Below are 225959 nucleotides of genomic sequence, written 5' to 3'. Positions count from 1 at the left end.
GGACACCAAGACCCCGATGGTCAACCACGCCAACGGGTGCGAGAAGGCCAGCCTCAACGAGGCCCTGCGCGTCTCCTGCAACTCCGTCTTCGCCAACATGGGCGCCAAGGTGGGGCGGGACAACATGGTGAAGACCGCGGAGAAGTTCGGCTTCAACAACGACAAGATCGACACCCCGGTCCGCGCGTTCGCCAGCGTCTACGACAAGACGATGGACAAGCCCGGCAACGCGCTGAGCTCGATCGGCCAGTTCAACACCGCGGCCACCCCGCTCCAGATGGCGATGGTCACCGCCGCGATCGCCAACGACGGCAAGCTGATGAAGCCGTACATGGTCGACCAGCTGACCGCTCCCAACCTCGATGTGATCGAGAAGCACGAGCCGCAGGAAATGAGCCGTCCGCTCTCCGCGGCCAACGCGCAGAAGATCCAGAAGATGATGGTCAACGTCGTCGAGAACGGCACCGGCACCACCGCCAGGATCAAGGGCACCGTCGTCGGCGGCAAGACCGGTACCGCCCAGCACGGCGAGGGAAACAAGAAGCGCCCCTACGCCTGGTTCATCTCCTACGCCGAGAACCCCGACGGCAGCTCGCCGATCGCCGTGGCCGTCGTCATCGAGGACAGCAGCGCCGACCGCGAGGACATCAGCGGCAGCGGCCTCGCGGCCCCCGTCGCGAAGGCCGTCATGGAAGCCGTCCTGAAGAGCAACAAGGGGTGACGGAGGGGACGGAGCACCACGTGAGAGGCGCAAGGGGCATACAGGTGTGATCCGGATCACCGAACGCGCTCGGATCGGAGCGTACGGTACCGGTCCGGTATCAGCCTGTTGTCACGAACCGATCACCGACGATCGGCCGGTAGCCTTTGCGCGAACAGCACACCGCCGGACCACACACGGGTGCGGTCGGGACTGACGGAGAGGGCTGCAACGTTATGGAAGAGCCGCGTCGCCTCGGCGGCCGGTACGAGCTGAGCCACGTGCTCGGCCGTGGTGGCATGGCCGAGGTCTACCTCGCCCACGACACCCGGCTCGGCCGTACCGTCGCCGTCAAGACCCTGCGCGCCGACCTCGCCCGCGACCCGTCCTTTCAGGCCCGGTTCCGTCGCGAGGCCCAGTCGGCCGCATCGCTCAACCACCCGGCGATCGTCGCGGTGTACGACACCGGCGAGGACTACGTCGACAACATCTCCATCCCGTACATCGTGATGGAGTACGTCGACGGCTCGACCCTGCGCGAGCTCCTGCACTCCGGCCGCAAGCTGCTGCCCGAGCGGACGCTGGAGATGTGCATCGGCATCCTCCAGGCGCTGGAGTACTCGCACCGCGCCGGCATCGTGCACCGTGACATCAAGCCCGCCAACGTCATGCTCACCCGCACCGGCCAGGTCAAGGTCATGGACTTCGGCATCGCCCGTGCCATGGGCGACTCCGGCATGACCATGACGCAGACCGCCGCCGTCATCGGCACCGCCCAGTACCTCTCCCCGGAGCAGGCCAGGGGCGAGCAGGTCGACGCGCGCTCCGACCTCTACTCGGCCGGCTGCCTGCTGTACGAGCTGCTCGCCGTCCGGCCGCCGTTCATCGGAGACTCCCCGGTCGCGGTGGCCTACCAGCACGTACGGGAAGAGCCCCAGCCCCCGTCGAACTTCGACCCCGAGATCACGCCCGAGATGGACGCGATCGTGTTGAAGGCACTGGTCAAGGACGCCGACTACCGGTACCAGTCCGCCGACGAGATGCGCGCCGACATCGAGGCCTGCCTCGACGGCCAGCCCGTCGCCGCCACCGCCGCCATGGGCGCGGCCGGCTACGGCTACCCCGACCAGGGCCACGGGTACGGACACCAGGGCTACGACCAGCCCACCACGGCCCTGCGGACCGCCGACTCGGGCCAGACGTCCATGCTCCCCCCGATGCCCCCGGGCGACGGCGGGTACGGGTACGGGGACCAGGGCCACGGCGGCTACGACCAGGGCGGCCATGGCCGGCGTCCGCAGAAGAAGAGCAAGGCCTCCACGATCCTGCTGGTGACCGCCGGCATCCTCGTACTGGTCGGCGCGATCCTCATCGGCCGCTCCCTCTTCAGCGGCGGCGCCGACAACCGTCCCGCGGTGCCCAAGCTCATCGGTGAAACCTTCGAGCAGGCTCAGAAGAACGCCGACAACGTCGGCCTCGGCGTCCAGAAGGACGGCGAGATGCCCTGCGACACGCAGCCCAAGGGCAACGTGTGCGAGCAGAACCCCGCCGAGGGCACCAAGGTCGACAAGAAGTTCGTCGTCAAGGTGAAGATCTCCTCGGGGGCGCCCAAGGTCGCCGTTCCGAACGTCATGAACCTGGCGGTCGCCGACGCGGAGAAGGCGCTCACGGAAAAGGGCTTCACGGTCGAGAAGAAGCCCGTCGAGTCCGACCGGGCCCCCGGCACCGTCCTGGACCAGAACCCGAAGAGCGGCGAGGCCGAAAAGGGCTCGGTCGTCTCGCTCCAGGTGGCCAAGGAGATCTCCAAGGCGACCGTCCCGGACCTGGCGGGCAAGAACAAGGCCGACGCCGCCAAGGCCCTGACGGCGGTCAAGCTGAAGCTCGGCAGCGTCACGGAGGCCGACGCCCCCGCGGGCACCCCGGCGGGGACGGTGTTCCAGCAGGACCACCCCGCGGGCGACCAGGCCGACATCGGCACCACGGTCAACGTGACCATCGCCAAGGCCGTCCAGCAGATCCAGGTCCCGAACCTGTTCGGCAAGACGCTCCAGCAGGCCCAGCAGATCCTGGCCTCCAAGGGCCTGGTCCTCGGCTCGGTCACCGGTCCGGCGGACGACAAGGCGAAGGTCCTGAGCTCGGACCCGGCGGTCGGCTCCGCGGCCACGGCGGGCCAGGTGATCAACGTGACCACCGTGGCCGGCGGCGGCGGGAACGGCGGGAACAACGGCGGCAACGGCGGCGGCTTCTTCGGAGGCCTCGGCGGACGCTGAGCCACGGCGCGAACCGCGTGAAAAGGGTCCGGCCCCTCTCCTTCGAGAGGGGCCGGACCCTTTTTCCGTGCGCGCTGTGACGGTCGGACGGTCAGCGGAGCTCCGCCGGGAGGGTGCGCTTGCCGTCGACCTTCTCGGTGCGCACCAGCTCCCCCCAGACGATGTACCGGTACTTCGAGGTGTACACCGGGGTGCAGGTGGTCAGCGTGATGTACCGGCCCGGCGCGGTCCTGCCCGATTCCTTCGGGACCGGGCTGATCGCGTCCACGTTGTACTTCGTCGTCTGGGTCAGCTCGGCGAAGACCTTGTAGACATACCAGGTGTCGCGCGTCTCGAAGACGATCGCGTCGCCGTTCTTCAGCTTGTCGATGTTGTGGAACTTGGCCCCGTGCCCGTCGCGGTGCGCCGCCAGCGCGAAGTTCCCCGCCGGGTCCGAGGGCAGCGCCGATTTGACCGGCTCCGTGTAGTACCCGGCGACCCCGTCGTTCAGGACGTCCGAGTCGGTGCCCTGCTTGACCAGCACCTCGCCGTTCTTCATCGCCGGCACGTGCAGGAAGCCGAGGCCGCCCTGGGTGTCCAGGGCCCCCGGCGCGGCGGGCGTCGAGGGAGCCGTCGACGGCCTGTTCCACTGCTCGCGCACCGCGTCGCCGCGCGCGGAGGCGTCCCGGTCCGCGAGGACGTTCGTCCACCACAGCGAGTACGCCACGAACAGGCCGAGCACCAGGCCCATCGTGATCAGGAGCTCGCCCAGCAGACTCAGGAACCCCGCGAGGACACTGCGGCTGGGGGGCGGTGCGGCACGTGACACTGCGGATCCTCTACGGGCTGGTCAGTTCGGGCGGAGCACCCTGACTGCGGGGGCGTTCACCGGTCATCCTGCCCCATACGATCATCCGGTAGGTGCTGGTGAACTCCGGCGTGCAGGTCGTCAGCGTGATGTACCGGCCCGGGGAAGTGAACCCCGATCCCACCGGCACCGGCTGGATCACGGAGACGTTCGCCGGGGAGGTCTGCGCGAGCTGCGAGGTCATCTCGTACGTGTAGTACGCGTCCCTCGTCTCGACCACGACCTTGTCCCCCGGCACCAGCCGGTTGATGAAGCGGAACGGTTCGCCGTGCGTGTTGCGGTGGCCCGCCAGCGCGAAGTTCCCCTGGGGATCGGCCGGCATCCCCGTCTTCACGGTCTTCTCGCCGCCGTCGTAGTGGCCGACCAGCCCTTTGTCGAGCACCTTCGTCTTGTTCGTCCCCTCGGCGATCGGGACCTTCACGTCGAGCTTGGGGATGTACAGGATCGCGAAGCCCTGACCCGGCTCGAACGCCGTCACCGGCGGGGCGGCCTCGCCGCCCGGGCCCCGGTCCCAGTTCTGCGTCAGCGAACCGGCGGCGTCCTTGGCCGTCCGGTCCGCCAGGAAGTTCGTGTACCAGAGCTGGTAGCCGACGAAGAGCAGCATCACCACGCCGAGCGTGATGAACAGTTCCCCGGCGAGGCGGCTGAGGACCACCACCGGGCCTCCCGAGGCGGGCCGTCTGCGCCGCCGCCCCCGGCCCCGCGCGCGCGTGCGCTTCGCGGCCTCCGACGCGGCCCTGCGCCGCGCGGCCCGGCCCTCCGAGGGCGCGGACGGCGCGACCGTGGTCACGCGAGGGCCTTGCCCACCACCGGGGCCAGCCCCACCGAGCGCTCCACCGCGCCCGCGTCACCGCAGCGCACCAGCCAGTTCGCGAGCATCCGGTGGCCCCACTCGGTCAGCACCGACTCGGGGTGGAACTGCACGCCCTCGACATCGTGCTCCCGGTGGCGCAGGCCCATGATGATCCCGTCCTCGGTGCGCGCCGTGACCTCCAAGGTGTCCGGGAGGGTCTGCGGCTCGGCGGCCAGGGAGTGGTAGCGGGTCGCGGTGAACGGCGAGGGCAGCCCCTCGAAGACTCCGAGGCCCTCGTGGAGGACCTGGGAGGTCTTGCCGTGCAGCAGCTCCGGGGCGCGTCCCACGACGCCTCCGTAGGCCACGGCCATCGACTGCATGCCGAGGCAGACGCCGAAGACCGGTACGCCGGTGTCCGCGCAGTGGCGGACCATGTCCACGCAGACGCCCGCCTCTTCCGGGGTGCCCGGTCCGGGGGACAGCAGGACGCCGTCGAAGCCGTCCTGGGCGTGGGCGAGCTCGACCTCGTCGTTGCGCAGGACCTCGCACTCGGCACCGAGCTGGTAGAGGTACTGGACCAGGTTGAAGACAAAGCTGTCGTAATTGTCGACAACCAGAATGCGCGCGCTCACGGAGTGGCTCCCGATCCCTCGTCCACCGTCACATCGTTGAACGGGAGCAGCGGCTCCGCCCACGGGAAGACGTACTGGAACAGCACGAACACCACCGCGAGTACCAGCACGAGTGAGATCACCAGGCGTACCCACGCGTTACCCGGCAGATGCCGCCAGATCCAGCCGTACATGCCGTCTGTGTCCTTTTCGTCCACGCCCGTTCAACGCACCGCGGGGGCGGTACGTCCACAGCCTAAAGCCACCCGGCCGGAGCGGAGGGTCACCTCGGCAAACCCTCGGGCCTGCCCTGCGCGAGGGTCCGCGTCTGGGTCAGCTCCGCCCAGACCACCAGACGGTGGCTGTGGCCCCATTCCGGGTCGCAGGTGGTCAGGGTCAGGTACCGGCCGGGACCGCCGAAGGGCGAGCGGGCCGGCACCGGGTCGATCACGCCGACCTCCGTCGGAAGCGTCCGCAGCGGCTCGGCGCGGACCGTGTACGTGTACCAGCCGGTCGCGTCCTTGAGGACGACGAGGTCGCCGGGGCGCAGCTCGGGAACGTCCTTGAAGGGGTCCCCGTAGGTGCGGCGGTGACCGGCCACCGCGAAGTTCCCGATGCCTCCGAGCCGGGCCGTGCCCGCGTAGTGGCCCAGGCCCTTCTTCAGCAGGTCCGTGCCCGTGCCCTCCAGGACCGGCTTGTTCCAGTCCGGGCCGAAGCGCGGGACGTACATCTCGGCGAAGGGCTGGTCCGGCGCGTAGGGCGCGGGCTCCGCGGGCGCCGGGGCCGGGGCGGAGGCCGAGGACCGCGGGGCGGGCGCGGGGGCGGCCACGGGAGCCGCCGCCCAGCGGTCGTGCATGCGGGCCATCTCGCCGTCCATGGCCTGGTCGGCCTTGACCCCGGTCCACAGCAGTACGTAGGCCACGAAGAGCACGATGAGCGAGCCCGCGGTCAGGCACACCTCGCTGAACGTCCGTACCAGCAGGCGCGGCACGTCGACGTTGCGGTCACGGCGTGGCGGACTCCAGCGGCTTCGCATAGTGGAGGTCCACTGTGCCGGAGTAACCCGGCAGTGTCAGCGTCTTGTGCTCGTCCACTTTCCAGCCGAGCCCGTACGCGTTCACGTAGAGCTGGTAGTTCTGCAGCGCCGGGGAGGCCGCCAGGGCCTTCTTCAGCGCGGCCGGGTCGCCGACGGCCGTCATCTTGTACGGGGGCGAGTAGACCCGGCCCTGGAGGATCAGGGTGTTGCCCACGCAGCGCACGGCGCTGGTGGAGATGAGCCGCTGGTCCATGACCTGGATGCCCTGGGCGCCGCCCTGCCAGAGGGCGTTCACGACGGCCTGGAGGTCCTGCTGGTGGATCACCAGGTCGTTGGGCTGCGGCTCGGGGACGTTGGGGATGCGGGCCGTGGCGTTGGGCGGCGCGTCGTTCAGGGTGACGGTCACGGCCTTGCCGGTGAGGTCCTCGGTGCCCGAGGCGGCGCGCAGGGCGGACAGCTTGGCGTCCTCGGCCTTGGTGCTGCCGTCGTCGCGCTCGGCGAGGGCGTCGACCTGGCCGCGCACCGTCGCGGTGCTCTTTTCCAGCTCCAGATTGTTCTGGCTGCGCTCGTGGATCAGGTCCGACAGCTTCAGGAGCGAGGCATCCGTCCGGATGTTCGTACCCTTGGAGGTGTTGAAGCTGGTGACGAAGATCAAGCCGGCCAGGGCGAAAACGGCGGCCGTGAGCAGCCGGACCGGTCTGGCACGGCGACGGGGACCCGCGGAGGAGTCGTCGGAATTGCTCAACGTACCCTTCTCCTTCAACGCCACAGGTCCACTACGCTAACGGACGCCCGGGGCAGGCAAGGTCCCCAGCGCATCGACAGGAGAGCCCCTCGTGCCGAAGTCACGTATCCGCAAGAAGGACGACTACACCCCGCCGCCCACGCGGACGCCACAGGCGATCAAGCTGACGAACCGCAACTGGGTCGCCCCGGTCATGCTGGCCTTCTTCATCGTCGGCCTGGTGTGGATTGTCGTCTTCTATCTGTCCGACACCCAGCTGCCGATCGAAGCCCTGGGCAATTGGAACATTGTGGTCGGTTTCGGCTTCATTGCAGCAGGATTCGGCGTCTCCACGCAGTGGAAGTAGCCCTCCGATAGTCACGCGGTAGTACCGGCTCCGCAAGCTCTCCCCATGAGTTATCCACAGCGTCATCCACACCTGAGGAAAAGACAGAAGATCTGTGGATAACTCTGTGGAGAGTTGACGCCGGTGTGATCAGGTGAGTGCGGAAAGTTCAGCCGTCCGGACCGCAATCACGGCTGCGGCCAGCAGGAACACCGCCACACAGGTGCCCCACTGGACGAGTTTGCGATTCCGGGCGCCGTTACCCGCTCCGGGCCACAACAGGCCCAGCGCGAGCAGCGCACCGGTCACCAGGCCGCCGATGTGGGCCTGCCAGGACACGTTCAGCCCTGGTGCGAAGGTCAGCACCAGCATGAAGACCGCCATGGTGATCAGCGGGCGCATTTCGTAACGCATCCGACGGGCCAGCACCACGGTGGCGCCGAGCAGTCCGAAGATGGCGCCGGAGGCTCCGAGGGTCGCAACGTTTCCCGGGGTCAGGAGATAGACCAGGGCGCTGCCGCCCAGGGCCGACAGCAGGTACACGGCGAGGTAGCGGACCCGGCCCAGCGCCTGCTCCAGCGGGGCGCCGATGAACCACAGGCCGAGCATGTTGCCGAGAATGTGCCACGCCGCGACGTGCAGGAACGCCGAGGTCATGAGGCGGTAGTACTCGCCGGTGAAGACGCCCTCCAGGGGCCCGCCCTCCAGCTCCTGGTAGCGGCCCAGGAGCTCCAGCTTGATCGCCAGCTCGGGGAAGATCTGGGCCGCGATGAACACCGCGACGTTGATCCCGATCAGGATCTTCGTCACCAGATGCGGATCCGCGGCCACCACCCCGCCCGCGATGGTGCGCGGGGCGTTGGCGGCGGGCCCGTGGCCCGTTCCCGAGCCCTCACGGACGCACTGGGGGCACTGGAAGCCGACCGAGGCATTGATCATGCACTCGGGGCAGATCGGCCGCTCACAGCGCGTGCAGCGGATCCCGGTCTCGCGGTCCGGGTGTCGGTAGCAGCCCGGAAGACGGTCGGTGTCCATCGGTCCCCTCGGTCGGCGGCGGGGCGGCGGCGGAGCGGCTCGTCCGCCGCGCCCGTCCGGTACACATCGAGGACGGACGGGCGGTGGCGAAAGGTTCCCGTACGGCGGCCGGGCCCGCCGGCCCCGCGAGGAGGCGGGGCAAGCGGTCAGCAGTCCGGGGTCAGCGGTCCGCGGGCCGCGGTCCGCGCTTCTCGACGACCACCGACTGGATGATCACGTCGTCGACGGGCCGCTCGGTGCGCGGGTTGGTCGCCAGGGCGGCGATCGCGTCCACGATCTTCTGGCTGGCCTTGTCCGTGACCTCGCCGAAGATGGTGTGCTTGCGCGTCAGCCAGGCAGTGGGGGCGACGGTGATGAAGAACTGCGAGCCGTTGGTACCCGGGCCGGCGTTGGCCATGGCGAGCAGGTAGGGCTTGGTGAAGGCCAGGTCGGGGTGGAACTCGTCGGCGAACTGGTAGCCGGGGCCGCCGGTGCCGTTTCCGAGCGGGTCGCCGCCCTGGATCATGAAACCGCTGATGATCCGGTGGAAGACGGTGCCGTCGTAGAGCGGGTCCGTGGTCTTCTGCCCGTCCGTGGGACGCGTCCATTCGCGGGCGCCCGTGGCGAGCTCCACGAAGTTGCGCACGGTCTTCGGAGCGAAGTTCTCCAGCAGCTCGATCTCGATGTCGCCGTGGTTGGTCTTCAGGGTGGCGTAGAGCTTCTCGGCCACGGATCTGCCTTCCATAGTCATCACTGTCGGTTCCAGATCCTCGCACGGAGGGCCACGCCGGGCAGAAATCGTCCACCCATATGCCCTGTCGCGCATGCCGGTCGGCGATATGAGAGGCATGATCCGACAAAGGGTGGAAAGGTGAACTGTGTCCGCCACCGAGGAGGAGGATCCCGTGACCCGCAAGGAAAGCGTGCACCTGGCAGCGACAAGTGCCAGGGATACGGTGCGGCACGCAGCGGAAGTGGTGGCGCCGTACGCGGAATCCGCCAGGCACACCGCGGTGCAATACGCCCAAGAGGCGAATGAACGGCTCGCGCCGAAGGTTTCGTATGCGGCGGGCGAGGCCGCCAAACAGGCCCGTTCGACGTACGAGTCCCATGTCCATCCCCGGATCCTGTCCGCGCGGGCCCATGTGCCGCCGCATGTGGACCGGGCCGCGGTCAATGCCGTGAAGCAGACCCGCATTGCGGCCCGGCAAGCGGTGGACTACACCCAGCCGCGCCTGGAGAGCGCCCTCGCGGCGGCCCAGCCGGTGGCCGAGGAGGCCGCCTCGCGGTCCACGGCGGCGCTGGCGGCGCTGCGCGGCCAAGTATCGGCCAAGGAGGTGCAGGGGCTCGTACGGCGCCACGAGCGGCGGGCGCGCTGCGGCCGGCTGTTCAAGGGCCTCGCGGTGGTCGGCGTACTGGCGGGCGGCGCCTTCGCCGCGTGGAAGTGGTGGGACCAGCAGTCGAACCCGGACTGGCTCGTCGAGCCGCCTGCGGCCACCGAGCTGTCGGCGCGCGACGAGGAGTCCCCGGCCTCCTTCGACGACGTGCTGGCGGCGAAGGAGCGCGAGGCGGAGGGCGGGAGCGCGGCCCTCGACGACGACGGCGTCCAGGCCGAGGCCGAGGCCATCGAGGCCCGCATCGACGCGGAGGACGCGAAGCGCAAGCACCGCTGACGCCCGCGCGGCCGGTCGCGGCAAGCCGAGAACGCGACTCACGCACAGGGGCCCGGATCCTGAAGAGGATCCGGGCCCCTGCGTTGTGGGCCGTGCGCGGCCCCTCGCCCCGCTAGTGGGGAAGGGTGAGGACCATGCCCGGGTGGATCATGTCGGGGTTGGACCCGATGACCCCCCTGTTCATCGCGTAGAGCTCGCGCCAGCGCCCCTCGTTGCCGAGCTCGCGGCGGGCGATCGCCGAAAGCGAGTCACCGGCGCGGACCGTGTACTTGCGCTGCGGCTTGGGCGCCATGGGCGCCGCGGGCACCGCCTTGTGCGCGGCCGAGGCCATGGTCGGCGTGTGCGACGCGGGAGGCGCGACGGGCGGCGCCGCGGGAGGCGCGGGCGCGGGCTTCGGCGCCGCGGCCGCCATGCGCTCGGCGGCCTCCTTGGTGGCCGCCGCCGCGTCGGTGTACCTGGTTCCCGCGTCGGGCATCGCGGCCGGCGCCGCCGGAGCGTCCGCGGCCTGCTGTTGCACCTGCTCCGCGGCCTTCTCGGCCGCTTGTTCCTTCTTCTTGTCCGACCTCAGGAAGTCGAAGAGTCCCATGTGTGTACGCCTCCGGCATGGTGTTGCCCCCCTGGGCTGAGTGCCTTTCCCCACTCTCTGCCAGAAGGCGCCGGACGGCCCTGTGACTGGGCCATTCGGGGGACAAGGCGGCTACTGCCGGGCGCGCCGCGCCGGCCGCGGGCTTTCCGACGGGGTTTCCAGGTCGCCCTGGGCCAGCAGCCTCAGACCGCGCAGCAGGGCCGTGCGCTCGGTGTCCGCCAGGGAGGCGAGGGCATCGGCGTGCACCCGGTCGACGATGCGGCTGCTCTGCTCGGCGACGGCCGCGCCCTTCTCGGTGACGAAGATGACCCGGGCCCGGCGGTCCTTGACGGACGGCCGCCGCTCGGCCAGCCCGGCCTGCTCCAGGGCGTCCACGGTGACGACCATCGTCGTCTTGTCCATGTCGCCGATCTCGGCGAGCTGGATCTGGGTCCGCTCCTCCGTCAGCGCATGCACGAGGACGCAGTGCATGCGTGCGGTGAGCCCGATCTCGGCGAGGGCAGCCGCCATCCGGGTGCGCAGGACATGGCTGGTGTGGTCCAGAAGGAAGGAGAGATCCGGCTCGGTCTGGGTGGGTGCCATGGCAGTCATGTCACCACCCTAGCAATTCGATCCGAAGAAAATAGTCTGCAACGAAACTATCTGCTACGGTCACACCAGTCGCCCTCGCTGCTCACCGACTGGAGAGACAGATGCCTGCCGCTTCCGCTCCCGCCCCCACTTCCACTCCCTCTTCCGCTTCCGCTCCTGCGGCCCCCTCGGCTCTGCCCATCGGCTCCGCTGCCCCGGCCGCCCGCCGCGGACTGCGGTCGCGGTGGACCGCCCTCGCGGTGCTCTCCACCGGCGTGCTGATGACGGTCCTGGACGGCAGCATCGTCACCGTCGCGATGCCGGCCATCCAGAAGGACCTGGGCTTCACCCCCGCCGGCCTCAGCTGGGTCGTCAACGCCTACCTGATCGCCTTCGGCAGCCTGCTGCTCCTCGCGGGCCGACTCGGCGACCTGATCGGCCGCAAGCGGATGTTCCTCGCCGGAACCGGCGTCTTCACCGGAGCCTCGCTGCTCGCCGGATTCGCCGGCTCCCCCGAGGTGCTGATCGCCGCCCGCTTCCTCCAGGGACTCGGCAGCGCGATGGCCGCGGCCGTCAGCCTCGGCATCCTGATCACCCTGTTCACCGAGCCCCGCGAACGCGCCAAGGCCATCGCCGTCTTCTCCTTCACCGGCGCGGCCGGGGCCTCCCTGGGCCAGGTGCTCGGCGGAGTGCTGACCGACGCCCTCGACTGGCACTGGATCTTCTTCATCAACCTGCCCATCGGGCTCGCCGCCCTGGCACTGGCCCTGCCGGCCCTCCCCAAGGACGGCGCCCACTCCGGTCTGCGGGCCGGGGCCGACGTACTCGGCGCGGCCCTGGTCACCGCCGGTCTGATGCTGGGCATCTACACCGTGGTCGAGGTCGAGCAGTACGGCTGGCTCTCCGCCCACACCCTCGGCCTCGGCGCCCTCTCGCTGCTCCTGCTCGCCGGCTTCACGATCCGCCAGGCCAAGGCCCGCACCCCGCTGGTACCGCTGCGGATCTTCCGCAACCGGACCGTGGTCGGCGCCAACCTGGTCCAGATGCTGATGGTGGCCGCGCTGTTCTCCTTCCAGATCCTGGTCGCCCTCTACCTCCAGAACGTGCTCGGCTACGGAGCCGCCGAGACCGGCCTCGCGATGCTTCCGGCGGCCGTGGTCATCGGTGCGATCTCGCTCGGCGCCTCCGCCCCGCTGAACTCCCGCTTCGGTGAGCGCAATGTGCTCCTGACCGGCCTCGCCCTGCTGGTGGCCGCCCTCGGCCTGCTGACCCGGCTGCCGGTGCAGGCCGACTACGTCACCGACCTGCTGCCCGTGATGCTGCTGGCCGCGGGCTTCGGTCTGGCGCTGCCCGCCCTCACCGCGCTGGGCATGTCCGGCGCCGACGAGCAGGACGCGGGGCTCGCCTCGGGCCTGTTCAACACCACCCAGCAGATCGGCATGGCCCTGGGCGTGGCCGTCCTGTCCACCCTGGCCGCCTCCCGCACCGACTCCCTGCTCGGCACCGGCCACAGCCGCGCCGAGGCCCTCACCTCCGGCTACCACCTGGCCTTCGGGATCGGCGCCGGACTGCTGGTCACGGCGATCGCGGTGACCACGGCCCTGCTGCGGAGCACGCGGCGCCCCTGAGCACGGGCTCTCCGGACCGATGTTTCACGTGAAACATCGGTCCGGAGGACCCCGAGGGCGCAGACATGACGGTGGGCCGCCGCTCCGCACATGCGGAGCGGCGGCCCACCGCCGTACCGGTGGAACTACTTCACGAAGAGCCCGTTGAGCGTCCCGTAGTCCAGCGGCCCGCCGAGCGAGCCGTACGTGCCCTCGCCCAGCAGCTCCCGCGTGGCGTTGTGAGCCGCCGCGTACGCCGCCTGCGCGACAGCCGTGCCCACGCTGACCCGGCGCACCCCGGCCTTCGCCAGCTCGGCGACGGAGGGACCCCCCGGCCCCGCCATGGCGTTGACCGGCAGCGGCCCCCGGGCGATCTCGCCCAGGGTCTCCAGGTCCAGCAGACCGGGTACGAAGATCCCGTCGGCGCCGGCGGCCGCGTACGCCTCGACGCGGGCGAGCACCTCGCCCAGCCGGCCGGACTCCTCGCCGATCCCGAACAGGAACACGTCGGTACGGGCGTTGATGACCAGCTCCGGCAGTCCGGCCCCGGCCGCCGCCGCACGGGCGGCACGGATCCGCTCGCACTGCTCCTCGACCGTGCGCAGCGGGCCGCCCGCCGCCTTGGAGTCCTCCAGGTTGATACCGACCCCGCCCACCGCGACGACCCCGCGCACAGTGGCCGCGACGTCCTCGTAGCCGCCCTCGATGTCCACGGTGACCGGCAGGTCGACGGCCTCGACGATCCGGGCCGCCGCGGCCAGCATCTCCTCGCTCTTCGCGTGCTGACCGTCCCCGCGCCCGATCCCCCAGGCCACCCCGCCACTGGTCGTTGCGATCGCCGACGCACCGGCGGCCTCGATCACCGCCGCACTGCCCGCGTCCCAGGCGTTGGGCAGCACGAGCACCCCTTCGCCCCCCAAAGCCCGCAGATGCAGCGCCTTTTCGGTGGTCTTCGCGTCCACAGTCATCCCGAATCTCCTCAGCCTTGGCCTAGCCGAACGATCGCCAAATCACCCCAACCAACGAGGCTTTGCCGATCTTCCCCGCCCAAGTGTCCACAACAGTCCACCCGTTGGACGCCGGAACCGGCCTCGGGTCAGGACTTGGGCAGGGTGTTGACGTAGTTCGTGCCGCTGGCGTAGAAGCCGTCCACGGCCTTCTGCACATCCGCCGGGGAGACTGCCTTGTCGGCCTGGAAATAGGTCCAGTTGACCCGCATGTCCCAGGTGCGCGCACCCTTCAGGGGAAGGTCGATGAACCAGTTGCTGAAGCGGATGTCCATCGCCTCGCGCGGGAAGTACTTGCTGTCGTTGGAGAAGATCACGCGCCCGTCCAGGTTGTAGGTGACCTTCCCGTCCATGGCGGTGATCACCACGGTGTGCCAGCCCGCGATGCTCTTCTTGTGCGCCTGGGTGACTCGGTCGCCCTTCTTCGCGTCGCGCCAGCTCGTCGTGTCGAGCCGGGGGCCCGGCGCACCCCACCCACCGTTCGGCGTGTACTCGAAGTCGAGTTCGCTGTACTGGGACGAGGACTCCGAGGGCGAGATCGCGAAGAAGGTCTCCACGACGTGGTCGCCGTTGGGGCCGCTCGTGGGCTTGTCGCTGAGGTAGATGCGGGCGGCAAGGGTTCCCTTGAAGTACTGGGACTTGGCGCTCTGCAGCTCGGCCTGCTTGGTGCCTTCCTTGGTGCCGTCGGTGCTGGACTGGAGCAGCATCGACTGGCCGCCCTGGGCCGTCGCCTCGGCCGGGAAACTGACGTTCGCGCTCGACCAGGTGTCCGCGATGCCGGGGCCGCCCTCGCCGGAGCGGACCTTCCAGCCGTTGTTGGCGAGCGCCGGGTCGTCGGGCCCGCTGTAGCGGAACGAGTCGAACATGAGCCCGACCGGCGGCGCGGCCGCAGCCTGCGCCGGCGGCTCCTGCCCCGGGGCGGGGGCGGCGCCGGCAGGCTCCTCACCCCAGACGAGGGTGCCGCCGACGTAGGCGGTCACCTGCTTCGACCATCCGAATTTGGTCGACTTGGCCTTGAAGGACTGATCGTTCGCCTGGTTCAGGTCCTTGTGGTCGAGCCGGTAGAACTGAAGCGCGATCCCCTGGCTGCTCTTACCGGGCTCCAGGCTGCCGGCTCCGGCGGCGAAGCCGACCTGGAGGTAGTGGCTGGTGGTAGGACCGGGAGCGGCCACGCCGGTGATCTTCGTCTTGACGTTCAGGCAACCGACGTCCGACTGAACGCAATTGGAACCGTAAGCGGAATCGCCGTCCGAGCTGAAGTAGTACCGAAGAGTGACGTCGCTCAAAGCCACGGTCTCTTTGGAATTGTTCACAATCTCCAGCCACGGCTTGGCCACTGCGCCTGTCGAAGGGCCTTCGGTCTTGTACCGGACCGCGATTCCCGTAGGGGCGGGTTCGGCAGAGCGGAATTTGGGATAGAGCACCACCGCACCGACGCCTGCAATGAGCACGACAAGGAGAAGCAGTAGTTTGAGCACGGTCCCCCCGCGACGGCGAGAGTTGCGGCGGGCACGGCTCACGAAAGCTCCTTGGCGGGACGTGAGAACTGGATGGATCGCATCCGCTTCACATCAGATCTATGGGTGGCGTATTCCGCGCCATCGTAACCGTCCCGCATTCGAGACACAGAAGGGTGTTCTAGATCACTTACGGCCGTCGGCCAGGATATTCGAATGCCGCGCTTGTCACGTTTTGCCAGGTTGAATCCGCGCACTGTTAACCGAATTGCCCCCCGCGTTTCACTAAGTGGAACGCACAGCGCCAGGGTGCCCGAACGGGCCTGTTGTAAATTCTCTGTAGGGGCTCACAAGACTCGGCAAGACCTGCCGATTTTGCGAGTTGGACGTTACTGGGGGAGAAAGCCTTGTCTGGCACCATCGAGCGCCGGGGTGCCCGACGCGCGCGCAGTTCGCGCGACGAAACGGCGAGCACTCAGCGCAGCCGGCACCGCAGGGGCCGCGTAGCCCCCGACGCCGCGAGCGATGAGACCCTCTACGACACCGTCATTCTCGTGCCCGCGCGGAACGAGGAACTCGGGGTACTCACCTCGCTGCAGTCACTGGCCGCACAGACCCGGCGCCCCGACCTCATCATCGTGGTGGTCAACAATTCCAGCGACCGCACCTTCGACTTCGCCCAGCAGTTCGCGGACGACGAGCGCACGCCGCCGACGGTGGTCCTGGATCTCCCCGACAACCCGCACAAGAAGGCGGGCGCCCTCAACTACGGCCTCGCCTGGCTCGGGGAGGCCCTCGGAGGGCGGCTGACCAGCGCCGTACGGCACGTCCTGGTGATGGACGCCGACACCGAGCTGCACCCCAAGTTCATCGAGCGGGCCCGCAACGTCATCGCCTCCGACCCCGAGCTCGGCGGCGTCAGCGCGGCCTGCCTCGGCCGCACCGGCCTGTGGCGCAACCCGTGGCAGCGCTACCTCCTCGGCATGCAGATCATCGAGTACGGCCGGGCCGCCAACTCCCGGTACCGCAAGGACGTCCACACCATGTCCGGGGCCGGCTCCTTCTACCGGTCGGAGGCCCTGCAGAGCCTGCTCGACTGGCGGGGCGAGGTCTTCTGGGAGGACCACGCCAACCTGGTCGAGGACTACGAGACCACGCTGGCGCTCAAGGAGTCCGGCTGGAAGGTCACCGCCAACCAGCTCTGCATCGCCTACACCGACCTCATGCCCACGCTGCGTGAACTCATCCAGCAGCGCGAGCGATGGAGCCGGGGAACCGTGGACACTCTGCGTTCCCGCGGCTGGACGAAGTTCACCTGGCACTCCATCTCCACCATGATTCTGGCGCTCCTCGGATCTGCCTATGTTCTGGGATGGGGAACCTCGCAGCTGTGGATGGCCGCGAAACACGGATTCTCCACCCAGCCGGTCTTCCTGGTGCTCGTCGGCTTCTGGGTCTTCTATCCCGCGCTCCGGGTCCGAAATCTCGGGTGGAAGGCGATGCTCGTCGAAGCCTCGCTGCTTCCGGAGCTGGTGTACACCGTGGTGCGCACCTATTGGCTCGTGTCGTCCCTCATCAAGTCGTACCTGACTCGCGTTTCCGCCTGGAAATGAACCAAGGAGAGTAATGAATTCCCTCAAGGGACTGGGCGTCTGCGTGCTGCTCGCAGGCATCGCCTTCGCGCTGACCAAGGTGGAGGACATCTCCCTGCTGCTCTTCGCCCTGAGCATAGGAATCATCGCCGTGTCGCTGGTCACCTACGCGGCGTCCGTCCGGCGACGCCGGAACGACTACCGCGTCGCCGGCGAGTAAACGCCCCCGGTTCCCCTGGCGGCCCATCAGAACTGCCAAAGCCGTCGAGGCCGTCTCGGGACGCGCACACCGACGCCGGCCGGTCCCTCCACCCGCACCCCGTCACCGAGTGCCGAGCGGCCGATCGGCCGATCGCACCCTGCCCCGGCTCTGCTCCGGCCCGTCCACGGCCCGGCCGGAAGGCCGACCCGGAACGTCCGCCCGGAGCGCGGCCCGTACACGCCAACTCGTCAAAAAAACCCTGTCTGACCTACGTTTCCGCAGGTCAGACAGGGTTTCGTCATGTGGAGCCTAGGAGATTCGAACTCCTGACATCTGCCTTGCAAAGGCAGCGCTCTACCAACTGAGCTAAGGCCCCTGGATACGGACGCAGCACTCCCCTGGGAGGGGGTGACCGTTCCGCAGAACAGAGTACCGGGTGTACCCCCTCATCTCGCAAAATGATAGGGACTCCCGCCCTGCGACCACTCTCCGTAAGATGCTCGCGAGGTTCGCACCAGCGAAGGGGAGTAGTAAGAGTGGACGCAGTACAGCAAGAGGCTACGGCCAGAGCCCGGGAACTTCAGCGGAGTTGGTACGGGGAGCCGCTCGGAGCGCTCTTCCGCCGGCTCATAGATGACCTCGGCTTGAACCAGGCCCGCCTCGCTGCCGTCCTCGGGCTGTCGGCGCCGATGCTGTCCCAGCTGATGAGCGGGCAGCGGGCCAAGATCGGCAACCCGGCCGTGGTCCAGCGGGTCCAGGCTCTCCAGGATCTCGCGGGCCAGGTGGCGGACGGAAGCGTCAGCGCGGCAGAGGCAACCGACCGGATGGACGAGATCAAGAAGACCCAGGGAGGCTCCGTCCTCAGCAACAGCACCGGCCAGACCGCAGGCGGTTCAGGCGCGCCCACCGTCAAGCGCGTGGTCCGCGAGATCCAGTCGCTGCTGCGCTCGGTCTCCGCGGCCGGCGACATCATCGACGCGGCGAACACCCTCGCCCCCAGCCACCCGGAACTGGCAGAGTTCCTCCGGGTCTACGGAGCGGGTCGCACGTCCGACGCGGTCGCCCACTACGAGGCCCACCAGAACTGACGGGCGGCTGACGACGGGGGACGGGCGCAGCGATGGGTGAGATCTTCGCGGGCCGGTACGAGCTGATCGATCCGATCGGGCGTGGCGGCGCCGGTGCCGTATGGCGGGCCTGGGATCACAGGCGCCGCCGGTACGTCGCGGCGAAGGTCCTCCTGCAGAGCGATGCCCACACCCTGCTGAGGTTCGTCCGCGAGCAGGCGCTGCGCATCGATCACCCGCACGTGCTGGCCCCGGCCAGCTGGGCGGCTGACGACGACAAGGTCCTGTTCACCATGGACCTCGTCGCCGGCGGTTCCCTCGCCCACGTGATCGGCGACTACGGGGCCCTGCCGCCCCGGTTCGTGTGCACGCTGCTCGACCAGCTCCTGTCGGGGCTGGCGGCGGTGCACGCGGAGGGAGTGGTCCACCGCGACATCAAACCGGCCAACATCCTGATGGAGGCCACTGGAACCGGGCGGCCGCACCTGCGGCTGTCCGACTTCGGCATCGCCATGCGCAAGGGCGAGCCCCGGCTGACCGAGACCGCCTTCGTGGTGGGCACCCCGGGCTATCTCGCACCCGAACAACTCCTCGGGTCCGAACCCGATTTCACCGCCGACCTGTTCGCCGTCGGGCTGGTCGGCCTGTACCTGCTGCACGGGCGCAAGCCCGACTCCCAGGCCCTCGTGGGGCATTTCCTCACCCACGGGACCCCCGAAGCGCCGGAGGGCGTTCCCGAGCCCCTGTGGGGCGTGCTGGCCGCCCTGCTTCAGCCGGACCCCGGGAACAGGTTCAAGACGGCCACGGGGGCGCGCAAGGCCCTTGCCGAGGCCGTGGAGCTGCTGCCCGCGCCCGCCGCGGACGAGGAGCCCCTGGAGGTCTTCGACCAACTCGGCCCGGTCCCGCCCGGTTTCACTCCCCGGACCCCGCACGGGACGGCCCTCGCCACCGGCGTGGACCTCACCCCCGGCACCGACACGCCCCTCGCACCCACGACGCCCACTCCCGCCACCGTGCCCGTCCAGGCCCCGCAGCCGGTGCCCCAGCAAGTCCCCCAGCCGGTGCCGCAGCCCGTCCATGCCCCCACCCCGGCCTACGGGCCCTCGGAGACGGGCAGTTTCCACCTCCAGCCGCCGCTCCCCCGCCAGCCGCTGCCCCCGCAGCCCTTCCCCGCCGCGGCCGCCCCACCGCAGCCGCCCGCGCAGCCCCGTAGCGGCACGATCGCTCCGCCGTCCGCGAAGGTCGCCGCCGGGGTCGTGTTCGCCGCGCTGCTCTGCTTCGCCGTCGGGATCTGGGCCCTGACCCAGATCTAGACCCGCCTGGCTCAGGCCCGCCGTCGGGACAGCAGGACCCAGCCGCCGAGTACGAGCAGCAGCAGCGTCCCGGCTCCGAAGCCGGCGCCAGCGACCGTGCGCATCACCGACCGGTTCGCGGCGGCGTCCGCGGCCTCCACGGCCGTGGTGCCCTCCTTGGCGGCGGTCCGGTCCTCGGCTCCGACCCCGAATCCGCCGGCCGCGAGGCCCTGCGCGTAGGCCGGGGCCCTGCCCGCCCCGCCGATCAGGTCCAGGCGCAGGGTCAGCGGCACGGGCACCGCGTCCTCGGTGAACTCCCCGACCTTCGCGGCCATGGTCACCGCGAGGTAGTACCAGCCGGCCATCCGGACGGGCTCCACGTTCCGGTCGCTCGAGAAGCGGTTCTCGTAGGCCACCGGCGCCGTCCTCGGCAGGGCGGCGCTCGCCTGCTTGCCGTCGTAGGAGGCGTCCTTGGAGTCGACCAGGGCCCGGTAGGGGCTGTAGAGCGAGACGGTCAGCCCGTAGGAGGCCGAGCCGTACTCCTTGGTCCGCCGGGCGGCGGAGAGTTCGACCCCGAGGCCGAGCTGCTGTCCCCAGTCGAGCGGCACCCGGTAGTAGCGGGTCTGGCCGGGCCGCAGGCTGTCGCTCCACACCCCGGCGCCCAGGGCGCGCGCGTCGTTGAACCCGGTGCCGCCGGCCCGCGGCGCCGGATCGGTGCCCGGCAGGGTCGGGGAGGCCGAGGGCCAGACGCTGGGCGCGGTGGTGGGCGCGCTGCCCGAGGCGAGGCCCGGTTCGCGCTGGACCCGGAGCTCCAGGGGCCAGGCGGCCGGGCTCCCGTCCTTGGGCGCCGTACGGGTCACCTTGGCGTAATAGACCCCGGCACCCTGGCAGTCGGCGTCCTCCTGCAGTTTGCGGGCCCCCACCGCGCTGATGGGGACGGGGTCGTAGCCGAAGGCGGCCCGGCCGGTGCCGCCGCCCCCGCACGCGCGGTTGTCCGGGGACATGATCTCCACCTCGACCCCGTCGCTGTAGCCGACCTTGGCGTCGGCGGTGGGCCGCAGGACGGCGGAGACGTACACGGAGGAGCGGTCGTCGAGGTTGAGCCGGTAGAAGCGCTCCCCTGGCGCCAGCGAGTCCTCGTAGGTCGATCCGGCCTCCAGCAGCGGGGCGCCGGCGGTGGAGGGCTTCCCCTCGACGGCCTTCGCCCCGTCGGCGCTCCGGTAGACCGGCAGCGGACCCGCCCCGGCGCCCGTCCCCGCCCCCGGCGAGGGCCCGGCCACGGCGACGGGCGCCGCCACCAGCCCGAGCACCACCACGCCGGCGCAGAGCCCCGTCGCGAGCCCGAACGAAAGCCCAGCCGACACCCCCGCCGTCCCCGGCAGAAGTCTCCGTACCCGCCCCATCACGCCCATCCACCCCGACTTTGCCAGCGCAAGCCAAAATTTTGCATACCGCAACTTTTTGTCACAGAGCAGCACAAAGCCCCGACCGCAGCGGCAGTCGGGGCTTTGGGATCAACCTTGGGTCTCACACACCGGAACCAGAAGGCACGGAGTCAGTTGCCTCCGTCCACAGGTCCTGCTCGGCGCGGTCCGCCTGGATCTGGCGGTACACGAGGAGCCCGCCGATGGCGGCCAGTGCGACCAGGAGCAGCTTCTTCACCGTGCGACCTCGTCTTTCGTTGACGTAGGAGACTTCTGGCGCCCAACAATACACACCGACCGATACCGATCGGTGACCTGAGGGCCACCCAACTGGCCCTACGACAAAGACCCCCAGGCCATGGGCCTGAGGGTCTTCGACACTGTGGGGCTAACAGGATTTGAACCTGTGGCCTCATCCTTATCAGGGATGCGCTCTAACCAACTGAGCTATAGCCCCATCCGCGCTGCGCGCTGACTTCTGAAGGTTAGCGCACAGACCCGGTGACTCCAAAATCGATAGCGGCGACCCGTCTGCGCAGGTCATCCGCCTCGTCTTCGCAAGCTCTACTCGTCCTCGGCGAGCGTCAGCTCCACACCGCCGACGAACCCCGCCGACAGGTTGTAGATGAACGAGCCGAGCGTCGCCAGCGCCGTCATGAGCACCACGTCGATGACCGCGATCACCGAGGTGAAGATCAGAACGCGCGGCAGCGACAGGAAGGACTGGAGGTCGAAGCCGTTGCTCTCGTTCGAGCCGGTCGCCTCGCTGATCGTGCCGCCGACGCTGGAGAAGATGCCCATGGCGTCCATGACCATCCACAGCACCACCGACGCCACGATCGTGCAGACGCCCAGCGCGATCGACAGCAGGAAGCTGACCTTCATCACCGACCACGGGTCGGCCTTGGCCACCCTGAGCCGCGCCTTGCGCGTCCTGGGCGCCGTACGGGTCCCCGGGCGCGGCTTGCGCTGCGCTCCCGGGTCACCGGCGCCGCGCGGCGCCACGGGGCCCGCGGGCGCCGCGTAGGCCTGCGGCGGGTGATACGGCTGCTGAGGCTGCTGGCCGGCCTGCGTCTGCGGCGACTCAGGCGACTGCGGTCCTCGGGTGTCCGTCACGGTTCCCCCCTGGGAGTCCGCGGCAGGGCCACGGGCACCGTTCGCTCCAGTCTTGGACGGTCCGGCGCCCGTGGCTCCACTCACGCTTACTCCTCGTGCTCCCCAGCCGAGGGCTCCGTGCCCTCGGCGGCCTCGGCGGCCTGTCCTTCGACGGCCGCCTCGGTCCCGATCTCGGTCTCGTTCTCGGTCTCGCTGTCGTTCTCGCCGTCGACCTCGTCAGCATCCTGACCGGCCTCCGCGTTGCGGGCGATACCCACGACGGCATCCCGCTTGCCCAGGTTGATCAGCTGGACGCCCATGGTGTCACGGCCGGTCTCCCGTACTTCGTTGACGCGCGTACGAATCACACCACCGCCGAGGGTGATGGCGAGAATCTCGTCCGTTTCGTCGACCACGAGTGCACCGACGAGCGATCCGCGGTCCTCCACGATCTTGGCGGCCTTGATGCCCAGGCCACCACGGCCCTGGACGCGGTACTCGTTCACCGGTGTCCGCTTGGCGTAGCCGCCGTTGGTCGCGGTGAAGACGAACGTACCGGGCCGGACCACGCTCATGGAGAGCAGTTCGTCACCCTCCCGGAAACTCATGCCCTTCACGCCCGAGGTGGCGCGGCCCATCGGGCGCAGCGCGTCGTCGGTCGCCGTGAAGCGGATCGACTGCGCCTTCTTGCTGATGAGCAGCAGGTCGTCCTCGGCGGACACCAGCTCGGCGCCGATCAGCTCGTCGTCGCTGCCGTCCTCCGTCTCCCGGAGGTTGATCGCGATGACACCACCCGAACGGGGTGAGTCGTAGTCCTTGAGCGCCGTCTTCTTCACCAGGCCGCCCTTGGTGGCCAGGATCAGGTAGGGCGCGGCCTCGTAGTCGCGGATCGCGAGGATCTGGGCGATCTTCTCGTCCGGCTGGAAGGCCAGCAGGTTCGCCACGTGCTGCCCGCGGGCGTCGCGGCCGGCGTCCGGGAGCTCGTACGCCTTGGACCGGTAGACACGGCCCTTGTTCGTGAAGAACAGCAGCCAGTGGTGCGTGGTGGAGACGAAGAAGTGGTCGACGAGGTCGTCCTGCTTCAGCTTCGTGCCGCGCACGCCCTTGCCGCCGCGCTTCTGCGAGCGGTAGTCCTCGGTCTTGGTGCGCTTGACGTACCCGCCGTGGGTGATCGTGACGACGATGTCCTCTTCGGCGATCAGGTCCTCGATGGACATGTCACCGTCGAAGGGCACCAGCTTGGAGCGCCGGTCGTCGCCGAACTTCTCGACGATGGCCGCCAGTTCCTCGCTGACGATCTGCCGCTGGCGCTCTTCCGAGGCCAGGATGGCGTTGTACTCGTTGATCTTGGCCTGGAGCTCGTCGTGCTCGGCGACGATCTTCTGCCGCTCCAGGGCCGCGAGGCGGCGGAGCTGCATCTCCAGGATCGCGTTCGCCTGGATCTCGTCGATCGACAGCAGGCCCATCAGGCCCTCGCGGGCGATCTCGACCGTGTTGCTGCGCCGGATGAGGGCGATGACCTCGTCGATCGCGTCCAGCGCCTTGAGCAGACCGCGCAGGATGTGGGCGCGCTCCTCCGCCTTGCGCAGGCGGAACCTCGTGCGCCGGACGATGACCTCGATCTGGTGCGTCACCCAGTGGCGGATGAACGCGTCGATCGACAGCGTGCGCGGCACGCCGTCCACCAGCGCCAGCATGTTCGCGCCGAAGTTCGTCTGCAGGTCGGTGTGCTTGTAGAGGTTGTTCAGCACGACCTTGGCGACGGCGTCGCGCTTGAGGACGATCACCAGGCGCTGGCCGGTGCGCGAAGAGGTCTCGTCGCGGACGTCGGCGATGCCGCCGACCTTGCCGTCCTTGACCAGGTCGGCGATCTTCTGCGCGAGGTTGTCGGGGTTGGTCTGGTACGGAAGCTCCGTGACCACCAGGCACTGGCGGTTCTGGATCTCCTCGACCTCCACCACCGCGCGCATGGTGATCGAGCCGCGCCCGGTCCGGTACGCCTCCTCGATGCCCTTGCGGCCCACGACCAGGGCGCCCGACGGGAAGTCCGGGCCCTTGATCCGCTCGATGAGCGCGTCCTGGAGCTCCTCGTGCGAGGCCTCCGGGTGCTCCAGCGCCCACTGGGCGCCGGCCGCGACCTCGCGCAGGTTGTGCGGCGGGATGTTGGTGGCCATGCCGACCGCGATACCGGCGGAGCCGTTGATCAGCAGGTTCGGGAAGCGCGCAGGCAGGACCGTCGGCTCCTGGTTGCGGCCGTCGTAGTTGTCCGTGAAGTCGACGGTCTCCTCGTCGATGTCCCGGAGCATCTCCATGGCCAGCGGCATCAGCTTGCACTCGGTGTAGCGCATCGCGGCGGCCGGGTCGTTGCCCGGGGATCCGAAGTTGCCGTTGGAGTCCACCAGCGGCATGCGCAGCGACCACGGCTGGGCCAGGCGGACCAGGGCGTCGTAGATCGAGCTGTCACCGTGCGGGTGGTACGTACCCATGACGTCACCGACGACGCGGGCGCACTTGTAGAAGCCCTTCTCGGGCCGGTAGCCGCCGTCGTACATCGCGTACAGCACACGACGGTGGACCGGCTTGAGGCCGTCCCGTACGTCGGGCAGCGCGCGGGAGACGATGACGGACATCGCGTAGTCGAGATAGGAGCGCTGCATCTCGGTCTCGAGCCCGACGGGCTCGATGCGCATGACGGGCTGCTCCTCCGCGGGGTTCTCCGCAGTGGGGGTGGTTTCGTCGGCCATTGCTGGTCAAAGATCCTTTCAGGCGGTCAGCTGAGCCGACTCAGATGTCGAGGAAACGAACGTCCTTGGCGTTGCGCTGGATGAAGGAGCGCCGGGCTTCGACGTCCTCACCCATCAGCACCGAGAACAGGTCGTCGGCCTGCGCGGCGTCGTCCAGGGTGACCTGGCCGAGCACGCGGTGGTCCACGTCCATGGTGGTGACGCGCAGCTCCTCGGCGTTCATCTCGCCCAGACCCTTGAAGCGCTGGATCGAGTCTTCCTTGATCCGCTTGCCCTGCCCCTTGCCGAGCTCGACCAGGGCGTCGCGCTCGCGGTCCGAGTACGCGTACTCGAAGTCGTCGCGACCCCACTTGATCTTGTACAGCGGCGGCCGCGAGAGGTAGACGTGCCCGGCCTCGACCAGCGGCCGCATGAAGCGGAACAGGAAGGTCAGCAGCAGGGTGTTGATGTGCTGGCCGTCGACGTCGGCGTCGGCCATCAGGATGATCTTGTGATAGCGGAGCTTGGCGATGTCGAAGTCCTCGTGCACACCGGTGCCGAAGGCGCTGATCAGCGCCTGGACCTCGGTGTTCTGGAGGATCTTGTCGATCCGCGCCTTCTCGACGTTCAGGATCTTGCCGCGGATGGGCAGGATGGCCTGGTACATCGGGTTGCGGCCGGACTTGGCCGAGCCGCCGGCCGAGTCGCCCTCGACGATGAAGATCTCGCACTTGGTCGGGTCGTTCGACTGGCAGTCGGACAGCTTGCCCGGGAGCGAGGCGCTCTCCAGCAGACCCTTGCGACGGGTGAGGTCGCGGGCCTTGCGGGCCGCGACGCGCGCCGTGGCCGCGTTGATCGACTTGCGGATGATGTCCGCGGCCTCGTTCGGGTTGCGGTCGAACCAGTCGTTGAGGTGCTCGTGGACGACCTTCTGCACGAAGGTCTTGGCCTCCGTGTTGCCCAGCTTGGTCTTCGTCTGGCCCTCGAACTGCGGCTCGCCCAGCTTGATCGAGATGATCGCGGTCAGCCCCTCGCGGATGTCCTCACCGGCGAGGTTGTCGTCCTTCTCGCGGAGGAACTTCTTCTCGCGCGCGTAGCGGTTCACCAGACCCGTCATCGCGGCGCGGAAGCCCTCTTCGTGGGTGCCGCCCTCGTGCGTGTGGATCGTGTTCGCGAAGGAGTAGACGCCCTCGGTGTACTGCGAGTTCCACTGCATCGCGATCTCGACCGAGAGCAGGCGCTCCTTGTCCTCGGCCTCGACGTCGATGACGGTCGGGTGGATCAGCTCGCCCTTGCGCGCGTTCAGGTGCTTCACGAAGTCGACGATGCCGCCCTCGTAGTAGTACTTGACCGTGCGCGCCTGGTCGTCGTCGGTGGCCTCGGCGGTTTCCGAGCCCACCGTCGCCTTGGCCGACTCGCGCTCGTCCGTCAGCGTGAGGGTCAGGCCCTTGTTGAGGAAGGCCATCTCCTGGAAGCGGCGCGCGAGCGTCTCGAAGGAGTACTCGGTCGTCTCGAAGATGTCGGGGTCGGCCCAGAACGTCACCGTGGTGCCGGTCTCGGACGTCTCCTCGTTCTTGGCGAGGGGCGCGGTCGGGACACCGAGCTTGTAGTCCTGGGTCCAGCGGTAGCCGTCCGTCTTGACCTCGACCGCGACCTTGGTCGACAGGGCGTTCACGACGGAGACGCCGACGCCGTGCAGACCGCCGGAGACGGCGTAGCCGCCGCCGCCGAACTTGCCGCCCGCGTGCAGGACCGTGAGCACGACCTCGACGGCCGGCTTGCCCTCGGACTTCACGATGCCGACCGGGATACCTCGGCCGTTGTCGACGACGCGGACGCCGCCGTCCGGCAGGATCGTCACGTCGATGGTGTCCGCGTGCCCGGCCATGGCCTCGTCGACGGAGTTGTCGACGACCTCCTGCACCAGGTGGTGCAGGCCGCGCTCACCGGTCGAGCCGATGTACATGCCGGGCCGCTTGCGGACCGCGTCCAGGCCCTCCAGGACCTGGATGGCACCTGCGTCGTATGCCTTGTCCTCACCGTTCCCGGCTGCGGACTCGTTCTTCTCGTTGGGGTTGCCCGAATCGGCCACGAAGCGCCCTTTCTGGCACAGCACAGGCCGGACTCCGGGGCCAGCAGGCATGCAAGCAGGAGCGGCTGCGTCGATCTGCGTTGTCAGCGGTGGTCAGCTTTACTCGACTGGATCCCGCGCAAGCGCGGGATTCTTGTTCAGTCTACCGGTACCACCGACACGAATGGGGGTTTGCCGGTACCTGAGTCCTCATGTGCCGCCCCGAAACTCCTCTCTCCGACTCCCCATATCAGGGGAGGGGCTCTAAGAGGCTCACACGGGCATTGAGCGCTTCGGGCTGTCAACCTCCCACTACCGTGAGGGACACCACCCGCGCAGCCGTACGAAGCGGGCCCGCGCCCGCCGCCGTCCCCTGCCCTACGGGGCCTCGCGCGGGCGCCTCTACGAGGCCCCGGGCGCACCTTCGCAGGGGCGCCCCGCGGGCTCACTCGTAGGTGTCCCCCGGGCCCTTGCTGCCCGGCGCCCGCCACAGCCCGTACCGCTTCGGCGCACCGCCCGGACCGTGGACCTTGATCAGCCGGACCGTGCCCTGCCCCAGGTCCGTGTTGAGCCGGGCCACCAGCTGCGGAGCCAGCAGCTTCAGCTGCGCCGCCCACGCCGAGGAGTCGCAGCGGACCACCAGCTCGCGGTCCTCGTAGCGGTCCGGCACGCAGTGCGCCGCGATGTCCCGGCCGACGATCTCCGGCCAGCGCTCCATCACGCCCGCCACCGCCATCGGCATCTCCCAGCCGCGCTCGGTCCGCAGCCGGTCCAGCGCCGCCATCAGCGGCATCGGGTCCCGGCCGTCCGCGCGGGCGCCGGAGCGCAGGCCCTGCTGGTACGGGCGCTTCTTGCCCGTCGCCGCGTTGCCCCGGGCGCGCGCCTGCTCCCGGGCCGCCGCCAGCGCCTGGCGCGCCAGGTCCACGCCGGAGGGCTCGGGCACCTTGCGCGCGGGCTCCTGGCCGTCCTGCGGTCCGCCGCCGGGCCTGCCCTGGGCCGGCCTGCCCTGGCTCCGCTTGTCCTGGCTCCGCTTGTCCTCGTTCACAGCCGGGTCACCTCGCCGCCCGACACCGCGAACCGCGTTCCGACGAGCACCCCCGGGACGTCGTCGTCGACCGCCGCCGTCACCAGCACCTGCTCCCCCGGTGCCACCAGCTCCGCGAGCCTTTCCCGGCGCCGCGCGTCCAGCTCGGCGAACACGTCGTCGAGGATCAGCACCGGCTCGCTGCCCTCGGAGCGCAGCAGCTCGTAGGAGGCCAGCCGCAGCGCCAGCGCGTACGACCAGGACTCTCCGTGGCTCGCGTACCCCTTGGCCGGCAGCTCGCCCAGGCGCAGCAGCACGTCGTCGCGGTGCGGGCCGACCAGGGTCACGCCGCGCTCGATCTCCTGCTTGCGGACGTCCGCCATCGCGGCGAGCAGCACCTCGTAGAGGGCCTCGCGGGTGCGGGCCCCGCCGCCGTCCACGGCCTCGCCCGCCTCGCCGGCCGCCGAGGACTTGTACGTCAGGCCGATCGGGCCGCCGCCGGGCGCGAGCTGCTCGTAGGACTTGTCGGCCAGCGGCAGCAGGGTCGCGATCAGGTCGAGGCGCTGGGCCAGCAGTTCCGCGCCGGTGCGCGCCAGGTGCTGGTCCCAGACGTCGAGCGTGGACAGGTCCATCGAGCGGCCGCCGTGCCGGCGGGCCATCGCCGCGGACTTCAGCAGGGTGTTGCGCTGCTTGAGCACCCGCTCGTAGTCCGAGCGCACCGCCGCCATGCGCGGTGAGCGGGCCGTCACCAGCTCGTCGAGGAAGCGGCGGCGCTCCCCCGGATCGCCCTTGACCAGGGCCAGGTCCTCGGGTGCGAACAGCACCGTGCGGACGATGCCCAGCACGTCCCGGGGCCTGACCTGCGAGGACCTGTTGATCCGGGCCCGGTTCGCGCGGCCGGGGTTCAGCTCCAGTTCGACCAGCTGCTGCCGCTCGCCCTGGGTGACCGCGGCCCGGACGACGGCCCGCTCGGCGCCCATCCGCACCAGCGGGGCGTCCGAGGAGACGCGGTGGCTGCCGAGGGTCGCGAGGTAGCCGATGGCCTCGACCAGATTCGTCTTGCCCTGGCCGTTGGGGCCCACGAAAGCCGTGACGCCCGGGTCGAGGGGAACCTCGGCCCGGACGTACGAACGGAAGTCGGCCAACGAGAGATGCGAAACATGCATACGGCGCCGACCTCCCCCGGCTTCCTGCTGCTGTGCTCTGTGGAGCTGTGAGACCTGTGGATCTGTGGATCTGTGGATCTGTGAAACAGGATCCACAGCACCTGTGGGTGCTGTGGATCCCTTGTGGATTACTTCTTCTCGACCGCGTGGCCGCCGAACTGGTTGCGCAGCGCGGCGATCATCTTCATCTGCGGGGAGTCGTCCTGGCGGGACGCGAAGCGCGCGAAGAGCGAGGCGGTGATCGCCGGCAGCGGCACCGCGTTGTCGATCGCGGCCTCGACCGTCCAGCGGCCCTCGCCCGAGTCCTGCGCGAAGCCGCGCAGCTGCTGCAGGTGCTCGTCCTCGTCCAGCGCGTTCACGGCCAGGTCCAGCAGCCAGGAACGGATGACCGTGCCCTCCTGCCAGGACCGGAACACCTCGCGGACGTCGGTGACCGAGTCGACCTTCTCCAGGAGCTCCCAGCCCTCGGCGTAGGCCTGCATCATGGCGTACTCGATGCCGTTGTGGACCATCTTCGCGAAGTGGCCGGCGCCGACCTTGCCCGCGTGCACTGCCCCGAACTCACCCTCGGGCTTGAGGGCGTCGAAGACGGGCTGGACGGCCGCGACGTGCTCCTTGTCGCCGCCGTACATCAGCGCGTAGCCGTTCTCCAGGCCCCAGACGCCGCCCGAGACACCGCAATCGACGAAGCCGATGCCCTTGGTGGCCAGCTCGGTGGCGTGCTTCTCGTCGTCGGTCCAGCGCGAGTTGCCGCCGTCGACGACGATGTCGCCGGGCGAGAGCAGCTCGGCGAGCTCGTCGACGGTGGACTGGGTCGCCGCGCCCGCCGGGACCATCACCCACACCACGCGGGGGGCCTGGAGGCTGTCCACAAGCTCAGCGAGGCTGTGGACATCGGCGAGGTCCGGGTTGCGGTCGTATCCGATGACGGTGTGGCCGGCGCGGCGGATGCGCTCGCGCATGTTGCCGCCCATCTTGCCGAGACCGACGAGACCAAGCTCCATCAGGTGGTTCCTTAAGCGTTGTGGCCGTCTGTGCCGGGGTTCCCCGCTGCCCGGGGACATCCCCGGTGCCGAGCCTACGCCGGGCGGCGTCACCCGGCTCCACGGGCACTCCGGGTGGGGCGGGGCATCAGGCACCCCGAGGACCTGGGAACGCCGTCGGGCCCGGCCCCGCGGGAAGCGGGACCGGGCCCGACGGGCGTGCTCGATGGTCCGCCGGACTCAGCCGGAGAGGCGGACCGGCATGATCAGGTACTTGTAGGCCTCGTCGGCCTCGGCGTCGACCGCCGGGCGGCCGCTGAGCAGCGCCGGCTTGGTGGACGTGGTGAAGCTGAGCTGCGCGGCCGGGGAGTCGATCGCGCTCAGGCCGTCCAGCAGGAAGGTCGGGTTGAAGGCGATCGAGATGTCGTCGCCCTCCAGCTTCGCGTCGACGCGCTCCACAGCCTGTGCATCGTCGGAGGAGCCGGCCTCCAGGATCAGGACGCCCTGCTCGAAGCTGAGGCGGACCGGGGTGTTGCGCTCGGCGACCAGGGCGACGCGCTTGACGGCCTCGACGAACGGGGCGGTCTCGATCACGGCGACGGAGTTGAACTCGGTCGGGAAGAGCGTGCGGTACTTCGGCAGGTCGCCCTCGAGGAGGCGGGTGGTGGTGCGGCGGCCGGCGCCCTCGAAGCCGATGAGGCCCTCGCCCTTGCCGGAGCCGGACAGCGCGATGGTGACCGTGTCGCCGCTCGTGAGCGACTTGGCGGTGTCCAGGAGCGTCTTGGCGGGCACCAGGGCCACGGCCGAGGCCTCCGGGTCCTCGGGCTTCCACAGGAACTCGCGGACCGCGAAGCGGTAGCGGTCGGTGGAGGCCAGGGTGACGCGGTCGCCCTCGATCTCGATGCGGACACCGGTCAGCACGGGCAGCGTGTCGTCGCGGCCGGCCGCGATGGCGACCTGAGCGGCAGCGGAGGCGAAGACCTCACCGGGCACGGTGCCGGTCGCGGTGGGCATCACCGGCAGCGCCGGGTATTCCTCCACAGGCAGGGTGTGGAGTGTGAATCGCGAGGAGCCGCAGACCACGGTCGCTCGTACACCGTCTGTGGAAATCTCCACCGGGCGGTTGGGGAGGGCGCGGCAGATGTCGGCGAGCAGCCGACCGGAGACCAGGACCGTGCCGTCCTCCTCGACGTCCGCCTCGACGGAGACGCGGGCCGAGACCTCGTAGTCGAAGCCGGAGAGGGACAGCTTGCCTTCCTCGGCCTTCAGCAGCAGGCCCGCGAGAACGGGCACCGGCGGCCGGGCCGGGAGGCTACGAGCAGCCCAGGCCACCGCCTCCGCGAGTACGTCGCGCTCCACCCGGATCTTCACCGGAAACCGCCTCCTGCTGTTGCTCGCTCGTCTGCCGGCCTTCGTCGTCGGCTCGTCGATGCCTCGACCGTTGCCGGTGACCAGTCTGACGTACGGCGCCGACAGTCGTTGCTGTCGGCGGTCAAGTCGGGAGCGAGGTGTCGGGGAGGGCGATCCACCGAGTTGTGCACAGGACCTGCTTGAAAACCGAAACCGGGCTAACTCTCTATGGGGGTAGTAGTAGGGGCTGTGGAAACGGTGGATAAGCCTGTTTTTGCAGGTCAGGCCGCGTTTTTTATCCCCACACCCTGTGGGTGGCACCGGTGGACAACCGGGTGTCTCTGTGGAGAACCAAAACTTCTGCACAGGCCATCCCCAGATGACCCCCACTACTCCACAGGTGTGTCCCCAGGTTTCCCCCAGTACTCCACAACCCAAACGTCGACTTCGGTGTGACCGCTTTCACTCGGGGCGGTGAGAGTGGGTGGTGTGTTGCCGAACAGTGGACAACGGTGTGGGGAAGTCGTCCGATCCTGTGCACAGGACCCGGGAAGCTGTGGACCGCCGGTGGACAACGCGGTGGACGGAGCTGTGGATGAAATTTCTGTCCACAGCCTGTGGACAGTTGTTGCGCACAATTCCACAGGGGTCTGACCAGCTCTGATGGTGCCTCACGGGTGGGCCCTGTGGACAGTCTTGTGGGTGGAGAACCCCGTCCCCAGGGTGTGGACGGAAGAAAGTCGTCCAATCTGTGGATGAGTTGCTCCATTGGGGGCGTATTCGAACAGGTTGGGGGCGCGCGCACGAAGAAGGGCGCCCCCGAAGTGACCCGGGAGCGCCCTCTGAAGGCGTTTTAAGAGGCCTCGGAAGCCCTCGGCGACGCCCGTACGGCCCGTTCACGGGGCCCGCCTCAGCCGTTCTTGATGCGGTTGGTGAGCTCCGTGACCTGGTTGTAGATGGAGCGGCGTTCCGCCATCAGAGCGCGGATCTTGCGGTCCGCGTGCATGACGGTGGTGTGGTCGCGGCCGCCGAACTGCGCCCCGATCTTGGGCAGCGAGAGGTCCGTGAGCTCCCGGCACAGGTACATGGCGATCTGCCGGGCCGTGACGAGCACCCGGCTGCGCGAGGAGCCGCACAGGTCGTCCACGGTGAGCCCGAAGTAGTCGGCGGTGGCGGCCATGATGTCGCCGGCCGTGATCTCGGGCGCGCTGTCCTCGCCGCCGGGGATCAGGTTCTTCAGGACGTCCTCGGTCAGGCCCAGGTCCACCGGCTGCCGGTTCAGGCTCGCGAAGGCCGTGACCCGGATCAGCGCCCCCTCCAGCTCGCGGATGTTGCGGGAGATGCGGGAGGCGATGAACTCCAGGACCTCCGGCGGGGCGTTGAGGTGCTCCTGGACGGCCTTCTTGCGCAGGATCGCGATACGGGTCTCCAGCTCGGGCGGCTGGACGTCGGTGATCAGGCCCCACTCGAAGCGGTTGCGGAGCCGGTCCTCCAGGGTGACGAGCTGCTTGGGCGGCCGGTCGGAGGAGAGCACGATCTGCTTGTTGGCGTTGTGGAGCGTGTTGAAGGTGTGGAAGAACTCCTCCTGCGTCGACTCCTTGCTCGCGAGGAACTGGATGTCGTCGACGAGCAGGATGTCCATCTCGCGGTAGCGCTTGCGGAACGCGTCGCCCTTGCCGTCGCGGATCGAGTTGATGAACTCGTTGGTGAACTCCTCGGAGCTCACGTACCGCACCCGGGTGCCGGGGTAGAGGCTCCGGGCGTAGTGCCCGATGGCGTGCAGCAGGTGCGTCTTGCCGAGGCCCGACTCCCCATAGATGAAGAGGGGGTTGTACGCCTTCGCCGGCGCCTCGGCGACGGCCACCGCGGCGGCGTGTGCGAAGCGGTTGGAGGCGCCGATCACGAAGGTGTCGAACAGGTACTTGGGATTCAGCCGGGCGGTCGGTTCAAGCGGACCGGAGGTCGAGCCGCCCGACGGGGCCGAGGGCGCGGGCCGGCTGGGCGCCGGGCGCGGGGCCGGCTGCTCGTACTGCTGCTGCTCGTACTGATGGGACTGGCGCTGCTGCTGGCTCTCGTACTGCTGGCGCGACTGCTGCTCGTACTTCTGCTCCCCGTACTTCTGGGGTTCGTAGGAGCCCTGGTCGTAGGAGGAGGGGTCGGACTGCTGGAGGTAGCCCGGCTGCGGGGAGGCGTACGGGTCACGCTCGGGGAAGCCGCCGAGGCGGGGTTGCTGCCAGCCGTAGTCGTCCTGTTGGCCGCCGCGGGGCCAGGCGCCGGGCTCGGGGCGCGGCTGCTGGTAGTCCGGGTAGGCGGGGCGGGCCGTGGGGAGCCGCTCGTCGTCGGAGGAGCCGGGGCCGGGGCCGGTGTGGCCTCCGGGGCCGGTGTGACCGCCGGAGCGCTGGCCGCCGTAGGGCTCATAGCCGTCGTGCCCGGACGGCCCGCCGGGGGACTGGGGCGCGGGCTCGCCGGCTGAGTCGTCCACGGTGATGGCGATCCGGATCGGACGCCCGCACTCACGGCTGAGGGCATCGCTGATGAGCGGGGCGAGGCGGCCTTCCAGGACGCGCTTGCCGTATTCGTTGGGGACGGCCAGCAGAGCGGTGTCGGCCACGAGTGCCAGGGGCTGGCACCGTTCGACCCACTGCTTGTCCTTGGGCTCGATGCTGTTCTGACCCTCCCCGAGGAGCTTTTCGAGCACCCTTGGCCACACTGCGGCAAGATCGGCAGGTACGTCAGCCACAGAGCACGCTCTCTCACAGGGGTCCCACGAATGTGTGGTTCTTTGGGACGGTCGGGACAAAAAAACCGGGGTCAGGCAACGGTAGTCAGGCCGACGGGTACGGTTCAAGTCGTTGTCCACAGCCTGTGCACAGTGTGGGGCCCCGCTGGCTCGGTTTGACCGGATGGCGTAGCCGCGCGTACCGTAACGAGGTCGAGTTGTCGATGGCTGCTGCCGCCTGCCTACCGATGGGCGAAGATCACTGATAGTGATCGTTTTGCGGTGCCACTCGGGCGAACACGCGAGTTCTATCTCCTCGTGGGCGCACGGTGACAGCCAGGCGATGTCCCGCCACAACGATTTATTCTCTGGAGCCCCCGAGTGAGCAAGCGCACCTTCCAGCCGAACAACCGCCGTCGTGCCAAGACCCACGGCTTCCGTCTCCGGATGCGTACCCGTGCCGGCCGCGCCATCCTCGCGAACCGTCGTGGCAAGGGCCGCGCCGAACTCTCCGCGTAACTGACGGGCGGATCGTGACGTCGTGCTGTCTCCCGAAAATCGGCTGAGGCGGCGCGAGGACTTCGCGAGCGCGGTACGTCGAGGTCGCCGGGCCGGTCGCCCGCTCCTCGTCGTCCACCTACGTACAAGCGGTGCAACGGACCCGCACGAGTCGGGGGAGACAGATCCCTCGGCGCGTGCGGGTTTCGTCGTCAGCAAGGCTGTCGGCATCGCTGTCGTACGCAACCGGGTCAAGCGCCGTTTGCGCCATCTCGTCCGCGAGCGGCTGTCCCAGCTGCCCGCAGGTAGCCTGGTGGTGGTACGGGCTCTGCCCGGAGCGGGTGACGCCGGTCTCGACGAGCTGGCCCGAGACCTTGATGCCGCACTGCTGCGGCTCTTGGGAGGCGTGGCTCGATGAAGTACCCGCTGCTCGCATTGATCAAGCTGTACCAGTGGACGATCAGTCCGCTGCTCGGGCCGGTGTGCCGCTACTACCCCTCGTGCTCGCACTACGGGTACACGGCCATCGACCGGCATGGTGCGGTGAAGGGGACTGCCCTGACCGCCTGGCGGATCCTGCGGTGCAATCCGTGGTCCCCGGGTGGTGTGGATCACGTCCCAGCCCGTAAACGCCCGCGTTGGCACGAGCAGCTGCGCAGTGCGTTGCGTCGATCTCGCAATGCTCAAGGAGCCTGATTAGTGGACACGATTGCCAGTCTGTTCAGCTTTATTACCACTCCCGTCTCGTGGATCATTGTTCAGTTCCACAAGGTCTACGGGAGCATTTTCGGCGCGGACAGTGGTTGGGCCTGGGGCCTCTCCATCGTCTCCCTGGTGATCTTGATCCGCATCTGTCTGATCCCGCTCTTCGTGAAGCAGATCAAGGCGACGCGGGGCATGCAGGCGATCCAGCCGAAGATGAAGGCGATCCAGGAGCGCTACAAGAACGACAAGCAGCGCCAGTCCGAAGAGATGATGAAGCTGTACAAGGAGACGGGTACCAACCCGCTCTCCTCGTGCCTTCCCATCCTGGCGCAGTCCCCGTTCTTCTTCGCGCTCTACCACGTGCTCGCCGGCATCGCCAACGGCAAGCCGATCGGCGAGATCGACGGCCCGCTGCTGGCGAGCGCCCGTAACGCGCACATCTTCGGCGCTCCGCTGGCTTCCAAGTTCACGGACAGCGCGGACAAGGTCGCCGCTCTGGGCGCCTCGATCACCGATGTGCGTGTCGTCACCGCCATCATGATCGTGATGATGTCGCTGTCGCAGTTCTACACGCAGCGCCAGCTGATGCAGAAGAACGTCGACCTCTCGGTCAAGACGCCGTTCATGCAGCAGCAGAAGATGCTGATGTACGTCTTCCCCCTGATCTTCGCGTTCATGGGTATCAACTTCCCCGTCGGTGTTCTCGTCTACTGGCTGACCACGAACCTGTGGACCATGGGTCAGCAGATGTACGTGATCAACCAGAACCCGACCCCCGGAAGCAAGGCCCAGGACCAGTACCTGACCCGCCTGCTGAAGCAGGTCAGCGCCCATGGCGAGCTCAAGGGCCGGGGAAAGAAGAAGATCGTCGCGGCGATCGTTGCCAAGGGTCCGGACCGCAACGACAACGAGCGCAAGTTCATCACCGCTCTGACCAAGCAGGGCTTGGCCGCTCAGGACGACGGCTCCGTGATCAAGAGCGTCGAGGCCACTGCCGACGCCGACGCGGCCGGCAATCCGCTCCAGAAGCGGCAGCAGCCCAAGCGTCAGTCGAAGTCGCAGCGCCAGACGCCCCCCAGCAAGCCCTCTCCCAAGAAGTAAGAAGGAGTCCCTCCCGTGACGGAAGGCACCACCACCGCCGCCGCTGAGAGTGGCGACACCCTGACCCGCCTCGAGCAGGAGGGTGAGATCGCGGCCGACTACCTCGAGGGTCTGCTGGACATCGCCGACCTGGACGGCGACATCGACATGGACGTCGAGGCGGACCGCGCCTCGGTCTCCATCGTCAGCGAATCCGCACGCGACCTGCAGAAGCTCGTGGGCCGCGACGGTGAGGTGCTGGAGGCTCTGCAGGAGCTCACCCGTCTCGCGGTGCACCGCGAGACCGGGGACCGCAGCCGGCTGATGCTGGACATCGGCGGGTTCCGCGCGAAGAAGCGCGAGGAGCTGGCCGTGCTCGGCGCCAAGGCGGCCGAGGACGTGAAGGCTTCGGGCGAGCCCCTGAAGCTGGTTCCGATGACCCCCTTCGAGCGGAAAGTAGTCCACGACGCCGTGGCGGCCGCCGGTCTGCGCAGCGAGTCCGAGGGCGAGGAGCCGCAGCGCTTCGTCGTTGTGCTCCCGGCCTGATCGGAAGCCATGAGTGTTCGGCCCCGTCTGTCTCGCAGGCGGGGCCGAAGTTTGTCAGCCTGGCAGTGAAGCGGTTTTGACACCATGCAGTACGGAAGGACGGTCCCCGTGACGGAGGCAGCTGAGCTTCCCCCGATGCCTGAAGAAGCGCCCCCGGCACCCGAGGTGGCGCACAAGGTGTTCGGTGAGTTTTTGCCGCAGGCCGTGCGCTATGCGGAGCTGCTCGCGGACCAGGGGGTTACACGGGGCCTGATCGGGCCGCGCGAGGTGTCGCGACTGTGGGAGCGGCACCTGCTGAACTGTGCCGTGCTCTCCGAGGTGGTGCCCGAGGGTGTCACCGTGTGCGACGTGGGCTCGGGCGCAGGTCTCCCCGGCATCCCGCTGGCCCTGGTCCGCCGTGACCTGAAGATCACGTTGCTGGAGCCGCTGCTGCGCCGCACCAATTTCCTCCAGGAAGCCGTGGAGCTGCTGGGCCTGGACCATGTGACGGTGGTGCGCGGGCGGGCCGAGGAGGTCCTCGGCAAGCTGCAGCCCGTGCACGTGGTGACGGCTCGGGCCGTGGCACCGCTGGATCGGCTGGCCGGCTGGGGCGTTCCCCTGCTGCGTCCGTACGGCGAGATGCTGGCACTGAAGGGCGACACCGCCGAGGAGGAGCTGGTGGCGGCGAAGGCCGCGCTGACCAAGCTCGGTGTGGTGAAGACCTCGGTGCTGCACGTGGGTGACGGGATCGTGGATCCGATGTCGACCGTGGTGCGGGTCGAGGTCGGCGAGAGCCCCGGCGGGGTGAGGTTCGCGGCGAAGCGGGCCAAGGCCGCCCGGACCAGCCGGACGCGCCGCCGTCGCTGATCCTGCTCCGGTTCGGCTGATTTTCCGGGCAGTTCCAGGCCTGTTGCGCCCTATAGGTATGGATTTCGGAGTGTCGTAGCGGCCGGATGACTCCGTCCGGGCATCGTGTTTCACGTGAAACGTCGCTCTCTGCTGCACGGAATCATCAGCCGCGGTCGTGCGGCCACGTCCCCTCGTCAACGCAAGGATGAAGGGGGGACGGAGTTGTCCACAACGGTGGATTCATCCACAGGAGTACGGGCCCCGCTGGTTCGCGACCCCGGCGACATGGCAGGCTCTGTTCATCGCGAGCCTGATGCCGAGGAGAGTGACACCGTGCGGTCAGACGCCAACCTCGCGGGGCCGATGGCCGATCCGGTCCCCGGTCCCCGTTCTGAATCGCCGGGCGCGGATGTTTCACGTGAAACATCGGCCCCGCCGCTTGTAGACAACGAAGACACACCCATCGGCCGAGCCGCGCAGATCGCGGTCGAGGCCCTGGGCCGTGCGGGTGAAGGCCTGCCCCGGCCCGCGCAGACCCGGATCATGGTCGTGGCCAACCAGAAGGGCGGCGTGGGCAAGACCACGTCGACCGTGAACCTGGCCGCTTCCCTGGCCCTGCACGGGGCGCGGGTCCTGGTGGTGGACCTCGACCCGCAGGGCAACGCCTCCACGGCGCTGGGCATCGACCACCACGCGGACGTGCCGTCCATCTATGACGTGCTCGTGGACAGCCGCCCGCTGATGGAGGTCGTCCAGCCGGTGGTCGACGTGGAGGGGCTGTTCTGCGCTCCCGCCACCATCGACCTGGCGGGCGCGGAGATCGAGCTCGTCTCCCTCGTGGCGCGCGAAAGCCGCCTCCAGCGGGCCATCCAGGCGTACGAGCAGCCGCTCGACTACATCCTGATCGACTGCCCGCCCTCGCTGGGCCTGCTGACGGTGAACGCCCTGGTCGCGGGTGCGGAGGTGCTGATCCCGATCCAGTGCGAGTACTACGCGCTGGAGGGTCTGGGTCAGCTGCTGCGCAATGTCGACCTGGTGCGGGCCCACCTGAACCCCACGCTGCACGTTTCCACGATCCTGCTGACGATGTACGACGGCAGGACCCGGCTGGCCTCGCAGGTGGCGGAGGAGGTGCGCACCCACTTCGGCAAGGAGGTGCTGCGCACGAGCATCCCGCGATCGGTCCGCATCTCGGAGGCCCCGAGCTACGGGCAGACGGTGCTGACCTACGACCCGGGTTCCAGCGGTTCCCTCTCCTACCTGGAGGCGGCGCGGGAGATCGCCCTGCGTGGGGCCGGAATCCAGTACGACCCCCAGCACCCCCATCTGGGTGCGGGGATGAACAACACGCAGAGCATGGCGGAGGGGATCCAGTGAGTGAGCGACGTAGGGGTCTGGGGCGGGGGCTCGGCGCGCTGATTCCCGCGGCTCCGCAGGAGAAGACGCCGCCGGTGATCGGCGCGGCGGGGTCGACGTCTCCGTCGGCGGTGCCGGTGCTGACCGCAGAGCGGGGGGTCGCGGCAGCGAAGCTGGCTTCGCTGGCTCAGGCCGATGTTTCACGTGAAACATCGGCGGCGATCGCGGCCGCCGTGCCGGAGCCGGCCGCGGCTCCGGAGGTCGAAGAGGTGGCGGGAGCGACGTTCGCGGAGCTTCCGATGGACTCGATCACGCCCAACCCCCGCCAGCCGCGCGAGGTGTTCGACGAGGACGCGCTGGCCGAACTGGTGACCTCCATCCAGGAGGTGGGCCTGCTCCAGCCGGTGGTGGTGCGCCAGTCGGCCCCGGGTCGCTATGAACTGATCATGGGCGAACGCCGTTGGAGGGCATGCCGGGAGGCAGGGCTCCAGCGCATCCCGGCGATCATCCGCGCCACGGACGACGAGAAGCTGCTGCTGGACGCGCTGCTGGAGAACCTGCACCGGGCCCAGCTGAACCCGCTGGAGGAGGCGGCCGCGTACGACCAGCTCCTCCAGGACTTCAACTGCACGCACGACCAGCTGGCGGACCGGATCGGGCGCTCGCGTCCGCAGGTCTCCAACACGCTGCGGCTGCTGAAGCTGTCGCCTTCCGTGCAGCGGCGGGTGGCGGCGGGAGTGCTGTCGGCCGGCCACGCGCGGGCACTGCTCTCGGTGGACGACTCCGAGACCCAGGACAGGCTGGCGCATCGGATCGTGGCCGAGGGGCTGTCGGTGCGTGCGGTCGAGGAGATCGTGGCGCTGATGGGTTCGGAGTCCTCGAGCGCGGTGAAGCCGAAGGGTCCGCGTGCGGGCGCCCGGGTCTCTCCGGCGCTCAACGAACTGGCGACACGGCTGTCGGACCGGTTCGAGACGCGGGTGAAGGTGGATCTGGGCCAGAAAAAGGGCAAGATCACCGTCGAGTTCGCCTCGATGGAGGACCTGGAACGGATCCTGGGGACGCTGGCGCCGGGCGAGGGCCGGGTGCTGGACCAGGGAGCTGCCGCGGAGTAGCCCACCGCCGGGGGCGGTTCGTGCCGGTGCGTACCGGCGCGAACCGCCCCTTTGCCTTGTTGCGGTTTCGGGTGATTCGAGCTGTGGATACGATGCGGTCATGGGTCGTCGGCTGGTACCGCTCACGCTGGACAACCTTCAGGATCTGCCCCGGCGTTGCCGGTCCTGTGTCTTCTGGGAGCTGGATCCGGTCAGCGGCGAGGCCGCCGTGAAGGCGGGGACCCCTGCCCAGGAGAAGGAGGCGTGGATCTCCGCCGTCCTGCTGGAGTGGGGTTCCTGCGGCCGCGTGGTCTATGTGGACGAGGTCCCCGTGGGGTTCATGCTCTACGCGCCGCCGGCGTACGTGGCCCGTGCGACCGCCTTTCCGACCAGCCCGGTGTCGCCGGATGCCGTACAGCTGATCACGGCATGGATCATGCCGGGGTATCAGGGGCAGGGCCTGGGCCGGGTGATGGTGCAGACGATGGCGAAGGACCTGTTGCGCAGGGGGTTCCGGGCGATCGAGGCATTCGGGGACGCGCGGTGGGAGAGCCCGGCCTGTCTGCTGCCGGCGGACCATCTGTTGGCCGTGGGCTTCAAGACCGTACGGCCGCATCCGGTGCATCCCCGGCTGAGGCTGGAGCTGCGCTCCACGCTGTCGTGGAAGGAAGACGTGGAACTGGCCCTGGACCGCCTGCTGGGCGCGGCCCGGAAGGAACCGGCGCTGCGTCCGCTGTGAGGGCCTCAGGGAAACGCCAAACGGGGCCGCTCCCGGGAGGAGCGGCCCCGTTTCACGTGAAACTTCGGTCCGTCAGACGGTCTTGGCCGTGATGAAGGGGTCGAGGTCACGCAGGATGGCGGCCTTCGGCTTGGCACCGACGATGGTCTTGACGACCTCGCCGCCCTGGTAGACGTTCAGGGTCGGGATGGACATGACGCCGTACTTGGCGGCCGTGCCCGGGTTCTCGTCGATGTTCAGCTTGACGATCTCGATCTCGTCGCCGTACTCGGCGGCGATGGCCTCGAGGGAGGGCGCGATCTGGCGGCACGGACCGCACCAGGCGGCCCAGAAGTCCACCAGGACCGGCTTGTCGCTCTTGAGGACCTCGTTGTCGAAGTCTGCGTCGGTCACGTTCTTGAGGGTGCCGGCCACAGCGGCCTCCTTCTTTTCCTGCGGGGAGTGGGGTGTGGTGCTGCTTGCGGGGGTCAGACTGCCGCGGTTGCCTTCTCGACGTCCGCGAGGGCGGCGAGGAAGCGCTCGGCGTCGAGGGCAGCGGAGCAACCGGTGCCCGCGGCCGTGATGGCCTGACGGTAGGTGTGGTCGACGACGTCGCCGGCACCGAACACACCGGTGAGGCTGGTGCGGGTGGAGGGGGCGTCGACCTTGAGGTAGCCCTCGGCGTCGAGGTCCAGCTGGTCCTTGAACAGCTCGGTGCGCGGGTCGTGGCCGACGGCGATGAAGAGGCCGGTCACGGGCAGCTCGGAGGTCTCACCGGTCTTGGTGTTGCGCAGGGTCAGCCCGGAGAGCTTCTGCTCGCCGTGGATCTCGGCGACCTCGCTGTCCCAGGCGAAGCTGATCTTCGGGTCGGCGAAGGCGCGGTCCTGCATGGCCTTGGAGGCGCGCAGGGAGTCACGGCGGTGGACGATCGTGACGGACTTGGCGAACCGGGAGAGGAAGGTGGCTTCCTCGATCGCGGTGTCGCCGCCGCCGACCACGGCGATGTCGTGGTCCTTGAAGAAGAAGCCGTCGCAGGTGGCGCACCAGGAGACACCGCGGCCGGAGAGGGCGTCCTCGTTGGGCAGGCCCAGCTTGCGGTGCTGGGAACCGGTGGTCACGATCACGGCCTTGGCGCGGTGCACGGTGCCGGCGGTGTCGGTGACGGTCTTGATCTCACCGGTGAGGCCCACGGCCACGATGTCGTCCGGAACCAGCTCGGCACCGAAGCGCTCGGCCTGGCCGCGCATGTTGTCCATGAGGTCCGGGCCCATGATCCCGTCCTGGAAGCCGGGGAAGTTCTCGACCTCCGTGGTGTTCATCAGGGCGCCACCGGCGGTGACGGCACCTTCGAAGACCAGGGGCTTGAGCGAAGCGCGTGCGGTGTACAGGGCGGCGGTGTAACCGGCCGGCCCGGAACCGATGATGATCACGTTTCGTACGTCGCTCACGGGTTACTTCCTCGTCTCTGCGGACTGCCTGCTGCCTACCGGGGGGCCGGTGTGAACTCTCACCCCACCCAACGGATCCTACGGCGCCCGCATTCCCGAGCCGTCCACCCGGGCTTCGGAGCGGCTCAGCCCCGCAGATAGGTGCTCTTCAGCAGGGGCTCCTCGGCAGGGGCCGACGGGGCGGTGACGCAGGCGGCGCTCACGAGGTAGGCGTCCACGGTGGCGGGGTCGCCGGGGTGCGCAAGGACGAGGAGGAAGACGTCGGTGCCCTCGTAGCTGCCGCGCTCGGAGGCCAGGGGCTCCTCGGAGCGGCCGGTGGCCTTCTGGACGCAGGACGGGACGGGCGCTGCCACGCGGTCGGCGGGCGCCAGTCCCGGGGCGGCCGGAGAGTTGTTCTCCACCCCGTAGGTGTTGTTCTGGTCCCCCGGCACCTTCTTCACCCGGTCCGAGGAGGCGAGGAGTCCCTGCACGGTGCCCTGGAGGCCCTGGGCCGTGTACGCGTGCCCTCCGGACTGGGCCTGGGCGCTGGCAGCCGGGTCCTTGCGGGCGGACAGGTCACTCACCGGGTCGGGGCCGGAGAACAAGTTGGCCAGCAGTACCCCGACGGCACAGGCGGTGAGCAGACCGCCGATGACGGCGATCCGGCGGCGGGCGCGACGTCGGCCGGGGCCGGTTGGGCCGGTCGGGTGACCGGAGGGCCGCAGAGCGCCGGTTTCCGTGCGCGGGGCGGGCGCTGTTTCACGTGAAACAGCGGGGGCCGCTCCCCCGTCGGCCGGACCGGTCCGGCCGACGGGGCCGGCTTCGGTGCGCGGGGTGGTGGCGTCGAGGAGGGCTTCGGCGGCGAGGGCCGCGTCGATCCGGCCGGAGATGTCGGCGGGCATCCGGGAAGGGCCGGGGAGCGTGCCGAGCAGTGCCCGGATCTCGTCGAGGGAGGCACGGACATCGGCGCACAGGGCGCAGCCGCCCAGATGGCTGCGGACTTCGGCGGTGCGGGACGGGGAGAGGAGGCCTTCCGTCAGCTCGGAGATCTCCGAGACGTCGGGGTGCCGGATCGTGCCGGTCGTACCGGTTGTGGGGTTCACGCTCGTCCACCTCCGCCCTTCACTGCGTTGGGATCCGGGGCTGTGTCCCCGAGGTCTGCCGTCGGTGGGACGGTTGTCCCCGGTGTCCGGTTCCTTCCCCGCTCGGTGTCGGTGTTATCCACGGTATGTGTGCGCAGATGAGTGAGGAGCGGGACGAGTTTTGCCCGGCCACGGGCACAGCGGCTCTTCACCGTGCCGATGGGGACGTCGAGGACGAGGGCGGCTTCCGCGACGGGGTAGCCCTGCATGTCGACGAGGACGAGTGCCGCCCGCTGTTCGGCCGGGAGGGTGCTCAGGGCGGCCAGGAGCTGGCGGTGGAGGTCCTGGCGCTCCGCGGGGGCCTCGGCGGACTCGTGGGGCTCCAGAAGGCGCTCCAGCCGCTCCGTGTCATCGAGGGGCGCGGTCCGGCGGGACGCGGCCTTGCGGGCCCGGTCCAGGCAGGCGTTCACGGTGATGCGGTGCAGCCAGGTGGTGACGGCCGATTCACCGCGGAAGGTGTGCGCGGCCCGGTAGGCCGAGACGAGTGCGTCCTGCACGGCGTCGGCGGCTTCCTCGCGGTCGCCGAGAGTGCGCAGGGCCACCGCCCACAGCCGGTCCCGGTGGCGGCGCACGAGCTCACCGAAGGCGTCCGGATCTCCGGCGGCGTGCAGCGACAGGAGTTCCTGATCGCTGCGGCCTCCGGGTGTGGCTTCGTCCAACGGTGAGCCCCTCCCCTGCCGTCCGTCAGCCCGTGAACTTCACATCCGTGATGGCCTGCTTGAATCCGGCCTGGCTGTACCCGTCGGCACCCGATTCCGGCATCGCGGTGATCCAGAGGACGACGTAGCGCGTGTTGACGGGCTTCTCGGCCGTGGCCTTGAGGGTGCTGCCCGAGGTGGTGCCCCCGGCGATCTTCGACAACGAGCCGACCGGGGTCGACGGGGACATGGAGTCGGCCGCGTAGAGCGTGACGGTGGTGTGGTCACCGGCGTACTTCAGCGCTATCGAAGCGCCGCTGACCTCCTGGGCGGAGCCGAGATCGAAGACGAGGCCGACACCGGCCTTGTAGTCCGCCTTCATGTCCGGGCCGTCGAGGTAGTACTTGGTGCGCCAGTAGGTCGTGGCGTCCCCGTCGAAGGTGTTCTTGGCACCTTCCAGGTCCTGGGGATTGCCGTCGGGGTAGTACTCGCCAGCGCCCTTGATGGTGAGGACGGACGGTTCCTTCTTCTCCGGGACGTCGTCACCCTTCGGGTGCTGGTTCTGGTTGCTGCTGTTGCTGCCCTGGTTGCCGCGGACCAGCAGGGTGTCGGCGAGCTGCCAGCTGCCCAGCCCGAGGGCCGCGATCAGGAGGGCGGCAACGCCCCATTTCAGGGCCCGGCCGGTGCGGCTCTGCAGCGGCGCCGGCGGGGGGACGACGGTGAGCGTCTGCGGGGCGGGCATGCCGGAAGACGTGGGCCTGCCGTAGCTGCCCTGCTGGTAAGTGGTGTGCTGGTACTCCGGCGGCGCCGTGAAGGTGGGCTCCGGCGGCCGGATGCGGGGCATCGCGGCCACGGCCTTGGACAGCTCTTCCGGGGTGGTGCAGGCGGGCTCCTGCCGGGAGGCGGTGGCTCCGTCGTTGGCGAGGGCGCGCATGGCGAGTTCGCCCAGTCCCCGGTGCACGCCCGCGCGCACCTGGTCGGGAGCGATCAGCCCGACGCCCTTGGGCAGGCCGGTGAGGCCGTAGGCGTCGTTCTCGTACGGCCAGCGCTGCGTGAGGGCGGCGTACAGGAGGGCGCCGATGGCCTCGGTATCCGCGCGCTGCGGGGTCTCGCTGGTGATGCCGCGCAGCGCGGCGTTCACGGCGAGGCCCCGGATGCGGTACTGGCCCGTGGAGGTGCGCAGTATCGCGCTGGGGGTCAGCCGCAGGTGTGCCAGGCCCTCGCGGTGCGCGGCGGTCATGGCCTGGGAGATCTGGCTGACGAGCTGGTAGGCCTCGTGCGGTTCCAGGGGGCCGGCGGCGAGTACGGCGGTGAGCTCGGTGGCGTCGGGCAGCCACTCGTGGACGACGTAGACGAGGTCGTTCTCCTCCACGGCGTCGAGGACCTGGACGAACCGGGGGTCGCCGAGCAGGGCGGAGGAACGGGCGGCGGCCAGTACCGCCCGGGCCCGGGCATGGTCGGCGGGCAGCAGGTGGACGCCCACGGCGCGGCGGAGCTTCTCGTCCATCGCGCGCCAGCTGCTGAATCCGTCCAGACGGGTGACGCACTCCTCCAGGCGGTAGCGCCTGGCGAGCTTGTGGCCGCTGTGGAGTTCCGGCGAGGTCGCAGGTGCCGCGTTTCTGCGCTCGCCCTCCTTTTCGGGCAAGGGTCCGTCCGCGGCTTTTCCGTTCTGGGTGTCCACCCCGTCGGCCGTGGCCTGGGCCGCCTCAGCGGCCGACGGCTCGTCGCCGCCGTTGTCGGCCACGTCGACGGCAGCCGTGCTACGTTCCGCCACCGTCGTCCCTGCCTCCCCATCCGTTACGCGCTGTTGGCCAGTCTGCGAAGCCATGCCAATTGTGCCCACAGTCCGGCCCTCTGCACGACACGCTAGAGAAGGGGATGGATGTGCGCATCAGCGACCCAGGCGTCCGCGGACCATTCCGAACATGGCGTTGAGTTCTTCGATGCGCATCCGCTTGGCGGCGACGAGGAACACCGCCGCCAGGGCGATACCGCCGGCCACCAGCGCGGAGAGCGATCCGAGGGCCCCGCTGCCCAGGAAGTGCAGGACCGCGAAGGCGACGACACCGGCCACCGCCGCGGCGGGGAGGCAGGCCCCGATGAGCCGGGTGTAGGTGCGCATCACGTGCGCTCCGTCGAGGTCGCCGCCGAGGCGGGTGCGCAGCCGGCGCCAGGCGACACCCACGCCGACGGCGTAGCCCAGGCCGTAGGCGGCTGCCATGCCGACGACGGCCCAGCGGGCCGGGAGCACGAGGAAGGCGACGGCGGAGAAGCCGGCGTTGACGGCGGCCACGATGACCGTGTTGTAGAAGGGTGTCCGGGTGTCCTCGTAGGCGTAGAAGCCGCGCAGGACGACGTACTGGACCGAGTACGGGATCAGTCCGAGGCCGAATGCCATCAGGATGAAGCCGATGTTCTGCGCGCTCTGCGCGCCGGAGCCGGCGTAGAGCAGGCCGGCCATCGGGACGCCCAGGGCGAGGAACGCGAAGGCGCAGGGCACGATCGCGACGGCCGAGGTGCGCAGGCCGTAGGAGATGTCGTCGCGCACCGCGGCCGCGTCGCCGTCGTGGGCGGAGCGGGAGATGCGCGGCAGGACGGCGGTCATGACGGAGACGGTGATGATGGCCTGCGGCATCTGCCAGAGCAGCAGGGCGTAGTTGTAGCCGGTGATACCGGTACCGCCGTGGCCCTGCTTGTCGGCGACCTCGCCCGCCCAGGTGGCGAGCTGGGTGACGACGATGAGGCCGAGCTGGTTGGCGAGGACGAAGAAGAACGTCCACTTGGCCAGGCCGGCGGCCTTGCCGAGTCCGTGGCCCTTCCAGTCGAACCGCAGGCGCGGCTTGAAGCCGGCGTCGCGCAGGTAGGGAACCATCGCCAGGGACTGGACGACCAGGCCGAGCAGGGTGCCCAGGCCCAGCAGGCGGACGCCTTCGGGGGTGATGCCGGCCTCGGTGACCCCGGTGGTGGTGAAGCCGCCGAAGGCCCAGATGAAGGCCCCGAAGGTGGCGATGACGACGATGTTGTTGAGGACGGGGGTCCACATCATCGCGCCGAACCGGCCGCGGGCGTTGAGGATCTGACCGAGGACCACGTGCACGCCCATGAAGAACATGGTGGGCAGGCAGTAGTGGGCGAAGGCGACGGCCACGTCCAGGCGCGCCGGATCGTCGGCGATCTTCTGCGACATCATGCCGATGAACAGCGGTGCCGCGAGCACGCAGATGGTGGTGACGGCGCCGAGCAGGACCATGACGAGGGTGAGCAGCCGGTTGGCGTAGGCCTCCCCCCCGTCCTCGTCGTTCTTCATCGCGCGCACCAGCTGCGGGATGAAGACCGCGTTGAGGGCGCCACCGCCGACCAGGACGTAGATCATCGTCGGCAGGGTGTTGGCGACCTGGTAGCTGTCGTTGAGGGTGGCGACACCGATGGCACCGGCGATCACGAGGGTCCGCATGAAGCCGGTGATGCGGGAGACGATCGTGCCGGCGGCCATCAGGGCGCTGGACTTGAGCAGGCTGGAGGCGCGGCCGGAGGGCTTGCTCGGCGCCGGGGCCGCCACGGGGGCGTCCTCGGCGGGGGTGCGGGGAGCCGCCTCCTGGTCCCGGTAGAGGTGCGCGAAGGCGTCCGGCCGGGGCTCCTGGTCGGCGGCCTTGGTGACCAGCGAGTCCACGCCCACGAACTGCGTGGTGGTGGCGTGGTCGCCGTAGGGCAGGTGCCGCGAGGGGCCGTCCGGCTCGGGCGGCGGGGTCTGGGCCCAGACCCGCGGGTCCGGGGCGTACGCGGCGGCGGGCGGAGCGGCGTAGAGCGGGCCGGGTTCCTGGTAGGTGCCGGGCGGCGGCGGGGGGTGCGAGGCCCGGTCGTAGAGGACTTCCGCGACCGGGTCCTGGGCGGACAGGTCCTGCGACCTGTACGGGTCGTGGGCGTAGGCGTCCTGGACATAAGGGTCGTGGTCCGGTGCGGGCGCGGGCGCGGGAACCTGGCCCGGCACCGGGGTGCCGGGAGCAGTGCCCTGGGAGGGCGCGGGCCCGCCGGCGCCCTGCGCGCGGTCACCTTCGTACGGCGCGTTCATCGAAACCCCACCTCATCGTCCCCAGGCCGACCGGCCACGGCATCGCTCAACGGTCCACTGTCTCACCCGTGCCGGACGCGTCCGTGCTTTGCGGTCCGGTGTCCGGGGACTCGTCACTCTGCTGCGTGTTCTCCTCTTCGGCTTCCGCGGCGGCACGTGCCGCGACGCGCTTGCGGCTGGCGTACATCTTGATGCCGGCCAGGACGAGGAGGAGAACGCCGCCCGCGATGACGAGCATGACGGTGGGGGTGACTTCGGTGGCCTCGACGGTGAACTTGCGTTCCTTGCCGTAGGGGACGCCATCGGTCGTGTAGAGCTGCGCGGTCACCTCGACCGGGCCGCTTGCAGTGGCATTCGCGGGGAACTTTACGGTCTGGCTGTGCCCACCTTGGACAGCGACCTCCTGCTGGGCCTCACCGCTGTCGCCGAACATCAGCCGGGTGGGGTTGGCGGACTTCAGGCGCAGAACCAGATTGTGGGTGTCCTGGACGAGGCTGTTCTGGATGCTGACCGGGATGGTGGCGCTGTGTCCGGAGAGGGTGGCATCGGACTTGGAGATGACCTTGACCTTCTCGGTGAGGCCGATCAGGTACTGCTGCACCTGGTCCCGGTAGTCCCGTGCGTCGTCGGGGCGGCCGCGCCAGGAGGTGGACATCTCCCGGTTGGTGGCGTTGCCGAAGGGGATCTCCACGCGGTCGGGCGCGGTCAGGATGACCTTGAAGTGGTCGAGCGTGGTCTGGGTGGTACGGATCTGCTCGAAGGCGGAGACCGGCAGCTCCTGCTTGCTCAGTGCCTCGGGGTACTGGCCGGCCCCCGGGACCTGGGTGGCGGCCCGCGGGTCCGGTGTGGCGGCGGCCGCGGCCTCAAGGTCGGCGGGCTGGGTCCAGCGGCCGGACTGCAGCTCCCGGACCGCGGCGGCCATCGTCTGGGCCTGGCTGGAGCTCGGCGTCCGCTGGGGGGCCACGACGAAGCTGCGCTGGTTGTCGGGCGCCTGAAGGTTCAGGGCGAGGGTGTGGGCGAGGAACTGCTGGACCGCGAGGGTCGAGTCCCCGGCGCCGAGCATGCTGCCCTGGAAGGCGGTGGAGAGTTCGGCGTCGGCGACGATGGCGGTCGTGCCCGCCCCGATGGGGCGTGCGGCCGAGGGGGTGTAGCCGAGGGCGCCGGTCTCCTGGAGGCTGTCGCTGCGGGTCAGGACGTTGTGGGCGCCCGCCGAAGTCGCCACGTTGACGATCGACGGGTCGATCGCCCCGTCCACGGGCCAGGAGAAGTCTGTGGTCGCGGGGACGTGCAGGACCGTCTCGACGGCCTGCTTCGCCTTGTCGGTGGCGGGCCGCAGCTGCCCCAGCGTCCCGGACACGTCCTTGCCGTGGTGGGCGAGCGAGGCGATGTCGGGGTCCGCGAAAGGCAGCGCGACGACCTTCTTGCCCTGGACGGCGCTCTCCAGGGAGCTCAGCCACTGCTCGGCGATCGCCTTGTTCTTGCCTTGGACGGTCCGGCCGTCGGGGGTGCGGATCCGGTATCCCTTGGTCATCGCGTCGACCGTGTAGAGCAGGTCGGGGTCGATGACCCAGGTGATGGGCAGGTCCTTGCCGAGCGAGACCATCTGCTCCAGGCGGCCGCCGGGCCGCAGCTCGTCGGCGAGGCTCTCGTCGAGGAAGACCGGGGTCTGCAGCTCGTCCGAGCCGGTCTCCGCCGTCAGGTGCGTGGTGGAGATCAGCGGCCACACGTACGTGAGCTGCGAGCGCTTGGCTGCGGCCTCCGGCTGCCAGGGCAGGAAGGTCCTCTTGATGCCGAGGGTCTGCTCGTAGGCGCGGCTCTCGGTCTCCCCGGACAGGGAGACGCCGAGCTGGTAGACGCCGTCCTTGTCCAGCTCCAGCTTGCTCACGGGGACCTTGAGCGTGAAGGGCTGGGCGACCTTCGGGGGCAGCGCGTCGATCTTCACCGCGAACTCGGCGCTGATCTCGGCGGGGTCGGTGCCCGCCCGGAAGGCACCGCGGTCCGCGGTCTCGTCGATGGAGCTGCGGTCCCCCAGCACGGGCCCGACCCGCAGACCCACGTGCGCGGCGGTGATCTTCTCGCGGCCGTTGTTGATCACCGTGCCGGAGATGGTGAGGGTGTCGCCCTTGACCGGGGCGGTGGGCGTCAGCCCGTCGAGCTGGACGTCGACGGTGGAGGCCGCGGCCTCGGAGGCCTCGGCCTTTGGGGCGGGAGAGTAGATCAGGGCGGCGAGCACCGGAGTGCCGGCGAGCAGGACGACTGCGCGCCGCAGCCAGCGTCGCCGGGCAGGAGCGGGGGCCGCCCCTTGGATGTCTGCCGCCTCGGCCACGCGCTCGCCCGTCCCTCGAAGTGTCAGTGGTCGTCGTTTGTGCGTCCACGCATGGTAACGAGGCCCGCTGTGCGCGAGTGCCGCGCCTTGCTCCACATGATCGGGTCCGTCCCGGAGCGGTTGTGGGCCGGGGTGCCCACAAACAGGGGAGCTCCCGGCGGGCCGGGCACGTACCCTTTTCTGTTGTGCCGAACGCCAACGAAGAGAACTCCAGTGTCCTGAGTCAGGGACAGGTCCGCGCGGTGAGTGAACTGCTGCGGATCGCCCCTGTCGCCGACGAGCTCGGCCGCCGTTTCCAGGAGGCGGGATTCCGCCTCGCCCTGGTCGGCGGGTCCGTCCGCGACGCGCTGCTCGGGCGCCTCGGCAACGACCTCGACTTCACCACCGATGCCCGTCCCGAGGACGTCCTCAAGATCATCAGGCCGTGGGCCGACTCGGTGTGGGACGTCGGCATCGCCTTCGGCACGGTCGGTGCGCAGAAGCTGGCCCGTGTCGCGGACGCCGACCGGACCCCCGGCGGCCCCGCTGAGCGGAACTTCCAGATCGAGGTGACCACCTACCGCTCGGAGTCCTACGACAGGACCTCGCGCAAGCCGGAGGTCTCCTACGGAGACTCGATCGAGGAAGATCTCGTCCGTCGTGACTTCACGGTGAACGCGATGGCCGTCGCGCTTCCCGAGAAGGAGTTCGTGGACCCGCACGGCGGTCTGGAGGACCTCAGGGCGGGTGTCCTGCGGACCCCCGGTACCCCCGAGGACTCCTTCTCCGACGATCCGCTGCGGATGCTGCGGGCGGCGCGGTTCGCCGCGCAGCTCGACTTCGAGGTCGCTCCCGACGTGGTGGCGGCCATGACGGAGATGGCCGGCCGGATCGAGATCGTCTCGGCGGAGCGGGTGCAGGCCGAGCTGAACAAGCTGCTGCTGTCCGTGCACCCGCGCAAGGGCCTGGGCCTCCTCGTGGACACCGGGCTGGCCGACCACGTGATGCCCGAGCTCCCGGCGCTGCGCCTGGAGAGCGATGAGCACCACCGGCACAAGGACGTCTACGACCACTCGCTGATCGTCCTGGAGCAGGCGATCGCCCTGGAGGAGGACGGCCCGGACCTGGTGCTGCGGCTCGCGGCGCTGCTGCACGACATCGGCAAGCCCCGCACCCGCCGGTTCGAGAGCGACGGCCGGGTCTCCTTCCACCACCACGAGATGGTGGGCGCGAAGATGACCAAGAAGCGCATGACTGCGCTGAAGTACTCCAACGACATGATCAAGGACGTGTCGCGGCTGGTGGAGCTGCACCTGCGCTTCCACGGCTACGGCGACGGGGAGTGGACCGACTCGGCGGTGCGGCGCTACGTCCGCGACGCAGGCCCGCTGCTGGAGCGCCTGCACAAGCTGACCCGTTCCGACTGCACCACGCGCAACAAACGCAAGGCCAATGCCCTCTCCCGCACCTACGACGGGCTGGAGGAGCGCATCGCCCAGCTGCAGGAGCAGGAGGAGCTGGACGCGATCCGGCCCGACCTGGACGGCAACGAGATCATGCAGGTCCTGGGAGTCAGCCCCGGTCCGGTGATCGGCAAGGCCTACGCGTTCCTGCTGGAGCTGCGGCTGGAGAACGGTCCGATGGGGCGTGATGCGGCGATCGCAGCCCTCAAGGAGTGGTGGGCGGCTCAGGACTGAGCCGGATCCGCCCCGTCGCCGTGCGTCGATGTTTCACGTGAAACATCGATGGACCGCGACGGGGTCAGGGCGATGTTTCACGTGAAACATCGCCCTGCCGCATTAGGAAGACCGCGGTCAGGGCATAGAGCGTGGCCACGCCGAGGATCAGCGGGACGGACTGCCCGTCGAGCGGGAGCACGAGCGCGGCCACCGCCGCGGCGCCGACGAAGGCGGCGTTGAAGAGCACGTCGTAGACGGAGAAGACGCGGCCGCGGAAGGCGTCGTCCACCCGGGACTGCACGACGGTGTCGGTGGAGATCTTGGCGCCCTGGGTGGCGAGACCGAGCACGAAGGCGGCGGCCAGCATCGGGCCGGGGGCGAAGAACAGTCCGAGCGCGGGGACCAGGACGGCGGATCCGGCGGCGCAGGCGGTCATCCAGCCCCGGGTACCCAGCCGGCCCACGAGCCAGGGTGTGATCACGGCGGCTGCGAAGAATCCGGCCCCGGAGACGCCGACCGTGACACCGAGCAGGGCCAGTCCGTCGGATTCGTTGTCCGACCAGGCGTAGCGGCACAGCATGAGCAGCGTGACGAACAGGGCCCCGTAGCAGAACCGCATCAGGGTCATGGCGGTCAGCGCCCGGGCCGCCTCGCGCCGGGAGGCCAGGTGGCGCAGGCCGTCGGCCATGCCCCGTACGGCCAGGGCGACGCCCTCCCCCACCGTGGGGTTGATCCGGCCGGGAGGGTGATCGGGCCCGAGGAGACCCACGGCCAGGCTCAGGGAGACCAGGGCGGCGCACAGGTAGAGCCCGGCTCCAAGGAGCACCACGAGGGCGTCGGAGTCGGAGGCCAGTACGCGGACGAGGAAGGCCAGTCCCCCTCCGCCCACGGCCGCGAGGGTTCCGGCGGTGGGTGAGAGGGCGTTCGCGGTGACCAGTTCGCCGGGCCCGACGACGCGTGGCAGGGAGGCGGCGAGCCCGGCCAGGACGAAGCGGTTGACCGCGGTCACGGACAGGGCCGAGGCGTAGAAGAGCCAGTCGGGGACGTGCGCGACGATCAGCATGCCGGTGACGCAGGCGAGGAAGGCCCGCAGCAGGTTGCCGTAGAGGAACACCTGACGGCGCGGCCAGCGGTCGAGCAGCACGCCGGCGAATGGCCCGATCACCGAATAGGGCAGCAGGAGCACGGCCATGGCCGAGGCGATGGCCGCGGGCGAGGCCTGCTTCTCCGGGGAGAAGACGACGTAGGTGGCCAGTGCGACCTGGTACACGCCGTCGGCAGCCTGGCAGAGCAGCCGTACGGCGAGCAGGTTGCGGAAGTCCCGCAGACGCAGGAGTACGCGCAGATCACGTACGACAGCCATGTGGGAAAGGGTCACACACGCGGAGGGTCCCCGGGCACATTGCCCGGGGACCCTCCGCGGAAGAACTGCCGAAGTCCAGGTGTCGTTTCCGACCCCAGGGATCCGACTAGCGCTCGACCTCGCCCTTGATGAACTTCTCGACGTTGGCCTGGGCCTCGTCGTCGAAGTACTGCACCGGCGGGGACTTCATGAAGTAGCTCGACGCCGAAAGGATCGGGCCGCCGATGCCGCGGTCCTTGGCGATCTTCGCGGCGCGCAGGGCGTCGATGATGACACCGGCGGAGTTCGGGGAGTCCCACACCTCGAGCTTGTACTCGAGGTTCAGGGGGACGTCGCCGAACGCGCGGCCCTCGAGGCGGACGTAAGCCCACTTGCGGTCGTCGAGCCACTGGACGTAGTCCGACGGGCCGATGTGGACGTTCTTGTCACCGAGCTCGCGGTCGGGGATCTGCGAGGTGACGGCCTGCGTCTTGGAGATCTTCTTCGACTCGAGGCGGTCACGCTCGAGCATGTTCTTGAAGTCCATGTTGCCGCCGACGTTGAGCTGCATGGTGCGCTCAAGACGGACACCGCGGTCCTCGAACAGGCGCGCCATCACGCGGTGCGTGATGGTGGCGCCGACCTGGGACTTGATGTCGTCGCCGACGATCGGGACACCGGCCTCGGTGAACTTGTCCGCCCACTCCTTGGTGCCGGCGATGAAGACCGGGAGGGCGTTGACGAAGGCAACCTTGGCGTCGATGGCGCACTGGGCGTAGAACTTCGCCGCGTCCTCGGAACCGACGGGGAGGTAGCAGATCAGGACGTCGACCTGACGGTCCTTGAGGACCTGGACGACGTCGACCGGGGCCTCGGCCGACTCCTCGATGGTCATGCGGTAGTACTTGCCCAGACCGTCCAGGGTGTGGCCGCGCTGAACGGTCACGCCCGCGTTCGGGACGTCACAGATCTTGATGGTGTTGTTCTCGCTGGCGCCGATGGCGTCCGAAAGGTCGAGGCCGACCTTCTTCGCGTCGACGTCGAACGCGGCGACGAACTCGATGTCGCTGACGTGGTAGTCGCCGAACTGGACGTGCATCAGACCGGGGACCTTGGCCGCCGGGTCGGCGTCCTTGTAGTACTCGACGCCCTGCACCAGCGAGGCGGCGCAGTTGCCTACGCCGACGATGGCTACGCGAACCGAACCCATTCCGGTTGCTCCCTGTTTGTTCTCGGACGAGGTCTGCGAGATGCAGGCCTCATTTTGCAGTTTCGTCGGACGGACCGGGTCGTCTCTGATCCCGTCCCGCCCGCTCACTCTCGATGAGCTCATTCAGCCAGCGCACTTCGCGCTCCACGGATTCCATGCCGTGGCGCTGCAGCTCGAGCGTGTAGTCGTCGAGCCGCTCGCGAGTGCGGGCGAGCGAGGCACTCATCTTCTCCAGGCGCTCTTCAAGCCGGCTGCGACGGCCTTCCAGGACCCGCATGCGTACTTCTCGTTCGGTTTGGCCGAAGAAAGCGAAGCGTGCGGCGAAAGACTCGTCCTCCCAGGCATCGGGGCCCGTGTGGGAGAGGAGCTCCTCGAAGTGCTCCTTGCCTGCTGCCGTCAACCGGTAGACGATCTTGGCGCGGCGCCCTGCGAGTGAAGCGGCGAGAGCGTCTTCCGGGGCATTGCCCGGTTCTTCGATCAACCAGCCGTTGGTGACGAGCGTCTTGAGGCAGGGATAGAGCGTTCCGTAACTGAACGCCCTGAACACCCCCAGCGAGGTGTTGAGCCGCTTGCGCAGCTCGTAGCCGTGCATGGGGGATTCGCGAAGCAGGCCGAGTACGGCGAACTCGAGGATGCCTGAGCGCCTGCTCATCCGCCTGCCTCCCTCCGCCTCGGAGTGTTTATGTCGAGCTGATGTATCGGCTCGATACATCCAGACGATAGAACGGGCCGCTCCCGGCTACAAGTCGCAACACGGTGACCGGCGTCACATCACCAATTCACACGGGGCAAGTTGCCTGGTTTGGGATGAACTTCGGCACTGAGGGGCTTTTGAGCGTGCGTAGTCTGTGCGCCATGACACCGGGGGGACCGGAACTCACCTGCCGCTTCCAGGCCACTCGCCTGCCCGAGGAGTAGTCGTTCGATGAGCGAGCACCGCCGCAAACCGCAACAGCCCCAAGGAGGCGGCCGCGCCGCGGCCCGCAAGGCTGCCCAGCAGCGCCCCGGACGGGGCGCCGGGTCCGGACACGACGTCCCCACCTCGTCACCGAGCGGGCCGTATCCGGAGCAGCCTGGCCCTGGAGGCAGAGCCGGCAACCGCAGATCGGCCGGACAACCGGAGGGGCGGGGCCGGGGCGCCGCCAAGGCCGGACGCGGCACGGGCCGCCCGGACAAGCGGTTCATCAACTACCCGCGCTCGGACAAGGCAGGCTGGAAGCGTTTCGTTCCGTCCTGGAAGCTCGTCAGCGGCACGGCCTTCGGCTTCTTCGCGATCATCATCGCGGGCGCCGGCATCGGCATCGCCATGGTCAACACCCCCGACGAGAACAAGGCGGCGGCAGCGCAGAACAACGTCTTCTTCTGGGCCGATGGCACGCAGATGGTCGCGACCGGTGGATCCGTGAACCGCCAGATCGTACCCATCGGAGACATCCCCCGGTCGATGCAGAACGCCGTGATCGCGGCGGAGAACGAGTCCTTCGAATCGGACAAGGGCGTCGACCCGATGGGTATCGCCCGTGCCGTGTGGAACATGGCCAAGGGCGGGTCCACACAGGGCGGCTCGACGATCACCCAGCAGTACGTGAAGAACACGTACCTGGATTCCGACCAGACGCTCAAGCGCAAGGTCACCGAGCTCTTCATCTCGATAAAGCTCGGTGTGAGCGCGGAGAAGAACACGATCCTCGCGGGGTACCTGAACACCGCCTACTACGGTCGTGACGCGTACGGGATCCAGGCGGCCGCCCGCGCCTACTTCGGCAAGGACTGCAAGGAGCTGACGCCATCCGAGAGCGCCTTCCTCGCCGCCGTGCTCAAGGGCCCCAACCTCTACAACCCGGACGGCGGCATCGGCACCGCGGCCACGCCCCAGGCCAACACCGAACGCGCCAAGAAGCGCTGGGCCTGGGTGCTGGACCGTGAGGTCACGGTGGGGCGCATGCAGCAGTCCGAGCGGGACCAGTTCAAGGAGTTCCCCAAGTTCGTCGAATCCGCCCAGGCCAAGGGCATGTCCGGTCAGATCGGCTATCTGGTCGAGACGGCCAAGGCCTACATGGCGAAGAACAAGGGCATCTCGGTCGACGACCTGGCCAAGGGCGGCTACCAGATTCACACCACCTTCCAGAAGCCGAAGGTGGACGCACTGGTCAAGGCCGTCGAGGAGACCCGCGACGGACTGATCGACGAGAAGAAGCGGCCCGACACCGACACCTTCGTCCAGTTCGGCGCTTCTTCGGTGGACGTGAAGACCGGAGCCATCGTCGCCCTGTACGGCGGCCCGGGCATGGACAAGAAGTACTTCAACAACAACGCCAACACCTCCGGTGTCCAGGTCGGCTCGACCTGGAAGCCGTTCGTGCTGGCGGCGGCCATGGAGTACGGCACGCAGAACTCGAACGGCTCGGGGATCTCGGCCGACAGCAAGTACATGGCCAACGACCTCACGGTGATCAACAACCGTGACGGCAAGCCCCTGCGCGACGGTTCGGGCAAGCCGTTCAAGCAGAAGAACGAGAGCCCGACGGCCTACGGGTACGTGACCCTGAACGAGGCGATGGAGAAGTCCATCAACGTCCCGTTCGCCCAGCTCGTCTTCGACGTGGGCCACAGCAAGGTCAGGGACGTCGCCAAGGCCTCGGGCATCCTCCCGGAGACGATGGACCCGAACGACAACGCCTCCTTCGCGCTCGGCACCTCGACGCCCAGCGCCATCCGGATGGCCGACTCGTACGCCACCTTCGCCGGCTCCGGCACCCACCACGAGCCGTACTCCGTGACCAAGGTCGAGAAGAACGGCAGCCCGGTGCCCGGCTTCGAGGCGCCCAAGGCGCAGCAGGCCATGGACAACACGATCGCGGACAACATCACCAAGGTCCTGCGCAACGTCGTCGAGAACGGCACCGGTACCAAGGCGAAGAAGCTGGGCCGGCCCGCGGCGGGCAAGACCGGTACCACCGATGACAACATGTCGGCCTGGTTCGTCGGCTACACGCCCGAGCTGTCCACCTCCGTGACCCTCTTCCGCTCGGACCCCAACGCGGAGAAGAAGGAACTGATCTCGATGAAGGGCGTGGGCAACATCCCGTCCCTTCACGGTGGTGACATCCCCGCCGAGATCTGGGTCAAGTACATGAAGGAAGCGCTGAACGGCGTTCCGGAGACGGACTTCCCCGAGCCCGACAAGATCGGCGTCGTCGCGGACGCCTCCGGCGCTCCCTCGCCCTCCCCCTCGATGTCCGCGTCCACGGCCCCGTCTGCGTCGCCCTCCCCCTCGATGGAGCAGCCGTCTCCGTCCCCGACCCCCTCCAAGGGCGGCAAGCCCTCCTGCAAGCCGTGGGAGATCTGCGACCCGGGGGCCAGCCCCAGCGCAACCGTCTCGCCCTCGCCCACGCCCACCAAGACGGGCGGCAGACCGGGAGGCACGACGAACGGCGGCGGTACCGGAGGCTTCCCCATAGGGGGGTCCACGGGCGGCTGATCCCACCGTCCCGAAGCAAGGCCGCAGAGGGCCGTCGCACCAAGTGCGACGGCCCTCTCCCATGTCCGGCGCGGTACGGCAGGATGTGCGCATGACGAAGGTGCACGAGGACAGCCCCGTACTGCCCACCCAGCAGGACGAGGTGGCCGCCGCCGGGAGCGAGCTCATCGGCGGCCCGCTCGGCCGCTACGCCCGGCTGGGCGGCCACTGGCTGACCCCGGTGCGCGTCGTGGTGCTCGTGGCCCTGGGGATGTTCGCGCTCGGAATGGTGCAGAAGCTGCCCTGCTACGACTGGGCGTGGTTCCGCGGGGCCGGGTCCCAGTACACCCACGCCTGCTACTCGGACATCCCGCACCTCTACGTCGTACGCGGATTCGCCGACGGCCTCACGCCCTACTTCGACCGGATCCCCGGCGACATGCAGTTCCTGGAGTACCCGGTGCTCACCGGGCTCTTCATGGAGGTCGCTTCCTGGCTGACCCCGGGCAGCGGCTCGATGCAGCACCGGGAGCAGATGTACTGGATGGTCAACGCGGGCATGCTGATGGCCTGCGCCGCCGTGATCGCCGTGTGCGTGGCCCGTACCCACCGCCGGCGGCCGTGGGACGCCCTGCTCTTCGCCCTCGCACCCGCCTTCGCGCTCACCGCGACCATCAACTGGGACCTGCTGGCCATCGCCCTGACGGCCGCCGCGATGCTCATGTGGTCGCGGAGCCGGCCCCTGGCCTTCGGCATCCTGATCGGCCTGGCCACCGCGGCCAAGCTCTACCCCGTACTGCTGCTCGGGGGCGTGTTCGTGCTCTGCTGGCGGGCTGGGAAATGGCGCGCCTTCGGTGCGGCGGTCGGCGGCGCGGTCGCCTCGTGGCTCGTGGTGAACCTGCCCGTCATGCTCTTCGCCTGGGAAGGCTGGACGAAGTTCTACACCTTCAGCCAGGAGCGGCCCATCGACTTCGGATCCGTGTGGCTGCTGATCTCCCAGCGCTCCGGGAACCCGCTGACGGACGCCAACACCTACGCCACCGGCCTGACGCTGCTGCTGTGCGCGGGCATCGGCCTGCTCACGCTGACCGCCCCCCGCCGCCCCCGCTTCGCGCAGCTGGCCTTCCTGCTCGTGGCCGCCTTCATCCTGGTCAACAAGGTCTACTCGCCGCAGTACGTGCTGTGGCTGATCCCGCTCGCCGCGCTGGCCCGGCCGCGCTGGCGGGACTTCCTCATCTGGCAGGCCGGCGAGGTCGTCTACTTCCTGGGGATCTGGTTCTACCTGGCCTACACGACCAGTGGTGACAAGCACCAGGGCCTGCCCCTGGAGGGCTACCAGCTGGCGATCGCGGCCCATCTGCTGTGCACGCTCTACCTGTGCGCCGTGGTCGTGCGGGACATCATGCTGCCCGAGCGCGACGTGGTGCGGCGCGACGGTTCGGACGACCCCTCCGGTGGCGTCCTGGACGGCGCCGAGGACGTGTTCACCTTGTCGCAAACGGCGAAGGCGCCGCAGTACGCGGCGCCTTCGGACGGACGGCGGGTCGAGTGGGGCGCGGGCCCCGAGGACTGACTCAGGCGTCGACCACCCGGTCGAACTGCGTCATGGTGTGACCCAGGTGCGCCACCAGTTCGTCGCCGACCTTCGGCTCGGGAGAGTCCGAGGGCACGAACAGGATGGACACCTGCATGTGCGGCGGCTCGGCGAACCAGCGCTGCTTGCCGGCCCAAACGAACGGCGACAGGTTCCGGTTGACCGTGGCCAGTCCGGCCCGGGCCACGCCCTTGGCGCGCGGCACCACCCCGTGCAGGGCCTTGGGGGCCTCCAGGCCCACGCCGTGCGAGGTACCTCCGGCGACCACGACCAGCCAGCCGTCGGAGGCGGCCTTCTGCTGGCGGTAGCCGAACCGGTCGCCCTTGGCGACGCGGGTGACGTCGAGGACCGCACCCCGGTACTCGGTCGCCTCGTGGTCGCCCAGCCAGAGCCGGGTGCCGATCCGGGCCCGGAAGCGGGTCTGCGGGAACTGCTGCTGGAGGCGGCCCAGCTCCGAGGAGTTCAGGTGGCTGACGAACATGGTGTGCAGCGGCAGCCGGGCCGCACGCAGCCGGTCCATCCAGCCGATGACCTCCTCGACGGCGTCCGAGCCGTCCGGGCGGTCCAGCGGCAGGTGCAGGGCGAAGCCCTCCAGCCGGACGTCGTCGATCGCCGAGTGCAGCTGGCCGAGGTCCTGCTCCGAGATGCCGTGCCGACGCATGGAGCTCATGCACTCGATGACGACGCGGGCGCCGACGAGACCCCGGACCCCGTCCAGAGAGGAAACCGAGCGGATGACCCGGTCCGGCAGCGGCACCGGCTCCTCACCGCGCCGGAACGGGGTCAGGACGAGCAGGTCCCCGCCGAACCAGTCCTTGATGCTGGCGGCCTCGTACGTCGTCCCGACGGCCAGGACGTCGGCGCCCATCCGGGTCGCCTCCTCGCAGAGCCGCTCGTGGCCGAAGCCGTAGCCGTTGCCCTTGCAGACCGGGATCATCCCGGGGAACTGGTCCTGGATCTGCTTCTGGTGCGCACGCCAGCGCGCGGTGTCGACGTAGAGCGTGAGCGCCATGCCCGTCCGGGGCCTCTCTCGAAAAGCTGCGTGGTGCAGCGGTGCGGTGTGTGGAGGGGGGTGGATCAGCGGCGGGACATGTAGATGTCGAGCGCCTTGTGGAGCAGCTTGTTGAGCGGGAAGTCCCACTCGCCGACGTACTCGACGGCCTCGCCGCCCGTGCCGACCTTGAACTGGATCAAACCGAACAGGTGGTCGTTCTCGTCCAGGGTGTCACTGATGCCGCGCAGGTCGTAGACGCTTGCGCCGAGCGCGTACGAATCGCGCAGCATGCGCCACTGCATGGCGTTCGAGGGGCGGACCTCGCGCTTGTGGTTGGCGGAGGCGCCGTACGAGTACCAGACGTGCTGGCCGACGGTGAGCATCGTGGCGGCGGCCAGCGGCTCCCCCTCGTGCTTGGCGATGTACAGCCGCATGCGGTTGGGGTCCTCGGCGTTGAGGGCCTTCCACTGGCGCTGGAAGTAGACGAGCGGACGCGGGCGGAACTTGTCGCGCTCGGCCGTGATCTCGTACAGGTGCTGCCAGGTCGCCAGGTCCTCGTAGCCGCCCTGGACGACCTCGACGCCGGCCTTCTCGGCCTTCTTGATGTTGCGGCGCCACAGCTGGTTGAAGCCCTTGAGGACGTCGTCCAACGAGCGGTTGGCCAGCGGTACCTGGAAGACGTAGCGGGGCTGCACGTCGCCGAATCCGGCGCCGCCGTCCTCGCCCTGCTGCCAGCCCATGCGGCGCAGCTTGTCGGAGACCTCGAAAGCGCGGGGCTCGATGTGCGAAGCCTCCACGTCACGCAGGCGCTTGACCTCCGGGTCCTGGATACCGGCCTTGATGGCGGCGGAGTTCCAGCGGCGGATGACGACGGGCGGGCCCATCTTCACGGTGAAGGCGCCCTGCTGCTTGAGGTGGGCCAGCATCGGCTGGAGCCACTCCTCGAGATTGGGGGCGTACCAGTTGATGACCGGGCCCTCGGGAAGGTACGCGAGGTACCGCTTCACCTTGGGGAGCTGGCGGTACAACACGAGGGCGGCGCCGACGAGTTCGCCGGACGAGTCGAACCATCCGAGGTTCTCGGAACGCCACTCGTTCTTCACGTCGGCCCACGCCGGGACCTGGCAGTGGCTAGCCGAGGGCAGGCTCTGGAGATAGCCCAGATGCTGCTCTCGGCTGATGGTCCTCAGGGACAGGCTCATGCGGGGCGTCTCCTCCGGCGGCTTCGCTGGCTATGGCGCGAAGCCTACTGCGACAAGGGCACCACCCATCTGGGGGACAGGCCGGGCCTGGGCCGGTGGGAGGCCGGCGCCCCGTCGCGGAGGTACGCCGGTCAGCCCAGCCAGCCGCCGAAGAGCCCGCCGTGCGCCATGCCGAGGAAGAAGCCGATGCCCGATGCGCCAAGGCCGACGATCAGTGCGAAGCGCTCGCGTGTCGTCTCCGAGATGAACTGTCCGTAGGCACCGGTGAGGATCCCGATCAGCCCGGTCCACGAGCTGAGCAGGTGCAGATTGTGGAAGAACGCCGTGATGAACGCCACGGCGCCGAGGATCAGAGTGACCGCCACCAGGGTGTCCTGGAGCGGATGGGGCTTGCCGTCCGTCGCGAAGAGCGAGATCGACGGGGGCGTGGACTGGCGTCGCATTGCCTGTGCCATCGGAAGGCACCTCCTGGCTGCAGCAGAGCGGTGCTGCGGGCCGCCCCCGGCAGGAGCCAGAGGCCTAGCACCGAGCACACCCGATGCATACAGATTGTGGCCTCCTGGTGCCGGATTTCAACCGGAAGGAGTCGACGGGGTAGTCTGTACAGCTGCGCGGTATCTGCTCTGCGGATGCCGTGCGCACGCATCACGACCCTCCTGCCACGGAACGACCGTGGCCGCTGAGTCCAAAGGAGGTGGGTTCCACATGCGTCACTACGAAGTGATGGTCATCCTCGACCCCGATCTCGAGGAGCGCGCTGTCTCCCCGCTGATCGAGAACTTCCTTTCTGTCGTCCGTGAGGGCAACGGAAAGGTCGAGAAGGTCGACACCTGGGGCCGTCGTCGTCTCGCTTACGAGATCAAGAAGAAGCCCGAGGGCATCTACTCGGTCATCGACCTCCAGGCCGAGCCTGCGGTCGTCAAGGAGCTTGACCGACAGATGAACCTGAACGAGTCGGTTCTCCGGACCAAGGTCCTTCGCCCCGAGACCCACTGAACTTCGGTTCAGCGGTAATCGGGACCGAGTAGCAACAGCAGCCCAGCAGCAAATCCCCGCCGAGAGGTTCATCCATGGCAGGCGAGACCGTCATCACGGTCGTCGGCAATCTCGTCGACGACCCCGAGCTGCGCTTCACCCCCTCGGGTGCGGCGGTCGCGAAGTTCCGTGTCGCGTCCACTCCCCGCACCTTCGACAAGCAGACCAATGAGTGGAAGGACGGCGAGAGCCTGTTCCTGACCTGCTCGGTCTGGCGTCAGGCGGCTGAGAACGTCGCCGAGTCCCTTCAGCGAGGCATGCGCGTCATCGTGCAGGGCCGACTGAAGCAGCGGTCGTACGAAGACCGTGAGGGTGTCAAGCGCACGGTCTACGAGCTGGACGTCGAGGAAGTCGGCCCCAGTCTGAAGAACGCCACGGCCAAGGTCGCCAAGACCACCGGTCGCGGCGGTCAGGGTGGATACGGCGGCGGCGGTCAGCAGCAGGGTGGCGGCGGTGGCAACTGGGGCGGAGCCCCCAGTGGCGGCGGTCCCCAGGGCGGCGGAGCTCCCTCCGACGACCCGTGGGCTTCCAGCGCGCCTGCCGGCGGCTCGCAGCAGGGCGGCGGCGGTGGCGGCTGGGGCGGAAGCTCCGGCAACACCGGCGGCTCCGGCGGCGGCTACTCGGACGAGCCTCCCTTCTAGGGCAGCTCGAACCCCCACTTCTTGATTTCACAGGAGAGACACAATGGCGAAGCCGCCTGTGCGCAAGCCTAAGAAGAAGGTCTGCGCGTTCTGCAAGGACAAGACCGCGTACGTGGACTACAAGGACACGAACATGCTGCGGAAGTTCATTTCCGACCGTGGCAAGATCCGTGCCCGCCGCGTCACCGGCAACTGCACGCAGCACCAGCGTGACGTCGCCACGGCTGTGAAGAACAGCCGTGAGATGGCGCTGCTGCCCTACACGTCCACCGCGCGATAAGGAAAGGGTGACCGAATAATGAAGATCATCCTGACCCACGAGGTCTCTGGCCTCGGCACCGCCGGCGATGTCGTCGACGTCAAGGACGGTTACGCTCGCAACTACCTGGTCCCGCGTGGTTTCGCGATCCGCTGGACCAAGGGTGGCGAGAAGGACGTGGCGCAGATCCGCCGCGCCCGCAAGATCCACGAGATCGCGACCATCGAGCAGGCCAACGAGTTCAAGGCCAAGCTCGAGGCCGTGAAGGTCCGTCTGGCCACCCGTGCGGGTGACGCCGGCCGTCTCTTCGGTTCCGTCACGCCGGCCGACATCGCCACGGCGGTCGAGGCTTCCGGTGGCCCGAAGGTCGACAAGCGTCGCGTCGAGCTGGGCTCCCCGATCAAGACCCTCGGTTCCTACCAGGTCTCCGTGCGTCTGCACGCCGACGTGGTCGCGAACGTGGGCGTCGAGGTCGTCGCCGCCTAAGGGCTGCGCATGAAGGGCCGCACCCCCACAGGGGTGCGGCCCTTCGTCGTTCTCGCGATGTTTCACGTGAAACATCGCGCGTGTTTCACGTGAAACGCTCCGAGGTCTAGCGGGTCGCCCCCGCGATCAGCCAGCGGCCCGAGCGGGTGCGCAGCTGGAGGGTGACCATCCGGACCAGCATCATCAGCGTCATGGCGCCCCAGAGGGCCGTCAGCCCGCCTCCCAGGGTCGGGACGAGCAGGGCTGCCGGTGTGAACACGGCGAGGGTCAGCAGCATGGCCCCGGCCAGGTAGCGGCCGTCACCGGCACCCATCAGCACCCCGTCGAGGACGAAGACGATGCCGGAGACGGGCTGGGAGAAGGCCACCACGAGCAGGGCGGGCAGCAGGGCGTCCTCGACGACGGGGTCGCTGGTGAAGAGCGGGATGAGCAGGGGACGGGCCGCGATCACCAGGATGCCCAGGACGATGCCCGATGCGATCCCCCACTGCACCATGCGTCGGCAGGCGGCCTTGGCGCCCTCGATGTCCCCCGCACCGAGGTAGCGCCCGATGATGGCCTGCCCCGCGATCGCGATCGCGTCGAGGGCGAAGGCGAGCAGGCTCCACAGGGAGAGCAGGATCTGGTGGGCTGCGATGTCGGCGTCGCCAAGGCGCGTGGCGACGGCGGTGGCGATCAGCAGGACGGCGCGCAGGGACAGGGTCCGGACCAGGAGTGGGACACCTGCCTGGGCGCAGGCCCGGATCCCCGCCGCGTCGGGACGCAGGGAGGCGCCGTGCCGGCGGGCGCCGCGGACGACCACGGTCAGGTAGGCGGCGGCCATGGCGCACTGGGCGATCACCGTGCCCCAGGCGGAGCCGGCGATGCCGAGGCCCGCGCCGTAGACGAGGGCGACATTCAGGGCCGCGTTGAGGGTGAAGCCGCCGATGGCGACGTAGAGCGGGGTCCGGGTGTCCTGGAGGCCGCGGATGACTCCGGTGGCGGCGAGCACCACGAGCATCGCGGGGATGCCGAGGGCGGAGATCCGCAGATAGGTGATCGCGTACGGGGCGACGGTGTCGGAGGCACCGAAGAGGGAGATCAGGGAGGGTGCCGTCGGCAGCACGACGGCGATGACGGCGGCGCCGAGCAGGAGGGCGAGCCAGATGCCGTCCATGCCCTGCCGGATGGCGGCCTGGAGGTCTCCGGCGCCGACGCGGCGGGCCACGGCCGCAGTGGTGGCGTAGGCGAGGAAGACGAAGACGCTCACGGCGGTGGTGAGCAAGGCCGCCGCGATGCCGAGACCGGCCAGCTGGGGGGTCCCGAGGTGCCCCACGATGGCACTGTCGGCCAACACGAAGAGGGGTTCGGCGACGAGCGCGCCGAAGGCGGGGAGGGCGAGCGCGAGGATCTCGCGGTCGTGTCGTCTCGGGGCAGCCTTCGGCGCTGCGGGGGCCTGTCTCATGTGCTCAATCTAATCTTCCACAGGTAATAGACACAACCCTCTTTAGGTCCTTACTTGCATGCCGATTCGCGCGTTCGTCCCACCTCATTGGAGGCGATCTTGAGACAGTGGCGAATATTTTTCTCACCCACAGTCAGTGGAGGGAGAAATTGCAGGTCAGGTTGGGTGGAGGGGTGGGTCTGGTGATTTTGTCCACAGCGCCGTCCCCCGGTCCGTACACAGCTTCGGGGGAGTTACCCACAGCATTGGTGCCGTCATCCACATCTCATCCACACAGCCTGTGGATAACAAGATTGGCTGACGCCGCTCCCGGCCCTACCGTGGTTCGTTGTCCGACTCGCCGAGAGCCGATTCGGGTGCCCCAAATGTCAGAGCCGTGTCGTAGAAAGAGTGGCACGGCGATGTCCGCGTTGCGGACGGAGGAGGTGGCCCGGTGAGCATGTCCGAGCCCATGGACGACCCCTGGGCCGACAGCGGTCCAGGAGACCGTCTGCCCGCCCGTTCGCGCCGTAACGGCGAAGGCCGCGGCCGCGGGGACGAGGAGCAGGACCGAGGGCGCGAGTCGGGCTCCTGGGACGGCGGAGGCGGCGGCTTCGAGCGCGTCCCGCCTCAGGACCTCGACGCCGAGCAGTCCGTCCTCGGCGGCATGCTGCTGTCCAAGGACGCCATCGCCGATGTGGTCGAGGTGCTCAAGGGCCACGATTTCTACCGCCCGTCGCACGAGACGATCTACCAGGCCATCCTCGACCTGTACGCCAAGGGCGAGCCGGCCGACCCGATCACCGTCAGCGCCGAACTGACCCGGCGCGGCGAGATCAGCAAGGTCGGCGGGGCCCCGTACCTGCACACCCTGGTCCAGTCCGTTCCGACGGCGGCGAACGCCGAGTACTACGCCGAGATCGTCCACGAGCGGGCCGTCCTGCGAAGGCTGGTCGCGGCCGGTACGAAGATCACGCAGATGGGCTACGCCGCCGACGGGGACGTCGACGAGATCGTCAACAGTGCCCAGGCGGAGATCTACGCCGTCACCGAGCAGCGGACCTCCGAGGACTACCTGCCGCTGGGCGACATCATGGAGGGCGCCCTCGACGAGATCGAGGCGATCGGCTCGCGCAGCGGCCAGATGTCCGGAGTCCCGACCGGCTTCACGGACCTGGACTCGCTGACCAACGGTCTGCACCCCGGCCAGATGATCGTCATCGCGGCCCGCCCCGCCATGGGTAAGTCCACCCTCGCGCTGGACTTCGCCCGTGCCTGCTCCATCAAGGCCAACCTGCCCAGCGTCATCTTCTCCCTCGAAATGGGGCGCAACGAGATCGCGATGCGCCTGCTCTCGGCGGAGGCCCGGGTGGCCCTGCACCACATGCGCTCGGGCACCATGACGGACGACGACTGGACCCGGCTGGCCCGCCGGATGCCGGACGTCTCCGCGGCCCCCCTCTACATCGACGACTCCCCGAACCTGTCGATGATGGAGATCCGCGCCAAGTGCCGTCGGCTCAAGCAGCGCAACGACCTCTCGCTCGTGGTCATCGACTACCTCCAGCTGATGCAGTCGGGCGGCTCGCGCCGTCCCGAGAGCCGCCAGCAGGAGGTCTCGGACATGTCCCGAAACCTCAAGCTGCTGGCCAAGGAGCTGGAGGTGCCGGTGATCGCGCTGTCCCAGCTGAACCGTGGTCCCGAGCAGCGCACCGACAAGAAGCCGATGGTCTCCGACCTGCGTGAATCCGGCTCGATCGAGCAGGACGCCGACATGGTGATCCTGCTGCACCGCGAGGACGCGTACGAGAAGGAGTCCCCCCGCGCGGGTGAGGCGGACCTGATCGTGGCGAAGCACCGTAACGGTCCGACGGCGACCATCACCGTCGCCTTCCAGGGTCACTATTCGCGGTTCGTGGACATGGCCAACACGTAGCATCCGCCCCATGGATGCCGTATCTGAAGATCTTGTCCTCCTCCCCGCGACCCGGCGCGCGCTCCTGCGCCGGATCGCCGTCGCGCAGCGCGACGGCCGGGCGCCGTCCCTGGTGGCGGCCGTGGTGCGGGGCGGAGAGGTGGTCTGGGAGGGCTCCCGGACCATGGTCGACGGGCATGGACCCGACGGGAACGTCCAGTACCGGATCGGGTCGATCACCAAGACGTTCACCGCCGTTCTGGTGATGCGCCTGCGCGACGAGGGGCTGCTGGCGCTCGGTGATCCGGTGGAGAAGTTCCTGCCGGGCGCGGGTGCGGCCACGGGGGTCGGAGAGGTGACCATCGGCCAGTTGCTGTCCCACACGGGCGGGTTGGCTGCGGAGACCCCCGGCGAGTGGTGGGAGCGGACGCCGGGTGCAATGCGCCCGGAGCTCTCGGACGTGCTCGGCGAGCAGCCCTTCCGGTTCGAGCCGGGTCGGCGCCACCACTACTCCAACCCGGGCTACACGCTGTTGGGTTCGGTCGTGGAGGCCGTGCGCGGGAAGCCGTGGGAAGAGGTGCTGCGGGCCGAGGTGCTGGAGCCGCTGGGGCTGACGCGCACGACGGCGCAGCCGCAGGCACCGGCCGCGGGCGGCTGGGCGGTGCACCCGTGGGCGGACGTGATGATGCCTGAACCCGCGGAAGACTTGGGGCTGATGGCCCCGGCCGGCCAGCTGTGGTCCACCACCGGTGACCTGGCGCGGTTCGCGGCCTTCCTCGTACGGGGCGACGCGCGCGTGCTGAGCGCCGAGTCGGCACGGGAGATGCGGACGTCGGCCACTCCCCCGGAGCCGGGTCTCGCCGACCTCGGGTACGGACTCGGGATGCAGCTGACGCAGCACGGCGAGCACAGGCTCGCGGGGCACAGCGGGTCCCTTCCGGGCTTCGTGGCCGGCCTGTGGCTGAGCGAGGCGCAGGACGTCGCCGCGGTGGTGCTGGCCAACTGCACCTCGGGGCTGCCCGCTTCCACCCTGGCTGCCGATCTGGTGGCGATCGTCGCGGAGGCCGAGCCGCGCCTGCCCGAGCCCTGGCGTCCGCTCCGGGAGGCCGATCCGGTCGCTCTGGAGCTGTGCGGCCCTTGGTACTGGGGTACGTCGGCCCAGGTCGTACGGCTGACCTACGACGGGTTCCTCGAGCTGGGCCCGGCGGCCGCAAGCGGGCGGTCCGCCCGCTTCCGGGCCGAGCCGGACGGCAGTTGGACCGGGCTGAACGGCTACTACGCGGGTGAGTCGCTGCGGGCCGTGAGGCGGCCGGACGGGTCGGTGAGCCACCTCGACCTCGGCTCGTTCGTGTTCACCCGCGAGCCGTATGACGCCCAGGCTCCGGTACCCGGCGGGGTCGACCCGCAGGGCTGGCGGGGCATCGGCTAGATCCGAAAGGGACGGTCGGGCGGGCCGCCCTCATCCGGCTACGAGTTCACGCTCCAGCGGGGTGCGAAAGCGCGGGGTGATACGGGCCTCCCCGAGCCAGTAGCCGAGCCGCTCGGCCTCCGTCGCGATCGTCTTTCCGGCGGAGCGGCCCGGATCCGCGAGCAGCCGGTGGACGATCCGGCCGTCGGGGAGCTGCGCCCAGCCGCCGATGATCTCGCCGTTCCACCACACGGTGGGCCCGATGTTGCCGGCGTGGTCGAAGAGGGCCGTGCGGTGCGCGGGGTCCAGATGGAAGCTGCGGTCGGCCCAGCCCATCGCGCTCGGGTCCAGAGCGGGCAGCAGGGCGGCCCAGGGCTCCGGGGCGGGTACGGGTTCGATGTCGCCGGGACCGACGAACGCGGTGGAGCCGTTGTCCAGCCGGACCTCGTCGGGGGCGACGGCCGCGAGGGCCTTGCGCGTATCGGTGAGGGTCCAGCCGGTCCACCACTTGAGGTCGGCTTCGGTGGCCGGACCGTAGGAGTGAAGCCACCGGCGGGCGAGTTCGGCGCGGGCATCGGCCGCGGGCATGGCTGGCCAGGGCTCGGTGTGCACCCAGCGGTACTGGCTGGAGGTCCACGACCCCCGGGGCCGGTCGCGGCGGATCCGGCCGTCGGCGGCGAGCAGCCGGATGACGCGGGCGGCGACGCCCGTCTCGGTCTCGTACTTCTTGCCCGGGAAGACGGTGATCTTCTGTCGCAGGGCGGGTACGGCGGCGGAGAGCTGGCTGCCGGTGGACGGTCCCCGGGTGTCGAGCGCGTCCAGCGCGGCGGCCTCGGCCCGCGCCAGCCAGTCGGCGTCGAGACCCTGGCCGTCCTCGTGGAGGTGTTTGAGGAGAGTACGGCGCTCCTTCGCGGCGATGGCCCGCGCCGTGGAGGAGTCCACGTACGGCGCGAGTTCGGTGGAGACGGCGAAGAGCGTGTTGCGCATGCTGAGCAGCCGTACCAGGCTCACGTCCTCGTAGAGGGCCCGCTCGATCACGGAGGGCTCGCCCTCGCTCAGCCGGGCGCGGGCCGAGAGGAAGACCGTCGAAGCGTCGGTGGCGTGCAGGCCGATGACGGCGTCCGCGACCTGGGGCACATCGGTGGCGCGGGCGGACGGCGCGAGGCGGTGCCGGCGGCCGAGCCGGTTGCGGCGCTCGGCGTCGGTGACGCGGGGGAGGCTCATCCTCCCGATCGTAGGCCGGGCCGCCGACAGGGGCCCGGCCTACGCACGGACCGGTTCAGAGCTGGAGCTTGAACCCCACGTGGGAGCCGGTGAAGCCGAGCCGTTCGTAGAAGCGGTGGGCATCAATGCGGGCCATGTCCGAGGTGAGCTGGACGAGGCTGCAGTTCTCGGCACGGGACTGTTCGATCGCCCATTCGATGAACCGGGTGCCGAGACCGCTGCCGCGCTCGTCCACATGGACGCGCACACCTTCGATGATCGAACGCGCGGCTCCCTTGCGGGAGAGCCCGGGGACGATCGTCAGCTGGAGTGTGCCGACGACGCGGCCCGCTCGGACGGCGACGACCACATGCTGGTGCGGGTCGCCCGCCAGCCGCTCGAACGCCGCCACGTAGGGGGCCAGATCGTCCGGGGACTCCCGGGTCATGCCGAGCGGATCATCGGCGAGCATCGCGACGATCGCGGGCAGATCCTCCTCGACGGCCGCGCGAATGATCAGGTCGGAGTCTTCTCCGGTCATGGTGTGGTGCTCCTCGCTCACCCTGCCGCCACGGTGAGCGGGGCCCATCGGCGGGTCCAGTCACCGGGCAGGCCGGGGATGTTCCGGGTCATGACGGCATTGAAGGCAACGGAGTCCAGGCCCCGGTCCTTGAGCCAGCCGAGCAACTCTTCGTGGCGCACGTCGACATCGGTGCGCAGCGGCCGGTCGGTGGCGGCGGCCAGCGCGGTGACCAGAGCCTGGGCCGTGGCGGTGTCCCGGGCGACCAGCGGCCCGATGACATGGGTCTCCATGTTGGGCCAGATGGCTCCGTAGCCGATCAGCTCGCCGGAGGGGTCCTCGGCGACGAGCAACCGGTCGGTGAAGGCGGGCAGCCGGATGATCAGGTGCGTCCGGTCGGTGCCGAAGACCTCGCCGTCCAGCCGGAGGATCCGCTGGATGTCCTCGGCGGTGGCCGGCCGGACCGGGACGGTACCCGGGTCGGGCGCACCGGCATCCGGGCGGAAGGCGCCCCGGAGCATCTCGGCACGTCCCGTGGTGTCGAAGCCGAGCTCCTCGTAGAGAGGGCGGCCGTATGGGGTGGCGTGCAGGGTGAGGGGGATGCCCTTGAGGACGTCGTCGCAGATGTAGGTCATCAGGTGTCTGCCGAGCCCCTGGCGGGCGTAGCGTTCGGCGACCAGGACCATGCCGATGGCGGCCAGTTCGGGATCCGCCTGGTCGGGGCCGTACAGGGTGACCACGCAGACCGCCGCGAGCCCCCGTCCGTCCGGGGCTTCGATGCCGTAGCCGTGGCCGGAGGCGAGCAGCAGCCCCCACTTGTGATCCTCGCGGGGCCAGCCGCGGTCTTCGGAGAGATCGGCGCAGTGATGGAGGTCGTCCACAGTCAGTGCGCGGATCGGCGGGGCGGTGAGATGGGGTGGTGTCACAGCCCCAGCCTGGTTCATCGGCCGGGGCGCGGTCCAGAGGATTTGAGCCGGATGTTTCACGTGAAACATCCGGCCGATGTTTCACGTGAAACACGCTGTTTCACGTGAAACGGAGCCACTAGCCTCGACGGTTATGACCCTCCTGCACCTCTTCGACCTCGATGGAACGCTGATGTACGGATCGGCGGCACCCGTCGAGATCTCCCGTCAGCTCGGACTGACGGACGAGATCGCCCGGCTGGAACAGGCCTTCGCGGCACAGGAGATCGGGCCGCACGAGTTCTCGCTGGCCGCCCAGAAGCTCTGGGCGGACCTGACCCCGGCACATGTGCGGACGGCGTTCGACGGGGCTCCCTGGATGTCGGGCATCCGGGAGGTGTGGCAGGAGATCCGGGAACGCGGGGACTACTGCGCGGTGATCTCGCTGTCACCCTCGTTCTTCGTGGAGCTCCTGCTGGAGTGGGGTGCGCATGCCGCGCACGGTTCGGTCTTCCCGGAGGTTCCGTTCACACGGCCGGTGGACGTGGCCGGGATCCTGACGCCGGAGGGCAAAGTGACGGTCGCCGACCGGCTGTGCGCGCAGTTCGGGCTGGAGCGGAGCGACTGTGTCGCGTACGGGGACTCGAGTACCGACCTGGCGCTCTTCGAGGCCGTCCCGCGCTCGGTCGCGGTGAACGCCCGGCCGTACCTCGTGGAGAAGGCGACGCACGTCTACGAGGGCCGCGATCTGCGGGAGGCATACCAGCTGACAGGGGTGCCGTGCACGGGAGTTGAGGCATCTTAAGGGGAAAGTGGGTTCGAAACGCGGATTTCCCGCATTTCCCCGCAAGCTCTGGGGCGGACTGGCACGCTGTGGAACCCGGAACCACGGATTCGAAGGCCGTGGCGTGTGCAGACCTACCGAGATGCTCGAAGCGAGGCACCGCATGGACGCTCCGCCCACCAGATCGGCCAGACGGAGGACCGCCCGGATACCGTCCGGGGGCAGTGCGCCAGAGGCCTCTCCCGCACCCTCCCCCGATGCCGTCCTCATCCGCCGGACCCTCGCGGAAATCGCACCCGTCGCCGACAAGGTGACTTCCTACTTCTACGCCCTGGTGTTCACGGCCCACCCGGACCTGCGGGGGATGTTCCCCGCCGCCATGGATACCCAGCGGGACCGGTTGTTGAAGGCGCTGCTGACCGCCGCCGAGCACATCGACCATCCCGAGGTGCTCACCGCGTACCTGAGCCGGCTGGGCAGCGGGCACCGCAAGTACGGCACCCAGCCCGGCCACTATCCGCCGGTCGGCGAGGCCCTGATCGGGGCCCTGGCCCGGTACGCCCACGACACCTGGGGGCCGGAGACGGAAGCCGCCTGGGCGCGGGCGTACACCGCGATCTCCCAGATCATGATCGACGCGGCGGCCGAGGCCGACACGAAGGCGCCGCCGTGGTGGCACGCCGAAGTGGTCTCCCACGATCTGCGCACCTCGGACATCGCAGTGATCACCGTCCGCCCCAACCAGCCGTACCCGTTCCTCGCGGGCCAGTACACGAGCCTGGAGACACCGTGGTGGCCACGGGTCTGGCGGCACTACTCCTTCGCCTCGGCCCCCCGCGCGGACGGACTGCTGTCCTTCCACGTGAAGGCGGTCCCGGCGGGATGGGTCTCCAACGCGCTGGTACGCCACGCCCGGCCCGGTGACGTCCTGCGGCTCGGGCCGCCGACCGGTTCCATGGTGGTCGACCACAGCACCGACAACGGCATGCTCTGCCTGGGCGGTGGCACGGGCATCGCCCCGATCAAGGCGTTGATCGAGGACGTGGCCGAACACGGGGAACGACGCCCGGTGGAGGTGTTCTTCGGAGCGCGCAGCGACCACGACCTCTACGACAAGGACACCCTGCTGGGCCTCCAGCGCTCGCATCCGTGGCTGTCGGTGCGCCCGGTGGTGTGCGCCGAGGGACTGGCCGGACAGCTGCCGGAGGCCGTCGGCGAGCACGGGCCCTGGAGTTCGTACGACGCGTTCGTCTCGGGGCCGGTGGCGATGATCCGCAGCGGGGTGGATGCGCTCAAGAGGATCGGGATCCCCGGGGAGCGCATCCGCCACGACGAGGTGGAGGAACTGGCGGGCGTCGCCGGCTGATTCCGGCCGGCGCCCGCGATCGGTCCGGAAGGTCAGCCCAGGTCGGGGGCGTGCATAGCGCGCACGCCCTCGATGTTGCCGTCGAGGTAGTGACGCAGGGACAGCGGAACGAGGTGGACGGCGGCGATGCCCACGCGGCTGAAGGGCACGCGGACGATCTCGTACTCGCCCTCCGGCTCGTCGATCTCGGGTCCGTGGCGCTGGCTGGGATCCATGGATTCGAGATGGCAGACGAAGAAGTGCTGCACCTTGACGCCGGTCACTCCGCGGTCGGCGATGTGCTCGACGGTGTCGACGAAGCAGGGCACCACATCGGTGATCTTCGCGCCGAGTTCCTCGTGGATCTCCCGGTGGAGGGCGTCGACGACGGTCAGGTCCGAGGGCTCCACTCCCCCGCCGGGAGTGAGCCAGTAGGGGTCGACGCCGGGCTTGGTGCGCTTGATGAGGATCAGGTCGTCACCGTCGAGCAGGATCGCGCGGGCGGTGCGTTTGACCACGGGACGTTCGGTCATGGGAGAAGAGTGGCCCAGACTTCCGCTTCTGAAACGCATGCCGGTGAAATGCGCCGGGGCGAGAGCCGGGCGGTCCGGGTCACCGGGCGGGAGACCCGGACCGCCTTCCAGACCGTTGATCAGGCCGTGGATCCGGCGACGTCGAGGGCCCGAAGCACGTCCGCGACGAGGTCCTCGGTGTCCTCGGCCCCGGCGGAGAAGCGGATGAACCCCTCCGGCACGGCGTCGCCGCCCCACCGCCCGCGCCGCTCCGCGGTGGATCGCACCCCGCCGAAGCTGGTGGCGTCCTCGACGAGGCGCAGGGCCGCCATGAATCGTTCCGCATGCGCGCGGTCGGCCAGGGTGAAGGAGACCACCGAGCCGAAGCCCCGCATCTGGCCCGCGGCCGTCTTGTGGGACGGATCCGAGGCCAGGCCCGGGTAGCGCAGCCCCGAGACGTCCGCGCGGCCGGAGAGGGCCTCGGCGACGGCGAGCGCGTTGGTCCACTGGCGCTCGTTGCGCAACTGGATGGTGGCCAGGGAGCGGTGGGCGAGCCAGGCCTCCATGGGGCCCGGGATCGCGCCGACCACCTTGCGCCAGCGGCGGATCCCCGCGGCGAGCTCGGCGTTGCGGCAGACGACGTAGCCGAGCAGCAGGTCGCCGTGGCCCGTCAGGCCCTTGGTGCCGCTGGCCACCGAGAAGTCGGCGCCGAGCTCCAGAGGACGCTGGCCGAGGGGGGTCGCGAGGGTGTTGTCGACGGCGACCAGGGTGCCGCCCGCGTGCGCCGCGTCCACGAGGCGCCGGATGTCGCAGACCTCGAGCCCGGGGTTGGACGGGGTCTCCAGCCACAGCAGCCGGGCTCCGTCGAGGACCTCGAGCTGGGCGTCCCCGCCGGTGGGGGCGGTGCGCACGTGGACCCCGTACGCCTCAAGCTGCTCCCGTACGAGGGGCAGGGCCTGGTAGCCGTCGTCGGGCAGGACCACGGTGTCGCCGGCCCGCGCCTGGGAGAGCAGGACGGCGCAGACCGCGGCCATGCCGGAGGCGAAGACGACGGTGTCCACACCCTCTTGCCCGGGGGCTTCCAGTTCCCCGATGGCCCGCTCCAGCAGGGTCCACGTGGGGTTGGCCTCGCGCCCGTAGGTGTACGGGCCTTCGACGTCGCCGGGGAGGTGGAAATGGGCGGCGAAGACCGGACCGGGCAGCGTCGGCTCGTTCTTGGCTGGCTCGGGCAGGCCGGCGCGGACGGCGACGGTGCCGTCCCCGAGCCGCGCCGCGCGAGCGGGAGCGCTGTCGGGTGTGCTCATGGGGTGTGCTCCTTCACAGCTTCGCGTACGGCGTCCAGCAGGCCGGGTCCGGCCGCCTCGACCAGTTCCAGGCACTCTTCGAATCCGTCGAAGGGCCCGTAGTAGGGATCGGGTACGTCGCCCTGCGAGGTCGTGGCCGCCGGGTCGTAGGACCGCAGCAGCCGGACCTTGGCGGCATCCTCCGGCGTGGGAGCGAGAGCCCTCAGGTCGCGGAGGTGCCCGGCGTCGAGCGCGATGACGAGGTCCAGACCGGCGAACCAAGAGGTCCGGAACTGCCGGGCCCGGTGGGCCTGTTCGTACCCGGCGGCCTCCAGGACGGCGACGGTGCGCGGATCGGCGCCGTCCCCCTCGTGCCAGCCGCCGGTGCCCGCGCTGTCGACCTCGACCAGGTCCGCGAGCCCGGCGTCGGCGACGAGGGAGCGGAAGACGGACTCGGCCATGGGCGAGCGGCAGATGTTGCCGGTGCAGACGAAGCACACGCGGTACATGGGCGCCCGCTTCAGTTCTTGTCGGGCAGGACCATGTTCACGGCCCAGGAGACGATGGAGATGATGAGGGCGCCGACCACCGCGGTCCAGAAGTTGTCCACGTGGAAGCTGAGGTCGAACTGCTTCGCCAGCCACGAGGTCAGCATCAGCATCAGCGCGTTCACCACGAGGGTGAACAGGCCGAGGGTGAGGATGAAGAGCGGCAGCGAGAACAGCTTCACCACGGGCTTGACGATGGAGTTGACCACGCCGAAGATCAGCGCGACCAGGATCAGGGTGAGCGTGCGGCGGCCCAGGCTGCTGCCGTCGTCGAGGGTGATGCCCGCGAGGAGCCAGATGGCGACGGCGAGGGCCGCGGCGTTGGCCACTGTCTTGACTACGAAATTCGTCATGTGTCCGATCGTTGCAGAGATGATCCCCGTGGAACATCAGCTGATCTGCGGATGGTCACGGCACGAGAGAGCACAAGGGGTACAAAGACGATGAAGGCCTTCAGGCTGACCGAGCTCGAGGCCGAGCGGGCCGCCAACGAGGGTGCCTATCTGCAGTTCCTGCGCGAGCGGAACATGTCGGTGGGGCTCTACGCGCTGGACGCCGGTGAGAGCGACCCGCAGCAGCCGCACGGCCAGGACGAGGTGTACTTCGTCGTGAGCGGCCGGGCCTCCATCACCGTCGGGGAGGAGACGACGACGGTGGCGAACGGGAGCGTGGTTTACGTGCCGGCCGGAGTGCCGCACAAGTTCCACCACATCACCGAGAACCTCAAAGTGATGGTGGTCTTCTCTCCGCCGGAAGGGTGAACGGACACCGGGACTGAGGGTCGGGAGCCCGGTCCCCCTAGGGGTCGGATCAGGGGACTCCGAGGGCTCGAGGGCCCCCGCCGGGATCCGTGGCCTCCTAGCATCGAGAGCAGGAAGTCACGGACAAGGAAGAGGTTGGGGACATGGAAGGCATCCGAGGGATATTCGAGGGCATGCCCTGGTGGGTCAAGTGGGTCGCCGTTCCGCTGCTGGTGCTGTTCGTCTTCGGCGGTGTGATCACCACGGTGCTGGGCGCGCTGATCAGCTTCGTATTCAAGGCGCTCCTCCTCGCGGCCCTCGTCGGTGGCCTGATCTTCGTCGTCAAGAAGTTCACGGGCAGCGGGACGAAGTCCTCCTCCGAAGGCTGGTAGAACTCGGGCAACACCGGGATTAACCCAGGTGAGGGAACGTGAAGCGCTAAACCGCTCACAGCCCGGGAATCGGCGGATAGAGTGGCAATCTGTGCCGTTCCCTGGGCGCCGAAAGCCGGTACTGCCGCCCTGACCTGCGGTTCTTGTAAACAGCCGCCGAGCACGACCCCCAGGAGTCACGGCACACGCGGGGGCGGCCCCCGCAGGGTGGGCCCCCCCAAGGCCCGCCGCCACGCCTGGGGGTGAGCTTTGTCTTCGGTTCACAATGCCGGTGTGCCGACTCTGATCGGTTCGGTGCAGAGGGCATTGAGGCTGCTCGAAGCGGTCGGTTCCCATAGCGAGGGAGCCCCGGCGAAACAACTGGCGCGCGAGGCCGGGCTCCCGCTTCCCACCGCGTACCACCTCCTGCGCACCCTGACGCACGAGGGCTATCTGCGTCGGGAGAGCGGCGTCTTCGTCCTGGGTGACGCCGCGGGCCGACTGGCCGGTGTCGGGCTCCCGCAGAAACGTCGCAGCATGATCCTCGACTCCCTCGCGCACTTCCGCGACGCGGTCGGGGCCCCCGTCTACTTCGCGGTCTACCGCGAGGGTGAAATCGAGGTCGTGGGAGTATCGGACACCCCGGCCAATCCGGCCTGCGAGGAGTGGGCCGACTTCCGCGAGACCGGCCACGCGCACGCCATCGGGCAGTGCCTGCTCGCCCAGCTCGACGAGAAGACGCGCAGGGACTACTACGACCGCCACCCGGTCGAGGCCATCACCCCTTACACGGTGTCCGACATGCGGGCTCTGGAGCAGCGGATCGGCTCCATGGAGCGGATGCAACCGGTGACCGAGCGGCAGGAGTACGCCCTGGGAACGGTGTGCGCGGCCATCCCCATCACCGCCGGAGACACCGCGGCGACCATGGCGATTTCTCTCCCTCTGCACCACGAAAATCGATTGCTGTATGCGGTCGATCGGCTACGGAGTGAAGTAGGCGCGCTGTTGAGCACCCTCTCGTTCTCTATCAGTATCTGAAAACTCACTCCTTGTGATCTGCTAGCGCTTCCACCACTCTTGTCAAGAGGGCCTTGGGGGACCATTCCTGGCCACTTCAACTACAGCAGGGTAGGCAATGCGCGAGTCGGTACAGGCAGAGGTCATGATGAGTTTCCTCGTTTCCGAGGAGCTCTCGTTCCGGATCCCGGTGGAGCTCCGGTACGAGGCGCGTGATCCTTACGCAGTCCGCCTGACCTTCCACCTTCCCGGAGACGCGCCCGTGACCTGGGCGTTCGGCCGGGAGCTGCTTCTCGACGGGATCAACAAGCCTTGCGGCGACGGTGATGTCCACATCGCCCCCACCGACCCGGAGGAGCTGTCCGATGTCCACATCCGACTGCAGGTGGGTGCGGACCGGGCTCTTTTCCGTGCGAGCGCGGCTCCGCTCGTCGCGTTCCTCGACCGCACCGACCGGATCGTTCCGCTCGGACAGGAGCGCAACCTCGGGGATTTCGAGGAGAACCTCGACGAGGCGCTCGACAAGATCCTGGCGGAGTCCCGGCAGAACGAGCAGAACGCAGGCTGACCGGCGGCCGACGGCGCAGTGGGCTGACCAGAGCCTGCCGACCGACCGGAATGAGGTGCCGGCGCGCTGAGCGCACCGCTTTGCCGTGGCCCAGGACCGGCCGCGCGCGACTGGCCGGCCGCGCCCGCCGGTTGCTCGTCCCTGGCCCGTCCGTCGCCGGTCAGCGCTTGCGGCGCCGGCCCCGGCCGCCGCGCAGTGGCCCAGAGGTCGCCGGGGCAGCCGTGCCCGCCGGGGATCCCGCACGGTCGGCGGACACCACCAGCGCGGCCAGCGCCGTCGTCACGGGCACCGAGGCGACCAGTCCGATCGAGCCCACGAGCGTCCGTACGATCTCTTCCGCGACCAGCTCGCTGTTGGCCACCGAACCCATGCTGCTGTTCGCGATCGAGAACAGCAGGAGCAGTGGCAACGCGGCGCCCGCGTAGGCCAGTACCAGGGTGTTGACCACCGAGGCGATGTGGTCCCGACCGATCCGGATGCCCGCCCGGTACAGCTCACGCGGGCCCATCGAAGGGTCTGCCTGGTGGAGTTCCCAGACGGCTGACGTCTGGGTGACCGTCACGTCGTCGAGTACGCCGAGCGATCCGATGATGACACCCGCAAGCAGCAAACCGCTCATGTCGATGTGCGGGTAGAGCCCGTGGATCAGTCCGGTGTTGTCGTCGGTGTTGCCGCTCAGGAACGCCCAGCCGATGAACAGCGAGCCCAGCAGGCCGATCAGCACCAGCGACACGATGGTGCCGAGGACCGCCACTGAGGTACGGGCCGTCAGGCCGTGGCACATGTAGAGCGCGATCAGCATGATGGCGCTGGCTCCGACCACCGCCACCACCAGGGGGTTCGAGCCCTGGAGGATCGCGGGGAGGATGAACAGGGTCAGTACGCCGAAGCTGACGACGAGGGCGATGAGTGCGAACACACCGCGCATCCGCCCGACGACGACGACCGCGAGGGCGAAGATGCCCGCCAGCAGGGCCATCGGGAATTTGCGGTTCACGTCGATCACGGAGTACTGGAGGTCGCGGGGCGCGTCCGGCGCGTAGGCGACCACCACTTCCTGGCCGTTCGTCAACTGTCGTGGTGCGCCTGGCTGGACGATCTCGAAGAACTCGCGGCCCTTGTCGGGGCCGGTGGAGACCTGGACGGTCGCCTTCTTGCAGTTGCCGGTCTGTTCGGCGACCGCCTCGCGGCCCGATGGGGTGGAGGTGTCGCCGGTGGCCGGCACCTGCGCGGCATTCACCGCTTTGCAGTCGACCTGTGCGAGCGCGACGACCTTGCCCTGCTGGGTCTGGCGGTCGAAGCCGACCCCGGATCGTTCGTGCGCCGGGGCGCCGCCCGGCCAGAGCACGACCATGCCGACCACGACGGCGGCGGCGAAGGGGATCAGCACGGCGGCGATCACCTTGCGCAGGTGCTTCGAGACGGGGGCTGCCGGACCGTGGCTGTGCGAGTGGCCGTGGGAATGCCCGGACGAGTGCCCGGGTGCGTGTCCCGGCGAGGGCTCGGGCTCCGCGTGCGCGTGGCCGGCGTGGTCGGTGTGACCAGCGGGATCTGTGGGCTCGATGGGGGGCTGCGGCGAGGACGTCACCGGCAGATCATCGCAACAGATGAGGGGGCCCACTGTTCAGCACGCCACACATGACGCTAGCGTGGGGGCTACTTTGCACAACGCGGGAGCTCGGAGCACCGGGCTGAGAGGGCGCTGATCACCGTTCGCATTCGAAGATGCGTACGGGAGGAGGCTGCGTCGACCGCCGAACCTGTTACCGGGTAATGCCGGCGTAGGGAGATTAGGTCTCATGACCATTCAGGACGCACGCACGCCTGCCGTCAGCCAGGACGCCGACGGCCAGACCGAGCGCCAGCCTGGCTGGCACAAGGGGTACGTGGCGGGCTCCCGCCCCGACATCCGGGTGCCGGTTCGCCAGGTCCACCTCACCAACGGCAAGGACGTGACGCTCTACGACACGTCCGGTCCGTACACCGACCCGCAGATCGAGACCGACGTCCGCCGGGGTCTTGCGCCCCTGCGCGAAAACTGGATCATCGGCCGTGGTGACACCGAGGAGTACGCGGGCCGCCCCGTGCGCCCCGAGGACGACGGCATCAAGCACACCTCGCCGCGCGGTGGTCTCAAGAACCTCGACGCGGTCTTCCCGGGCCGTCCGCGCCAGCCCCGCCGGGGCCGTGGCGGCGCTGCCGTCACGCAGCTCGCGTACGCCCGCCGGGGCGAGATCACCCCGGAGATGGAGTACGTCGCGATCCGCGAGAACGTCTCCCCCGAGGTCGTCCGGGAGGAGATCGCCGCAGGTCGCGCGGTCATGCCGGTGAACGTGAACCATCCCGAGATCGAGCCGATGATCATCGGCAAGCGGTTCCTGGTGAAGGTCAACGCCAACATCGGAAACTCCGCGGTCACCTCCTCGATCGAGGAGGAGGTCGACAAGATGACCTGGGCGACCAAGTGGGGCGCCGACACGGTCATGGACCTCTCGACCGGTCGCAACATCCACACCACCCGCGAGTGGGTGCTGCGCAACTCCCCCGTGCCGATCGGCACCGTGCCGCTGTACCAGGCCCTGGAGAAGGTCGACGGCCGCGCCGAGGACCTGACCTGGGAGATCTACAAGGACACGGTCATCGAGCAGGCCGAGCAGGGCGTCGACTACATGACGGTGCACGCCGGCGTGCTGCTGTCGTACGTCCCGCTGACCGCGCGCCGCAAGACCGGCATCGTCTCGCGCGGTGGCTCGATCATGGCCGCGTGGTGCCTGGCGCACCACAAGGAGAACTTCCTCTACACGAACTTCGAGGAGCTCTGCGAGATCCTCGCGACGTACGACGTCACGTACTCGCTGGGTGACGGCCTGCGCCCCGGTTCCATCGCGGACGCCAACGACGCGGCGCAGTTCGCGGAGCTGAAGACGCTGGGCGAGCTGAACACCATCGCCAAGCGGTACAACGTCCAGACGATGATCGAGGGCCCCGGGCACGTCCCGATGCACAAGATCAAGGAGAACATCGACCTCCAGCAGGAGATCTGCGAAGAGGCGCCGTTCTACACGCTGGGCCCGCTGACCACGGACGTCGCACCCGCGTACGACCACATCACCTCGGGCATCGGCGCCGCGATGATCGCCTGGTGGGGCACCGCCATGCTCTGCTACGTCACGCCCAAGGAGCACCTGGGCCTGCCGAACCGCGACGACGTGAAGACCGGCGTCATCACGTACAAGATCGCTGCTCACGCGGCGGACCTGGCCAAGGGCCACCCGGGCGCCCAGGAATGGGACGACGCCCTGTCGGACGCGCGGTTCGAGTTCCGGTGGGAGGACCAGTTCAACCTGGCCCTCGACCCGGACACGGCCCGTTCGTTCCACGACGAGACCCTCCCGGCCGAGCCGGCCAAGACCGCGCACTTCTGCTCCATGTGCGGTCCGAAGTTCTGCTCGATGAAGATCTCCCAGGACATCCGCCGCGAGCACGGCGGAGACCTGAAGGCCGAGGAGATCCAGGCCGGCATGGCGGAGAAGTCCGCCGAGTTCGCGGCCTCGGGCAACCGCGTATACCTGCCGCTGGCCGACTGACGCACGGTGCACTGACGTACGGCCGGGCGGTCCCGCGACCCATGGGGGGAGTCGCGGGACCGTCCCGGCCGTTCACGGTCAGGCGACGACTCGGTACGCCGCGCCCAGCTTGCGCTGGGCGAAGTCGAGGTTTTGGGAGACCCGCTCACGCTGCTCTTCGGGCAGCTCGCCCTCGCTCAGGAGCCGTTCGCAGCACTCCAGCGACTCCTGGTACTGCCCGGTCCAGTAGGCGGCGATCGCGAGCTCGTCGAGCGCGCGCCACTCGTGCCACGAGAACTCGACGAAGAGGATGTCCTGGGGGCGGGGGATGCGCACCGCCTCCCGGGCGAACATGTAGGCGAGCGGCCAGCGGTTCTGGACGCGGCAGAGACGGGCGAGCTCGCCGATTGCCTCGGCGCGTGTGGGACGGCTCTCGTGCGCGCGCAGGTAGCGGTCCATTACCTCCGCCGGCGGCCGGTCGAGACTCGCGGCGAGCCGTGCGGCGTAGACCTGGGCGCAGTACGTCTCCTCGGCGAAGCCGGTCATGCCGGCCCGCCGGTCGTAGGCGGCGAGGGACTTCTCGGGTTCGCCCGCGTCCCGCCAGCTCTGGCCGAGGTAGAACACGTAGCGGGTGTTGTCGGGTTCCTTGATCAGCCCTTGTTCGAGGATCTCCGCGTCGCGCAGGTACTTCTGCCGCTGGCCGCCCTCCCGGAGGCGGGCGCCGCCGCCGACGCTGAGGATGTTGGCGCCTTCGAGCACGCCGAGGCTGTGCTCCGTGCCGCATTCGATGTACTCGTGGAGTACGCCGACGTAGCGCCAGGGCAGCCGCGTGGAGACCAGCGCAGGCCGCCAGTGGATGATCGGCCCGTCGTGCAGGGCGACTTGATAGGCGTCGAGGGTCAGGTCCGGCATCCGGAATCCTGGCTGTACCTGCATCTCGTCGTCGGCGTCGATGAACAGCAGGTAGTCGGCGCTGGAGCGGGCGAGTTCGATGGCCTCGGTGCGGCTGCCGTCGAACCCCTTCCACGGGCGTTCGTGGAGTACCCCGGGCAGATCGCTGAAGCAGTCCCGGATGACGTCCTGTGTGCCGTCCGTCGAGCCGGTGTCCACGATCACCCACGTGTCGATCAGGGGACGCATCGAGTCGAGGCACTTCCGGATGGTCGGAGCCTCGTTCTTGACGATCATGTTGAGGCAGACTGTTGGTTTCACGGGTCCCGTCCGCTGTAGTGGCGTTCCTGCCGGCGGTGGGGCCGCTGTGCCTCTACGACCACTTCTAGGGCTCTGCTCACGGCGCGCCGGTCCGGATGGATCGTCGGCGACTCTAGGGATCGGGCCCGGGGCATCGGTGGGCGGCGCGCCGACCGGTCCGCAGGTTAGTGGGTCGAGCGCTCCGATGTTTCACGTGAAACAGAGGTGGCGTTTCACGTGAAACATCGCCCCGCCGAGTGCTGCTCGGGTCCTCCGAAGCCGTCAGCACGCAGTAGCCATCACTCCGGCTCGGTCTCCGGGCCGCCGAAGTCCGGGCTGGTGAAGTCCGGGGACGTGTAACCGGGCCTGGGTCCCTGCGACGGGGCCCCGGGGCTGGTGAAGTCGGGCCGGGAGTACCCCAGGTTGGGGATGCGCCCGGCTCCCGGCTTGCGGGGGGCAGGGAACCCGGCAACGGCGCTGGGATCGGCCAGCGCGTCCCGTAGGAACGGCATGATGCCGCGCTCCAGCAGGGCGTTGCGCCAGGCCTCCCGGGCCCGTGACACCTCGTCGGGTATGGACTCGGTCTCGTCCGCCGCCACCTCGGTGGAACTGTTGCGGACGGCCGTCACCAGTAGCCCGATCACGGCGAAGAGCAGGGCCGCGACCGTGAGCCCGCCGAAGAGCCAACCCGCCGTCAGCATGGTGTCCGCGAAGGCCGGTTCGGGCTCGACGGACTTCAGGATGTAGCCCACCATCAGGAAGATCAGCATGGCGGTGCCGGCCAGGACCGGAGCGAGGACCGCGACCACGGCGCCCAGTCCTGCGCCGCCGCCGCTCTGTTCGCCGCTCTCCCTGGCCGTCGTTCCGGGAGTGGACAGGATCTCGCCCTGCCGTTCTTTGCGGACCTTCACGTAATGGTCGTACTCGGCTGCCGCCGCGGCCGTCAGCAGCGCGCTGGCCCCCATGGCCATGGTGCGCAGCTGTTCGGCGTTCAGCCGTTCGCCCAGGGTGGCGAGCTCGGGCCGGTCGTTCGCGGTGCGCAGCGCCTCGTCGAGGAGCCGATCGAACTCCGGTCGGTCTTCGGTGAGCAGGTGCGGAGCGCTGGTCATGTGCATCCCCCGATGCTCCGTAGGGGCCGGTATGCCCGCGTAGACCCGGGCACCGGCACAAACGGAGGAGAGCCTGCTACGGATAGAGCGATGGTAGAGCGCCCATGCCGTGCGTTGACAGGGGCTTTCCGGAAATACCCCGCTCCGGGAAGCCTCAGTCGTTCAACGGGAGTTGCACGACGAGCAGTTTGCCCGCCATCGTCACGCCGCCGTCCATTGCGATGGCCAGCCCGTCGGCGTACACGTGGGGACCGACCACGGCCTCGGGGCCGCGCGGTTCGTCGCCGTCCTCGGTGCCCACCTCGCCCAGCAGGTACGGGATGGGGCTGTGGCCGTGCACGACGCGACTGCCGCCGTAAGTGCCCAGGAGCTCGCGGACGGCCTGCGGCCCCGTGCCCTCGTCGCGGAAGGCGAAGCGCTTGGTGAACTTGCGGAAGAGGTCCCAGGTGATGTCCGCGTCGTTGCGGTTGAGCAGCTCGTGGATGGTGTCGTTGACGTCTTCGACGGAGTCGCCGTAGTCGCGGTAGGCGGTGGTGTCGGAGTGCAGGAGCAGGTGGTCCTCGACCAGGACGGCCGCGTCCAGCCGGGACATCCACTGCAGGTGGACGTCCTGCAGGCGCTCCATGTCGGTGCGCTGACCGCCATTGAGGAGCCAGGCGGCCTGGAAGGTGGCGGTGCCGGCGCCGGAGACGATGGGGGTGTCGCCGAACCGCTTGGCGCCGATGAGCAGGAGCTCGTGGTTGCCCATCAGGGCCTTGCAGTAGCCGCCTGCGGCGGCGGCCTCGGCGGAGAGGCGCATGACGAGGTCGATGACCCCGATGCCGTCGGGTCCGCGGTCGGTGAAGTCGCCCAGGAACCAGAGCCGGGCGTTTCCGGCGGACCAGTTGTGGTCGGCGTCGATGAGGCCCTGGACCTGGAGCTCGGAGACGAGTTCGGCGAGGTAGCCGTGGACGTCGCCGACCACGTAGAGCGGGCCGGGACCGTCGGCCGCGAAGTCCTGGGGGACGTACTGGACCTGGACGGTGTCACCGGGGCCGCCGAGGGCGCCGCGGCCGATGACCGGGAGGTCGCGCTGCGTCGGGGTGTAGTCCTCGAAGTCGCCGTCCCCGGCGTCGCTCTCCTCCGGGACGTGGCTCGTCCCGTACGAGGGCGGGGCCAGGGGCGCGGTCCCGGGTGCGCCGGTGCCGGCGGCGTACGGGGCTTCGTACCCGTAGGCGTGCTGCGCGGGGACGGGAACGGGAGCGGGAGCGAGTGGCGCGGCCGCCGGGCTCTCGTCGTAGTACGCGGGGTACTCCCCGTACACGGGTGCGTCGCCGGCCAGCCCGACGGGCACGGCGACCCCGGAGGGCACGGCAGGCGGGGCGGGTTCGACGAGGGGCACTCGGAAGTCCCGCTGCGTGTCCGTCCGCACCGCGGGTCCCTGACCGGCCCCCTGCGTCATCGACCCCTCCACCACCGTCGCACTGCCGTACACCTGCGGACCTCTCGCCTTCGGGGCGGCGGGTCCGTGATGTCGTGCGCCCATCATAGGAATGCAGCTCGCGCTCTGTGACGCACCAGGGGTGGTGAATCCTGGTCGGAGCTACTTGTTCCTACCGGTTTCTCCCAATATCGGTACTGCTGAAATCCTGGGCGGGGCCACTGGCTCCGCCCAGGGACCGGCGTGGTCGGTCAGTCCTGTGCCGGGGAGCGGGGCGGGCTGACGGTCGTACGGGGCTGCCTGCGCTGGGAGGAAGTACGGATGATCAGTTCGGTCGGGATGACCTGTTCGACGGGTCGTCCGGTGTCGACGCCCTCGATGGCGTCGATGAGCAGTTGTACGACGGCGGTGCCGATGCGGCGCGGTTTGAGGGACAGGGTCGTGATGGGCGGTTCGGTGTTGGCGTACACGGTGGATTCGCTGCAGCACACGAGCAGGAGGTCCTCGGGAACGCGCAGGCCGTAGCGCCGGGCGGCGGCGAGGAGATCGGTGCCGTTGGGGTCGAAGAGCCCGTACACGGCATCGGGCCGGTCGGGTCGGGCGAGCAGCCGGTCGGCGGCGACGGCGCCGGCGCACGGGTCGTGGGCGGGGTAGGACTCGTAGACCGGGTCCTGGCCCACGCGCTCGCACCAGCGGAGGTACGCGGTGGTGGAGAGGCGGGTGTAGGTGTCGGTGGTGGTGCCGGTCAGCAGCCCGATGCGGCGGGCGCCGGCGGCTGCGAGGTGGTCCAGGAGGCCCAGTACGGCGGCCTCGTGGTCGTTGTCCACCCAGGCGGTGACGGGGAGTGAGCCTGCGGGGCGGCCGTCGGAGACCACGGGCAGGCCCTGACGGACCAGTTCGGTCACGACGGGATCGTGGTCGGAGGGGTCGATGACGACGGTGCCGTCGAGGGCCACGTTGGACCAGACATCGTGTCGGGAGGTGGCGGGGAGGATGACGAGGGCGTAGCCGCGGGCGAGCGCGGCGGAGGTGGCTGCCCTGGCCATCTCTGCGAAGTACGCGAATTCGGTGAAGGTGAAAGGTTCATCCCCGTACGTCGTCACGGTCAGGCCGATGAGGCCCGACTTGCCGGTACGGAGGGTGCGGGCCGCCGCGGACGGGCGATAGCCCAGTCGGTCGGCGACCTCGCGGACGTGGCGGCGGGTGGCGTCCGGCAGCCGCCCCTTGCCATTGAGCGCGTCGGAGACGGTCGTGATCGAGACGCCCGCCGCCGCGGCCACGTCCCTGATGCCGGCCCGGCTTTGTCGGCCGGCGGCCCGCCGGGTGGTCTCGGTCCGGCTCACCTGGTGCTTCCCTGCTGCTGTCATGGCGAGCCGATAGTAGGGCTCGGGGGGCCGGGTGGTCCGGATGCATATGCAGGCGTTGACAGGCACGATTCTGCAGGGTTCGCCACCCCCAATGACCTTGGAAACCAAGGTGTTTTCCCGGGAAGGGGGCGAGGGGCGCCTGTCGTCGGGTCCGGGCATGCCAAAACGGTGCGGTCTCGGGCAGCTTTCAACTCACCTGTACGAGGGACGCGCGCCACGGCGCAGGCCACCGGCGCGCGCATATATGCGTGCGCTCTCCCGCATTCCTGGCGCCTGCCGTTCTCGGATGGGCGGAATCCTCATAAGGTGAGGAGTATTGAGTCGACGGCGACGTCGTACGGGATGGTCGAGGAGGACCTGCGGTGAGCGAGAAGAGCCCGAAGCTGCGCGCCGAGCTGGACGGCATCCCCACCTACAAGCCCGGGAAGCCCGCCGCAGCGGGCGGTCCCGTGGCGTTCAAACTGTCCTCGAACGAGAACCCGTACCCCCCGCTGCCTGGGGTGCTGGAGACTGCGGTGGCCGCGGCCGGCCACTTCAACCGCTACCCGGACATGGCGTGCACGGGTCTGGTGAACGAGCTCGCCGACCGGTTCGGGGTCCCCGTGGAGCACATCGCCACGGGCACCGGCTCGGTCGGGGTCGCCCAGTCGCTGATCCAGTCCACGGCGGGGCCGGGTGACGAGGTCATCTATGCCTGGCGGTCTTTTGAGGCTTACCCGATCATCACCCAAATCTCGGGTGCGACCTCGGTCAAGGTCCCGCTGACCGACGGGGACGTGCACGACCTGGACGCGATGTTCGAGGCGATCACCGAACGGACCCGGTTGATCTTCGTCTGCAACCCCAACAACCCCACGGGCACCGCCGTACGCCGGGCCGAACTGGAGCGGTTCCTCGACCGGGTGCCCTCCGACATCCTCATCGTCCTCGACGAGGCGTACAAGGAGTTCGTCCGCGACGTGGAGGTGCCGGACGGCATCGAGCTCTACCGCAGCCGCCCGAACGTCGCCGTGCTGCGCACGTTCTCCAAGGCGTACGGGCTCGCGGGCCTGCGCGTGGGATTCGCGGTGGCACACGAGCCGGTGGCCGCGGCGCTGCGCAAGACGGCGGTGCCCTTCGGCGTCAGCCAGCTCGCCCAGGACGCGGCGGTCGCCTCGCTGCGGGCCGAGGACGAGCTGATGGGCCGGGTCGGGTCGCTGGTCGGCGAGCGCAACCGGGTCCACGGGACGCTGCTGGCCCAGGGCTGGACCGTGGTCCCCGAGACGCAGGCCAACTTCGTGTGGATGCGCCTCGGTGAGCGGACCGCCGATTTCGCGGCGGCCTGCGAGAAGGCCGGCGTGGTGGTCCGGCCCTTCGCGGGCGAGGGCCTGCGGGTCACGATCGGCGAGCCCGAGGCGAACGACATCTTCCTGCACACGGCGGAGGCGTTCTTCAAGGAGATGTAGCCACCCGCTTCGAGCAGGTGTGGCTACGCGAGTTCCACGCGGATGGAGTCGCCGTCGCGGACGGTGGCCAGCAGGCGGGGGTCGCCGTCGAACGAGCCGAGCACGTTGCACGGGCTCGCCAGGCGGCTCTCGCCCCCGCGGGAGATCGGCGTCGGACCGTAGGGCAGCGCGAGAGCGTCGCCCTCGGTCCAGAACGCGACCGTGCCGGGATCGACGACCTGCTGGGCGTCGTGCTCCAGGGCCACGGAAACGCCGGTGTCGAAGTAGACCTCCTCGCCCCAGGTGTTGGCGGTGGCGGAAATCGGGAGTGCTTCGGCAAGCGCCTTGGCGGTCGGGGTTTCGTCGAGGGTCGCGGTGAGGTGGCCGGCGGGCCAGAGGATCCGAATCTTCATGGATCGCATTCAACAATCTGTTGAATGTATTCGCTAGGGGACCCCCCCCTGAAAGGTGCCGTCACCCGTACGACATAATGCTTGTGAATGTGAACGCGTTCACAAGCGTGTCCTGCTTCCTCCCGGATTGAGTGGGATGCGAGAGGCAAACTGCGGCTGTGACCACGGCGAACCGAAGGAGACGAGGACGTGGACCTAGCTTTGGCGCCAGAGACACTGGCGCGATGGCAGTTCGGTATTACGACCGTCTATCACTTCCTCTTCGTTCCCTTGACGATCTCGCTGGCCGCGCTCGTCGCGATCCTGCAGACCGCCTGGGTACGTTCGGAAAAGGAGAAGTACCTCAAGGCCACGAAGTTCTGGGGCAAGCTCTTCCTGATCAACATCGCGATGGGTGTCGTCACCGGCATCGTCCAGGAGTTCCAGTTCGGCATGAACTGGTCCGACTACTCGCGGTTCGTCGGTGACATCTTCGGAGCCCCGCTGGCCTTCGAGGCCCTCATCGCCTTCTTCTTCGAGTCCACCTTCATCGGCCTGTGGATCTTCGGCTGGGACAAGCTCCCCAAGAAGATCCACCTGGCCTGCATCTGGATGGTCTCGATCGGCACCATCCTCTCCGCGTACTTCATCCTCGCGGCGAACTCCTGGATGCAGCACCCGGTCGGCTACCGGATGAACGCGGAGCGGGGCCGGGCCGAGCTCACCGACTTCTGGCTGGTGCTCACCCAGAACACGGCGCTGACGCAGTTCTTCCACACCATGACGGCCGCCTTCCTGGTCGGCGGCGCGTTCATGGTCGGCATCGCCGCCTTCCACCTCTCCCGCAAGCGGCACATCCCCGTCATGCGGACCTCGCTGCGGCTCGGCCTGGTCGTCATGATCATCGCCGGACTGGGTACGGCCATCAGCGGTGACCTGCTCGGCAAGGTGATGTTCAAGCAGCAGCCCATGAAGATGGCCGCCGCCGAGGCGCTCTGGGACGGCGAGGCGCCGGCTCCCTTCTCGGTCTTCGCGTACGGCGACGTCGAGAAGGGCCACAACAAGGTCGCCATAGAGATCCCGGGCCTGCTGTCCTTCCTGGCCAACGACGACTTCACCTCCTTCGTCCCGGGCATCAACGACGTGAACAAGGCCGAGCAGGAGAAGTTCGGGCCCGGCGACTACCGCCCCAACATCCCCGTCGCCTACTGGGGCTTCCGCTGGATGATCGGCTTCGGCATGGCCTCCCTGGGGGTCGGGGTCCTGGGGCTCTGGCTGACCCGCAAGAAGTTCATGCTGCCGCCGGGGCTGCGCACCGGTGAGAACGACGTCCCGCACCTGGTCCTCTTCAAGAAGGCGCTGAGCCCCAAGTTCACCAACCTGTACTGGGTGATCGCGCTCTGGACCATGGGATTCCCGCTGATCGCCAACTCCTGGGGCTGGATCTTCACCGAGATGGGCCGTCAGCCCTGGGTGGTCTACGGAGTCCTGCGCACCCGCGACGCCGTCTCGCCCAACGTCTCCCAGGGCGAGGTGCTCACCTCGATGATCGGCTTCACGCTGCTCTACGCCGTGCTCGCGGTCATCGAAGTCAAGCTGCTCGTGAAGTACGTCAAGGCCGGCCCGCCCGAGCTCACCGAGGCCGACCTCAACCCGCCCACCAAGATCGGCGGGGACGACAAGACCCCCGACCGGCCGATGGCCTTCTCGTACTGAGGCTGGGGAGACCACACCATGCAACTACACGACGTCTGGTTCGTGCTCATCGCCGTCCTGTGGATCGGCTACTTCTTCCTCGAGGGCTTCGACTTCGGGGTCGGCGTACTGACGAAGCTGCTGGCCCGCGACCGCAAGGAGAAGCGGGTCCTGATCAACACGATCGGGCCCGTCTGGGACGGCAACGAGGTCTGGCTGCTCACGGCGGGCGGTGCGACCTTCGCCGCCTTCCCCGAGTGGTACGCCACCCTCTTCTCCGGCTTCTACCTGCCGCTGCTGATCATCCTGATCTGCCTCATCATCCGGGGCGTCTCCTTCGAGTACCGCCACAAGCGTCCCGAGGACAAGTGGCAGACCAACTGGGAACACGCGATCTTCTGGACCTCGCTGATCCCCGCGTTCCTGTGGGGTGTGGCGTTCGCCAACATCGTGCGCGGCGTGAAGATCGACCAGAACAAGGAGTACGTCGGCACCTTCTTCGACCTGCTCAACGTCTACTCGATCCTCGGCGGCCTGGTCACCCTGACCCTCTTCACCTTCCACGGCGCGGTGTTCACCTCGCTCAAGACGGTCGGTGACATCCGGGACCGCTCGCGCAAGCTGGCCATGCAGCTCGGGGTGGTGACCGCCGTACTGGCGCTCGCCTTCCTGATCTGGACCCAGGTCTCGCGCGGCGACGGCTGGAGCCTGATCGCGATGATCGTGGCGGTGCTGTCCCTGGTCGGAGCCCTCGGCTTCAACTTCGCCGGCCGGGAGGGCTGGGCGTTCGCCCTGTCGGGAGTCACCATCGCGGCCGCCGTGGCGATGTTGTTCCTCACGCTCTTCCCGAACGTCATGCCGTCCTCGCTGAACGACGCCTGGAACCTCACGGTCACCAACGCCTCGTCCAGCCCGTACACCCTGAAGATCATGACCTGGTGCGCGGCGGTGGCGACCCCGGTCGTCCTGCTCTACCAGGCGTGGACGTACTGGGTGTTCCGCAAGCGCATCGGTACCCAGCACATCGCCGACGCGCACTGAATCCCGGTCGGCCGACCGGTCCCGCCCGGACCGGCCCGGCCCCGTCCGGCGCCGTCTGATCCTGTCTAGGGGATGTTTCACGTGAAACCGATCGACCCGCGCCTGCTCCGGTACGCCCGCTCCACCCGCCTCTTCCTCGGGGCGGTGGTGGTTCTCGGGCTCGCCGGGGCGGGGCTGGTCGTCGGCCAGGCGATGCTGATCGCCGAGATCGTGGTCGGTGCCTTCGAGGACGGACTGGACGGAGCGGCGCTGCGGACGCCGTTGCTGTTGCTCGCGGCGGTGGCGCTCGGCCGGGGCCTGGTCGCGTGGCTGACGGAGCTGGCCGCGCACCGGGCCAGCGCGGCGGTCAAGTCGGAGCTGCGGGGCCGACTGCTGGACCGGGCCGCCGACCTGGGTCCCGGCTGGCTCAGCGGGCAGAGGACGGGGTCCCTGGTGGCGCTGGCCACCCGGGGTGTGGACGCGCTCGACGACTACTTCTCGCGGTACCTGCCCCAGTTGGGGCTCGCGATCGTCGTCCCCGTGGCGGTGCTCGCCCGGATCGTCACCGAGGACTGGGTGTCGGCGGCCATCATCGTGGTCACACTGCCGCTGATCCCGGTCTTCATGATCCTGATCGGCATGGCCACCCAGTCCAGGATGGACCGCCAGTGGCGGCTGCTGTCCCGTCTGTCGGGGCACTTCCTGGACGTGGTGGCCGGACTTCCGACCCTGAAGGTCTTCGGCCGGGCGAAGGCCCAGGCCGAGTCCATCCGCAAGATCACCGATGACTACCGGCAGGCCACGATGCGCACCCTGCGCATCGCGTTCCTGTCCTCCTTCGCGCTCGAACTGCTGGCGACCCTCTCGGTGGCGCTGGTGGCAGTGACCATCGGCATGCGGCTCGTGCACGGAGAACTGGACCTGTACACCGGGCTCGTCATCCTGGTCCTGGCACCCGAGGCGTACCTGCCCCTGCGGCAGGTCGGAGCGCAGTACCACGCGGCGGCGGAGGGGCTGGCGGCCGCCGAAGAGATCTTCGACGTACTGGAGACCCCGACCCCGGCGGCGGGCGGCACGGCCGCCGTACCCGGTGCGGGGCTGCGGATCGAACTGGACGGGGTCGCGGTCCGCTACGAGGGCCGGGGCGAGGACTCCCCCGGGCCGGTGTCGCTGAGTGTGGGGCCAGGCGAATGCGTGGCCCTCACCGGGCCGAGCGGTGCGGGCAAGTCCACGCTGCTCCAGGTGCTGCTGGGGTTCGTGACCCCGAGCGCAGGCCGGGTGCGGGTCGGCGGCACGGACCTGGCGGAGCTCTCGCGGGAGCAGTGGCGGGAGCGGATCGCATGGGTGCCGCAGCGGCCGCACCTGTTCGCCGGGACGATCGCGGAGAACGTACGGCTGGCGAGGCCCGAAGCCGGGGACGAGGCCGTCGTCGGTGCTCTGGAGGACGCCGGGGCCTGGGAGTTCGTGGCCGGGCTGCCGCTGGGCGTGGACACGATGCTCGGTGAGGGCGGCGTCGGTCTGTCCGCGGGGCAGCGTCAGCGGCTGGCGCTGGCACGGGCGTTCCTGGCGGACCGGCCGGTGCTGTTGCTGGACGAGCCGACGGCCGCTCTGGACGGCGAGACCGAGGCCGGCGTCGTGGAGGCGGTACGCAGGCTCGCGGTCGGGCGGACCGTGCTGCTGGTGGTGCACCGGCCGGCGCTGCTCGCTGTCGCGGACCGGGTGGTGCGCGTCGGGGTGGGGCCCGCGGGCTTCCTCCCCCACTCCATCCCCACGCCCGACCCGACCGGGGCCGTGCCCCGGACCGACCAGGGCTCCGCCCCGGAACCGGGGGCCCTGGGAGCGGCGGCGGGCCCCGCCGGAGTGAGCGATCCCGGGGAATGGATCCTCGGGAGCGCACCCGAGCGGATGGCGAAGACGGCCGGAGCCGATACGGGCGGGCGCGATCCGCTGCGGCGGGTCAGGGCCGTGGCCAAGGCGTGGCAGGGCCGGTTCAGGCTGGGGCTGCTGCTCGGGGCACTGGCCGTCGGGTGCAGCGTGGGGCTGATGGCGGTCTCCGGATGGTTGATCTCGCGGGCCTCCGAACAGCCGCCGGTGCTCTACCTGATGGTGGCCGTCACCGCCACGAGGGCCTTTGGCATGGGCCGGGCCGTCTTCCGGTACGCGGAACGGCTCGTGTCCCACGACGCCGTGCTGCGGATGCTCGCAGACCTGCGGGTCTCCGTGTACCGGGGGCTGGAGCGGATCGCCCCCGCCGGGCTGCGCGCGCAGCGGCGCGGGGACCTGCTGACCCGGCTGGTGGCCGACGCCGACGCCCTGCAGGACTACTGGCTGCGCTGGCTGCTGCCCGTCGGCACCGCGGTGCTCGTCGGGACCGGGTCGGTGGCGTTCACCGCCTGGCTGCTTCCCGGGGCCGGGGCCGTGCTCGCGGCCGGGCTGATCGCCGCCGGTGTCGGGGTGCCGCTCGTGAGTGCGGTCTGCGCACGCCGAACCGAGCGTCGGCTCGCGCCCGCCCGGGGCGAGCTCGCCACCCGGGTGGCCGATCTGCTCACCGGGACCGCGGAGCTGACCGTGGCCGGAGCGCTCGGCGGGCGAAAGGCCGCCGCGAAGGAGAGCGACCGCACGCTGACCGGGATCGCCGCCCGCACGGCCGCCGTCACCGGGCTCGGGAGCGGGCTGACCGCCCTCCTGTGCGGGCTGACCGTGGTGTGCGCCGCCGCCGTCGGCGCGAGCGCCGTCGCCGGGGGGCGGCTGTCCGGGGTCGCCATGGCCGTGGTCGTGCTGACTCCGCTCGCCGCCTTCGAGGCCGTCACCGGGCTTCCGCAGGCGGTCCAGTACCGCCAGCGGGTCCGCCGAAGCGCCGAGCGGGTCTACGAGGTCATCGACTCGCCCGTCCCGGTCACCGAGCCGGAGCGGCCCGAGGCGCTGCCCTCCTCGCCCTTCCCGCTGAGGCTGACGGGTCTCGCCGCCCGCCATCCCGGGCAGGAGCAGGACGCCCTGCGGGGGCTCGACCTGACCCTGGAGGCCGGCCGCCGGATCGCGGTCGTCGGCCCCTCGGGCGCCGGCAAGACCACGCTGGCGCAGGTTCTGCTGCGCTTCCTGGACCAGCACGAAGGCTCGTACACCCTGGGCGGGACCGACGCGCGTGCGGTCGACGGGGACGACGTGCGCCGGGTGGTGGGCCTGTGTGCCCAGGACGCACACATCTTCGACAGCTCGGTGCGGGAGAACCTGCGCCTGGCCCGTACCGGGGCGAGCGAGGAAGAGCTGCGCGAGGCACTCGCCGAGGCCCGGCTGCTGGAGTGGGCCGACGGGCTTCCGGAGGGGCTGGACACGCTGGTCGGTGAGCACGGCGAACGGATCTCCGGTGGCCAGCGCCAGCGCCTGGCGCTGGCTCGGGCCCTGCTCGCGGACTTCCCGGTCCTCGTCCTGGACGAGCCGGCCGAGCACCTGGACCTGGCGACTGCGGACGCGCTGACCGCGGACCTGCTGGCCGCGACCGAGGGACGCACCACCGTGCTGATCACGCACCGGCTGGCCGGTCTGGAAGCAGTCGACGAGGTGCTCGTACTGGACCGCGGTGCGGTCGTCCAGCGCGGGGCGTACGCGGAGCTCGCCGCGGTCGAGGGGCCGCTGCGGAGGCTTCTGGAGCGGGAAAGGGCAGCGGACCGCACAACGGCCGATAATGGCCAGGCTCGACTTTCCTCACTAAAGGGGACTAACTAGTCTCAAGAGCATGTCAGCGCAGGAGTCCCAGCAATCGCCCGAGTCATCGCCGGAGCCGTCACCGGGAAAGCCCGACCCGCTGGAGGCCGCGACTGCTGCCACCCGGAGTCTTCAGGGGCTGTCCACCGAGCTCACGGCCCGGGTGCCACAGCTCCTGGAAGCCATGCGGTCGGTGGGTACAGGCCTTGAACTGCACTCCACGCTGGACCGGATCTGCGAGACAGCTGCCGAGCTCGCGGACGCCCGCTACGCGGCCATCGGCGTCGTCGACACCGAGGGCCGAGGGCTTTCGGACTTCGTCACCTTCGGCATCAGCGACAAGCTGGCCAGGAAGATCGGACACCGCCCGGACGGGAAGCACGGGCTGCTCGGCGCGCTGATCTCGCACCCCGACACGGTGCACCTCGCCGATCTGACCAAGGATCCGCGCTCGGCGGGATTCCCCGAACACCACCCGCCCATGAAGACCTTCCTCGGCGTCCCGATCCGGGTGCAGGGCGAGATCTTCGGCAATCTCTACCTCGCCGAGAAGAACGGCGGCGGCGAGTTCAACGACTACGACGTCCACATGGTCCGGGTACTGGCCACCGAGGCCGGCATCGCCATCGGCAACGCCCGGCTCTACGAGGCCGCCACCCAGCGCGAGCGCTGGATCGACGGCTCGGTCGCCGTCACCACCGCCCTGCTGTCGGGCGGGGACGCGGACGACGCGCTCGCGGTCGTCGCCGAACAGGCCCGCCGGCTCGCCGATTCGGCCGCCGGGATCGTGATGCTGCCCGCCGAGGACGGCGGGATGGAGATCGTCGCGGTCTCCGCCGAGAACCCGGCCACCTCGCTCGGCGTGGTGATCCCGGCCGAGAGCCCCGTGGTCGCCAGGCTCCTGGAGGGCGAGCCGGTCTTCGTGGAGGACGCGGCCTCGGATCCGCGCATGATCAGCCGGCTGACCAGCCAGTACGGGGCCTGCATGATGCTCCCGCTGCACAGCGGCGGCCGGGTGCTGGGAGCGCTCGTCACCCCCCGGGCCCGCGGCAAGCGGCCGTTCAGCGAGGCCGAACGGACCCTGGCCACGCAGTTCGCCTCCCAGGCGGCGCTCGCGCTGATGATGGCCGAGGCGCAGCGCGACCGGGAACGGCTGGCGGTCTTCGAGGACCGCGACCGGATCGCCCGCGATCTGCACGACCTCGTCATCCAGCGGCTCTTCGCCACCGGGATGATGCTGGAGGGTGCCCAGCGCCGTTCCGTCGTGCCCGAGGTGCGCGACGGGGTCGGCAAGGCCGTGGACGAGCTCGACGTGACGATCCAGGAGATCCGTACCGCGATCTTCGCCCTCCAGCAGGGGCCGGCGGAAGTCCCCTCGGGTCTGCGCACCCGGGTACTGCGGGAGATCAACATGGCTGCCGTGCCGCTGGGCTTCAAGCCCGCACACCGCTTCCTCGGGCCGATCGACGCGGTCGTCGGCGAACTCGTCGGCAAGAACCTGATCGCCGCCCTGCGCGAGGCCCTGTCGAACGCGTTCCGGCACGCCGAGGCCTCACGCATCGAGGTGGTGCTCGACGCCACCGTCACCCTGGCCGACGGACGGCCCGGGGTCCGGCTGGAGGTGGCCGACGACGGCGTGGGCATCCCGGAGGGCGGGCGGCGCAGCGGGCTGCGGAACCTGCGCCGCCGGGCCGAGTCGCTCGGCGGCTCCAGCTCGTACGGGCCCGGCCTCGACGAGGACGGCGGCGGGACCACCCTGGTGTGGGAGGCGCCGCTCTAGGGTCTGTCGGGCCGCCGCGCTAGGACCGGGCGCGCGCGGCCCGTTCGGCCAGGATGCGCTCGATGACGAGGGCGACGCCGTCCTCGTTGTTGGCGACCGTACGGCCGGACGCGGCCGCGATCACATCCGGATGGGCGTTGCCCATCGCGTACGAGGTGCCCGCCCAGCCGAGCATCTCCACGTCGTTCGGCATGTCCCCGAAGGCGACCACCTCGGCCGCCGAGATACCGCGCTCCTCGCAGCACAGGGCCAGGGTGCTGGCCTTGGAGACACCCGGTCCGCTGATCTCCAGCAGGGAGGTCGGGCTGGAGCGGGTGATCGAGGCGTACGCGCCGGCGGTGGTGCGGGCCAGCTCCAGGAACTCGTCGGGAGCCAGCTCGGCATGGTGCGCGAGCACCTTGAGGACGGGCGCCGAATCGTCGTCCGTCGCCTCCTGGAGCAGCTTCTCGGCGGTGGCGACATTGGCGCCCGGGTCCTGGAAGAAGGGCGGGTACGCAGGCTCGTAGTTGATGCCGGTGGTCAGTTCGACGGCGAACGACGTGCCGGGGGCGGCGGCCCGCAGAGCCTCCACCACCTTGAGTGCGGTGAGTCGGGGCAGCGCCCTGACCTGCACGAACTCCTGGCCGGTGGGTGAGCCGCCGGTGAGCTGATCGAAGGCGTGGAGATCGACGACGGCAGCGCCGTTGGCGCAGATCGCCAGGCCGTGGCCCTGGACGTGGTCGCTGACCACGCCCATCCAGCGGGCCGGGCGTCCGGTCACGAAGAAGACCTCGATGCCGGCCTCCTCGGCGGCGGCGAGTGCGTCGACGGTGCGCTGCGAGACGGATTTGTCGTCGCGCAGCAGGGTGCCGTCGAGATCGGTGGCGATGAGCCGGGGCGTGGGAGTTGGCCCGTCCGGGCGCTGGGGAGCCGAGGTCACGGATCCATCTTCGCCCATGCGACCGGGTCGCCGAGCCGGACCCCTGTCGGGGCCGGGGCGATGGCGATGTTTCACGTGAAACATCGCCACATGGTTGTCAGTGGTGGGTGGAAGGATCTCTTCGCCGGTTTCGATGACGTCACACGGGGGGCGACGTGCTCATCCCTTCAACCCGGAAGTCGGACTGCGACGCCTGCGGCGGCCCGTACGCCAGAAGGGTCATGAGCCTGGGAATGTCGCTCTGCTCACGCTGCGAGTGGGAGGGGGCCGCTCGTCCGGACCGCGAACCGGTCCTGGTGGGCGAGATCCTGGCCGGCCCCTCGGGTCCCCTGGCCCGCGCTTCCGACGACGGCCGCGCAGCGATGCCGGTCCGGGCCGTCCAGGCCCCGGGCGGGACGATCTGCCGGATCTGCGGCGGCGCTGCCGAGTGGTACCGCACGGTCCGGGGCCGCTGGCTGATGATCGAGCCCGGTTCATGGCCGTCCGGCTCCGTCCCGGCGGGCAAACGCTGGCACATCACGGACAGCGGCACCGCTGTCTCCCTGAGCGCCACCTCGGTCTCGGGCAGCTGTCGGATCTGTCACTTCGACGTCTGTTCCCGGGTTCCGGCGCCCATTGGCTCGCCCCTGTTGCTCGACCTTTGGCGCAAGAACGCCCAGCGCGGGGCGTGAGGGGCACCCGGCGACGGTCGTAGGCTCATGGGTATGACGTTGCGCCTGAGCACTGTGATCCTTCCCGTCCACCGGTGGCACGAAGGGGGGCGCGAGCGCTGGCAGCGGGCAGAGGCGCTGGGGTTCCACGCCGCCTACATCTACGACCACCTGTCCTGGCGGACCTTCCGCAACGGAACGTGGTTCGGCGCGCTGCCGACGCTCACGGCCGCCGCCACGGCGACGGAGCGGATGCGGCTGGGCACGCTCGTCACCTCGCCCAACTTCCGCCACCCGGTGACGCTCGCCAAGGACCTGATCGCCCTCGACGACATCTCCGGCGGCCGGATCACGCTCGGCATCGGCGCCGGGGGCAACGGCTTCGACGCCACCGTGCTCGGCCAGGAGGCGTGGACCCCCAAGGAGCGGGCCGACCGTTTCGGGGAGTTCCTGCCGCTCCTCGACCGGCTGCTCACGGAGGACTCCGTCTCGCAGCGGGGCACCTTCTACTCGGCTGACGAGGCCTTCAACATCCCCGGCTGCGTCCAGCGGCCCCGGCTGCCCTTCGCCGTCGCCGCGACCGGACCCCGCGGCCTGAAGCTCGCCGCGCGGCACGGGCAGGCGTGGGTGACGACCGGCGATCCGAAGATCTTCGACGAGGGCACCCCGGAGCAGTCGGTGGAGGCCATCCGGGGCCAGCTCGACAAGCTGGGCAAGGCCTGTGTGGAGACCGGCCGGGACGTCGCGGAGCTGGACAAGGTCCTGCTCACGGGCTTCACCCCGGACCGCGGGCGCCCGCTGGAGTCCGTGGACGCCTTCGTGGACTTCGCGGGCCGCCACCAGGAGATCGGGATCACCGAGCTGGTGATCCACTGGCCGATCCCCGATTCCGAGTTCGCCGCCGACCAGGACGTCTTCGAGCGGATCGCGACCGAGGGGCTCGCCCAACTCGGCTGAGCCGGACGGGTCCGCTGCCGTCGCCGCACCGGGTGAGGCGGCGGCAGCGGACGGCACCGGCCCGTCGGCCCGTCAGTCCGAGGCGCGCAGCAGGTGTTCCACCGTGCGCTCGGCGCTCTCCAGCAGCCATCCGGGCGCCGTGCCCTCGGGCAGTGCGCGGACCTCGTCGGCGAAGGCCGTCACCCGGGCGGCGCCGACTTCCGGCCGGCCCAGCTCGTTCTCGGTCCAGGCGGCGTTGGTCACGCACTGGAACCGGGACTCCAGCCGGTCCGGTCCGAGCTCGGCGTGCAGACCGGCGGCCCGTTCCCAGAGCTCGATCTCCTCCAGCCGCAGCGCTTCCAGCTCCGCTTCGCTCAGCGACTCGGAGGCAGCGGCGTCCTCGCCGTCCTCGTCATCGTCCTTCCCGTCTGCGGAGACACGTCGGTCGAGGACCTGGGCCAGCTGGTTCCAGGTCTCGGCGAGCTCGGCCCGCAGCTCCAGGGATTCCGGGGCCTCGGCCGAAGCGGCGACCAGGACCTCGGCCGCCTCCTCCATCCGGGTCCGCACCCGTGCCACCGTCGCGTTGGTGACCTCGTCGCGCAGCCCCAGCCAGGCCAGCGACCGCAGGATCCGTACCTCGGCGATCGGTGCGTCCTTCGAGCGCCGGTGCAGCTCCAGGGCCCGCTCGTACGCGGCCGCCGCCTCCGGCACCAGCCGTGCCTCGGAGAGCTGGTCGGCCGCCGCCTGGGCGAAGTTTGCCTGCGGACGCGGGTCCTCCCAGTCCTTGGCCACCTCCGCCGCGCACAGGTACTGCTCCGCCGCGCCCCGCGGATCGTTCAGCTCGCGCAGCAGATCGCCCAGGAATTCCCGTACGGACGCGGCCTGGCCCTCGCCGTGCTCCAGCAGGTCCGGCAGCGTCGACTGGAGCACCTCGGCCGCCTCGGCGGCACGCCCGTCACGGGCGTGGCACCGAGCCAGCATCAGCCGGGCCTGGGCCCCGCCGTGCGCGGTGAGTCCGGCCTGGTCGAACCAGTGCGCCGCCTCCAGGGCGTGCCCGGTGGCCTCCGCGTCCGCTTCGCTCCGCCGCAGCAGGATGTCGGCCAGGGTGAGCCGTACGACGCCCTGCGTCTCGGGGTGGGTCACCTCGGAGGAATGCGTCAGAGCAGCCCGCGCCGCCTCCTCGGCTTCCGCGGGACGGTCCAGGGACATCAGCACGCCGGCCCGCAGCACCAGCGGGTCCACGGCGAGCCACGGCAGGCCCGCTGTGACCGACCGGTCGGCGGAGGCGGCGAGCAGGGCCACCGCACGCTCCGGGTCCCCCTCCGAGAGGGCGATCCGGCCCAGCATCTCCTCGGCGTCCGCGACCACGTCGGGCAGGGCGGAGGCCTCGTAGGCATCGACGAAGGCCCCCAGCTCGGAGACCAGTTCGCCGTGCCCGTGCCCGTGGTCGTGACCGTGGTCTTGACCGGAGGGGTCCGCGTCGTCGTGGCCATGGGCCTCTTCGAGCGAGCGGAGGTAGGACTCCACCCGGATCGAGGCCAGCTCCGCGAGTGCGATCCGCCGGGGCCGCAACGGCTCGCCCGCGTCCAGTGCTTCGGCGGCGCGCAACGCCACCGCCAGCAGCCTGCGCAGCTCCTCCGCGCCGGTCCCGGACTGCGCGGCCACGGTCGCCAGCCGCAGCTCGGCCAGGGCGGCGCGCTCCGGCCGGCCGAGTGCCCGGTAGCCCTCGCGCACCCCGGTCAGCAGCTCCGCGGCCCCCGGGGCCCCGGCCCGTGCGGCCGCCAGGGCCCGGTGGTCCGCCACGTCGGCCGCCACCAGCGGGTCCGCCCCGGCGTCGGGGTGTACCGCCACCTCGTTCCAGAGCGTGTCCGACCCCGGGTGTCCGAGGTCCCGCGCCGTTCGGGCCCGCTCCACCAGTTCGGCGAAGCCCCCGTCCGAGGAGGAGGCCGAGGACGACGCCGCGTCATGACCGGACGGCGGAGTCGGCACCCGGACGGGGACCGGCCGCGGGAGCGCGGCCAGCGCGGAGCTGCGTACGCCCAGCGGCAGGGCCGCGGCCAGCGGGGCCCTGCCTATCCGTTCGAGGAACCGCTCCGAGACGCGGGTGGAGCCGTTGCGCGCGTCGAACCGCCGGGCCGTGTCGAGCGAGCCCGCGCGCAGCACCTCGTACAGCTCGGACACCGTGTGCGGGACACCTTCGTAGGGGACGGCCGGGCTCTGCCCGTGCCCCAGTTCCTTCAGACGGCGCAGCAGGACGAGCACGCCGCCGTGGAACGCCAGCCGGTCGGAGAGGTTGGCGAGCGGGCCCACGTGCGCGGCGTGTTCGGAGAGGATCTCCAGGCCGCGCGACTCGTTGCCGGTGAGCGCGCAGAACTCGATGTGGCGGCCGAGCGAGGGCAACAGGCTCTCGTTGCCCCGGGCCAGCCGGTATCCGCGCAGGTGGGAGGAGCGGGCCTCGTCGAGCCGGCCGAGCCGCACCAGCGGCAGCAGCGAGGTGGCCAGCACCCGGTGGGGTTCCTCGGCGCAGGTCCGCTCGCCGGACAGCACCGGCTGCCAGACCTTCAGGGCCTCGGAGTCGTCGCCGCGCATCATCGCGTACTGGCCCTGGCCGTTGAGCTCGCAGGCGTGGCAGTCGCTCATGTCGTCGCGGTCGGCGGCCTGCCAGTGGGCGTACGCCTGCCCGGCGCGTTCGTCGTCGCCGGTCGAGTCGGCGAGCCACAGCTCGGCCTCGCGTACGGGACGCTCGCTGTAGCCGGCGATCCGGTAACGGCGCTCCATCTCGTCCAGCCACCCGGTCGCGGAGGCCAGTGGGACCTCGGGGGAGTGGCTGATGGCGGTGGCGATCCACTTGAACTGCCAGAACAGCGAGTGGGCGTCCCATTCGGAGAAGGCGCCGGGGTCCTTGTCGTACTCCTGGAGCAGCCGCGCGAAGGGCACGAGCATCTTCGGCGACTCGGAGCTGTACAGGTAGGCGTTGATCTGGGTGTCCAGGGCCTCGCGGAACAGCGCGCGGTCCCCGCTCGCCTCGGCGGCGGCCGACAGCGCCTCGGCGTGCGCGTTGCGGGCGGTGCCGCCCGGGGACCGGCGGTTCTCGGCCAGCCCGCGCTCGATCTCCTCGCGCGTCATCGTGCTCACTTCTCGTCCTCCCGGGTGTCGGCGGGATGCGTGGCCCATTCCAGGAGCCCGAGGAAGGCCCGGTTGAGCAGGGTGCTGTCGCCCGGCCGCAACGGTCGCTGGGACATCAGCAGGGCCTGCCCGTACAGCGATTCAACGGCGGTCGCGGTCAGCGCCTCGTCGGGGAGGGCCGCTATCCGGCGGATCAGCGGGTTGTTGTGGTTGAGGACCAGGCGGGCGCGCGGGGCGGAGCCGCGCAGTGCGCCGAGGATGCCGCTCCAGAGCGAGTCGGCGCTGTCCAGGGCGGCGGTGCGGTCGCGCTCCTGGCGGGCCTGGCGGTCGTCGAGGTAGAGCGCGGGGACGGCCACGGGCTGGAAGGCGCGCAGGACGACATCGCAGCTCTGTGGCTCCAGCCGGGTGCGGGCGGTGGCTAGGAAGGGCGCCAGGGCCAGCTCGGCGGAGGTCTGGACCGGGTCGAGGCGCTCGGTGACGGCTCCGGCATCGAGCTCGGTGACCTTGAGCTGCGGCCGCACGGTGGGCAGCAGGGCCAGCAGGTCGGCGTCGTAGGTGTAGCCGGCGTTGATGACTCCGAGGCCGTGGGCCGCCGCGATCGGGGCGATCTGGCGGAACTCCTCCACCGTGCGCGTGAAGTGGATGTCGGTGTGCGCGGCCGCGAACTCCTCCAGGCTCATCGAGCCGTCGCTGGTCTCGAAGGGCAGCCAGGGCAGCATCAGGCCGAGCAGCTCGGGGTCGTGCCGGGCCAGCGACTTCACCCCGAGGTGGTGGACGCTCAGGAAGGCGGCCAGGCGCTCCGGTTCGCTCGCGGCGAGCTCGGCGAGCCAGGTGCGGATGCGGGCCCCGAGGGCCTCGCGCACGGCGGCCAGGGTCTCGTCGTCGTACAGGTTCTCGCGCGAGGCGGTGGGCCGCAGGGTGTCGGTGTCGAGGACCGCGCGGACGAAGAACGCCCAGTCGGGCAGCAGGTTGTCGGCCTTGTCCGTCAGCAGCATGCCCTTGAGGTGGACGCGGTGTCCGGACCGGTGGGCGGGGCTGGTCGGCTCGGGCAGGACGTACGCGACCCCGCGCACTCCGGCGACCGGCAGGTCGAGGTCGATGCTGTCGAGCGGGGTGAAACCGAAGAGCTGCGCGCAGTGCCCGGCGAGTGCGACGCGGCGGGCCGCCGGGGTGGGGAAGGCGCGGTCCCACACGGCGGGCCGGTCGGTGACCGGGCGGGGTGCGGAGCCTTCCACGGAGCCCTCGCCGGGGCCCTCGCCGGAGCCTTCGTGGAAGGTGATGTCGTAGGGGAGGAGCGATCCGTAGTCACGGGCCAGCTGTTCGACCTTGGCCGGGACGAGCCACTCCTCGGCGCCGGGCCGGACCTCCAGCACGACGGTCGTACCGGGCTCCGTGCGGGCGTCGTCCGGCAGTTCGCGCACGGTGTACGAGCCGTCGTCGGTGGCGAGCCATTCGACGGGCGCGGCCAGGCGGTCGCGGGCGGAGCGGGTGACGACGCGGATCTGGCGGGCGACGACGAAGCAGGCGAGCAGACCGATGCCGAACTGCCCGAGGAACTCCTGGCGGGTGGTTTCCAGCCCGTGCGCGCCTCCGCGCTTGGAGCTGCGGCCGATGGTGGCGAGGAGGGAGTGGGCCTCGGCGGCGGTCAGGCCGATGCCGCTGTCCTCGATGGTCACCCGGTTTCCGGTGGCCGAGAGGCGGATGGCGATCTCGGCCTCGGGGTCCAGGGCCTGCCGGGCGGTGACCGCGTCGACGGCGTTCTGGAGCAGCTCGCGGACGTACACGCGCGGGCTGGAGTAGAGGTGGTGGGAGAGCAGGTCGACCAGGCCGCGCAGATCGACCTGGAAGGTGTTCGCCGAGGGTTCGGAATCGGCCGGTTCGGCGATCGGGGCCGGTTGTGCGGACGTCATGGGTGCGTCACCTCGCGTGCGGTGTGGGTGGTTCGGCGACCGCGAGGTACTCCCCCCCTCACAGATCCCGGAGTGAGGAACAGAGTAGGGGGCCGGTCTGACAATCTCCCGGTGAATTCCGTTGCTCCGCAAGCCCCGTCGTTCGGAGGCGAAGCCGGGGTAACAGTCAGTGGAGCGGCCAGGGCAACGGCCAGGGGAGCGGCCGGGGGAACTAGGAGAAGCGGATGAATTCCGGGGGCACGGAATCCGCCAGCCACACCCCGTTGGCGCTGATCCGGAAGACGTGCCCGGCGGCGTGCATCGCCCCCGAGTCCACGCTGAGCACGATCGGGCGGCCGCGCCGTGCGCCCACCCGGGTCGCGGTCTCCCGGTCGGGAGACAGATGCACGTGGTGGCGGGCCATCGGGGACAGCCCCTCGGCGCGGATCGCGTCCAGGGCGGTGGCGACGGTGCCGTGGTAGAGGTACGCCGGCGGTTCGGCCTCCGGCAGGCCCAGGTCCACGCTGACGGTGTGGCCCTGGCTGGCCCGGATCCGGGTGCCTTCGACGGCGAAGCGCTGCTTGTCATTGGCGGCGACCACGTGGTCGAGTTCGGCCCGGCTGATGCGGAAACCGTGGGCGGCCGCGGCGCCGAGAAGATCGTCGATCTCCACCCAGCCCTGCGGGTCGAGCACCAGTCCGATGCGTTCCGGCTGATGGCGCAGGTGTTTCGAGACGTATTTGGACACCTTGACGGTGCGTCTGTCATCCATTCGTCCAGCGTGCCGGGTCGGTGGGGTCCGTCGCAGGGATTTTCGGCCGGTTCGTCGAACCTGGACTCCCTCTGTCGCGTTTCCAAGATACGGAATACATTTTCCGCGGAACTGCCACCAAAGGGGAAACTGAATTATGACAAATGGTGCGTCTCTGTCGCGTCGCGCGGCCGCCGAGCTCATCGGCACCGCGGCTCTGCTGGTAGTCGTCATCGGATCCGGGATCCAGGCCGCCGCACTCTCCGCCGACACGGGCGTCGCCCTCGTCGCCAACTCGCTCGCCAGTGCCATAGGCCTCGGGCTGATCATCACTCTTTTCGGCCCGCTCTCCGGGGCCCACCTCAACCCCGTGGTCACCCTCAGCTCCTGGTGGGGTCGGCGCATCGGCGGCGAAGGGCTCGACGGGCGTGAGGCCCTCGTCTACACCGCGGCCCAGACCGCCGGGGCCATCGGCGGAGCCGTCCTCGCCGAGGTGATGTTCGGTCGGACCCCGGGCACCTTCGCCACCCAGGTCCGGGGCGGCGGACACCTGCTCCTCGGAGAGGTCGTCGCCACGGCCGGACTGGTCCTGCTGATCCAGGGCCTCGGCCGGATCGGCCGCTCGAAGTTCATCCCCGTCGCGGTCGCCGGGTACATCGCCGCCGCGATCTGGTTCACCTCCTCCGGGTCCTTCGCGAACCCGGCCGGCACCATCGGGCGCAGCTTCAGCGACTCCTTCACCGGCATCGCCCCGCAGTCGCTGCCGGGCTTCATCGGTGCGCAGCTGCTCGGCGGGATCCTCGGCCTGGCCCTCGCGGCGCTGCTCTACGGGAACGACCGACGGGTCCCGGAGGAGCCGACGGCCGCGACGGGCGTAACGACGGGGACGGTTGCGACGGGCGCAGCGGTCGAGACGGCCACGACGGCCGAGGAGGCCACGACGGCACAGGAAGCAGGGGTGGCTGAAATCAGCACCGTCGGCATGGCCTACCAGACCGTGAACTGACCTCCGGGCACAGTTCCCCACAGGGACGCTGGAGTTGTCCACAGCCCTTTGCGCCGGTTTCGGCGGCAAAAGCGTGATCCGCCCTGTGGACTACTGATCGAGCACTACCGGCCGCCCCGGCTCGCCAGATCGTTCATCGTCCGGGCCTGCAGCTCCCGTTCCGTGGCAGCCCGGACGAACTCCGCCACATGGTCGGCGCCCACCAGGTCCTGGACCGCCCGGACGGTCTCGGCGGGCAGAGCCACCGGGGTCGGACCCGAAGGCTGCGGGGACCCGGCCGCACCGAGATGGCGCTGCAGGTGCCGGGTCGCGAAGAGCCGCATCGCCCGCGCCAGTTCCGCGTCCACCGTCTGCTGCGCCAGCGGCCGCAGCCTGCGCACCATAGTCGCCGCCTCGGCGGCGTCCGAGTCCGTAGGAGGCACGGCCCCCAGGTAGCGCGCGAAGACGTGCTCCGTGGTGAACTCCAGGAAGCGCGAGGCGATGTGCTCCACCTGGCCGCGCAGTTCCCGCAGGTGACCGGTGATCGCGGGCAGCGGGACGCCGGCCGCGTACAGCTCGGCGGCCACCGCCAACTCCTGCGGGGACGGCACCCGGAACTGGTCCGGGCGCCCGGGGATCCGCTCCAGTACGCCCAGCTCGCACGCCTCGCCCACCGCGTCGTCGTCGGGCTTGCCGCCGAACCGGTCATTGAGCTCGTCCCGGCTGATCCGGGCCGCTTCCTCGTCCGTCCACGGTCCGTGCACCTCGGCGACCAGCCCGAGGACACCGCCGAGCCCCCGGCCGGCATCCCAGGCCTCCAGCAATTCCTTGATGGAGGCCAGGGTGTAGCCGCGGTCCAGCAGGTCGGCGATCTGGCGCAGTCGCGCCAGATGCGTGTCCCGGTAGACGTTGGAGCGGCCTCGCCGCTCCGGCTTCGGCAGCAGGCCGCGGTCCTGGTAGGCCCGGATCGTGCGTACGGTCGCACCGCTGTGGTGCGCCAGATCCTCGATCCGGTACTCGGCTACTGCCTGATCGGACAATCCCGGCTCCCTACGACATGGCGGCTCGGCCGACCGCGCCTGCCGCGGTCCGTGCGGCAGGCGAAGCCGCGAGGTGCTCGACCGCCCTGCGCAGCGAGCCCTCCTGCGAGGGATGGTACGACCGCCGGAAGTAGCGGGGTATGGCCATGCCGAGCTCTCTCCAGGTGGGCAGGAGTCCCTTGGCCACGGCACGGTTGTGTTCGCGCAGCGAATAGCGCGCCCGGCCCGGCAGTTGCGGGTCGTTGCGCAGGAGGTACGAGGTCCCCCACACCCACAGCCAGGCCAGCACCGGGGCCACCACGACCATGCCCTCGACGCGGCGCGCGTAGCGGGGCAGCCCCGCGCCGCCGCAGTGCTGGTACATGTCGAAGGCGACGGAGCGGTGCTCCACCTCCTCCGCGCCGTGCCAGCGCAGCAGGTCGAGCATGATCTCGTCCGCGCCGGCCCGGTCCAGCCCTTCGGCACTGAGCACCCAGTCCCCGAGGACCGCCGTGAACTGCTCGATCGCGGCGACCAGGGAGAGGCGGAAGCGCAGCCACTCCTGCGCGGTGACGGGCGCACCGAACGGCGGGGTCTCCCCCAGCAGCTTCTCGAAGAGGATGTCCACGTACTTCGTGTACGCCGCGGTGGGCAGCTGCTGTTCGGCGAGGTGGTCCAGGACGTAGGAGTGCTGCACGCTGTGCGTGGCCTCCTGGCCCATGAACCCCTTCACCGCCTTGCGCAGCTCGGGGTCGGTGACCAGCGGAAGGCCTTCCTTGAAGACCTTCACGAACCACCGTTCCCCGGCGGGCAGCAGCAGGTGCAGCACGTTGATGACGTGGGTGGCGGTGGGCTCGTCCGGTATCCAGTGCAGCGGGGTGGTCCTCCAGTCGAAGGCCACGCGTCGCGGGGCGATCGTGTACGGGGCCCCGCTCACAGCTTGGGCTCCAGCTTCGCCAACCGCCTCAGGGTGCCCGGCGCGAAGCGGGACATCCACAGGGCGCCCTTGGACTCGGGAGTCACCGGAACCACGGCTTGGTTCTTCACCACCGCGAGCAGGATCGCGTCGGCGACCTTCTCCGGCGGGAAGTTGCGCAGCCCGTAGAGGCGGGAGGACTTCTGCTGGCGGCGCTTCTCCTCGGCCTCGTCCACCCCGGCGAACCGGGAAGTGGCGGTGATGTTGGTGTTGACGATGCCGGGGCAGATCGCCGAGACCCCGATCGACTTCGATGCCAGTTCCGCGCGCAGGCACTCGCTGAGCATCAGCACCGCGGCCTTGGAAGTGCTGTAGGCGGGCAGGGTCTTCGAGGGCAGATAGGCGGCGGCGGAAGCGGTGTTGACGATGTGCCCGCCCTGACCGCGCTCGGCCATCTGCTTGCCGAAGATCCGGCAGCCGTGGATGACACCCCACAGATTGACGTCGAGGACCTTCTTCCAGTCCTCGGAGCTCGTCTCCAGGAACGGCCCCGACAGGCCGATCCCGGCGTTGTTGACCAGGACGTCCACGATCCCGTACTCGGCGGCCACCTTTGCCGCGAGCTTCTCCATCGCCTGCTCGTCGCTGACGTCCACGCATTCGCCCCACGCCTGCGGCGAGCCGACCAGGCGGGCCATGTCCGCGGTGCGCGCCGCGCCCTCGGCGTCCCGGTCCACGCACACCACGCGGGCGCCGGCCTCGGCGAAAGCGAAGGCGGTGGCCCGGCCGATGCCGCTGGCGGCTCCGGTGACCAGGACCAGCTGGCCGCCGAAGCGGTCCGCGTACCTGCCCGGCGCCTTCTGCTCGGGCACCCGCGTGGCGGGCTCCTCCCGGGCGGTGACGAACTCGGTGATCCAGGCGGCCAGCTGGTCGGGCCGGGTCCTGGGCACCCAGTGCTTGGCCGGCAGGGTGCGCCTGACCAGGTCGGGGGCCCACAGCTCCAGCTCGTCGTAGAGCCGCTCGGAGAGGAAGGCGTCCCCGGTGGGGGTGATCAGCTGGACCGGGGTGTGCGCGTACGCGTCGGAGCGCGGCCGGCGCATCCGCGGCCGGACGTTGTCCCGGTAGAGCCAGGCGCCGTGCGCGGCGTCGCTGGGCAGCGAGGCCGTGGGGTACCCGTCGGCCGGGATCTTCTCCATCCGCTGGATCAGCTTCGGCCACTGCTTGCCGAGCGGCCCGCGCCAGGCGAGCTCCGGCAGCACCGGCGTGTGCAGCATGTAGACGTACCAGGACTTGGCGCCCTGGTTCAGCAGCTGGGCCACCCGGCGCGGGGTGGGGCGCGCCATCCGCTTCTTGATCCAGTGCCCGAAGTGGTCGAGGGAGGGCCCGGACATCGAGGTGAAGGAAGCGATGCGGCCCTCGGTGCGGGCGACCGTCGCGAACTCCCAGCCCTGTACTGAGCCCCAGTCGTGGCCGACCAGGTGCACCGGGCGGTCCGGGCTGACCGCGTCGGCCACTGCCAGGAAGTCGTCGGTCAGCTTCTCCAGGGTGAAGCCGCCGCGCAGCGGCTGCGGGGCCGTGGAGCGCCCGTGGCCCCGTACGTCGTAGAGCACGATGTGGAAGCGGGAGGCCAGCCGCTCGGCGACATCGGACCAGACCTCCTTGCTGTCCGGGTACCCGTGCACCAGGATCACGGTCGCCAGCTCGGGGTCACCGAGCTCGACCACGCACAGCTCGACCCCGCCCGTGCTCACCCAGCGCTCGCGCGCCCCCGCGAGAGCCGTTCCGGACGCCGTGCCGAATTCCGTGCCGCTCATGCCGTCTTCTCCTCAGCCCAGCGCCGCACGTGCGGCAGATCGTCGTCCAGCCAGAACGCGCTTTCTTCGGGGTCCTGGGAGTCGGTGACCACCAGGATCTCCTCGAACTTGGCGCCGGTGCCCCGGAAGCCCAGGTGCGGTTCCACCGCCCACAGGCCGGGCTGCGGCGGGTGGTCGGAGAAGTGGTACGGACTCCACAACGGGGACCAGCCCGCGCGGTGACCGTGCAGGGCGTCCGAGACCAGCCCCTTCAGGGCCTGGGTGCCGAACCCGAACGCGGTCGGCGACCAGCTCCGCTCCTTGACCCGGTCTATTTTGTGCGCGATCACGCCGAAGGGGTAGGCCCGGTGCCGGTTCGCGTACCCCTGTCTGATCATCAGCCGCTCGACGTCCTCGTAGATGTCGCGCAGGGAACGGCGCTCGCGCACCTGGTCCAGGATCAGCGCGCGGTGCGCCCTGAGGTCGGACATGAGCCGGTCCTGCACCGGATTGAGGCCGAGGCTGCCCGAGTACCCGATGTCCGCGGTGTAGCCCTTGTAGACCGGGGCCATGTCGAGGATGAACGGCATCCCCGGCTCCAGGGCCCGGTTCGTCGGGAAGAACTGCAGCGGGATCTTGAAGTCGGTGAAGGCGGTACGGTCGCCGAACCACGCGAACGGCATGTGGAACCAGTCCCGCACCCCGCGCTCACGCAGCCAGTCGCGCTGCATCCGCGCGGCCTCGCGCTCGGTCACCCCGGGGCGCAGCTGCGCCGCGACGGCCTCCGCGCACTCGTAGGAGAGGCGCTGCACTTCCTTGAACCCGCGCAGTTCGGCGGAGAGTTCTGTGGTGCGTTGCTTGGTGTCCCCAGCCATGCCAGCCGTCCGTCCGTATAGCCGTACGCGCCCGTAACTTGACACTGATGAATGTGACAATGACCGGAGGTCACGTCAAGGCCCGTGCACGGACCTGTGGACAAACTTGTCCGGTGCGCGTCAGCCCTGAGTCAGCCTTCTGTCAGGGTCCGTAGTCCTGAAGGCGGAGAAAGGATCGAGCTCCAGGTCTGACGATCCGCGCGGGTAGCGCCACTAACGTCGTTCACGTGACTGTCATCGCGACCGAAAGCCTGAGCAAGCGGTACCCCCGAGTGACCGCCCTCGACCGGCTCTCCCTGGACATCGGGCCCGGAGTAACCGGCCTCGTGGGCGCCAACGGAGCCGGCAAGTCCACGCTGATCAAGATTCTGCTGGGACTCTCCCCCGCCACCGAGGGCACCGCCGCGGTGCTCGGACTCGACGTAGCCACCCACGGCAGCGCCATCCGGGAACGCGTCGGCTACATGCCCGAGCACGACTGCCTGCCCCCCGACGTCTCGGCCACCGAGTTCGTCGTGCACATGGCGCGCATGTCCGGGCTCCCGCCGACCGCCGCCCGCGAGCGCACCGCGGACACCCTGCGCCACGTGGGCCTGTACGAGGAGCGCTACCGCCCCATCGGCGGCTACTCCACGGGCATGAAGCAGCGCGTCAAGCTCGCCCAGGCACTGGTCCACGACCCACAACTGGTCCTCCTCGACGAGCCCACCAACGGACTCGACCCGGTCGGCCGCGACGAGATGCTCGGCCTGATCCGCCGCATCTACACCGACTTCGGCATCTCGGTCCTGGTCACCTCCCACCTCCTCGGCGAGCTGGAGCGGACCTGCGACCACGTCGTGGTCGTCGACGGCGGCAAGCTGCTGCGCTCCAGCTCCACCAGCGACTTCACCCAGACCACCACGACCCTCGCGGTCGAGGTCACCGACTCCGACACCCATCCGGACGGCACCGCCGCCCTGCGCAAGGCGCTCACCGAGGCCGGTGTCACGCTGCATGCGGGAGAGGAGGCGGGCCTGCCCGGCGCCGGCCACATCCTCCTCGTCGAGGCCACCGGCGAGGCGACGTACGACACCGTCCGCGACACCGTCGCCGACCTCGGCATCGGCCTGGTCCGCATGGAACAGCGCCGCCACCACATCGCGGAGGTCTTCCGCGAAAGCGACGCCTCGGCCGCTCAGGCCGCAGCCCAGTCCGCCCAGGCCGCCGCCTGGGCAGCCACCCAGCAGAAGGGAGCCGGTTCCGATGGCGCCTGACACCTCGACCCAGATCCACAACATCGGCTACCGGTCCTACGACGGCCCCCGGCTCGGCCGCGCCTACGCCCGCAAGTCGCTGTTCGCGCAGTCCCTGCGCGGCGCGTACGGGCTGGGCCGCTCGGCCAAGTCCAAGGTGCTGCCGATGCTGCTCTTCGCGGTGATGTGCGTCCCCGCGCTGATCCTCGTCGCGGTCGCGATCGCCGTGCCCGGCTCCACCGACCTGCCGATCAAGTACACGACGTACGCCCTGACCACCCAGGTGATCATCGGCCTCTACCTCGCCTCGCAGGCACCGCAGTCGGTCTCCCGCGACCTCCGCTTCAAGACCGTGCCGCTCTACTTCTCGCGGCCGATCGAGCGCGTCGACTACGTGCTCGCCAAGTACGCGGCCATGGCCTCGGCACTGTTCATCCTCACCGCCACCCCGCTGGTGATCATGTACGTCGGCTCGCTGCTCGCCAAGTTCGACTTCGGCGACCAGACCAAGGGATTCGGACAGGGACTGGTGTCGGTACTCCTGCTGTCGCTGCTCTTCTCCGGCCTCGGCCTGGTCATGGCCGCGCTCACCCCGCGCCGCGGATTCGGCGTCGCCGCCATCATCGCCGTGCTCCTGATCCCCTTCGGCGCCGTGGCAGCCGTCCAGGGCATCGCCTTCAACACCGGTTCGGCCGGCGTCGTCGAGTGGCTGGGGCTGTTCTCCCCGATCACGCTCATCGACGGGTTCCAGGCATCGTTCCTCGGCGCCACCTCCGCCTTCCCCGGCGGCGACGGTCCCTCGACCGCCGTCGGCGCCGTCTACCTGATCGTCATCCTCGCCCTCATCGCCGGCTCCTACGCCGCCCTGATGGCCCGCTACCGGAAGGCCGGGCTGTGACCATCATCGACATCGACCACACCTCCCGCTGGTTCGGGAACGTCGTCGCCGTCAACGACGTGACCATGCGCATCGGTCCCGGAGTCACCGGCCTGCTGGGTCCCAACGGCGCCGGAAAGTCCACCCTCATCAACATGATGGGCGGCTTCCTGGCACCCTCCACCGGCACCGTCACCCTCGACGGCACGCCGATCTGGCGCAACGAGCAGGTCTACAAGCAGATCGGCGTCGTGCCCGAGCGCGAGGCCATGTACGACTTCCTCACTGGCCGGGAGTTCGTCGTCGCCAACGCCGAGCTGCACGGCCTCGACGACCTGGCGGCCCAGCGGGCACTGGCCACCGTCGAGATGGAGTACGCGCAGGACCGCAAGATCTCCACGTACTCCAAGGGCATGCGCCAGCGCGTGAAGATGGCCTCCGCCCTGGTCCACGACCCCTCGGTGCTGCTACTCGACGAGCCGTTCAACGGCATGGACCCGCGCCAGCGCATGCAGCTGATGGACCTGCTGCGGCGGATGGGCGACTCCGGCCGCACCGTGCTGTTCTCCTCGCACATCCTGGAGGAGGTCGAGCAGCTCGCCTCCCACATCGAGGTGGTCGTCGCCGGCCGGCACGCGGCCTCCGGCGACTTCCGCAAGATCCGCCGCCTGATGACGGACCGCCCGCACCGCTACCTCGTCCGTTCCTCCGACGACCGGGCCCTCGCCGCGGCCCTGATCGCCGACCCGTCCACCGCGGGGATCGAGGTAGACCTCAAGGAAGGCGCCCTGCGCATCCAGGCCGTCGACTTCGGGCGCTTCACCGAGCTGCTGCCGCGGGTCGCCCGCGCGCACGGCATCCGGCTGATGACGGTCTCGCCCTCCGACGAGTCCCTCGAATCGGTCTTCTCCTACCTCGTCGCGGCCTGAAGGAGCTGGCATCCATGTACAACCCCACTGTTGCCCGGCTCACCTACCGGGCCCTGCTCGGCCGCCGCCGCGCGCTGATCCTCCTCGCGCTGCCCGCCCTGCTGATCGTCATCTCCATCGCCGTCCGCGCCTTCACGGGCCTGGACGACAAGGTCGCAGCCGACCTCCTCGGCGGATTCGCACTGGCCACGATGGTCCCGCTGATCGGTGTCATCGCCGGAACGGGAGCCATCGGCCCGGAGATCGACGACGGCTCGATCGTCTACCTGCTCTCCAAGCCGGTGAAGCGACCGACGATCATCATGACCAAGCTGATCGTCGCGATCGCCGTCACCATGGTCTTCTCCGCGATCCCCACCCTGATCGCCGGCTTCATCCTCAACGGCAACGGCCAGCAGATCGCCGTGGCCTACACCGTCGCCGCCCTCATCGCCTCGGTGGCCTACAGCGCGCTGTTCCTGCTGCTGGGCACCGTGAGCCGGCACGCGGTCGTCTTCGGCCTCGTCTACGCGCTGATCTGGGAGTCCCTCTTCGGCAGCCTGGTGGCCGGTGCCAAGACCCTCAGTGTCCAGCAGTGGGCGCTCGCCCTCGCGCAGAAGGTCGCGGGCGAGGGGTACGTGGACGCCACCGTCGGCCTGCCCACCGCGGTGATCCTGCTCGTGGCGGTCACCGTCGGCGCCACCGTCTACGCCGGCCAGCGGCTGCGCCGCCTCACCCTGGCGGGCGAGGAGTAGGATCCGCGCCGCCACAGCGGGGCCATCGCGTCAGAGCGCGGCCCGTGTGGCCAAATCCCCGCAAAACCTGTGCCCCGCCCGGCCTACCGGCCAGGCGGGGCACAGGTTTGCGCGGCATCATCGGGGCATGATCAAGCGCACCGAGCCCGAGCCGTCCAGGCCCGTGAGGTCCTGGATACGGTCAGCGCCCGGTACCCACATCTGGTTGCTGATCATCGCCGTCACGAGCATCGTCGTCGTGGTCGTGCCCAACCACCTCGAACACATCCTGCTCCACCGCAACAGCAGCAACATCCACGAGCTGGCCCGGCACCCCATCAGAGCCCTGCTCAGCAGCGCCTTCTGGATCGAGAACCCGGCCTCGCTCCCCCTCTACGTCCTGCTCTTCGAAATCTTCCACGCCAACGTGGAACGCTGGCTCGGCACCATGCGCTGGCTCCTGATCGTCGCGACCGGCCACATCACGGCCACCCTGCTCAGCCAGCGGGTCGTCCTGATGGCCATCCGGGACAACCGGGCCCCGCGCAGCATGGTCCACGTCGTCGACATCGGCGTCAGCTACGGGCTCGCGACCGCCGTAGGGGTGCTGACCTACCGCCTCCCCAACCCCTGGCGATGGTTCTACCTGGCGGGCTCCTTGGCCTTCTTCGGGCTCCCCCTCGCCACCGGCGGCACCTTCACCGACCTGGGCCACGCCATCGCCCTCGCGGTGGGCCTGCTCGCCTGGCCGCTGACCCGCCACCCGCACCCGCGCAAGCACGACGAGCATGTTTCACGTGAAACATGACCCGGACGAAATTCGCTGGTACGCCACCTTCGCCGAGGGCAGAGTGAGCGGTGCGGGGAGTAACAAGAAGGTCCGGAACAGCCACTTCGAGCGCGCCTCAGGCGCGGGCTGTTCCGGACCTTTCCGCAATTCCGTGCTGGGCTAGGCGGCGCCCAGCAGACGCTCCAGGACGACCGCGATGCCGTCCTGCTGGTTGGAAGTGGTCACCTCGTCGGCCACCGCCTTCAGCTCCACGTGGGCATTGGCCATCGCCACCCCGTGCGCGGCCCAGCCGAACATCGGGATGTCGTTGGGCATGTCGCCGAAGGCGATCGTCTCGGCCGCCTTCACCCCCAGCCGGCGCGCGGCCAGCGAGAGGCCGGTGGCCTTGCTCAGCCCCAGAGGCAGGATCTCCACGACACCCGGACCGGCCATGACGATGCCGACCAGATTGCCCACGGTCTGCCGGGCCACCTCGACGAGGCTGTCCTCGTCCAGCTCGGGGTGCTGGATGTACAGCTTGTTCAGCGGAGCCGTCCAGACCTCGGCGGTGTCCTCCAGGTAGATCGCCGGAAGACCCTCCTGCACCTGGTAGCCGGGGCCGAACAGGACTTCGCCCTCGACCCCGTCCCGGCTGGCGGCCAGGGCCAGCGGACCCACCTCGGCCTCGATCTTCTCCAGCGCGAGGGCGGCCAGTTTCCGGTCGAGCGTCACCGAGGTCAGCAGCCGGTGCGCGCCCGCGTCGTAGACCTGCGCGCCCTGACCGCAGACCGCGATGCCCTTGTAGCCGAGGTCGTCGAGGACGTGCCGGGTCCAGGGCACGGCGCGGCCGGTGACGATGATGTGCGCCGCGCCGGCTGCACCGGCGGCGACGAGCGCCTCACGGGTGCGCTCCGAGACGGTGTCGTCGTCACGCAGCAGCGTGCCGTCGAGGTCGGTCGCGACGAGCTTGTACGGGAACGGGGCCGTGCTCACTTGGCGATCGGCTCCAGGAATTCGCGGCCGCCCAGGTAGGGACGGAGCACCGGGGGCACCCGGACCGTACCGTCGGCCTGCTGGTGGTTCTCCAGGATCGCGACGATCGTGCGCGGGACCGCGCACAGGGTGCCGTTCAGCGTGGACAGCGGCGCGGTCTTCTTGCCGTCGCGGTAGCGGACCGACAGGCGGCGGGCCTGGAAGCCGTCGCAGTTCGAGGCGGAGGTCAGCTCGCGGTACTTGCCCTGGGTGGGGATCCACGCCTCGCAGTCGAACTTGCGGGAGGCGGAGGAGCCCAGGTCGCCGGTGGCCACGTCGATCACCTGGAAGGGCAGCTCGAGGCTGGTCAGCCACTGCTTCTCCCACTCCAGGAGCCGCTGGTGCTCGGCCTCGGCCTCCTCCGGCGCGACGTACGAGAACATCTCGACCTTGTCGAACTGGTGGACGCGGAAGATGCCGCGGGTGTCCTTGCCGTACGTGCCGGCCTCGCGGCGGAAGCACGGGGAGAAGCCGGCGTAGCGCAGCGGCAGCTTGTCCACGTCGATGATCTCGTCCATGTGGTACGCGGCAAGCGGGACCTCGGAGGTGCCGACCAGGTAGAGGTCGTCGCCCTCCAGGTGGTACACGTTCTCCGCGGCCTGGCCGAGGAAGCCGGTGCCCTCCATGGCGCGCGGGCGGACCAGCGCGGGGGTGAGCATCGGGACGAAGCCGGCCTCGGTGGCCTGTGCGATGGCCGCGTTGACGAGCGCGAGCTCGAGCAGGGCGCCCACACCGGTGAGGTAGTAGAAGCGCGAGCCGGAGACCTTGGCACCGCGCTCGACGTCGATGGCGCCCAGGGACTCGCCGAGCTCCAGGTGGTCCTTGGGCTCGAAGCCCTCGGCGCCGAAGTCCCGGATGGTGCCGTGCGTCTCCAGGACGGTGAAGTCCTCTTCGCCGCCGACGGGCACGTCCTCGTGGACGATGTTGCCGAGCTGGAGGAGCAGCGTCTTGGCGGCTTCGTCCGCCTCGTTCTGCTCGGCTTCGGCGGCCTTCACATCCTGCTTGAGCTGATCGGCCTTCTTCAGCAGCTCGGCCCGCTCCTCCGGAGAGGCCTTGGGAATGAGCTTGCCGAGCGACTTCTGCTCGTTGCGGAGTTCGTCGAATCGCATGCCGGAGGACCTGCGGCGCTCGTCGGCGGAGAGCAGTGCGTCGACGAGTGCGACGTCCTCTCCACGGGCGCGCTGCGAGGCGCGGACACGGTCAGGGTCTTCACGGAGCAGCCGGAGGTCAATCACCCCTCCAGGCTACCGGGCCGGGCTTCGCAGCACCGCACCGATATCACGCTGCGTGTCACTTTGTCCCAATTGCCGCGAATGGAAAACTTCCGACGGGCGGCCGGAAGTGTCCCTTCCTCCGAGGTCGATAAAAGTGGCCCCATTCCCCGAAAAGGGGTACGGGGGCCGCGATCGGGCAGCTCCTGAGCAGGGCTGGAGGCCGTTCCTTGTCCACAGGAATTCCCCGCCGCACCGGCTTATCCACAGGCTGTGTGCCGCATCTGTGGATACAGGAATAGATCAATCCTGTCCGCGGAGCGAGCAGGGTCAATCGGGGTTCAAACCACCCTCACACACTCATTCGGGTGGGAATGGCTCGCCCCAAAGAGTTGATCGGTGGTGCAGGGGTGACGCCGTTCACCCTCCGCTCCCCAGCGCGAAACCTGGGCCACCCGACCGATTTGTCGACCTTGTCATGCTGCTCTGTCGACTTGTCCCCAGGTCTGCATCTCTACCTGTGGATAACTCTGTGGACAGTGGACAGAGCGCTACGGGCGCCCGTCGAGGCAACGGGTCAGCCAGTCCGAGGCGGCCGTGAAATCACTGTCCGAGGTCCCCGACCGGGCCGCACGCACGTCACCCTGAGCGACGCCGGCGCGCGGGTACGAGCCGAGGAAGCGGATCTGCGGGCAGGTGCGCTTGAGGCCCATGAGTGCCTCCCCGACCCGGCGGTCGGAAATGTGGCCTTCGGCGTCCACGGCGAAGCAGTAGTTGCCGATGCCCTCGCCGGTCGGCCGCGACTGGATCAGCATCAGGTTCACCCCGCGGACGGCGAACTCCTGGAGCAGCTCCAGCAGTGCACCGGGGCGGTCGTCACCCATCCACAGCACGACGGAGGTCTTGTCGGCGCCGGTCGGCGCCGCCGGCCGGGCGGGGCGGCCCACCAGCACGAAGCGGGTCTCCGCGTTCTGCGCGTCGTGGATCTCGGTGACCAGCGGGACCAGCCCGTAGGTGACGGCCGCGAACTCGCCCGCGAAGGCGGCGTCGAAGCGGCCTTCCTGGACCAGCCGGGCCCCGTCGGCATTGGAAGCGGCCGACTCCCACACCGCGTCGGGCAGGTTCGCCCGCAGCCAGTTGCGTACCTGTGGCTGGGCCACCGGGTGCCCGGTGACGGTCTTGATGTCCGACAGCTTGGTCCCCGGCCGGACCAGCAGCGCGAAGGCGATCGGGAGCAGCACCTCGCGGTAGATCATCAGCGGTTCGCCCGAGGCCAGCTCGTCGAGGGTCGAGGTGACCCCGCCCTCCACCGAGTTCTCGATCGGGACCAGCGCCGCCGCGGCCTCGCCGTTGCGTACGGCGTCCAGGGCGGCTGGGACCGAGACCATCGGGACGAGCTCCCGGGTCGCGGCTTCGGGCAGGGTGCGAAGGGCGGCTTCGGTGAAGGTGCCCTCGGGACCGAGATAGGTGAAGCGGGTGGCCGACATGTGATCAGCCTAATGCCGGGCCCGCGACGCCACAGAGCTGTTCATCCCTCGAGCAGCCGCTGTCCCACGTACTCCCCGGCGGCTGCGCCGGGCGGGACCGCGTACAGGCCGCTGGACTCGTGCCGGATGAACTCCGACAGGGCGTCGCCCCGGTCGAGCTTGCGCTGCACGGGGACGAAACCGCGCGCCGGGTCGGCCTGCCAGCAGATGAAGAGGAGCCCCGCGTCGGGGGTCCCGTCGGGAGCCGTCCCGTCGTGGAAGGAGAAGGGGCGCCGGAGCATGGCGGCCCCGCCGTTCTGCGCCGGGGCGGAGATCCGGGCGTGGGCGTTGGATGGGATGACCGGCTTGCCGTCGGCCCCGAACTTGCCGAGGTCCATGGGGGTGGTCTCCTGACCCCCGGTCAGCGGGGCGCCGGTGGCCTTCGTACGGCCGATGACCTGCTCCTGCTGGGCGACCGACTGCTGGTCCCAGTGGTCGAGGAGCATGCGGATGCGGCGTACGACCGCGTACGAGCCCCCGACCATCCAGGAGTGCTCGGCGGGCACCGTTCCCTGGACGAAGATCCGCTTGTCGAAATCGGCCTCCGTGGGCTTCGGGTTGTTCGTGCCGTCGACCTGGCCCATTAGGTTGCGCGCGGTCATGGGGGTGGCGGTGGCGCCGGGAGAGCGGTTGAAGCCGTTCATCTGCCAGCGCAGGCGGGCGGCGTCCCCGACGTCCTTCTGCAGGGCCCGCAGCGCGTGGAAGGCGACCAGCCCGTCGTCGGCGCCGATCTGGACCCACAGGTCGCCGTTGCTGCGCTGGGCGTCGAGCCGGTCCGAGGAGAAGTCCGGCAGCGGGTCGAGGGCGGCGGGGCGGCGGGCGGTGAGGCCGGTGCGATCGAAGAAGGAGTGGCCGAAGCCGAAGGTGATGGTGAGGGAGGACGGCCCGGCGTCGAGGGCGATCCCGGTGTCGGCGGTCGGCGCGGCCTCTCCGGCGGTCAGCCGCCGGGCGGTGTCGGACCAGCGGCGCATCAGGGCGGCGGCCTCGGTGCGGGCGGCACCCGGCGCCAGATCGAAGGCGAGGACGTGGCCCTTGGCCTGGAGGGGTGTGGTGATGCCGGCCTGGTGGTCCCCGTCGAAGGCGACCCGGGTGGAGCCGAGGGAGGCGAGGCTGCCCGGGGCGCCCCCGGAGCCGGCCGTCCCGGTGCCGGCCACCGCAGAATGCACGAGCGCTCCGCCGGTGGCGCCGAGCGCGAGCCCGGCGGCGCCCGCCGCGCCGACGGTGCCCAGCAGGCGGCGCCGGGAGATCTCGATGTCGGGACTGCCCGTGGTGTTCTCGGTGGTCTCGCTGTTCTGGGTCACGCTGGTCAGCCGATCTTGACGTTCTTCTGGACGGTCGTCTGGTCGATGTCGGAGGTGCGGACGGTCACGTCGATCCGCCAGTCGCCGGCCAGTGGCAGCTGGACGCCCGATGCGCTCCAGTGTCCGGGGGCGGCGTGTTCGGGGACGACGGGCAGCGGGCCGATGTCCTTGGCCGCGAGGGTGAAGGAGACCTTGACCTCGGGAAGGTCCACCGGCTGGCCGTCGGGGGTCTCCGCCCACACGTGGAGGGTGTTCGCGCCGACGCGGCCCGGGTCCAGCTGGATCCGGACCGAGCCCTTGCCGTTCTGGCCGCCCGTGTCGTACGGGAGGGTGATCTTGATCGCGCGGTCGGGGACGGCAGCGGCGTTGGAGCCGCGGCTCGTCTCCAGCTCGGCGGCACGGCCGGGCTCGGTGCTGGTGAGGACGGTGGTGACGGCCAGCAGGACCACGGCGACGCCCGCCTCGGCGAGCACGGACCGGCGCAGGCCCGCGCGGTCCGGATCGGCGTCCCGGGCCTGCTTCTCCTGGGCGGTGCGCCGGGCGGCGCCCTGGCGGGCGAGCTGGGCGGCGCGCTTGGGGTCGGTGGACGCGGACGCCGGCGCGGGCGATGTTTCACGTGAAACATCGCCTTGTGCGGCGGCCTTGGCCTTGGCCTTCGCCTTGACCGGCTTCTCGGCCCGGGCGGACTCGGCGAGCCGCGAGGTCCACTTCCGGGAGACCGAGGCGATCCCGACGAGGACGCCGACGAGGCCCAGCTTGACGAGCAGGAGCTGCCCGTAGGAGGTCCCGGTGAGGGCGGACCAGCTGCCGACCTGGCGCCAGGACTGGTAGGTGCCGGTGGCGGCGAGCACGAGGACGCTGACGAAGGCGACGGTGGAGAAGCGCCGGATGGCCTCGCGCTCGATCCCCGGCACCTTGTGGAGGGCGACGAGCAGCGCGGTGAGTCCGCCGAGCCAGGTGGCGACGGCCAGCAGGTGCAGGATGTCGACGGGCATGGCGAGCGCGGGCTGGATGCCGGTGGAAGCGTGCTCGGCCAGTGCCCAGGTGGCGGCGATGCCGGCGGCGACGACGGTCCCGCCAACGGCGAGGCCGAAGACGAGATCGCTCTCCCCGCCGGCGTCCTCCTCCACGGCCTTGGCGGAGCCCTTGCCGGAACTGCCGGTACCGCCGGTGCTCCCGCCGCTCTGGTGGCGCCGCGCGTAGGCGCCGAACAGGACGGCGATGAAGAGCGCGGCGGCGCCGAGGAGGAGCAGCCGCGAGACGAGGGAGGCGCCGGACTTGGTCTCCAGAACGGCCTTCAGCCCGGCGAGGTCGAAGACGTCGGAGAAGTTCCCGGACCCCGTGTAGGGGTTGCGGAGCAGCAGCATCGCGAGGGTGGCCACGGTGAGCGTGACCCAGGCCCGTACGACCAGCTTCTGCATCGGTCGCTCGGCGGCGCCCCGGCGCCAGCACAGCAGGATGAAGCAGGCGGCGCCGACGAGCAAGGCGAACCCGGCGTAGGCGGCGTAGCGCGCGACGTCGTAGGCGATGGCGACGGGCCCGTCGCCCGCGGTCTGCGCGGGGAGCGTGACGGCGGTCTGGGAGGGGGCTCCGATGGAGAAGGTGAAGGCGCCGGAGACCGGATGGCTGTCGGCCGATACAGCCTGCCAGGCGACCGTGTAGGTGCCGTCGGGCAGCCCGGGACGCAGGGCGGTGCCGTAGCGGATGACGTTGCCGCTGCAGAGGTCGCGCAGTTCACCGGTGTCGACGCGCTTGCCCTGCGGGTCCAGTACGCGGATGGAATCGCCGTTCATGGCGACCCCCTCCGAGAACGAGAGGGTGACCTGGGCGGGCGCCGTGGCGACCACCGCCCCGTCCTTGGGGTCGCTCGCGGTCAGCGCGGCATGCGCCGAGGCCGGGCCGGCCGCGGTGAACAAGGCCGCGAGCAGGGCCGCGAGGACCAGCGTGAGCCGCGGCAGGAGCGCCGTGGCACGGACGCGGGCCGCGGATGGGGCGGGGGCGGTGGCCGTCATGGCGTGTCAGTCCCTCGGTCCGTCAGTGGTCGCTGGAGGTCGGTGCCTTGTACGTGCGCTCCTTGACGTCCAGCTCGACCTTGACCGGGTCGGCCTTCTCGAAGCGCAGCTCTACGGTGACCTTGTCGCCGACCTTGGGGGTGTTCTTCAGGCCCATGAACATGACGTGGCTGCCGCCGCGTTCCAGCTTGAGCTCACCGTTCGCGGGCACCTCCATGGACTGCACTTGCTGCATCTTCTGATCCTTGGTCTCGTGGATCTGAAGATCGTCGGAGAGCGTGCTCGTGACGCCGGTCAGCTTGTCGGCGGTCTTGGAGTCGTTCTTGATGACCATGAACGCGCCGGCCATCTTGTCGTTGACGGGCTCGGGCATGTAGCCGCCGCTGACCGTCAGCTTCGGCTTGGCGCCGGAGTCGGCGGAGGCGGCCGAGTCCTTGGAGTCCGAGGAACAGCCGGATATGGCGAGCGCTGCCGTCAGGGAGAGGGCGGCGGCGAGGGTGCGGGTGGTGCGGGTGTTCACGGGTTCTCTCCCTTGATGATCTTCGGCAGGTCCTTGGTGTAGTCATCGACGGTGGCGGACTCCCCGTAGAGGAGGTACCCCTCGTCGTTCTTCGGGGAGAACGCGATGACCTGGGCGCCGTGCATGGAGACGACGCTGCCGTCGGCCTCCTTCTTGGCTGCCTCGACACCGATGCCGAGCGTGCGCGCGGCGGCTTGGATCTTGGCGAAGTCCCCGGTCAGCCCGATGAATGCCGGGTCCTGGGCCTTGAGCCACGAGCCGAGGGATTCGGGAGTGTCCCGGTCGGGGTCGGTGGTGACGAAGACGACCTGGAGCTTTTCCTGGTCGGCCTTGGGGAGTGCCTTCTTGGCGACGGCGATGTTGCTCATCGTCAGGGGGCACACGTCGGGGCAGTTGGTGTAGCCGAAGTAGATGAGCGTCGGCTTGCCCTTGGTCTGCTCGCGCAGGTTCCACGGCTTGCCGTTGGTGTCTGTCAGGACGACGTCCGGCTTGTCGAAGGGGCGGTCGAGCACGGTCGCGGCGCCGGCTTTCGCCTGGCCTCCGCTGATCTGGGTGACCTTGCCGGTCTTGGCCGGCTCACCACCGCAGGCGGTCAGGGTGAGGGCGGCCGCCGCCAGGAGGGCGGCGACCGTCACACGTGTGGTGCGCATGGAAATGTCCCTGGGATCGGGGTTGGTACGGGTGGATCGGCGGCCGTGGCCGGGCCGTGGAGGCCCGGCCCGACACGCGGGATCGGTGTCTTGGTACGGCAGGTCAGGAGGTGCGGCGGCGCGAGGCGACGCCGAAGGCCACGCCACCGAGGCCGATCACGATGCCGGCGATGCCCAGGGCCCGCGCGGTCGTGTCGGAGCCGCTCTTGGCGGCCTCGGTGTGGTCGGTCTTGTCAGCGGCGCTGTTCTTGTCACCGTCGTCGTGGTGGTCGGAGGCCCCGGCCGCGGGGGCGGCTGTCAGCTTCAGGACGGGGGCCGGGTTGGCCGGCTCGGCCGCGCCTTCCTTGGCCTCTTCGATCCAGCGGACGGTCTCGTTGTTGTCGTACGTCTGGATCGCCTTGAAGACCATCTTGTCGGCGTTGGTGGGCAGCTGACCGATGGAGAGCGGGAACTGCTGGAACTTGCCGGGCTCGATCTTGCCGCCCGACCAGGTCACCTTGGTGACGGCCTCGTTGATCTGCTTGCCGTGCACGGTGAGCGGCTTGTCGAGCTTGCTCTTCTCCACGGTCACGGTCCAGCCGGGAACGTCCTGCGGCATGACGGACGACAGCGGCTGGTCGGCCGGGAAGTTGACCTCGAGCTGAGTGGTCGAGGCGTTGTCGCGCTCGTTGGGGACCTTGAAGTTGATCGTCGCGTAGCCGCCCTTGGTGGCCTCGCCGGGCTGCACGCCGACGTGGGCGAAGGCGGTCCCGGAGAGGAGGAGGACGGTACCGGCGGCGAGGGCGGCGGCGAAGGAGACGCGAGAGGTCTTCATGGCAGAAACACTCCACGGAAGCTGTGGTGACGGTGGCTCCGTGCGCGGCGCGCACGGAGTTCGCGGCACCGGTGCTCCCGTCGAACGTCCCGGGGAGGAGAGGTGCCGCGTCAGGCTGCGAGGGCGAACGCCGTGGGCGGCCCGCGCCTGATCACCGTGTGCTGGAGTGCGTCCCGGCCGGTGGAGACGGCGGGGTCCGCGGCCGTCCCGGCGGCCCGGTGGGTACGGGGCGGCGTGCCGGGGAGCCCGGCGCCGAGGGCCCGTACGTAGGCCAGCGCGGCACGCAGCGGGCGCACCGGGTCGGCTTCGGCGGAGAGCGCGGCGAGCCGGGACAGTTCGAGGAGCCGGAACAGCGCGGCGTCACCGCGGCCGAGCAGCCAGCCGGCGGCCAGGGCGGCCAGCAGGTGGCCGACCAGCATGCCGGGAGTGAGCAGCCCCGTGGCCGGCTCCGCGAGGCCCTGCCCCATGTGCGCGTGCGTCATGTGGCCCTGGGCCCCGGCCTGAGCGGCCATGGCCGACGGGTCGAGTCCGGCGCTCTCCAGGATCCGCCGGGCGTCGGCCGGGTCGAGCGGGACGGTGTTGCCCCCGCACACCAGTTGCGCGGCGAGCGCCGCGAGCGAGGTGTCGGAAGGGGCCGCGCCGGCCGCCGGGGCCGCGGCGCCGTGCTGGCCGAGGCCGAACAGCGTGTGCAGTGCGAGCTGTCCGGCGGCCAGTGCGGTGGCGATGCCGGGGAGCGAGCGGCGGCGTCCCGAGAGGGGGGCGGCGACCGCGAAGACGGCGAGGAAACCCGCGCAGAGCGACCACCAGGGCACCGTGGCGCAGGAGGCCAGTGCGTGCCCGACCGCGGACAGCACGACACAGACCGCGGTGAACACCGCGGTCCGGATCAGCCTCAGGCCGGGTCCGGCCTGCGTCGCGTGGGGGGCAGTCATGGCCGGGCCATCATCGCACTGGGCTTACCGGCTTCATACGGCAGGTGCGCAGGTTGCTTCGCCTTCCGGCGCGGTCACGTCGACTCATACCGCCGCATACACCGCCGCCCGGGAGCGTCGCATCGGCCGAATGAGGGCTCTCTTGGCCTTCGGGGGCTTACGCCCCGCCGCCGGCGGCAATAGGTAACCGTATGAGCATCTGGTGGTCTCTCCACTTGAGGCGCGAAGCAGCGAGCGTGCCCCTTGCCAGGCGGCTGCTGCTGGGGACGATGGAGACCGCGGGGGTGGACCCGGACATCTCCTTCGACCTGTCGGTGGCGCTGAGCGAGGCATGTGCGAACGCGGTGGAGCACGGCGGCTGCGGAGCCGCGCCGCACGGCTCCGTTCCGGAAGGGGCCGGGGCGTACCACGTCACGGCCTACCTGGACGGGGACCGCTGCCGCATCGAGGTGAGCGATTCGGGCCCGGGGTTCCCGCCCTCGACGGTGGCCCGCCGCAGACCCTCCCTGGCCGAGCACGGCCGGGGCCTGCACCTGATCGCGGAACTCGCCGACCACGTCCGGTTCCGCAACCGGCCGGGCCGGGGCGCCGTGGTGAGCTTCGACAAGATGCTGAAGTGGCGGGACGACTCGCTGTTGAAGGTCTCCTAGGCCGACAAGATCCGAAAGAGACGGCCTGGACGCGCCGGTGGGCGGGACCCCGGAGGGGATCCCGCCCACCTGGCCGAACGGCGGCGTCAGCCCTTGAGCTGCGCCATCCACGCCTCGACGTCGTCGGAGGTGCGGGGCAGACCGGCCGACAGGTTCCGGTTGCCGTCCTCGGTGACGAGGATGTCGTCCTCGATCCGGACGCCGATGCCGCGGTACTCCTGCGGCACCGTCAGGTCGTCGGCCTGGAAGTAGAGACCGGGCTCGACGGTGAGGCACATGCCGGGCTCCAGCGTGCCGGCCACGTACGCCTCGACGCGCGCGGCGGCGCAGTCGTGGACGTCCATGCCGAGCATGTGACCGGTGCCGTGCAGGGTCCAGCGGCGCTGCAGGCCGAGCTCCAGAACACGCTCGACCGGGCCCTCCAGCAGGCCCCACTCGACGAGCTTCTCGGCGAGCACGTGCTGCGAGGCGTCGTGGAAGTCGCGGAACTTCGCACCCGGCTTGACGGCGGCGATGCCGGCTTCCTGGGACTCGTAGACCGCGTCGTAGATCTTGCGCTGGATGTCGGTGTACGTGCCGCTGATCGGCAGGGTGCGCGTGACGTCGGCGGTGTAGAGGGTGTGGGTCTCCACGCCGGCGTCGAGCAGCAGCAGGTCGCCGGAGCGGACGTCGCCGTCGTTGCGGACCCAGTGCAGGGTGCAGGCGTGCGGGCCGGCGGCGCAGATGGAGCCGTAGCCGACGTCGTTGCCCTCGACGCGGGCGCGCAGGAAGAAGGTGCCCTCGATGTAGCGCTCGGAGGTGGCCTCGGCCTTGTCGAGCACCTTCACGACGTCCTCGAAGCCGCGCACAGTGGAGTCGACGGCCTTCTGCAGTTCGCCGATCTCGAAGGCGTCCTTCACGGCGCGGGCCTCGGAGAGGTGGACGCGCAGTTCCTCGTCGCGCTCCTTGGTGACCTTGTCGGTCAGGGCCGCCTCGATGACGGAGTCGTGGCCGCGCACGTTGCGGACCGGGCCCTCGGCCTCGGTCAGCTCCTCGGCGAGCTTGCGCACGTCCTTGGCGGGGATGCCCAGCAGCTGCTCGGCCTCGGTGAGGGAGTGGCGGCGGCCGACCCACAGCTCACCGCTGCCGGAGAGCCAGAACTCTCCGTTCTCGCGGTCGGAGCGGGGCAGCAGGTAGACGGTGGCGTGGTGGCCCGTCTCCCCCGCGGGCTCCAGGACCAGGACGCCGTTCTCGGTCTGGTCACCGGTGAGGTACGCGTACTCGGTCGAGGCACGGAAGGGGTACTCCGTGTCGTTCGAGCGGGTCTTCAGCCGGCCGGCGGGCACGACGAGGCGCTCGCCGGGGAAACGCGCGGACAGCGAGGCGCGGCGGGCGGCGGTGTGCGCGGCCTGGGCGATCGGCTCCAGACCGCGCAGCTCGGTGTCCGCCCAGCCGGTGCGCATGCTCTCCGCGAGTTCCTCGCTGACGCCCGGGTACAGCCCGTTCTTGCGCTGCTTGTGCTTCTTCTGGGGCTGCTCTTCTTCCGGGGTCTCCGGGGTGAGCTCGTCAGCCACGTCTTCTCCTCAGTACGACGGACACGGACCGGGTATGGGCCTCAGCCATCGTATGTGTGAGCGGAAGGTGACCGGCGATCCCTGTGACAAATCAGTCGAACCGGGCCGCGAGCAGCACGATGTCCTCGTCCGCGCCGGCGGGCGGAGCACCGTCGGACGGGCCTCCCTCCGGCAGTACCGTCCGCAGGATGTGGTCGCAGATGGCGGCCGGGTCCTCACGGGCGCTACGGGGGATTCCCGCGGCAGCGGCGTGCAGCCGCGCGTACGCGCGGTCCATCGGGTCGCCGGTCCGCCGCAGCAGACCGTCGGTGTAAAGAAGCACCGTTTCTCCGGGCGCGGGCTCGATCTCCACGCTCGGCGCCTCCCAGCAGGACAGCATCCCCAGCGGAGCGGAGAGCGTGGTCTCCACGTACTCCGTGCGCCGTTCGCCGATCAGCAGCGGCGGGGTGTGCCCCGCCCCGGCCAGGATGATCTTCCGCCCCTGGCCGCCCGAGGGGGAGGTCCCGGCGGGCTCGCAGTAGGCGAAGAGCGCGGTGGCCGAGCGTGCGGGCTCGGTCAGGCGCAGCAGCAGCTCCAGGTCGGAGAGGACCGCGACGGGATCCTCGCCCTCCATGACGGCGTACGCTCGGAGCGAGGCCCGCAGCCGTCCCATCGCGGCGATGGCGCTCGGGCCGGAGCCGGTGACCGAGCCGACGGCCAGCCCGAGGGCGCCTTCGGGCAGCGGCAGGGCGTCGTACCAGTCGCCTCCGCCGCGCGGGCCGGTGTGGTGCCGGGCGGCGAGCTGGACCCCGGAGACGCGGGGCAGCCTGCTGGGCAGGAGCTCCTCGGAGACGGTGGCCAGGTCGGAGCGGGAGCGCTCCACCTCCAGCATCCGGGCCAGGTGCTCGCAGGCGTGTCGTACGTACAGCCCGACCAGGTCGCGCTGGCGGTCGCTGGGCTCGGCCTGTTCGTCGTAGAGCCAGACGGCCGCACCGAGCCGGCCGGTGGCCTCGGCGGTCAGCGGCAGCGTGTAGCTGGCCGCGTAGCCGAGGCGGGCGGCGACCTCGCGGTGGCGGGGGTCGACGGGGGTGGCGTACGCGCCGGAGCCGGGGACGGAGGTCACGCCCGGTTCGGGGAGCACCTCGGAGCCCCCGTGGGCGTCGGGCAGCCCGTCGAGGATGCGGCCGTACGAGGTGGCACTGCGCGGCACCGTCTCGATGTGCCCGAGGTCGGCGCGGCCGAGGCCGAGGCCGATCGTGGTGGTGGGGCCGAGGCCGTCGGACGGCTCCAGGGCGATCAGGCCGCGGCGGGCGCCGACCAGGGCGGCTCCGGCGCGCAGGAACTCCTGGAGGGAGGAGCCGAGGTCACGGGCGCGGGCGAGCCGCTCGGTGAGTTCGTGGAGGGTCGTGAGGTCCGAGACCATGCCCGCCAGGCGGTCCTGGATCACCGAGCTCGCGGCGGGACCCTGCGCCGTAGCGTGGGCCGTGCGAGCGGGCGTGGACGTGGTGGTGGACATCGGTGTGGGCGCCACAGTGTGCGGGGACGCTGTAACTGCTGGATCGATTCCAGCCACTTTCGGCAAATGCGGGGCGCTCATGGCGTCCGCCTTTCCAGCTGGTGCGATTCGCCATTTAGCATCGCAAACCCCCAGATCATGCTGCGCCGCCTTCTATGAATCCACATCTACACGCAGACGAGGAGCGATGTCCAGCATTGCCCCTGTGGGAATCCTGGTGTCCGTGGGACGGCAACTCACTGTCCGGTCGGGGCTAGAACTTGGCCGGAAAATGGGGGAAGCGGATGGTTTTTGCGGTCGACTGGGCGGGTCCGCAGGCCGGTCCGGGTACGTAATCGATGGCGCGCGGGGACAGTTGGCGCAGCCCGGCACCCGTCGGGAACCGCCTGGCACGGACCGTCGTCCCCATCGACGACAGCCGTTCCGGTGCCGGCGCGGGTCGTGTTCCGCCCCGGTCGGACGTTTCATGGACCCGTAAGAAAACTGCACGAACCGTGTGAACCTGCTTCTGGCGGACAGTGACGCGAAACGTGTACGTGTGGTGAAACACCGCTTACATGGTGTGATGTGGCCCCTCGGCGTTCAACGGAAAGGAACGAGCGCTCATGCGCGAGATCCTCGGAAGGCGTCTCCAGCGGCTCCGCAATCGGCTGCAATCCCTGCGCCCCGCCCCGCCGCAGGGCGATGCGGCGGCCCACCTCGACGCGGCGCTCGACTGCGCCGTCACCTGGCAGTGGCCCGTACTGCCCGGAGTCGGGCGCTCCGGCGCCGACCTCACGCGGTGCGCCTGCCCCGACCCCGACTGCGTCGTACCCGGCGCGCATCCCTTCGATCCCGGGCTGCTCGCGGCCACCACCGACCCCCGGATGGTCGCCTGGTGGTGGGCCAACCGGCCCGGCGCCTCGGTCCTGCTGGCCACCGGCGGGTCCGCGCCCTGTGCGGTGAGCCTGCCGGCCGCCGCAGCGGCGCGTGCCGTCGTACGGCTCGACGCGCAGGGCATGCGGCTCGGGCCGATCGTGGCCACGCCCACGAGGTGGTCGCTGCTCGTGGCGCCGTACTCGCTGGAGCGGCTCGGCGAGCTGCTCTACGCGAAGGACCACGTGCCCTCCTCGCTGCGATTCCACGGTGAGGGCGGCTACTTGCTGCTGCCGCCCTCCGCCGCGACCGGCGGCGGCCACGTGCGGTGGGAGCGCGAGCCGGGCGGCGCCGTCGGCTCCGGCGCGGTGGCCCGGGAACTGTGGCTTCCGGAGGTGGAGGCGGTCGTGGACGCGCTGGTCGAGGCGAGCAGCGGGGCCTCCGGCGGCGGCAGCCGGCTCGCGTACTGACGCGGGCACGCCCGGCCCGGCGGCCCTAACGGGTGTGCGTGGCGCCCGTGGATCACTCGTACGGGTGCCAGCGTGACGAGTTTCCAAGGGAATTGGGCGCGGGGATCTCCGCGCCCCATTCCCGCATCGCTATCTTCGGCGAATGAATCTCCGCCTGATCGGTATCGGCGCCGGTGTGTTGATCATCTTGTCGCTTCCACTCGCGGGAGCGATCGCCGGGCCGGATTTCGCCGGTCAGAGTGACGGAAAAGGCGGAGGGCTGCTCTCCACCTTCGGCCTCGGCGGCTCTCCCGATTCCGGCGGTGGTTCCGATTCCGGCCGGCCCCGTACGCACGTACCCGCGGCCACGTCCGGAGCCGCGTCGGCAGCCGCATCCGCAGCGGCTTCGGCGGCGGCGCCCGCCCGGCCGGGACCGGCCGAACAGCCTCGTACGGACGCGCACTGCGGACCCGAACTCTCCGCTCCCCAGGGCGTGGAGGCCCAGACCTGCGTGCTCACCGGTGAGGGGCGGACCTGGGGGCGCAGCTACTACCGGAACACCAGCGGTCGCCCGCTGGACGCGGTGCTCACGGTGATGGGGCCCGCCGGGCGGACGGTGCAGATTCGCTGCGCGGTCGGTGCGGGTGACGAGCCGGGATTGTGCGAGACGCCGAAAGATCCCTCGGCCGGAACGGCGGATGCCTACTCGGCCGTGGCGGAATTTGCAGTTCCGGATGCGGAAGGGACGCTGCTTCTGCGGTCCGGGAGCAACTCGCCGGTCCTGGGTGATCGTTGAACATCACCGGAAAATCAAGGGCCCGGTCGCTGGCGACGGGGGATGCACCAGCGACCGGGCTACAAGAACGGTAACAAGAGATCGCCTGTTCGCAAATTCGATCTCTGATATTCAGACACCGATTTGCAGGCGATTAGCGGGAGTTGTGACTCGGGTCACCGGTTGCCGAGGACCCGTCACACTCCGGCGCCGGGGCCCGCAGACGGGCCCCGGCAGCCGATCAGCTGAGCGTCACCTGGCGGTTGGTGAGACCCCCGCGGGCGCGGCGCTCCTCCGTGGTCAGCGGCGCGTCCGTGGCCAGCGCCGCGGCCAGCCGCTCCGCGAGCTCGGCGGCCGGCTTCTCCACGTCGTCGGCCGAGACGCCGGTGGGCAGATCCCAGACGGGGACCATCAGCCCGTGCGCGCGGAAGGAGCCGACGAGCTTGGTGCCTTCGCCGAGCGAGGACGTGCCCGCCGCGTGCAGTCGCGCGAGCGCGTCGAGCAGCTTCTCCTCCGGCTGTGGCATGACCCAGCGCAGGTGGTTCTTGTCCGGGGTCTCGCACCAGTAGGCGGAGTCCACGCCGGCCAGCTTGACGGTCGGGATGGCGGCCGCGTTGGCGCGCTCCAGGGAGGCGGCGATCTCGGGCGAGGCGTTCTGGGCGCTCTCCGCCTCCGGAATCCAGAATTCGAAGCCGCTGTGGACAACCGGCTCGAAAACGCCGTCGGCGGCCAGGAGACCCTGAAGTCGCGGACCCTCGGCGGGAACCCGGCGGGCCGCGACGACGGTGCCCGGCTCGGCGGCGATCGCGCGCTCCAGGGTGTCGGCCATGTCCCGGGAGAGGTCGCCGGAGGTCGAGTCGTTCTGCAGGCCGAGCAGGATGGAGCCGTCCTCGCGCCGCAGTGCCGGAGAGGCCAGCGGGAGTACGGTCACCAGCGTGACGGAGGGGACGCCCTCGGGCAGGCCGCCCTTGAGGGTGAGCGGGATGGTGGCGGCGGGGACGAGCTCGCGCAGTGCCACCCAGTCGCATTCGCCGGGCAGGCCCTCGAAGGGGCGGGCCACGTGCTCGGTGACGGCGTGCGCGGCGGCCGCGCCGTGACAGGCCTTGTAACGGCGCCCGGATCCGCAGGGGCAGGGCTCGCGGGCGCCCACCACCGGGATCTCCCCGTTGTTGAGCTGCGGCTTTGCGGTCTTCGCGGCGGGGCGCTTCTTGGCCATCGTGGGTGTCTCCCGGTTGCGGCGGTACGGCGTCGGTCTGGGCGCGAGCCTAGCCGTTCGTACCGCCGGAACCGGTGGGGTGCGGCCGGGAGCACGGTCGGCGTGCGCTCCCGGACGGCCGCCATCTGCCTTCTCGGAGACCGGAAATGAGAGATCAGGGAGAGATCAGGAATCCAGATCGTCGAAGGCCGTACAGAAGTCGATCGCCGGGGGCGCGACGCGCGTAGCGAAATCCTCGTGCCGGGCCCCACAGGCAACAGTCACCCATACGGTGACTTCGCCTGCCGCTCCATCCCGGACACCCCAGTCCTGGGCCAGGGCGCTGATGATGTTCAGCCCCCGCCCGCCTCGCGCGGTGACCGAAGGCGTGGCCGGGATCGGGCGGGTGGGCCCGCCTCCGTCCGTGACCTCGACCGTCAGCCGCCCCGCCTTGTCGACGCACCACGACGCGCGTATCTCGCCCTCTCCGATCTCCCGCGCGCCCAGCGGTCTGCCGTGTCGGCAGGCATTGCTGAGCAGTTCGGAAAGGATCAGAACTGCGTCGTCCACGACCGATTCGGACACCCCATTGACGCGCAATTGTTCGCGCATCCGGTGTCTCGCTTCGCCCACGCCCGCAGGACCATGGCGTATGTCCATGCACGACGACGTGGGCACTTCCTGTGCCACCACCAACGCCACCCCCGGAACCTCCTTAGCCCCACGCATGGTCTGGATGCCCCAATGGCCTGGACCGGAAACCGCCGAAGCGGAGGCCTCTGGCGCATTCGTCATGACCGAATGCGGAGCGGATGCGCCGGTGCACACCCCGTTACGAACGGGTCGCGTGAGGCGGGTGTGCAAAAGGGGACGTCAGCGCCCTAGTTGTGACAGAACCTGTCGGGGTCTGTTCGTGATGATCGCTTCCACACCCAAATCAGCGCAGAGCTGAACGTCTTCTGGATCATTTACCGTCCACACGTGTACGGGGTGACCCGTGGCCTGAAGCTTGCGGATGAAGCCCGGGTGGTTGCGCACGATCCGCATCCCAGGACCCGCGATCCGCACCCCGGCCGGCAGCCGCCCGTCCCGCATCCGGGGCGAGATGAACTGCATCAGGTACACGGTCGGGATGGTCGGTGCGGACGCCCTCATCCGGTGCAGGGAGCGCGCGGAGAAGCTCATCACCCGGACCGGGTGCGGGCCCTCGGCGGGCGGGGCGTCCAGGCCGAAGCGCTTGAGGAGGAAGAGCAGGCGCTCCTCCACCTGTCCGGCCCAGCGCGTCGGGTGCTTCGTCTCGATCGCCAGCTGCACCGGCCGTCCGGCGTCCGCGACCAGCTCCAGCAGTCGCTCCAGGGTGAGCACGGAGGTGCGCTCGGGGTCGGCGTCCCAGTCGGGGGACTCCTCGCGGTCCTTCCACGAGCCGAAATCGAGGGCGGCGAGATCGGCGAGCTCCAGGGCGGAGACGGCGCCCCGCCCGTTGGAAGTGCGGTTGACCCGGCGGTCGTGGACGAGGACCAGATGGCCGTCGGCGGTGAGCCGGACATCGCATTCGAGGGCGTCGGCCCCGTCCTCGATGGCCTTTCGGTAGGCGGCCAGGGTGTGCTCGGGGGCATCCTCCGAGGCGCCGCGGTGGGCGACGACCTGGATGGGGCGCGGCGTTGCGTGGGTCACGGGGCCATGGTGCCACCGGAGGGGGTCCCGATGTCGGGGGAGCTTGATGGGTGCATCTGCGGATGCGCCCGAAATGTCGGAGATAAAGGATGGGGGAGACTCACAGGTCCGGCTTACAGTGCTCTGACGGGTCATGGGAAAGGCTTTGCCCAGGAACTTGTACGGCACGTCGAACGTTCAGCCGGACCGATATCGCCAGATTTTTGAAGCCGTGTGTGACGAGGAGAGAGCGCTGTGAACACCGAGAACGAGGGCACCGCGGCCCCGACACCCCCCGCGGCCCCGCCCGTACCCCCGGTGGCCGCTCCCGCCCCCGAGGCGCCTGCCACCCCGGCCGCTCCCGCGCCCGTAGACGCACGGCTGGCGGTGCCCGCGGCCGCGGAGCCGGTGACCCAGCAGCTGCCGCCGGCGCCGGCTCCCGGCGCCGAGCCGACCCAGCAGCTCCCCCAGACTTCGTCCCCGGCCCCGGCCGCGCCCCCCGAGGCTCCCGCGTACGCGCAGGCTCCGGTCTACGCCGAGGCGCCCGCTTCGGCTCCCGCACCGCAGGCACAGCAGGCCCACGGCGCCGAGGGCTGGCCTCCCCCGCCGCCCGCGGCCCCCGCGTACACGACCGACGGCGGCCAGGGCGGTGGCGCCTGGGGCGTTCCGCCGATCGCGGACGGAGCTCCGCAGCCCAAGCCGAAGGGCAAGGGCGGCATGATCGCCGGCGTTCTCGTGGCGGCGCTCCTCGCGGGCGGCGTCGGCGGTGGCGTCGGCTACTGGGCGGCCGACCGGAGCTCCAAGGGTTCCGGCTCGACCACGGTCAGCGCCGGAAACACCCCCAAGGACCTCAAGCGCGAGGCCGGCTCCGTCGCGGGCCTGGCCGCCGGCGCGCTGCCCAGCGTGGTCACCATCGAGGCCTCGGCCGGAGACGGCGAGGGCGGCACCGGTACCGGGTTCGTCTACGACCAGCAGGGCCACATCCTGACCAACAACCACGTGGTGGCCTCCGCGGCCAACGGTGGCAAGCTCACCGCGACGTTCTCGGACGGCAAGAAGTACGAGGCCGAGGTCGTCGGCCGGGCGCAGGGCTACGACGTGGCGGTCATCAAGCTCAAGACCCCGCCCTCCGGCCTCAAGCCGCTCCCCCTCGGCGACTCGGACAAGGTCGCCGTCGGCGACTCGACCATCGCGATCGGCGCCCCCTTCGGCCTGTCCAACACGGTCACGACCGGCATCGTCAGTGCCAAGAACCGCCCGGTCGCCTCCGGTGACGGCTCCGGCGGCAAGAATTCGTACATGAGCGCCCTCCAGACGGACGCCTCGATCAACCCGGGCAACTCCGGCGGCCCGCTGCTCGACGGCCGCGGCGCGGTCATCGGCATCAACTCCGCGATCCAGTCGGCGGGCAACGGCGGCTTCGGCGGAGGCCAGGCCGGCTCCATCGGCCTCGGGTTCGCCATCCCGATCAACCAGGCGAAGAATGTGGCCGAGTCGCTGATCAAGACGGGCAAGCCGGTCTACCCGGTGATCTCGGTCTCCGTGGACCTCGCGGCCAAGACCGAGGGCGCCAAGATCTCGGAGAGCGGCGCGTCCGCCAACGAGCTCGTCGACCCGAACGGCCCGGCCGGCAAGGCCGGCCTCAAGCCCGGCGACATCATCACTCAGCTGGGGGATAAGACGATCGACAGCGGCCCGACCCTGATCAGCGAGATCTGGACGTACAAGCCGGGCGACACGGTGAAGCTCACCTACCTGCGCGGCGGCAAGCCGACCACCGTGGACATCACCTTCGGCTCGCGGGTGGGCGACAAGTAGCAGGCACCGGGCCACGGGCCCAACTGGCTTGATGGGGAGGGGCCGCAGACGGGATTCCGCCTGCGGCCCCTCCCAACATCCGCTTATGCTTCAAGGGTGTTCGATTCGCGGCACATACGGACGTTTCACGAAGTAGTGGCCTCCGGGTCCTACTCGGCCGCCGCGCGCGTCCTGGGGTACACCCAGCCCGCGATCACCCAGCAGATGAAGGCGCTCGAACGCGCCGCCGGCACCCCGCTGTTCACCCGCGTCGGGCGCCGGATGCAGCTCACCGAGGCCGGGGAATCCATGGCACGGCACGCCGAGTCCATCCTCGGCAGTCTCTCCGCCGCCGAGGCCCAGCTGAAGGCCTACGCCCGGCTGCGGACCGGCCGCGTCCGGCTCTGCGGATTCCCCAGTGCCAACGTCACCATCGTCCCGGAAGCCCTGAGCGGTCTGGCCAAGGACCACCCGGGCATCCAGGTCGAGCTGCTGGAGGGCGAGCCCCCGGACTCCCTGCGCAGGCTGGAGCGCGGCGAGTGCGACATCACTTTGGCCTTCACCTATCCCGGGCTGCACGAGGAGATCCCGGAGGCGGTCGCCGAGGTCAGGCTGCTGGAGGACCAGCTGACGGTGCTGCTGCCGACCGGGCATCCGCTGGCCCGGCGGCGGGCCGTGCACCTGGCGGACCTCGCCGAGGAACGGTGGATCGCGGGCTGCCCGCGCTGCCGGGCGAACCTGCTGCACGAATGCGCGGAGCTGGGCTTCGTCCCCGACATCCGCTTCGCCACCGACGACAACCTGGTGGTGCAGAGCCTGGTCACCCAGGGGCTGGGCGTCGCCATGATGCCCGCGCTGGTGCTCCCCTCGCTCTCCCTGGCCAAGGTGTGCGGACGCCCCCTGGAACCGGCCGCCCGCCGCCACATCTCCGCCCACGTGTACCGCGACCATCTGCGGATTCCCGCGACGGCAGCGGTACTGGACGCCTTGAGGCAGGCTGCGTCGAACCGGATCGGCTGCTGACCGAACCGGGGGAGGCCGCCGACAACCCATAAGCGGGGCTTGGGAATTCGGCTCAGAACTGTCGTTGGACGTGATGGGTGGGCTCGTCGACGCTGCGCACATGACCGCCACCACGCCGGCCCGCACGACCGTGAGGATGGCCGCCCTCGTCGATGAGATCCGTACGGTCGTCGAACGGGGTCTGGCCCCCGATCTGACCGCCTACCTGGTCGGTGAGCGGCTCGCTCCCCACCTGGGGACGCCCGGCCTGCTCGCCGCCGACCAGTGCGAGGGTCATCCCGACCGCTACCGGCAGCACGTCCTGCACGCGGAGCCGGACGGCAGCTTCTCGGTTGTTGCCCTGGTGTGGCTGCCGGGTCAGGAGACCGCCATCCACGACCACGTCTCGTGGTGCGTGGCCGGCGTGCACCAAGGCGAGGAGAGCGAGCTCCGCTATCGCCTGGCCCCGGCCACCACCACCTCCGGAGCCCACCTGGTGCCGACGGAACACGTGGTCAACGGCCCCGGGGACGTCTGCGGGTTCGCTCCGCCCGGTGACATCCACAAGGTTCGCAACTCCTGTCGCACAAAGGCGATTTCCCTCCACGTCTACGGGGCCGACGTCGTTCGCCTGGGCAGCAGTGTCCGCCGCGTCTACACCCTCCCGGCCGACTGATGGCCCTGCTGAACCGCCCGCAGAGCAAGCCTGGTTCGTCGACCCCTGGCAATGTTTCACGTGAAACATCCTCGCCGTGGCCCGGATTGGGGCTGGCGGCGGCCGGAGTCCTGGTGGCCTGGTCCCTGCACAGACTTGCTCCGTGGGTCCCGATGCTGACGGCGGCGGTGGTGCTCGGCATCACCGCCGCACACCTTCCGGGCCTACGGGGCTTCGTACGGGGCTCCGCGCGCCCGGGCCTCTCCCTGGCCGTGAAGCGGCTGATGCGGATCGGCATCGTCCTGCTGGGCCTGGCGCTGGGCCTGGACCAGGTGCTCCGGCTGGGCTGGGCCACGGTGGCGATGGTGGGCGCCGTGGTGGCGGCGACCTTCTTCGGTACCCTCTGGCTCGGCCGCAGGCTCGGCCTCCCGGGCGACCAGCCCCTGCTGATCGCCACCGGATACTCGATCTGCGGTGCCTCGGCCATCGGCGCCGTCAGCGAGGTTTCCGGCAGCGACGAGGAGGACGTGGCCTCCTCGGTCGCCCTGGTCACCCTCTGCGGGACCCTGGCCATTGCGGTACTTCCCCTGCTCCACTCCCCGTTGGGGCTCTCCGATCCGGAGTTCGGCCGCTGGGTGGGTGCCAGCGTCCATGACGTCGGCCAGGTGGTGGCGACGGCCCAGACCGCGGGCCCGGAGGCGCTCGGCGAAGCCGTGCTGGTCAAGCTGATGCGGGTGGCGATGCTGGCCCCGCTGGTGGCGGCGGTGGCCTTCTCGGCGCGTGCCCGCAAGCGTGGGGTGCGCACCTCCTCGGGCCGTCGGCCGGCGCCGGTACCGCTGTTCGTGGCCGGGTTCCTCGCGGCGGCCGCGCTCCGTGCCACGGGGGCCCTGCCGGAGGTGGCGCTGGAATGGGCGCACACCGCGCAGGAACTGCTGCTGGCATCGGCCCTGTTCGGGCTCGGCTCCGCGGTCAACCTCCCGGCCCTCTCCCGTACCGGAGGCCGCGCGGCCCTTCTGGGCCTGGCTTCCTGGCTGGTGGTGGCGGGGGTCTCCTACGGAGGTGTCCTCCTCACCTCGTAGCCCTGGAGTGCCCGGGACCCGGGCCGCCCGACTGCGGAAATCCGCAGCGCCGCCAACCCCCACCGCCCGGTACTCTGTACCCGCCAGGTGGGTTGCCCGAGCGGCCTAAGGGAACGGTCTTGAAAACCGTCGTGGCGCGAGTCACCGTGGGTTCAAATCCCACACCCACCGCTTGCAGGTCAGAGAAGTAGCAGGTCAGAGGGCGGGTACCCGATTCGGGTGCCCGCCCTCTCTGCTCACCCTGTCTCACCTTGGACCGCCCGTATCCCGCTGTTGACCAGCGCGTATGGGCCATGTGTGGGCCAAACCCGGGGGCTTACCCGCCGCTGAGACCCTTCTCGATGAGCTCGTTCGCTCGGGACTGCTGGCCCTTCAGGATCTTGGCGTAGAAGCGGAAGAGCACCGTGAGGCTGTGCCCGGCTCGTTGCGCGACCTCCATCGGGTCCACGCCGGAGTTGATCCACAGGGACACCCCCGCGTGCCGGAGCGAGTACGGCACGTCTGCGAGTGGCGTCTTGGCCTCTTCCGCCGGCAGGGCTTTGTGTCGCGCCGCGTCCCAGAGGTTGCAGTACTCCGTAGAGCGGACCCGTCCCCCCTGCGCGGCCCGGAAGAGGCGACCGTCGTCGGCGACCCCGTACTTCTCCTTGTGGTCCCGGAGCATCGAGGTCAGGACGGGCGGGATGGGTACGGACCTGGTTGCTGTCCGGGCCCGCCGCTTCAGTCCGCGCTGCTCGAACGACTGCCCGTCGTCGGTCCACCCCGAACCGACCTCGGGTCGGCTTCCCGCGAGGACCAGCTCTCCCCACCCGGTTGCGGGCAAGGTGCAGTCAGCAGCGCGCAGGGCAGCGATCTCTGAAGGGCGCATGGCCGCGTAGTACAGGCAGCCGAAGAAGGCGGCCATGTGGTCCCCCCGGCCGCCGGACTGCCTTACGGCGTCGATCAGAGCCGCAGCCTGGTCGGGGTTGGGTACGTACCGGAAGTCGACTTCGTCGTCCTTGTCGGGCGCGGTCCAGTCGAGACGGCCGAGGGGGTTCGCGGGGAGGGTGCCGCGCTCCACGGCGTAGCGCAGAGCGTTGCTCATGACCATGCGCTTCCGGTTCACCGTGTTGTCGGCCGCGGGCTTCCCATTGAGCTTCTTGGACAGGGCATCAAGGGCCCCACGTAGGCGTTCGGACCGCGCAACCTCGGTCATCTTGACTGTGCTCGATGCGACCCAGGCGAGGGCGGCTGCGATGTCCTCCGGCGGCGTCTCGACCTCGTGACGCAGACGAAGAGGTCCGTCGTCTGCCTGTACCGCGCGGAACGCCCACCCGTACAGGGCTTTCCGCAAGACGGCGGAGTCGGGAGCGCCGCGTGAGCTGGAAACGAACGCCGGTGTCACGGTGGCGAACGTCTCGGCGATGCTCGCACGGTGCTTGGCCGCGGCCTTCGGCCACTTCATCAGCACGTAGGCCGTGGCGTGCTCGTACCACGTAGGCGTACTCAGGGCTTCGAACTCCGAGGCTGGCAGGCCGGTCTGCTCGTCGAACTGTTCCCGGTTCCGCAGCGCGGCGAGCAGCTCGGAACGGCGACCGTCAGCCTGCACCTTGAGCTTGAAGCTTCGGGAGTGCGGTCGCTCACCTGCTCGCCACCGAAGCTCGAACGGCTTGGGGCGCCCCTTCCGCTCCCGGATGGACCAGATATCAACGTCGTAGGTCAGCAATTTCTCTCCAATTGGAGAGAGGGCCCACCGAAGGGTGGGCCCTCTCTCTGGACGGGGCAGGTCAGACATCCCATGACGTTTCGTGTCAAGCGGGATGGGGGTGGGCGTGGTGTGACCAGGCGGTCGCTTCGTCGTAGAGGGTGCGGGTCTTGAGGCAGCCGTGGAGGATGCCTACGAGGCGGTTGCCGACCTGACGCAGGGCCGGGTTGTAGCCGGCTTCGCGGGCTCGTTGTTTGTCGTAGTAGCGGCGGGCGCCGGGGGATCCGCGCAGGGCGGAGAACGCCTGGAGCTGGAGTGCGGCGCCGAGGCGGTTGTTGCGGACGTAGCGGGCCTGGACGGTGTGGGTCTTGCCGGAGGCCCGGGTGATCGGGCTGGTCCCGGCGTAGTTCTTGCGGGCTTTCGCGGAGGTGTAGCGGGTGGGGTCGTCTCCGAACTCGGCGAGCACCCGGGCGCCGGTGATCTCCGCGATGCCGGGCATCGAGAGGTAGATCTCAGCGTCCGGGTGGGCGAGAAAATGTGCCTTCACCTGCCCCTCCAGCTCGGCTATCTGTTCGTTCAGGCTGATCAGTAGGCGTGCGTGGGCGCTCGCGGCGGACGCGTAAGCGGCGGTGACTGCTTCGGGCAGGCCCAGGTGTTCCTCGCGCAGCGCGGTCTGGATCGTGGCCGCTTTCTGCGGCCGGTGGTGCCGGCGGGCCCGGGCGAGCGGGGCGGTGATCTGGGTGCGGGTCAGCTTCGCCGCCGCCGCGGGGGTGGGTGCCTTGATGAGGAGTTCGAGCGCGTCCGTGCTGGTCAACTCCAGGTCGGCGTATGCGTTCAGGGCCGCGGGGAAGTATTCACGCAGGGTGTTGCGCAGTCGTTGGAAGGTCCGCGTGCGTTCCCAGATCAGGGTCTGGTGGGCGCGGGCGACGACCTTGACGGCCTGGGCCCGCTCGCTGTCGCCGGCCACCGGCCGCAGCTGGTCCCGGTCGATGCGGACCATGTCCGCCAGCGCGTGCGCGTCACCCTTGTCGCTCTTGGCTCCGGAGGAGGCATACCGCTCCTTGAACCGGTTGACCTGCCGGGGGTTGATCGCGAAGACCTGGTAGCCGGAAGCGATCAGGGCCTGGACCCACGGCCCGCGGTCGGTCTCGATCCCGACCACCACCCCGGCGGGGTCCACATCCGCGCCACCGTGCTTGGCGATGAGCGCGTGCAGTTTCGCGATGCCCTCCACCCCTTCGGGCAGGTTCACGGCGGCCAGTTTGCGGCCCGTCTCGTCCTGGACCTCGACATCGTGGTGGTCTTCGGCCCAGTCGTCGCCTATCAGCAGCAACAGTTCTCTCCCGCTCGTTTCCGTTCGTCTCGTCGTACAGGCAGCCTGCGGAAGGCACGGCACGCGGCCTAATGGATCCAGTGCTCACGCCCCACTGCTCGGCGGGCACGCCATCCCATCAGCGGTCTTGGCCTCCCGGCCGACCAGCAGGGGCACGGTCTGACCACAGAGCTCAAGGGCTCCGGCAGCGAAAGTGCTCACCTGCTGGCGGCTACGACATCAAGTCTCTACGACCCGATACGTCCCATTAGGCGGCGACTTCCTCGCACTCGGACAGCCAGGCGTCCAGATCCGCGCGGCGAACACGTAGCTGGCCGTTAGGCAGCTTGATGAGCCGCGGGCCTTGTCCACGGGCACGCATCCGGTAGAAGGCGGCTCGGCTCATGCCGATCTCGGTGAGGACTTCGGCGAGCTTGAGCATCTGCGGGCGGGGCATCGGGCTCCTTCAGCTCGGTCCGGGGCGCGAAAACCCCGGAAAGTACTGACAGAACTGACAGAACCTCGCCGTGTGGCCCCTGAGCTGCGGTTTTGGCCGGTTTGGGCCGCGTGACAAAACCTCAAAAAACTCTGACAGAACCTCGAAAACCTCGGTTCTGTCAGACCGGACGGCTCGCACGCGGCGAGGTTTTTGGAGTTCTGTCAGAGTTTCCGGAGGTTTTGTCACAGCTCCGAAAGTGTTCGTTTCCGCAGGTCAGGGGGCTGGTCGGGAGGTTCTGTCAGTTCTGTCAGAGGTTTCGGGGGTTTTCAGGCGGCGGGGGTGAGGCGGGGATGGGTCTCATACCGGGGCGAAGGCGGCCGACCTCCGCGTGTCGTGCGGGGTGGTGGGGGCTGCTGCCGGACCCAGCCGTGTTCCTCCAGGAGGTCCAGGGCGGGATCGAGATCGCCCATGGCGGGGAACTCGCTGCGTGGCATCGCACGGAAGAGATCGCGCTTGGTGAACGCGGCCGTGCGGCTCTCGGTCAGATGGGTCAGGACGGTGTGGGCGGCCTCCTGCGCAGGGTCGGCCTTCATGGCGTTGAAGACGTCGAGGGCGTGGGCGGTGAAGTAATCCCCGAGGCGGGTGGCGGCGGCCATGGTCTCGACGGCGATGGGCCGCGTCCAGGCGTCTTGGGGGTGGGTGGCGAGGTGGAGGAGGCCCGCGATACGGGCGACGGCGCCGTCGCGCTTGCTGGCCCAGTTCACGATCGGAGCCAGGGTCCCGTCCTTGCGGAGGCGGGCTTCGGTGACGCGCTGGTAGGCCAGGAGGACGGCGTCGGCCTCCGGGGTGAGGGTGAGCGTGGCCGTTTCGGTCCAGGCCGCGAGGGTCAGTGCCAGCCCTCCGAGGGTTGTGGCGTAGGTGCTGGCGGTGTCGGGGCTCAGGAGTGCGGGGGTGAGGTTGCGGTAGCCGACGAGGGATTCGGGCTTGGAGTAGAGGAAGCGTGCGAGCAGGCCGCGGCCGTCGGCGCCCTTGATCTGTCCAATGGAGTCCAGGACATCGGGCTGGACGGCGAGGCCCATGGTGATGGCGGGGTTCTCGATGTACTGGGGGTCCCGGGCCTGGCGGTTGACGCGGGCCATGTCGCCGGCGTGGCCCTTGAGGAAGATCCCCATGTTGGGGACTCCGGAGTACCGTCCGGCGATGATCTCGAAGATCTCGCCTTCGGGGGACAGGATCGAGATCCGTCCGTCCTGCTGGGCGAGGAGGCTGGTCAGGCTTTCGGCGGTGATGTCGTCGGCGACGAGCTGGGGCTCGGCCGGGACGACGGCCCGCTCGGCGGCCTCGGCCAGCGAGATGGCCTGGGCGGTGAGGCCTGCCAGCTTCTCGGGATCGGCGTTGGCGGCCATCTTCTCGGCCCTCTCCGCCGCGGCCTTCGCGATTCGGGCGGATGCTGCAGCTTCAGCCCGTTGGGGTGCGGTGAGGTCGATGAGGGCCTGCTCGGCGGCGAGGAGGGGTTTGGTCATGAGCCCGAACACGGCGCTCTTGCGGTTGCCGGGCGGCAGGGCGACGGCGGTGTAGAGGTTGACGGGTTCGCTCCACTGGCCGCGCACGGTCACGGTGACTCGTCCGCCGGCGGCGGTGCCGATGACGGCCAGTGCGAGGCACCCGGCGAGGTCGGCCGGTGTCTGCGTCTCCTCGGCGACGCCGGCGGTCATGGCGGCGAGCCAGTCGGGCAGAGCGTCCACGGGGAAGGCGGGGAGTGGGCCGCGGGGGTTGAGGGGTACGGGTTCGTCCCATCCGGGTCCGGCGATGTCCTCCGGGGTCATCTCGTCGAACTCGGGCCACAGCTCGGGGTCGTGCGTGGTCATGCGGCGGCGTCCCTTCGCTGGGTGAGACGGGGGCAGATGGTGCGGTGCTGTTCGTGATCGGCGATGAGCGCGAGGGCGCGTGCGCGGCCTGCGGTGAAGATGTCCCGGCCGCACGAGCACCATGAGCGGACACTCGGGCTGGCGCCGTAGGAGGGCGGGGCGACGATGTGGAGCCAGGCCACCGGCCGGCGCCCGTTGTCGGCGTGCGGGTCACGGCGAACAGATGAAGGGACGCCTTCGGCGACGACCCTCGGCGCGCTACGGCCGTCCCGGGCTGGGGCCGGTTTGGCGGGGCTGGTCCCGGTCGGGGCCGGGGGCAGGCCTTCCAAGGGGAGCGGAAGTTGGGCGCTCATGCCGTCTGCCGGGTGCGGACCGTGCGGGCGGAGCTGTCGAGGGCGGAGCGGATCGTGGAGCGGCACTCGGCCACGGTCAGTCCGCGCTCCTCCCCCGCCGTTTGGAAGGCCTCCTCGGCCTCGTCGCGGGTCAGGTCGCCCCATGCGACGAAGCGCCCCACCTTGAAGGCGCTGCGGTTGAGCGTGTTGTTCGCCTGATGCGCGGGTGCCTGGCGGACGGCCTCGCACTCGGCGTGCAGCGCCGCGCGAGCCGCACTGCCGCCGCGGACCGCTCCCGGCATCCGCAGAGGCACCGGGCGGGGTACCGGAGGCTGTAGCAGCGACAGGAGCCAAGCAGGCAGTTCAACGACCGGGGACGGGTCGGTGACTTCGTAGGTTCCGGCCGCGGTGGTGCTGCCGGGGGCGACGACGTATCCGCCGTGGGCGCGGGTGTCGATGAGCGGGGCCAGCTTGCCCGCCGTGTTCCCCAGGCGGGCGTGGTCGGGGACGGTGAAGTACAGGTGGGTGCCGCCGGAGGGCGTCCGCACGGTGCGGGTGGCCGGGACGGGCTGGCCGGCGCGCTCGCAGAGCGCCAACCAGTTGTCCGCGCCGCCAGGCGCGTCCTGACTGCTGTCGGGCTTGGGCATGTCGAGATCAACCACGACCAGCCCGGCCGGGCCGGTGGCCAGGCCGATGTTGTACGGCTTGTGGCTCCAGCACCGCTCGATGATGGTCGGGTTGGTGGTGGAACGCTGCTCCCACTTCAGGTGGCCGCCCGCGCAGGCATCGGTGCCGGGGCACCGGTCCTGGCGGTGCAGAGCAGGGATCTTCGAGCCGGGGCGGAGCGGGAACACCGGCCAGCCCCGCCCGGCCGCAGCCCGTGCCGCGCGCAGGAGCTGACTCATGAGGCCACCGCCAAGGTGAGGCGCTTGGCGAGGAAGGCGCGACCGAGCCACTCGGAGTAGGCGGGCGGGATGGCCTCGGTCAGCTCTTCGTGGACGTCGGTCCAGTCGATCCCCATGGCCTGCTGCATCTCGGGGACGGTGGCCTTGCCGCCGCCCTTGCCGTAGGCGGCGACGTACGGGCCGGCGTGGTACTTGCCGTGGCGCCAGCCACGCACTCGGCCGCGGTGCTTCAGGTGCTGGGGCTGGATGGCGGTCCAGCCGCCGAGTTCGAAGTTCCGGTGGCGCAGGACTCCGAGGCCGAACATCTCCCCGCACAGCGTGATGTCCTTGCGGACGTCCGCCTGGCCGTCGGGCTGCTCGATCACATAGGGCAGGCCGGATGCGTCCAGGAGCTTCCGGGTGGGGGCGACGAGATCCACGTGGGTGCCGCCCCAGCCGCGGGACTTGTTGGTGCCCACGGTCAGCGCGCACCGCTTCTGGCAGGGCGGGGAGGCGTGGACGGCGGTGTAGCGGCGGATCGCGCCCGAGGCGATGAGTTGGGCGAGGACGGTGAGGGCGTCGCCCTGGATGAAGGTGAAGGGGTAGTTCGGGCGGGGGCGGATGTCGACGCCGGTGACGGCGAATCCGGCCCGGTCGTAGCCCCTGCCCGCGCCGCCGGCGCAGGAGTACAGGTCCAGCAGTAAGGGCCGGGGGCCGGTGTGGTCTCGCCGGATGTGGGTGGGTTGGGTCATGCTGGGTTCCTCCACAGGTCTGTTGATGGGTTGTGGATGAGGGCGGCCCCGCTTCATTGGCGTGAGAGGGGGCCGCCTTCGTTGTGTCTGTCGGGGCTCAGGTGCGGATCTGCCTGCGGACCTCGGCGACGAGGCGGAGGATTTCGTGCGCCATGTCGGCGATGGCCTGGAGCTGCTCCTCGATCTCCTCCGGGCCGGTGAAGGAGAAGGAGGGTTCGCGGTCGGGTCTGGGGTTGGTGAAGGAGAACGACACGGAAGGTTCCTGTCAGAGGGCGGCGGAGAAGACGGCGAGGACCAGAGCGGCGGCGCCGCCGATGACGAGGGTCGCGACGGCGGAGGCCCACAGGGGGCGGCCCATGTCCGCGGTGTTGCGGAGGTCGGCGAGGGTGTCGCTGAGGCGGGCGTGCAGGGTGGCGAGCGGGCCCAGGGAGGCGTACCAGCGGCCGAGGCGGTCTATCTCGCCGGCGTGCTCCCCGTCGGGGAAGTGACCGCCGTGCAGGGCCTGGCGGTGGCCTTCGGCCTCGGCGGTGAGGTCGTCGAGGTGAAAGGCCGTCGGGGACGTGGTCAGGCAGACGGAGCAGCGGTACCGGTAGCGGCGCACGGGGGTTGGTCTCCTGGTGGTCGGAGTTGAGGCGGGGCAGGACAGTGCGGCGCCCCGCCCGGAAAGGTCTCCGAGCGGGGCGCGGGGGCTGGGCTGAGATGGGTGCCGGCAGGCCTGCTGGATGCCGCCGGTCAGATGTTCATGTGGTGGGCGCGCTGGATGGCGGCCTCCCACACGCTGCGTACCTGTGCTCCGGTGTGGGAGTCGTTCCAGGTGGGGATCGCCTCCCACTGCTTGCCGTGCTGTTTGCGGGCTTCGTCCAGGAGGAGGTTGCCCGCGTCGCGGTAGGCGTTGTTGCGGGTGCCGGCCGCGGCGCGCAGGGCTCCGATGGAGCAGCGGGCGCCTTCGGGGTGGATGAGCCTGCCCTTGGCCCAGCCGTGGGTGTCGAGGAAGGTGAGGGCGTCGGTGAGGGTCTTCTCGACGGCGCCGGTCAGGCGTACCGGCGGGGCGGCCAGGATGAAGGAGACCGGGGCCGGAGCGGTGGGGGCCGCCGGGGCGACGGGTTCCGGCGCGGGGTCGAGGAGTCCGAACGCCTTCGCGTACAGGTCGGGGTCGATGTGGGTGAAGTCGGTGTCGGTGCGGGTGTTCATGCTGCTGACCTCCACAGTCCGTTTTCGTTGGTGACTTCGTCCCGCTTCTTCAGTTCGGTCAGGCGGGGCTTGATGTGGTTCACGGGCGTGCCCAGCTTTCGGGCGATGGTCTCCACGGTCATGGGCATGTTCCCGTTCCGAAGGAGTGCGAGGATGCGCGGCTTGATCGGCTCCTGCCCTTCTGTGCCCGCAGGGCTTGCGGGGCCGGTGGAGCCCTGTTGGGGCCGCTGCTGGGGCTGTGCGGTCGGTCCCTGCTGTGCCCTAAGCAGGAGGTCGGTGAGACTGCCGACGAGGTTCTTGCCGCGCTGGTCGACGAGCGGGGTCTGGGCGATCGCCTCGCGGTGACGCCAGGCTTCGCAGTCCTCGACGGCGACGGGCTGCAGGCCGGCGGCGAGGGCGACGGGCGCCACGTCCAGGTGCAGGGAGCGGAACTGGACGGCCTGGCTTCCGGGGGTGAGGAGGTACCCGAGGCCGAAGGTGCCGTCCTCCGGCTTGGCGGCCGCTGTGGTGTCCAGGCCGCTCATGTCCCGGACGGCGACCTTCTGGGCCTGGCCGGGCCAGGAGTCGGGGATCATCGACAGGTCGATGCCCTCCGCGCCCTGGACCGCGTTCGCTCCGACCAGAGAACCCTGGCCCTTGGCACAGCGCAGGAACACCGCGCCGCCGCCGATCAGGAGCTGGGAGCGAATGATCGAGGAGTTCCCGAGGTCTTCGGCCAGCGGGGTCTGGGTGGCCAGGACCACGCCGATGCCCCGCTTCAGCGCGCGGCGGGTGAGCTGCTCGACGATCGCCTTGGCCTCCGCGTGGTACGGCGAGGAGACCGACAGCAGCATGTGCGCTTCGTCGATGATGAACGTGATCAGCGGGTCGGTGAAGGGGAAGGCCGGGGAGCGGTAGCGGGCTTCGCGGTCGAGCATCATCGCGTAGGCCAGGCGCAGGGCGCCCATCGCTTCGTCCAGGCCGTCGCCGCAGTACGCGGTCAGACTGGCTCCGGCGATGGTGCCGGCCTGCGGGGAGGCCAGGATCACCGCGATGCGGGACTTGAGGGCGGAGAGCAGGATCTGCTCCAGGACTCCGGACTTTCCGGAGCGGGAGCCGCCGACGAGGTAGAGGTGACGGGCGCCGGAGCCGGGCTGCGCGAGGGGGACGAGGGCGGCTTTGGCGTCGATGTAGGTGCCCAGGCGGACGTATCCGCGCGAGTCCATGGCCAGTTCGTCCACCACGTCGGAGAGCATCGTGCCGTGCATCAGCGCGTGCTCCTGCATCACGCGCACCCCCATCTGCGAGGGCCTGTCGGTCGGGGCCAGAGCGACCTGGATCGTCTCCAGGTTCAGGTTCCCCGCGAGGTCCTGGATGTTGACGGTCCCGATTGCCTTGCGGTCGCGGGTGGCGATGCCCTCCCAGCCGAGCGGCCCGTCGTAGCGGGTGAGGGTCAGGGTGGTGCCGGGCATCGCGCCGTCCGGGATCGCGACGTATGCGGCCCACACCTGCTCGGGCGTCGTGGGGGCGCCGGTGGCGATCTCCGGCTGCGCCGCCGCCTTCGTGAGGTGGATGAGGACGGGCAGTGCGTTGGGGGCGTAGTGCTTGGGGTCGCCCATCTCCACCTGGGAGGTGGGAATCCCGTAGACGGAGGCGATGTCGGCCGCCTTCACGCGGACCTGCTGGCCCTGGGGCAGTGTGATGACCCCGGTGAAGGCGACGTGGTCGTCCTCGACGTCGAGGCTGAGCTGTGCGAGCTCGGCGCCGGCCTGGATGAGCTTGCGGCCCTCGGTCTGGGTGGGGCCGGAGATGAACTCCTTCCAGTAGGCGGTGATGATCTGCGCCTGCGAGCTCTGTCCCGCCGCCGTGGTGGTCGTGGCGGGGAGTGCGGGGAGCTGGTCGGCGGTGTTGCGGTGGTGGGCCAGTGCGGCTGCCCCGGCCGGGACGGCGAGCCCGAGGGCGAACAGCGGGTTCATGCCCGCGGCGAGGACTTGGTGGGCGGCGATGCCGCAGCCGGTGCCGGTGATCCCGCAGGCGATCAGGGAGCGCAGGGCGGGAGCGGAGGTGTTGATGGCCCAGGCTCCCGCTCCGGCCGCTGCGGCGGCGAGGGCGGACCAGGGGCCGGCGGCGGCTGCTGCCACCGCGAGGGCGGCGGGCGCGTACTGGATGAACTGTGCTCGGGTCGGCCCCATGGTCCGGCTCTCCTTACGGCTGGGTGTAGAAGACGGCTTCGGCCATGTCGACGGGGGAGGTGTCCACGGCGTCTGCGATGCCGCCGTGGTCGGACTCGACGGTGGTCTTCGCGTCGTCGGCGGCCGTGGCCGCGCTGTCCGCCGCGGAGTTGTACTCGCCGGCCGCTTCCTTGGCGCCGGTCATGGTCAGGGCGGCGTCCGCGAACTCGGCGGTGGTCGCGTCGTCGACGGCGAGGGCCTTCATCGTTTCGGAGGCGTCCTGCATCTGTTCCGCGGTCTCGTCGACGTCGGCGGCGAGCTTGGTGACGGTCTCGCCGTGTTCGTGGACCTTGTGGGTGAGCCAGGCGAGCTTGGTACGCAGCACCGCGTAGTTCGCGGCGTCCTTGAGGGATTCGGTGACAGACATGCGTTCCTCTCCTAAATGCGGGCGTTGTAGAAGTCGCACTCGGCGGGCTTGGTCAGCGGGGAGTCGGCCACCGCGCGGAAGATGCCGCCGTGGCGGACCTCGGCGTTCTGCGACGCGGTCCGGCAGGCCTCCTCGCCGCCCTGGATCTGGTCGTGGAACTTCTTGGCGGCGGCGGCCTGCAGCTCCAGCTGCTCCTTGAGGTACTCGCACTTGCCGATGAGGTTCTCGCCGACGCCCTTCTCCGTGATCTCGGCGATCAGCACGTCGCAGTCCGCCGCGAGCTCTGTGGACTCGTCCACGAGCTGCAGGGCGGACTCCGCGCTGGACTGGCACAGGGTGGCCGCGCCTTCGGCGAGGTCGATGACCTGGGTGAGGTTGATGACCTCGCCGCTGCTGTAGGTGCGGGACTTCCCCGCGGCCGTGGTGACGTGGACGCCGTTGGTGTCGACGGTCGCGGTGTGCGGAACGGGCGGGTTGGGCTGCATCGCGGGGTCCTTCCGGATGTGGTCGGGGAGCGTGACGGCCGGAGGTGGCGGGACCGTGCCGGGCGGCGGGATCGTCGGACCCGGCGCAGCAGTAGGGGCCGCGGCCGGCGGCGGGGGCGGGGGCGCCGTGGGCTTTGCCGGTGCCGGGGGCACGGTCGCCTCCGGCGGCGGCGTGGTGGCCGAGGTGGGCTTCGGCGGCGGCGCTGAAGCCGTCGGGGGCGTGGTGGGCTTCGGCGGAATCGTGGCCCCCGACAGGGGCCCGGAGGATCCCGAAGGAGCCGTACCGGAGGACGAACCGGAAGGAGCATGTTTCGGTTTCTTCAGGTAGGCGGAGCGCCACCCGTCACGCAGTCCACCGGCCCAGTGGGCGCCCGCGAGGAGCCCGTAATGCGTTTTTGCAGCCGCATTGTAGGAAGCGTTTCGGAAGGTGTCCGGCGCTTTCGTCGGCTCCCATTTGGATTTCGACTTCGGTGGGGGTTTCTTGATTCCCGCCTTCTCGTATTTGTCGTGCGTGTTGTCGACGCCCACGAGGTACGTGATGGCGAGGAGTATGAGGAGTTCCACGAGCCTCCCTCAGTGACGCTGTGTAGCTGTGAGCGGTTACCGGTTACCGGTTACAGCCCCTGCGGACGCCGGTTCGGGGCCCCTGGGTCGGGGTCGAAGCGGTGTCTGGGGCCTGTAACCGGTAACCGGTAACCGTGCGGCTGGTCGCCTAGCGTGAGGTGCCGACGTTGCTGACCGTGGTGTTCGCGGTGTTGAAGACCGATTCGAGCGTGCCTCGGATCTCGTCGCTGAACGGCGTGTACGGCAGGAAGATCCCGGAGACGATCAGCATCACGCAGATCGCCATCTGCTTTCCCTTGGTCTTCTTGAAGGTGAAGAACAGGGCCCAGCAGAACAGCGCGAGAGCGAAGAACTGGAGCGTCATTTCATGCACCCTTCTCGAAGGTGAATCCCTTGTTGTTCGCGGAGACAGCAGCGCTGGAACCGGAGGAGCTGGCGGGCGTGGAAAGCTTCTTGTAGGCGAAGAGGCCACCGCCGCCGACGAGGGCGACCCACAGCCAGGGGCTGGAGGTGATGTCGCCGCCGGACCCGGAGGTGGTCTCCTGCTTCTTCGGGGGCGGACCACCGAGGGTCGGGGCGGCGCACGAGGCGATCCTGGAGACGTCGTAGGAGGAGGCCTTGGCCACCGCCGCCGCCCGGATCTTCATGCACTCCAGGTAGACGGTCATCTCGCGCTCGTAGAGCGTCTTGGCCGCGGCTTCCTCGGTCTGCGCCCGCTGCTTGTCGGCCTCGACCTCGACCAGGGCGTTCGCGGCCTTCTCCTGAGCGCGCGCACGGTCCTGGGCGGCCTGGTCGCTCTGCATGCTGGTGACGGCCACGACCGTTCCGCACACCGCGAGGACGGCGATCGTGCCGCACACGGCGAGCGCGGCGGTGTTGCGGCGGACCCCGCCGAGCTTGACGGAGAACTTGGACGACGTGCTGGGCTTCTCAGCGGTTTCGGGGTTCATGCGGGTGAACTCCTCGTCCCAGTCGATTGCGGACACGGTGGTTCCTCCTTCCAGTCCTGTGTGGGTGCGGTCGGCGAAGCCCGCCCCCGGTAGGCCGGGGACGGTTCAGGCGGCGTGCTGTTCATCGGGGTAGGCGCACGGGACGCACATGCCGAGCGAGGCCGGGATCACGTACCCGGCATCGTGGCGGCAGGTGGGGCAGGTCCGGCGGGCTGCGTTGGCCTTGGCCAGAGCGGCGGCCTTGGCCGGGGTCATCGGGCGGACCGGGCGGGCCAGCTCTATGCGGTAGAGGAAGGCGACCAGCGGGCCGCGCCGGTAGCGGGGCCGCTCCACCTGGGCCACGACGTCCTGCCCGCCGGGGCGGAGGCCGGCGGCCCGCAACTGCCTGCGGGTGGCCAGACCATCAGGAGCCAGGCGCCAGGAGTAGACGGGCAGGGTCCCGGCCGCACTGAGCGGGGCCGACGTCACGACGTGGCCCCTTCAAGGGTCTGAACGGTGGCGCCGTTCGCGTCGCGCAGTTCCTGGTAGCGGCCGGAGGCCCAACCGACGGACCATCCAGTCAGCTCAGCAGCCACCCGCACGGGCAGTCCCGCGTCGAACGCGGCCCGGACCGTGGCAAGAGCCTGGCCTTCCTTCAGCTTCTCGTCCGGGGCTCCGGCGGCGAGGAGGGCGGCACGTTCACGCTCGACCCGCTCCTGTTCACGGAGCTGTTCACCGCGTTCACGCTCGGCCCGGTCCCGGGCCTCCGCCTCGCGCTTCTGCGCGGCCTTGCGTTCAAGCTGTTCACGCTCGATCCGCTGCTGTTCACGCTCGTGTTCACGACGTTCACGGGCCTCGCGCTCCACCCGCTCGGCGGCTTCGGCCTGCGCCAGGCTCTCGCGGCGGATCTGGTCCTGCCGGTCGGCTTCCTCGCGGACCAACCGGGCTTCGTGTTCACGCTGTTCACGAGCGATCGCGGCTTCGTGCTCGCGCTGTTCGCGCGCGGCCCTCAGCCGGTTCTCCTCCCGCTCTGCCGCCGCCCGGTCCCGGGCTTCCTGCTCGGCGCGCTTGCGGGCTTCCACCGCGAGGACGGCGGCGGTGAGAGCCCGCCGGTAGGCGAGCCCTGCCTCCGCGGTGACGATGAGGAGGAGGGGGGCGACGGAGTGGACGGCGACCCCGACCATGTCCCCGGCCAGCGCGGATACGCCGATGTTCAGGGCGAGGGTCATGGTGCCGGTCATCCACCGCAGCGCGACGGGCCAGGCGCCGCCGTGACCGCCGAGACGGGCCAGGACGGAGTCGAGGCGGACCACGATGACCACCGCCGCATCCACGACGAGCGGCAGGATCGGTGCCGTCCACCGCCACTCGGCCGGGGTGTGAGCGGCCATCAACGGGGTGACGGTGAGGACGGAGTAGAGCATCGCTCCGCCAACGATCAGCCACGTCCCGAACGAGAGAGCGCGCTCGGATGAACGGATCTGAACGCTGTTCACGATGCGGCCCCCACCCATGAACGCGCCTCGTCGACCGTGGGGATCCTGGTGTAGCCGACCAGCTTCAGGCGTGCGCCGGCGTGGTCGACCTCCGTCTCCAGCCGGTGCGTGCGGCCACCGTTCTGAACATCGTGGCTCACGCTCTCGGGGGCGATCCCGAGAGCTTCGCGCCATGACTCGAAGGCGGCGAGGTCGTCGTGGAAGGCGAGCTCCAGCCGGTCCGGCCAGATCGTGGTCAGCCGTACGCAGGGGGCCGGCAGGTGAGGGAACTCGGCGGCGAACATGCGCAGGACCCTCAGGGGTGCGTCCAGCGAGGCGAGGGTGGCGTTCATGCGGCACCGCCCGGCATGCTCGCCGCGGCGGCCTGGTTGGTCAGCGTCCGCCGTACGGACAGCGCCTTGCGGCGGGCCCGGCGGATCCGTCGCTCGTCCAGCTCGGAGGGCGCACGGTCCAGCACGGCGATCTCCGCGTCGAGCAGGTCGACCTCCGCCAGGATCAGCGGCAACTCGAACTCGATCGCGTCCAGCTCCGCGTCCGACGGCTCCAAGCCATCCGACCACGGGGTAACGATGCTCTGAAGTGCAGCGATGGACTTCATGGGTCTTGCTCCTTCTACAGAGGAATGGGGCCCGAACAGCGGCCCCCGGCGTTCCAGCGCCGGGGGCCGTACATCGTTGGGTGGGCTACTCGAATCCACGAACAGCCACGGCCACCGGCGCCCCTCGTGTGAGAGCAGGCGTCGGCGACTGTGGTCATTGGTGATGGTCGGACTGGCTTCGCACGGCGCCGTTCGCTGCGGGGGCAGTCCGATTCCCCGAAGGTCGTGACAGCCAAATGGCCGTGCGGTTCTTTAGAGCCGATGGCGTGTCCCCCATGAATGGGGTGTGGGGCCCGGGTGTGACGCGGGCCCGTTCTCGGTCGGCTGGTCTCCACTCGCCTCGGCCGGTGAGGTCACGGCCGTCCTACTGCGGTGGATCACTCTGTTGAGTTCTCAAACAACGGCGGCTCTCCGACGGGCGCGGTAACCCCGAAGGGCTCCCGTAGGAACGGGACACGCCGGACGCCAACAGGTACTGCGTGCACATCGGAGTTGAGCCCTTGCGGGCCATCTGGTGCGCACCAGAAGCATGGCATCTGGTGCGCACCAGATGCAAGCCCTTGGTTCGTTCGGGGCTTGCCGGTGTTCTTCCGGTGTGACTTCAGGAAACGGCCCAGACAGGGGGTCTCGGTAGCCAACAGGGGTTAACCTCAAGGGTGTTAACCCGCTCCCACCTGCGGCGATTCGGTTAAGCCCTTGCAGGTGGCACGGCCATCGGAGGCGATGCACGTGGGCAAGGGATTACGAGCTGTTCGTACTGCGCGGGGATGGTCGCAAGAGCGGCTGATCTTCGAGATGGAGCGCTACGCGCGGCAGCACATGCTGAACGTCGCATCGAGCGCGAGCCTGAAGACCTACGTGTCGGAGTGGGAGAACGGCCGGCGGGCCATCACTGAGCGGTACGCCGTGATCCTCCGGCCGCTGCTCGGGGTGACGGACGTCGAGCTGATGGGCGGAGAGCCTGCGCGTTCAGTCCCCCAGCAAGCAGACGGCTACGAAGACCTGTTGAGCCGGATCGACTCGGCGCGAAGCGTGAGCGATTCCATGGTGAGCACCTTCATGGACCAGACCGAGTTACTTCGAACCATGGACCGGCAGATGGGTGCGTCGGGCCTGGTGGACCAGATGAACGGCCATCTGACGACGATGGAAGACGCGCTCACCTTTGCGGTTCTGCCAGGAACTCGTCGTCCCATCGCAACGGCGCTGGCCGGAGCAGCGACTCTGGCGGCGTGGCAAGCACTGGACGCGGGGTCTGTGGAGCGCGCCTGGAGGCACTACGAGCTGGCGAAACGAGCTGCGCAGGACGCTGACGCACCGCAGTACTTGGCTCACGCCATGGGGGAGCAGGCATACGTTCTGGGCGATGCCGGGCGCCCGGAGATGGCGGTTGAGCTCATCCGGGACGCGCAGCGCACCCACGCGGAGCGGCAGTCACCACGCCTTCGGGCTTGGCTGAGCGCGGCGGAAGCTGAGCTGTGCGCCGCCGCCGGCATGCACGACGATTCCAGGCACGCGCTCGACCGGGCGGCGGCGACACTGCCAGAAGGCGCCCATGCCCGCGACTCGGACATGTTGAGCATCTTCCTGAACGGGGACCACCTGGCGCGCTGGCGGGGCAATGTGCTGGCACTCCTGGGCGACAGCTCGGCCATGGACGACCTCTACGCGTCGCTCCAGACGACAGACCCCACGTTCGTCCGCGCCAAGGCAGGCCTCCACAGCGACTTGACTCAGGCACACCTAGCCCGCGGCGAGTTCGACGAGGCCCGCTCGAACCTTCAGCAGGCGCGCCTGCTGGCGAACCGCACGGGGTCCGTGCGGCATCGCCGGCGTGTGGAGCTGCTTACGGGGCGGCTGTAGCCCGCGACGCGAGGACGTGAAGGAGAGCGACCAGGGTTCCTGACCCCATGAGCTTCCCTTCGGCCATGAGGCCGGGGATATCCGCCAGGGGTACCCAGGCGATCTGTCCGGCCTCCTCGATGTCCGTGGGTTCGCCCACCTTCACCGCACCGCGCGCCACGAAGATCTCGTGGGGCGAGTCGACCATGCCGATCATGGGCTGGTACGTCACGACGTGCTCGACGTTCGTTGGACGCCAGCCGGTTTCTTCCTCGGTCTCGCGCGCCGCCGTGGTCGCCGCGTCCTCGCCTTCGTCCACGATCCCGCCGGGGAGCTCCCATCCCCACTGCTGCGGGACGAAGCGATAACGCCACAGCATCAGGACACGCTGCTGCTCGTCGATCACAGCCGTGATCGCCACATGGTGGAGGCGCACCACGTGGTGCTCGAACCGTTCGACCCCGGGCGGCTCGACGTCGACGAGGTCGAGGTTCACCCACCGGTTCTCGTAGACCGTCCTGCTGCCGTGGATCGTCCAGGGCTCCTGCTCCGCCGGCGTGACGACGGTCTCGACCCCTACGACCCGGTAGGAGCTGCGGTCGTACGCCTTGATGAGCTGCTCGTTCGCCAGGCGCGCGAGTACCTGCCGGAGGGCGGTACGGCCGATCTCCAGCTCGGCACTCATGGTCCGCTCAGAGGGAAGCTTCTCGCCGGGCCCGTACTTGCCCGACTCGATCCACGACCGGATCGCCTGGTAGACCCTCGTCGACTTCGGTCCCATCCTCAGAGCACTCTCCCCGTTCGTTGGCTGGCACCAGCCAGCGTAGTCGGGGGCCGGTTCGGGGGCCTCGGCCATACCTGTCTCTCTTCCCGTCGAATGTTGGGGCGACGAGCCCAGGGCGTCCGGAGGCTGCCCGGTACGGCCCTGGTTGACGCTCGGCATCGGGTTGCGCTTGGGGGCCGGGGGGCGTACTCAGTGCGGCGCGCAGCGCACCCTATGGGCCATGTGTGGGCCAGGGGGAGCGACGAGGACGCCTGATCAGGTCTCGTGTGCAGGTCAGAGCCCTAACGAGTCCTGTAAGCGGAGCGTTCTTGAAAACCGTCGTGGCGCGAGTCACCGTGGGTTCAAATCCCACACCCACCGCAGGTGAACGGCCCCTGACCAGCGATTCCGGTCAGGGGCCGTTCGCGTCTTCCGAGCGATCCGCTCCCTGGTTCCCCGTGAGATCCCCCGTGATCGGGCACGTGAAGGGCACGCCCAGGTCAGCTCCGGGACACCAGCTCGATCGTCACCGGTGCCGCTGAGTCGAGGTCGATCGTGTCTCCGGCGTCCTCGGAAAGAGCCTCGTCGGGGTAGTCGGCAGGCACTACGACCAGCATCGTGTGAGGGCGGGGAAGCCAGCCCACATCCTGTGGAGGGTCGTAGCGGCCGACATCGATGAGCCGCACCAGGGTCTCCGGGATGCCGACGAGACAGGTGTCACCAGCGTGCAGTTCCCATGGCGCAGGGTCGGTTCTGAACAGGCTCATGGTCCATTCCGGCGAGTCGGCCGACATCGCGAATGCCCTCTGGCCGTTCCACCTGAACTGGGACTGCGGATCGATCTCGGCCCACGGCCACTCGACCGAGGCGTGGAAGGGGGATACGTCGGTCACTCGCCCCTGGGCCGGCGGACAGCTCACTCGCAGAACGTCGCCGACCCGGAAATCCTGATCCGGTGCGTTCTCGCTCATGCTGCCCCTTGTCGTCGTTCGTTCCGAGAGCCGCACGGTACCGACTGCCTCGGACACGGCCCCACCCCCCTTCTGCATGCGATCGCCTTGGCCGTGTCGGCGGGGCGTCGGGGCGCCGGATCCGGCTGTAGCCCAGTGATTTCCGGGGTGGAAATCGTGCCATTGGTCTCTTTGGGTGGTGTTTGTCGGAAGATCGGCGCGCGTCGTGGAGGCGGTGCGGTTGCGCTCGCATCATGACGAATGTATTCAGATCCGCCCGTCGGAACATCGCGAAATGAGGGAACCGTCATGGCTCACCGCAGCACCATCACGTCGATCTGGACCACCGTCCTCGCAGCTCTCGTGGCACTCTTCGCCTCCCTCGGTTTCGGTGGCAAGGCCGCCCCGGCCGCCGCCTCCTCGATCTCCTCCCCCGTCGCCCCCGCGACCGCCACTGCGAGCCGGCCGGCCTTCATGGCCCGGCGGACCTGGCGGGCCATGATGCGGGGCGGATCGCTCCCGCCCACCATCAAGCAGCGCATCCGCGCCGAGGCCCACGGCAAGACCCCGTCCGTCCGCCGCTCCAGCACCGCCGCAGCCCTCGCCAACGGCTACGACTCCGCTTCCCGCTCCGGCTTCGAGTCCGACGACAGTCAGCGCACGGCCGCGGTCACCGCAACGAGCCGGGTCGCCGCCGCCCGACGTGAGATGGCGCTCGCCGCGTAAACGCGGGCGCAGCAGTAGCGCGCGGGCAGCGAGGCACAGCGCGCAGGACCAATACGCAGGACGCAACACGTAGGACCGAACGCGCAGGACCCAACACGTAGGACCGCTGCGCGGGAACAGCGCGCGGGACCAACGAGCAGGGCCAACGAGCAGGACCAACGCGCAGGGACGCGGCTCGCCGCACCCAGGACGCGACGCACAGCAACGCACAGCGACGCACAGCAACGCACAGCGACGCGCAGGACGCCGGACTCAAGACACGGCACACAGCACACGGCACAGAGCACGCACACGCACGACAGCAGGCGCTGGAACCCGGTCGGTCGGTGGAAGCAGGCCGCGACCGCGGATCGCGCCGCGCGGGTGCCCCGGAGCGGGGCACGGTGGATCACCCCGGCAGGCGCCGGGGGCGTGCAGGGGGCGCGAAGCTTGGCATTGCAGGGCCGCAGGCCCGGGAGACGGTGGGGTTCCCGGACGACGCGGCCCTTTTCGGCATGTCCGGGGCCAGTGGGTTGGCGGAACGCTTCGCCTCTTGCGCGGCGGGGGTTTTGCCGGTTCTCAGGGCGCTGACCTGCGAGGCCGGGGGCGCGAATGGGGTTTATCCGATGTTGGTCATGCTTGCGGGGGAATCGCAGGCTCCGGGGTGGTTCGCCGGGGATTCGGTGGGCAACTCTGGTGTCGCGACGCCGCACAGCACGGAACGAACCGAGACAGTCGGCCAACTGCCTTGGAGCAACCCCCACTTCGGTTTTATGGAGGATTCAGACATGGCAAGCATCCGTACCGCCCGCGTCATCGCCGCCGTCGCCGCTCTCCCCCTCGCCGTCGCCCTGTTCGGCGGGGTGGCGTCGGCCGACAACGGCTCCTTCGCGAACGACGGATCGAATGCGAGCGTCGCCAGCATCATCGGCAGCGGCGTCGGTGGCAGCAATCACGGCAACTCCTCCACATCGCAGCAGGTGGCCACCGGCTCCGGCGCTTCCAATCAGAACAACACCGCGCAGGTCAACGGCTCGGCCTTCACCGCGATCGAGCAGCACAACTCCAATGTTGCGGTGAACTTCTACCCCTGGTGGTAGATGCGGCCTGAGCCGCGCTGACTGTTGAGGGCGCCTGTGCGACCGGACCGGCTGGGGTCCGGTAGCGCAGGCGCCCTCGGGCGTTTCCCGCCCCGCGTCACCGGTCCCCGGCCTTGACATCCACCCAGAATCTGACGGACAGTCAGGTCCACTTGATGATGTGATGCCGGGAGGCCAGCGCCGTGCACCTCGCCCCGACCGAAGGCCAGTTGCGGCTCCGTGCCGAGCTGCGGGAGTACTTCGGAAACCTGATGCCGGACGGCGTGCCCGAAGGCCCCGCCGAGCAACGCGCACTACTGCGCCGCATAGGCGCCGACGGGCTCCTCGGCCTCGGATGGCCCGTCGAGTACGGAGGCCAGGGCCGTGGGCCCGACGAGCAGTTCGTGTTCTTCGACGAGGCCTACCGGGCCGGTGCCCCCGTCTCGATGGTCACCCTCAACACCGTCGGCCCGACCTTGATGAAGTACGGGACGCAGGAGCAGAAGGACTACTTCCTGCCCCGGATCCTCAAGGGCGAACTCGTCTTCGCCATCGGCTACTCGGAGCCCGAGGCGGGCACCGACCTGGCCTCCCTGCGCACCAAGGCCGTGCGGGACGGCGAGGACTGGGTGGTCGACGGGCAGAAGATCTTCACCTCGAACGCCCAGAACGCCGACTGGATCTGGCTCGCCTGCCGCACCGACCCGGAGGCTCCCAAGCACAAGGGGATCTCCATCATCCTGGTGCCGACCGAGGCCCCCGGTTTCGCCTGGACCCCGATCGAGACGGTCGGCGGCCTGACCACGACCGCCACGTACTACGACTTCATCCGCGTGCCCGCCGGCAACCTCGTCGGCCCCGAGCACGGTGGCTGGGGCCTGATCACCAACCAGCTGAACCACGAGCGCGTGGCACTCGCGGCCATCGGCATGCAGGCCGAGGACTTCTACGAGGGCGCGCTCGACCATGCCCGTACCCCGGACCCGGTCACCGGCGAGCGTCCCGCCGACCGGCCCTGGGTGCAGACCCGGCTCGCCGAGGCCCATGCGCGCCTCGCCGCCGTACGCCTCCTCAACTGGCGCCTCGTCCAGGACGTCGGCGCCGGCTCACTGGCCCCCGGCGACGCGAGCGGCGTGAAGTTCCTCGGCACCGAATCCACCATCGAGGTGTACCGGATCTGCCAGGAAGTGGTGGGGGAGGAGGCCCTGATCAGGGGGGCCGATGCCTTCGCGGGCGGCGAGCTGGAGCGGATGAACCGGGCCGCCCAGATCAACACCTTCGGCGGCGGCGTCAGCGAGGTCCAGCGGGAGATCGTCGCGATGATGCGGCTCGGCATGAAGGGGAGGAAGAGATGACCGCCGGCACCACCGGTACCACCGGCACGGCAAGCACTGCCGCCACCGCCGCGCCCGACGAGGAGGAGGCAGCCCGGTTCCAGGCGCTGCTGAAGGCCTTCGAGGGGCAGCCCGCCGCCACCGCGGGACAGGGCAGGGACGCGGTCAACGAGTCGATGATCCGCCACTGGTGCGAGGCGATGGGCGACACCAGCCCCGCCTACACCGGACCCGACGCCATCGCTCCGCCCACGATGCTCCAGGCCTGGACGATGGGCGGACTCTCCGGCCACGCCGGCCGTTCCTCCGCCTACGACGGACTCCTCGCGCTGCTCGACGGCGCGGGCTGCACCTCCGTGGTCGCCACCGACTGCGAGCAGGAGTACCTGCGGCCGCTGCGTCCCGGCGACACGATCACCTTCGACGCCGTCATCGAGTCGGTGTCGCCGCGCAAGACCACCAAGCTGGGCACCGGGCACTTCGTGACCACCCGCATGGACGTCCGCGCGAACGGCGAGGTGGCCGGTACGCACCGGTTCCGGATCCTCAAGTACGTACCTGCCGCGAAGAAGCCGGTCCGGCCGGGCGCACAGGAGGGCGCCCAGCCGGCCCGGCAGCCGAAGAAGACAGCCCAGCGCCCCCGCCCCGTGATCAACCGCGACAACCAGGGCTTCTGGGAAGGGGTCCGCGAGCACAAACTGCTGATCCAGCGCTGCACCGCCTGCGCCACGCTCCGCTTCCCCTGGCTCCCCGGCTGCAACGACTGCGCGAGCCTGGACTGGGACACGGTCGAGGCCTCCGGGGCCGGCACGGTGTTCAGCTACGTGGTCATGCACCACCCGCCGTTCCCGGCCTTCGACCCGCCCTACGCGGTGGCCCTCGTCGAGCTGGCCGAGGGCGTCCGCATGGTCAGCAACATCACCGGGGTCCCGTCCGACAAGGTCCGCATCGGACTGCCCGTACAACTGGAGTTCCTGCGCGTGGACGAGGAACTGGAACTGCCCGTCTTCCGGGGGAGCGAGGACTGATGGACTTCCACCCCACCGAGGAACAGGCAGCGGCCGCCGGGCTCGCCACCCAGATCTTCCGCGACCTCGCCACCCACGACCGCCTCGCCGACACCGGCACCGGCAGTGACTCCGAGCTGTGGAAGGCCCTCACCAGCGCCGGGCTGACCGGCGCCGTCGAGGAAGTCGGCCTGCTCGGCCTGGTGCTCCTGCTGGAGGAACAGGGCCGCACCACCGCGCAGACCCCGTACGCCGCCACGTGCGTCTACGGGATCCTCGCCCTGACCCGGCACGGCAGCTCCGAGCAGCGCGCCCGGCTGCTGCCGGCCCTGGGCTCCGGCGAGGCAGTGGCCACCGGGGCCTTCCCGAACCGCGGCCGCATCACCGCCACGCGGGACGGCCGGCTCACCGGCACCGCCTCCGCCGTGCCCTGGCTGCGCGATGCCACCCACGTGCTGGTCCCGGACGCGTCCGGGACCCTGTGGCTCGTAAGGACCGACGCGCCGGGCGTGCACACCTCGGCAGTGGAGACCACCGCGCCCTGGTCGGCCGGAAGCCTGACCCTGGACGACGCCGAAGCGGAACGCATCGGGGCGCCGGGCACGGCGGATGCGGCGGAGGCCTGTGCCGACGTGCTGGCCGTCGCACGCATCGCCTTCGCCGGTCTCCAAGCGGGCGTCTGCGCGGGCTCGCTCGCCCGCGCGGTGGAATACACCTCCACCCGCGAACAGTTCGGCCGGCCGCTCTCCACGAACCAGGGGGTCATGCTGCGCGCGGCCGACGCCTACATGGACACCGAGGCGATACGGGTCACCGCGTACGAGGCGGCCTGGCGCGTCGACGAGGGGCTCGAGGCGGACCACCACGCGCTCACCGCGGCCTGGTGGGCCTCGGAGGCGGGCAAACGGGTCGTCCACGCGGGCCAGCACTTGCACGGCGGGATGGGCGCGGACCTCGACCACCCGGTCCACCGGCACTTCCTGTGGGGGCGCCAGCTCGACGCCTACCTGGGCTGCGGCAGCGAATTGCTGGCCGAGCTGGGCGCGCTCCTGTCGGGCGAGCCCGCCCGCGCGGGCGGCTCCGGCAACTCCGACCACGCACCCGAGGGGGACGGCGCATGAACATCGGCGACACACTGCCGCCGCTGGAGATACCGGTCACCCGCACGCTGATCGTCGCGGGCGCGATCGCCTCCCGCGACTACCAGGACGTGCACCACGACTCGGAGCTCGCGCGGGAGAAGGGCTCCCCGGACATCTTCATGAACATCCTGACCACAAACGGCCTGGTCGGCCGGTACATCACCGACCATCTGGGCCCGGCGGCCGTCCTGCGCAAGGTGGCCATCCGCCTCGGCGCCCCGAACTACCCCGGCGACACGATGACCCTGACCGGCACCGTCACCGCCCTCGACGGGGACACCGCCGAGATCAGGGTCATCGGGGCCAACGGCATCGGTCACCACGTCACGGGCACCGTCACCGTCACGCTGGACGCCGCGGTGGATGCCGCACCCGAGGCCGCGCCGGAGACCCAGGGGGGCACCGCATGAGCGTCCGCACCCGCGACGAGCTCGGCGGCCGCGCCGCCATCGCCGGCATCGGCGCGACCGAGTTCTCCAAGGACTCCGGCCGCAGCGAGCTCAAGCTGGCCGTCGAAGCCGTTCAGGCAGCCCTCGACGACGCCGGGCTGACCCCCGCCGACGTCGACGGCATGGTCACCTTCACCATGGACACCAGCCCCGAGATCACCGTCGCCCAGGCGGCAGGCATCGGAGACCTCTCCTTCTTCTCCCGCATCCACTACGGCGGCGGAGCCGCCTGCGCCACCGTGCAGCAGGCCGCCCTCGCCGTCGCCACCGGGGTCGCGGAGGTCGTGGTCTGCTACCGCGCCTTCAACGAACGCTCCGGACGCCGCTTCGGCTCGGGCGTCCAGCAGCGCGAGCCCTCGGCGGAGGGAGCGGCGCTCGGCTGGTCACTGCCCTGGGGGCTGCTCACCCCGGCCTCCTGGGTGGCCATGACCGCCCAGCGCTACCTGCACACGTACAACCTGACCCCGGAGGCCTTCGGCCATGTCGCGGTCACCGACCGCCGACACGCCGCGAACAACCCGGCCGCCTACTTCCACGGCAAGCCCATCACCCTCGCCGACCACGCCGCCTCCCGCTGGATCGTCGAACCACTGCGGCTGCTGGACTGCTGCCAGGAGACGGACGGCGGCCAGGCCATCGTCGTCACCACCGCCGAGCGGGCCCGGGACCTGAGGCAGAAACCGGCCGTGGTCACCGCCGCGGCACAGGGCGCCGGCCGCCGCCAGGAGGGCATGACCTCCTTCTACCGCGACGACCTCACCGGACTGCCCGAGATGGACGTGGTCGCCCGTCAGCTGTGGCGGACCAGCGGACTGCGGCCCTCGGACATCGACGTGGGCATCCTCTACGACCACTTCACCCCCTTCGTCCTGATGCAGCTGGAGGAGTTCGGCTTCTGCAAGCCGGGGGAGGCGGCCGATTTCGTGGCAGCGGACGCGCTGCCGATCAACACCCACGGCGGCCAGCTGGGTGAGGCCTACCTGCACGGCATGAACGGCATCGCCGAGGCGGTACGCCAGCTGCGCGGCACCTCCGTCAACCAGGTCGCGGAGGCGCAATACGCCCTGGTCACGGCCGGTACCGGGGTCCCGACATCCGGTCTGATCCTCGGCGCGGACGGCTGATCGACCCGTCCGGAAGCGGAAGCCGGAGGGCTGACCGACCCTCCGGAGGACGAAAGGGGAAGCCACACCTCCTCCACCTTCAGGAGGTGTGGCGACCCCCGCCCCTACAACCTGAGGCGGACCCGTCTTCGGCACTTGCGGCCGATTCCGCGAAGAGCTCCCGCTCCTAGCGTGGAGGCATGACCACGCCTGTGTGCACGCTCGCCTCGAATCCGACGCCGTACCCGTCGTTCTCGGCGTACGTCCGGACCCGCGGCACGGTCCTGATGCGGACCGCGCGCTCGCTCACCGCGAATCCCTGCGACGCCGAGGACCTGCTCCAGACCGCGCTCGCCAAGACGTACGTGGCCTGGGACCGCATCGAGGACCACCGGGCCCTGGACGGCTACGTCCGCCGGGCCCTGGTCAACACCCGCACCAGTCAGTGGCGCAAGCGCAAGGTGGACGAGTTCGTCTGCGACGAGCTTCCCGAACCCCAGGAGCCGCCGGCCGCCGACCCCGCCGAGGCACAGGCGCTGCGCGACGCGATGTGGCGCGCGGTGACCCGGCTGCCCGACCGGCAGCGGGCGATGGTCGTCCTGCGGTACTACGAGGACATGAGCGAGGCCCAGACCGCCGAGCTGCTCGGGGTCTCCGTCGGCACGGTCAAGAGCGCCGTCTCCCGGGCGCTGGGCAAGCTCCGCGAGGACCCGGAACTGACCCCGGTCCGCTGACCGTCCGATGTTTCACGTGAAACAGTCACCCGTCCGCGCGCTGTTTCACGTGAAACATCGGGCGTGTTCTACCGCTGGGTAGTGACATGCCGACCGGTACGTGCGCAGAATCGGCAGCATCCGTAGCCGCCGCAGCGCCGCAGCGCTCACCGGGAGGACGCTTTGCTGAGCACGATGCAGGACGTACCACTCCTCGTCACCCGCATACTCCAGCACGGGATGACGATCCACGGGAAGTCCCAGGTCACGACCTGGACCGGGGAGGCCGAGCCGCATCGCCGCAGCTTCGCCGAGATCGGAATCCGCGCGACCCGCCTGGCCAATGCCCTGCGCGATGAGCTCGGAGTCCAGCAGGACGACCGCGTCGCGACCCTCATGTGGAACAACGCCGAGCACGTGGAGGCGTACTTCGCGATCCCCTCGATGGGGGCCGTGCTGCACACGCTGAACCTGCGGCTCCCTCCCGAGCAGCTGGTCTTCATCGTCAACCACGCCGTCGACCGGGTCGTCCTGGTCAACGGCACCCTGCTGCCGCTGCTCGCGCCGCTCCTGCCGCACCTGCCGACCGTCGAGCACGTCGTCGTCACGGGTATCGGCGACCGCTCCGTGCTGGAGGGCCTCGACGTGCGCGTGCACGAGTACGAGGAGCTCCTGGTGGGCCGCCCGGACACCTACGCCTGGCCCGAGCTGGACGAGCGCCAGGCCGCGGCCATGTGCTACACCTCCGGCACCACCGGAGACCCCAAGGGCGTCATCTACTCGCACCGGTCGATCTACCTGCACTCGATGCAGGTCAACATGACCGAGTCGATGGGCCTGACCGACCGCGACACCACGCTCATCGTGGTTCCGCAGTTCCACGTCAACGCCTGGGGTCTGCCGCACGCCACCTTCATGACCGGCATCAACATGCTGATGCCGGACCGCTTCCTGCAGCCGGCCCCGCTCGCCGACATGATCGAGCGCGAGAAGCCCACGCACGCCGCGGCCGTCCCCACCCTCTGGCAGGGGCTGCTCGCCGAGGTCACCGCCAACCCGCGCGACCTGACCTCGATGAAGCAGGTCACCATCGGCGGCGCGGCCTGTCCGCCCTCCCTGATGGAGGCCTACGACAAGCTGGGCGTCCGGGTCTGCCACGCCTGGGGCATGACCGAGACCTCCCCGCTGGGCACCATGGCCCACCCGCCTGCCGGTCTGACCGCCGAGCAGGAGTGGCCGTACCGCATCACGCAGGGCCGCTTCCCGACGGGTGTCGAGGCCCGCCTGGTGGGCCCCGGCGGCGATCTCCTGCCCTGGGACGGCGAGTCGGCGGGCGAGCTGGAGGTCCGCGGCGCCTGGATCGCGGGCGCCTACTACGGCGGCGCGTCCGGCGAACCGCTCCGGCCGGAGGACAAGTTCAGCGCGGACGGTTGGCTCAAGACCGGTGACGTCGGAGTGATCAGCTCCGACGGCTACCTCACCCTCACCGACCGGGCCAAGGACGTCATCAAGTCCGGCGGCGAGTGGATTTCCAGCGTGGAGCTGGAGAACGCGCTGATGGCCCACCCCGAGGTCGCCGAGGCGGCGGTCGTCGCCGTCCCCGACGACAAGTGGGACGAGCGCCCGCTGGCCACCGTGGTCCTGAAGGAGGGGGCCACCGTGGACTACGCGGGGCTGCGTGCCTTCCTCGGCCAGTCGATCGCCAAGTGGCAACTGCCCGAGCGCTGGGCGTTCATCGATGCGGTGCCGAAGACGAGCGTCGGCAAGTTCGACAAGAAGGTGATCCGGAAGCAGTACGCGGACGGCGAGCTCGACGTCACCAAGCTCGACTGAACCGAGCTCGCCCGAGCGAGGGGGCTACTGACCCCGCGTGAGCCATGGCCGCAGCAGCTTGCTGACGGCGGGCATGGCCACGTAGGTCATCAGGGTGCTGAAGACGACGGCGAAGGCGGCCGTCCGCAGCACGAAGTTCAGATTCACCAGGTAGGGCCCGAGCAGCGCGTTGCCCGCGAGCGAGATCGGGAAGATGGCCAGCCCCGAGCTGACCACCATCTTCCAGCGCGGCGGCGCGGGCCGGGCCGTACCCGGCTTCGCGAACCAGGTCTCCATGCCGTGCAGTTCGCGCCGGGCTATCTCGCTGTGGTGGTGTCCCAGGCAGTTCGAGAACCACGCGGCCCGTTCTGCGGAGTCCTGCCACCGCTGGAAGGCCGCCTGGTTGCGGAACCGGTGCACCAGGAACCAGGGCCCGCCCTCCATGGCCGGGCGGAACAGCCCGTACCCGAGGTGGTCGGGGAAGGACGCGGCCGTCTCCAGGATCCCGTGGGCCCAGGCCTCGAAGTTCTCCTCGTGGCCCGGGTCGACCTGCCGGGCTATGAGCAGGCTGACCTCCCCGTTGTCGGCGGGGACGGTCTGCTCGCTCGTGTCGATGATGGCCATGCGGCCAGGATGACTAGTTGGTGCCGATCTTGGCCAGCAGGTCCACGATGCGGCCCTGGACATCGGCCGTGGTGGACCGCTCGGCGAGGAAGAGCACGCTCTCCCCGGAGGCCAGCCGAGGCAGTTCGGACGGATCGATCCCGGTTGCCGTGTAGACGACCAGCGGGGTGCGGTTCAGCAGCCCGTTGGCGCGCAGCCAGTCCACGATCCCGGCCCGGCGGCGGCGCACCTGCATCAGGTCCATCACCACCAGGTTGGGCCGCATCCGCGTGGCCAGCTCCACGGCGTCCGTATCGGCGTCGGCCCGCGCGACCTGCATGCCGCGCCGTTCCAGGGCGGCGGTCAGCGCGGTGGCGATCTCGTCGTGCTCCTCGATCAGCAGCACCCGGGAGGGGTGTTGCTCGCTGTCGCGGGGCGCGAGCGCCTTGAGCAGCACGGCCGGATCGGCGCCGTACGCGGCTTCGCGCGTGGCGTGCCCCAGCCCGGCCGTGACCAGTACGGGAACCTCGGCGGCCACCGCGGCCTGGCGCAGGGACTGGAGGGCGGTCCGGGTGATCGGCCCGGTCAGCGGGTCCACGAACAGCGCAGCGGGGAACGCGGCGATCTGTGCGTCCACCTCCTCGCGGGAGTGCACGATCACCGGACGGTAGCCGCGGTCGCTGAGCGCCTGCTGCGTCTGTACGTCGGGGGCGGGCCAGACGAGGAGCCGGCGCGGGTTGTCCAGAGGCTCGGGAGGCAGTTCGTCGTCCACGGGACGCGGCACGGGCCGGTTGACCACCTCGACGGCGCCACCGGGGCCGTCCAGCGGCTCGGGGCCCTCGTCGGAACCGGCCTCGGGGGCTCCTATGGCGAAGGCACGGCCCTGGGGCACGGGCTCCGCGAGCCGACGCCGACGGCCGGAGCCGTTGGTGTCGGTCGACAGGCCCTGGCCGAGTGTGCCCAGCGCACGGACGTTGACCGGCATTCCGGCGGCCTCCGCCGGGGTGTCCTGCGGCTGGCGGGCTCCGGGCACGGCGATCTGCCCGGCCTCGGCCTCGTCCTCGGGGGCGGTACGGGCCGCCGGCACCGGCCAGGCCGGGGTGGCAGGCAGCGCGCGGCGCCGCCCGGTCGGATGCGTCTCGGGGTCTACGGGGCCCTGCGCGCCCGCGTCCGGCTGCCCGGCGGGTGCTACGGGCTCGGCGAGGGGCGCACCCAGTACCCGGCGTCCACGACGCCCGCCCACAGCTTCGGCCTCGGCCTCGGCGGGAGCGGGGCGGGAGCCGGCCATGGCGGGGGCCTGCGGAGGCTGCGGGGGCGCGGACGGGCCGGCGGGCAGCGCGAAACCGCCCTCGGGTGCGATGGGCCGAGCGGCAGCCGCAGGGCCCGGGGAGCCCGGCGCGGCCGAGGCTGCGGGCGTCGGGCGGAGCCCGGTCGCCGGCACCGGACCGCCGGGCTGCTGTGCTCCCGCCGGGCCCAGGGCGCGCCGCCGCCCGGCGGGGTGCTCGGTCAGTGGGACGGGGGCCAGCGGACCCGGGGGCACCGGCATGGGACCGACCGGCATCGGCGGGAGCGCGGGCACGGAGGTGCCCTGCGGGAGTACGGGCCGCCCGGGGCCGCTCTCGCCGTTGCTTCCGTCGCCGTTCTGACCGCGGCGCCGACCGGTTCCGGTGTCGTTTCCGGTGCCGCTCGTGCCACCGCCCAGACCCGCCGGGTTCACCGGGGACTGCGCGAGCTCGGCGGGACCGCCGTCGCCCGGTCGGGCCTCGCCGCCCCGGCGTCGCCCGGACGGCAGCGCGAGTGCGCCCCCGCCGCCGGCTCCGGCCGCCTGGTCATCGGCCTTCGGCCGGTCTCCGGCGGCGTCCGGACGCGTACCCGGGCCCGTGGCCGTACCTGGGGCGGCGTCGGAGTCGGAATCGTCGAGGAAGGAATCCACGCCGCGCCGAGCCCGGCGGCCACCGGAGACCTTGGCGGGGCCGCCCTCGGCCCCCGGCTCCTCGGTGGCGGGCTCCTCGGGCTCGGGCAGGGTGACCATCCCGGCTCCCGCACCCAGCGGCAGCTCCAGCACGTACGCCCCGCCGGGCGCGCCCGGCACCTCCACCGTCTGCAGCACACCGCCGTGCGCGGCCACGATGCCCCGTACGACCGGCTCGTGCACCGGGTTGCCGCCCTCGTACGGGCCGCGCACCTCGATCCGTACGACCTCGCCGCGCTGCGCGGCGGCCACGACGATCGTGGAGTCCATGTATCCACTGCCCTGGCGGGTCTTGCCGGTGGCGTCCACCCCGGCGACGTCCGCGATCAGGTGCGCGAGGGCGGTCGCGATCCGCTCCCCGTCCACCTCGGCCTCGATGGTCGGGGCGTGCACGGCGAACTGGGCCCGCCCGGGGCCGATCAGCTCGGTGGCGCCTTCGACGCCGGCCGCGACGACCCCGTCGATCAGCACCTTCTTCTTGGCGAGCTTGTCGCTGCCCGCGTCGAGGCGCTGGAAGCCGAGCACGTTGTCGACCAGCGTGGTCATCCGGGAGTAGCCGGCGGCCAGGTGGTGCAGCAGCTGGTTGGCCTCGGGCCACAGCTGTCCCGCGTCGTCGGCGGCCAGCGTGGCCAGCTCCCCGCGCAGTTCCTCCAGGGGGCCGCGCAGGGAGTCGCCGAGGACGGCCAGCAACTGGGCGTGGCGCGCGGCCAGCGCGTCGTAGGAGCGCCGGTCGGTGAAGGTCATGACGGCGCCGACGAGCTGCTCACCGTCCCGTACGGGCGAGGTGGTCAGGTCCACGGCGACCGGCTGGCCGGTCTTGTTCCACAGCACCTGGCCGCGTACCCGGTGCTTGCGCCCGCTGCGCAGCGTGTCGGCGAGCGGGGATTCCTCGAAGGGGAACGGCGAGCCGTCGGCGCGCGAGTGCTGGACCAGGCCGTGCAGCTCGCGGTTGCCGAGGTCGGTGGCGCGGTAGCCGAGGATCTGGGCGGCGGCCGGATTGACCAGGACGACCCGTCCGTCGGTGTCCGTGCCGACGACGCCCTCGGCGGCCGCCCGCAGGATCATCTCGGTCTGGCGCTGGGACCGGGCCAGCTCCGCCTCGGTGTCCACGGTCTGCGAGAGGTCCCGTACGACGAGCATCAGCAGCTCGTCGCCGGTGTACGAGGGCTGCGGCTCGCGGTAGGCGTCGCGGCCGTCCAGATGGGCGGCGGTGACCTCCACGGGGAACTCGCTGCCGTCGGTGCGGCGCGCGACCATCCGCTTCGGGCGGGCCCGGCCGCCCTCGTCCTCGCCGGGTCGGCGCATGGAGCCGGGGATCAGCTTGGAGTCGAACTCGGGCAGGAGGTCGAGCACGCCGCGGCCGACGAGCCCGGTGCCGGGGCTCTCCATGACCTCGAGTGCGATCGAATTCGCGTTGACGACCGTGCCGTTGGCGTTGACGAGCAACAGCGCGTCGGGAAGAGCGTCGAGTATTGCTGCGAGGCGAGCAGCGCCTCGGGATGGCCTGCTGCTCACGACGAGCTTCCTCCCTGACCACAACTACCGGCATGTCACGGGAGGAGTCTAAGGGCACGGGCCCCCGGTGAGAGGGCCGATGTGCCGTGGATCCCGCGTGACCGCCACATCCTCCCAGGTCAGGAACGCCCACGCGGAAGCACAGGTTCCAACTCGTTCCAACGGCTGATCTCACATCCGTTCGTCCGGCGGAACTCGGAGTCCACTTTGCGGCCGTGCCAGGTTCCGGTGATCCGGGCGGTGGCGGGGCCGCCGTTCTGCATGGTGCAGAGCTGCCGTTTGGTCTCGGGCGCGAAGGGGTCCTTCCCCTCGCGGGCGAGGTCTTCGAGGCGGGCGCAGGCGTCTTCGGCCCGGGGGTGGTTCCCGGAGACCGGGTTGCACTCCAGCCGGTACTGGCCGTCCGCCCGGGGGTTGCCGGTGTCGGCGACGGCGATGGTGAGCCGGTCGGGGGTCGCCAGCAGCCGCCCGAGGGGTGGCAGCGGGGGCAGTAGACCCACCGCCGCGGCGGCCAGCGCGGAGGTGACGGCGAAAGCGGCGAGACGCAGCATGGGGCACTCCAGGTCGTCCGTACGTCGTACGGCTGACCAACGACGGTCGGGCCCCGACGTTCTGCCCAGAGAAGGTGTGCGAACAAGGGCTTAAGGCTTTGCCCTCCGGGCCACCCTCCTTGTACCGTGGGAGCGGATTGGTGACGGGCCCCTGGCCTGTGTCATCATCTGCACGCACCTTCGTACGCGAGGGTGTGCTGGAGGCGTCGCCTAGTCCGGTCTATGGCGCCGCACTGCTAATGCGGTTTGGGGTTTACGCTCCATCGAGGGTTCAAATCCCTCCGCCTCCGCACTTCACGAAGCCCCGGTCCTTGCGGACCGGGGCTTCGGTGCTTTCGGGGGCCGGGCGCGGCCTTCGGGGCCGGTGGCTGGATCAGGGGCCGACGCGGGGCGTGCCGACCTGGCCGGGGCGCGTCGCGCATCCAAGCGGATGATCTTCTTCCAGGCCGTTTCCGCAGGTCAGAGCGGATGGGGCTAATGGATTTCGCGTCCCGGCGAGGTCCATGTATTGTTGTTCTCGCAAGGCCAACGGGGCGCAAAACCCCGGACAGTCAAGCACTCGTAGCTTAACGGATAGAGCATCTGACTACGGATCAGAAGGTTGCAGGTTCGAATCCTGCCGAGTGCACAGCCCAAGAGGCCCCCCGGTTCACCGGGGGGCCTCTTGCGTTTCCCTCCTCCTTGCGGATGAGGGCTGGCCCGGGAGAGCTACGGGGTGAGATGGCTCTGCCGGGGGACGCGGGGTCGTGACGGGCCCGGATACGGTTCTTGGAGATCGATTCACCGGGCAAGCGGGGGGACTCCCATGGGACTGTTTGGAAACGCGCACTCTGTGGACCCGGCGTCGGCGCACCGCGAGTACGCGCGGCTGCTGGGGCAGGGGGAGCAGGTGCACGCGGCGTATCTGCTGATCCGCGACACGATCCTGTTCACCGACCGGCGGCTCGTGCTCATCGACAAGCAGGGGCTCACGGGGAAGAAGGTGGAGTACCACTCCATCCCGTACCGGAGCATCACGCACTTCTCGGTGGAGACCGCCGGTCATTTCGACCTGGACGCCGAGCTGAAGATATGGCTCTCCGGCAGCTCGGCGCCCGTATCCAAGACCTTCACCAAGGGCGTCGACATCTACGAGGTCCAGGCGATCCTGACGCAGTTCGTCGCTCGGTAGGCCTGGCCGGCGGGCCATGTGAGGTGGGGGAGCGCCGTCGTGGGGTTGGTCGGCAGGCTCAGCGGGACTCGAGGGCGGGCCAGGGCCTGTGGCCCGGTCCTGTCGGGTGGGTGCCGGTGACGCCCATGACCAGCGAGTAGAGGCTGGTCTCCGCCGTGATGAAGAGGTGGTTGCGCTTGGCGCCGCCCCAGGTGATGTTGGCGACTGTCTCGGGGATGTCGAGCCGTCCGATCAGGGTGCCGTCGGGGTCGTAGCAGTGCACTCCGTCGTCCATCGCGGCCGCCCAGAGCCGGCCGCCGTCGTCGAAGCGGAGGTTGTCGAAGCGCGCGGCCTTGCGGTCCCCCGTTCGGGCGAAGATCTCGCCGTCCGAGAGCGTGCCGTCATCGCGTACGTCGAAGACACGGATGACACCCTCGCGGGTGTCGGAGACGAAGAGCTGTGTCTCGTCGTTCGAGAAGACGAGGCCGTTCGGGGCGCCGAAGCAGTCGGCGACCAGGCGTACTTCGCCGGTGGCGGGATCGAGGCGATAGACGTTGTTGGAGCCGATCTCGCTCTGTGCGCGATGGCCCTCGTAGTCGCTGGTGATGCCGAAGTCCGGGTCGGAGAACCAGATGGAGCCGTCGGATCTGACGGTCGCGTCGTTCGGGCTGTTGAGCCGCTTGCCCTGCCAGCGGTCGGCCAGCACGGTGACCGTGCCGTCGTGCTCGGTCCGTGTGACCCGGCGGTTGCCCTGCTCGCAGGTGATCAGCCGGGCCTCGCGGTCGAGGGTGTTGCCGTTGGTGTGTCCTGCGGAGTGGCGGAAGACGCTGACGGCACCGGTCTCCTCGTCCCAGCGCAGCATCCGGTCATTGGGGATGTCGCTCCAGATCAACTGTCGCCAGGCGGGGAGGTAGACCGGCCCCTCGGCCCAGCGGCAGCCGGTGTACAGAACCTCCAGGCTGGCATCACCGTTCATGCACCGACCGGTACGGAAGCGGTCGTCGAGCATCTCGTACAGCGCGGGGCGCTTGCTGGCCATACCGACTCTCCCCCTTGATGCCGAATCTGCTTCGGCTTGGAGTGAAGATTGGAAGATCAGATACTGTTGAGGCAAGGGTAATTCGAATGGAGAGTCGTGGATCACATTGATCGGGCCCTGCTGGCGCAGCTCCAGCAGGAGGCCACCCAGTCCTACGCCGCACTGGGTGAGGCTGTGGGCCTCTCCGCCGGGGCGGCTCATGAACGGGTCCGCAAACTCCGCGAGCGCGGGGTCATCCGGCGGACGACGGTGGATGTGGACCCTGCGGCGGTCGGCAGTGGGGTGCTGGCCTACGTGATGGTCGACTCCACCGCCTGGATGGGTGACTCGCGGGCCGCCTTCGAGGCCATCGCCGAGATCCAGGAGGCGCACGTGATCGCCGGCAGCGCCTCCGTCATGGTCAAGGTCCGAACGGCCACCACCGATCAGCTTCAGGACGTGCTGCGTCGGCTCTACGCCATCGACGGGGTGAGCGGGACACAGGCCACCGTCGTCCTGGAGACCTTCTTCGAGCGGCCGCTCCCGCTGTGACCTGGTGGTGCACCGGAATCCGGTGGATCGACGGCCGGCCCGCCATCGGCTGGAACGGTCAGGGGCCGGGGCGGGGGGAGCGGAGCAGTCCCCTCGCGTACGGGCAGCCGCTCGCCTTCGCGGCGCGTGGTGAGCGCCGGTGCCTGGGCGTCCGGCGGGCCGGGCGGTGGACGCCCTGCCCGACGGCGCGGACCGTTCCCGGCACGGCCGGGAACGCGCAGTGCCCCGAGTGTGCCCGGCTGGACCGGTCGTTCTCGGTGGCCGCCGACACCAACGCCGCCGATCCGCGCACCTATCGGGTCTACCTCGCCTGGTTCGGGCCGGGCCTGGTCAAGGTCGGCATCACCGCCGAGGAGCGCGGGTCCGCCCGGCTGCTGGAGCAGGGGGCGGTGACCTGGACCTGGCTGGGACGCGGCCCGCTGATGGCCACCCGGCGCACGGAGGAGCTGCTGCGGGCCGCCCTCGGGGTGCCCGACCGGATCGCCTACGCCCGCAAGCGGGCCGTCCGGGGCCACCTGCCGCCGGGTCCCGAGCGGGCGGCGGAGGTCGCCGCGCTGCACGCGCGCGCTGCCGCGCTGGAGGGGTGGCCCGAGTCGCTGGAGCGAGTGGGGTGCGAAGTGGTCGACCATGTGGAGGCGTTCGGGATCGCCGAGCTGCCCGCACCCGCCCGGGTGGTCACCGGGATGGTGGCCGGGGGGACCGTCGCAGGGCGGCTCGTCGGTGCGGCCGGACCCGATCTGCACTTCGCCGACGGGCTGGTCGTGGACACCCGGCTGCTCGCGGGGTGGGAGTTGACGGCCCCCGCGGAGGGAAGCGCCACCAATGTGCCCGTGGCGGGGATCCCGCCGGTCGTGCCGGCTGTTCCCGTCGAGCAGGACGGGTTGTTCTGAGGGGCTGGGACGGCCTCCGCGGGGGTCGGTTCCAAGGTCAAAACTTGGATCCCTTTGGGCTCCGGCGCCGGTTTGCGGTGGACATGCCGGGGCCGGTCCGCAGAGGGTGGTGGGCATGACCATCCAGCCTGTGCAGGCGTTCGAACCGCCTTATGTCATGAGCGTTTTCACCAGCGTCCGGACCGCCGACGACAGCGGATACCCCGAGACCCTCGACCGGATGACCGAGTTGGTCGGCGCCAACCCGGGCTTCCTGGGCTACGAGTCGGCGCGCACCCCCGGCGGACTCGGCATCACGGTCGGCTACTTCCGCGACCACGAGTCCCTCGACGCCTGGCGCCGGGACCTGGAGCACCAGGCGGCCATGCGGCAAGGGCGCTCCGACTGGTACGAGAGCTACACCCTGCACGTCGCGACCGTAGAGCGGAGCCACGGCTTTGTCCGCAACGACGGCTGAGGCCGTCCGCGCCTTCCGGGAGCGGCTCGGGGTGCCCGGACTGGTCGACGTACACACCCACTTCATGCCCGAACGGGTCCTGGACAAGGTCTGGGACTACTTCGACGCGGTCGGCCCGCTGACCGGCGTCGAGTGGCCCATCACCTACCGGCACGAGGAGGAGCAGCGGGTGGCGCTGCTGCGGGAGTTCGGTGTCCGGGCCTTCACCGCCATGCTCTACCCGCACAAGCCGGCCATGGCCGCCTGGCTCAACTCCTGGTCCGCGGACTTCGCCGCCCGCACCCCCGACTGCCTGCACACCGCGACCTTCTTCCCGGAGGACGGGGTCGTGGAGTACGTCCGCCAGGCCGTCGAGGCGGGCGCCCGGATCTTCAAGGCACACCTCCAGGTGGGCGGCTACGACCCCACCGACGAGCGGCTCGACCCGGTCTGGGGACTGCTGGCCGAGGCGCGGATCCCGATCGTGATCCACTGCGGTTCCGGGCCCGTACCGGGCAAGTGCACCGGCCCCGAGCCGATCGCCCGGCTGCTGGCCAGGCACCCCCGGCTGCCGCTGGTCATCGCGCACATGGGGATGCCCGAGTACGCAGACTTCCTCGACCTCGCCGACCGGTACACCGAGGTCCGCCTCGACACGACCATGGCTTTCACCGACTTCTCCGAGCAGTTCAGCGGGTTCCCGCCGCAGGACCGGGGCCGGCTCGCGGACCTCGGAGAGCGGATCCTGCTGGGCACCGACTTCCCGAACATCCCCTACCCCTACGAGCACCAGCTCTTCGCACTGGAACGGCTCGGGCTCGGTGACGGCTGGCTGCGTGCCGTCTGTCACGACAACGGCGCGAGGATCTTCGGCCTGGCCTGAGGCGGGAGGGGTTTCTCAGGTAATTCACAGGTTCAGGCAAGAACGTTTTCAGAGGCGCCGGACAACGTGTACGCATGACTGCGACGACCACCTCCCACGCGTCCACGTCCACCAGCAACCCCACGGCTCTCGTCCGGCCCGACGGCCGCCCGTGCCGGGTCCTCGTCGTGGACGACGAGGCAGCCCTGTCGGAACTGCTCTCCATGGCACTGCGCTACGAGGGCTGTGAGGTCCGCAGCGCGGGCGACGGGGCGAGCGCGGTCCGTGCGGCAAGGGAGTTCAGGCCGGACGTGGTCCTCCTCGACATCATGCTTCCCGACATGGACGGGCTGGCCGTCCTCGGCCGGCTGCGCCGGGAGCTGCCCCAGGTGCCGGTGCTGTTCCTGACCGCGAAGGACTCGGTCGAGGACCGCATCGCGGGCCTCACGGCGGGCGGCGACGACTACGTCACCAAGCCGTTCAGCCTGGAAGAGGTCGTGGCCCGGCTGCGCGGCCTGGTCCGCCGCTCCGGCGCCGCGCAGGCCGCGCGCGGCGGCTCGGTCCTCGAGGTGGGCGACCTGCGCCTGGACGAGGACAGCCACGAGGTGACCCGGGACGGTCAGGAAGTCCACCTGACCGCGACCGAGTTCGAGCTGCTGCGCTACCTGATGCGCAACCCGCGCCGGGTGCTGAGCAAGGCGCAGATCCTGGACCGTGTGTGGTCGTACGACTTCGGCGGCCAGGCCAACGTCGTCGAGCTGTACATCTCCTACCTGCGGCGCAAGCTGGAGAGCGGCACCGGCCGGCCGCCGATGATCCACACCCGGCGCGGCGCCGGCTACCTGATCAAGCCGGCCGAGTAGTGGCCCTCCGGCTGCCCGGACGGCCCCGATGGCCCGGACCGCGCAGGAACGGCCGTCGGCCCTGGTCCCTGCGGACCCGGCTGGTCGTTTCGGCGGTGGCCCTGATCGCCGTCGTCGGCGCGGCCATCAGCACCATCACCACCCTCGCCCTGCGCTCGTACCTGGTCGACAAGGTGGACGAACAGCTCAGCGTCTCCGTGGAGATGGCGAGCCGCCCCAACGCGGGCAAGCTCAACCGCGAGGGCGGCCTCGGCCTGGTCCTGGCACCGGGCTCTCCGCTGAACACGGTCGGAATCCGCCTCGATCCCTCGGGGAAGGTCATCGGCAGTGCCCGCAGCGACCGTAGCGCCGCCGTGGGCGGGTCCGGGATCGACAGCCATCCGGTCCTCAGTGATTCCCAGATATCGGTTCTCGCGGAGGTCGCCCGCAAGGCGACCCGCGGCCGTTCCGGCCCGGTGGAACTGCACCTGCCCGAGCTCGGCGGCTACCGCGTGCTGGCCGCGCCCGACGGGAACCTCGTGCTCGGCTTCCCGCTCACCGAGGTCGACTCCACCGTGAGCACCCTGATCGCGGTGGAGGTCTGCGTGACCCTCGCCGGGCTGATCGCGGCCTCCCTCGCCGGGCAGGCCCTGGTCGGCGTCGCCCTGCGCCCGTTGCGCCGGGTCGCCGCCACTGCCACCCGCGTCTCCGAGCTCCCCCTGCACAGCGGCGAGCCCGCCCTCCACGAACGAGTCCCTGACGCGGAGGCCGATCCCCGTACCGAGGTCGGGCAGGTCGGCGCGGCCATCAACCGGATGCTGGGCCACGTCTCCTCCGCCCTCACCGCCCGCCAGCAGAGCGAGACCCGGGTCCGGCAGTTCGTCGCCGACGCCAGCCACGAGCTGCGCACCCCGCTCGCCTCCATCCGCGGCTACGCCGAACTGACCCGCCGGGGCCGGGAGGAGCCCGGTCCCGACACCCGTCACGCCCTCGGCCGGATCGAGTCCGAAGCCACTCGGATGACCGGACTGGTCGAAGATCTGCTGTTGCTGGCCCGGCTCGACGCGGGCCGCCCGCTGTCCACCGCCGATACGGACCTGGCTCCGCTCGTCGTGGACGCCGTCAGCGATGCCCGTGCGGCCGGCCCCGAGCACCACTGGCGCCTGGAGCTGCCCGACGAGCCCGCACCCGTGCACGCCGACCCCGCGCGGATCCAGCAGGTCCTGGTGAACCTGCTGGCCAACGCCCGTACCCACACCCCGCCCGGGACGACCGTCACGGCGCGTGTTTCACGTGAAACATCCCCCGGCGCGCCGTCCACCGTTTCACGTGAAACATCCACCATCCGGCTCCGGATCGAGGACGACGGCCCCGGCATCCCGCCCGCCCTGCTGCCCCACGTCTTCGAACGGTTCGCCCGCGGCGACGCCTCCCGCTCGCGGGCTGCGGGCTCCACCGGCCTGGGCCTGGCCATCGTCCAGGCCGTGGTCTCGGCGCACGGCGGCCGGGTCGAGGTCCGCAGCACCCCGGGCCACACCTGCTTCGAGGTCAGCCTCCCGCTCGCACCCGGCCCCACCGGCACAGACGCCGTGGACTCACAGACGGAACACAGGGTCAGCACACAGCGGTGACAGGCCCGGCCGGGAAGGTCGGGGCATGGCAATCGACACCTCTCCCGGAGCCCTCCCGGTGCGGGCGCCCCTCGCACCCGTGCCGGGTGAGCCCGTCCTCGACGTGGTGATCCCGGTCTTCAACGAGGAGAAGGACCTCGGGCCCTGCGTGCGCAGGCTGCACGAGCACCTCACCCGGACCTTCCCGTACCCCTTCCGCATCACCATCGCCGACAACGCCAGCACCGACCGCACCCCCGAGGTCGCGGCCCGGCTCGCCGCCTCGGTCGCCGGGGTGCGCAGCACCCGGCTGGAGGAGAAGGGCCGCGGGCGGGCCCTGCGCACCGTGTGGGGGGACTCCGACGCACCCGTGCTCGCGTACATGGACGTGGACCTCTCCACCGATCTCAACGCCCTGCTGCCGCTGGTCGCCCCGTTGATCTCCGGCCACTCCGACCTCGCCATCGGCACCCGGCTGGCCCCTTCCTCCCGGGTGGTTCGGGGAGCGAAGCGGGAGTTCATCTCCCGCGCCTACAACCTGCTCCTGCGCTCCTCGCTGTCCGCCCGCTTCAGCGACGCCCAGTGCGGGTTCAAGGCCATCCGCCGGGAGGTCGCCGAGCGGCTGCTGCCGCTGGTCGAGGACTCCGGCTGGTTCTTCGACACGGAGCTGCTGGTCCTCGCCGAGCGGGCCGGACTGCGGATCCACGAGGTACCGGTCGACTGGGTGGACGACCCCGACTCCACCGTCCACATCGCCCGCACCGCCGCCGAGGACCTCAAGGGGGTCTGGCGCGTGGGCCGGGCACTGGCCGTCGGCGCGCTGCCGCTGGACCGGCTCGCCCGCCCCTTCGGCGACGACCCGCGCGATCGCACGGCCCTGCCCGGGGTGCCGCGCGGGCTGGCCCGCCAGCTGCTGGGGTTCTGCGTGGTCGGGGCGCTCTCCACCCTGCTCTACCTGCTGCTCTACTCCGTCGCCCGGAGCGTCGCCGGGCCCCAGCTCGCCAACGCGGCCGCGCTTCTCCTGTCGGCCGTCGTCAACACCGCCGCCAACCGCCGCCTCACCTTCGGGGTCCGGGGCCGGGACCGGGCCGTGCGTCACCAGGCGCAGGGGCTCGTGGTGTTCGCCATCGGGCTCGCCCTGACCAGCGGCTCGCTCGCCGCGCTCGCCGCCGCGGGCGGCCGGCCGGCGCACAGCACCGAGCTGGCCGTCCTGATCACCGCCAACCTCGCCGCCACCGTGCTGCGCTTCCTGCTCTTCCGCGCCTGGGTGTTCCCCGAACGGCGCGCCACTCCCGCCCACACGAAGGACACCCTCCGATGACCACGGCAGCACTGCCGCTCCACCCGCCCGCACCGCCCCTGGAGGCGGCCCGGACGGACATCGTCCGGCCCCGCTGGGAACGCCCGGCCTTCGCCGCCCTGCTGCTCGCCACGGCCGTCCTGCTGCTGTGGGACCTCGGAGCCTCCGGCTACGCCAACTCCTTCTACTCCGCCGCCGCCCAGGCGGGCAGCGAGAGCTGGAAGGCCTTCTTCTTCGGCTCCTCCGACGCGGGCAACTCCATCACGGTGGACAAGCCCCCGGCCGCCCTGTGGCCGATGATGCTGTCCGTCCGGCTCTTCGGGCTCGGTGCCTGGCAGATCCTCGTGCCCCAGGCGCTGATGGGCGTCGGCACCACCGCAGTGCTCTACGCGTCCGTACGCCGCCAGTTCGGTCCGGCGGCCGCGCTGATCAGCGGCACCGTCTTCGCGCTCACACCCGTGGCTGCGCTGATGTTCCGCTTCAACAACCCCGACGCGCTGCTGACCCTGCTGATGACGGTCACCGTGTACTGCGTGCTGCGCGCCCTCGACGGGGCGCACACCAAGTGGCTCGTCTGGGCCGGGGTCGCGGTCGGCTTCGCCTTCCTGACCAAGACCCTGCAGGCCTTCGTCGTCCTGCCGCCGCTCGCCCTGCTCTACGCGGTCTGCGCGCCGACCCGGCTGCGCAGGCGGTTCGGGCAGCTGGCGCTGTCCGGGCTCGCGATGGTGGTGGCCGGCGGCTGGTGGGTGGCCATCGTCGAACTGTGGCCCGCGGCCTCCCGCCCATACATCGGCGGCTCGCAGAACAACTCCTTCCTGGAACTGACCCTCGGCTACAACGGCCTCGGCCGGATCAACGGCGAGGAGACCGGCAGCGTCGGCGGTGGTGGCGCGCGGGCCGGTGGCGGCGGTGGCGGGGGCATGAGCTGGGGAGAGACCGGCATCGACCGGATGTTCTCCTCCAACATCGGCGGCCAGATCTCCTGGCTGCTGCCCGCCGCCCTGATCCTGCTCGTCGCGGGCCTCGTGGTGACCTGGCGGGCCCGCCGGGCCACCGACTCGTTGGAGAGCATGGCCCGCGCGTCGTTCCTCGCCTGGGGCGGCGCCCTGCTGATCACCGGGCTGGTCTTCAGCTACATGCAGGGCATCTTCCACGAGTACTACACCGTCGCCCTGGCCCCCTACGTGGCTGCGCTCATCGGCATGGGCATGGCCGTCCTGTGGGAGGAGCGGGGCAGCCGGGCCGCCTCCCTGACCCTGGCCGCAACCCTGGCCGTCACGGCGTACTGGGCGTTCGTGCTGCTCGGGCGCTCCGCCGGGTACGTGTCCTGGCTGCGCTGGGTAGTGCTCGTCGTCGGACTCGGCACGGCGCTCGTCCTGCCCTTCGCGGCGCGGCTGGGCAAGCGTGCCGCACTCGGCGTGGCAGCGGTCGCCCTGGGGGCGGCGCTGGCCGGACCCCTCGCGTACTGCCTGACCACGGTGACCACCGCGCACACGGGGTCGATCGTGACGGCGGGTCCCGCGGTCGCGGGCGGCCGCGGCGGTCCGGGCGGGATGCGCGGCTTCGCCGTGCCGGGCGGCGAGGCCCAGCAGGGCACCCCGCCGCAGGGCATGCCCCAGGGCGGCGGAGCCCCGGGCGGTCAGGCCCCGAACGGCCAGGCGCCCGGCGGTAGCGTCGGCAACCGGCCCACCGGCAGCGCCCGGTCCGAGCGGTTCGGCGGCGGCCCCGGCGGGATGGGCGGCGGGATGGGCGGTCTGCTCGGCGGGACCAAGGCCAGTGCCGAGGCGAAGGCCGCGCTGCGCGCCGACGCCGACAAGTACACCTGGGCGGCGGCGGCCGTCGGTTCGCAGAACGCGGCGAGCTACCAGCTGGCCTCGGGCCAGCCGGTGATGGCGCTCGGTGGCTTCAACGGCAGCGACCCTTCGCCGACCCTGGCCCAGTTCAAGGAGTACGTGAAGGCGGGGAAGATCCACTGGTTCATCGGCGGCAGCGGCACCCAAGGCGGCACTCAAGGCGGCGGCCAGGGCGGCGCCACGGGAGCCGGTGCCGGGGAGACCGGTACCGCGGCCCGTGGCGGAGGCGGGCCCGGCGGAGGCACCAGCAGCGCCATCCAGACCTGGATCGAGGCCAACTTCAAGGCCTCCACGGTCGGCGGAGCCACCTTCTACGACCTCACGTCGCCCACTTCCGGAACCTCGTGATCACGGCGGCACCGAACCTGACGGAACCCGGCCGCCAGGCCCTAGCATCAAGGGGGCGGACCGGGCATTCCGGGCTGAACCAGCTGTCGTGAGGAGGGTGCCTCCATGGTGACCGCGGCCGATCCGGGCAGTGACCGGGCCAGTGTGTGGCTGGCCGCGCGGCCCGCCGTTCGCGCCAGACGGCGCAGTGAGGCACCCTCCGGGCTCGACCGGGACCGGATCACCGCCGCCACCGTGCGGCTGCTCGACGCCGAGGGGCTGGCCCGGTTCTCGATGCGGCGGCTGGCCGCCGAACTCGGGGTCACCGCGATGTCCCTGTACTGGTACGTGGACACCAAGCACGATCTGCTGGAACTCGCCCTGGACAGTGCCCTGGGCGAGCTGGACCGGTCGGCCGGGCCGCCCGGGGAGGGCTGGCCCGGCCGGCTCCGGTCGTTGGCGCGGGGCTACCGGGGGCTGCTCGTGGACCACCCGTGGGTGGCCCCGCTCACCGCCGCGTATCCGAACATCGGCCCGCACGCACGGGCCTTCGAGGCCGCCCTGCAGCGGCTGCTGGACGGCACCGGCCTGACGGACGCCGTCCGGCCCGGCGCCCATCTGGCCGTCTCGCAGTTCCTGCACGGCTGTGGAGCCACGGTCCGGCGGCCGCCCGACGGGGAGTTCTGCCGCGCGCTCGACGTGCTGATCGCCGGGATCGAGGCGCACACCGTGCCCGCGGGGCCCGCAGCCCCGTAGGCGCGTCGGCTATTGCGCCGGGGTAGAGGCCGAGGCCGGGGTCGGCTCCGGGGCGGAGGAGGCGGCCGCCGGGGCGTGGCCCACCGGCTTCGACTTCAGGGCGACCTCCTTGATGAACACCACGAGCACCAACGCGAGGAGCGCGGTGGGGGCGGCGTAGAGGAAGACGTCGCCGACTCCGTGCCCGTACGCGGACTCGATGACCGTGCGGAACGCCGGGGGCAGCTTGTCCAGGTCGGGGATCGAGCCCCCGCCGGTGCCGCCGTGGCCCAGGGCCGCGGCCTTCGGGCCGAGGGCGGTCAGGCCGTCCTGGACGTAGTGGGTGACCCGGTTGGCCATGACCGCGCCGAGCGCGGAGACGCCCATCGCGCCGCCGAGGGAGCGGAAGAAGGTGACGACGGAGCTGGCGGCACCCAGGTCCTCGGGGGCCACCTGGTTCTGGGCGGCGAGGACCAGGTTCTGCATCATCATGCCGAGACCGAGGCCGGTCAGGACCATGAAGACCGCGATGTGCCAGTACTCGGTGTCGTAGCGCAGGGTGCCCAGCAGGCCGAGTCCGGCCGTCAGCAGCACGCCGCCGGAGACGAGCCAGGCCTTCCACTTACCGGTCTTGGTGATCACCTGACCGGAAACCGTGGAGGAGACGAAGAGCCCGCCGATCATCGGAATCGTGAGGATTCCGGACATCGTCGGGGACTCGCCCCGGGCCAACTGGAAGAACTGGCTGAAAAACACGGTGCCCGAGAACATCGCGATGCCGACGAAGAGCGAGGCACCCGAGGCGAGGCTGATGGTCTTGTTGCGGAAGAGGCGCAGCGGAATGATCGGGTCGCTCGCCCTGGACTCGACCAGGAGGAAGAGCAGACCGAGCACGAGGGCGCCGCCGGTCATCGCCGCGGTCTGCCAGGAGATCCAGTCGTACGAGGTGCCGGCCTGCGTCACCCAGATCAGCAGGGACGAGACGGCGCCGCTGATCAGGAAAGCACCCAACCAGTCGACCTTGACGTCACGGCGGACGACGGGCAGGTGCAGGGTCCGCTGGAGGACGATCAGCGCGATGATCGCGAAGGGGACGCCGACGTAGAAGCACCAGCGCCAGCCGAGCCAGCTGGTGTCGGTGATGACCCCGCCGAGCAGCGGGCCGCCGACGGTGGCGACGGCGAAGACCGCGCCGAGGTAGCCGCTGTACCGGCCGCGCTCGCGCGGGGAGATCATCGCGGCCATCACGATCTGGGCGAGGGCGGAGAGACCGCCGACGCCGATGCCCTGGACCACGCGGCAGGCGATGAGCATCCCGGTGTTCTGGGACATGCCCGCGACCATCGAGCCGAGGACGTAGATCACCAGGGATATCTGGACCAGCAGCTTCTTGCTGAAGAGGTCGGAGAGCTTGCCCCACAGCGGGGTCGCCGCCGTCATTGAGAGCAGGGCCGCGGTGACCACCCAGGTGTAGGAGGACTGGGTGCCGCCGAGGTCGCTGATGATCTGGGGCAGGGCGTTGGAGACGATCGTGGAGGACAGGATCGCCACGAACATGCCGAGCATCAGCCCGGAGAGTGCCTTCATGATCTGCGCGTGGGTCATGGGCGCGCTGTCGGACGTGCTCTCCGACCGGCCGCCTCCCCGCACACCGGTGGGTGTGGTCGTGGCCATGTTTTTCCTTCTGTCTAGCTGTCTAGAAGCGCGAAGCTCGACCGGAGCCGGGCCAGCAGGGCGTTGAGGTGATCGATGTCCGCTTCGGTCCAGGCGGACAGGGCCCGCTCCAGCGCGCCGGAGTGGCGGGCGCCGAGCTCGGTGAGGAGCGTCCGGCCGGCCGGGGTGAGGCGCAGGATCCGGCAGCGGGCGTCGCCGGGGTCGGTGTCGCGGGTGATCCAGTCGTGCGCCGCCGCGTGGGCGACGTGGCGGCTGGTCACGGAGATGTCGAGGGCCATGAGCTCGGTGAGGCGGCTGAGCCGCATTTCGCCGTGGCGGTCGAGCACGGTGAGGACGGCCGCGGAGCCGGGCGGGCAGGCGGGGGGCAGGAGCCGGGCGAGGTCGCGGGTGACGGCGCCGGTTCCGGTGAGCTGGCGGGCCAGCTCGGCGTAGCGGGTGGTGGGTGTGGCTGATACGGCGGTTGTGGTCGGTGCGCTCACCGGTCTACCCCCCTCGATGTCGTTGCTTCGGGCAACCATAGAAGCAGATGGTTGTTACAGGCAAATGAATCGGGGGGTGGGGCGGTAAAGGAATGGGAAAACCCGCTAGGGTCCTGCGCATGGCTGCGAATCACAACTCGAACCACAACTCACCGGCCCCCGAAGGTGACTACGACCCCGCGGGCAGCACCCAGATGTTCCGGGCGTTCGTCGACGAGCCGGTACCGGCTCCCGCCGTGCCGGGGTCGCGGATGCAGAACCGCGCGGCGCGCAAGACGGGACCGGGCGCCGGGGTGTGGGTGGCCCTCGGTATCGGTGCGGTGCTCCTGATCGGCGTGGTGGCCTGGCTGGCGCTCGGCTGAGCCGAGCGGGGCGGGGCCGAGCGGGGCCGAGCGGGGCGGGGCGGGGCCGAGCGGGGCCGCGGCCGGGCCGACCGGGTCCGGATCGCGGCCGGGTGCTAGCTCCAGGTGGCCGTGACCTTCTGGGTCTCCACGCGCATGCCCAGGGGTACGCGCCAGGACTCGACGCAGACCGTGTAGGTCTGCGTCTTCGTCGTGTTCGCGGCGATCGGGGCCGGCAGGGGCTGCGTCGAGGTGATCGTGGCCCAGTCGACGCCCAGGGCGCCGATGATGTGCGTCGCGAAGCTGACCGTGCCCGAGCGGGCGGCGGTGCCCCCGGTGTTGGTGAACGACACGGTGACCCGCTCGCACCAGCGGTCCGCCGCGGCGCCACGGGTGGGCGCGCCGACGCTCAGCTTCGCCGCCGTGGCCGGAGTGGTCGGCGGCGCCGGGCTGGTGCTGCCGCCGGTGCCCGGCGTCGTCGGAGTGCCCGAGCCGGAGCCCGAACCCGAGCCGGATCCCGAGCCGCTGCCGGACCCCGGGCCGGGGGTGTTGGTGGATCCGGATGTGCCGCTGCCGTTGGTGGAAGGCGTCGCACCGGGCGTGCTGCCGGGTCGGTTGTCGGAGCCGCCGGGGGTGCCGGTCGTGGCTCCGCCCGGGGCGGAGCCGCCGGGAGGCTGGGACCCCGGAGTACCGGTCGACGTACTGCCGGAGGATGCGGTGGATCCCGCCGTCGCCGGGGGCAGGGGCTGGAACTCCACCCGGCCCTGCGGCGCGACGTTCTCGCCCGCGCCCCGTTCGGGGACCGCGGCGGCCGCGCCCACGGCCACGTAGCCCTCGCGCGCCGGGCCGCCGCAGCCGGTGAGGGCGGCGGCGGCAGCCGTGCAGCACAGGGCGAGGAGGGCGGCTGACCGCGATGCCTTTCGCATCCGGGCAGTTTTACTGACGCCGCGTCAATTGTGAAGCGGGTGCGGGTGATTGTTGCCCGGCCGGACAACCTTGCTGGGCAGGCCGGCCGGGGCCGCTATTCGCCGATCAGGCCGACGCGGAGCTGCGCGAGCGTGCGCGTGAGCAGCCGGGAGACGTGCATCTGGGAGATGCCGACCTCCTCGCCGATCTGCGACTGCGTCATGTTCGCGAAGAAGCGCAGCATGATGATCTGGCGCTCCCGGGGCGGGAGTTTGGCCAGCAGCGGCTTGAGCGACTCGCGGTACTCGACGCCCTCAAGTGCGGTGTCCTCGTACCCGAGCCGGTCCGCGAGCGAACCCTCGCCCCCCTCGTCCTCCGGGGAGGGTGAGTCGAGCGAGGAGGCGGTGTAGGCGTTGCCGACGGCGAGGCCGTCGACCACGTCCTCCTCCGAGACCCCGAGCACGGCGGCGAGCTCCGGCACGGTCGGCGAGCGGTCGAGCTTCTGAGCGAGCTCGTCGCTGGCCTTGGTGAGGGCCAGGCGCAGTTCCTGGAGCCGGCGCGGGACGCGGACGGACCAGGAGGTGTCGCGGAAGAACCGTTTGATCTCACCGACGACCGTCGGCATCGCGAAGGTCGGGAACTCCACGCCGCGTTCGCAGTCGAAGCGGTCGATCGCCTTGATCAGGCCGATGGTGCCGACCTGGACGATGTCCTCCATCGGCTCGTTCCGGCTGCGGAAGCGGGCCGCGGCGTACCGCACGAGGGGCAGGTTCAGCTCGATCAGGGTGTCGCGTACGTACGTGCGTTCGGGACTGTCCGCGTCGAGGCCGGCGAGCCGGTGGAAGAGCGAGCGGGAGAGGGTGCGGGTGTCGATCCGGGTGTCGATGGCTTCCGAGCGGTGGGACACTGCCGGCGTCTCGCGCTGCTTGACGAGCGTGAGTACCTGTGAGCTGCCCTGGTCTACGGACATGCCACCCCCTTGAGGTCGCGGACGGTCGCGCTTCTCTGCGCGCCCGTCGGAGGAACGCAGCCTCCACCTGAATACCGGAGGCGGGGCTGCGGCAAACGCGGTTCCAGCAGAATGTCACATGTCGGCAACACGCTGTAGCGCCATGTCGACATGTATCTCCAGCGACAGAACACGTTAGGCCTGCTCTAGGACGGAAAGATACCGGTCTGCCCGGAATCAGGTGGAACGATCTCCACCCGATCCGGTTAAGCCTCGATCCTGTTTGCGGATCGCAGCCGGGCGAAGCTGCGGGCGAGCAGCCGGGAGACGTGCATCTGGGAGACGCCGAGCTCGACGCTGATCTGCGACTGCGTCAGATTGTTGTAGTACCGCAGGAGGAGGATCCGCTGCTCGCGTTCGGGCAGTTGTACGAGGAGGTGGCGGACCAGGTCGCGGTGTTCGACCCCGGCCAGCTCGGGGTCCTCGTAGCCGAGGCGGTCGAGCAGCCCCGGGAGCCCGTCGCCCTCCTGGGCGGCCTCCAGGGAGGTCGCGTGGTAGCTGCGGCCGGCCTCGATGCAGGACAGGACCTCGTCCTCGCCGATGCGCAGCCGCTCGGCGATCTCCGCGGTGGTGGGGGTGCGGCCGTGCAGGGTGGTGAGGTCCTCGGTGGCGGCGTTGACCTGGACCCACAGCTCGTGGAGGCGGCGCGGGACGTGGACGGTGCGGACGTTGTCGCGGAAGTACCGCTTGATCTCGCCCACGACGGTCGGCATCGCGAAGGTCGGGAACTGCACCCCGCGGTCGGGGTCGAAGCGGTCGATCGCGTTGATGAGCCCGATCGTGCCGACCTGGACCACGTCCTCCATCGGCTCGTTGCGGCTTCGGAAGCGGGCCGCCGCGTAGCGGACGAGCGGCAGGTTGGCCTCGATGAGGGCCCCGCGCACCCGGGTGTGCTCCCCGGTGCCCGGTTCCAGGTCCTTCAGCTGCCCGAACAGCACCTGGGTGAGGGCCCGGGTGTCGGCGCCCCGGCTCGGCGGCCTCGGGGGCGCCGGAGGCTCTTCCGGGGGCTCCTGCTGGGGCGGTACGTGGGATTCCTGCTGGGTCGCGGCGGAGTCCTGCGGGTGCTCCTGCTGCGGGTCGCGGTGCGGCTCCCGCTGCTGGTCCGGGAGGGGGTCCCGGTGCGGGTCCCGCAGGGGATCCCGATGCGGGCTCTGCTGCGAGTCCAGCTGGGAGTCCTGCTGGGGTGGCACCTGAGGCGCAGTACTGGCCGGCACGGTCACGCCACCCCTTCACGTCACGTCATCAACTCATCTGTCAAAAGCGGTCATAGCATCACAAGAGATGTGCACTGTGTGCAAGCACCGTATATTGCCGTGTTGAGGGCAAGTTGGGCATATCGGGGCATTGGGCCCCAAATGTGGGAACGCAAAAAGCCCCCCACCCGTCGGAGTGGGGGGCCGGGAAAGTCCGGAAACCGCTTCAGCGTACGGGTTCAGCGCACCAGTTCGGTCATGAACTCGCCGATCGCGGTCGCGGCATCCGAGAGTCCCTGGAAACCGATTCCCACCATATCGGCGGCTTTCTTGGGCTGAGTGATGATGACGAAGAGGACGAAGACGGTGAGGGCGCCCGAGATCAGCTTCTTGGTGTCCACGTGCGCTGTCGGCCTCCCCAACCGGTCCTGCAAGGTCGGGTGAGTCTAACCGGTCGGGTTCGAACACTCACCTGTCCTTTAGGGACCAATGGCCCGGCGCTCCAGGTCCTTTGCCGGTGTGCCACAGGTGTGAGGAAGCGCAGACTTGAACACGAGCCCACCGGTTCTGGCAGGAAATCGGTGGGCGAGGGACAGGACCTCACTGCGGGGTCCGAGCCGCAAGCTTCCCCCCTGACTGCGGCTTGGGCTGGCAGGTTCCGTCCTCATCGGGGGAAGTGGCTTGTCCCCCCGATGCCACTTCCCCCGTCCCAACCGTCGAAGGTCCCGACTCTGGTCGGGGCCTTCTTCGTGTTTTCCGCTACTCCAGGCCGCCGGCCAGGTCCGTGATCGGCTGTACGGGGGCGATGAGGGGCGCGAGCTGGTTCGGCAGTTCCATCAGCTGGTTGAGCTCGTTGAGGCCTCCGGAGACCTTGCCTCCGATGTCCTGCACCGAGGACGGCGCGGCACCGGCCGGCATCCCCGGAGCGGCCGTCGGCAGGTCCGGGAGGGTCAGCGGGGAGATGGGGGCGGCGGAGGCGGCGGGTGCCGCGAGTCCGGCGGCGGCCCCAGCGAGGGCGATGGCGGCGAGCATGCGCCGGGTCTTGGTCATGCCGTGACAACGGCCCAGGGGGCGGGCGGTCACGCGCACGTCCCCCGCAAGGCACACGTCCGGACCATGTGGGGGAACGACGAGAGCCCCGACCCTTGCGGGGCGGGGCTCTCGATCAGAGCGGTAGCGGTGGGATTTGAACCCACGGATAGCTTGCACCATCACACGCTTTCGAGGCGTGCTCCTTCGGCCGCTCGGACACGCTACCGAGAGAGAGCTTAGCCCAAGGAGACCCGTGCTCTGAAATCCATACCCTCGGAAGGGTGCGAGCACGGCCGACGGCGCGGCCCGGCGCGGCCCGGCGCGGTCAGAGATCGCGGAAGAAGTCCGTCAGCTGCCGTGCGCACTCCCCCGCGAGCACGCCCCGGATCACCTCGGGACGGTGGTTGAGCCGGCGGTCCCGTACGAGGTCCCAGAGGGACCCGGCGGCGCCCGCCTTCTCGTCGGACGCCCCGTAGACGACCCGGGCCACCCGCGACTGCACGAGCGCGCCCGCGCACATCACGCACGGCTCCAGGGTCACCACGAGGGTGCACCCCGGGAGCCGCCACTCTCCGAGCGCGGCGGCCGCCCGGCGCAGCGCCAGTACTTCGGCGTGCGCCGTCGGGTCGCCGGTGGCCTCGCGCTCGTTGTACCCGGTGGCGAGGAGTTCCCCGTCCGGGCCCAGCACGACGGCGCCGACCGGCACGTCGCCGGCCGGCACCGCCCGCGCGGCCTCCTGGAGCGCCAGGCGCATGGAGTCCCGCCACGGGTCCCGTACGGGATCGGGTGCGTGCGTGGTGTGGTGGTGCGCGGAGACCACTAGCGGACGGCCTCCAGGACCTCGGTGGCGCCGAGCGATTCGGCGATCTCCGAGAGCGCGTCGCCGTCCAGGGTCATCAGTTGTTTGTGGCTCACCCCGAGGTCGTCGAGCAGCCGGGGGTCGCCGAGCGGGCCGGAAGGCACGGGTTCGGCGCCGGCCCGGACCTCGTCGTCCGAGTCGTCTTCCTCACCGTCCTCACCATCCTCCTCGGGGTTGTCGTCCGAGTACGAGGCGACGACTTCGTCCTCGCCGTCCTCGGTGCCGTCGAGGTCGAGCTCGTCGAGTTCGTCGTCCTCCTCGTCCTTGCCGAGCAGCTCGTCGGTCAGCATCGAGCCGTAGGAGCTGCGGGAGGCGGCGGAGGCGTTGGACAGGTAGAAGCGCGGGTCTTCCTCGCCGTCCACGCGGACGACCCCGAACCAGGTGTCCTCCTGTTCGATGAGGGCAACCACCGTGTCGTCGTCGACAGCGGCGGAACGGGCGAGATCGATCAGATCACTCAGAGACTCGACGTCGTCGAGTTCCAGGTCGCTCGCTTCCCACCCGTCTTCGGTGCGCGCGAGCAGTGCGGCGAAATACACCGTGACTCTCCCACTGGTCATAGGCGTGCCGGTTGGAGGTCCCCCCGGCCGGAGGTGGGTGAGGGGTCGAACGGCTGTGGTGCTCGCCGTTCGTGCCCCGCCCAATCGGCATCGTGGCAGAAACGGAGCCTTTGCGAGAGGTGTTCCGCAGCGTGGCGCTGGCCGCGCGTGTTGTGCGGGGCCTCCGAGGGGACGGCCGGGACCCGTCCCGGGGCCCTCCCCGGGGAGGGCCGGGGATGCGAACTGGAGCGCGAACGGGGGCGCGGACCGGAGCCCGGACGGGGGCGCGGACAGGAGCGCGGACAGGCGGTCACCAGCGGAAGGTGCGCATGCGCATCTGCTGGCGCATGCGGGCCGCGCGGGCACGTCTGGGCTGGACGCGGTCGCGCAGTTCCCGGGCCTCGTGCAGGTCACGGAGGAACTGCGCGCGCCGTGCTCTGCGCTGCGCCGTGGTTTCCGGTGTCTCGTGGTCGTCGTCGGGCATGGGTCACCGCCCCTGGATGGTCCGGTCCGGTCCGCCCCCCGCACCCCCACCTTCCCCCGGAGCGGCCGTTTGATGCCACCTTCCGTCCCGGCTCGGTGCGATTTGGGTCCGGGTCGGGTCCGGGTCGGGTCGGAGTCGGGTCGCAATCGGGTCCTGGTTCAGTCGGATTCCGTCAGCGTCGGGACCACCGCCACCGGTCCGTGGGCGTGCTGGAGCACGGCGTTCGCCACGGAGCCGATCATCAGGGACCGGATGTGCCGGCGCGGGTGGTGGCGGCCGACGACGACCAGCGCCGCCGAGTTCGAGGTGTCGACCAGCCGCCCCGCCGCGTCCCCGGGCACCGCCGCCTGTTCGACGGGGACGGTGGGGTACTTCGCGCGGAACGGCGCCAGCCGCTCCGTCTGGGAGCGCAGCATCTCCCGCTCGGCCGGGACGGCGTTCTCGTCCTCCCCCGTCAGGGCCTCCGGCGGGATCACCGCGAACGGGCTGTCGATCACCATCGTGGGCGACGGCGGGATGCTGTACGCCGACACCACCTGGACGGTCGTCCCCCGTGCGGCGGCTTCCGTGAACGCGAAGTCCACTACGTTGTCGGGCGTCTCCGAGGCGTGCAGCCCGAGCACCACCCGGCCGGCCGAGGGCCGGGCGGCGACCTCGACGCCGCGTTCCTCGTGCGCGACCACGACCACCGGGCACGGGGCGCTGGTGGCCACGGCGCGGCTGTTCGAGCCGAGCAGCAGGGCGGCGAACCCGCCGCGGCCGCGGGAGCCCATCACCAGCATCCGGGCGCCTTCGCCGATGACCCGCAGGGCCTCCGGGACGGAGCCCTCCAGGGACTCGTAGCGGACCTCGGAGGGCAGCGGGCCCCGTGCGGCCAGGAGGGCCCCGATCCGTTCGCTGACGGGGTCGGGGACCTCGTGCGGCTCGTGGCCGTCATGCAGGGACGAACGGCGTGCCGCGTAGAGCTGGGCGCTGTCGGGCAGCACGTGGGCGACGACGAGCCCGGTGTGGTGGCGCAGCGCTGCGGCCCTTGCCCACTCCAGGGCCTTGAGGCTGTGTTCGGATCCGTCTACGGCCGCGATCACCATGGGGTTGGTCATCAACCCAGCGTGCTGGGGGTCCGGGCGGGTCGCATCTCCAGGGGTTTCGGGGCGCGGCCGCCGCTTCGGGCACGAAGGGGTGGGCACAGCGCGTAGCCTTTTGGGCGTGGGTCGCGCGTTTGCGACCATTTTTGCAGGTGGTGCGGTCGCGGGCAGAGCGGTCGCAGGTGCGGTGGCCGGTGGAAACCCGGCAGCTGAGTCTTGGAGGACGTTGTGCGTTTGCAGGTCGTTGATCACCCGTTGGTGGCGCACAAACTCACCACCCTGCGCGACAAGCGCACCGACTCCGCCACCTTCCGGCGCCTTGCCGACGAGCTGGTCACCCTGCTCGCGTACGAGGCCACCCGGGACGTCCGCACGGAGCAGGCCGACATCGTCACCCCGGTCGGCCCGACCACCGGCGTGAAGCTCTCCCACCCGCGTCCGCTCGTCGTCCCGATCCTGCGCGCCGGTCTCGGCATGCTCGACGGCATGGTGCGGCTGCTGCCGACCGCCGAGGTGGGCTTCCTGGGCATGGTCCGCAACGAGGAGACCCTGGAGGCCTCCACGTACGCGACGCGCATGCCGGAGGACCTCTCGGGCCGCCAGGTCTACGTGGTGGACCCGATGCTCGCCACCGGTGGCACGCTCGTCGCGGCGATCCAGGAACTGATCAAGCGCGGCGCGGACGACGTGACCGCGGTGGTGCTGCTGGCCGCGCCCGAGGGCGTCGAGGTCATGGAGCGCGAGCTGGCGGGCACCCCGGTGACGGTGGTGACGGCCGCGGTGGACGAGCGGCTCAACGAGCACGGCTACATCGTGCCGGGGCTGGGCGACGCGGGCGACCGGATGTACGGCTCGGCCGAATAGCCCGGAAGGGCGAACGGCGAAGGCGAAGGCCGCACGGCGAAAGCCGAACGGCGAAAGCCGAACGGCGAAAGCCGAACGGCGAAGGGCCGGCTCCTCGCGCCGGCCCTTCGCCGTTCGCTTCGGGTTCAGGGGGTCAGGGGTTCAGCACTTCTTCGCGGGCACGGGCTGCGGGTTGGCCAGGGCGGCCAGCGCCTTGTCCGCCTCTTCCTTCGGGGTGAGCTCCTTGAAGGCGTCACCGAGGATCAGGTCGACGTCCGCGGTCTCGCGGGTGTCGGTCTGGTGCGTGGCACCGGCCAGGTTGGTGCCGAGCACGGAGAAGACCGCCTTGTCGGTCTGCGGCGAGCCGAGCAGTATCCCGGCGTCCGGGACCTTCTTGTCGAAGTCGGCGGGGGCGTTGCCGACCTTGCCGATGGCGAAGCCGCGCTTCTTGAGCTCGTCGCCGACCGCCTTGGCGAGGCCCGCGCGCGGGGTCGCGTTGTAGACGTTGACCGTGATCTGGCCGGGCTGCGGGAGCTTGACCTGCGGGGCGGGGGAGGCCACCGCCGCGGCCGCGCCCGCCTTGGGGGCGGGGGTCGCGCAGTCCTTGGCGGTGGCCGCGGTGCCGGGTTTGCCCGTTTCGCCGCGGAACACGTCGATGAGCTGCATGGCCCCGTAACCGATCAGGGCGAGCCCGACGATCGATCCGAGCACGAGGAGGACGATCCGGCGGCGGCGTCGCGGGCGGGACATGCGGGGGAAAGCCGCTCCCGTCACGCGGTACTTTCCGCCCATGCCAGGGGGAGTGAGCATGCTCATGTGCGCAGCGTAATGCCGACCGGAGCCGATGCCCACCGAATCATCTGTTCATAGGGCAAGGCAGACCCGAAAGGCGCAACCGGGACGCAACCGGCGCCTGGTGAGGCCCTCCAGGGCCGTCGGCGCGGGGTGCTCCCGGTGTGTCCCGCGCCGTTCTCCGGCGCGTCAGTCCAGGTCGATCGGGTCGGCCCGGCTCCAGGGGGTCAGCCCAGTTCGAGGACGCGCGCGTGCAGGACCTGGCGCTGCTGGAGCGCGGCGCGGACGGCGCGGTGCAGCCCGTCCTCCAGGTAGAGGTCGCCCTGCCACTTCACGACGTGGGCGAAGAGGTCCCCGTAGAAGGTCGAGTCCTCGGCGAGCAGCGTTTCGAGGTCGAGCTGGCCTTTGGTCGTCACCAGCTGGTCGAGCCGGACCGGGCGCGGGGCGACATCCGCCCACTGCCGGGTGGTTTCCCTGCCGTGGTCGGGGTACGGCCGCCTGTTTCCGATGCGCTTGAAGATCACACGGAAAGCCTACCGGGCCGGTGCCTGCGGGCGCAGCCTTGCGATGACGGTGCAAAGGTGGCAAACAGCGCTATTTCGGGAGTGATAAATGAGCGAGAGCACCGACCCCGCGTCCCCGGCAGGCCAGATCGCCGCCGGGTACGCCTTTACCGGACCCGCGCTCGATCTGGGGGCCCTCCTCTGGGACGGGGCATGCCTGCCGGAGCGGCAGATCCGTATTCCACTGTCCATGCTCAACCGGCACGGGCTGGTCGCGGGAGCCACCGGCACCGGCAAGACCAAGACGCTGCAGCTCATCGCCGAGCAGCTGTCCGCCAACGGCGTTCCGGTCTTCCTCGCGGACATCAAGGGCGATGTGTCGGGCATCTCCGCGCCGGGCACGAGCAACGCGAAGATCGAGGAACGGGCCAAGGACGTGGCCCAGGAATGGGAGGGCACGGGGTTCCCCAGCGAGTTCTATTCGCTGGGCGGGATCGGGCCCGGCATCCCGCTCCGGGCCACCGTGACGAGTTTCGGACCCGTCCTCATGTCCAAAGTGCTCCAGCTCAACCAGACGCAGGAGCAGTCGCTGGGGCTGATCTTCCACTACGCCGACACCAAGGGCCTGGAGCTCATCGACCTCAAGGACCTGCGGGCGGTCGTCGCTTTTCTCGTATCCGACAAGGGGAAAACGGAGCTCAAGGGAATTGGCGGGCTGTCCACGGTGACCGCCGGGGTGATCCTGCGGGCATTGACCGCCTTCGAGCAGCAGGGTGCCGCGGAATTCTTCGGGGAGCCCGAATTCGACACCAGTGAATTCCTCCGAACGGCGGCGGACGGGCGCGGACTGGTCTCCGTACTGGAGCTTCCGGCGGTCCAGGACAAACCGCAGCTCTTCTCCACTTTTCTGATGTGGCTGCTGGCCGACCTGTACGGGCACCTGCCGGAAGTGGGCGACCTGGACAAGCCGAAACTGGTCTTCTTCTTCGACGAGGCGCACCTGCTGTTCAACGGAGCTTCCAAGGCCTTCCTCGAGGCGATCACCCAGACGGTGCGGCTGATCCGGTCCAAGGGCATCGGCGTCTTCTTCGTCACCCAGACCCCGAAGGACGTCCCGGCCGACGTGCTCGCGCAGCTCGGCAACCGGGTGCAGCACGCGCTGCGCGCCTTCACGCCGGACGACGCGAAGGCGCTGAAGGCGACGGTGAAGACCTTCCCGAACTCCGCCTACGACCTGGAGGAGCTGCTGACCCAGCTGGGGACGGGCGAGGCGGTGATCACCGTGCTGAGCGAGAACGGCGCGCCGACCCCGGTGGCCGCTACGAGGCTGCGCGCACCGCAGTCGCTGATGGGCCCGATCGACGCGGCGGCGCTGGACCAGGCCGTGAAGGCCTCGCTCCTCTACTCGCGCTACGCGGAGCCGATCGACCGGGAATCGGCGTACGAGAAGATCAGCGCGGAGCAGGCGGCCGCGGAGGCCGAGGCGGAGGCGGCGGCGGCCGCCGTGGAGGCGGCGAAGGCGGAGAAGGCAGCGGCCGTGGCCGCCCGGAACGCGCCGAAGCCGGATCCTTCACTGGCCGAACAGGTGGTGGGCAGCGGGCTGTTCCGCTCGCTGGCCCGGTCGATCGGGACGCAGCTGGGGCGGGAGATCTCGCGGTCGATCTTCGGGACGGCGCGCAAGCGGCGGTGACCCGGCGGTGGTCCGGCGGTGGTCCGATGCTGGTCCGGCGGTGGTCCGGCGGCCGGGTGGAAGGCGTACCGCCGGGCCGTGGGGGCTGCGAGACTCGGAGCATGCGGACCGAACTCACCGACACCACCTCCAGCAAGGTCAACCGGGCTCTGCTCGACGCCCGCCGGGCCATCGGCAGCCCGGCGACGGGGCTCGTGCTCAACCTCCTCGTGGCCACCGACGAGGAGAACGCCTACGACGCCGTCCGCGCGGCCTCCGAGGCTTCGCGCGAGCACCCCTGCCGGATCATCGCGGTCATCCAGCGCACGGCGCGCGGCCCGCACCGGCTCCGGCAGAACCGGCTCGACGCCGAGATCCGGGTCGGCTCCGACGCCGGGTCCGGGGAGATCCTGCTGCTGCGCCTGCACGGTGGGCTCAAGGAGCACGCAGGCTCCGTGGTGCTCCCGCTGCTCGTGCCCGACGCCCCCGTCGTCGCCTGGTGGCCCGCCGAGCCGCCGCAGGACCCGGCCCGGGACCCGCTGGGGGCCCTGGCCCAGCGGCGGATCACCGATTCGGAGATGGCCGACGACCCGGTCGCGGCGCTCGACGCGCTGGCCGGGGTGTACGCGCCCGGGGACACCGACCTCGCCTGGACCCGTCTGACGCCGTGGCGCTCGCTGCTGGCCGCCGCCCTGGACCAGAAGCCGCTCCCGGTGACGGCCGCTGCCGTGGAGAGCGAGCCCGGCAACCCGAGCTCCGAGTTGCTGGCCCGCTGGCTGGAGGACCGGCTCGGGGTCCCGGTGGAGCGGGTGGCCACCTCGGGGCCGGTCATCACCCGGGTCCGGATGACGACCGAGGGCGGGGAGATACAGGTGGACCGCCCCGACGGGATCCTGGCCACCCTGCTCCTGCCGGGCAGCCCCGACCGCAAGGTGGCCCTGAAGATCCGCAGCAGTGCCGAGCTGATCGCGGAGGAGCTCCGCAGGCTCGACGCCGACGAGATCTACGCTTCCGCGCTGCGCTTCAGGCGTCCGGCCCAGGCGTCGCTCTCCGCGTAGTGGTTGTCGTAGACCGGCTGGCTGTCGATGATGTCCGAGGCCGTGGCCTCGCCGGCCCGGACCCGGCCGAGCAGCCGGTAGTAGTCGAAGCGGCCCATGCCCGGGGTGAAGCCGACGAAGACCTCGGCCGTGCTGTCGGCGGCCGGGGCGAAGGCGTGCTTCACACCGGGCGGGACCGCGAGGAAGTCGCCCTTGGTGAGGGTGTGTATCTCGTCGCCGACGAGGACGTCGAGCCGGCCGTCCGTGACGTGGAAGAACTCGGTCGCCTTCGTGTGGAAGTGCACGGGGGCGCCGGCCGCGCCGACCTCGAAGCTCGCCGTGTTGCAGGTGAGCTCGGCGGTGTCGGTGAGCAGCGTGATGAGGCTGCCGGGGCCGTCGGAGATGGATTCGGCGCCGGCGGCGCGAGTCAGGTTCTCGGTCAGGTTCTCGGTCGGAGTCTCGGTCCTGTTCTCAGTCATGATCACGAGTCTAGGGCGGGGGTCCGACAATTCCCGGAGGTTTCCCCAGGTCGGCCGGAGTTCATGTCGAACCGTCAATTCCGGTTCTCCCGCTATCCTTTGGCCGTCTTCGCCGCCGCCTTCGCCTCCTGCTTGTGGGCCCTTACCTTCGCCAGTGATTCGGGTCCGGTGATGTCGGCCGCCGACCGGTGGACGTTCGCCGGGCCGTACCCGCCGGCCGCCTCCCGCCACCCCTTGGGCCGTACCCCGAACCGCTTGCCGAGCAGCGCCAGGAAGATCTGCGCCTTCTGCTCCCCGAAGCCGGGCAGCGCCTTCAGCCGCCCCAGCAGCTCGGCGCCCGTGGCCGCGTCGGCCCACAGCATCGCCGGGTCCCCTCCGTAGTGCTCCACGAGGTACGCGCACAGCTGTTGCACCCGCTTCGCCATCGATCCCGGGTAGCGGTGCACGGCGGGCTTCTGGGAGAGCAGCGCGGCGAAGGCCTCCGGTTCGTAGGCGGCGATCACGTGCGCGTCCAGGTCGTCGGAGCCGAGCCGACGGGCGATCGTCCAGGGCCCGGAGAACGCCCACTCCATCGGAACCTGCTGGTCGAGGAGCATTCCGACCAGTGCGGCGAGCGGACTGCGGCCGAGCAGCTCGTCGGCCTCGGGCTGCTGGGCGAGCCGGATGGTGGCGGTCCCGAAGGTGTCCTTGTTCATGGCTCCAGGGTCCCGCGTACGGGCTCTCCGCGCGCGGTTGTCAGAGTCCGCACCTAGCGTGAGAGCGAGACGGGTCACGTCGTACACGACATAGGAGTCGATCGATCATGGCTGAGTTCCCTGAAGGCGCACCTTGCTGGGTGGATGCGATGTTCACCGATGTGGAGGGCGCCAAGAATTTTTACGCCGCCGTGCTGGGCTGGACATTCGGCGAGTCCAGCAGCGAGTACGGCAATTACACACAGGCTTACTCCGACGGCAAGGCGGTCGCGGCGGTCGTCCCGCCGATGCCGGGGCAGGAGGGGGCCTCGCAGTGGTGTCTGTACTTCTCCTCGCCCGACGCAGCGGCCACCACCGGGAAGATCAAGGCGGCGGGCGGCGAGGTGCTGATGGAGCCGATGCAGGTCGGTGCCTTCGGCACGATGGCGATCGCCAAGGAGCCGAGCGGGGCGGTCTTCGGCGTCTGGCAGCCCGGCGAGCACAGGGGCTTCGAGAAGGTCGGCGAGGCGGGCGCGTACGCGTGGGCGGAGGTGTTCACGCGCGACGTGGGCAAGACGGACGGGTTCCTGCCGCAGGTCTTCCCGTACGGCGAGCAGCAGATGGAGGCCGGCGACAACCCCGAGATGGCCGGCATGGACTTCAAGGTCTTCGACCTGGGGGGCCCGGAGAACGTGGTGCTGGGCCGGATGAAGATGGGTGACGAGTTCCCGCCCGAGATCCCGTCCTACGTCCAGGTCTACTTCGGCGTCCCGGACTGCGACGCGGCGGTCGCCAAGACCCAGGAGCTCGGCGGGATGCTGCACTTCGGGCCCATGGACAGCCCCTTCGGCCGCTTCGCCGCGGTGACGGACCCGCAGGGCGCGGCCTTCGCCGTGATCGACATGTCCACGACAGTCGGCGAGATGCCGACCTTTGCCTGACCGGTTCCCGTAAAGACCCGACCGGCCCCCACGGGGGCCGGTCGGTCCTGCGCGCGGTTCGGGCCGGGTGCGGGGCCTCACCCTCCTAGCCGGCGAAGCCGAGGGCGAAGGCCGCGACGACCGGCGCCATGTAGATCACCGGGAACGGGACGTGCTTGTACGAGCGGGCGCGGATCACGGTGACCACCGCGCCGGTGTAGTAGAGGACCAGGCCGATGCCCGCCGCGATCCCGATGACCGGGACGAAGAGGCCGATCAGCAGGCCCAGCGCCCCCGCGGCCTTCGCCAGGCCCAGGAGGGTCCACCAGGTCCGCGGGACCCCGTACTCCTCCAGGGGCTCCACGACCCACGAGACGCGGGTCAGCAGCGAGTAGCCCGAGAAGGCCGACATGGCGGCGGCGACGACGGCGACGATGGTGGCTGCGGTGTTCATGGCGGGCTCCTCGGAGGTCAGTGCGGTGGGGCTTTCACTGCAATGACCCGGGGCCGCCGGTGAGTGTGACAGGAGTGCCGGAAAAACTTTTCGAGCGCATCGGCCAGCCGGTCGGGTGGTTCCGGGTGGCGGATGCGAGCGGTTGAACGCAGGTCAAAGGCGTGCCGGATAGCGTCGGTTCCGTGCGGTTCTCCCCGGGCCGTGCGAACCGTCTGCACAAGAGGTCGATCCACTCATGAGCCTGAGCATCCGCAACCAGATCGCCGGCACCGTCACCGCAGTCACCGCCGGTGAGGCCATGGCGACGGTCAAGGTCCGCCTGGAAGGTGGCCAGGACATCACCGCCGCCATCACCACCGACGCGGTCAAGGACCTCGGCCTCGTCGCGGGTTCCTCCGTCAAGGCGCTGGTCAAGGCCACCGAGGTGGCCCTGGCGGCGGCGGCCGTCGAGGGGATCTCGATCCGTAACCAGATCGCGGGCACCGTCTCCGACGTCGCCACCGGCGGCGCCATGGCCTCGGTGAAGGTGGACGTGAACGGCGGCGGCCTGACCGCCGCCATCACCAAGGACGCCGTCGAGGCGCTCGGCCTGACCGTCGGGTCCTCCGTCGTCGCGCTGATCAAGTCCACCGAGATCAGCCTGGCCACCGACTGAGTCAGAGGCCCAGGCTCGGCGGGGACAGCGCGCCGAACCACACGTGGGTGACCGCGCTGACGTAGCGCGCCCCGCACCGGTCCGAAGGGACCACCAGCTGCGCACCTGCCCCGTCGAGGTCCTCGCCGTCGAGGCGGGTCGCCAGCAGGATCGGGCTGTCGCCGAAGTCCGCGTCCAACTCGGCCCAGGACAGCACCGAATGGTGTCCGTCGCCGCCGCTCACCGCGAGCAGGAACCGCGAACGGTCCTTGCGGCGGCGGGGGTCGAAGGCCGGGCCCGCGTCCGCGATGACCTCGCGGAGCAAGGGGCCCTCGAACACGTGGTGTTGCGGGCCGTTCGTCGCGCAGTCGAAGGTGACCGCGGCCCGGTGCTGCGCCCAGTCCCGCAGGTCCGCGACGCTCAGCGTCGCCGGGTGGTCCAGATCGCCGTGCAGCATGAGTTTGGCCATGGCCGACTTATGCCCGGCCGTAGGTACCTCAGAACCTCACCTGCAAGGTTGATAGGTTGATATGAGTCGCAGCTGTGGATTCATTGGTCGTTCCGGCCTGGCAGATTCTGCGACATCCTCTGCCAAACGGCATCCCGGAGCAGCGGCATCTCCGTGAAGCGGATGCCCGTCGCGTCGCGCAGCGCGTTCGCGAAGGCCGGGCCCACCGGGTTGAAGGGGCTCTCGGACATGGACTTCGCGCCCAGCGGGCCGATCGAGTCGGAGGTCTCCGTGAAGTGGACCTCGGTGCGCGGGACGTCCGCGTACTGCGGCAGCCGGTAGCGGCGGAACGCAGCCGTCGTGACCTCGCCGCGCTCGTCGATCCGTACGGTCTCGAAGAGGGTGGCGCCCAGGGCCTGCGCGACACCGCCCTCCACCTGGCCGAGGCACTGCATCGGGTTCATCACCTTGCCCGCGTCCGCCGAGTGCACGCTGCGCAGGATCTTCATCTCCCCGGTGCCGGGGTCCACGGCCAGCCGGAACCACTGGGCGTTGAACGCCACCGAGCGCGGGGTGCCGCCGAAGTGGCCCTCGCAGCTGATCTCGCTCGCCTTCCCCTTGGCGTGGGCCGCCTCGTAGAGCTCCTTGAGGGTGACAAGCCGGCCGGCGCAGTCGAAGGACTCGGGGCCCAGCAGGCACAGGTGCCGGGCGACGCCCGTGTGCTCGGAGGCGAAGGTCTTCAAGCGTTCGGCGAGCGAGGTCGCGGCGAGCAGCACCGCCTTGCCCGCCACCACCGTGCCGGCCGACCCGAAGGCGCCGGTGTCGTGCCGGACCACGTCGGTGTCGGCCTGGCGCACGGTCAGCCGGTCGGCGGTGGTGTTCAGCGCGTCCCCGGCGAGCTGCTTGTGGACGGTGGTGGTGCCGTTGCCGAACTCGGCGGTGCCGACCGCGATGTCGTACGTGCCGTCCCGGAGCAGGGTGATCGTGGCGTCGGCGTAGTGGCCTCGGGGCGGGCTCGTGGCGATCATCGACACGGCGGTGCCCTGGCCGGTCACCCAGCCAGGCGGGACCTTCTCCTGGCTGGTGTCCTCGGCGATCGCCCTGCGCACCACGGCCAGGCATTCGGCCAGCCCGTAGCTGGCGATGAACAGGTCGTCGTCGTGGCCGATCGGGGTGTGCATGTGGTCGAGCGGGCCGATGATGTTCTTCTCGCGGAACTCCAGGGGGTCCATGCCCAGGCGCCGCGCCACCTCGTCCATCGCCGACTCCAGGGCGAAGGTGGTCTGGCCCAGCCCGTAGCCGCGGAAGGCGCCCGACGGGACGACGTTGGTGTAGACGGAGTAGGCCTCGACCTTCTTGTGCGGGGCCTTGTAGATCACGAAGGACTCGCCGGCGCTGTGGTACATCACGCCCGGGCCGTGGTTCCCGTACGCGCCCGTGTTGGACACGATGCGCATGGAGATGGCGGTGAGGGTGCCGTCGGCGCGGGCGCCGAGCTTGATCCGGACGGTGAACGGGTGCCGGGTGCTGGCGCCGTAGAACTGCTCGGCGCGGGTGAACTCCAGCTTCACCGGGCGGTGCAGCTTCATCGCCGCCAGGACGACGATGTCTTCCGCGAACATCTCCTGCTTGCCGCCGAATCCGCCGCCGACCCGGCCCGCGACGACCCGCACCTCGTCCTCGCCGAGCCCGTACAGCGCGCACAAGGCCCGCCGGGTCAGGAACGGGGTCTGGGTGGAGGAGCGGACGGTGATCCGCTCACCGCTGCCGTCCTCCTTCGGCTCGAACCAGGCGACGCAGCCGTGGGTTTCGAGGCTGGCGTGCTGGACGCGCTGGGTCAGATAAGTCTCCTCGTAGACCACCGCCGCCTCCGCGAAACCCTGCTCCACGTCACCGATCTCGCCGTGCACCTCGCCGGCCACGTTGTTCTCGACGCGGGCGATCCGCGCCTCGGGCCCCTTGCCCGCGTGGATGACCGGCGCGCCCGGGGCCATGGCCTCCTCCGGGTCGGTCACGTACGGGAGTTCCTCGTAGGTGACCTCGATCCGGCGGCAGCCCTCCTCCGCGGCGCCCTCGCTGTCGGCGACGACGGCGGCCACGCGCTGTCCGACGAAGCGGACCACGTCGTCGAGCAGGCGGGTGTCGTCGGGGTCCTCGTGCGGGTGCTCGTGGCGGGCGCTGGAGTAGAGCACGTCCGGGACGTCCTCGTGGGTGAACACCGCCCGCACGCCCGGGACGGCCAGGGCCTCGGAGGTGTCGATCGCGGTGATCCGGGCGTGCGGGTGCGGGGAGCGCAGCAGCTTCATGTGCAGCAGCCCGGGCACGTCGATGTCGAAGGTGTAGCGGGCGATGCCGGTGACCACCTGGGGGGCGGCGGGCGCGCCGAGGTTGCGGCCGACGGCCTTGCCCGCCTCGGGCTCCTCGACGTGCTTGACGCCGCGGACGGCGTCCTCGATGGCGCGGTAGCCGGTGCAGCGGCAGATGTTGCCCTTGAAGGCGCGCGGCAGGTCGTCGAGCTTGCCGTCGCAGTGGGCGGTGCCCTTCTCGGCCTCCAGAGCGGCGGTGGTCATCACGAAGCCGTTGGTGCAGAAGCCGCACTGGAAGCCCTGCGCCTCCAGGAACTTGCGCTGCACCGGGTGGAGTTCGCCGTCGGGGTGGGCGAGGCCCTCCAGGGTGGTGACCGAGCGGCCCTCGGCGCGGACGGCCGGGTAGAGGCAGCTGTGCACGGCCTGCCCGTCCACGTGGACCGTGCAGGCGCCGCAGTCGCCCTGGTCGCAGCCCTTCTTCACGCCGAACCAGCCGCGCTCGCGGACGTAGGTGCGCAGGCACTGGCCGGGGCGGGGTTCGTGCTCGAACCGCTGCTTGTTGATCTCGATCTCGTAGCTCATCGGGAAGCCTCCTCCAGCGTGAGTTCGGCGCGGATCTCCTCGGCCAGGCGCAGGGCCATGTGGCGTCGCCAGGCGGGCGTCCCGTGGATGTCGTCGAACCACTCGTCGGGGCGGACGGTGTCGTCGATCGCCGAGCGCAGTTCCGCGGCGGTCGGCCACAGGGCGAACCAGAACCGGAAGGGGCGCGTCGTGGCGGCCGAGACGGTCAGGGCGAAGGAGCCGTCCCGGGGGTCGGCCGCGCCGATGATCAGGGCGGCGGAGCGGCCGAGCCCGTAGAGGGAGCACTGGCGGAAGGCGGTCCGGCACTCCAGCGAACGGGCCGGGATCCGGACCGAGCGCATCAGCTCGCCCTCGCGCAGGTCCTTGACCCCGGCTCCGCGGATGAACTCGGTGACGGGCAGCCGGCGGGTGGCGCCGTCCAGGCCCTGGAGGAGGACCGTGCCGTCGAGGGCGGCGGAGAGGGAGACCATCGGGCCGGCGGGGAGGCCGTTGCAGAGGTTGCCCCCGACGGTCGCCATGTTCCAGATCTTGAAGCTGGCGAGGAAGGCGCGGCAGCACTGCTCGACGAGCGGCGCGGCGGTGGCGGGCAGGGTCCGGCCGAAGCGGGACAGCTCGGTGATGGTGCAGGTGGCGGCGATGTCGAGGGAGCCGTCGGGCAGCCAGGACAGCGGCGGCCAGCCCATCCGGGAGAGGTCGACGAGACGGCGGATGTGCGGCTGGGGTTCGGAGAAGAGGTACGTGCCCCCGCCGAGCCAGGCATCGCCGGGGCGCCAGGGTTCGCGGCGGCGGGCGTCACGTACGTCGAGCACTGTATTGAGGTCCATTTTCCGCCGCCTTCGCTGTCCTCGTGAGTCGTCCCGGGGCGGTCTCGTCCGTCCTGATGTCAGTGAAGCAACGGGGTGCGGGCCGGGACGACTGGTCCCGGCAACGGAAATGCACCAGGGCCCCACAGATCGTCCTGGTGGATCATCTAAGAGTCCTTTTCTGGAGTTGCCCTTGCATTTACCATGGTGAACCTCATATTCGCCTCGCGATTGTGGGCCATCCCCCACCGCAAGGAGTCCCTGCCATGCACGTCCTCGATCTGCTCCAGTCCGACAGCCTCGGTCTCACCCTGCTCTGGGGCGACGAGCCCCTTCTGGGCCAGGAGGTCAGCGGGGTGACCTCCACGGACCTCGAGGACCCCGGCCGGTTCCTGGGCCCCGGGGAGCTCGTGCTCAGCGGTCTCGTGTGGTGGAGGCCGGGCGCCACGGCCGCCGGGCGGACCGACCGGTTCGTCGCCGCCCTGGCATCCGCCGGGGCGCGGGCGCTGCTGGCCGGCGAGGAGACCCACGGCAAGGTGCCCGACGAGCTCGTCGCCGCCTGCCGGGCCCACCGGATGCCGCTGGTGGCGGTGCCCGCGAAGACCAGCTTCCGGGCCGTGACCGAGGCGGTGTACCTGCGCCAGTGGGGCGACCTGAGCAGGCGCCCGACCCGGCTCTTCGCGCTTCCCGAGAACGTGCGCGGCGAGCTCAGCCGGCTCCTGGAGGGCGGGGCCGGAGCGGCGGAGCTGCTGGACCGGGCCTGCGCCCACCTGGGCCGGGTGCCCTGCTACCTGCTGACCGCGAGCGGCCGCACGGTGGCCCGTACCCCGTCGGCGCCCGCAATACCGGCCCCGCGGGCCGCGGTCGCCAGCCTGCCGCGGGACGGGGTCACGCTGCGGATCGAGGCCGAGAGCTCGCCCTACGACGCCTGGCAGCTGCACGTCCCGGACCCGGACGCGGCGCCGCCCAGGGTGCTGCACGAGATCGCCGAGGTGTTCGCGCAGTACCGCGACGGGGAGACCCGGCGGGGCGCCGCGCGGCGGGCCGCCGGGCGGGAACTGCTCGCGCTGGTGGCCTCGGAGAGCGCCGAGCCCGACCAGCTCGGCGCGGCGCTGGTCGCGGCCGGACTGCCCGCGCAGGGCCCGTACCGGGTGGTCGCGGCGACCGACGCCCGGGCACTGGCGGAGGCGCTGGAGCACCTGGACGGGGTGCTGTGGGCGGCCGGGGAGACGGGCGCGGTGCTGTACGAGCCCGCGGAGCCGGACGCCGACCCGGCCGAAGGCGCCGTCGCGGACCGGCTGCGCGCGCTGTGGCCGCTGCTACGGGCCTGCGGCGACCCGGAGGCCGACCTGCGGTTCGGCGTCGGCGCGCGGGCGGACTCGGCGGAGGGGCTGCGCGTGTCACTCAGCCAGGCCCGCTTCGCCCTGACGGCGGCGGACACGGACGTGCCGGTACGGGGCGTCGAGCAGCTGGACACCCTGTCGGAACTGCTCTCCGGGGTCCCGCCGGAGGTGCGCGGGGTGTTCGGGTCGCGGACGCTGGGGGCGCTGGGCGACGGGATGCTGCGCGAGACGCTGGAGGTGTTCCTCGCCAACAACTGCTCGTGGACGCGCACGGCGGAGGCGCTGCACCTGCACGTGAACACCGTCCACTACCGGATGGAGCGGGTGGAGGCGCTGACCGGACGCGACCTGTCCCGGCTGGACCACAAGCTGGACCTGTACGCGGCCCTGCGCTGCTAGGGGGTGTCCGGAAGGGACGGCCTAGACCAGGTCCATGTGGACGTCCGTGGACTTCACCCGGGCCGTCACGGTGACCCCGACCGCGATGCCGAGCTCCTCGACCGACTCCCGGGTCACGACGGAGACGATGTGGTGCGGGCCCGACTGGATCGACACCTGGGCCGCGACCTCGTCGAGCAGGACGGCCGTGACGATCCCGGCGAAGGAATTGCGCACGGAGGTGGCCGCGGCCGTCTCCGGGACCGGATGCAGTCCGGCGGCACGTTCCTTGGCGAAGGCGGCGAGGACGGCCCCGTCGACGCTGCGGACCCCTTCGGGGGTGCGGCGCGCGGGCAGTCGCCCCCCGTCGGCCCAGCGGCGGACGGTCTCGGGGCTCACGCAGAGCAGGCCCGCGGCCTGCCCGATGGAGTACGACGGCACGTGCGCAGCCTAGCGGGGGCGGAGCGGGGTGGTTGCCGGTCCGCCCCCGGCCGGTCCGCCCCCGCTCCGGACCGTTTGCGCAAAGCCGCTCGGGGCTGGGCGGGAGTAGCGTCGTAGGTGCGACCAGGCCGCGGCCCACCGCACGGGACCGCGGTACGGAAAGAAGGGTGCCGCCAATGTCCCTCCCGTCCTCCCCGTCGTCCGAAGGCGCTCCGTCCTCCGGGGGCGCCCCGTCCCTCCCCTTCCTCGTCGGATTCGACGGGTCGGTCCGCAGCCTCGCCGCCGCCCGCTGGGCCGCGCGGGAGGCGGGGTCGGCCGGGGCTGCGGTCCGGCTGCTCCACGTGGGGCAGGCCTGGCCCACCATCCAGCCGATCTCCCCCGAGTTCCAGCCCGTGCTCGGCGAGAGCGCGCTGGCCGCCGAGGCCGTGCTGAGCGCCGTCGCCGAGGAACTGCGCGCCCTGCACCCTGACCTCGCCGTCGAGACGGCCACCGCCGAGGGAGGACCGGCCGGCGAGCTGCCGCGCGCCGCCGCGCGGGCCCGGCTGCTCGTCGTCGGAGCCGGCGGGCACAACCACCACGTCCCGCTGCTCGGCTCCACGGCTCTGCACGTCGCCGGGCGCAGCGAGGTCCCCGTCGTCCTGGTCCGGGAGCCGACGCCGGAGCCGGAGCAGGCCGCGGAGCGCGGGCGACGCGGCCGCGGGGTGGTCGTGGGCGTGGACCCGGCCGGTGACTTCGAGGCCGTCCTCGACTTCGGGTACGCCTGGGCGGCCGACCACGGGCTGCCGCTGCGCGCCGTGCACGCGGGCCCGGAGTCCTCGCAGGAGCTGGAGGCCGCGGTGGCCGAGGTCTCGGCGCGGTACCCGGGGGTGGCGACCGAGTGCGTCAGCCGTCCCGGCGACCCCGCGCACGTCCTGGTCGACGAGTCCGCGACGGCCGACCTGCTGGTCGTCGGCCGCCGCCACCACCGCCCCCTGCACGGCCTGGGCCCCACGGACCACGCGGTGGCCCACTACGCCCGCGGCCCGGTGGCCCTGATCCCCCACGGCTAGTCCCGTACGTGAACGAGGTCGGCGGCCGCGCCCCGGTCCCGGGCCCGGAGGTCCCCGTCCAGCGAGGTGCAGTCCAGTCGGCCGTTGGCGCTCATGCCGCCGGAAGGGCCGGGGGTTACTTGTCTGCCACCGGGCCGTACCACTGGAGGGCCTGGCCGGTGACGGCGGCGATGCATTCGAAGTCGCGGTCCCGGTGCAGGAGGGTGAGTCCCTGGAGTTCCGCCGTGGCGGCGACGACCAGGTCGACCGCACCCGCGCTGCGGTGCTGTCCTCGTCGGGTCAGCGACTCCTGTACCTGCCAAGCGCGGTCATAGGCGCGGTCGTCAACCGGAACCCAGCCGAACAGCAGGCGCATGTCCGCGATGCCGCGCTCGCGGTCCTCGGCGGAGCGGGCGCTGAAGAAGAACTCCAGCTCGGTGATCGGGCAGGTGGCGATGAGGCCGGCGGCAGCGGCCTGGTCCCAGCCGTACTGTTCCGCGTCGCCTCGCATCAAGCGGGCCAAGGCGCTGGTGTCGATGAGGAATTGGGCAGCGCTCACCGCCGGTAATTCCCCTTGTCCTCCAGCAGCTCCAGGTCGAAGGCGCCGTCTTCGGCGTACGCGCGCAGTCGCGTCAGCGCCAGGGCCCGCCTCCGGTTCTCCAGTACCTCGCGCAGGGCGGTGTTCACCGTGTCCTTCTTGGTGCTGGTGCCGAGTGCTTGGGCAACGTCGGCGAGCAGCTCGTCGTCGAGATCGATCACGGTCCGACTCATGAGGCACCTCCTCTGATATCAACTCGGATGCTGAGTATATCTCCGAGTGTATCTCTCGCGGCCCTTCCCGGACCCCGTTCCGGGGCGGGGTCTCACCGCCTCAGTAGGACGATCACCGAGCCCCACATCGTCAGCAGGACGTTGCCCAGGGCGTACGGGACCGTCGTGCCCAGGGCGGGGATCTGGCTGCGGGCGCGTTCGGTCAGGGCGCCGAGGGCGGCCGTCGTGGTCTGGGCGCCGGCCAGGGCGCCGAGGAGGATCGGGAGGGGGAGGCGCTGGACGAAGTGGCCCCAGGCGAAGCCGGTGAGGAGCGGGACCGTGGTGACGGCCGCGCCCCAGAGCAGCAGCGGCCAGCCCGCCTCGCGCAGGCCGGGGACGAAGCTGGGGCCCGCGTTGAGGCCGACGATGGTGACGAACACGCACAGGCCGAGCGTGCCCATCAGCCACTGTGCCGCCGACGGCAGGTTCCCGTAGGTGGGGTACTTCGCCCGGATCCAGCCGAAGACCAGGCCCATCAGCAGCGCCCCGGTGGAGGTGGACAGGGAGAGCGGGGCGCCGGCCGCGTGCAGGGCCGGGATGCCCAGGCAGCCGCCGAGGAACAGCCCGAGGGCGATCCACACCATGTCCGTGGCGAAGCTGGTCGGCACGGGCGTGCCCAGTTCCCGGGCGGCCGCGTCCACCAGCCTGCGCGGTCCGGTCAGGACCAGGGTGTCCCCGCGTTCCACCGTGCTGTCGAGCCGCACCCGCAGGTCCGTACCGGCCCGCCAGTGCTCCTCGACGAAGACCCCGGGCATGAACTCCTCGTGCCGCAGGGTGCGGATCGTACGGCCGTCGCGGTTGCGGTCCGTGACGACCACGTGCAGGGATTCCGTGCGGTAGGCGAGGAGCTCGAAGTCGTCGGTCTCCATGCCGATGTGGGTGCGCGCGTCGTACGCGACGAGGTCGCCCCGGACCGCGCTGACGGCCAGGATGTCGCCGAGCTCGATCCGGGTGTCCGCGTCGTGGTCGAGGATCTGTCCGGCCCGGCGCAGCCGGGTGATGTAGAGGCGGCGGCCGTGGGCCTTCTGCTCCGCTTCGAACTCGCCGATCGTGCGGCCCGCGAAGGCCGCCACGTCCACGGCGTAGGCGCGCAGCACGTGCTTGTAGTAGCCCTCCCCGGCGTCCGGGTCCGACTCGGCGGCCTCCAGGTCGGCGGCCAGTACGGCGCTCTCGACCGCGAGGTCCCTGCGCAGGAGGCGGGGCAGCACCCCGGCGAGGAGCAGGGCGGGCAGGACCGTGCCCAGGGGGTACGTGACTGCGTAGGCGACGGCGACCAGGTGGGACTGGTCGGTGGCCGCGGCGGGGCTCATGCCGGGGATGTGGGAGATGGCGTCGGAGCCGACGCCGATGACGGAGGACTGGGTGAGGCCGCCCCCGAGCAGTCCGGCGGAGAGGCCCGGACCGTAACCGGCGAGGGTGGCGAAGGCCCAGGCGGTGGCGAGGCCGGTGACGCAGACGATGACGGCCAGGACCACCTGGGGGAGGCCGTCCCTGCGCAGGGCGCGGAAGAACTGCGGGCCGACGTCGTAGCCGAGGGCGAAGAGGAACATCAGGAAGAAGACGGACTTGATCGGGCCGACGATCTCCACCTCGGCCTGGGACCCGATGACCAGGCCCGCGACGAGGCAGCCGGTGACGGCGCCCAGGGTGATGGACTTGTACCGGATCCGGCCGAGGAGGAAGCCGGCCGCGATGGTCAGGAAGATCAGCAGCTCGGGGTAGGGGCGGAAGATCTCGGTCCTGAGCCACTCCACCATCCGTGCCCCTCCTCGGTCCGAGCCCGCTCGGGAAGACGTTATGTGGCGGTATGCCCCTGCGCATGTCCGGAGTCGGCGGACGGGCCCCCGGCCAGCCGGCGGACCAGGTCGGCCAGGGCCTCCCGCTGCTCCTCGGGCCCGGCGTCGGCGGTCGCGGGGGCGACCATCCGGACGAGCTGGGGGAGGTTGAACCAGCCGGCGGTCAGGGCGATCACCGCGTACATGAGGTGGCCGGGGGGCACGTCGGAGGGGAGCCTCCCGGCGTCCTGGGCGTCGCCGATGGCGGCGACCTTCTGGGTGTAGTGGCCGGTCCGTTCGCCTTCGGCGGCCACGGCCGCGGCCTCGCCCCGGTGCAGTCCCTCCCAGGCCAGCAGGCGCAGGAAGTGCGGGTTGCGGCGGTGGTAGTCGAAGACCCGGGCGGTGTAGTCGCCCAGGTCGGCCGCGGAGTCGCCGGTGAGCGGGACGGCGTCGGCGAGGCGGCTCAGCTCGCATTCGAGGACGGCGCGGAAGAGCGCTTCCTTGTTGCCGAAGTACTGGTAGATCCGCTCCTTGTTGACGCCCGCGCGGGTGGCGATCGCGGCCACCCGGGCCGCCTCCGGGCCCTTGGCCGCGAACTCCTCGATGGCGGCGTCGAGCAGGAGCTTCTTGGTGCGTTGCGTGTCCCAGGCCATGGGCCGACCCTATCGCAATCCCAACCATCTGGTTGGACTTTCGGCCGGGTTCGGCTATTCTCCAACCGTGCGGTTGGAGAATGGATGTCCACCGCCCGAACCTGGGGGAAGACCATGTCCGCGAGCACCACCACACCCGTCACGTCCACCACAACCACCGCGCCCTCCGTCCACCGTCGGGCCCTGATCACCTGGCTGGCGATCTACCCCACCATCACCGCCGTCCTGGCCCTGGTCGGCGGGGCCACGGCCGGACTGCCGCTGCCGGTCCGGACGCTGATCCTGACGGCGATCGTCGTCCCGGCCGCCGTCTACGTCCTGGTCCCGGCCCTGGTGAAGGCGAACGCCGCGCTCGCCGGCCGCTCCCGCCGGGGCTGAGCGTGCCGTCGGCAACCCGTCGGCGGCGGACCCGGAGCCCCGGCCGAGGACGGCCGGGGCTCCGCACGGGCTTCGATCCGCTACGCCTGCGTGCTGACCCGCAAGGTGATCCCGGCGGCCAGCTCCGCGCAGCGGGCCACGGCCTCGGCGCGGGTCGGCGCCGTGGCGAGGACGTAGCCGTTGTCGCAGGCCGGCAGGGAATCCATGGCGGCCACCCGGTCGCCCGGGTTCTTGGCGAGCACCACCGCTTCGGCGGCCTCCGTGAGGTCCTTGAGGAAGGGCGCCATGTGCGGGGCCTTCGCGCCCGGCGCGAGGCGGCGTACCTGGATGCCCCGGGCGGCGAGCCCCTCCAGGCCCTCGACGGCGGTGAGCACCCCCGCGGCCGGGGCCTCCAGGAAACGGATGACCGCGCCGCGCAGCGGCTCCGGCGCCACCTCGGGGAGCTCCTCGAGGCCCAGCGGCACGGTCATGAACAGCCGCGCCGGGTCCCAGCCCGTGGAGCGGCGGACCATCTCCGGGATGCCGCTGCCGGACAGCCGGTTGTGGGTCTCCAGCAGGCGCGGGCCCGCCGGGGTGAGCACGTACTCGCTGTGCGAGGGGCCGTCGGTGAGGCCCACCGCGTCCAGGATGTCGGCGTTGAGCCGGTGCAGTTCGGGCAGGAAGGGCGCGGCCAGGTCGCTGGAGACGCTGCACTCCCACTCCACGAAGTGCTCGTTGACGCGGTACTCGCAGATGCCGAGGACGATGTGGCGGCCCTGGTGCGAGAACCCCTCGACACTGACGACCGGCCCCTGCAGGTACTCCTCGGCCAGGACGCCGCCATAACCGAACTCGGTGATCTCGCGGACCGCGCGGGCCGCCCCTTCGGCATCGTCGACCATGTTGATGTGCAGGCTGCCCGCGCCCTTGCCCGGCTTGAGCACGATCGGGCCGCCGACCTCGGCCATGAAGGCGACCGCGTCCTCCACGTCGGTGATCATCCGGTGGCGTACGGGGCTCAGCCCGTGCCGGTCCAGGGCCTGGCGGGTCAGGGCCTTGTCCTGGATGATCCGCGAGACCTCGGGCGGGGTCCCGGGCAGGCCGAGCTTCTCGTTGAGCTCGCCCACGGACACGGCCGCCAGCTCGGTGGTGGTGAGGATCCGCTCGAAGGGCTGCTCCTCGTGCAACGGCTGGAGCAGCGCCAGCAGTTCCCCCGCGTCGGTGATGTCGCCCGTGAGGATGGTGGAGACGTGCTCCGCGGCCTCGGCCCGGTCGAACTGGCCCTCGGCATGGACGAGGACCACGTCGATGCCGAGTTCCCGGGCCCCGTGCACGGGGGCGGGACGGCCGCCGACGACGGCGATACGACGGAGGCGGGGAGCAGGGCCGGGGGTGGCCGGGGCGGTCATGCGGAAGCTCCTACGGGCTGGGTCTGGACGGGTACGCTGGGGTGAACTTCGCGCTCCACGCGCGGCAGGATCTCGGTGAGGTAGACGTCCTGGATGGCGGGGCCCTCCCCGTGCGCCTCCCAGTGCGCGCGGGTCAGCCAGCGCTCGACCAGGACGAACTGCCTCGGGTCCGCCTGGGACTGGTACGCCTCCCAGGCGACGCAGCCGTCTTCGGCGAGGCACATCGGGCGCATCCGGTCGAGGGCTTCGGCGACCGCGGCGATGTTCCCGGGGCCGTTGGTGCGGACGATGACGATGAGGTCGAACATCACTGCTCCTGAACTGCGGCGGCGGCCGTAGCGGCGGCGGTACGGGCGAGGGCGGGCAGCCACTCGGAGACGGGGGTGAAGCGGTGGCCGAGCGAGACGGCGCGCTCGGCCGACATCCCGAAGTCGGCCGGGCAGGAGAAGGGCGAGAGGTCCGCGTCGCCCGCCGGGTCCTCCTTCTCCACGACGTGGGCGCGCAGCCCGGTCGCCGCCTCCACCGCCGCGCAGACGTCGTACACGTCCGCGGTGTCGGGGGAGGTCACGTTGACCGTCCCGGTCATCCCGGTGGTCGCGGCCCGGGCGAGGAACTCGGCGGCGTCCTCGGCGTGCACCAGTGAGGTCCGGCCGGGGGCGGCGTGCGCCACGATCGGGCGGCCGTCGCGGATCCGGTCCAGGTGGAAGCCGACCCGCCCGGTGAAGTCCCCCTCGGCGGCCAGCACATGGGCCACCCGGGCGATGACCACCGGCACCTGCGCCGTCGCCAGCAGCGCGGCCTCGGCCTGCCGCTTGCCCTCGCCGTAGTTGGCGCCCACGTAGGCCGGGTCCTGCCACGGCAGCTCGGTGTCGTAGGCGTAGTGCGCCGCGTCGAGCTCCTCCTCGCGGGCGAAGACGCTCATGGCCGGTGCGGGGATCCGCCAGCGGAAGGTGTCCTTGTTGTACACCTCCATGCTGCTGGTCAGGACGAACTTCCCGGCCCGGTCGCCGAAGGCCTCGGCGGCTTCGACGGCGGCCCTGGGGGTGTAGCACATCTGGTGCACCACGGCGTCGAAGCGCTCGCCCGTGACCGCCCAGGCCAGCTCGCCGGGCTCGTTCAGGTCGGCGACGAGCCGTCGGACCGAGGTGCCGAAGGGGTCGGGGGTGATCCCCCGGTTGACCACCGTGACGCGGTGGCCCGCGTCGAGCAGTCGTTTCACCAGCAGCTTGCCGAAGAACCGGGTGCCGCCGACCACGCAGACATCAGCCATCTGCCGCTGTCCTCATCTTTCCGGGTACGAAGTGGGGTGGGGGGAAGGGGGTTTCGGGGCGACTACTTGGCGGAGACCGCTTCCACGGGCTCAGCGGCCTCGGCGGTGACTCCGGCAGCGGCCTGCGGCGCGGGCTCGTCCCGGCTCACCAGGCAGATGACGGCGCAGCCCGCGGCCACGACCGCGGCCACGTACCAGTTGGCGCCGGGGACGCCCAGGGAGAGGGAGAGGTCGAACAGGGCGCCGGCGAGCAGCGAGCCGACCATGTTCCCGGCGCTGCGGAAGAAGTGCATGGCGCCCATGGCCTTGGCGAGCCGGTCCTCGGGGACCCGGCGGGCGACCCAGATGTCGAAGGACGGTACGAAGAGGATCTCGCCGAGCACCACGGTCAGGCAGCCGACGACCACCCAGGCGGCGCCGCGGCCCGCGCCGAAGGCCACGAAGGCCACGGTCATGCCGGTCAGTCCGACGGCCATGACGGCCCCGGGGCGCAGGTGCTTGATCAGGAACTTGAAGAGCGGGTACTGCAGGACGAGGACGCTCAGCCCGGTGATCCAGAAGGGGGTGGAGGGCGCCCACTGGGTGACGTACTCCTGCATGTGCAGGGGGATGCCGACCACGAACCCGATCGACAGGAACCAGAAGACCGCGGAGAGGACGAAGTAGCGAGTCGCGCCGCGCACTTCGATGCCCTTGAAGACGGCGGTGCTGAACAGCGGCCGCTTCTCGGGGGCCGGGGCCGAGGGGTCGGCCTTCGGGCCGAAGCCGTCGCGGGGGATGAAGGAGGAGGCGGCCAGGCAGAAGCCGATGAAGATCGCGAAGACGATGGAGAAGAGGGTGCGCAGGTCCATGTCGGTGAGCAGGGCGCCCAGCAGCGAGCCACCGAACAGGCCCACCTGGGCCGACATCTGGAAGGTGGAGAACGCCTTCGGCCGCTCGTCCTCCGGGTAGGAGACGAGGATGTTCTTGAGGCCGGGGAAGGCCGTGCCCGAGCCGAAGCCGATGAAGAAGGCGAGCGCACCGTAGACGACCACGCCGGTGCTGAAGCCCATCGCGCCCAGCGCCGTCGCCTCCAGTGCCGTGCCGAGGAAGACCGCGCCGCGGATGCCGACGCGGGCCGCCGTGCCCTCGTAGAAGAAGGTGGCGAGCAGGCGCCCGACGTAGGTCATGCACATCACGACGCCGGCCCAGAAGCCGCTGTCGGTGCCGCTCAGGGAGGCGACGAGGACGGGGAACCAGATGAAGTTCCCGATGTGGGCGAGGAAGATCCCGGCGTTCACGCCGATCAGTGCTCGTCTGCGTTCGGTGGTCACAGCGCGGCCTTTCCCTTGGTGGTGGCGCGGAGGTCCGCGATGGCCCGTGCGACCGCGGTCCGGTCGACCGGTACGCCGGCCACGACGGTGGCCAGGGGCAGCGCGGAGAGGGGTGTCCCCGCCGCGTGCAGGTTGTAGGTGGCGGCGGCCCCCACGGAGAGGGGGTGGATGCCGGTGGGCGCCCCGCTCATCTCGTCGAAGTAGCGGCGGCCGCCGAGGGTGGCCTGGAGGCGGAGCGGTTCGGCGAGCGCCGGGTCGTCGCCGCGCAGCAGGTCGAGCTCGGAGAGGAAGGAGTAGCCGTGGTAGGCCCCGGTGTTGCCGGCGTCGGTTCCTACCAGCAGGTTTCCCTGATCCAGGGCGGCCAGGGCGTTGCGGCGCATGTCGGCGAGGGCGGCGGTACGGGTCTCCTGGACCCCGTACTCGATGCCGAAGGGCTGCTCGATGGCCGCGGCGAACTCCAGGTTCCGCGGGTCCTGGGTCTCGGTGAACCCTTCACGGCTGTACTCGGTGAGGAACTCCTCCCCCGTCATGATCATTGAGCGCAGTCCGGCGAGGGTGGAGACGAAGCGGGCGCCGTCCAGGCGCTTCCAGTCGGCCGCGTCCAGGGTGCGGTCGCGCACCGAGTGGGCGAAGAGCCTGAATCCGCAGTCGTACGCCCACTGCGTCTCCTGGAGCGTGTTGCAGTCGATGACGGCGGTGATGCCGCGCTGGGCCGCCATCTTGGCGGTGAAGCGCAGCACCTGCTCGGACATCCGGGAGAACCGGACGGGGGAGCCGGGCTGTTCGGTGCCGTCCGTGAACATCACCTTGAGGAAGGTGCCGCCGCGTTCGGCGTTGGAGCGCAGCGCGTGGTCGAGGTCGGCCTCCACGGCGAGCATGTGGACCGGTACGGGGAACTCGACCCCGTGGCCGTAGCGTCCGGAGGCGTCGGTCCTGGCGGTGACCGCGTAGCCGGGGTGGGCGATCTCGGGGTAGGGCCAGGGCGACTGCCGCCGGCCGGCCTCCCAGGCGTCGGCCACGATCGGGAAGCCGAACATGTCGACGACGTGGGTGACCCCGTGGAACAGGTACTGCAGGGCCACGATCCGGGGTTCGTCGGTGCTGTCGTCCCAGTTGGCGGGCAGTGCGATGTGCGAGTGGGTCTCGGTGTAGCCGGGCCACAGCTCGTCCTCGCCGCCCCGGCGGGTGCCGGAGGGCTCGATCCGGCTGAAGACCCCGCCCTCGGTGGTGACGTCGAACAGGGCGGTGGGGTCGAGGGCGGGGACGGCCACGCCCCGCAGGACGGCGGGCACGGGCGCGAGCGGGCCGCCCGTGGCCGGGGTGCCGGTGGCCGGGGTGCCGGTGGCCGGGGTGCTCATCGGGCGACCTCGACCTTCATCCGGAGGTCGATGCTGTCCAGGCCCTCTTCGCAGCGCTTGTTGACCTCGTCGCGGTCGGCGCCGGTGAAGATGATGTGGCCGATCCAGTCGAAGTTGGAGCGCGACAGCCGGGTCACCGGGGTGCCGGGCTTCCGGTAGGCCAACGCGCTGTGGTAGCCGGGCAGATCGGCCAGCTTGTCGAAGGCGATGGACTCGACCGTGCCGTCGATGGGGGCGCCGAACCAGTGGCCGCCGGCGGTGGTTTCACCGGGGAAGGCCAGCTCGGGGCGCTCGCCGAGGGCCTGGCGGATGACCTCCAGGTACGGGTCGACGCCGGAGCTGATCTCCATCAGGCTGGGCACGATCCCGCCGATGAGGCGGCCGTTGACCTCGCAGAGCACCGGACCGTCCGCGCCGAGCAGGAACTCGGTGTGGATGAAGCCGAAGTCCACGCCGAGCCCTTCCAGGACCTGGGTGGTGGCCGCGAAGAGCTCGTCCTGGAGCGGGTGGCCGCGGAAGTAGGTGGCGCCCATCTCGATGAAGTAGGGGAAGCCGCTGAGCGGGCGGTCGGTCAGGCCGAGGTGGACGATCTCGCCGGAGGCCAGGACGCAGGACTCGACCGAGATCAGGTCCCCGGTGACGAACTCCTCGATCAGCAGGTCCGGGATGCGCACGACGCCGCGCCCGTAGTCGGCGACGTCCGCCAGCTCGGCGAGGTAGGCCCGCAGGTCGTCCTCGTCCCTGAGGTGCAGGACGTGCAGGCTGGCCGTGCCGTCGGAGGGCTTGACCACGCAGGGGAAGCCGATCTCGCGGACCGCGCGCTCCACGTCGGCCGGGTCGGAGACGTGGGCGAAGCGCGGCTGGCGCACGCCCTTGCCGTCGAGGGTGAGGCGGGTGAGGTGCTTGTGGCGGGCGTTGCGGGCGCCGTCCACGCTCATGCCCGGCAGCCCCAGCGCCTCGGCCACGGCCGCGGTGTGGACGGTGTGGTACTCGCTGTACGTGGTCACGCCGTGGATCGGCTTCGTGGCGTGCAGCTCACGGGCCAGGGCGGTCAGCTCGTCGATGGAGAAGGCGGTCTCGCTCTTGATCACCTCGCAGTTGGGGTGGGCGTACGCGGCTTCGGCGAGCGGCGAGGCGGCCAGGTAGAAGTCCGGGTCGACCGAGACCAGGGTGACGTCGTGGCCGAGCTCCAGGGCGTTGGCGATGCCGGCGATCCCGTTCGGATTGCACTCGATCATGAGGATGTGCACGGTGACTCCTGAGTGGTGTGGGTGCGGTGGGTGGTGCGGTTCGGGTGTTGCACGTGCTGTGAAGTTCTCGGGTCGGGCTCAGGCCGCGCCGGCCAGGGCCGCCGGGCCGCTGTCCGCGTCGCTGCCCGCCCGGTCCACGGCCGCGAGCACGGCCGTCAGGTCCAGGCCGACCGCGGCCATGACCTCCGCGTGGTCGCCGCCCTGCGAGGGCCAGGCGCGGTTCGCGCTCGCGGCCGTCACCTCGCAGCGGGGCAGCAGCAGCGCGAGGGCCTCGGCGATCCCGCCCTGGGCGCGGTGCTCCTCGACCACCACGAACCGGCGGTGGTGCAAGGCCAGTTCGGCCGCCGCCGCGCTCAGGCGCTCGTGGTCCAGGTACACCAGGTGGGCGTGGGCGGTGCCGGGGGCCGCGCGGCGGGCCTCCATGGCCAGCCGGGTCCCCTCCTCCCCCACCGAGACCAGGCACACGTCCTCGGATCCGGCCCGGAACTCCCAGTTGACCAGCGGTAGTTCCCCCTCGCGGGGACCTTCCGCCGCCGAGGTGTCCAGGGACTCGTAGGCCGCGTTGCGCCCCGTACGGATGTAGTGCGGCTTGCCGGAGCGGACCGCCTCGCGGATCACCGCGCGCATCTCGGCCTCGCCGTAGGGGGCCGCGATGGTCACGCCGGGCACCGAGCGCAGGACCGCGAGGTCCTCCAGGGTGTGGTGGGTGGTGCCGAACCAGGCGCCGGAGACTCCCGCGTAGGGGGCCACCACGGTGACCCCGGCGGCGAGGTAGCCGAGGGTGAGCTTGAGGCTCTCCGCCGCCCTCAGCGCCGCGAACGGGGCGAAGGTGCTGACGAAGGGCTTGTACCCGGCGGAGGCGAGACCCGCCGCCATGTCCACCATCGCGCCCTCGGCGATACCGAGGTTGAAGAAGCGCTCCGGGTGGGCGAGTTGGAAGGCGTGGCCCTTGCCGCCCAGGTCCGCCTCCAGGCAGATCAGTGCGGGGTCCTCGGCGCCGAGCAGGGCCAGCTCGTCGCGGTAGGCGTCACGGCCCGAGAGGGTCATCGAATCGCTCGCTTCCACTGGTTGGCCCGTCGGGCGTCGATGCTCACGTAGTGCGAGGCGGCCTTTCCTTCCACGGCCGGCACCCCCTTGCCCTTGACGGTGGCCGCGATCACGGCCAGCGGGCGGGTGGCCGAGGAACGGTCCCCGGCCAGGAGCGCGGTCAGCCCCGCCAGGTCGTGGCCGTCGGTCTCCACCACGTCGAACCCGAAGGCGGTGAACCGGCCGGCGAGGTCGGGCAGCGGGGAGATGTCGGCCACCATCCCGTCGTTCTGGCCGCCGTTGCGGTCCACGACCAGGACGAAGTTGCCGAGCCGCTGGGCCGCGGCGACCTGGCAGGTCTCCCAGACCAGGCCCTCCTGGAGCTCGCCGTCACCGGCGACGGCGATGCCCAGCCCGGGGAGGCCCCCGATCCGGCGGGCCATCGCCCAGCCGGCGGCGTACGGCACCCCGTGGCCCAGGCTCCCGGTCGGGAACCGGACCCCGGGGACCTTGGGCCCCGGGTGCCCCGTGTAGGGGCTGCCCGCGAGGCCGTACAGCGGCGCCGGGTTCTCCGGCAGGATGCCGCTGACGTAGAGGGCCGCGTAGAGCCCGGCGGCGGCGTGCCCCTTGCTCAGCACGACCTCGGTGCCGTCCCCGGCCGAGGCCCGGTGCAGCGCCGCGACCAGGATGTCGAGGACCGACAGGCTGCCGCCGAGGTGGCAGCCGCGCGGGCTCGCGGCCATGTCGACGACGAGGCGGCGGGCCTCGGCGGCGCGGGTGGCCAGGACCTCCTGGACCTCGTCCCCGGAAAGCTCGGCCGGGGCGTCGAGCACGGCGGTCATCGACGGCTCCCCTCGGGCAGGGCGAACCAGCGGTTCACCGCGTCGGCGAGCAGCGAGCGCGCGGTGCGGTATTCCATGCCGCCGATGCGCTCCTCATCGGTGTGGTCCAGGGAGGAGTCCCCGGGCCCGTACGCGACCATTTGGACGCCGCGCCACGTGGTGGCCAGCGTGTTCATGTCGGAGGTGCCCTTCTTGACCACGTACCGGGGCCGGATGCCGGCATCGGCGAAGGCCCGGTTGAAGACCTTGACGAGGGATCCCGAACGGCCGCCCGCGTGGCCGGGGGTGGCCCGCAGGACCTCGACCGAGACCTCTTCGCCCGCATGCCCCAGCGCGAGGGTGCGCAGCAGGTCGAGGTCGGCGGCCGGCGGCACCCGGAAGTTGAGGGTTCCGACGGCCCGGTGCCGGTCGCGGCCGGTCTCGCAGGTGATGTCGATGACGGCGGAGAGCGCGTCGGGCGCCTCCTTGAGGACCGATTCGCGGATCGCGCCGAGTACGTCGATCAGCCGGTCGGGCGCGGACGTGGCGTCCATGCCCGCCGAGTGTCCGCTGGAGACGGAGGCGGTCACCTTGAGCTTGAAGAGTCCGAAGTAGCCCAGGGTCAGGGTCTGCGAGCCGCTGGGCTCGCCGATCACCACGGCTTCGGCCGGGTAGTGGTCGCGGGCGTGGAAGGCGCCCTTGGAGGAGGAGATCTCCTCCTCGACCGCGCCGACCACGACGAGCTGCCCGTCCTCGGGGATGTCCGCGTGGGCGAGCACCTCCAGGAATCCGGCGAGGCTCCCCTTGGCGTCCACGCTGCCGCGGCCCCACAGCTCGTCCTCGCGCCACTCGGTGGTCCAGTGGTGCGGCACGGTGTCGAGGTGGCCGAGCAGCAGCAGCCGGCGGGGGCCCTCCCCGCGGGTCGCGACGAGGTTGCCGACCTCGTCGATCCGGGCCTCCATGCCGCGCTCCCGGCACCACTCGACGAGGAAGGAGGCGAGCTCCCCCTCGTCCCCGGAGACCGAGGGCACCGCGACCACCTTGGTGAGCAGCCCCAGGTCGGCGGCGGGCTCGCGGACCGGCCAGAAGCGGGTCCAGCCGGAGGGGTCGCGCAGGGTGTGCGGCCCGGTGATGGCCACGTCGGCGCTGCCCTTCAGGGCGATCTCCGCCGCGCGGACCTTCTGCCGCATCCGGCCGCCGGCGTAGCGCGCCCCGTCGCCCGGGTAGGCGTCGGTCAGCGTGGAGGCCGGGTCGGCCGGGTCGGTGAGCAGTCCCGCGGTACCGGTGACGAGGCGCAGGTGGTCGGCGGTCATGGCGTTGGAGAGGACCGCGGCCAGGACGTCGGCGTCCACGTTGAGCGGGGCGCCGCCGTCCCGGTCGGCGACCGGGGCGGACAGCGCGACCACGTCGTAGGTGTCCAGGAGCGCCCGCAGCCGTACGGTGTCGACCTCGTCGGGCACTCCGGCCCGGTGGTCGCGCACCACGATCGGGCGGCCCTCGGCGGACAGCGCCTTCAGCGGACGGTTGGCCCGCCCGGTCACCAGGCCGCCGCGGGCGGCGACCGAGGTGAACACGCTGAGTCCGAGCTCCCGCAGGCCCTGTTCGGCGGCCGGCAGGGTGACCCGCTCGTACGCGTCGACCAGGTGCCCCATCTCCTCCGGTGGGCAGTAGCGCACCTCGTCGCCGCCTGTGAGCCGCAGCTGCGGCATGGGACGGCCGATCGCCTCGTAGTGGCGCTCGATGCCGGTGGCCCCGCCGGTGACCAGGAGCACCCGGGCGCCGCGGGCCACGAGGGCGGCGATCTCCCCGTGGACGGTGCCGCGGTCGAGCGTGGCGCTGCCCGCCTTGATGACGTAGAGCGGCCGGGTCACGGTGACACCGCCGTGGAGGGCAGACCGGCTGCCTCGTCGAAGCCGCAGATCAGGTTCATGGCCTGGACGGCCTGTCCGGCCGCGCCCTTGAGCAGGTTGTCCAGGGCGGCGACCGCGACGACCTGGCCGTCGCGCACGGCCACGGCCACCTCGGCGATGTTCGAGCCGACGACGGCCTTCAGCATCGGGAAGTCCTGCGGCAGCTTCGGCGCCGGGCGGACCCGGACGAACGGCTTGCCCACGTAGGCCTTGGCGTAGGCGCGCTTGACGTCGAGCGGGGTGACCCCCTCGCGCAGGTCGGCGTAGGCGGTGACCATGATGCCGCGCGCCACGTCGAGGCTGTAGGTGGAGAAGCGCAGGTCCATGGAGGCGCCGGTGAACTCGGCGATGACCTGGCGGATCTCCGGCGCGTGCCGGTGGCCGTGCAGCTTGTGGACGCGGAAGTTTCCGCTGCGCTCGGCCGGCGACTCGCTGGAGCCGCGACCGCCGCCGCTGGAGCCGGTCTTGGCGTCGACGACCACCCGCTCCTCGACCAGCGAGGCGGCGAACAGCGGGTAGAGGGCGTAGACGGTGCTGACGGCCATGCAGCCGGGCAGGCTGATGAAGCGGCCCTCCGGGACCGAGGGGCTCAGCTCCGGGATGTAGTACGCGAACTCCTCGGACGGCGGGTTCGAGGCGGTCTTCGGGTAGTACGAGGCGACCTCGGCCTCGTCGCGGAGCCGGAAGTCGCCGCCGAGGTTGAGGATCCGCTTGGCGTACGGGGAGATCTGCGGCAGCTGCACGGGAAGCGTGCCGGTGGGCAGACACCCGAAGGCGATGTCGACGGGTTCGATGTCGGCGAGCTGGGCGAGCGGGCGGAACTTGAGCCCCGCCGCCCGGGGGTGGTTGCGCAGTCCGGGGTGGACGCTGCCGATGGTGGCGCCCGCGGAGCGCTCCGCGGAGAGGAACGCGAGCTCGACCCCGGGGTGTTCCAGGAGCAGGCGGATGACCTCGCCGCCGGTGTATCCGCTGGCGCCGATGACGGCGACGCGGACCTTGTGCTCAGCCAAGACGGGCCGCCTTCTCGTAGGGGCGGCGGTAGTCGCCGGCCTCGACGAGCTTGCGGATGGCGTCCGGGCGGCGGGCCACCTTCCGGAAGGCGTCGGCGTAGCGCAGGATGCGCTCGTACTCCACCGGGGAGCGCAGCTCGCGGCAGAGCACGAGGGTGCTGTCGAGCATGGACAGGGTGACCGGGAAGTCCTCGGGACGGTGGTCGCGCACGGCGCCGGGGTTCAGCGAGAACGGGTAGCCGTTGCCGAAGCCGTCGCGGTGCTGGAACGGCAGGTGGCAGGGGATCGGGGTGTTCTGCCACTCGCGGGCCGGTACGCCCTCGGCGACGAGCAGTTCGTGGACCGCCTCCTTGACCGCGTGGACCGGCAGGTCCTCCAGTCCGACGGCCTCCGGGTGCAGGGTGGTCCGGTACATGTTGTACGCGTGGGTGTGGCCGGCCGGCACGTGCGGCGGGGTGAACAGGCCGGTGTCCTGCAGGACTTCGCCGAGCAGGGTGGCGTTGCGGGCCCGGATCCGGTCGTAGTACGGCAGCCGCTTGAGCTGGCTGGAGCCGAAGGCGGCGGAGACCCAGGACATGCCGTAGTCGATGCCGTGGCGCTCCAGGTAGCGCACGGAGCGCTCGTAGGCCTCCTCGCTGGCGAAGAAGGCGATGCCGCCCTCGCCGCCGAGCGGGAAGTTCTTGTCGGCCATCAGGCTCTGGCCCGCCGCGTCGCCGAAGGAGCCCGCGACCTGCTCGCCGATCTTGGCGGAGTGGGCGTGCGAGGCGTCCTCGACGAGGGCGATGCCGTGGCTGTCGGCCAAGGCGCGCAGCGCGGACACGTCGGCCGGCAGGCCGTGGACGTGTACGGGCATCAGTGCGCGGGTCCGGGGGGTGATCGCGGCGGCGGCCGCGGCCGGGTCCATGCAGTACGTCACCGGGTCGATGTCCACGAACACCGGGACGGCGTGCGCGGCGACGACGGCCTGGGCGGTGGCGATGAAGGTGAACGCCGGGACGATGACCTCGTCACCGGGCTGCACGCCGGCGCCGACGAGCGCCATGTGGAGGCTGGAGGTGCCGCTGGCGGTGGGCAGCGCGTAGTTGGCGCCCACGTACTGGCGATAGGACTCGGCGAAGTCGGCGACGACCTTCTCCGGGGCCTGGCGCTGCGCGAGCATCAGGTTGAAGACGTCTTCCTTGGTGATGATCGGGAAAAGCGTGCGGCGCAGGGACTTGGGGATCATCGCGTCGCCACCGAGGGCGGCGAGCTCGGCCTCCAGGTCGGCCGCGTCCGGCAGGGGTAGGGGTGCGGACGGGAAATCAGTGATCATGAACGTGCTCCAGACAGGGCGGCGGGTCGCGCCGAGTGAGTCAGGGCCATCCGTGCGCAGGCGGCCACCAGCGGGCTCAGCCGGTAGTTGAACTGCACTCCGGGCACCAGGGAGTCGTCGGCCTCCTCCTGCGTCCACATGGTCCGCAGGTCGTAGGCGCCGAAGATCTTCAGGCGCTCGGCGCGGGCCCACACCTTCGCGTCGTCGGTCAGGACGGCGGCGGCGGGACCGAAACCGAGCCCGGTGAGGTCGACGACCAGGGCGGGGGCGGTGGAAGCGGCGGCCAGCTCGGGGAGCCGGCCGGCGTTCTCGGCGTCCAGCGCGATCCGGTCGTACGCGGCGGGCCCGCCGTCGTGGACGACGCCGACGCCGAGCCAGCTCAGGAAGGCGAGCGAGGACTCGTCCTGCTCGGGCAGCGAGATCGTGTCGCCGTGGCCGATGCCCTGGCCGGCGAGGGCCGCGTGGACCGCGCCGGTACGGCTGTTGAGGAGGACGGCCTTGGCGCGTCCGGTCTGCTTGGTCAGCAGTCTTTCGAGGCCGGGTAGTTCCCGGTCGCTCTTCTCGATGCTCATGACCACGCCCGAGGTGAGGACGCGGGTGAGCACCGTGGCGGTGTCGAACAATTCCATTGGGGCTTCTCCGGTATGGACGGTTGCCGGGTGGGCGGACGCCCGCGGGCATGGCGGTGCCGTGGGCACGGCCGTGCCGCGGCGGACGCGGGGTGCCCCGGGGCCCCGTACGAGGCAGGTGCGGAACCTCGTACGGGACCTCGTGCGGGCAAGGGCGCTCGGTGCGCCCGGTGTCAGACGGCCGAGGTCGCGAGCTGCTGCCCGGAGCGGTGCTCCGGGTGCTCTTCCGAGAGCTGCTGCGCGATGTAGGCGGCCAGGTGGCCGGCCACGTTGACGCCGTGCAGGGCGGAGGAGCGCGCGAACTCGGGGTTCGCGTTCACCTCCAGCACCAGCAGCTCACCGGTGGTGAGGTCCTCGACCAGGTCCACCCCGTAGAAGCCGGGGCCCAGGGCGTCGACGACCTGACCGCAGAGCTTCTCGATCTCCGGGGTGATCTCGGTGCGACGGACCTCCGCACCGAGGTGGGTGTTGGTGCGCCAGTCGTCCGACACGCGCTGGATCGCCACCACAGGGGTGCGTCCGACGACCACCACGCGCAGGTCGTGGCCGGGCTTGTCGATGTACTCCTGCACGACGACCGGGAAGAGCTTGCCGCCCGCGTCGAGGGATTCCCGTCCGCCCACCCAGGCGTCGACGCACTCGGCGTTCGCCATCTTGGTGACCCCGCGCCCCCAGGACCCGCTGACCGGCTTCACCACGGACGGCAGTCCGAAAGCGGCGACGGTGGAGCGGACCTGGTCGTAGCTGAACGCGTGCCGGGTGACCGGGTGGGGGATGCCGCTGCGGGCGAAGAGCAGGGCCTGGAGGCCCTTGTCGTTGCAGGTCTCGATGGTCGAGGCGCGGTTGAGGGTGGTGACGCCCGCGTGTTCCAGGCGCCGGGAGACGCTGATCGCGTCGC

General features: G+C 70.4%; 214 protein-coding genes, 6 tRNA genes and 1 pseudogene (2 of these 221 running past the window's edge). 86 read left to right on the top strand and 135 right to left on the bottom strand.

Annotation, left to right across the window (positions count from 1 at the left end; genetic code table 11):
• On the top strand, positions 1 to 721 hold the end of the coding sequence (locus AC3IYJ_RS20235) for a peptidoglycan D,D-transpeptidase FtsI family protein (RefSeq protein ID WP_489396188.1). The gene continues 746 nt to the left of window position 1, outside the view; 721 of the gene's 1467 nt are visible here — the last part of the coding sequence; its start codon lies beyond the left edge, outside the window; its stop codon occupies positions 719 to 721.
• 215 nt (positions 722 to 936) lie between these two features.
• Positions 937 to 2970: a Stk1 family PASTA domain-containing Ser/Thr kinase gene (gene pknB, locus AC3IYJ_RS20230; RefSeq protein ID WP_489396187.1), complete on the top strand. Its 2034-nt coding sequence runs from the start codon at positions 937 to 939 to the stop codon at positions 2968 to 2970.
• A 91-nt stretch (positions 2971 to 3061) separates the two neighbouring features.
• On the opposite strand, the gene AC3IYJ_RS20225 is transcribed toward pknB, so the two are convergent.
• The 6 genes and pseudogenes from AC3IYJ_RS20225 to AC3IYJ_RS20200 form a co-directional block, all read right to left on the bottom strand.
• A complete protein-coding gene (locus AC3IYJ_RS20225; protein WP_489396186.1) occupies positions 3062 to 3778 on the bottom strand; it encodes a class E sortase in 717 nt (238 codons plus the stop codon).
• A 10-nt stretch (positions 3779 to 3788) separates the two neighbouring features.
• A pseudogene (locus tag AC3IYJ_RS20220) lies at positions 3789 to 4622 on the bottom strand (class E sortase); the annotation flags it as partial.
• On the bottom strand, positions 4604 to 5242 hold the full coding sequence (locus tag AC3IYJ_RS20215) for an aminodeoxychorismate/anthranilate synthase component II (protein ID WP_489396185.1): 639 nt from the start codon (positions 5240 to 5242) through the stop codon (positions 4604 to 4606). The pseudogene AC3IYJ_RS20220 and the gene AC3IYJ_RS20215, both read right to left, overlap by 19 nt.
• Complete coding sequence (locus AC3IYJ_RS20210; protein WP_489396184.1) at positions 5239 to 5415, bottom strand: hypothetical protein; 177 nt, start codon at positions 5413 to 5415, stop codon at positions 5239 to 5241. Before AC3IYJ_RS20210 ends, AC3IYJ_RS20215 begins: the two co-directional genes overlap by 4 nt.
• 89 nt (positions 5416 to 5504) lie before the next feature.
• Entirely contained in the window at positions 5505 to 6257 is a 753-nt protein-coding gene (locus AC3IYJ_RS20205) for a class E sortase (RefSeq protein WP_489396183.1), read from the bottom strand.
• Complete coding sequence (locus AC3IYJ_RS20200) at positions 6226 to 7002, bottom strand: DUF881 domain-containing protein (RefSeq protein WP_489396182.1); 777 nt, start codon at positions 7000 to 7002, stop codon at positions 6226 to 6228. Before AC3IYJ_RS20200 ends, AC3IYJ_RS20205 begins: the two co-directional genes overlap by 32 nt.
• A 91-nt stretch (positions 7003 to 7093) precedes the next feature.
• On the opposite strand from AC3IYJ_RS20200, the gene crgA reads away from it, so the two are divergent.
• Entirely contained in the window at positions 7094 to 7348 is a 255-nt protein-coding gene (gene crgA / locus AC3IYJ_RS20195) for a cell division protein CrgA (protein ID WP_489396181.1), read from the top strand.
• 129 nt (positions 7349 to 7477) lie between these two features.
• Here crgA and AC3IYJ_RS20190 read toward each other — a convergent pair whose 3' ends face one another.
• Positions 7478 to 8362: a rhomboid family intramembrane serine protease gene (locus tag AC3IYJ_RS20190; protein ID WP_489396180.1), complete on the bottom strand. Its 885-nt coding sequence runs from the start codon at positions 8360 to 8362 to the stop codon at positions 7478 to 7480.
• Between the two features lie 160 nt (positions 8363 to 8522).
• The gene (locus AC3IYJ_RS20185; protein WP_489402869.1) at positions 8523 to 9071 is read right to left on the bottom strand and encodes a peptidylprolyl isomerase; all 549 of its coding nucleotides are present in this window, start codon (positions 9069 to 9071) and stop codon (positions 8523 to 8525) included.
• 175 nt (positions 9072 to 9246) lie between these two features.
• Between AC3IYJ_RS20185 and AC3IYJ_RS20180 the strand changes: the two genes are divergently transcribed.
• Positions 9247 to 10014: a DUF5324 family protein gene (locus tag AC3IYJ_RS20180; protein ID WP_489396179.1), complete on the top strand. Its 768-nt coding sequence runs from the start codon at positions 9247 to 9249 to the stop codon at positions 10012 to 10014.
• A 112-nt stretch (positions 10015 to 10126) separates the two neighbouring features.
• Here the strand turns inward: AC3IYJ_RS20180 and AC3IYJ_RS20175 are convergent, their stop codons facing one another.
• Both AC3IYJ_RS20175 and AC3IYJ_RS20170 read right to left on the bottom strand, forming a co-directional pair.
• On the bottom strand, positions 10127 to 10600 hold the full coding sequence (locus tag AC3IYJ_RS20175) for a LysM peptidoglycan-binding domain-containing protein (RefSeq protein ID WP_489396178.1): 474 nt from the start codon (positions 10598 to 10600) through the stop codon (positions 10127 to 10129).
• A 111-nt stretch (positions 10601 to 10711) separates the two neighbouring features.
• Positions 10712 to 11191 carry a MarR family winged helix-turn-helix transcriptional regulator gene (locus tag AC3IYJ_RS20170; protein ID WP_489396177.1) on the bottom strand — a complete coding sequence of 160 codons (480 nt, stop codon included), beginning with the start codon at positions 11189 to 11191 and terminating at the stop codon, positions 10712 to 10714.
• Positions 11192 to 11292: 101 nt separating this feature from the next.
• On the opposite strand from AC3IYJ_RS20170, the gene AC3IYJ_RS20165 reads away from it, so the two are divergent.
• Positions 11293 to 12798: an MFS transporter gene (locus tag AC3IYJ_RS20165; RefSeq protein ID WP_489396176.1), complete on the top strand. Its 1506-nt coding sequence runs from the start codon at positions 11293 to 11295 to the stop codon at positions 12796 to 12798.
• Positions 12799 to 12923: 125 nt separating this feature from the next.
• On the opposite strand, the gene AC3IYJ_RS20160 is transcribed toward AC3IYJ_RS20165, so the two are convergent.
• Entirely contained in the window at positions 12924 to 13745 is an 822-nt protein-coding gene (locus AC3IYJ_RS20160; protein WP_489396175.1) for an isocitrate lyase/PEP mutase family protein, read from the bottom strand.
• Between the two features lie 128 nt (positions 13746 to 13873).
• Positions 13874 to 15208: a cellulose binding domain-containing protein gene (locus AC3IYJ_RS20155; RefSeq protein ID WP_489402868.1), complete on the bottom strand. Its 1335-nt coding sequence runs from the start codon at positions 15206 to 15208 to the stop codon at positions 13874 to 13876.
• A 440-nt stretch (positions 15209 to 15648) separates the two neighbouring features.
• On the opposite strand from AC3IYJ_RS20155, the gene AC3IYJ_RS20150 reads away from it, so the two are divergent.
• Together AC3IYJ_RS20150 and AC3IYJ_RS20145 are read left to right on the top strand one after the other, a co-directional pair.
• Positions 15649 to 16854, top strand: a complete 1206-nt coding sequence (locus tag AC3IYJ_RS20150) for a glycosyltransferase family 2 protein (RefSeq protein ID WP_489396174.1) — start codon at positions 15649 to 15651, stop codon at positions 16852 to 16854.
• 13 nt (positions 16855 to 16867) lie between these two features.
• Positions 16868 to 17053, top strand: a complete 186-nt coding sequence (locus AC3IYJ_RS20145) for a hypothetical protein (RefSeq protein ID WP_489396173.1) — start codon at positions 16868 to 16870, stop codon at positions 17051 to 17053.
• 285 nt (positions 17054 to 17338) lie between these two features.
• On the opposite strand, the gene AC3IYJ_RS20140 is transcribed toward AC3IYJ_RS20145, so the two are convergent.
• A tRNA-Ala gene (locus AC3IYJ_RS20140) sits at positions 17339 to 17411 on the bottom strand.
• 160 nt (positions 17412 to 17571) lie between these two features.
• Between AC3IYJ_RS20140 and AC3IYJ_RS20135 the strand changes: the two genes are divergently transcribed.
• Complete coding sequence (locus tag AC3IYJ_RS20135; RefSeq protein WP_330297453.1) at positions 17572 to 18123, top strand: helix-turn-helix domain-containing protein; 552 nt, start codon at positions 17572 to 17574, stop codon at positions 18121 to 18123.
• Between the two features lie 32 nt (positions 18124 to 18155).
• Positions 18156 to 19415, top strand: a complete 1260-nt coding sequence (locus tag AC3IYJ_RS20130; protein ID WP_489396172.1) for a serine/threonine-protein kinase — start codon at positions 18156 to 18158, stop codon at positions 19413 to 19415.
• Between the two features lie 11 nt (positions 19416 to 19426).
• On the opposite strand, the gene AC3IYJ_RS20125 is transcribed toward AC3IYJ_RS20130, so the two are convergent.
• The 11 genes from AC3IYJ_RS20125 to dnaA all read right to left on the bottom strand — a co-directional run bounded on the left by AC3IYJ_RS20125 (position 19427) and on the right by dnaA (position 33712).
• On the bottom strand, positions 19427 to 20758 hold the full coding sequence (locus AC3IYJ_RS20125) for a hypothetical protein (RefSeq protein WP_489396171.1): 1332 nt from the start codon (positions 20756 to 20758) through the stop codon (positions 19427 to 19429).
• A 163-nt stretch (positions 20759 to 20921) separates the two neighbouring features.
• Positions 20922 to 21056 carry a DLW-39 family protein gene (locus AC3IYJ_RS20120; protein WP_208809277.1) on the bottom strand — a complete coding sequence of 45 codons (135 nt, stop codon included), beginning with the start codon at positions 21054 to 21056 and terminating at the stop codon, positions 20922 to 20924.
• A 145-nt stretch (positions 21057 to 21201) separates the two neighbouring features.
• A tRNA-Ile gene (locus AC3IYJ_RS20115) sits at positions 21202 to 21275 on the bottom strand.
• Positions 21276 to 21382: 107 nt separating this feature from the next.
• Positions 21383 to 22018 carry a DUF3566 domain-containing protein gene (locus tag AC3IYJ_RS20110; RefSeq protein ID WP_489396170.1) on the bottom strand — a complete coding sequence of 212 codons (636 nt, stop codon included), beginning with the start codon at positions 22016 to 22018 and terminating at the stop codon, positions 21383 to 21385.
• Positions 22019 to 22020: 2 nt separating this feature from the next.
• Positions 22021 to 24657, bottom strand: a complete 2637-nt coding sequence (gyrA, locus tag AC3IYJ_RS20105; protein ID WP_489396169.1) for a DNA gyrase subunit A — start codon at positions 24655 to 24657, stop codon at positions 22021 to 22023.
• Between the two features lie 40 nt (positions 24658 to 24697).
• Entirely contained in the window at positions 24698 to 26752 is a 2055-nt protein-coding gene (gene gyrB, locus AC3IYJ_RS20100) for a DNA topoisomerase (ATP-hydrolyzing) subunit B (RefSeq protein ID WP_489396168.1), read from the bottom strand.
• A gap of 400 nt (positions 26753 to 27152) precedes the next feature.
• Positions 27153 to 27650 (bottom strand): DciA family protein, encoded by a 498-nt coding sequence (locus AC3IYJ_RS20095; RefSeq protein ID WP_489402867.1) that lies wholly within the window; start codon positions 27648 to 27650, stop codon positions 27153 to 27155.
• A 98-nt stretch (positions 27651 to 27748) separates the two neighbouring features.
• Positions 27749 to 28897 (bottom strand): DNA replication/repair protein RecF, encoded by a 1149-nt coding sequence (recF, locus tag AC3IYJ_RS20090; protein WP_489396167.1) that lies wholly within the window; start codon positions 28895 to 28897, stop codon positions 27749 to 27751.
• 128 nt (positions 28898 to 29025) lie between these two features.
• Positions 29026 to 29901: a phosphogluconate dehydrogenase (NAD(+)-dependent, decarboxylating) gene (gnd, locus tag AC3IYJ_RS20085; RefSeq protein WP_489396166.1), complete on the bottom strand. Its 876-nt coding sequence runs from the start codon at positions 29899 to 29901 to the stop codon at positions 29026 to 29028.
• Between the two features lie 219 nt (positions 29902 to 30120).
• The gene (gene dnaN / locus AC3IYJ_RS20080; RefSeq protein ID WP_330297445.1) at positions 30121 to 31251 is read right to left on the bottom strand and encodes a DNA polymerase III subunit beta; all 1131 of its coding nucleotides are present in this window, start codon (positions 31249 to 31251) and stop codon (positions 30121 to 30123) included.
• A gap of 889 nt (positions 31252 to 32140) precedes the next feature.
• On the bottom strand, positions 32141 to 33712 hold the full coding sequence (dnaA, locus tag AC3IYJ_RS20075) for a chromosomal replication initiator protein DnaA (protein ID WP_489402866.1): 1572 nt from the start codon (positions 33710 to 33712) through the stop codon (positions 32141 to 32143).
• 618 nt (positions 33713 to 34330) lie between these two features.
• Here dnaA and rpmH point away from each other — a divergent pair.
• The 9 genes from rpmH to AC3IYJ_RS20030 all read left to right on the top strand — a co-directional run bounded on the left by rpmH (position 34331) and on the right by AC3IYJ_RS20030 (position 40792).
• A complete protein-coding gene (gene rpmH / locus AC3IYJ_RS20070; RefSeq protein ID WP_100597229.1) occupies positions 34331 to 34468 on the top strand; it encodes a 50S ribosomal protein L34 in 138 nt (45 codons plus the stop codon).
• Positions 34469 to 34490: 22 nt separating this feature from the next.
• The gene (gene rnpA, locus AC3IYJ_RS20065; RefSeq protein ID WP_489396165.1) at positions 34491 to 34865 is read left to right on the top strand and encodes a ribonuclease P protein component; all 375 of its coding nucleotides are present in this window, start codon (positions 34491 to 34493) and stop codon (positions 34863 to 34865) included.
• Entirely contained in the window at positions 34862 to 35143 is a 282-nt protein-coding gene (gene yidD / locus AC3IYJ_RS20060; RefSeq protein ID WP_150258252.1) for a membrane protein insertion efficiency factor YidD, read from the top strand. Before rnpA ends, yidD begins: the two co-directional genes overlap by 4 nt.
• Before the next feature lie 3 nt (positions 35144 to 35146).
• A complete protein-coding gene (yidC, locus tag AC3IYJ_RS20055) occupies positions 35147 to 36253 on the top strand; it encodes a membrane protein insertase YidC (RefSeq protein ID WP_489396164.1) in 1107 nt (368 codons plus the stop codon).
• 15 nt (positions 36254 to 36268) lie between these two features.
• Positions 36269 to 36778 (top strand): Jag family protein, encoded by a 510-nt coding sequence (locus AC3IYJ_RS20050; RefSeq protein WP_489396163.1) that lies wholly within the window; start codon positions 36269 to 36271, stop codon positions 36776 to 36778.
• A 135-nt stretch (positions 36779 to 36913) separates the two neighbouring features.
• Positions 36914 to 37624 (top strand): 16S rRNA (guanine(527)-N(7))-methyltransferase RsmG, encoded by a 711-nt coding sequence (gene rsmG, locus AC3IYJ_RS20045; protein ID WP_489396162.1) that lies wholly within the window; start codon positions 36914 to 36916, stop codon positions 37622 to 37624.
• 267 nt (positions 37625 to 37891) lie between these two features.
• Positions 37892 to 38983, top strand: coding sequence for a ParA family protein (locus tag AC3IYJ_RS20040; protein ID WP_489396161.1), 1092 nt, complete (start codon positions 37892 to 37894; stop codon positions 38981 to 38983).
• Positions 38980 to 40074, top strand: a complete 1095-nt coding sequence (locus AC3IYJ_RS20035) for a ParB/RepB/Spo0J family partition protein (RefSeq protein WP_489396160.1) — start codon at positions 38980 to 38982, stop codon at positions 40072 to 40074. The genes AC3IYJ_RS20040 and AC3IYJ_RS20035 overlap by 4 nt, the downstream gene beginning before the upstream one ends.
• Positions 40075 to 40174: 100 nt before the next feature.
• Positions 40175 to 40792 carry a GNAT family N-acetyltransferase gene (locus AC3IYJ_RS20030; protein WP_489396159.1) on the top strand — a complete coding sequence of 206 codons (618 nt, stop codon included), beginning with the start codon at positions 40175 to 40177 and terminating at the stop codon, positions 40790 to 40792.
• A 72-nt stretch (positions 40793 to 40864) separates the two neighbouring features.
• Here AC3IYJ_RS20030 and trxA read toward each other — a convergent pair whose 3' ends face one another.
• The 7 genes from trxA to AC3IYJ_RS19995 all read right to left on the bottom strand — a co-directional run bounded on the left by trxA (position 40865) and on the right by AC3IYJ_RS19995 (position 50373).
• Positions 40865 to 41206 carry a thioredoxin gene (trxA, locus tag AC3IYJ_RS20025; protein WP_489396158.1) on the bottom strand — a complete coding sequence of 114 codons (342 nt, stop codon included), beginning with the start codon at positions 41204 to 41206 and terminating at the stop codon, positions 40865 to 40867.
• A gap of 53 nt (positions 41207 to 41259) precedes the next feature.
• A complete protein-coding gene (gene trxB, locus AC3IYJ_RS20020) occupies positions 41260 to 42219 on the bottom strand; it encodes a thioredoxin-disulfide reductase (RefSeq protein ID WP_489396157.1) in 960 nt (319 codons plus the stop codon).
• A gap of 125 nt (positions 42220 to 42344) precedes the next feature.
• Positions 42345 to 43301 carry an anti-sigma factor family protein gene (locus AC3IYJ_RS20015; protein WP_489396156.1) on the bottom strand — a complete coding sequence of 319 codons (957 nt, stop codon included), beginning with the start codon at positions 43299 to 43301 and terminating at the stop codon, positions 42345 to 42347.
• Entirely contained in the window at positions 43298 to 43999 is a 702-nt protein-coding gene (sigM, locus tag AC3IYJ_RS20010; protein WP_489396155.1) for an RNA polymerase sigma factor SigM, read from the bottom strand. The genes AC3IYJ_RS20015 and sigM overlap by 4 nt, the downstream gene beginning before the upstream one ends.
• A 25-nt stretch (positions 44000 to 44024) precedes the next feature.
• Positions 44025 to 45752: a protein kinase family protein gene (locus tag AC3IYJ_RS20005; protein WP_489402640.1), complete on the bottom strand. Its 1728-nt coding sequence runs from the start codon at positions 45750 to 45752 to the stop codon at positions 44025 to 44027.
• 117 nt (positions 45753 to 45869) lie between these two features.
• Entirely contained in the window at positions 45870 to 48047 is a 2178-nt protein-coding gene (murJ, locus tag AC3IYJ_RS20000) for a murein biosynthesis integral membrane protein MurJ (RefSeq protein ID WP_489402639.1), read from the bottom strand.
• Positions 48048 to 48093: 46 nt separating this feature from the next.
• The gene (locus AC3IYJ_RS19995; RefSeq protein ID WP_489402638.1) at positions 48094 to 50373 is read right to left on the bottom strand and encodes a DUF6049 family protein; all 2280 of its coding nucleotides are present in this window, start codon (positions 50371 to 50373) and stop codon (positions 48094 to 48096) included.
• A gap of 185 nt (positions 50374 to 50558) precedes the next feature.
• On the opposite strand from AC3IYJ_RS19995, the gene AC3IYJ_RS19990 reads away from it, so the two are divergent.
• Positions 50559 to 52049, top strand: a complete 1491-nt coding sequence (locus tag AC3IYJ_RS19990; RefSeq protein ID WP_489402637.1) for a CCA tRNA nucleotidyltransferase — start codon at positions 50559 to 50561, stop codon at positions 52047 to 52049.
• Positions 52050 to 52113: 64 nt separating this feature from the next.
• On the opposite strand, the gene AC3IYJ_RS19985 is transcribed toward AC3IYJ_RS19990, so the two are convergent.
• From AC3IYJ_RS19985 to AC3IYJ_RS19975, 3 genes are all read right to left on the bottom strand, one after another.
• A complete protein-coding gene (locus AC3IYJ_RS19985) occupies positions 52114 to 53394 on the bottom strand; it encodes an MFS transporter (protein ID WP_489402636.1) in 1281 nt (426 codons plus the stop codon).
• A gap of 106 nt (positions 53395 to 53500) precedes the next feature.
• The gene (locus AC3IYJ_RS19980) at positions 53501 to 54583 is read right to left on the bottom strand and encodes an inositol-3-phosphate synthase (RefSeq protein WP_384663578.1); all 1083 of its coding nucleotides are present in this window, start codon (positions 54581 to 54583) and stop codon (positions 53501 to 53503) included.
• Positions 54584 to 54632: 49 nt separating this feature from the next.
• Positions 54633 to 55235 carry a PadR family transcriptional regulator gene (locus tag AC3IYJ_RS19975; protein ID WP_327253820.1) on the bottom strand — a complete coding sequence of 201 codons (603 nt, stop codon included), beginning with the start codon at positions 55233 to 55235 and terminating at the stop codon, positions 54633 to 54635.
• Between the two features lie 273 nt (positions 55236 to 55508).
• Here AC3IYJ_RS19975 and AC3IYJ_RS19970 point away from each other — a divergent pair, with 273 nt between their 5' ends.
• Both AC3IYJ_RS19970 and AC3IYJ_RS19965 read left to right on the top strand, forming a co-directional pair.
• Complete coding sequence (locus tag AC3IYJ_RS19970; RefSeq protein WP_489402635.1) at positions 55509 to 58064, top strand: transglycosylase domain-containing protein; 2556 nt, start codon at positions 55509 to 55511, stop codon at positions 58062 to 58064.
• A gap of 91 nt (positions 58065 to 58155) precedes the next feature.
• Positions 58156 to 59616 carry a glycosyltransferase family 87 protein gene (locus tag AC3IYJ_RS19965; RefSeq protein WP_489402634.1) on the top strand — a complete coding sequence of 487 codons (1461 nt, stop codon included), beginning with the start codon at positions 58156 to 58158 and terminating at the stop codon, positions 59614 to 59616.
• Between the two features lies 1 nt (position 59617).
• On the opposite strand, the gene AC3IYJ_RS19960 is transcribed toward AC3IYJ_RS19965, so the two are convergent.
• The 3 genes from AC3IYJ_RS19960 to AC3IYJ_RS19950 all read right to left on the bottom strand — a co-directional run bounded on the left by AC3IYJ_RS19960 (position 59618) and on the right by AC3IYJ_RS19950 (position 62288).
• Positions 59618 to 60649, bottom strand: a complete 1032-nt coding sequence (locus AC3IYJ_RS19960) for an alanine racemase (RefSeq protein ID WP_489402633.1) — start codon at positions 60647 to 60649, stop codon at positions 59618 to 59620.
• 65 nt (positions 60650 to 60714) lie between these two features.
• On the bottom strand, positions 60715 to 61833 hold the full coding sequence (locus AC3IYJ_RS19955) for a lipid II:glycine glycyltransferase FemX (protein ID WP_330297423.1): 1119 nt from the start codon (positions 61831 to 61833) through the stop codon (positions 60715 to 60717).
• Between the two features lie 131 nt (positions 61834 to 61964).
• Entirely contained in the window at positions 61965 to 62288 is a 324-nt protein-coding gene (locus tag AC3IYJ_RS19950; protein WP_489402632.1) for a hypothetical protein, read from the bottom strand.
• Between the two features lie 250 nt (positions 62289 to 62538).
• Here AC3IYJ_RS19950 and rpsF point away from each other — a divergent pair, with 250 nt between their 5' ends.
• From rpsF to rplI, 4 genes are all read left to right on the top strand, one after another.
• Positions 62539 to 62829, top strand: coding sequence for a 30S ribosomal protein S6 (gene rpsF / locus AC3IYJ_RS19945; protein WP_004950685.1), 291 nt, complete (start codon positions 62539 to 62541; stop codon positions 62827 to 62829).
• Positions 62830 to 62903: 74 nt separating this feature from the next.
• Complete coding sequence (locus tag AC3IYJ_RS19940; RefSeq protein ID WP_489402631.1) at positions 62904 to 63509, top strand: single-stranded DNA-binding protein; 606 nt, start codon at positions 62904 to 62906, stop codon at positions 63507 to 63509.
• 43 nt (positions 63510 to 63552) lie between these two features.
• Positions 63553 to 63789, top strand: coding sequence for a 30S ribosomal protein S18 (gene rpsR / locus AC3IYJ_RS19935; RefSeq protein WP_005315025.1), 237 nt, complete (start codon positions 63553 to 63555; stop codon positions 63787 to 63789).
• Positions 63790 to 63807: 18 nt separating this feature from the next.
• On the top strand, positions 63808 to 64254 hold the full coding sequence (gene rplI / locus AC3IYJ_RS19930; protein ID WP_330297420.1) for a 50S ribosomal protein L9: 447 nt from the start codon (positions 63808 to 63810) through the stop codon (positions 64252 to 64254).
• A 106-nt stretch (positions 64255 to 64360) separates the two neighbouring features.
• Here the strand turns inward: rplI and AC3IYJ_RS19925 are convergent, their stop codons facing one another.
• A complete protein-coding gene (locus AC3IYJ_RS19925; protein ID WP_489402630.1) occupies positions 64361 to 65698 on the bottom strand; it encodes an MATE family efflux transporter in 1338 nt (445 codons plus the stop codon).
• Between the two features lie 451 nt (positions 65699 to 66149).
• Between AC3IYJ_RS19925 and dnaB the strand changes: the two genes are divergently transcribed.
• Positions 66150 to 67613 carry a replicative DNA helicase gene (dnaB, locus tag AC3IYJ_RS19920; RefSeq protein ID WP_489402865.1) on the top strand — a complete coding sequence of 488 codons (1464 nt, stop codon included), beginning with the start codon at positions 66150 to 66152 and terminating at the stop codon, positions 67611 to 67613.
• A 10-nt stretch (positions 67614 to 67623) separates the two neighbouring features.
• Positions 67624 to 69021 (top strand): serine hydrolase domain-containing protein, encoded by a 1398-nt coding sequence (locus AC3IYJ_RS19915; protein ID WP_489402629.1) that lies wholly within the window; start codon positions 67624 to 67626, stop codon positions 69019 to 69021.
• Between the two features lie 30 nt (positions 69022 to 69051).
• Here the strand turns inward: AC3IYJ_RS19915 and AC3IYJ_RS19910 are convergent, their stop codons facing one another.
• Genes AC3IYJ_RS19910 through AC3IYJ_RS19900 form a run of 3 tightly spaced genes read right to left on the bottom strand, consistent with a single transcriptional unit; the run spans position 69052 to position 71649 of the window.
• Positions 69052 to 70224, bottom strand: a complete 1173-nt coding sequence (locus AC3IYJ_RS19910; RefSeq protein ID WP_489402628.1) for a winged helix DNA-binding domain-containing protein — start codon at positions 70222 to 70224, stop codon at positions 69052 to 69054.
• A 55-nt stretch (positions 70225 to 70279) separates the two neighbouring features.
• A complete protein-coding gene (locus tag AC3IYJ_RS19905) occupies positions 70280 to 70744 on the bottom strand; it encodes a GNAT family N-acetyltransferase (protein ID WP_489402627.1) in 465 nt (154 codons plus the stop codon).
• Between the two features lie 17 nt (positions 70745 to 70761).
• Positions 70762 to 71649 carry a GNAT family N-acetyltransferase gene (locus AC3IYJ_RS19900; RefSeq protein WP_489402626.1) on the bottom strand — a complete coding sequence of 296 codons (888 nt, stop codon included), beginning with the start codon at positions 71647 to 71649 and terminating at the stop codon, positions 70762 to 70764.
• Positions 71650 to 71782: 133 nt separating this feature from the next.
• Between AC3IYJ_RS19900 and AC3IYJ_RS19895 the strand changes: the two genes are divergently transcribed.
• Both AC3IYJ_RS19895 and AC3IYJ_RS19890 read left to right on the top strand, forming a co-directional pair.
• Complete coding sequence (locus AC3IYJ_RS19895) at positions 71783 to 72433, top strand: HAD family hydrolase (protein WP_489402625.1); 651 nt, start codon at positions 71783 to 71785, stop codon at positions 72431 to 72433.
• 58 nt (positions 72434 to 72491) lie between these two features.
• Positions 72492 to 73778: a globin domain-containing protein gene (locus tag AC3IYJ_RS19890; RefSeq protein ID WP_489402864.1), complete on the top strand. Its 1287-nt coding sequence runs from the start codon at positions 72492 to 72494 to the stop codon at positions 73776 to 73778.
• Positions 73779 to 73810: 32 nt separating this feature from the next.
• Here AC3IYJ_RS19890 and AC3IYJ_RS19885 read toward each other — a convergent pair whose 3' ends face one another.
• The 4 genes from AC3IYJ_RS19885 to AC3IYJ_RS19870 all read right to left on the bottom strand — a co-directional run bounded on the left by AC3IYJ_RS19885 (position 73811) and on the right by AC3IYJ_RS19870 (position 76453).
• Positions 73811 to 74290 carry an NUDIX domain-containing protein gene (locus AC3IYJ_RS19885; protein WP_489402624.1) on the bottom strand — a complete coding sequence of 160 codons (480 nt, stop codon included), beginning with the start codon at positions 74288 to 74290 and terminating at the stop codon, positions 73811 to 73813.
• 119 nt (positions 74291 to 74409) lie between these two features.
• Positions 74410 to 75573, bottom strand: a complete 1164-nt coding sequence (locus AC3IYJ_RS19880) for a cystathionine gamma-lyase (RefSeq protein WP_489402623.1) — start codon at positions 75571 to 75573, stop codon at positions 74410 to 74412.
• On the bottom strand, positions 75570 to 76061 hold the full coding sequence (locus tag AC3IYJ_RS19875; RefSeq protein ID WP_489402622.1) for a low molecular weight protein-tyrosine-phosphatase: 492 nt from the start codon (positions 76059 to 76061) through the stop codon (positions 75570 to 75572). Before AC3IYJ_RS19875 ends, AC3IYJ_RS19880 begins: the two co-directional genes overlap by 4 nt.
• A gap of 11 nt (positions 76062 to 76072) precedes the next feature.
• Positions 76073 to 76453 (bottom strand): phage holin family protein, encoded by a 381-nt coding sequence (locus AC3IYJ_RS19870; protein ID WP_489402621.1) that lies wholly within the window; start codon positions 76451 to 76453, stop codon positions 76073 to 76075.
• Between the two features lie 90 nt (positions 76454 to 76543).
• Between AC3IYJ_RS19870 and AC3IYJ_RS19865 the strand changes: the two genes are divergently transcribed.
• From AC3IYJ_RS19865 to AC3IYJ_RS19850, 4 genes are all read left to right on the top strand, one after another.
• Positions 76544 to 76861: a cupin domain-containing protein gene (locus AC3IYJ_RS19865; RefSeq protein WP_330297408.1), complete on the top strand. Its 318-nt coding sequence runs from the start codon at positions 76544 to 76546 to the stop codon at positions 76859 to 76861.
• A gap of 152 nt (positions 76862 to 77013) precedes the next feature.
• Complete coding sequence (locus tag AC3IYJ_RS19860; RefSeq protein ID WP_489402863.1) at positions 77014 to 77232, top strand: DUF5326 family protein; 219 nt, start codon at positions 77014 to 77016, stop codon at positions 77230 to 77232.
• A gap of 282 nt (positions 77233 to 77514) precedes the next feature.
• The gene (locus tag AC3IYJ_RS19855) at positions 77515 to 78252 is read left to right on the top strand and encodes an IclR family transcriptional regulator (protein WP_489402862.1); all 738 of its coding nucleotides are present in this window, start codon (positions 77515 to 77517) and stop codon (positions 78250 to 78252) included.
• Between the two features lie 97 nt (positions 78253 to 78349).
• The gene (locus AC3IYJ_RS19850) at positions 78350 to 78799 is read left to right on the top strand and encodes an SsgA family sporulation/cell division regulator (protein WP_330297406.1); all 450 of its coding nucleotides are present in this window, start codon (positions 78350 to 78352) and stop codon (positions 78797 to 78799) included.
• Between the two features lie 160 nt (positions 78800 to 78959).
• Here the strand turns inward: AC3IYJ_RS19850 and AC3IYJ_RS19845 are convergent, their stop codons facing one another.
• On the bottom strand, positions 78960 to 80387 hold the full coding sequence (locus tag AC3IYJ_RS19845; protein WP_489402620.1) for a YibE/F family protein: 1428 nt from the start codon (positions 80385 to 80387) through the stop codon (positions 78960 to 78962).
• A gap of 211 nt (positions 80388 to 80598) precedes the next feature.
• On the opposite strand from AC3IYJ_RS19845, the gene thiC reads away from it, so the two are divergent.
• Positions 80599 to 82386: a phosphomethylpyrimidine synthase ThiC gene (thiC, locus tag AC3IYJ_RS19840; RefSeq protein ID WP_489402619.1), complete on the top strand. Its 1788-nt coding sequence runs from the start codon at positions 80599 to 80601 to the stop codon at positions 82384 to 82386.
• Positions 82387 to 82464: 78 nt separating this feature from the next.
• On the opposite strand, the gene AC3IYJ_RS19835 is transcribed toward thiC, so the two are convergent.
• The 4 genes from AC3IYJ_RS19835 to AC3IYJ_RS19820 form a co-directional block, all read right to left on the bottom strand.
• Positions 82465 to 83553: a tetratricopeptide repeat-containing glycosyltransferase gene (locus AC3IYJ_RS19835; RefSeq protein WP_489402618.1), complete on the bottom strand. Its 1089-nt coding sequence runs from the start codon at positions 83551 to 83553 to the stop codon at positions 82465 to 82467.
• A 302-nt stretch (positions 83554 to 83855) separates the two neighbouring features.
• Positions 83856 to 84671, bottom strand: coding sequence for a hypothetical protein (locus AC3IYJ_RS19830; RefSeq protein ID WP_489402617.1), 816 nt, complete (start codon positions 84669 to 84671; stop codon positions 83856 to 83858).
• Between the two features lie 148 nt (positions 84672 to 84819).
• Positions 84820 to 86106: a metallophosphoesterase gene (locus tag AC3IYJ_RS19825; protein WP_489402616.1), complete on the bottom strand. Its 1287-nt coding sequence runs from the start codon at positions 86104 to 86106 to the stop codon at positions 84820 to 84822.
• Between the two features lie 230 nt (positions 86107 to 86336).
• A complete protein-coding gene (locus tag AC3IYJ_RS19820) occupies positions 86337 to 87452 on the bottom strand; it encodes a LacI family DNA-binding transcriptional regulator (RefSeq protein ID WP_215021268.1) in 1116 nt (371 codons plus the stop codon).
• Between the two features lie 362 nt (positions 87453 to 87814).
• Between AC3IYJ_RS19820 and hisC the strand changes: the two genes are divergently transcribed.
• Positions 87815 to 88897, top strand: coding sequence for a histidinol-phosphate transaminase (gene hisC, locus AC3IYJ_RS19815; protein ID WP_489402615.1), 1083 nt, complete (start codon positions 87815 to 87817; stop codon positions 88895 to 88897).
• Between the two features lie 23 nt (positions 88898 to 88920).
• Here hisC and AC3IYJ_RS19810 read toward each other — a convergent pair whose 3' ends face one another.
• Positions 88921 to 89289: a cyclophilin-like fold protein gene (locus AC3IYJ_RS19810; protein WP_384651090.1), complete on the bottom strand. Its 369-nt coding sequence runs from the start codon at positions 89287 to 89289 to the stop codon at positions 88921 to 88923.
• Positions 89290 to 89478: 189 nt separating this feature from the next.
• On the opposite strand from AC3IYJ_RS19810, the gene AC3IYJ_RS19805 reads away from it, so the two are divergent.
• The 4 genes from AC3IYJ_RS19805 to AC3IYJ_RS19790 all read left to right on the top strand — a co-directional run bounded on the left by AC3IYJ_RS19805 (position 89479) and on the right by AC3IYJ_RS19790 (position 97465).
• Complete coding sequence (locus AC3IYJ_RS19805) at positions 89479 to 90984, top strand: cytochrome ubiquinol oxidase subunit I (RefSeq protein ID WP_489402614.1); 1506 nt, start codon at positions 89479 to 89481, stop codon at positions 90982 to 90984.
• 18 nt (positions 90985 to 91002) lie between these two features.
• Positions 91003 to 92004: a cytochrome d ubiquinol oxidase subunit II gene (gene cydB, locus AC3IYJ_RS19800; RefSeq protein ID WP_489402613.1), complete on the top strand. Its 1002-nt coding sequence runs from the start codon at positions 91003 to 91005 to the stop codon at positions 92002 to 92004.
• A gap of 81 nt (positions 92005 to 92085) precedes the next feature.
• The gene (cydD, locus tag AC3IYJ_RS19795; RefSeq protein ID WP_489402612.1) at positions 92086 to 95706 is read left to right on the top strand and encodes a thiol reductant ABC exporter subunit CydD; all 3621 of its coding nucleotides are present in this window, start codon (positions 92086 to 92088) and stop codon (positions 95704 to 95706) included.
• Positions 95707 to 95716: 10 nt separating this feature from the next.
• The gene (locus AC3IYJ_RS19790; RefSeq protein WP_489402611.1) at positions 95717 to 97465 is read left to right on the top strand and encodes a GAF domain-containing sensor histidine kinase; all 1749 of its coding nucleotides are present in this window, start codon (positions 95717 to 95719) and stop codon (positions 97463 to 97465) included.
• A gap of 19 nt (positions 97466 to 97484) precedes the next feature.
• Here AC3IYJ_RS19790 and AC3IYJ_RS19785 read toward each other — a convergent pair whose 3' ends face one another.
• Positions 97485 to 98402 carry a Cof-type HAD-IIB family hydrolase gene (locus AC3IYJ_RS19785; protein ID WP_489402610.1) on the bottom strand — a complete coding sequence of 306 codons (918 nt, stop codon included), beginning with the start codon at positions 98400 to 98402 and terminating at the stop codon, positions 97485 to 97487.
• A 203-nt stretch (positions 98403 to 98605) separates the two neighbouring features.
• Between AC3IYJ_RS19785 and AC3IYJ_RS19780 the strand changes: the two genes are divergently transcribed.
• On the top strand, positions 98606 to 99055 hold the full coding sequence (locus AC3IYJ_RS19780) for a DUF6083 domain-containing protein (RefSeq protein ID WP_489402609.1): 450 nt from the start codon (positions 98606 to 98608) through the stop codon (positions 99053 to 99055).
• A 33-nt stretch (positions 99056 to 99088) separates the two neighbouring features.
• The gene (locus tag AC3IYJ_RS19775; RefSeq protein ID WP_489402608.1) at positions 99089 to 99991 is read left to right on the top strand and encodes an LLM class flavin-dependent oxidoreductase; all 903 of its coding nucleotides are present in this window, start codon (positions 99089 to 99091) and stop codon (positions 99989 to 99991) included.
• Between the two features lie 72 nt (positions 99992 to 100063).
• On the opposite strand, the gene AC3IYJ_RS19770 is transcribed toward AC3IYJ_RS19775, so the two are convergent.
• From AC3IYJ_RS19770 to AC3IYJ_RS19760, 3 genes are all read right to left on the bottom strand, one after another.
• Positions 100064 to 103105 (bottom strand): tetratricopeptide repeat protein, encoded by a 3042-nt coding sequence (locus AC3IYJ_RS19770; protein WP_489402607.1) that lies wholly within the window; start codon positions 103103 to 103105, stop codon positions 100064 to 100066.
• Positions 103102 to 105006 (bottom strand): HSP90 family protein, encoded by a 1905-nt coding sequence (locus AC3IYJ_RS19765; RefSeq protein WP_489402606.1) that lies wholly within the window; start codon positions 105004 to 105006, stop codon positions 103102 to 103104. Before AC3IYJ_RS19765 ends, AC3IYJ_RS19770 begins: the two co-directional genes overlap by 4 nt.
• A gap of 211 nt (positions 105007 to 105217) precedes the next feature.
• Positions 105218 to 105757: an RNA 2'-phosphotransferase gene (locus tag AC3IYJ_RS19760; protein ID WP_489402605.1), complete on the bottom strand. Its 540-nt coding sequence runs from the start codon at positions 105755 to 105757 to the stop codon at positions 105218 to 105220.
• A gap of 136 nt (positions 105758 to 105893) precedes the next feature.
• On the opposite strand from AC3IYJ_RS19760, the gene AC3IYJ_RS19755 reads away from it, so the two are divergent.
• Entirely contained in the window at positions 105894 to 106742 is an 849-nt protein-coding gene (locus AC3IYJ_RS19755) for an aquaporin (protein ID WP_489402604.1), read from the top strand.
• A 104-nt stretch (positions 106743 to 106846) separates the two neighbouring features.
• Here the strand turns inward: AC3IYJ_RS19755 and AC3IYJ_RS19750 are convergent, their stop codons facing one another.
• The 4 genes from AC3IYJ_RS19750 to AC3IYJ_RS19735 are packed head-to-tail and all read right to left on the bottom strand — an operon-like array spanning position 106847 to position 111324.
• Positions 106847 to 107761, bottom strand: coding sequence for a MerR family transcriptional regulator (locus tag AC3IYJ_RS19750; RefSeq protein ID WP_489402603.1), 915 nt, complete (start codon positions 107759 to 107761; stop codon positions 106847 to 106849).
• Between the two features lie 10 nt (positions 107762 to 107771).
• On the bottom strand, positions 107772 to 108677 hold the full coding sequence (locus AC3IYJ_RS19745; RefSeq protein WP_489402602.1) for a metal-dependent hydrolase: 906 nt from the start codon (positions 108675 to 108677) through the stop codon (positions 107772 to 107774).
• Entirely contained in the window at positions 108674 to 110470 is a 1797-nt protein-coding gene (locus tag AC3IYJ_RS19740; protein WP_489402601.1) for an SDR family oxidoreductase, read from the bottom strand. The genes AC3IYJ_RS19745 and AC3IYJ_RS19740 overlap by 4 nt, the downstream gene beginning before the upstream one ends.
• A complete protein-coding gene (locus tag AC3IYJ_RS19735) occupies positions 110467 to 111324 on the bottom strand; it encodes a M24 family metallopeptidase (RefSeq protein WP_489402600.1) in 858 nt (285 codons plus the stop codon). The genes AC3IYJ_RS19740 and AC3IYJ_RS19735 overlap by 4 nt, the downstream gene beginning before the upstream one ends.
• A 227-nt stretch (positions 111325 to 111551) precedes the next feature.
• Here AC3IYJ_RS19735 and AC3IYJ_RS19730 point away from each other — a divergent pair, with 227 nt between their 5' ends.
• From AC3IYJ_RS19730 to AC3IYJ_RS19710, 5 genes are all read left to right on the top strand, one after another.
• Positions 111552 to 112580 carry an ABC transporter ATP-binding protein gene (locus tag AC3IYJ_RS19730; protein ID WP_489402599.1) on the top strand — a complete coding sequence of 343 codons (1029 nt, stop codon included), beginning with the start codon at positions 111552 to 111554 and terminating at the stop codon, positions 112578 to 112580.
• Complete coding sequence (locus AC3IYJ_RS19725; RefSeq protein WP_489402598.1) at positions 112570 to 113457, top strand: ABC transporter permease subunit; 888 nt, start codon at positions 112570 to 112572, stop codon at positions 113455 to 113457. The genes AC3IYJ_RS19730 and AC3IYJ_RS19725 overlap by 11 nt, the downstream gene beginning before the upstream one ends.
• A complete protein-coding gene (locus tag AC3IYJ_RS19720; protein WP_489402597.1) occupies positions 113454 to 114365 on the top strand; it encodes an ABC transporter ATP-binding protein in 912 nt (303 codons plus the stop codon). The genes AC3IYJ_RS19725 and AC3IYJ_RS19720 overlap by 4 nt, the downstream gene beginning before the upstream one ends.
• 14 nt (positions 114366 to 114379) lie before the next feature.
• Positions 114380 to 115099, top strand: coding sequence for an ABC transporter permease subunit (locus AC3IYJ_RS19715; RefSeq protein ID WP_489402596.1), 720 nt, complete (start codon positions 114380 to 114382; stop codon positions 115097 to 115099).
• A gap of 127 nt (positions 115100 to 115226) precedes the next feature.
• A complete protein-coding gene (locus AC3IYJ_RS19710) occupies positions 115227 to 115886 on the top strand; it encodes a rhomboid-like protein (RefSeq protein WP_489402595.1) in 660 nt (219 codons plus the stop codon).
• Positions 115887 to 116027: 141 nt separating this feature from the next.
• On the opposite strand, the gene AC3IYJ_RS19705 is transcribed toward AC3IYJ_RS19710, so the two are convergent.
• The 9 genes from AC3IYJ_RS19705 to AC3IYJ_RS19665 form a co-directional block, all read right to left on the bottom strand.
• Entirely contained in the window at positions 116028 to 116840 is an 813-nt protein-coding gene (locus AC3IYJ_RS19705; RefSeq protein WP_489402594.1) for an HAD family hydrolase, read from the bottom strand.
• A complete protein-coding gene (gene serS, locus AC3IYJ_RS19700) occupies positions 116837 to 118114 on the bottom strand; it encodes a serine--tRNA ligase (RefSeq protein WP_489402593.1) in 1278 nt (425 codons plus the stop codon). The genes AC3IYJ_RS19705 and serS overlap by 4 nt, the downstream gene beginning before the upstream one ends.
• 527 nt (positions 118115 to 118641) lie before the next feature.
• Positions 118642 to 119577, bottom strand: a complete 936-nt coding sequence (gene pheA, locus AC3IYJ_RS19695; RefSeq protein WP_489402592.1) for a prephenate dehydratase — start codon at positions 119575 to 119577, stop codon at positions 118642 to 118644.
• Between the two features lie 41 nt (positions 119578 to 119618).
• The gene (efeB, locus tag AC3IYJ_RS19690; RefSeq protein WP_489402591.1) at positions 119619 to 120917 is read right to left on the bottom strand and encodes an iron uptake transporter deferrochelatase/peroxidase subunit; all 1299 of its coding nucleotides are present in this window, start codon (positions 120915 to 120917) and stop codon (positions 119619 to 119621) included.
• 5 nt (positions 120918 to 120922) lie between these two features.
• On the bottom strand, positions 120923 to 122929 hold the full coding sequence (locus AC3IYJ_RS19685; protein WP_489402590.1) for a copper resistance protein CopC: 2007 nt from the start codon (positions 122927 to 122929) through the stop codon (positions 120923 to 120925).
• A gap of 22 nt (positions 122930 to 122951) precedes the next feature.
• Positions 122952 to 123449 carry a copper chaperone PCu(A)C gene (locus AC3IYJ_RS19680; protein ID WP_489402589.1) on the bottom strand — a complete coding sequence of 166 codons (498 nt, stop codon included), beginning with the start codon at positions 123447 to 123449 and terminating at the stop codon, positions 122952 to 122954.
• Entirely contained in the window at positions 123446 to 124099 is a 654-nt protein-coding gene (locus AC3IYJ_RS19675; RefSeq protein ID WP_489402588.1) for an SCO family protein, read from the bottom strand. The genes AC3IYJ_RS19680 and AC3IYJ_RS19675 overlap by 4 nt, the downstream gene beginning before the upstream one ends.
• Positions 124100 to 124202: 103 nt before the next feature.
• Positions 124203 to 124913: a YcnI family copper-binding membrane protein gene (locus tag AC3IYJ_RS19670; RefSeq protein ID WP_489402587.1), complete on the bottom strand. Its 711-nt coding sequence runs from the start codon at positions 124911 to 124913 to the stop codon at positions 124203 to 124205.
• Positions 124914 to 125023: 110 nt separating this feature from the next.
• Positions 125024 to 125845, bottom strand: coding sequence for a hypothetical protein (locus AC3IYJ_RS19665; RefSeq protein WP_489402586.1), 822 nt, complete (start codon positions 125843 to 125845; stop codon positions 125024 to 125026).
• Between the two features lie 191 nt (positions 125846 to 126036).
• Here AC3IYJ_RS19665 and AC3IYJ_RS19660 point away from each other — a divergent pair, with 191 nt between their 5' ends.
• The gene (locus AC3IYJ_RS19660) at positions 126037 to 126495 is read left to right on the top strand and encodes an ATP-binding protein (protein ID WP_489402585.1); all 459 of its coding nucleotides are present in this window, start codon (positions 126037 to 126039) and stop codon (positions 126493 to 126495) included.
• Between the two features lie 86 nt (positions 126496 to 126581).
• On the opposite strand, the gene AC3IYJ_RS19655 is transcribed toward AC3IYJ_RS19660, so the two are convergent.
• Both AC3IYJ_RS19655 and AC3IYJ_RS19650 read right to left on the bottom strand, forming a co-directional pair.
• Entirely contained in the window at positions 126582 to 128048 is a 1467-nt protein-coding gene (locus tag AC3IYJ_RS19655; protein WP_489402584.1) for an aminopeptidase P family protein, read from the bottom strand.
• A gap of 91 nt (positions 128049 to 128139) precedes the next feature.
• Positions 128140 to 129624 (bottom strand): PP2C family protein-serine/threonine phosphatase, encoded by a 1485-nt coding sequence (locus AC3IYJ_RS19650; RefSeq protein ID WP_489402583.1) that lies wholly within the window; start codon positions 129622 to 129624, stop codon positions 128140 to 128142.
• A 524-nt stretch (positions 129625 to 130148) separates the two neighbouring features.
• Here AC3IYJ_RS19650 and AC3IYJ_RS19645 point away from each other — a divergent pair.
• The gene (locus AC3IYJ_RS19645; RefSeq protein WP_489402582.1) at positions 130149 to 130868 is read left to right on the top strand and encodes a bifunctional DNA primase/polymerase; all 720 of its coding nucleotides are present in this window, start codon (positions 130149 to 130151) and stop codon (positions 130866 to 130868) included.
• 142 nt (positions 130869 to 131010) lie between these two features.
• Positions 131011 to 131643 carry a hypothetical protein gene (locus tag AC3IYJ_RS19640; protein WP_489402581.1) on the top strand — a complete coding sequence of 211 codons (633 nt, stop codon included), beginning with the start codon at positions 131011 to 131013 and terminating at the stop codon, positions 131641 to 131643.
• Positions 131644 to 131863: 220 nt separating this feature from the next.
• Here the strand turns inward: AC3IYJ_RS19640 and AC3IYJ_RS19635 are convergent, their stop codons facing one another.
• From AC3IYJ_RS19635 to AC3IYJ_RS19625, 3 genes are all read right to left on the bottom strand, one after another.
• A complete protein-coding gene (locus AC3IYJ_RS19635; RefSeq protein WP_489402580.1) occupies positions 131864 to 132838 on the bottom strand; it encodes a DUF5926 family protein in 975 nt (324 codons plus the stop codon).
• Between the two features lie 165 nt (positions 132839 to 133003).
• On the bottom strand, positions 133004 to 133519 hold the full coding sequence (locus tag AC3IYJ_RS19630; protein WP_489402579.1) for an ATP-binding protein: 516 nt from the start codon (positions 133517 to 133519) through the stop codon (positions 133004 to 133006).
• 171 nt (positions 133520 to 133690) lie between these two features.
• The gene (locus AC3IYJ_RS19625; protein ID WP_489402578.1) at positions 133691 to 134491 is read right to left on the bottom strand and encodes a glycerophosphodiester phosphodiesterase; all 801 of its coding nucleotides are present in this window, start codon (positions 134489 to 134491) and stop codon (positions 133691 to 133693) included.
• Positions 134492 to 134725: 234 nt separating this feature from the next.
• On the opposite strand from AC3IYJ_RS19625, the gene AC3IYJ_RS19620 reads away from it, so the two are divergent.
• The 5 genes from AC3IYJ_RS19620 to AC3IYJ_RS19600 all read left to right on the top strand — a co-directional run bounded on the left by AC3IYJ_RS19620 (position 134726) and on the right by AC3IYJ_RS19600 (position 139174).
• Positions 134726 to 136288 (top strand): S1C family serine protease, encoded by a 1563-nt coding sequence (locus AC3IYJ_RS19620; protein ID WP_489402577.1) that lies wholly within the window; start codon positions 134726 to 134728, stop codon positions 136286 to 136288.
• A gap of 96 nt (positions 136289 to 136384) precedes the next feature.
• Positions 136385 to 137290 carry a LysR family transcriptional regulator gene (locus tag AC3IYJ_RS19615; protein ID WP_489402576.1) on the top strand — a complete coding sequence of 302 codons (906 nt, stop codon included), beginning with the start codon at positions 136385 to 136387 and terminating at the stop codon, positions 137288 to 137290.
• A 100-nt stretch (positions 137291 to 137390) separates the two neighbouring features.
• Positions 137391 to 137945 (top strand): cysteine dioxygenase family protein, encoded by a 555-nt coding sequence (locus AC3IYJ_RS19610; RefSeq protein WP_489402575.1) that lies wholly within the window; start codon positions 137391 to 137393, stop codon positions 137943 to 137945.
• A complete protein-coding gene (locus AC3IYJ_RS19605; protein WP_489402574.1) occupies positions 137945 to 139003 on the top strand; it encodes a YeiH family protein in 1059 nt (352 codons plus the stop codon). The genes AC3IYJ_RS19610 and AC3IYJ_RS19605 overlap by 1 nt, the downstream gene beginning before the upstream one ends.
• Before the next feature lie 86 nt (positions 139004 to 139089).
• Positions 139090 to 139174, top strand: a tRNA-Ser gene (locus tag AC3IYJ_RS19600).
• 145 nt (positions 139175 to 139319) lie between these two features.
• Here AC3IYJ_RS19600 and AC3IYJ_RS19595 read toward each other — a convergent pair.
• The 18 genes from AC3IYJ_RS19595 to AC3IYJ_RS19510 form a co-directional block, all read right to left on the bottom strand.
• Positions 139320 to 140705, bottom strand: a complete 1386-nt coding sequence (locus AC3IYJ_RS19595; RefSeq protein WP_489402861.1) for a tyrosine-type recombinase/integrase — start codon at positions 140703 to 140705, stop codon at positions 139320 to 139322.
• Between the two features lie 85 nt (positions 140706 to 140790).
• A complete protein-coding gene (locus tag AC3IYJ_RS19590; protein ID WP_489402573.1) occupies positions 140791 to 142017 on the bottom strand; it encodes an IS110 family RNA-guided transposase in 1227 nt (408 codons plus the stop codon).
• A gap of 247 nt (positions 142018 to 142264) precedes the next feature.
• Entirely contained in the window at positions 142265 to 142453 is a 189-nt protein-coding gene (locus AC3IYJ_RS19585; protein WP_489402572.1) for a helix-turn-helix transcriptional regulator, read from the bottom strand.
• A gap of 308 nt (positions 142454 to 142761) precedes the next feature.
• A complete protein-coding gene (locus AC3IYJ_RS19580; protein WP_489402571.1) occupies positions 142762 to 144303 on the bottom strand; it encodes a YfjI family protein in 1542 nt (513 codons plus the stop codon).
• Positions 144304 to 144652: 349 nt separating this feature from the next.
• Positions 144653 to 145540 (bottom strand): bifunctional DNA primase/polymerase, encoded by an 888-nt coding sequence (locus AC3IYJ_RS19575; protein WP_489402570.1) that lies wholly within the window; start codon positions 145538 to 145540, stop codon positions 144653 to 144655.
• Positions 145537 to 146271 (bottom strand): DNA methylase, encoded by a 735-nt coding sequence (locus AC3IYJ_RS19570; RefSeq protein ID WP_489402569.1) that lies wholly within the window; start codon positions 146269 to 146271, stop codon positions 145537 to 145539. Before AC3IYJ_RS19570 ends, AC3IYJ_RS19575 begins: the two co-directional genes overlap by 4 nt.
• A 97-nt stretch (positions 146272 to 146368) precedes the next feature.
• Positions 146369 to 146524, bottom strand: a complete 156-nt coding sequence (locus AC3IYJ_RS19565; RefSeq protein WP_489402568.1) for a hypothetical protein — start codon at positions 146522 to 146524, stop codon at positions 146369 to 146371.
• Positions 146525 to 146536: 12 nt separating this feature from the next.
• Positions 146537 to 146872 (bottom strand): hypothetical protein, encoded by a 336-nt coding sequence (locus AC3IYJ_RS19560; protein WP_489402567.1) that lies wholly within the window; start codon positions 146870 to 146872, stop codon positions 146537 to 146539.
• 131 nt (positions 146873 to 147003) lie between these two features.
• The gene (locus AC3IYJ_RS19555) at positions 147004 to 147462 is read right to left on the bottom strand and encodes a DUF6197 family protein (RefSeq protein WP_489402566.1); all 459 of its coding nucleotides are present in this window, start codon (positions 147460 to 147462) and stop codon (positions 147004 to 147006) included.
• Positions 147459 to 149633, bottom strand: a complete 2175-nt coding sequence (locus AC3IYJ_RS19550; RefSeq protein ID WP_489402565.1) for a type IV secretory system conjugative DNA transfer family protein — start codon at positions 149631 to 149633, stop codon at positions 147459 to 147461. Before AC3IYJ_RS19550 ends, AC3IYJ_RS19555 begins: the two co-directional genes overlap by 4 nt.
• 13 nt (positions 149634 to 149646) lie before the next feature.
• Positions 149647 to 150039, bottom strand: coding sequence for a hypothetical protein (locus tag AC3IYJ_RS19545; protein WP_489402564.1), 393 nt, complete (start codon positions 150037 to 150039; stop codon positions 149647 to 149649).
• 11 nt (positions 150040 to 150050) lie between these two features.
• On the bottom strand, positions 150051 to 150524 hold the full coding sequence (locus AC3IYJ_RS19540; protein ID WP_489402563.1) for a hypothetical protein: 474 nt from the start codon (positions 150522 to 150524) through the stop codon (positions 150051 to 150053).
• Between the two features lie 712 nt (positions 150525 to 151236).
• On the bottom strand, positions 151237 to 151452 hold the full coding sequence (locus tag AC3IYJ_RS19535) for a hypothetical protein (protein ID WP_244291186.1): 216 nt from the start codon (positions 151450 to 151452) through the stop codon (positions 151237 to 151239).
• A 1-nt stretch (position 151453) separates the two neighbouring features.
• Complete coding sequence (locus AC3IYJ_RS19530; RefSeq protein WP_489402562.1) at positions 151454 to 152074, bottom strand: hypothetical protein; 621 nt, start codon at positions 152072 to 152074, stop codon at positions 151454 to 151456.
• 69 nt (positions 152075 to 152143) lie between these two features.
• A complete protein-coding gene (locus AC3IYJ_RS19525) occupies positions 152144 to 152506 on the bottom strand; it encodes an RRQRL motif-containing zinc-binding protein (RefSeq protein WP_489402561.1) in 363 nt (120 codons plus the stop codon).
• Entirely contained in the window at positions 152503 to 153513 is a 1011-nt protein-coding gene (locus AC3IYJ_RS19520) for a DUF2637 domain-containing protein (protein WP_489402560.1), read from the bottom strand. The genes AC3IYJ_RS19525 and AC3IYJ_RS19520 overlap by 4 nt, the downstream gene beginning before the upstream one ends.
• Positions 153510 to 153845, bottom strand: coding sequence for a hypothetical protein (locus AC3IYJ_RS19515; protein WP_489402559.1), 336 nt, complete (start codon positions 153843 to 153845; stop codon positions 153510 to 153512). The genes AC3IYJ_RS19520 and AC3IYJ_RS19515 overlap by 4 nt, the downstream gene beginning before the upstream one ends.
• Positions 153842 to 154111 carry a DUF6284 family protein gene (locus tag AC3IYJ_RS19510; protein ID WP_489402558.1) on the bottom strand — a complete coding sequence of 90 codons (270 nt, stop codon included), beginning with the start codon at positions 154109 to 154111 and terminating at the stop codon, positions 153842 to 153844. Before AC3IYJ_RS19510 ends, AC3IYJ_RS19515 begins: the two co-directional genes overlap by 4 nt.
• 729 nt (positions 154112 to 154840) lie before the next feature.
• On the opposite strand from AC3IYJ_RS19510, the gene AC3IYJ_RS19505 reads away from it, so the two are divergent.
• Positions 154841 to 155974 (top strand): helix-turn-helix domain-containing protein, encoded by a 1134-nt coding sequence (locus AC3IYJ_RS19505; RefSeq protein WP_489402557.1) that lies wholly within the window; start codon positions 154841 to 154843, stop codon positions 155972 to 155974.
• On the opposite strand, the gene AC3IYJ_RS19500 is transcribed toward AC3IYJ_RS19505, so the two are convergent.
• Both AC3IYJ_RS19500 and AC3IYJ_RS19495 read right to left on the bottom strand, forming a co-directional pair.
• Positions 155958 to 156734, bottom strand: a complete 777-nt coding sequence (locus AC3IYJ_RS19500; RefSeq protein ID WP_489402556.1) for an NUDIX domain-containing protein — start codon at positions 156732 to 156734, stop codon at positions 155958 to 155960. The two genes, AC3IYJ_RS19505 and AC3IYJ_RS19500, sit on opposite strands and share 17 nt — an antisense overlap.
• A gap of 482 nt (positions 156735 to 157216) precedes the next feature.
• On the bottom strand, positions 157217 to 157687 hold the full coding sequence (locus tag AC3IYJ_RS19495) for a hypothetical protein (protein ID WP_489402555.1): 471 nt from the start codon (positions 157685 to 157687) through the stop codon (positions 157217 to 157219).
• A gap of 288 nt (positions 157688 to 157975) precedes the next feature.
• Here AC3IYJ_RS19495 and AC3IYJ_RS19490 point away from each other — a divergent pair, with 288 nt between their 5' ends.
• From AC3IYJ_RS19490 to AC3IYJ_RS19450, 9 genes are all read left to right on the top strand, one after another.
• Positions 157976 to 158392: a DUF6344 domain-containing protein gene (locus AC3IYJ_RS19490; protein WP_489402554.1), complete on the top strand. Its 417-nt coding sequence runs from the start codon at positions 157976 to 157978 to the stop codon at positions 158390 to 158392.
• Between the two features lie 767 nt (positions 158393 to 159159).
• The gene (locus AC3IYJ_RS19485) at positions 159160 to 159471 is read left to right on the top strand and encodes a hypothetical protein (protein ID WP_112446768.1); all 312 of its coding nucleotides are present in this window, start codon (positions 159160 to 159162) and stop codon (positions 159469 to 159471) included.
• A gap of 182 nt (positions 159472 to 159653) precedes the next feature.
• Positions 159654 to 160805 (top strand): acyl-CoA dehydrogenase family protein, encoded by a 1152-nt coding sequence (locus AC3IYJ_RS19480; RefSeq protein ID WP_489402553.1) that lies wholly within the window; start codon positions 159654 to 159656, stop codon positions 160803 to 160805.
• Complete coding sequence (locus tag AC3IYJ_RS19475; RefSeq protein ID WP_489402552.1) at positions 160802 to 161812, top strand: bifunctional MaoC family dehydratase N-terminal/OB-fold nucleic acid binding domain-containing protein; 1011 nt, start codon at positions 160802 to 160804, stop codon at positions 161810 to 161812. The genes AC3IYJ_RS19480 and AC3IYJ_RS19475 overlap by 4 nt, the downstream gene beginning before the upstream one ends.
• Positions 161812 to 162912 carry an acyl-CoA dehydrogenase family protein gene (locus AC3IYJ_RS19470; RefSeq protein WP_489402551.1) on the top strand — a complete coding sequence of 367 codons (1101 nt, stop codon included), beginning with the start codon at positions 161812 to 161814 and terminating at the stop codon, positions 162910 to 162912. The genes AC3IYJ_RS19475 and AC3IYJ_RS19470 overlap by 1 nt, the downstream gene beginning before the upstream one ends.
• Positions 162909 to 163343, top strand: coding sequence for a MaoC family dehydratase (locus AC3IYJ_RS19465; RefSeq protein WP_489402550.1), 435 nt, complete (start codon positions 162909 to 162911; stop codon positions 163341 to 163343). Before AC3IYJ_RS19470 ends, AC3IYJ_RS19465 begins: the two co-directional genes overlap by 4 nt.
• Positions 163340 to 164506: a lipid-transfer protein gene (locus tag AC3IYJ_RS19460; protein ID WP_489402549.1), complete on the top strand. Its 1167-nt coding sequence runs from the start codon at positions 163340 to 163342 to the stop codon at positions 164504 to 164506. The genes AC3IYJ_RS19465 and AC3IYJ_RS19460 overlap by 4 nt, the downstream gene beginning before the upstream one ends.
• 179 nt (positions 164507 to 164685) lie before the next feature.
• Positions 164686 to 165219 (top strand): SigE family RNA polymerase sigma factor, encoded by a 534-nt coding sequence (locus tag AC3IYJ_RS19455; RefSeq protein ID WP_489402548.1) that lies wholly within the window; start codon positions 164686 to 164688, stop codon positions 165217 to 165219.
• Positions 165220 to 165381: 162 nt separating this feature from the next.
• A complete protein-coding gene (locus AC3IYJ_RS19450) occupies positions 165382 to 167031 on the top strand; it encodes a long-chain fatty acid--CoA ligase (RefSeq protein WP_489402547.1) in 1650 nt (549 codons plus the stop codon).
• Positions 167032 to 167055: 24 nt separating this feature from the next.
• Here the strand turns inward: AC3IYJ_RS19450 and AC3IYJ_RS19445 are convergent, their stop codons facing one another.
• The 3 genes from AC3IYJ_RS19445 to AC3IYJ_RS19435 all read right to left on the bottom strand — a co-directional run bounded on the left by AC3IYJ_RS19445 (position 167056) and on the right by AC3IYJ_RS19435 (position 171648).
• Complete coding sequence (locus tag AC3IYJ_RS19445) at positions 167056 to 167634, bottom strand: antibiotic biosynthesis monooxygenase (RefSeq protein WP_489402546.1); 579 nt, start codon at positions 167632 to 167634, stop codon at positions 167056 to 167058.
• Positions 167635 to 167647: 13 nt separating this feature from the next.
• Complete coding sequence (locus AC3IYJ_RS19440) at positions 167648 to 171100, bottom strand: response regulator (protein ID WP_489402545.1); 3453 nt, start codon at positions 171098 to 171100, stop codon at positions 167648 to 167650.
• A gap of 119 nt (positions 171101 to 171219) precedes the next feature.
• Positions 171220 to 171648, bottom strand: coding sequence for an SSI family serine proteinase inhibitor (locus AC3IYJ_RS19435; protein ID WP_489402544.1), 429 nt, complete (start codon positions 171646 to 171648; stop codon positions 171220 to 171222).
• A 199-nt stretch (positions 171649 to 171847) separates the two neighbouring features.
• Here AC3IYJ_RS19435 and AC3IYJ_RS19430 point away from each other — a divergent pair.
• The 3 genes from AC3IYJ_RS19430 to AC3IYJ_RS19420 all read left to right on the top strand — a co-directional run bounded on the left by AC3IYJ_RS19430 (position 171848) and on the right by AC3IYJ_RS19420 (position 172819).
• A tRNA-Ser gene (locus AC3IYJ_RS19430) sits at positions 171848 to 171938 on the top strand.
• Between the two features lie 265 nt (positions 171939 to 172203).
• Positions 172204 to 172276: transfer RNA gene (locus AC3IYJ_RS19425), tRNA-Arg, on the top strand.
• A gap of 177 nt (positions 172277 to 172453) precedes the next feature.
• Complete coding sequence (locus tag AC3IYJ_RS19420; RefSeq protein ID WP_489402543.1) at positions 172454 to 172819, top strand: PH domain-containing protein; 366 nt, start codon at positions 172454 to 172456, stop codon at positions 172817 to 172819.
• Positions 172820 to 172877: 58 nt separating this feature from the next.
• Here AC3IYJ_RS19420 and AC3IYJ_RS19415 read toward each other — a convergent pair whose 3' ends face one another.
• Positions 172878 to 173837, bottom strand: a complete 960-nt coding sequence (locus AC3IYJ_RS19415) for an SMP-30/gluconolactonase/LRE family protein (protein WP_489402542.1) — start codon at positions 173835 to 173837, stop codon at positions 172878 to 172880.
• A gap of 96 nt (positions 173838 to 173933) precedes the next feature.
• On the opposite strand from AC3IYJ_RS19415, the gene AC3IYJ_RS19410 reads away from it, so the two are divergent.
• The 9 genes from AC3IYJ_RS19410 (at position 173934) to AC3IYJ_RS19370 (ending at position 183244) form a co-directional block, all read left to right on the top strand.
• Complete coding sequence (locus AC3IYJ_RS19410) at positions 173934 to 174368, top strand: Lrp/AsnC family transcriptional regulator (RefSeq protein WP_489402541.1); 435 nt, start codon at positions 173934 to 173936, stop codon at positions 174366 to 174368.
• The gene (locus AC3IYJ_RS19405) at positions 174365 to 175258 is read left to right on the top strand and encodes a DUF2797 domain-containing protein (RefSeq protein WP_489402540.1); all 894 of its coding nucleotides are present in this window, start codon (positions 174365 to 174367) and stop codon (positions 175256 to 175258) included. The genes AC3IYJ_RS19410 and AC3IYJ_RS19405 overlap by 4 nt, the downstream gene beginning before the upstream one ends.
• A gap of 115 nt (positions 175259 to 175373) precedes the next feature.
• On the top strand, positions 175374 to 175715 hold the full coding sequence (locus AC3IYJ_RS19400) for an antibiotic biosynthesis monooxygenase family protein (protein WP_489402539.1): 342 nt from the start codon (positions 175374 to 175376) through the stop codon (positions 175713 to 175715).
• On the top strand, positions 175696 to 176577 hold the full coding sequence (locus AC3IYJ_RS19395; protein ID WP_489402538.1) for an amidohydrolase family protein: 882 nt from the start codon (positions 175696 to 175698) through the stop codon (positions 176575 to 176577). The genes AC3IYJ_RS19400 and AC3IYJ_RS19395 overlap by 20 nt, the downstream gene beginning before the upstream one ends.
• 74 nt (positions 176578 to 176651) lie before the next feature.
• Entirely contained in the window at positions 176652 to 177419 is a 768-nt protein-coding gene (locus AC3IYJ_RS19390; RefSeq protein ID WP_489402537.1) for a response regulator transcription factor, read from the top strand.
• A gap of 95 nt (positions 177420 to 177514) precedes the next feature.
• Entirely contained in the window at positions 177515 to 179029 is a 1515-nt protein-coding gene (locus tag AC3IYJ_RS19385; RefSeq protein WP_489402536.1) for a sensor histidine kinase, read from the top strand.
• A gap of 25 nt (positions 179030 to 179054) precedes the next feature.
• A complete protein-coding gene (locus AC3IYJ_RS19380; protein ID WP_489402535.1) occupies positions 179055 to 180329 on the top strand; it encodes a bifunctional glycosyltransferase family 2/GtrA family protein in 1275 nt (424 codons plus the stop codon).
• Positions 180326 to 182509, top strand: coding sequence for an ArnT family glycosyltransferase (locus AC3IYJ_RS19375; protein ID WP_489402534.1), 2184 nt, complete (start codon positions 180326 to 180328; stop codon positions 182507 to 182509). Before AC3IYJ_RS19380 ends, AC3IYJ_RS19375 begins: the two co-directional genes overlap by 4 nt.
• Positions 182510 to 182614: 105 nt before the next feature.
• Complete coding sequence (locus AC3IYJ_RS19370) at positions 182615 to 183244, top strand: TetR/AcrR family transcriptional regulator (RefSeq protein ID WP_489402533.1); 630 nt, start codon at positions 182615 to 182617, stop codon at positions 183242 to 183244.
• A gap of 9 nt (positions 183245 to 183253) precedes the next feature.
• Here the strand turns inward: AC3IYJ_RS19370 and AC3IYJ_RS19365 are convergent, their stop codons facing one another.
• Together AC3IYJ_RS19365 and AC3IYJ_RS19360 are read right to left on the bottom strand one after the other, a co-directional pair.
• A complete protein-coding gene (locus tag AC3IYJ_RS19365) occupies positions 183254 to 184828 on the bottom strand; it encodes an MDR family MFS transporter (RefSeq protein ID WP_489402860.1) in 1575 nt (524 codons plus the stop codon).
• Positions 184829 to 184911: 83 nt separating this feature from the next.
• Positions 184912 to 185376, bottom strand: coding sequence for a MarR family winged helix-turn-helix transcriptional regulator (locus AC3IYJ_RS19360; RefSeq protein ID WP_489402532.1), 465 nt, complete (start codon positions 185374 to 185376; stop codon positions 184912 to 184914).
• Between the two features lie 119 nt (positions 185377 to 185495).
• On the opposite strand from AC3IYJ_RS19360, the gene AC3IYJ_RS19355 reads away from it, so the two are divergent.
• On the top strand, positions 185496 to 185738 hold the full coding sequence (locus AC3IYJ_RS19355) for a hypothetical protein (RefSeq protein ID WP_489402531.1): 243 nt from the start codon (positions 185496 to 185498) through the stop codon (positions 185736 to 185738).
• 95 nt (positions 185739 to 185833) lie between these two features.
• Here AC3IYJ_RS19355 and AC3IYJ_RS19350 read toward each other — a convergent pair whose 3' ends face one another.
• From AC3IYJ_RS19350 to AC3IYJ_RS19305, 10 genes are all read right to left on the bottom strand, one after another.
• Positions 185834 to 186643, bottom strand: a complete 810-nt coding sequence (locus tag AC3IYJ_RS19350; protein ID WP_489402530.1) for a hypothetical protein — start codon at positions 186641 to 186643, stop codon at positions 185834 to 185836.
• 95 nt (positions 186644 to 186738) lie between these two features.
• On the bottom strand, positions 186739 to 187593 hold the full coding sequence (locus AC3IYJ_RS19345) for an RNA polymerase sigma factor SigF (RefSeq protein ID WP_489402529.1): 855 nt from the start codon (positions 187591 to 187593) through the stop codon (positions 186739 to 186741).
• A gap of 245 nt (positions 187594 to 187838) precedes the next feature.
• On the bottom strand, positions 187839 to 188822 hold the full coding sequence (locus AC3IYJ_RS19340) for an RNA polymerase sigma factor SigF (protein ID WP_489402528.1): 984 nt from the start codon (positions 188820 to 188822) through the stop codon (positions 187839 to 187841).
• 242 nt (positions 188823 to 189064) lie between these two features.
• Complete coding sequence (locus AC3IYJ_RS19335; RefSeq protein ID WP_371616739.1) at positions 189065 to 189226, bottom strand: hypothetical protein; 162 nt, start codon at positions 189224 to 189226, stop codon at positions 189065 to 189067.
• Positions 189227 to 189584: 358 nt separating this feature from the next.
• Positions 189585 to 189908 carry a hypothetical protein gene (locus tag AC3IYJ_RS19330; RefSeq protein ID WP_489402527.1) on the bottom strand — a complete coding sequence of 108 codons (324 nt, stop codon included), beginning with the start codon at positions 189906 to 189908 and terminating at the stop codon, positions 189585 to 189587.
• Positions 189909 to 189996: 88 nt separating this feature from the next.
• A tRNA-Ser gene (locus AC3IYJ_RS19325) sits at positions 189997 to 190083 on the bottom strand.
• Between the two features lie 99 nt (positions 190084 to 190182).
• On the bottom strand, positions 190183 to 190611 hold the full coding sequence (gene tadA / locus AC3IYJ_RS19320; RefSeq protein WP_489402859.1) for a tRNA adenosine(34) deaminase TadA: 429 nt from the start codon (positions 190609 to 190611) through the stop codon (positions 190183 to 190185).
• Between the two features lie 65 nt (positions 190612 to 190676).
• Positions 190677 to 191255, bottom strand: a complete 579-nt coding sequence (locus AC3IYJ_RS19315) for a tRNA adenosine deaminase-associated protein (protein WP_489402526.1) — start codon at positions 191253 to 191255, stop codon at positions 190677 to 190679.
• A 310-nt stretch (positions 191256 to 191565) separates the two neighbouring features.
• Positions 191566 to 191739 (bottom strand): hypothetical protein, encoded by a 174-nt coding sequence (locus tag AC3IYJ_RS19310; RefSeq protein WP_330297325.1) that lies wholly within the window; start codon positions 191737 to 191739, stop codon positions 191566 to 191568.
• 158 nt (positions 191740 to 191897) lie between these two features.
• Positions 191898 to 192839, bottom strand: coding sequence for a universal stress protein (locus tag AC3IYJ_RS19305; RefSeq protein WP_489402525.1), 942 nt, complete (start codon positions 192837 to 192839; stop codon positions 191898 to 191900).
• Positions 192840 to 193052: 213 nt separating this feature from the next.
• Here AC3IYJ_RS19305 and upp point away from each other — a divergent pair, with 213 nt between their 5' ends.
• Complete coding sequence (upp, locus tag AC3IYJ_RS19300; RefSeq protein ID WP_330297323.1) at positions 193053 to 193688, top strand: uracil phosphoribosyltransferase; 636 nt, start codon at positions 193053 to 193055, stop codon at positions 193686 to 193688.
• Positions 193689 to 193829: 141 nt separating this feature from the next.
• Here upp and AC3IYJ_RS19295 read toward each other — a convergent pair whose 3' ends face one another.
• Positions 193830 to 194483 (bottom strand): LytR C-terminal domain-containing protein, encoded by a 654-nt coding sequence (locus tag AC3IYJ_RS19295; protein WP_489402524.1) that lies wholly within the window; start codon positions 194481 to 194483, stop codon positions 193830 to 193832.
• 203 nt (positions 194484 to 194686) lie between these two features.
• Positions 194687 to 194983 carry a type II toxin-antitoxin system VapB family antitoxin gene (locus AC3IYJ_RS19290; RefSeq protein WP_112446725.1) on the bottom strand — a complete coding sequence of 99 codons (297 nt, stop codon included), beginning with the start codon at positions 194981 to 194983 and terminating at the stop codon, positions 194687 to 194689.
• Positions 194984 to 195071: 88 nt separating this feature from the next.
• Between AC3IYJ_RS19290 and AC3IYJ_RS19285 the strand changes: the two genes are divergently transcribed.
• Positions 195072 to 196652 (top strand): helicase HerA-like domain-containing protein, encoded by a 1581-nt coding sequence (locus tag AC3IYJ_RS19285; RefSeq protein WP_489402523.1) that lies wholly within the window; start codon positions 195072 to 195074, stop codon positions 196650 to 196652.
• Positions 196653 to 196753: 101 nt separating this feature from the next.
• Positions 196754 to 197689: a glucose-6-phosphate dehydrogenase assembly protein OpcA gene (gene opcA / locus AC3IYJ_RS19280; protein ID WP_489402522.1), complete on the top strand. Its 936-nt coding sequence runs from the start codon at positions 196754 to 196756 to the stop codon at positions 197687 to 197689.
• Here opcA and AC3IYJ_RS19275 read toward each other — a convergent pair.
• On the bottom strand, positions 197635 to 198147 hold the full coding sequence (locus AC3IYJ_RS19275) for a cupin domain-containing protein (RefSeq protein ID WP_489402521.1): 513 nt from the start codon (positions 198145 to 198147) through the stop codon (positions 197635 to 197637). The two genes, opcA and AC3IYJ_RS19275, sit on opposite strands and share 55 nt — an antisense overlap.
• 92 nt (positions 198148 to 198239) lie before the next feature.
• Positions 198240 to 198842, bottom strand: a complete 603-nt coding sequence (locus AC3IYJ_RS19270) for an HhH-GPD-type base excision DNA repair protein (protein WP_489402520.1) — start codon at positions 198840 to 198842, stop codon at positions 198240 to 198242.
• A 107-nt stretch (positions 198843 to 198949) separates the two neighbouring features.
• Between AC3IYJ_RS19270 and AC3IYJ_RS19265 the strand changes: the two genes are divergently transcribed.
• Positions 198950 to 199762, top strand: coding sequence for a VOC family protein (locus AC3IYJ_RS19265; RefSeq protein WP_489402519.1), 813 nt, complete (start codon positions 198950 to 198952; stop codon positions 199760 to 199762).
• Between the two features lie 85 nt (positions 199763 to 199847).
• Here AC3IYJ_RS19265 and AC3IYJ_RS19260 read toward each other — a convergent pair whose 3' ends face one another.
• Entirely contained in the window at positions 199848 to 200195 is a 348-nt protein-coding gene (locus AC3IYJ_RS19260) for a DoxX family protein (RefSeq protein ID WP_489402518.1), read from the bottom strand.
• 235 nt (positions 200196 to 200430) lie between these two features.
• On the opposite strand from AC3IYJ_RS19260, the gene AC3IYJ_RS19255 reads away from it, so the two are divergent.
• Complete coding sequence (locus tag AC3IYJ_RS19255) at positions 200431 to 200850, top strand: TOBE domain-containing protein (RefSeq protein ID WP_489402517.1); 420 nt, start codon at positions 200431 to 200433, stop codon at positions 200848 to 200850.
• Between the two features lies 1 nt (position 200851).
• Here AC3IYJ_RS19255 and AC3IYJ_RS19250 read toward each other — a convergent pair whose 3' ends face one another.
• The 3 genes from AC3IYJ_RS19250 to AC3IYJ_RS19240 all read right to left on the bottom strand — a co-directional run bounded on the left by AC3IYJ_RS19250 (position 200852) and on the right by AC3IYJ_RS19240 (position 204989).
• Positions 200852 to 201298 (bottom strand): molybdopterin-dependent oxidoreductase, encoded by a 447-nt coding sequence (locus AC3IYJ_RS19250; protein WP_489402516.1) that lies wholly within the window; start codon positions 201296 to 201298, stop codon positions 200852 to 200854.
• Positions 201299 to 201378: 80 nt separating this feature from the next.
• Positions 201379 to 204165 carry a molybdopterin-dependent oxidoreductase gene (locus AC3IYJ_RS19245; RefSeq protein WP_489402515.1) on the bottom strand — a complete coding sequence of 929 codons (2787 nt, stop codon included), beginning with the start codon at positions 204163 to 204165 and terminating at the stop codon, positions 201379 to 201381.
• The gene (locus tag AC3IYJ_RS19240; RefSeq protein ID WP_489402514.1) at positions 204162 to 204989 is read right to left on the bottom strand and encodes an FAD binding domain-containing protein; all 828 of its coding nucleotides are present in this window, start codon (positions 204987 to 204989) and stop codon (positions 204162 to 204164) included. Before AC3IYJ_RS19240 ends, AC3IYJ_RS19245 begins: the two co-directional genes overlap by 4 nt.
• A 245-nt stretch (positions 204990 to 205234) precedes the next feature.
• Here AC3IYJ_RS19240 and AC3IYJ_RS19235 point away from each other — a divergent pair, with 245 nt between their 5' ends.
• Positions 205235 to 206710 (top strand): helix-turn-helix domain-containing protein, encoded by a 1476-nt coding sequence (locus AC3IYJ_RS19235; RefSeq protein WP_489402513.1) that lies wholly within the window; start codon positions 205235 to 205237, stop codon positions 206708 to 206710.
• A 21-nt stretch (positions 206711 to 206731) separates the two neighbouring features.
• On the opposite strand, the gene AC3IYJ_RS19230 is transcribed toward AC3IYJ_RS19235, so the two are convergent.
• Entirely contained in the window at positions 206732 to 207130 is a 399-nt protein-coding gene (locus AC3IYJ_RS19230; protein ID WP_489402512.1) for a TOBE domain-containing protein, read from the bottom strand.
• Between the two features lie 176 nt (positions 207131 to 207306).
• Here AC3IYJ_RS19230 and AC3IYJ_RS19225 point away from each other — a divergent pair, with 176 nt between their 5' ends.
• Positions 207307 to 208179, top strand: a complete 873-nt coding sequence (locus AC3IYJ_RS19225) for a universal stress protein (protein WP_489402511.1) — start codon at positions 207307 to 207309, stop codon at positions 208177 to 208179.
• Positions 208180 to 208294: 115 nt separating this feature from the next.
• Here AC3IYJ_RS19225 and AC3IYJ_RS19220 read toward each other — a convergent pair whose 3' ends face one another.
• From AC3IYJ_RS19220 to AC3IYJ_RS19205, 4 genes are all read right to left on the bottom strand, one after another.
• Positions 208295 to 208717 carry a PIN domain nuclease gene (locus tag AC3IYJ_RS19220; protein WP_489402510.1) on the bottom strand — a complete coding sequence of 141 codons (423 nt, stop codon included), beginning with the start codon at positions 208715 to 208717 and terminating at the stop codon, positions 208295 to 208297.
• A complete protein-coding gene (locus tag AC3IYJ_RS19215) occupies positions 208714 to 208929 on the bottom strand; it encodes a type II toxin-antitoxin system VapB family antitoxin (protein ID WP_489402509.1) in 216 nt (71 codons plus the stop codon). Before AC3IYJ_RS19215 ends, AC3IYJ_RS19220 begins: the two co-directional genes overlap by 4 nt.
• A gap of 92 nt (positions 208930 to 209021) precedes the next feature.
• Complete coding sequence (locus AC3IYJ_RS19210) at positions 209022 to 210725, bottom strand: aspartate:alanine exchanger family transporter (protein WP_489402508.1); 1704 nt, start codon at positions 210723 to 210725, stop codon at positions 209022 to 209024.
• Positions 210726 to 210763: 38 nt separating this feature from the next.
• Positions 210764 to 211396: a TetR/AcrR family transcriptional regulator gene (locus tag AC3IYJ_RS19205; RefSeq protein ID WP_489402507.1), complete on the bottom strand. Its 633-nt coding sequence runs from the start codon at positions 211394 to 211396 to the stop codon at positions 210764 to 210766.
• A gap of 84 nt (positions 211397 to 211480) precedes the next feature.
• Here AC3IYJ_RS19205 and AC3IYJ_RS19200 point away from each other — a divergent pair, with 84 nt between their 5' ends.
• On the top strand, positions 211481 to 211774 hold the full coding sequence (locus tag AC3IYJ_RS19200) for a hypothetical protein (protein WP_489402506.1): 294 nt from the start codon (positions 211481 to 211483) through the stop codon (positions 211772 to 211774).
• An 80-nt stretch (positions 211775 to 211854) separates the two neighbouring features.
• On the opposite strand, the gene AC3IYJ_RS19195 is transcribed toward AC3IYJ_RS19200, so the two are convergent.
• The 13 genes from AC3IYJ_RS19195 to AC3IYJ_RS19135 all read right to left on the bottom strand — a co-directional run.
• Positions 211855 to 213162, bottom strand: coding sequence for an ATP-grasp domain-containing protein (locus AC3IYJ_RS19195; RefSeq protein ID WP_489402505.1), 1308 nt, complete (start codon positions 213160 to 213162; stop codon positions 211855 to 211857).
• Positions 213159 to 213470, bottom strand: a complete 312-nt coding sequence (locus AC3IYJ_RS19190; RefSeq protein WP_489402504.1) for a putative quinol monooxygenase — start codon at positions 213468 to 213470, stop codon at positions 213159 to 213161. Before AC3IYJ_RS19190 ends, AC3IYJ_RS19195 begins: the two co-directional genes overlap by 4 nt.
• A complete protein-coding gene (locus tag AC3IYJ_RS19185) occupies positions 213470 to 214432 on the bottom strand; it encodes an NAD-dependent epimerase/dehydratase family protein (protein ID WP_489402503.1) in 963 nt (320 codons plus the stop codon). Before AC3IYJ_RS19185 ends, AC3IYJ_RS19190 begins: the two co-directional genes overlap by 1 nt.
• A gap of 62 nt (positions 214433 to 214494) precedes the next feature.
• Positions 214495 to 215745, bottom strand: coding sequence for an MFS transporter (locus AC3IYJ_RS19180; protein ID WP_489402502.1), 1251 nt, complete (start codon positions 215743 to 215745; stop codon positions 214495 to 214497).
• Positions 215742 to 217103 (bottom strand): amidohydrolase family protein, encoded by a 1362-nt coding sequence (locus AC3IYJ_RS19175; RefSeq protein WP_489402501.1) that lies wholly within the window; start codon positions 217101 to 217103, stop codon positions 215742 to 215744. The genes AC3IYJ_RS19180 and AC3IYJ_RS19175 overlap by 4 nt, the downstream gene beginning before the upstream one ends.
• Positions 217100 to 218353 (bottom strand): ATP-grasp domain-containing protein, encoded by a 1254-nt coding sequence (locus AC3IYJ_RS19170; protein WP_489402500.1) that lies wholly within the window; start codon positions 218351 to 218353, stop codon positions 217100 to 217102. The genes AC3IYJ_RS19175 and AC3IYJ_RS19170 overlap by 4 nt, the downstream gene beginning before the upstream one ends.
• A gap of 78 nt (positions 218354 to 218431) precedes the next feature.
• Entirely contained in the window at positions 218432 to 219400 is a 969-nt protein-coding gene (locus AC3IYJ_RS19165; protein WP_489402499.1) for a transketolase family protein, read from the bottom strand.
• Positions 219397 to 220221: a transketolase gene (locus AC3IYJ_RS19160; RefSeq protein ID WP_489402498.1), complete on the bottom strand. Its 825-nt coding sequence runs from the start codon at positions 220219 to 220221 to the stop codon at positions 219397 to 219399. Before AC3IYJ_RS19160 ends, AC3IYJ_RS19165 begins: the two co-directional genes overlap by 4 nt.
• Positions 220218 to 222071, bottom strand: coding sequence for a M20/M25/M40 family metallo-hydrolase (locus AC3IYJ_RS19155; RefSeq protein WP_489402497.1), 1854 nt, complete (start codon positions 222069 to 222071; stop codon positions 220218 to 220220). Before AC3IYJ_RS19155 ends, AC3IYJ_RS19160 begins: the two co-directional genes overlap by 4 nt.
• Positions 222068 to 223120, bottom strand: coding sequence for an N-acetyl-gamma-glutamyl-phosphate reductase (gene argC, locus AC3IYJ_RS19150; RefSeq protein ID WP_489402496.1), 1053 nt, complete (start codon positions 223118 to 223120; stop codon positions 222068 to 222070). The genes AC3IYJ_RS19155 and argC overlap by 4 nt, the downstream gene beginning before the upstream one ends.
• Positions 223113 to 224432, bottom strand: a complete 1320-nt coding sequence (locus tag AC3IYJ_RS19145) for a DegT/DnrJ/EryC1/StrS family aminotransferase (protein WP_489402495.1) — start codon at positions 224430 to 224432, stop codon at positions 223113 to 223115. Before AC3IYJ_RS19145 ends, argC begins: the two co-directional genes overlap by 8 nt.
• Entirely contained in the window at positions 224429 to 225061 is a 633-nt protein-coding gene (locus tag AC3IYJ_RS19140; protein ID WP_489402494.1) for a PLP-dependent aminotransferase family protein, read from the bottom strand. Before AC3IYJ_RS19140 ends, AC3IYJ_RS19145 begins: the two co-directional genes overlap by 4 nt.
• A gap of 173 nt (positions 225062 to 225234) precedes the next feature.
• On the bottom strand, positions 225235 to 225959 hold the 3' portion of the coding sequence (locus tag AC3IYJ_RS19135) for a RimK family alpha-L-glutamate ligase (protein WP_489402493.1). Its footprint extends 184 nt past the window's final position; the window shows 725 of its 909 coding nt (coding positions 185–909); its start codon lies off the right edge, out of view; its stop codon occupies positions 225235 to 225237.

This window comes from Streptomyces sp. GL_140, assembly GCF_057834465.1.
The sequence above is the reverse complement of the archived record's forward strand: the minus strand, read 5'-3'. Positions and strand labels throughout refer to the sequence as shown.

Coding starts and splice junctions, on each gene's coding strand:
- AC3IYJ_RS19905 (WP_489402627.1), bottom strand. CDS start 70,744: ATGACCGGAGAAGACTCCGACCTGATCATTCGCGCGGCCGTCGAGGAG.
- AC3IYJ_RS19350 (WP_489402530.1), bottom strand. CDS start 186,643: ATGCGAAAGGCATCGCGGTCAGCCGCCCTCCTCGCCCTGTGCTGCACG.
- AC3IYJ_RS19540 (WP_489402563.1), bottom strand. CDS start 150,524: ATGCAGCCCAACCCGCCCGTTCCGCACACCGCGACCGTCGACACCAAC.
- AC3IYJ_RS19585 (WP_489402572.1), bottom strand. CDS start 142,453: ATGCCCCGCCCGCAGATGCTCAAGCTCGCCGAAGTCCTCACCGAGATC.
- AC3IYJ_RS19345 (WP_489402529.1), bottom strand. CDS start 187,593: ATGTCCGTAGACCAGGGCAGCTCACAGGTACTCACGCTCGTCAAGCAG.
- AC3IYJ_RS20175 (WP_489396178.1), bottom strand. CDS start 10,600: ATGGGACTCTTCGACTTCCTGAGGTCGGACAAGAAGAAGGAACAAGCG.
- AC3IYJ_RS19550 (WP_489402565.1), bottom strand. CDS start 149,633: ATGGGGCCGACCCGAGCACAGTTCATCCAGTACGCGCCCGCCGCCCTC.
- AC3IYJ_RS19145 (WP_489402495.1), bottom strand. CDS start 224,432: ATGATCACTGATTTCCCGTCCGCACCCCTACCCCTGCCGGACGCGGCC.
- rsmG (WP_489396162.1), top strand. CDS start 36,914: ATGCCTGAAGAAGCGCCCCCGGCACCCGAGGTGGCGCACAAGGTGTTC.
- AC3IYJ_RS19775 (WP_489402608.1), top strand. CDS start 99,089: ATGACGTTGCGCCTGAGCACTGTGATCCTTCCCGTCCACCGGTGGCAC.
- AC3IYJ_RS19970 (WP_489402635.1), top strand. CDS start 55,509: ATGAGCGAGCACCGCCGCAAACCGCAACAGCCCCAAGGAGGCGGCCGC.
- AC3IYJ_RS19165 (WP_489402499.1), bottom strand. CDS start 219,400: ATGACCCTCTCGGGCCGTGACGCCTACCGCGACGAGCTGGCCCTGCTC.
- AC3IYJ_RS19710 (WP_489402595.1), top strand. CDS start 115,227: ATGATCAAGCGCACCGAGCCCGAGCCGTCCAGGCCCGTGAGGTCCTGG.
- gnd (WP_489396166.1), bottom strand. CDS start 29,901: ATGGAGCTTGGTCTCGTCGGTCTCGGCAAGATGGGCGGCAACATGCGC.
- AC3IYJ_RS19665 (WP_489402586.1), bottom strand. CDS start 125,845: ATGACTGCCCCCCACGCGACGCAGGCCGGACCCGGCCTGAGGCTGATC.
- AC3IYJ_RS19355 (WP_489402531.1), top strand. CDS start 185,496: ATGGCTGCGAATCACAACTCGAACCACAACTCACCGGCCCCCGAAGGT.
- AC3IYJ_RS19445 (WP_489402546.1), bottom strand. CDS start 167,634: ATGGCCATCATCGACACGAGCGAGCAGACCGTCCCCGCCGACAACGGG.
- AC3IYJ_RS19670 (WP_489402587.1), bottom strand. CDS start 124,913: ATGAAGACCTCTCGCGTCTCCTTCGCCGCCGCCCTCGCCGCCGGTACC.
- AC3IYJ_RS19865 (WP_330297408.1), top strand. CDS start 76,544: ATGAAGGCCTTCAGGCTGACCGAGCTCGAGGCCGAGCGGGCCGCCAAC.
- AC3IYJ_RS19380 (WP_489402535.1), top strand. CDS start 179,055: ATGGCAATCGACACCTCTCCCGGAGCCCTCCCGGTGCGGGCGCCCCTC.
- AC3IYJ_RS19225 (WP_489402511.1), top strand. CDS start 207,307: ATGTCCCTCCCGTCCTCCCCGTCGTCCGAAGGCGCTCCGTCCTCCGGG.
- AC3IYJ_RS19455 (WP_489402548.1), top strand. CDS start 164,686: ATGACCACGCCTGTGTGCACGCTCGCCTCGAATCCGACGCCGTACCCG.
- AC3IYJ_RS19895 (WP_489402625.1), top strand. CDS start 71,783: ATGACCCTCCTGCACCTCTTCGACCTCGATGGAACGCTGATGTACGGA.
- AC3IYJ_RS19495 (WP_489402555.1), bottom strand. CDS start 157,687: ATGAGCGAGAACGCACCGGATCAGGATTTCCGGGTCGGCGACGTTCTG.
- AC3IYJ_RS19400 (WP_489402539.1), top strand. CDS start 175,374: ATGACCATCCAGCCTGTGCAGGCGTTCGAACCGCCTTATGTCATGAGC.
- AC3IYJ_RS19985 (WP_489402636.1), bottom strand. CDS start 53,394: ATGGCTGTCGTACGTGATCTGCGCGTACTCCTGCGTCTGCGGGACTTC.
- AC3IYJ_RS19235 (WP_489402513.1), top strand. CDS start 205,235: ATGCACGTCCTCGATCTGCTCCAGTCCGACAGCCTCGGTCTCACCCTG.
- AC3IYJ_RS19175 (WP_489402501.1), bottom strand. CDS start 217,103: ATGAGCACCCCGGCCACCGGCACCCCGGCCACCGGCACCCCGGCCACG.
- AC3IYJ_RS20040 (WP_489396161.1), top strand. CDS start 37,892: ATGGCAGGCTCTGTTCATCGCGAGCCTGATGCCGAGGAGAGTGACACC.
- gyrA (WP_489396169.1), bottom strand. CDS start 24,657: ATGGCCGACGAAACCACCCCCACTGCGGAGAACCCCGCGGAGGAGCAG.
- AC3IYJ_RS19875 (WP_489402622.1), bottom strand. CDS start 76,061: ATGTACCGCGTGTGCTTCGTCTGCACCGGCAACATCTGCCGCTCGCCC.
- recF (WP_489396167.1), bottom strand. CDS start 28,897: ATGCATGTTTCGCATCTCTCGTTGGCCGACTTCCGTTCGTACGTCCGG.
- AC3IYJ_RS19285 (WP_489402523.1), top strand. CDS start 195,072: ATGAGCGAGAGCACCGACCCCGCGTCCCCGGCAGGCCAGATCGCCGCC.
- AC3IYJ_RS19660 (WP_489402585.1), top strand. CDS start 126,037: ATGAGCATCTGGTGGTCTCTCCACTTGAGGCGCGAAGCAGCGAGCGTG.
- AC3IYJ_RS19675 (WP_489402588.1), bottom strand. CDS start 124,099: ATGCGCACCACACGTGTGACGGTCGCCGCCCTCCTGGCGGCGGCCGCC.
- AC3IYJ_RS19960 (WP_489402633.1), bottom strand. CDS start 60,649: ATGGCGCTCACGCTCTACGTCGACACCGCGCGCTGGCGTGCGCACCAG.
- AC3IYJ_RS19545 (WP_489402564.1), bottom strand. CDS start 150,039: ATGTCTGTCACCGAATCCCTCAAGGACGCCGCGAACTACGCGGTGCTG.
- AC3IYJ_RS19820 (WP_215021268.1), bottom strand. CDS start 87,452: ATGACAGCAGCAGGGAAGCACCAGGTGAGCCGGACCGAGACCACCCGG.
- AC3IYJ_RS19515 (WP_489402559.1), bottom strand. CDS start 153,845: ATGAACGCCACCCTCGCCTCGCTGGACGCACCCCTGAGGGTCCTGCGC.
- AC3IYJ_RS19880 (WP_489402623.1), bottom strand. CDS start 75,573: ATGAGCACACCCGACAGCGCTCCCGCTCGCGCGGCGCGGCTCGGGGAC.
- AC3IYJ_RS19580 (WP_489402571.1), bottom strand. CDS start 144,303: ATGACCACGCACGACCCCGAGCTGTGGCCCGAGTTCGACGAGATGACC.
- cydB (WP_489402613.1), top strand. CDS start 91,003: ATGCAACTACACGACGTCTGGTTCGTGCTCATCGCCGTCCTGTGGATC.
- AC3IYJ_RS19185 (WP_489402503.1), bottom strand. CDS start 214,432: ATGGCTGATGTCTGCGTGGTCGGCGGCACCCGGTTCTTCGGCAAGCTG.
- AC3IYJ_RS19310 (WP_330297325.1), bottom strand. CDS start 191,739: ATGCCCGACGACGACCACGAGACACCGGAAACCACGGCGCAGCGCAGA.
- AC3IYJ_RS19435 (WP_489402544.1), bottom strand. CDS start 171,648: ATGCTGCGTCTCGCCGCTTTCGCCGTCACCTCCGCGCTGGCCGCCGCG.
- AC3IYJ_RS19465 (WP_489402550.1), top strand. CDS start 162,909: ATGAACATCGGCGACACACTGCCGCCGCTGGAGATACCGGTCACCCGC.
- AC3IYJ_RS19725 (WP_489402598.1), top strand. CDS start 112,570: ATGGCGCCTGACACCTCGACCCAGATCCACAACATCGGCTACCGGTCC.
- AC3IYJ_RS19240 (WP_489402514.1), bottom strand. CDS start 204,989: ATGGACCTCAATACAGTGCTCGACGTACGTGACGCCCGCCGCCGCGAA.
- AC3IYJ_RS19635 (WP_489402580.1), bottom strand. CDS start 132,838: ATGGCCAAGAAGCGCCCCGCCGCGAAGACCGCAAAGCCGCAGCTCAAC.
- AC3IYJ_RS20190 (WP_489396180.1), bottom strand. CDS start 8,362: ATGGACACCGACCGTCTTCCGGGCTGCTACCGACACCCGGACCGCGAG.
- AC3IYJ_RS19715 (WP_489402596.1), top strand. CDS start 114,380: ATGTACAACCCCACTGTTGCCCGGCTCACCTACCGGGCCCTGCTCGGC.
- AC3IYJ_RS19555 (WP_489402566.1), bottom strand. CDS start 147,462: ATGAACACCCGCACCGACACCGACTTCACCCACATCGACCCCGACCTG.
- AC3IYJ_RS19650 (WP_489402583.1), bottom strand. CDS start 129,624: ATGAGCGCCCCGCATTTGCCGAAAGTGGCTGGAATCGATCCAGCAGTT.
- AC3IYJ_RS19215 (WP_489402509.1), bottom strand. CDS start 208,929: ATGAGTCGGACCGTGATCGATCTCGACGACGAGCTGCTCGCCGACGTT.
- AC3IYJ_RS19735 (WP_489402600.1), bottom strand. CDS start 111,324: ATGGCTGGGGACACCAAGCAACGCACCACAGAACTCTCCGCCGAACTG.
- AC3IYJ_RS20030 (WP_489396159.1), top strand. CDS start 40,175: ATGGGTCGTCGGCTGGTACCGCTCACGCTGGACAACCTTCAGGATCTG.
- AC3IYJ_RS19390 (WP_489402537.1), top strand. CDS start 176,652: ATGACTGCGACGACCACCTCCCACGCGTCCACGTCCACCAGCAACCCC.
- AC3IYJ_RS19260 (WP_489402518.1), bottom strand. CDS start 200,195: ATGAACACCGCAGCCACCATCGTCGCCGTCGTCGCCGCCGCCATGTCG.
- AC3IYJ_RS19685 (WP_489402590.1), bottom strand. CDS start 122,929: ATGACGGCCACCGCCCCCGCCCCATCCGCGGCCCGCGTCCGTGCCACG.
- AC3IYJ_RS19575 (WP_489402570.1), bottom strand. CDS start 145,540: ATGAGTCAGCTCCTGCGCGCGGCACGGGCTGCGGCCGGGCGGGGCTGG.
- rplI (WP_330297420.1), top strand. CDS start 63,808: ATGAAGATCATCCTGACCCACGAGGTCTCTGGCCTCGGCACCGCCGGC.
- AC3IYJ_RS19755 (WP_489402604.1), top strand. CDS start 105,894: ATGACAAATGGTGCGTCTCTGTCGCGTCGCGCGGCCGCCGAGCTCATC.
- AC3IYJ_RS19955 (WP_330297423.1), bottom strand. CDS start 61,833: ATGAGCCTGTCCCTGAGGACCATCAGCCGAGAGCAGCATCTGGGCTAT.
- AC3IYJ_RS19195 (WP_489402505.1), bottom strand. CDS start 213,162: ATGACCGCCCCGGCCACCCCCGGCCCTGCTCCCCGCCTCCGTCGTATC.
- pknB (WP_489396187.1), top strand. CDS start 937: ATGGAAGAGCCGCGTCGCCTCGGCGGCCGGTACGAGCTGAGCCACGTG.
- AC3IYJ_RS19460 (WP_489402549.1), top strand. CDS start 163,340: ATGAGCGTCCGCACCCGCGACGAGCTCGGCGGCCGCGCCGCCATCGCC.
- AC3IYJ_RS19965 (WP_489402634.1), top strand. CDS start 58,156: ATGACGAAGGTGCACGAGGACAGCCCCGTACTGCCCACCCAGCAGGAC.
- AC3IYJ_RS19980 (WP_384663578.1), bottom strand. CDS start 54,583: ATGGGTTCGGTTCGCGTAGCCATCGTCGGCGTAGGCAACTGCGCCGCC.
- AC3IYJ_RS19370 (WP_489402533.1), top strand. CDS start 182,615: ATGGTGACCGCGGCCGATCCGGGCAGTGACCGGGCCAGTGTGTGGCTG.
- AC3IYJ_RS20145 (WP_489396173.1), top strand. CDS start 16,868: ATGAATTCCCTCAAGGGACTGGGCGTCTGCGTGCTGCTCGCAGGCATC.
- AC3IYJ_RS19950 (WP_489402632.1), bottom strand. CDS start 62,288: ATGGCACAGGCAATGCGACGCCAGTCCACGCCCCCGTCGATCTCGCTC.
- AC3IYJ_RS20205 (WP_489396183.1), bottom strand. CDS start 6,257: ATGCGAAGCCGCTGGAGTCCGCCACGCCGTGACCGCAACGTCGACGTG.
- AC3IYJ_RS19265 (WP_489402519.1), top strand. CDS start 198,950: ATGGCTGAGTTCCCTGAAGGCGCACCTTGCTGGGTGGATGCGATGTTC.
- murJ (WP_489402639.1), bottom strand. CDS start 48,047: ATGAACGCGCCGTACGAAGGTGACCGCGCGCAGGGCGCCGGCGGGCCC.
- opcA (WP_489402522.1), top strand. CDS start 196,754: ATGCGGACCGAACTCACCGACACCACCTCCAGCAAGGTCAACCGGGCT.
- AC3IYJ_RS19605 (WP_489402574.1), top strand. CDS start 137,945: ATGGCCCTGCTGAACCGCCCGCAGAGCAAGCCTGGTTCGTCGACCCCT.
- AC3IYJ_RS19470 (WP_489402551.1), top strand. CDS start 161,812: ATGGACTTCCACCCCACCGAGGAACAGGCAGCGGCCGCCGGGCTCGCC.
- AC3IYJ_RS19270 (WP_489402520.1), bottom strand. CDS start 198,842: ATGAACAAGGACACCTTCGGGACCGCCACCATCCGGCTCGCCCAGCAG.
- rpsR (WP_005315025.1), top strand. CDS start 63,553: ATGGCGAAGCCGCCTGTGCGCAAGCCTAAGAAGAAGGTCTGCGCGTTC.
- dnaB (WP_489402865.1), top strand. CDS start 66,150: ATGGACGACCCCTGGGCCGACAGCGGTCCAGGAGACCGTCTGCCCGCC.
- AC3IYJ_RS19740 (WP_489402601.1), bottom strand. CDS start 110,470: ATGAGCGGCACGGAATTCGGCACGGCGTCCGGAACGGCTCTCGCGGGG.
- AC3IYJ_RS19205 (WP_489402507.1), bottom strand. CDS start 211,396: ATGGCCTGGGACACGCAACGCACCAAGAAGCTCCTGCTCGACGCCGCC.
- AC3IYJ_RS19535 (WP_244291186.1), bottom strand. CDS start 151,452: ATGACGCTCCAGTTCTTCGCTCTCGCGCTGTTCTGCTGGGCCCTGTTC.
- AC3IYJ_RS19570 (WP_489402569.1), bottom strand. CDS start 146,271: ATGACCCAACCCACCCACATCCGGCGAGACCACACCGGCCCCCGGCCC.
- AC3IYJ_RS19830 (WP_489402617.1), bottom strand. CDS start 84,671: ATGCACATGACCAGCGCTCCGCACCTGCTCACCGAAGACCGACCGGAG.
- AC3IYJ_RS19245 (WP_489402515.1), bottom strand. CDS start 204,165: ATGAGCTACGAGATCGAGATCAACAAGCAGCGGTTCGAGCACGAACCC.
- AC3IYJ_RS19610 (WP_489402575.1), top strand. CDS start 137,391: ATGACCGCCACCACGCCGGCCCGCACGACCGTGAGGATGGCCGCCCTC.
- AC3IYJ_RS19140 (WP_489402494.1), bottom strand. CDS start 225,061: ATGGAATTGTTCGACACCGCCACGGTGCTCACCCGCGTCCTCACCTCG.
- AC3IYJ_RS19785 (WP_489402610.1), bottom strand. CDS start 98,402: ATGGGCGAAGATGGATCCGTGACCTCGGCTCCCCAGCGCCCGGACGGG.
- AC3IYJ_RS19295 (WP_489402524.1), bottom strand. CDS start 194,483: ATGAGCATGCTCACTCCCCCTGGCATGGGCGGAAAGTACCGCGTGACG.
- AC3IYJ_RS19885 (WP_489402624.1), bottom strand. CDS start 74,290: ATGACCGAACGTCCCGTGGTCAAACGCACCGCCCGCGCGATCCTGCTC.
- AC3IYJ_RS19975 (WP_327253820.1), bottom strand. CDS start 55,235: ATGAGCAGGCGCTCAGGCATCCTCGAGTTCGCCGTACTCGGCCTGCTT.
- AC3IYJ_RS19640 (WP_489402581.1), top strand. CDS start 131,011: ATGAATCTCCGCCTGATCGGTATCGGCGCCGGTGTGTTGATCATCTTG.
- AC3IYJ_RS19255 (WP_489402517.1), top strand. CDS start 200,431: ATGAGCCTGAGCATCCGCAACCAGATCGCCGGCACCGTCACCGCAGTC.
- AC3IYJ_RS19415 (WP_489402542.1), bottom strand. CDS start 173,837: ATGGCCAGCAAGCGCCCCGCGCTGTACGAGATGCTCGACGACCGCTTC.
- AC3IYJ_RS19200 (WP_489402506.1), top strand. CDS start 211,481: ATGTCCACCGCCCGAACCTGGGGGAAGACCATGTCCGCGAGCACCACC.
- AC3IYJ_RS19910 (WP_489402628.1), bottom strand. CDS start 70,224: ATGAGCCTCCCCCGCGTCACCGACGCCGAGCGCCGCAACCGGCTCGGC.
- AC3IYJ_RS19375 (WP_489402534.1), top strand. CDS start 180,326: ATGACCACGGCAGCACTGCCGCTCCACCCGCCCGCACCGCCCCTGGAG.
- AC3IYJ_RS19780 (WP_489402609.1), top strand. CDS start 98,606: ATGAGCCTGGGAATGTCGCTCTGCTCACGCTGCGAGTGGGAGGGGGCC.
- thiC (WP_489402619.1), top strand. CDS start 80,599: ATGACCATTCAGGACGCACGCACGCCTGCCGTCAGCCAGGACGCCGAC.
- AC3IYJ_RS19835 (WP_489402618.1), bottom strand. CDS start 83,553: ATGATCGTCAAGAACGAGGCTCCGACCATCCGGAAGTGCCTCGACTCG.
- rpsF (WP_004950685.1), top strand. CDS start 62,539: ATGCGTCACTACGAAGTGATGGTCATCCTCGACCCCGATCTCGAGGAG.
- AC3IYJ_RS19510 (WP_489402558.1), bottom strand. CDS start 154,111: ATGAAGTCCATCGCTGCACTTCAGAGCATCGTTACCCCGTGGTCGGAT.
- pheA (WP_489402592.1), bottom strand. CDS start 119,577: ATGTCGGCCACCCGCTTCACCTATCTCGGTCCCGAGGGCACCTTCACC.
- AC3IYJ_RS19365 (WP_489402860.1), bottom strand. CDS start 184,828: ATGACCCACGCGCAGATCATGAAGGCACTCTCCGGGCTGATGCTCGGC.
- AC3IYJ_RS19305 (WP_489402525.1), bottom strand. CDS start 192,839: ATGACCAACCCCATGGTGATCGCGGCCGTAGACGGATCCGAACACAGC.
- AC3IYJ_RS19420 (WP_489402543.1), top strand. CDS start 172,454: ATGGGACTGTTTGGAAACGCGCACTCTGTGGACCCGGCGTCGGCGCAC.
- AC3IYJ_RS19645 (WP_489402582.1), top strand. CDS start 130,149: ATGCGCGAGATCCTCGGAAGGCGTCTCCAGCGGCTCCGCAATCGGCTG.
- AC3IYJ_RS20170 (WP_489396177.1), bottom strand. CDS start 11,191: ATGACTGCCATGGCACCCACCCAGACCGAGCCGGATCTCTCCTTCCTT.
- AC3IYJ_RS19485 (WP_112446768.1), top strand. CDS start 159,160: ATGGCAAGCATCCGTACCGCCCGCGTCATCGCCGCCGTCGCCGCTCTC.
- AC3IYJ_RS19825 (WP_489402616.1), bottom strand. CDS start 86,106: ATGACGCAGGGGGCCGGTCAGGGACCCGCGGTGCGGACGGACACGCAG.
- AC3IYJ_RS19160 (WP_489402498.1), bottom strand. CDS start 220,221: ATGACCGCCGTGCTCGACGCCCCGGCCGAGCTTTCCGGGGACGAGGTC.
- AC3IYJ_RS19790 (WP_489402611.1), top strand. CDS start 95,717: ATGTCAGCGCAGGAGTCCCAGCAATCGCCCGAGTCATCGCCGGAGCCG.
- AC3IYJ_RS19940 (WP_489402631.1), top strand. CDS start 62,904: ATGGCAGGCGAGACCGTCATCACGGTCGTCGGCAATCTCGTCGACGAC.
- AC3IYJ_RS19490 (WP_489402554.1), top strand. CDS start 157,976: ATGGCTCACCGCAGCACCATCACGTCGATCTGGACCACCGTCCTCGCA.
- AC3IYJ_RS19210 (WP_489402508.1), bottom strand. CDS start 210,725: ATGGTGGAGTGGCTCAGGACCGAGATCTTCCGCCCCTACCCCGAGCTG.
- AC3IYJ_RS20160 (WP_489396175.1), bottom strand. CDS start 13,745: ATGACTGTGGACGCGAAGACCACCGAAAAGGCGCTGCATCTGCGGGCT.
- AC3IYJ_RS20130 (WP_489396172.1), top strand. CDS start 18,156: ATGGGTGAGATCTTCGCGGGCCGGTACGAGCTGATCGATCCGATCGGG.
- AC3IYJ_RS19275 (WP_489402521.1), bottom strand. CDS start 198,147: ATGACTGAGAACAGGACCGAGACTCCGACCGAGAACCTGACCGAGAAC.
- AC3IYJ_RS19870 (WP_489402621.1), bottom strand. CDS start 76,453: ATGACGAATTTCGTAGTCAAGACAGTGGCCAACGCCGCGGCCCTCGCC.
- AC3IYJ_RS20210 (WP_489396184.1), bottom strand. CDS start 5,415: ATGTACGGCTGGATCTGGCGGCATCTGCCGGGTAACGCGTGGGTACGC.
- AC3IYJ_RS19250 (WP_489402516.1), bottom strand. CDS start 201,298: ATGGCCAAACTCATGCTGCACGGCGATCTGGACCACCCGGCGACGCTG.
- AC3IYJ_RS19810 (WP_384651090.1), bottom strand. CDS start 89,289: ATGAAGATTCGGATCCTCTGGCCCGCCGGCCACCTCACCGCGACCCTC.
- AC3IYJ_RS19190 (WP_489402504.1), bottom strand. CDS start 213,470: ATGTTCGACCTCATCGTCATCGTCCGCACCAACGGCCCCGGGAACATC.
- AC3IYJ_RS20165 (WP_489396176.1), top strand. CDS start 11,293: ATGCCTGCCGCTTCCGCTCCCGCCCCCACTTCCACTCCCTCTTCCGCT.
- AC3IYJ_RS19475 (WP_489402552.1), top strand. CDS start 160,802: ATGACCGCCGGCACCACCGGTACCACCGGCACGGCAAGCACTGCCGCC.
- AC3IYJ_RS19925 (WP_489402630.1), bottom strand. CDS start 65,698: ATGAGACAGGCCCCCGCAGCGCCGAAGGCTGCCCCGAGACGACACGAC.
- AC3IYJ_RS19765 (WP_489402606.1), bottom strand. CDS start 105,006: ATGACGTCCGCACAACCGGCCCCGATCGCCGAACCGGCCGATTCCGAA.
- AC3IYJ_RS19915 (WP_489402629.1), top strand. CDS start 67,624: ATGGATGCCGTATCTGAAGATCTTGTCCTCCTCCCCGCGACCCGGCGC.
- tadA (WP_489402859.1), bottom strand. CDS start 190,611: ATGCGCCTGGCGCTCCAGGAGGCCGCGCGGGCGGTGCCGGCCGGCGAC.
- yidD (WP_150258252.1), top strand. CDS start 34,862: ATGAAGTACCCGCTGCTCGCATTGATCAAGCTGTACCAGTGGACGATC.
- AC3IYJ_RS19760 (WP_489402605.1), bottom strand. CDS start 105,757: ATGGATGACAGACGCACCGTCAAGGTGTCCAAATACGTCTCGAAACAC.
- AC3IYJ_RS19500 (WP_489402556.1), bottom strand. CDS start 156,734: ATGGGACCGAAGTCGACGAGGGTCTACCAGGCGATCCGGTCGTGGATC.
- AC3IYJ_RS19850 (WP_330297406.1), top strand. CDS start 78,350: ATGCGCGAGTCGGTACAGGCAGAGGTCATGATGAGTTTCCTCGTTTCC.